The 227,936-nt window shown below is 71.7% G+C and carries 210 protein-coding genes, 1 tRNA gene and 1 pseudogene (2 of these 212 only partly in view); 133 read left to right on the top strand and 79 right to left on the bottom strand.

The window, feature by feature from the left end:
* Nucleotides 1-888 carry the 3' portion of a phosphomethylpyrimidine synthase ThiC gene (gene thiC / locus ACMCNO_RS05780; protein WP_412748367.1) on the top strand. Its footprint begins 690 nt before the window's first position, so only the last 888 of its 1,578 coding nucleotides appear in the window; its start codon lies beyond the left edge, outside the window; the stop codon is at nt 886-888.
* A 325-nt stretch (nt 889-1,213) separates the two neighbouring features.
* Here the strand turns inward: thiC and ACMCNO_RS05785 are convergent, their stop codons facing one another.
* The 3 genes from ACMCNO_RS05785 to ACMCNO_RS05795 all read right to left on the bottom strand — a co-directional run bounded on the left by ACMCNO_RS05785 (nt 1,214) and on the right by ACMCNO_RS05795 (nt 4,482).
* Entirely contained in the window at nt 1,214-2,656 is a 1,443-nt protein-coding gene (locus ACMCNO_RS05785; protein WP_412748368.1) for a hypothetical protein, read from the bottom strand.
* Between the two features lie 129 nt (nt 2,657-2,785).
* Nucleotides 2,786-3,721, bottom strand: coding sequence for an LLM class F420-dependent oxidoreductase (locus ACMCNO_RS05790; RefSeq protein WP_412748369.1), 936 nt, complete (start codon nt 3,719-3,721; stop codon nt 2,786-2,788).
* Between the two features lie 11 nt (nt 3,722-3,732).
* Nucleotides 3,733-4,482: an ABC transporter ATP-binding protein gene (locus ACMCNO_RS05795; protein ID WP_412753628.1), complete on the bottom strand. Its 750-nt coding sequence runs from the start codon at nt 4,480-4,482 to the stop codon at nt 3,733-3,735.
* A gap of 243 nt (nt 4,483-4,725) precedes the next feature.
* Between ACMCNO_RS05795 and ACMCNO_RS05800 the strand changes: the two genes are divergently transcribed.
* Together ACMCNO_RS05800 and ACMCNO_RS05805 are read left to right on the top strand one after the other, a co-directional pair.
* Complete coding sequence (locus ACMCNO_RS05800; RefSeq protein WP_412748370.1) at nt 4,726-5,751, top strand: ABC transporter substrate-binding protein; 1,026 nt, start codon at nt 4,726-4,728, stop codon at nt 5,749-5,751.
* A 66-nt stretch (nt 5,752-5,817) separates the two neighbouring features.
* Nucleotides 5,818-6,642, top strand: coding sequence for an ABC transporter permease (locus ACMCNO_RS05805; RefSeq protein ID WP_412748371.1), 825 nt, complete (start codon nt 5,818-5,820; stop codon nt 6,640-6,642).
* Between the two features lie 136 nt (nt 6,643-6,778).
* Here ACMCNO_RS05805 and ACMCNO_RS05810 read toward each other — a convergent pair whose 3' ends face one another.
* Entirely contained in the window at nt 6,779-7,939 is a 1,161-nt protein-coding gene (locus ACMCNO_RS05810) for an ABC transporter substrate-binding protein (RefSeq protein ID WP_412748372.1), read from the bottom strand.
* Between the two features lie 459 nt (nt 7,940-8,398).
* Here ACMCNO_RS05810 and ACMCNO_RS05815 point away from each other — a divergent pair, with 459 nt between their 5' ends.
* The 4 genes from ACMCNO_RS05815 to ACMCNO_RS05830 are packed head-to-tail and all read left to right on the top strand — an operon-like array spanning nt 8,399 to nt 13,269.
* The gene (locus ACMCNO_RS05815; protein ID WP_412748373.1) at nt 8,399-11,848 is read left to right on the top strand and encodes a nitrate- and nitrite sensing domain-containing protein; all 3,450 of its coding nucleotides are present in this window, start codon (nt 8,399-8,401) and stop codon (nt 11,846-11,848) included.
* 14 nt (nt 11,849-11,862) lie between these two features.
* Nucleotides 11,863-12,258, top strand: a complete 396-nt coding sequence (locus ACMCNO_RS05820) for a roadblock/LC7 domain-containing protein (RefSeq protein ID WP_412753629.1) — start codon at nt 11,863-11,865, stop codon at nt 12,256-12,258.
* Nucleotides 12,259-12,302: 44 nt separating this feature from the next.
* A complete protein-coding gene (locus ACMCNO_RS05825) occupies nt 12,303-12,668 on the top strand; it encodes a DUF742 domain-containing protein (protein ID WP_412748374.1) in 366 nt (121 codons plus the stop codon).
* Nucleotides 12,649-13,269 carry a GTP-binding protein gene (locus tag ACMCNO_RS05830; protein ID WP_412748375.1) on the top strand — a complete coding sequence of 207 codons (621 nt, stop codon included), beginning with the start codon at nt 12,649-12,651 and terminating at the stop codon, nt 13,267-13,269. The genes ACMCNO_RS05825 and ACMCNO_RS05830 overlap by 20 nt, the downstream gene beginning before the upstream one ends.
* An 18-nt stretch (nt 13,270-13,287) precedes the next feature.
* Here ACMCNO_RS05830 and ACMCNO_RS05835 read toward each other — a convergent pair whose 3' ends face one another.
* The gene (locus ACMCNO_RS05835) at nt 13,288-14,433 is read right to left on the bottom strand and encodes a uroporphyrinogen-III synthase (RefSeq protein ID WP_412748376.1); all 1,146 of its coding nucleotides are present in this window, start codon (nt 14,431-14,433) and stop codon (nt 13,288-13,290) included.
* A gap of 717 nt (nt 14,434-15,150) precedes the next feature.
* On the opposite strand from ACMCNO_RS05835, the gene rplM reads away from it, so the two are divergent.
* The 3 genes from rplM (at nt 15,151) to glmM (ending at nt 17,756) form a co-directional block, all read left to right on the top strand.
* On the top strand, nt 15,151-15,594 hold the full coding sequence (rplM, locus tag ACMCNO_RS05840) for a 50S ribosomal protein L13 (RefSeq protein ID WP_412743152.1): 444 nt from the start codon (nt 15,151-15,153) through the stop codon (nt 15,592-15,594).
* Between the two features lie 20 nt (nt 15,595-15,614).
* Nucleotides 15,615-16,112: a 30S ribosomal protein S9 gene (gene rpsI, locus ACMCNO_RS05845; protein WP_412748377.1), complete on the top strand. Its 498-nt coding sequence runs from the start codon at nt 15,615-15,617 to the stop codon at nt 16,110-16,112.
* Between the two features lie 294 nt (nt 16,113-16,406).
* Nucleotides 16,407-17,756 carry a phosphoglucosamine mutase gene (gene glmM / locus ACMCNO_RS05850; protein WP_412748378.1) on the top strand — a complete coding sequence of 450 codons (1,350 nt, stop codon included), beginning with the start codon at nt 16,407-16,409 and terminating at the stop codon, nt 17,754-17,756.
* 30 nt (nt 17,757-17,786) lie between these two features.
* On the opposite strand, the gene ACMCNO_RS05855 is transcribed toward glmM, so the two are convergent.
* Together ACMCNO_RS05855 and ACMCNO_RS05860 are read right to left on the bottom strand one after the other, a co-directional pair.
* Nucleotides 17,787-18,974 (bottom strand): pyridoxal phosphate-dependent aminotransferase, encoded by a 1,188-nt coding sequence (locus tag ACMCNO_RS05855; RefSeq protein WP_412748379.1) that lies wholly within the window; start codon nt 18,972-18,974, stop codon nt 17,787-17,789.
* Nucleotides 18,975-19,047: 73 nt separating this feature from the next.
* The gene (locus ACMCNO_RS05860) at nt 19,048-20,064 is read right to left on the bottom strand and encodes an MmpS family transport accessory protein (RefSeq protein WP_412748380.1); all 1,017 of its coding nucleotides are present in this window, start codon (nt 20,062-20,064) and stop codon (nt 19,048-19,050) included.
* Nucleotides 20,065-20,274: 210 nt separating this feature from the next.
* Between ACMCNO_RS05860 and glmS the strand changes: the two genes are divergently transcribed.
* Nucleotides 20,275-22,155, top strand: a complete 1,881-nt coding sequence (gene glmS, locus ACMCNO_RS05865) for a glutamine--fructose-6-phosphate transaminase (isomerizing) (RefSeq protein ID WP_412748381.1) — start codon at nt 20,275-20,277, stop codon at nt 22,153-22,155.
* On the opposite strand, the gene ACMCNO_RS05870 is transcribed toward glmS, so the two are convergent.
* Together ACMCNO_RS05870 and ACMCNO_RS05875 are read right to left on the bottom strand one after the other, a co-directional pair.
* Nucleotides 22,142-23,803 carry an alpha/beta hydrolase gene (locus ACMCNO_RS05870; protein ID WP_412748382.1) on the bottom strand — a complete coding sequence of 554 codons (1,662 nt, stop codon included), beginning with the start codon at nt 23,801-23,803 and terminating at the stop codon, nt 22,142-22,144. The two genes, glmS and ACMCNO_RS05870, sit on opposite strands and share 14 nt — an antisense overlap.
* Before the next feature lie 5 nt (nt 23,804-23,808).
* A complete protein-coding gene (locus ACMCNO_RS05875) occupies nt 23,809-24,168 on the bottom strand; it encodes a hypothetical protein (protein WP_412748383.1) in 360 nt (119 codons plus the stop codon).
* 171 nt (nt 24,169-24,339) lie between these two features.
* On the opposite strand from ACMCNO_RS05875, the gene ACMCNO_RS05880 reads away from it, so the two are divergent.
* The 10 genes and pseudogenes from ACMCNO_RS05880 (at nt 24,340) to ACMCNO_RS05925 (ending at nt 32,300) form a co-directional block, all read left to right on the top strand.
* Entirely contained in the window at nt 24,340-24,708 is a 369-nt protein-coding gene (locus ACMCNO_RS05880; protein WP_412748384.1) for a holo-ACP synthase, read from the top strand.
* Between the two features lie 77 nt (nt 24,709-24,785).
* On the top strand, nt 24,786-26,237 hold the full coding sequence (locus ACMCNO_RS05885) for an NAD(P)H-hydrate dehydratase (protein WP_412748385.1): 1,452 nt from the start codon (nt 24,786-24,788) through the stop codon (nt 26,235-26,237).
* Nucleotides 26,238-26,269: 32 nt separating this feature from the next.
* Entirely contained in the window at nt 26,270-27,424 is a 1,155-nt protein-coding gene (gene alr / locus ACMCNO_RS05890; RefSeq protein ID WP_412748386.1) for an alanine racemase, read from the top strand.
* Between the two features lie 74 nt (nt 27,425-27,498).
* On the top strand, nt 27,499-28,533 hold the full coding sequence (locus tag ACMCNO_RS05895; protein WP_412753630.1) for an alpha/beta fold hydrolase: 1,035 nt from the start codon (nt 27,499-27,501) through the stop codon (nt 28,531-28,533).
* Nucleotides 28,530-29,000: pseudogene (gene tsaE, locus ACMCNO_RS05900) on the top strand (tRNA (adenosine(37)-N6)-threonylcarbamoyltransferase complex ATPase subunit type 1 TsaE); the annotation flags it as partial. The gene ACMCNO_RS05895 and the pseudogene tsaE, both read left to right, overlap by 4 nt.
* A 200-nt stretch (nt 29,001-29,200) precedes the next feature.
* Nucleotides 29,201-29,884: a uracil-DNA glycosylase gene (gene ung, locus ACMCNO_RS05905; RefSeq protein ID WP_412753631.1), complete on the top strand. Its 684-nt coding sequence runs from the start codon at nt 29,201-29,203 to the stop codon at nt 29,882-29,884.
* Nucleotides 29,885-29,893: 9 nt separating this feature from the next.
* Nucleotides 29,894-30,550 (top strand): tRNA (adenosine(37)-N6)-threonylcarbamoyltransferase complex dimerization subunit type 1 TsaB, encoded by a 657-nt coding sequence (gene tsaB, locus ACMCNO_RS05910; protein WP_412748387.1) that lies wholly within the window; start codon nt 29,894-29,896, stop codon nt 30,548-30,550.
* On the top strand, nt 30,550-30,987 hold the full coding sequence (gene rimI / locus ACMCNO_RS05915; protein WP_412753632.1) for a ribosomal protein S18-alanine N-acetyltransferase: 438 nt from the start codon (nt 30,550-30,552) through the stop codon (nt 30,985-30,987). Before tsaB ends, rimI begins: the two co-directional genes overlap by 1 nt.
* A complete protein-coding gene (tsaD, locus tag ACMCNO_RS05920; RefSeq protein ID WP_412748388.1) occupies nt 30,980-32,032 on the top strand; it encodes a tRNA (adenosine(37)-N6)-threonylcarbamoyltransferase complex transferase subunit TsaD in 1,053 nt (350 codons plus the stop codon). The genes rimI and tsaD overlap by 8 nt, the downstream gene beginning before the upstream one ends.
* Before the next feature lie 13 nt (nt 32,033-32,045).
* Nucleotides 32,046-32,300, top strand: coding sequence for a hypothetical protein (locus ACMCNO_RS05925; RefSeq protein WP_412748389.1), 255 nt, complete (start codon nt 32,046-32,048; stop codon nt 32,298-32,300).
* A 45-nt stretch (nt 32,301-32,345) separates the two neighbouring features.
* Here the strand turns inward: ACMCNO_RS05925 and ACMCNO_RS05930 are convergent, their stop codons facing one another.
* From ACMCNO_RS05930 to ACMCNO_RS05960, 7 genes are all read right to left on the bottom strand, one after another.
* Entirely contained in the window at nt 32,346-32,609 is a 264-nt protein-coding gene (locus ACMCNO_RS05930; RefSeq protein WP_412753633.1) for a DUF1707 domain-containing protein, read from the bottom strand.
* A gap of 45 nt (nt 32,610-32,654) precedes the next feature.
* The gene (locus tag ACMCNO_RS05935) at nt 32,655-33,881 is read right to left on the bottom strand and encodes an ROK family transcriptional regulator (RefSeq protein WP_412748390.1); all 1,227 of its coding nucleotides are present in this window, start codon (nt 33,879-33,881) and stop codon (nt 32,655-32,657) included.
* 31 nt (nt 33,882-33,912) lie between these two features.
* Nucleotides 33,913-35,175 carry a sugar ABC transporter permease gene (locus tag ACMCNO_RS05940; RefSeq protein ID WP_412748391.1) on the bottom strand — a complete coding sequence of 421 codons (1,263 nt, stop codon included), beginning with the start codon at nt 35,173-35,175 and terminating at the stop codon, nt 33,913-33,915.
* Nucleotides 35,172-35,975: an ATP-binding cassette domain-containing protein gene (locus tag ACMCNO_RS05945; protein WP_412748392.1), complete on the bottom strand. Its 804-nt coding sequence runs from the start codon at nt 35,973-35,975 to the stop codon at nt 35,172-35,174. The genes ACMCNO_RS05940 and ACMCNO_RS05945 overlap by 4 nt, the downstream gene beginning before the upstream one ends.
* A gap of 136 nt (nt 35,976-36,111) precedes the next feature.
* On the bottom strand, nt 36,112-37,215 hold the full coding sequence (locus ACMCNO_RS05950) for a sugar ABC transporter substrate-binding protein (protein WP_412748393.1): 1,104 nt from the start codon (nt 37,213-37,215) through the stop codon (nt 36,112-36,114).
* Between the two features lie 378 nt (nt 37,216-37,593).
* Nucleotides 37,594-38,076 (bottom strand): Cys-tRNA(Pro) deacylase, encoded by a 483-nt coding sequence (gene ybaK / locus ACMCNO_RS05955; protein ID WP_412748394.1) that lies wholly within the window; start codon nt 38,074-38,076, stop codon nt 37,594-37,596.
* A gap of 116 nt (nt 38,077-38,192) precedes the next feature.
* Entirely contained in the window at nt 38,193-39,368 is a 1,176-nt protein-coding gene (locus ACMCNO_RS05960) for a THUMP-like domain-containing protein (protein WP_412748395.1), read from the bottom strand.
* Nucleotides 39,369-39,599: 231 nt separating this feature from the next.
* Between ACMCNO_RS05960 and groES the strand changes: the two genes are divergently transcribed.
* From groES to ACMCNO_RS05975, 3 genes are all read left to right on the top strand, one after another.
* The gene (gene groES, locus ACMCNO_RS05965) at nt 39,600-39,914 is read left to right on the top strand and encodes a co-chaperone GroES (RefSeq protein ID WP_082771855.1); all 315 of its coding nucleotides are present in this window, start codon (nt 39,600-39,602) and stop codon (nt 39,912-39,914) included.
* Between the two features lie 71 nt (nt 39,915-39,985).
* Nucleotides 39,986-41,632: a chaperonin GroEL gene (gene groL, locus ACMCNO_RS05970; RefSeq protein WP_412748396.1), complete on the top strand. Its 1,647-nt coding sequence runs from the start codon at nt 39,986-39,988 to the stop codon at nt 41,630-41,632.
* A 229-nt stretch (nt 41,633-41,861) separates the two neighbouring features.
* On the top strand, nt 41,862-43,478 hold the full coding sequence (locus tag ACMCNO_RS05975) for a molybdopterin-dependent oxidoreductase (RefSeq protein WP_412748397.1): 1,617 nt from the start codon (nt 41,862-41,864) through the stop codon (nt 43,476-43,478).
* A 163-nt stretch (nt 43,479-43,641) separates the two neighbouring features.
* Here the strand turns inward: ACMCNO_RS05975 and ACMCNO_RS05980 are convergent, their stop codons facing one another.
* A complete protein-coding gene (locus ACMCNO_RS05980) occupies nt 43,642-44,031 on the bottom strand; it encodes a WhiB family transcriptional regulator (protein ID WP_412748398.1) in 390 nt (129 codons plus the stop codon).
* Between the two features lie 231 nt (nt 44,032-44,262).
* On the opposite strand from ACMCNO_RS05980, the gene ACMCNO_RS05985 reads away from it, so the two are divergent.
* The gene (locus ACMCNO_RS05985) at nt 44,263-45,114 is read left to right on the top strand and encodes a response regulator transcription factor (protein ID WP_412748399.1); all 852 of its coding nucleotides are present in this window, start codon (nt 44,263-44,265) and stop codon (nt 45,112-45,114) included.
* Between the two features lie 30 nt (nt 45,115-45,144).
* Here the strand turns inward: ACMCNO_RS05985 and ACMCNO_RS05990 are convergent, their stop codons facing one another.
* Nucleotides 45,145-45,540, bottom strand: a complete 396-nt coding sequence (locus ACMCNO_RS05990; RefSeq protein ID WP_412748400.1) for a DUF5319 domain-containing protein — start codon at nt 45,538-45,540, stop codon at nt 45,145-45,147.
* A 128-nt stretch (nt 45,541-45,668) separates the two neighbouring features.
* Here ACMCNO_RS05990 and guaB point away from each other — a divergent pair, with 128 nt between their 5' ends.
* The 3 genes from guaB to ACMCNO_RS06005 all read left to right on the top strand — a co-directional run bounded on the left by guaB (nt 45,669) and on the right by ACMCNO_RS06005 (nt 49,803).
* On the top strand, nt 45,669-47,156 hold the full coding sequence (gene guaB / locus ACMCNO_RS05995) for an IMP dehydrogenase (protein ID WP_412748401.1): 1,488 nt from the start codon (nt 45,669-45,671) through the stop codon (nt 47,154-47,156).
* Between the two features lie 33 nt (nt 47,157-47,189).
* Entirely contained in the window at nt 47,190-48,308 is a 1,119-nt protein-coding gene (locus ACMCNO_RS06000; RefSeq protein WP_412748402.1) for a GuaB3 family IMP dehydrogenase-related protein, read from the top strand.
* Nucleotides 48,309-48,372: 64 nt separating this feature from the next.
* Entirely contained in the window at nt 48,373-49,803 is a 1,431-nt protein-coding gene (locus ACMCNO_RS06005; RefSeq protein WP_412748403.1) for a M1 family metallopeptidase, read from the top strand.
* Here ACMCNO_RS06005 and ACMCNO_RS06010 read toward each other — a convergent pair.
* The gene (locus ACMCNO_RS06010) at nt 49,800-50,900 is read right to left on the bottom strand and encodes an LCP family protein (protein WP_412748404.1); all 1,101 of its coding nucleotides are present in this window, start codon (nt 50,898-50,900) and stop codon (nt 49,800-49,802) included. The genes ACMCNO_RS06005 and ACMCNO_RS06010 overlap by 4 nt on opposite strands.
* 116 nt (nt 50,901-51,016) lie before the next feature.
* Between ACMCNO_RS06010 and ACMCNO_RS06015 the strand changes: the two genes are divergently transcribed.
* Both ACMCNO_RS06015 and guaA read left to right on the top strand, forming a co-directional pair.
* On the top strand, nt 51,017-52,774 hold the full coding sequence (locus ACMCNO_RS06015) for a S8 family serine peptidase (RefSeq protein ID WP_412748405.1): 1,758 nt from the start codon (nt 51,017-51,019) through the stop codon (nt 52,772-52,774).
* A 20-nt stretch (nt 52,775-52,794) separates the two neighbouring features.
* Nucleotides 52,795-54,342 (top strand): glutamine-hydrolyzing GMP synthase, encoded by a 1,548-nt coding sequence (gene guaA, locus ACMCNO_RS06020; protein WP_412748406.1) that lies wholly within the window; start codon nt 52,795-52,797, stop codon nt 54,340-54,342.
* A gap of 4 nt (nt 54,343-54,346) precedes the next feature.
* On the opposite strand, the gene ACMCNO_RS06025 is transcribed toward guaA, so the two are convergent.
* Nucleotides 54,347-54,625: a PspC domain-containing protein gene (locus ACMCNO_RS06025; RefSeq protein WP_412748407.1), complete on the bottom strand. Its 279-nt coding sequence runs from the start codon at nt 54,623-54,625 to the stop codon at nt 54,347-54,349.
* 270 nt (nt 54,626-54,895) lie between these two features.
* Between ACMCNO_RS06025 and ACMCNO_RS06030 the strand changes: the two genes are divergently transcribed.
* The 3 genes from ACMCNO_RS06030 (at nt 54,896) to ACMCNO_RS06040 (ending at nt 57,946) form a co-directional block, all read left to right on the top strand.
* The gene (locus tag ACMCNO_RS06030) at nt 54,896-55,843 is read left to right on the top strand and encodes an NUDIX hydrolase (RefSeq protein ID WP_412748408.1); all 948 of its coding nucleotides are present in this window, start codon (nt 54,896-54,898) and stop codon (nt 55,841-55,843) included.
* A 4-nt stretch (nt 55,844-55,847) separates the two neighbouring features.
* On the top strand, nt 55,848-56,744 hold the full coding sequence (locus tag ACMCNO_RS06035; protein ID WP_412748409.1) for an NUDIX hydrolase: 897 nt from the start codon (nt 55,848-55,850) through the stop codon (nt 56,742-56,744).
* 302 nt (nt 56,745-57,046) lie between these two features.
* Complete coding sequence (locus tag ACMCNO_RS06040; protein WP_412748410.1) at nt 57,047-57,946, top strand: CDP-alcohol phosphatidyltransferase family protein; 900 nt, start codon at nt 57,047-57,049, stop codon at nt 57,944-57,946.
* A 58-nt stretch (nt 57,947-58,004) separates the two neighbouring features.
* Here ACMCNO_RS06040 and ACMCNO_RS06045 read toward each other — a convergent pair whose 3' ends face one another.
* From ACMCNO_RS06045 to ACMCNO_RS06055, 3 genes are all read right to left on the bottom strand, one after another.
* Entirely contained in the window at nt 58,005-59,249 is a 1,245-nt protein-coding gene (locus tag ACMCNO_RS06045; RefSeq protein WP_412748411.1) for a phosphatidylserine decarboxylase, read from the bottom strand.
* Nucleotides 59,250-59,347: 98 nt separating this feature from the next.
* Nucleotides 59,348-59,740: a hypothetical protein gene (locus tag ACMCNO_RS06050; RefSeq protein WP_412748412.1), complete on the bottom strand. Its 393-nt coding sequence runs from the start codon at nt 59,738-59,740 to the stop codon at nt 59,348-59,350.
* Nucleotides 59,737-61,461 (bottom strand): PspC domain-containing protein, encoded by a 1,725-nt coding sequence (locus ACMCNO_RS06055; protein WP_412748413.1) that lies wholly within the window; start codon nt 61,459-61,461, stop codon nt 59,737-59,739. Before ACMCNO_RS06055 ends, ACMCNO_RS06050 begins: the two co-directional genes overlap by 4 nt.
* Before the next feature lie 124 nt (nt 61,462-61,585).
* Between ACMCNO_RS06055 and ACMCNO_RS06060 the strand changes: the two genes are divergently transcribed.
* The 7 genes from ACMCNO_RS06060 (at nt 61,586) to ACMCNO_RS06090 (ending at nt 69,355) form a co-directional block, all read left to right on the top strand.
* The gene (locus ACMCNO_RS06060) at nt 61,586-62,878 is read left to right on the top strand and encodes a PspC domain-containing protein (protein ID WP_412753634.1); all 1,293 of its coding nucleotides are present in this window, start codon (nt 61,586-61,588) and stop codon (nt 62,876-62,878) included.
* The gene (locus ACMCNO_RS06065; protein ID WP_412748414.1) at nt 62,875-63,540 is read left to right on the top strand and encodes a response regulator; all 666 of its coding nucleotides are present in this window, start codon (nt 62,875-62,877) and stop codon (nt 63,538-63,540) included. The genes ACMCNO_RS06060 and ACMCNO_RS06065 overlap by 4 nt, the downstream gene beginning before the upstream one ends.
* Nucleotides 63,541-63,718: 178 nt before the next feature.
* A complete protein-coding gene (locus tag ACMCNO_RS06070) occupies nt 63,719-65,353 on the top strand; it encodes a peptide ABC transporter substrate-binding protein (RefSeq protein WP_412748415.1) in 1,635 nt (544 codons plus the stop codon).
* A 121-nt stretch (nt 65,354-65,474) separates the two neighbouring features.
* Nucleotides 65,475-66,401: an ABC transporter permease gene (locus ACMCNO_RS06075; RefSeq protein ID WP_412748416.1), complete on the top strand. Its 927-nt coding sequence runs from the start codon at nt 65,475-65,477 to the stop codon at nt 66,399-66,401.
* Nucleotides 66,394-67,320, top strand: a complete 927-nt coding sequence (locus ACMCNO_RS06080) for an ABC transporter permease (RefSeq protein WP_412748417.1) — start codon at nt 66,394-66,396, stop codon at nt 67,318-67,320. Before ACMCNO_RS06075 ends, ACMCNO_RS06080 begins: the two co-directional genes overlap by 8 nt.
* A 5-nt stretch (nt 67,321-67,325) precedes the next feature.
* Nucleotides 67,326-68,354 (top strand): ABC transporter ATP-binding protein, encoded by a 1,029-nt coding sequence (locus ACMCNO_RS06085; protein WP_412748418.1) that lies wholly within the window; start codon nt 67,326-67,328, stop codon nt 68,352-68,354.
* Nucleotides 68,351-69,355: an ABC transporter ATP-binding protein gene (locus ACMCNO_RS06090; protein WP_412748419.1), complete on the top strand. Its 1,005-nt coding sequence runs from the start codon at nt 68,351-68,353 to the stop codon at nt 69,353-69,355. The genes ACMCNO_RS06085 and ACMCNO_RS06090 overlap by 4 nt, the downstream gene beginning before the upstream one ends.
* 75 nt (nt 69,356-69,430) lie before the next feature.
* Here ACMCNO_RS06090 and ACMCNO_RS06095 read toward each other — a convergent pair whose 3' ends face one another.
* Together ACMCNO_RS06095 and ACMCNO_RS06100 are read right to left on the bottom strand one after the other, a co-directional pair.
* On the bottom strand, nt 69,431-69,721 hold the full coding sequence (locus ACMCNO_RS06095; RefSeq protein ID WP_412743106.1) for a chorismate mutase: 291 nt from the start codon (nt 69,719-69,721) through the stop codon (nt 69,431-69,433).
* Between the two features lie 221 nt (nt 69,722-69,942).
* Nucleotides 69,943-71,823, bottom strand: coding sequence for a bifunctional metallophosphatase/5'-nucleotidase (locus ACMCNO_RS06100; protein WP_412748420.1), 1,881 nt, complete (start codon nt 71,821-71,823; stop codon nt 69,943-69,945).
* Between the two features lie 179 nt (nt 71,824-72,002).
* On the opposite strand from ACMCNO_RS06100, the gene pcrA reads away from it, so the two are divergent.
* Entirely contained in the window at nt 72,003-74,414 is a 2,412-nt protein-coding gene (gene pcrA, locus ACMCNO_RS06105; RefSeq protein WP_412748421.1) for a DNA helicase PcrA, read from the top strand.
* 7 nt (nt 74,415-74,421) lie between these two features.
* Here pcrA and ACMCNO_RS06110 read toward each other — a convergent pair whose 3' ends face one another.
* Together ACMCNO_RS06110 and ACMCNO_RS06115 are read right to left on the bottom strand one after the other, a co-directional pair.
* A complete protein-coding gene (locus ACMCNO_RS06110) occupies nt 74,422-75,342 on the bottom strand; it encodes a M23 family metallopeptidase (RefSeq protein WP_412748422.1) in 921 nt (306 codons plus the stop codon).
* Nucleotides 75,343-75,481: 139 nt separating this feature from the next.
* Nucleotides 75,482-76,228 (bottom strand): M23 family metallopeptidase, encoded by a 747-nt coding sequence (locus tag ACMCNO_RS06115; RefSeq protein WP_412748423.1) that lies wholly within the window; start codon nt 76,226-76,228, stop codon nt 75,482-75,484.
* Between the two features lie 410 nt (nt 76,229-76,638).
* On the opposite strand from ACMCNO_RS06115, the gene ACMCNO_RS06120 reads away from it, so the two are divergent.
* The 4 genes from ACMCNO_RS06120 to ACMCNO_RS06135 all read left to right on the top strand — a co-directional run bounded on the left by ACMCNO_RS06120 (nt 76,639) and on the right by ACMCNO_RS06135 (nt 81,481).
* Nucleotides 76,639-77,043: a cobalamin B12-binding domain-containing protein gene (locus ACMCNO_RS06120; protein WP_412748424.1), complete on the top strand. Its 405-nt coding sequence runs from the start codon at nt 76,639-76,641 to the stop codon at nt 77,041-77,043.
* Between the two features lie 454 nt (nt 77,044-77,497).
* Nucleotides 77,498-78,673, top strand: coding sequence for an ADP-forming succinate--CoA ligase subunit beta (gene sucC / locus ACMCNO_RS06125; RefSeq protein ID WP_412748425.1), 1,176 nt, complete (start codon nt 77,498-77,500; stop codon nt 78,671-78,673).
* A 4-nt stretch (nt 78,674-78,677) separates the two neighbouring features.
* Entirely contained in the window at nt 78,678-79,559 is an 882-nt protein-coding gene (gene sucD, locus ACMCNO_RS06130; RefSeq protein WP_412748426.1) for a succinate--CoA ligase subunit alpha, read from the top strand.
* A 200-nt stretch (nt 79,560-79,759) separates the two neighbouring features.
* Nucleotides 79,760-81,481, top strand: a complete 1,722-nt coding sequence (locus ACMCNO_RS06135) for a DUF6350 family protein (RefSeq protein WP_412748427.1) — start codon at nt 79,760-79,762, stop codon at nt 81,479-81,481.
* 84 nt (nt 81,482-81,565) lie between these two features.
* Here the strand turns inward: ACMCNO_RS06135 and ACMCNO_RS06140 are convergent, their stop codons facing one another.
* Together ACMCNO_RS06140 and ACMCNO_RS06145 are read right to left on the bottom strand one after the other, a co-directional pair.
* Complete coding sequence (locus ACMCNO_RS06140) at nt 81,566-81,979, bottom strand: DUF4190 domain-containing protein (protein ID WP_412748428.1); 414 nt, start codon at nt 81,977-81,979, stop codon at nt 81,566-81,568.
* A 210-nt stretch (nt 81,980-82,189) separates the two neighbouring features.
* On the bottom strand, nt 82,190-82,459 hold the full coding sequence (locus ACMCNO_RS06145; RefSeq protein ID WP_412748429.1) for a DUF4190 domain-containing protein: 270 nt from the start codon (nt 82,457-82,459) through the stop codon (nt 82,190-82,192).
* 152 nt (nt 82,460-82,611) lie between these two features.
* Between ACMCNO_RS06145 and purN the strand changes: the two genes are divergently transcribed.
* The 5 genes from purN to mdh all read left to right on the top strand — a co-directional run bounded on the left by purN (nt 82,612) and on the right by mdh (nt 87,315).
* A complete protein-coding gene (purN, locus tag ACMCNO_RS06150; RefSeq protein ID WP_412748430.1) occupies nt 82,612-83,229 on the top strand; it encodes a phosphoribosylglycinamide formyltransferase in 618 nt (205 codons plus the stop codon).
* A complete protein-coding gene (gene purH / locus ACMCNO_RS06155; RefSeq protein ID WP_412748431.1) occupies nt 83,226-84,782 on the top strand; it encodes a bifunctional phosphoribosylaminoimidazolecarboxamide formyltransferase/IMP cyclohydrolase in 1,557 nt (518 codons plus the stop codon). The genes purN and purH overlap by 4 nt, the downstream gene beginning before the upstream one ends.
* Nucleotide 84,783: 1 nt before the next feature.
* Nucleotides 84,784-85,377, top strand: a complete 594-nt coding sequence (locus tag ACMCNO_RS06160; RefSeq protein ID WP_412748432.1) for a pentapeptide repeat-containing protein — start codon at nt 84,784-84,786, stop codon at nt 85,375-85,377.
* A 23-nt stretch (nt 85,378-85,400) separates the two neighbouring features.
* A complete protein-coding gene (locus ACMCNO_RS06165) occupies nt 85,401-86,270 on the top strand; it encodes a bifunctional methylenetetrahydrofolate dehydrogenase/methenyltetrahydrofolate cyclohydrolase (protein WP_412748433.1) in 870 nt (289 codons plus the stop codon).
* A gap of 94 nt (nt 86,271-86,364) precedes the next feature.
* The gene (gene mdh / locus ACMCNO_RS06170) at nt 86,365-87,315 is read left to right on the top strand and encodes a malate dehydrogenase (RefSeq protein ID WP_412748434.1); all 951 of its coding nucleotides are present in this window, start codon (nt 86,365-86,367) and stop codon (nt 87,313-87,315) included.
* A 129-nt stretch (nt 87,316-87,444) separates the two neighbouring features.
* Here mdh and ACMCNO_RS06175 read toward each other — a convergent pair whose 3' ends face one another.
* A complete protein-coding gene (locus tag ACMCNO_RS06175) occupies nt 87,445-89,100 on the bottom strand; it encodes an alkaline phosphatase D family protein (protein ID WP_412748435.1) in 1,656 nt (551 codons plus the stop codon).
* A gap of 275 nt (nt 89,101-89,375) precedes the next feature.
* On the opposite strand from ACMCNO_RS06175, the gene ACMCNO_RS06180 reads away from it, so the two are divergent.
* Complete coding sequence (locus tag ACMCNO_RS06180) at nt 89,376-90,590, top strand: NADP-dependent isocitrate dehydrogenase (RefSeq protein ID WP_412748436.1); 1,215 nt, start codon at nt 89,376-89,378, stop codon at nt 90,588-90,590.
* A gap of 147 nt (nt 90,591-90,737) precedes the next feature.
* On the top strand, nt 90,738-93,371 hold the full coding sequence (adhE, locus tag ACMCNO_RS06185; RefSeq protein ID WP_412748437.1) for a bifunctional acetaldehyde-CoA/alcohol dehydrogenase: 2,634 nt from the start codon (nt 90,738-90,740) through the stop codon (nt 93,369-93,371).
* Between the two features lie 469 nt (nt 93,372-93,840).
* Here adhE and ACMCNO_RS06190 read toward each other — a convergent pair whose 3' ends face one another.
* The 5 genes from ACMCNO_RS06190 to ACMCNO_RS06210 all read right to left on the bottom strand — a co-directional run bounded on the left by ACMCNO_RS06190 (nt 93,841) and on the right by ACMCNO_RS06210 (nt 98,919).
* A complete protein-coding gene (locus tag ACMCNO_RS06190) occupies nt 93,841-94,845 on the bottom strand; it encodes a sulfotransferase family protein (protein WP_412748438.1) in 1,005 nt (334 codons plus the stop codon).
* A gap of 170 nt (nt 94,846-95,015) precedes the next feature.
* On the bottom strand, nt 95,016-96,101 hold the full coding sequence (gene galT / locus ACMCNO_RS06195) for a galactose-1-phosphate uridylyltransferase (RefSeq protein WP_412748439.1): 1,086 nt from the start codon (nt 96,099-96,101) through the stop codon (nt 95,016-95,018).
* Complete coding sequence (locus tag ACMCNO_RS06200; RefSeq protein WP_412748440.1) at nt 96,098-96,874, bottom strand: DeoR/GlpR family DNA-binding transcription regulator; 777 nt, start codon at nt 96,872-96,874, stop codon at nt 96,098-96,100. Before ACMCNO_RS06200 ends, galT begins: the two co-directional genes overlap by 4 nt.
* 162 nt (nt 96,875-97,036) lie before the next feature.
* Nucleotides 97,037-97,951 carry a glycosyltransferase family 2 protein gene (locus ACMCNO_RS06205; RefSeq protein WP_412748441.1) on the bottom strand — a complete coding sequence of 305 codons (915 nt, stop codon included), beginning with the start codon at nt 97,949-97,951 and terminating at the stop codon, nt 97,037-97,039.
* The gene (locus tag ACMCNO_RS06210) at nt 97,951-98,919 is read right to left on the bottom strand and encodes a sulfotransferase (RefSeq protein ID WP_412748442.1); all 969 of its coding nucleotides are present in this window, start codon (nt 98,917-98,919) and stop codon (nt 97,951-97,953) included. The genes ACMCNO_RS06205 and ACMCNO_RS06210 overlap by 1 nt, the downstream gene beginning before the upstream one ends.
* A 63-nt stretch (nt 98,920-98,982) precedes the next feature.
* Here ACMCNO_RS06210 and ACMCNO_RS06215 point away from each other — a divergent pair, with 63 nt between their 5' ends.
* Nucleotides 98,983-99,762: a WecB/TagA/CpsF family glycosyltransferase gene (locus ACMCNO_RS06215; protein ID WP_412748443.1), complete on the top strand. Its 780-nt coding sequence runs from the start codon at nt 98,983-98,985 to the stop codon at nt 99,760-99,762.
* A gap of 151 nt (nt 99,763-99,913) precedes the next feature.
* On the opposite strand, the gene ACMCNO_RS06220 is transcribed toward ACMCNO_RS06215, so the two are convergent.
* Nucleotides 99,914-100,114: a DUF397 domain-containing protein gene (locus tag ACMCNO_RS06220; RefSeq protein WP_412748444.1), complete on the bottom strand. Its 201-nt coding sequence runs from the start codon at nt 100,112-100,114 to the stop codon at nt 99,914-99,916.
* Nucleotides 100,111-100,962: a helix-turn-helix domain-containing protein gene (locus ACMCNO_RS06225; protein WP_412748445.1), complete on the bottom strand. Its 852-nt coding sequence runs from the start codon at nt 100,960-100,962 to the stop codon at nt 100,111-100,113. The genes ACMCNO_RS06220 and ACMCNO_RS06225 overlap by 4 nt, the downstream gene beginning before the upstream one ends.
* 434 nt (nt 100,963-101,396) lie before the next feature.
* On the opposite strand from ACMCNO_RS06225, the gene ACMCNO_RS06230 reads away from it, so the two are divergent.
* The 5 genes from ACMCNO_RS06230 to ACMCNO_RS06250 all read left to right on the top strand — a co-directional run bounded on the left by ACMCNO_RS06230 (nt 101,397) and on the right by ACMCNO_RS06250 (nt 104,240).
* Entirely contained in the window at nt 101,397-101,672 is a 276-nt protein-coding gene (locus ACMCNO_RS06230) for a hypothetical protein (protein ID WP_412748446.1), read from the top strand.
* 86 nt (nt 101,673-101,758) lie between these two features.
* Nucleotides 101,759-102,313, top strand: coding sequence for a hypothetical protein (locus ACMCNO_RS06235; RefSeq protein WP_412748447.1), 555 nt, complete (start codon nt 101,759-101,761; stop codon nt 102,311-102,313).
* Nucleotides 102,314-102,544: 231 nt separating this feature from the next.
* On the top strand, nt 102,545-102,979 hold the full coding sequence (locus ACMCNO_RS06240; protein WP_412748448.1) for an ASCH domain-containing protein: 435 nt from the start codon (nt 102,545-102,547) through the stop codon (nt 102,977-102,979).
* Between the two features lie 54 nt (nt 102,980-103,033).
* On the top strand, nt 103,034-103,849 hold the full coding sequence (locus ACMCNO_RS06245) for an acyl-CoA dehydrogenase family protein (RefSeq protein ID WP_412748449.1): 816 nt from the start codon (nt 103,034-103,036) through the stop codon (nt 103,847-103,849).
* Between the two features lie 16 nt (nt 103,850-103,865).
* Nucleotides 103,866-104,240, top strand: a complete 375-nt coding sequence (locus ACMCNO_RS06250; RefSeq protein WP_412748450.1) for a glyoxalase — start codon at nt 103,866-103,868, stop codon at nt 104,238-104,240.
* Nucleotides 104,241-104,250: 10 nt separating this feature from the next.
* On the opposite strand, the gene ACMCNO_RS06255 is transcribed toward ACMCNO_RS06250, so the two are convergent.
* The 8 genes from ACMCNO_RS06255 to cysC form a co-directional block, all read right to left on the bottom strand.
* Nucleotides 104,251-105,282 (bottom strand): glycosyl hydrolase, encoded by a 1,032-nt coding sequence (locus ACMCNO_RS06255; RefSeq protein WP_412748451.1) that lies wholly within the window; start codon nt 105,280-105,282, stop codon nt 104,251-104,253.
* A gap of 4 nt (nt 105,283-105,286) precedes the next feature.
* The gene (locus ACMCNO_RS06260; protein WP_412748452.1) at nt 105,287-106,018 is read right to left on the bottom strand and encodes a class I SAM-dependent methyltransferase; all 732 of its coding nucleotides are present in this window, start codon (nt 106,016-106,018) and stop codon (nt 105,287-105,289) included.
* Nucleotides 106,015-107,598, bottom strand: coding sequence for a lipopolysaccharide biosynthesis protein (locus ACMCNO_RS06265; RefSeq protein WP_412748453.1), 1,584 nt, complete (start codon nt 107,596-107,598; stop codon nt 106,015-106,017). The genes ACMCNO_RS06260 and ACMCNO_RS06265 overlap by 4 nt, the downstream gene beginning before the upstream one ends.
* On the bottom strand, nt 107,595-108,473 hold the full coding sequence (locus ACMCNO_RS06270) for a sulfotransferase (RefSeq protein WP_412748454.1): 879 nt from the start codon (nt 108,471-108,473) through the stop codon (nt 107,595-107,597). The genes ACMCNO_RS06265 and ACMCNO_RS06270 overlap by 4 nt, the downstream gene beginning before the upstream one ends.
* A gap of 1 nt (nt 108,474) precedes the next feature.
* Complete coding sequence (locus ACMCNO_RS06275; RefSeq protein ID WP_412748455.1) at nt 108,475-109,707, bottom strand: hypothetical protein; 1,233 nt, start codon at nt 109,705-109,707, stop codon at nt 108,475-108,477.
* Nucleotides 109,704-111,074, bottom strand: coding sequence for an O-antigen ligase family protein (locus ACMCNO_RS06280; RefSeq protein WP_412748456.1), 1,371 nt, complete (start codon nt 111,072-111,074; stop codon nt 109,704-109,706). The genes ACMCNO_RS06275 and ACMCNO_RS06280 overlap by 4 nt, the downstream gene beginning before the upstream one ends.
* Nucleotides 111,071-112,939, bottom strand: coding sequence for a Wzz/FepE/Etk N-terminal domain-containing protein (locus tag ACMCNO_RS06285; protein WP_412748457.1), 1,869 nt, complete (start codon nt 112,937-112,939; stop codon nt 111,071-111,073). Before ACMCNO_RS06285 ends, ACMCNO_RS06280 begins: the two co-directional genes overlap by 4 nt.
* Before the next feature lie 135 nt (nt 112,940-113,074).
* Complete coding sequence (cysC, locus tag ACMCNO_RS06290) at nt 113,075-114,583, bottom strand: adenylyl-sulfate kinase (protein ID WP_412753635.1); 1,509 nt, start codon at nt 114,581-114,583, stop codon at nt 113,075-113,077.
* 165 nt (nt 114,584-114,748) lie between these two features.
* Between cysC and ACMCNO_RS06295 the strand changes: the two genes are divergently transcribed.
* From ACMCNO_RS06295 to ACMCNO_RS06345, 11 genes are all read left to right on the top strand, one after another.
* Nucleotides 114,749-116,050 carry a glycoside hydrolase family 26 protein gene (locus ACMCNO_RS06295; RefSeq protein WP_412748458.1) on the top strand — a complete coding sequence of 434 codons (1,302 nt, stop codon included), beginning with the start codon at nt 114,749-114,751 and terminating at the stop codon, nt 116,048-116,050.
* A 101-nt stretch (nt 116,051-116,151) separates the two neighbouring features.
* Nucleotides 116,152-116,496, top strand: a complete 345-nt coding sequence (locus ACMCNO_RS06300; protein WP_412748459.1) for a hypothetical protein — start codon at nt 116,152-116,154, stop codon at nt 116,494-116,496.
* A gap of 19 nt (nt 116,497-116,515) precedes the next feature.
* Nucleotides 116,516-117,238: a hypothetical protein gene (locus tag ACMCNO_RS06305; protein WP_412748460.1), complete on the top strand. Its 723-nt coding sequence runs from the start codon at nt 116,516-116,518 to the stop codon at nt 117,236-117,238.
* 86 nt (nt 117,239-117,324) lie between these two features.
* Complete coding sequence (locus tag ACMCNO_RS06310) at nt 117,325-118,515, top strand: hypothetical protein (RefSeq protein ID WP_412748461.1); 1,191 nt, start codon at nt 117,325-117,327, stop codon at nt 118,513-118,515.
* Entirely contained in the window at nt 118,508-119,152 is a 645-nt protein-coding gene (locus ACMCNO_RS06315) for a hypothetical protein (RefSeq protein WP_412748462.1), read from the top strand. Before ACMCNO_RS06310 ends, ACMCNO_RS06315 begins: the two co-directional genes overlap by 8 nt.
* A gap of 61 nt (nt 119,153-119,213) precedes the next feature.
* On the top strand, nt 119,214-120,125 hold the full coding sequence (locus ACMCNO_RS06320) for an ABC transporter ATP-binding protein (RefSeq protein ID WP_412748463.1): 912 nt from the start codon (nt 119,214-119,216) through the stop codon (nt 120,123-120,125).
* On the top strand, nt 120,118-120,981 hold the full coding sequence (locus tag ACMCNO_RS06325; RefSeq protein ID WP_412748464.1) for an ABC transporter permease: 864 nt from the start codon (nt 120,118-120,120) through the stop codon (nt 120,979-120,981). Before ACMCNO_RS06320 ends, ACMCNO_RS06325 begins: the two co-directional genes overlap by 8 nt.
* Nucleotides 120,978-121,889: an ABC transporter ATP-binding protein gene (locus ACMCNO_RS06330; RefSeq protein ID WP_412748465.1), complete on the top strand. Its 912-nt coding sequence runs from the start codon at nt 120,978-120,980 to the stop codon at nt 121,887-121,889. The genes ACMCNO_RS06325 and ACMCNO_RS06330 overlap by 4 nt, the downstream gene beginning before the upstream one ends.
* On the top strand, nt 121,889-122,599 hold the full coding sequence (locus ACMCNO_RS06335; RefSeq protein WP_412748466.1) for an ABC transporter permease subunit: 711 nt from the start codon (nt 121,889-121,891) through the stop codon (nt 122,597-122,599). Before ACMCNO_RS06330 ends, ACMCNO_RS06335 begins: the two co-directional genes overlap by 1 nt.
* A gap of 34 nt (nt 122,600-122,633) precedes the next feature.
* Nucleotides 122,634-123,032: a VOC family protein gene (locus ACMCNO_RS06340; protein ID WP_412748467.1), complete on the top strand. Its 399-nt coding sequence runs from the start codon at nt 122,634-122,636 to the stop codon at nt 123,030-123,032.
* A gap of 46 nt (nt 123,033-123,078) precedes the next feature.
* A complete protein-coding gene (locus tag ACMCNO_RS06345; RefSeq protein WP_412748468.1) occupies nt 123,079-123,843 on the top strand; it encodes a hypothetical protein in 765 nt (254 codons plus the stop codon).
* A 22-nt stretch (nt 123,844-123,865) separates the two neighbouring features.
* Here ACMCNO_RS06345 and ACMCNO_RS06350 read toward each other — a convergent pair whose 3' ends face one another.
* Together ACMCNO_RS06350 and ppc are read right to left on the bottom strand one after the other, a co-directional pair.
* A complete protein-coding gene (locus tag ACMCNO_RS06350; protein ID WP_412748469.1) occupies nt 123,866-124,078 on the bottom strand; it encodes a type II toxin-antitoxin system HicB family antitoxin in 213 nt (70 codons plus the stop codon).
* Between the two features lie 726 nt (nt 124,079-124,804).
* Nucleotides 124,805-127,609, bottom strand: a complete 2,805-nt coding sequence (gene ppc, locus ACMCNO_RS06355; protein ID WP_412748470.1) for a phosphoenolpyruvate carboxylase — start codon at nt 127,607-127,609, stop codon at nt 124,805-124,807.
* 196 nt (nt 127,610-127,805) lie between these two features.
* Between ppc and ACMCNO_RS06360 the strand changes: the two genes are divergently transcribed.
* The gene (locus tag ACMCNO_RS06360; protein WP_412748471.1) at nt 127,806-129,470 is read left to right on the top strand and encodes a lysyl oxidase family protein; all 1,665 of its coding nucleotides are present in this window, start codon (nt 127,806-127,808) and stop codon (nt 129,468-129,470) included.
* A gap of 105 nt (nt 129,471-129,575) precedes the next feature.
* On the opposite strand, the gene ACMCNO_RS06365 is transcribed toward ACMCNO_RS06360, so the two are convergent.
* Nucleotides 129,576-131,351, bottom strand: coding sequence for a hydrogenase maturation protein (locus tag ACMCNO_RS06365; RefSeq protein ID WP_412748472.1), 1,776 nt, complete (start codon nt 131,349-131,351; stop codon nt 129,576-129,578).
* 211 nt (nt 131,352-131,562) lie between these two features.
* Here ACMCNO_RS06365 and mfd point away from each other — a divergent pair, with 211 nt between their 5' ends.
* The 4 genes from mfd to ACMCNO_RS06385 all read left to right on the top strand — a co-directional run bounded on the left by mfd (nt 131,563) and on the right by ACMCNO_RS06385 (nt 138,702).
* Entirely contained in the window at nt 131,563-135,177 is a 3,615-nt protein-coding gene (mfd, locus tag ACMCNO_RS06370; protein ID WP_412748473.1) for a transcription-repair coupling factor, read from the top strand.
* 113 nt (nt 135,178-135,290) lie between these two features.
* Complete coding sequence (locus ACMCNO_RS06375) at nt 135,291-136,016, top strand: hypothetical protein (protein WP_412748474.1); 726 nt, start codon at nt 135,291-135,293, stop codon at nt 136,014-136,016.
* A gap of 13 nt (nt 136,017-136,029) precedes the next feature.
* On the top strand, nt 136,030-137,076 hold the full coding sequence (locus ACMCNO_RS06380; protein WP_412748475.1) for a MazG family protein: 1,047 nt from the start codon (nt 136,030-136,032) through the stop codon (nt 137,074-137,076).
* A 9-nt stretch (nt 137,077-137,085) separates the two neighbouring features.
* Nucleotides 137,086-138,702, top strand: coding sequence for a DUF885 domain-containing protein (locus tag ACMCNO_RS06385; RefSeq protein WP_412748476.1), 1,617 nt, complete (start codon nt 137,086-137,088; stop codon nt 138,700-138,702).
* Nucleotides 138,703-138,772: 70 nt separating this feature from the next.
* Here ACMCNO_RS06385 and ACMCNO_RS06390 read toward each other — a convergent pair whose 3' ends face one another.
* Entirely contained in the window at nt 138,773-139,396 is a 624-nt protein-coding gene (locus ACMCNO_RS06390; protein WP_412748477.1) for a hypothetical protein, read from the bottom strand.
* Nucleotides 139,397-139,564: 168 nt separating this feature from the next.
* Between ACMCNO_RS06390 and eno the strand changes: the two genes are divergently transcribed.
* The 9 genes from eno to ACMCNO_RS06435 all read left to right on the top strand — a co-directional run bounded on the left by eno (nt 139,565) and on the right by ACMCNO_RS06435 (nt 146,181).
* Nucleotides 139,565-140,848, top strand: a complete 1,284-nt coding sequence (gene eno / locus ACMCNO_RS06395) for a phosphopyruvate hydratase (RefSeq protein ID WP_412748478.1) — start codon at nt 139,565-139,567, stop codon at nt 140,846-140,848.
* Between the two features lie 114 nt (nt 140,849-140,962).
* Complete coding sequence (locus ACMCNO_RS06400; protein ID WP_412748479.1) at nt 140,963-141,607, top strand: FtsB family cell division protein; 645 nt, start codon at nt 140,963-140,965, stop codon at nt 141,605-141,607.
* Between the two features lie 5 nt (nt 141,608-141,612).
* A complete protein-coding gene (locus ACMCNO_RS06405; protein WP_412748480.1) occupies nt 141,613-142,113 on the top strand; it encodes a DUF501 domain-containing protein in 501 nt (166 codons plus the stop codon).
* A gap of 9 nt (nt 142,114-142,122) precedes the next feature.
* Nucleotides 142,123-142,626 carry an amino-acid N-acetyltransferase gene (locus ACMCNO_RS06410; RefSeq protein ID WP_412748481.1) on the top strand — a complete coding sequence of 168 codons (504 nt, stop codon included), beginning with the start codon at nt 142,123-142,125 and terminating at the stop codon, nt 142,624-142,626.
* Entirely contained in the window at nt 142,623-143,531 is a 909-nt protein-coding gene (locus ACMCNO_RS06415; protein ID WP_412748482.1) for an exopolyphosphatase, read from the top strand. The genes ACMCNO_RS06410 and ACMCNO_RS06415 overlap by 4 nt, the downstream gene beginning before the upstream one ends.
* 40 nt (nt 143,532-143,571) lie before the next feature.
* Complete coding sequence (locus ACMCNO_RS06420) at nt 143,572-144,078, top strand: hypothetical protein (protein ID WP_412748483.1); 507 nt, start codon at nt 143,572-143,574, stop codon at nt 144,076-144,078.
* A gap of 73 nt (nt 144,079-144,151) precedes the next feature.
* On the top strand, nt 144,152-144,481 hold the full coding sequence (locus ACMCNO_RS06425; RefSeq protein WP_412748484.1) for a PadR family transcriptional regulator: 330 nt from the start codon (nt 144,152-144,154) through the stop codon (nt 144,479-144,481).
* Entirely contained in the window at nt 144,478-145,419 is a 942-nt protein-coding gene (locus tag ACMCNO_RS06430; RefSeq protein ID WP_412748485.1) for an HAAS signaling domain-containing protein, read from the top strand. The genes ACMCNO_RS06425 and ACMCNO_RS06430 overlap by 4 nt, the downstream gene beginning before the upstream one ends.
* A 96-nt stretch (nt 145,420-145,515) precedes the next feature.
* Nucleotides 145,516-146,181 carry a hypothetical protein gene (locus tag ACMCNO_RS06435; RefSeq protein ID WP_412748486.1) on the top strand — a complete coding sequence of 222 codons (666 nt, stop codon included), beginning with the start codon at nt 145,516-145,518 and terminating at the stop codon, nt 146,179-146,181.
* Here the strand turns inward: ACMCNO_RS06435 and ACMCNO_RS06440 are convergent.
* Complete coding sequence (locus ACMCNO_RS06440) at nt 146,151-146,366, bottom strand: hypothetical protein (RefSeq protein WP_412748487.1); 216 nt, start codon at nt 146,364-146,366, stop codon at nt 146,151-146,153. The genes ACMCNO_RS06435 and ACMCNO_RS06440 overlap by 31 nt on opposite strands.
* Nucleotides 146,367-146,531: 165 nt before the next feature.
* On the opposite strand from ACMCNO_RS06440, the gene ACMCNO_RS06445 reads away from it, so the two are divergent.
* Together ACMCNO_RS06445 and ACMCNO_RS06450 are read left to right on the top strand one after the other, a co-directional pair.
* Nucleotides 146,532-147,167: a DUF5753 domain-containing protein gene (locus ACMCNO_RS06445; protein WP_412748488.1), complete on the top strand. Its 636-nt coding sequence runs from the start codon at nt 146,532-146,534 to the stop codon at nt 147,165-147,167.
* Complete coding sequence (locus ACMCNO_RS06450) at nt 147,155-147,367, top strand: DUF397 domain-containing protein (RefSeq protein WP_412748489.1); 213 nt, start codon at nt 147,155-147,157, stop codon at nt 147,365-147,367. Before ACMCNO_RS06445 ends, ACMCNO_RS06450 begins: the two co-directional genes overlap by 13 nt.
* Nucleotides 147,368-147,438: 71 nt before the next feature.
* On the opposite strand, the gene ACMCNO_RS06455 is transcribed toward ACMCNO_RS06450, so the two are convergent.
* Nucleotides 147,439-148,476 carry a DUF2332 domain-containing protein gene (locus ACMCNO_RS06455; RefSeq protein WP_412748490.1) on the bottom strand — a complete coding sequence of 346 codons (1,038 nt, stop codon included), beginning with the start codon at nt 148,474-148,476 and terminating at the stop codon, nt 147,439-147,441.
* A 446-nt stretch (nt 148,477-148,922) separates the two neighbouring features.
* Between ACMCNO_RS06455 and ACMCNO_RS06460 the strand changes: the two genes are divergently transcribed.
* The 16 genes from ACMCNO_RS06460 (at nt 148,923) to ACMCNO_RS06535 (ending at nt 163,165) form a co-directional block, all read left to right on the top strand.
* Nucleotides 148,923-149,300, top strand: a complete 378-nt coding sequence (locus ACMCNO_RS06460) for a hypothetical protein (RefSeq protein WP_412748491.1) — start codon at nt 148,923-148,925, stop codon at nt 149,298-149,300.
* A gap of 33 nt (nt 149,301-149,333) precedes the next feature.
* The gene (locus tag ACMCNO_RS06465; protein WP_412748492.1) at nt 149,334-150,233 is read left to right on the top strand and encodes a hypothetical protein; all 900 of its coding nucleotides are present in this window, start codon (nt 149,334-149,336) and stop codon (nt 150,231-150,233) included.
* Nucleotides 150,230-151,387 carry a peptidoglycan-binding domain-containing protein gene (locus ACMCNO_RS06470; RefSeq protein WP_412748493.1) on the top strand — a complete coding sequence of 386 codons (1,158 nt, stop codon included), beginning with the start codon at nt 150,230-150,232 and terminating at the stop codon, nt 151,385-151,387. Before ACMCNO_RS06465 ends, ACMCNO_RS06470 begins: the two co-directional genes overlap by 4 nt.
* Nucleotides 151,384-152,061 carry an ABC transporter ATP-binding protein gene (locus tag ACMCNO_RS06475; RefSeq protein WP_412748494.1) on the top strand — a complete coding sequence of 226 codons (678 nt, stop codon included), beginning with the start codon at nt 151,384-151,386 and terminating at the stop codon, nt 152,059-152,061. The genes ACMCNO_RS06470 and ACMCNO_RS06475 overlap by 4 nt, the downstream gene beginning before the upstream one ends.
* Nucleotides 152,049-153,281: an ABC transporter permease gene (locus ACMCNO_RS06480; protein ID WP_412748495.1), complete on the top strand. Its 1,233-nt coding sequence runs from the start codon at nt 152,049-152,051 to the stop codon at nt 153,279-153,281. Before ACMCNO_RS06475 ends, ACMCNO_RS06480 begins: the two co-directional genes overlap by 13 nt.
* Nucleotides 153,282-153,403: 122 nt before the next feature.
* Nucleotides 153,404-154,117, top strand: a complete 714-nt coding sequence (locus ACMCNO_RS06485) for a uracil-DNA glycosylase (RefSeq protein WP_412753636.1) — start codon at nt 153,404-153,406, stop codon at nt 154,115-154,117.
* 46 nt (nt 154,118-154,163) lie between these two features.
* Entirely contained in the window at nt 154,164-154,886 is a 723-nt protein-coding gene (locus tag ACMCNO_RS06490) for a DUF4129 domain-containing protein (protein ID WP_412753637.1), read from the top strand.
* Nucleotides 154,883-155,476, top strand: coding sequence for a hypothetical protein (locus ACMCNO_RS06495; protein WP_412748496.1), 594 nt, complete (start codon nt 154,883-154,885; stop codon nt 155,474-155,476). The genes ACMCNO_RS06490 and ACMCNO_RS06495 overlap by 4 nt, the downstream gene beginning before the upstream one ends.
* Nucleotides 155,477-155,513: 37 nt before the next feature.
* Nucleotides 155,514-156,500 (top strand): AAA family ATPase, encoded by a 987-nt coding sequence (locus ACMCNO_RS06500; protein ID WP_412753638.1) that lies wholly within the window; start codon nt 155,514-155,516, stop codon nt 156,498-156,500.
* On the top strand, nt 156,497-157,858 hold the full coding sequence (locus ACMCNO_RS06505; RefSeq protein ID WP_412748497.1) for a DUF58 domain-containing protein: 1,362 nt from the start codon (nt 156,497-156,499) through the stop codon (nt 157,856-157,858). Before ACMCNO_RS06500 ends, ACMCNO_RS06505 begins: the two co-directional genes overlap by 4 nt.
* Complete coding sequence (locus ACMCNO_RS06510; protein WP_412748498.1) at nt 157,855-158,424, top strand: hypothetical protein; 570 nt, start codon at nt 157,855-157,857, stop codon at nt 158,422-158,424. Before ACMCNO_RS06505 ends, ACMCNO_RS06510 begins: the two co-directional genes overlap by 4 nt.
* A 129-nt stretch (nt 158,425-158,553) precedes the next feature.
* Nucleotides 158,554-159,984 carry a diguanylate cyclase gene (locus ACMCNO_RS06515; protein ID WP_412748499.1) on the top strand — a complete coding sequence of 477 codons (1,431 nt, stop codon included), beginning with the start codon at nt 158,554-158,556 and terminating at the stop codon, nt 159,982-159,984.
* Nucleotides 159,985-160,114: 130 nt separating this feature from the next.
* Entirely contained in the window at nt 160,115-161,464 is a 1,350-nt protein-coding gene (locus ACMCNO_RS06520; RefSeq protein ID WP_412748500.1) for an NAD(P)/FAD-dependent oxidoreductase, read from the top strand.
* A 132-nt stretch (nt 161,465-161,596) separates the two neighbouring features.
* A tRNA-Leu gene (locus ACMCNO_RS06525) sits at nt 161,597-161,678 on the top strand.
* A gap of 201 nt (nt 161,679-161,879) precedes the next feature.
* On the top strand, nt 161,880-162,701 hold the full coding sequence (locus tag ACMCNO_RS06530; RefSeq protein WP_412748501.1) for a Bax inhibitor-1/YccA family membrane protein: 822 nt from the start codon (nt 161,880-161,882) through the stop codon (nt 162,699-162,701).
* A 149-nt stretch (nt 162,702-162,850) separates the two neighbouring features.
* The gene (locus tag ACMCNO_RS06535; RefSeq protein ID WP_412748502.1) at nt 162,851-163,165 is read left to right on the top strand and encodes a hypothetical protein; all 315 of its coding nucleotides are present in this window, start codon (nt 162,851-162,853) and stop codon (nt 163,163-163,165) included.
* Between the two features lie 30 nt (nt 163,166-163,195).
* Here the strand turns inward: ACMCNO_RS06535 and ACMCNO_RS06540 are convergent, their stop codons facing one another.
* A complete protein-coding gene (locus ACMCNO_RS06540) occupies nt 163,196-163,786 on the bottom strand; it encodes a hypothetical protein (protein WP_412748503.1) in 591 nt (196 codons plus the stop codon).
* A 162-nt stretch (nt 163,787-163,948) separates the two neighbouring features.
* Between ACMCNO_RS06540 and ACMCNO_RS06545 the strand changes: the two genes are divergently transcribed.
* The gene (locus tag ACMCNO_RS06545; protein ID WP_412748504.1) at nt 163,949-164,491 is read left to right on the top strand and encodes a hypothetical protein; all 543 of its coding nucleotides are present in this window, start codon (nt 163,949-163,951) and stop codon (nt 164,489-164,491) included.
* Between the two features lie 21 nt (nt 164,492-164,512).
* Nucleotides 164,513-165,106 carry a hypothetical protein gene (locus ACMCNO_RS06550; protein WP_412748505.1) on the top strand — a complete coding sequence of 198 codons (594 nt, stop codon included), beginning with the start codon at nt 164,513-164,515 and terminating at the stop codon, nt 165,104-165,106.
* A 28-nt stretch (nt 165,107-165,134) separates the two neighbouring features.
* Here the strand turns inward: ACMCNO_RS06550 and ACMCNO_RS06555 are convergent, their stop codons facing one another.
* The 4 genes from ACMCNO_RS06555 to ACMCNO_RS06570 form a co-directional block, all read right to left on the bottom strand.
* On the bottom strand, nt 165,135-165,491 hold the full coding sequence (locus tag ACMCNO_RS06555; RefSeq protein WP_412748506.1) for a hypothetical protein: 357 nt from the start codon (nt 165,489-165,491) through the stop codon (nt 165,135-165,137).
* Nucleotides 165,492-165,681: 190 nt separating this feature from the next.
* The gene (locus tag ACMCNO_RS06560; protein ID WP_412748507.1) at nt 165,682-166,926 is read right to left on the bottom strand and encodes an acetyl-CoA C-acetyltransferase; all 1,245 of its coding nucleotides are present in this window, start codon (nt 166,924-166,926) and stop codon (nt 165,682-165,684) included.
* A 62-nt stretch (nt 166,927-166,988) separates the two neighbouring features.
* Nucleotides 166,989-167,795: an SGNH/GDSL hydrolase family protein gene (locus ACMCNO_RS06565; protein ID WP_412748508.1), complete on the bottom strand. Its 807-nt coding sequence runs from the start codon at nt 167,793-167,795 to the stop codon at nt 166,989-166,991.
* 64 nt (nt 167,796-167,859) lie between these two features.
* Nucleotides 167,860-168,969, bottom strand: a complete 1,110-nt coding sequence (locus tag ACMCNO_RS06570) for an SGNH/GDSL hydrolase family protein (RefSeq protein ID WP_412748509.1) — start codon at nt 168,967-168,969, stop codon at nt 167,860-167,862.
* Nucleotides 168,970-169,245: 276 nt separating this feature from the next.
* On the opposite strand from ACMCNO_RS06570, the gene ACMCNO_RS06575 reads away from it, so the two are divergent.
* Together ACMCNO_RS06575 and ACMCNO_RS06580 are read left to right on the top strand one after the other, a co-directional pair.
* Nucleotides 169,246-169,602 carry a YkvA family protein gene (locus ACMCNO_RS06575; protein WP_412748510.1) on the top strand — a complete coding sequence of 119 codons (357 nt, stop codon included), beginning with the start codon at nt 169,246-169,248 and terminating at the stop codon, nt 169,600-169,602.
* Between the two features lie 19 nt (nt 169,603-169,621).
* Nucleotides 169,622-170,980 (top strand): cystathionine beta-synthase, encoded by a 1,359-nt coding sequence (locus tag ACMCNO_RS06580; RefSeq protein ID WP_412748511.1) that lies wholly within the window; start codon nt 169,622-169,624, stop codon nt 170,978-170,980.
* 148 nt (nt 170,981-171,128) lie between these two features.
* Here ACMCNO_RS06580 and ACMCNO_RS06585 read toward each other — a convergent pair whose 3' ends face one another.
* On the bottom strand, nt 171,129-172,070 hold the full coding sequence (locus tag ACMCNO_RS06585) for a S1C family serine protease (protein WP_412748512.1): 942 nt from the start codon (nt 172,068-172,070) through the stop codon (nt 171,129-171,131).
* 186 nt (nt 172,071-172,256) lie between these two features.
* Here ACMCNO_RS06585 and ACMCNO_RS06590 point away from each other — a divergent pair, with 186 nt between their 5' ends.
* Nucleotides 172,257-172,631, top strand: coding sequence for a hypothetical protein (locus ACMCNO_RS06590; RefSeq protein WP_412748513.1), 375 nt, complete (start codon nt 172,257-172,259; stop codon nt 172,629-172,631).
* 328 nt (nt 172,632-172,959) lie between these two features.
* Here the strand turns inward: ACMCNO_RS06590 and ACMCNO_RS06595 are convergent, their stop codons facing one another.
* The 4 genes from ACMCNO_RS06595 to ACMCNO_RS06610 all read right to left on the bottom strand — a co-directional run bounded on the left by ACMCNO_RS06595 (nt 172,960) and on the right by ACMCNO_RS06610 (nt 176,493).
* Nucleotides 172,960-173,457, bottom strand: coding sequence for an N-acetyltransferase family protein (locus ACMCNO_RS06595; RefSeq protein WP_412748514.1), 498 nt, complete (start codon nt 173,455-173,457; stop codon nt 172,960-172,962).
* Nucleotides 173,429-174,358, bottom strand: coding sequence for a ribonuclease Z (locus tag ACMCNO_RS06600; protein WP_412753639.1), 930 nt, complete (start codon nt 174,356-174,358; stop codon nt 173,429-173,431). The genes ACMCNO_RS06595 and ACMCNO_RS06600 overlap by 29 nt, the downstream gene beginning before the upstream one ends.
* Nucleotides 174,359-174,659: 301 nt before the next feature.
* Nucleotides 174,660-176,114, bottom strand: a complete 1,455-nt coding sequence (locus ACMCNO_RS06605) for a CHAD domain-containing protein (protein ID WP_412748515.1) — start codon at nt 176,112-176,114, stop codon at nt 174,660-174,662.
* 40 nt (nt 176,115-176,154) lie between these two features.
* Nucleotides 176,155-176,493, bottom strand: coding sequence for a hypothetical protein (locus ACMCNO_RS06610; protein WP_412748516.1), 339 nt, complete (start codon nt 176,491-176,493; stop codon nt 176,155-176,157).
* A gap of 168 nt (nt 176,494-176,661) precedes the next feature.
* On the opposite strand from ACMCNO_RS06610, the gene ACMCNO_RS06615 reads away from it, so the two are divergent.
* The 5 genes from ACMCNO_RS06615 (at nt 176,662) to ACMCNO_RS06635 (ending at nt 180,510) form a co-directional block, all read left to right on the top strand.
* Nucleotides 176,662-176,943, top strand: coding sequence for a hypothetical protein (locus ACMCNO_RS06615; RefSeq protein ID WP_412748517.1), 282 nt, complete (start codon nt 176,662-176,664; stop codon nt 176,941-176,943).
* A 15-nt stretch (nt 176,944-176,958) separates the two neighbouring features.
* Nucleotides 176,959-177,549: a hypothetical protein gene (locus ACMCNO_RS06620; RefSeq protein ID WP_412748518.1), complete on the top strand. Its 591-nt coding sequence runs from the start codon at nt 176,959-176,961 to the stop codon at nt 177,547-177,549.
* Nucleotides 177,550-177,907: 358 nt separating this feature from the next.
* On the top strand, nt 177,908-178,888 hold the full coding sequence (locus ACMCNO_RS06625) for an AraC family transcriptional regulator (protein WP_412748519.1): 981 nt from the start codon (nt 177,908-177,910) through the stop codon (nt 178,886-178,888).
* Between the two features lie 649 nt (nt 178,889-179,537).
* Nucleotides 179,538-179,753: a winged helix-turn-helix domain-containing protein gene (locus tag ACMCNO_RS06630; RefSeq protein WP_412748520.1), complete on the top strand. Its 216-nt coding sequence runs from the start codon at nt 179,538-179,540 to the stop codon at nt 179,751-179,753.
* Between the two features lie 55 nt (nt 179,754-179,808).
* The gene (locus tag ACMCNO_RS06635; RefSeq protein ID WP_412748521.1) at nt 179,809-180,510 is read left to right on the top strand and encodes a hypothetical protein; all 702 of its coding nucleotides are present in this window, start codon (nt 179,809-179,811) and stop codon (nt 180,508-180,510) included.
* 267 nt (nt 180,511-180,777) lie between these two features.
* Here the strand turns inward: ACMCNO_RS06635 and ACMCNO_RS06640 are convergent, their stop codons facing one another.
* The 4 genes from ACMCNO_RS06640 to ACMCNO_RS06655 form a co-directional block, all read right to left on the bottom strand.
* Entirely contained in the window at nt 180,778-181,191 is a 414-nt protein-coding gene (locus tag ACMCNO_RS06640; RefSeq protein ID WP_412748522.1) for an Imm1 family immunity protein, read from the bottom strand.
* Nucleotides 181,184-181,615, bottom strand: a complete 432-nt coding sequence (locus tag ACMCNO_RS06645; RefSeq protein ID WP_412753640.1) for a DddA-like double-stranded DNA deaminase toxin — start codon at nt 181,613-181,615, stop codon at nt 181,184-181,186. The genes ACMCNO_RS06640 and ACMCNO_RS06645 overlap by 8 nt, the downstream gene beginning before the upstream one ends.
* Nucleotides 181,616-181,684: 69 nt before the next feature.
* Nucleotides 181,685-181,951 carry a hypothetical protein gene (locus tag ACMCNO_RS06650; RefSeq protein WP_412748523.1) on the bottom strand — a complete coding sequence of 89 codons (267 nt, stop codon included), beginning with the start codon at nt 181,949-181,951 and terminating at the stop codon, nt 181,685-181,687.
* Between the two features lie 305 nt (nt 181,952-182,256).
* Complete coding sequence (locus ACMCNO_RS06655; RefSeq protein WP_412748524.1) at nt 182,257-182,601, bottom strand: hypothetical protein; 345 nt, start codon at nt 182,599-182,601, stop codon at nt 182,257-182,259.
* Between the two features lie 588 nt (nt 182,602-183,189).
* Between ACMCNO_RS06655 and ACMCNO_RS06660 the strand changes: the two genes are divergently transcribed.
* Complete coding sequence (locus tag ACMCNO_RS06660) at nt 183,190-184,506, top strand: hypothetical protein (RefSeq protein WP_412748525.1); 1,317 nt, start codon at nt 183,190-183,192, stop codon at nt 184,504-184,506.
* Between the two features lie 608 nt (nt 184,507-185,114).
* On the opposite strand, the gene ACMCNO_RS06665 is transcribed toward ACMCNO_RS06660, so the two are convergent.
* Nucleotides 185,115-185,591: a hypothetical protein gene (locus ACMCNO_RS06665; RefSeq protein WP_412748526.1), complete on the bottom strand. Its 477-nt coding sequence runs from the start codon at nt 185,589-185,591 to the stop codon at nt 185,115-185,117.
* Between the two features lie 418 nt (nt 185,592-186,009).
* On the opposite strand from ACMCNO_RS06665, the gene ACMCNO_RS06670 reads away from it, so the two are divergent.
* Nucleotides 186,010-186,198, top strand: a complete 189-nt coding sequence (locus tag ACMCNO_RS06670; RefSeq protein WP_412748527.1) for a hypothetical protein — start codon at nt 186,010-186,012, stop codon at nt 186,196-186,198.
* A gap of 357 nt (nt 186,199-186,555) precedes the next feature.
* Here ACMCNO_RS06670 and ACMCNO_RS06675 read toward each other — a convergent pair whose 3' ends face one another.
* The 3 genes from ACMCNO_RS06675 to ACMCNO_RS06685 all read right to left on the bottom strand — a co-directional run bounded on the left by ACMCNO_RS06675 (nt 186,556) and on the right by ACMCNO_RS06685 (nt 188,437).
* Nucleotides 186,556-186,942: a hypothetical protein gene (locus ACMCNO_RS06675; RefSeq protein ID WP_412748528.1), complete on the bottom strand. Its 387-nt coding sequence runs from the start codon at nt 186,940-186,942 to the stop codon at nt 186,556-186,558.
* 382 nt (nt 186,943-187,324) lie between these two features.
* Nucleotides 187,325-187,975 (bottom strand): peptide-methionine (S)-S-oxide reductase MsrA, encoded by a 651-nt coding sequence (gene msrA, locus ACMCNO_RS06680; protein ID WP_412748529.1) that lies wholly within the window; start codon nt 187,973-187,975, stop codon nt 187,325-187,327.
* 48 nt (nt 187,976-188,023) lie between these two features.
* Nucleotides 188,024-188,437, bottom strand: a complete 414-nt coding sequence (locus tag ACMCNO_RS06685; RefSeq protein ID WP_412748530.1) for an HIT family protein — start codon at nt 188,435-188,437, stop codon at nt 188,024-188,026.
* Nucleotides 188,438-188,461: 24 nt separating this feature from the next.
* Between ACMCNO_RS06685 and ACMCNO_RS06690 the strand changes: the two genes are divergently transcribed.
* The 3 genes from ACMCNO_RS06690 to ilvA all read left to right on the top strand — a co-directional run bounded on the left by ACMCNO_RS06690 (nt 188,462) and on the right by ilvA (nt 192,388).
* Entirely contained in the window at nt 188,462-189,613 is a 1,152-nt protein-coding gene (locus tag ACMCNO_RS06690; protein ID WP_412748531.1) for a cystathionine gamma-synthase, read from the top strand.
* 25 nt (nt 189,614-189,638) lie between these two features.
* On the top strand, nt 189,639-191,003 hold the full coding sequence (locus tag ACMCNO_RS06695) for an amidase (protein ID WP_412748532.1): 1,365 nt from the start codon (nt 189,639-189,641) through the stop codon (nt 191,001-191,003).
* Nucleotides 191,004-191,158: 155 nt separating this feature from the next.
* A complete protein-coding gene (gene ilvA / locus ACMCNO_RS06700; protein ID WP_412748533.1) occupies nt 191,159-192,388 on the top strand; it encodes a threonine ammonia-lyase in 1,230 nt (409 codons plus the stop codon).
* A gap of 14 nt (nt 192,389-192,402) precedes the next feature.
* On the opposite strand, the gene greA is transcribed toward ilvA, so the two are convergent.
* Together greA and ACMCNO_RS06710 are read right to left on the bottom strand one after the other, a co-directional pair.
* Entirely contained in the window at nt 192,403-192,897 is a 495-nt protein-coding gene (greA, locus tag ACMCNO_RS06705) for a transcription elongation factor GreA (protein WP_412748534.1), read from the bottom strand.
* Between the two features lie 119 nt (nt 192,898-193,016).
* Nucleotides 193,017-193,436, bottom strand: coding sequence for a DUF4307 domain-containing protein (locus ACMCNO_RS06710; protein ID WP_412748535.1), 420 nt, complete (start codon nt 193,434-193,436; stop codon nt 193,017-193,019).
* Nucleotides 193,437-193,562: 126 nt separating this feature from the next.
* Between ACMCNO_RS06710 and mca the strand changes: the two genes are divergently transcribed.
* From mca to ACMCNO_RS06725, 3 genes are all read left to right on the top strand, one after another.
* Nucleotides 193,563-194,444, top strand: coding sequence for a mycothiol conjugate amidase Mca (gene mca / locus ACMCNO_RS06715; protein ID WP_412748536.1), 882 nt, complete (start codon nt 193,563-193,565; stop codon nt 194,442-194,444).
* Nucleotides 194,445-194,466: 22 nt separating this feature from the next.
* Nucleotides 194,467-194,790, top strand: a complete 324-nt coding sequence (locus ACMCNO_RS06720; RefSeq protein ID WP_412748537.1) for a hypothetical protein — start codon at nt 194,467-194,469, stop codon at nt 194,788-194,790.
* A gap of 288 nt (nt 194,791-195,078) precedes the next feature.
* A complete protein-coding gene (locus tag ACMCNO_RS06725; RefSeq protein WP_412748538.1) occupies nt 195,079-197,631 on the top strand; it encodes a putative bifunctional diguanylate cyclase/phosphodiesterase in 2,553 nt (850 codons plus the stop codon).
* A 28-nt stretch (nt 197,632-197,659) separates the two neighbouring features.
* Here the strand turns inward: ACMCNO_RS06725 and ACMCNO_RS06730 are convergent, their stop codons facing one another.
* On the bottom strand, nt 197,660-197,881 hold the full coding sequence (locus tag ACMCNO_RS06730) for a hypothetical protein (protein WP_412748539.1): 222 nt from the start codon (nt 197,879-197,881) through the stop codon (nt 197,660-197,662).
* 252 nt (nt 197,882-198,133) lie between these two features.
* Here ACMCNO_RS06730 and ACMCNO_RS06735 point away from each other — a divergent pair, with 252 nt between their 5' ends.
* From ACMCNO_RS06735 to purE, 5 genes are all read left to right on the top strand, one after another.
* Entirely contained in the window at nt 198,134-198,973 is an 840-nt protein-coding gene (locus ACMCNO_RS06735; RefSeq protein ID WP_412748540.1) for a helix-turn-helix domain-containing protein, read from the top strand.
* Nucleotides 198,974-199,008: 35 nt separating this feature from the next.
* Nucleotides 199,009-199,221, top strand: coding sequence for a DUF397 domain-containing protein (locus ACMCNO_RS06740; protein ID WP_412748541.1), 213 nt, complete (start codon nt 199,009-199,011; stop codon nt 199,219-199,221).
* A gap of 136 nt (nt 199,222-199,357) precedes the next feature.
* Nucleotides 199,358-201,349: a thioredoxin domain-containing protein gene (locus ACMCNO_RS06745; protein WP_412748542.1), complete on the top strand. Its 1,992-nt coding sequence runs from the start codon at nt 199,358-199,360 to the stop codon at nt 201,347-201,349.
* Nucleotides 201,350-201,377: 28 nt separating this feature from the next.
* Entirely contained in the window at nt 201,378-202,523 is a 1,146-nt protein-coding gene (locus ACMCNO_RS06750; RefSeq protein WP_412748543.1) for a 5-(carboxyamino)imidazole ribonucleotide synthase, read from the top strand.
* Nucleotides 202,524-203,021, top strand: a complete 498-nt coding sequence (gene purE / locus ACMCNO_RS06755; protein ID WP_412742997.1) for a 5-(carboxyamino)imidazole ribonucleotide mutase — start codon at nt 202,524-202,526, stop codon at nt 203,019-203,021.
* 101 nt (nt 203,022-203,122) lie between these two features.
* On the opposite strand, the gene ACMCNO_RS06760 is transcribed toward purE, so the two are convergent.
* Nucleotides 203,123-208,681, bottom strand: a complete 5,559-nt coding sequence (locus tag ACMCNO_RS06760) for an SCO7613 C-terminal domain-containing membrane protein (RefSeq protein ID WP_412748544.1) — start codon at nt 208,679-208,681, stop codon at nt 203,123-203,125.
* A gap of 163 nt (nt 208,682-208,844) precedes the next feature.
* Nucleotides 208,845-210,284: a UDP-glucose dehydrogenase family protein gene (locus tag ACMCNO_RS06765; RefSeq protein WP_412748545.1), complete on the bottom strand. Its 1,440-nt coding sequence runs from the start codon at nt 210,282-210,284 to the stop codon at nt 208,845-208,847.
* Nucleotides 210,285-210,464: 180 nt separating this feature from the next.
* Between ACMCNO_RS06765 and ACMCNO_RS06770 the strand changes: the two genes are divergently transcribed.
* Nucleotides 210,465-211,619 (top strand): acyl-CoA dehydrogenase family protein, encoded by a 1,155-nt coding sequence (locus ACMCNO_RS06770; RefSeq protein WP_412748546.1) that lies wholly within the window; start codon nt 210,465-210,467, stop codon nt 211,617-211,619.
* An 80-nt stretch (nt 211,620-211,699) separates the two neighbouring features.
* On the opposite strand, the gene ACMCNO_RS06775 is transcribed toward ACMCNO_RS06770, so the two are convergent.
* Entirely contained in the window at nt 211,700-213,223 is a 1,524-nt protein-coding gene (locus ACMCNO_RS06775) for a two-component system sensor histidine kinase NtrB (RefSeq protein ID WP_412748547.1), read from the bottom strand.
* A gap of 212 nt (nt 213,224-213,435) precedes the next feature.
* Between ACMCNO_RS06775 and ACMCNO_RS06780 the strand changes: the two genes are divergently transcribed.
* A complete protein-coding gene (locus ACMCNO_RS06780) occupies nt 213,436-214,917 on the top strand; it encodes an APC family permease (protein WP_412748548.1) in 1,482 nt (493 codons plus the stop codon).
* Entirely contained in the window at nt 214,914-215,345 is a 432-nt protein-coding gene (locus ACMCNO_RS06785) for a hypothetical protein (protein WP_412748549.1), read from the top strand. Before ACMCNO_RS06780 ends, ACMCNO_RS06785 begins: the two co-directional genes overlap by 4 nt.
* A gap of 250 nt (nt 215,346-215,595) precedes the next feature.
* Here ACMCNO_RS06785 and ACMCNO_RS06790 read toward each other — a convergent pair whose 3' ends face one another.
* Entirely contained in the window at nt 215,596-217,821 is a 2,226-nt protein-coding gene (locus tag ACMCNO_RS06790; protein ID WP_412748550.1) for a hypothetical protein, read from the bottom strand.
* Between the two features lie 86 nt (nt 217,822-217,907).
* Between ACMCNO_RS06790 and ACMCNO_RS06795 the strand changes: the two genes are divergently transcribed.
* Nucleotides 217,908-218,420, top strand: coding sequence for an acyl-CoA thioesterase (locus ACMCNO_RS06795; RefSeq protein WP_412748551.1), 513 nt, complete (start codon nt 217,908-217,910; stop codon nt 218,418-218,420).
* 96 nt (nt 218,421-218,516) lie between these two features.
* Nucleotides 218,517-220,475, top strand: coding sequence for an acetoacetate--CoA ligase (locus tag ACMCNO_RS06800; RefSeq protein ID WP_412748552.1), 1,959 nt, complete (start codon nt 218,517-218,519; stop codon nt 220,473-220,475).
* A 37-nt stretch (nt 220,476-220,512) separates the two neighbouring features.
* Here the strand turns inward: ACMCNO_RS06800 and ACMCNO_RS06805 are convergent, their stop codons facing one another.
* A complete protein-coding gene (locus ACMCNO_RS06805) occupies nt 220,513-221,229 on the bottom strand; it encodes a TIGR03089 family protein (RefSeq protein WP_412748553.1) in 717 nt (238 codons plus the stop codon).
* A 237-nt stretch (nt 221,230-221,466) separates the two neighbouring features.
* Between ACMCNO_RS06805 and ACMCNO_RS06810 the strand changes: the two genes are divergently transcribed.
* Both ACMCNO_RS06810 and ACMCNO_RS06815 read left to right on the top strand, forming a co-directional pair.
* Nucleotides 221,467-222,615 carry a glycosyltransferase family 4 protein gene (locus tag ACMCNO_RS06810; RefSeq protein ID WP_412748554.1) on the top strand — a complete coding sequence of 383 codons (1,149 nt, stop codon included), beginning with the start codon at nt 221,467-221,469 and terminating at the stop codon, nt 222,613-222,615.
* A gap of 35 nt (nt 222,616-222,650) precedes the next feature.
* Nucleotides 222,651-223,766: a mannose-1-phosphate guanylyltransferase gene (locus tag ACMCNO_RS06815; protein ID WP_412748555.1), complete on the top strand. Its 1,116-nt coding sequence runs from the start codon at nt 222,651-222,653 to the stop codon at nt 223,764-223,766.
* A 64-nt stretch (nt 223,767-223,830) separates the two neighbouring features.
* Here ACMCNO_RS06815 and ACMCNO_RS06820 read toward each other — a convergent pair whose 3' ends face one another.
* Both ACMCNO_RS06820 and cofD read right to left on the bottom strand, forming a co-directional pair.
* A complete protein-coding gene (locus tag ACMCNO_RS06820) occupies nt 223,831-224,898 on the bottom strand; it encodes a coenzyme F420-0:L-glutamate ligase (RefSeq protein WP_412748556.1) in 1,068 nt (355 codons plus the stop codon).
* Nucleotides 224,898-225,854: a 2-phospho-L-lactate transferase gene (cofD, locus tag ACMCNO_RS06825; protein WP_412748557.1), complete on the bottom strand. Its 957-nt coding sequence runs from the start codon at nt 225,852-225,854 to the stop codon at nt 224,898-224,900. Before cofD ends, ACMCNO_RS06820 begins: the two co-directional genes overlap by 1 nt.
* Before the next feature lie 119 nt (nt 225,855-225,973).
* On the opposite strand from cofD, the gene ACMCNO_RS06830 reads away from it, so the two are divergent.
* Both ACMCNO_RS06830 and ACMCNO_RS06835 read left to right on the top strand, forming a co-directional pair.
* Nucleotides 225,974-227,080: a hypothetical protein gene (locus ACMCNO_RS06830; protein ID WP_412748558.1), complete on the top strand. Its 1,107-nt coding sequence runs from the start codon at nt 225,974-225,976 to the stop codon at nt 227,078-227,080.
* Between the two features lie 292 nt (nt 227,081-227,372).
* Nucleotides 227,373-227,936, top strand: the 5' portion of a protein-coding gene (locus tag ACMCNO_RS06835) for a bifunctional FO biosynthesis protein CofGH (protein ID WP_412748559.1). Its footprint extends 1,938 nt past the window's final position; 564 of the gene's 2,502 nt are visible here — the first part of the coding sequence; its start codon is at nt 227,373-227,375; its stop codon lies off the right edge, out of view.

Raw genomic sequence — 227,936 nt, forward strand, 5'->3', positions numbered from 1 at the left:
ATGACCGTGCACGCGGGCGTGCTGCTGCCGTACGTGCCGCTGGCGGTCAACCGGGTCACCGGCATCGTGTCCCGCGGCGGCTCCATCATGGCCGCCTGGTGCCTCGCGCACCACAAGGAGAACTTCCTGTACGAGAACTTCGCCGAGCTGTGCGAGATCCTGGCCCGCTACGACGTCACGTTCTCGCTGGGCGACGGGCTGCGCCCCGGCTCCATCGCGGACGCCAACGACGAGGCGCAGTTCGCGGAGCTGCGCACGCTCGGGGAGCTGACCAAGGTCGCGTGGGAACACGACGTGCAGGTGATGATCGAGGGGCCGGGCCACGTGCCCATGCACAAGATCAAAGAGAACGTGGACCTGCAGCAGGAGCTGTGCGCCGGCGCCCCGTTCTACACCCTCGGCCCGCTGACGACGGACATCGCGCCCGCGTACGACCACATCACCTCGGCCATCGGGGCGGCGATGATCGGCATGTTCGGCACCGCGATGCTGTGCTACGTCACGCCGAAGGAGCACCTGGGGCTGCCGAACCGGGACGATGTCAAGGCCGGGGTGATCGCGTACAAGATCGCGGCGCACGCCGCCGACCTCGCCAAGGGGCACGCCGGGGCACAGGAGTGGGACGACGCGCTGTCCAAGGCGCGGTTCGAGTTCCGCTGGGAGGACCAGTTCAACCTGGCTCTCGACCCGGAGACCGCGCGGGCGTACCACGACGAGACGCTGCCCGCCGAGCCCGCCAAGACGGCTCACTTCTGCTCGATGTGCGGCCCCAAGTTCTGCTCCATGAAGATCACCCAGGAGCTGAAGGAGTACGCCGCCAAGGGCATGCAGGACAAGAGCGACGAGTTCGTCGCCTCGGGCGGCCGGGTGTACCTGCCGCTGGCCTGACCCGCGCCGGGGGCATCGGCGGACCGCCGGTGCCCACGGCGGGTGGGTTCGCCCGCGGCGACCAGCCGCAGCACGTCGGGTTCGCGGCCGGTGAGCTGCCCGGGTCACGATCTCGGCACTGGAGGCACCGAGCCGGGAGACCGTGGCGCCGGCCGGATCCCCGCCTCCACCAGACCCGGCACGGCCGGACCCGGACTACCGAGATCCCACGCTCCGCGGGAGATCTTGGTCGGATTCCGCCCCCAGAGGGGCGCTACCTGACCAAGATCTAGGTGGTCGAGGTCCCATTTCGCACTGGGTGACGGGTACTCCAGCTCGTGGTTGTTTAGTCGGTGCCTAGGCCGCTGACCCAGTCCACATAGTCGTTGTTGTCCTTGCCGCGCGACCCGGAGCCACCCTTGCCCCGTGCGGGGGTGGCGTTGGGGGTTCGTGCCGCGGTGGTGTCCTTGGCGCGCGTCGGGGGGGTGTCCTTGGCGTCCCCGCCCGTCCGGGGGGACGGCTCGGGGCGCCGGGGACGGGGACGGAACGCGTCCGCGAAGTTGGCGCGGCCTCCGGAGCCGGTCGGCGCGCCGGAGGCCCCGGCCGGTCCCGGGTCCACCGGCTGCCGCGCGCGTTTGCGGCCGCTCGCCGCGCCGGTCGACGCCTCACCGGAGCTGGCCGATGTCCCCGCTGCCGCCCGCCCGGCGTCCGGCGACGGGGGATCGGCGTCGTCGGAACGTTCCGGCCGGTCGGTGGCGGATTCGGGATCGTCCTGCTCCGGCAGCGGCCCGCGGCGCAGCACGGCCGCCAGCACCGAGCCGAGCACCCCCGCCCCCGTCGCGGTCATGGCCGCCCAGTACGGCGCCGTCTGCTCACTGGTCGTCCCCGGCCCGGCGATCAGGTACGCGACCGTGAGCAGCGCGGGTCCGGGCAGCCCGGCCAGGGCGATGGCGAGGGTGGACCGGCCCGTACGGCGGGCCGCCCAGCCCACCCCGAGGCCGACCAGCAGCGCGAGTGCGGGCATGGTCACCAGCGCCGCGTGCGGCACCATCCGCGCGGGGAGCCAGCTCGGCTCGAAGACCCCCAGCCGGACCGTGGACAACGGGCTGCCGGGCGCCAGCGACGGCGCGACCGAGACCAGGGCGACCAGCCAGACCGCGGCACCGGCGGCGGCGAGGCTCCACCGGGCGACGATGCGGGCCAGCGCCGCGCAGGCGACGAGGACGCCGACGACGGCGCCGAGTCCGGCACAGATGCCGATCACGACGTCCGGGTCCACCCCGGCGACTCGCGCCGCCCGCGCGGGCTGCATGGTCAGGGCGACCACGACGGCGGCGCCGAGGCCCGCGGCCAGTGCGAGGGCGATGACGGCGCCCGGCCCCGGCGTGGCCGGCTCGGCGCTCTGCTCGGCGGCGGAGAACGGGTCAGTCCGGTCCCCGGATTCCGACGCGGCGTCTGGGGTGCGCCCGGAGGCGGCGTCTGGGGTGCGCCCGGAGGCGGCGTTTGGGGTGCGCCCGGAGACCGGGGGCGCGGCCAGCGCATGCCAGGCGGCCGGGCGCGCACGGGCGAGCCAGCGGGCGCCCGCGATCGCCCCGGCCACCGCGGCGTTCATGGCGAACCAGGCCACCCAGGCGAGCTGCGCGGTCCACTGATCACGCGCGGTGACGTCCAGCACCTGGCTGAGCTGAACGACACCGAGGCCGTACGCCAGCCCGAGCTGACCGGCGGCTGCCAGGGCCGCCATGCCGAGGGTGACCGGCAGCAGCCGGGCCCAGGTCCGAAATGCCATGCCAGGCACGTTACGGAATGGTCGACGGCCGTCGCCACCCTCACCGCGTGTTCTTAAGGCAGGCCAAACCTCCGGTCCCACCCCAACCGGCACGAAGGTTTCGACTGGCATCGAATCGGTGACACAGCGTCACCCGATCAGGGGCAGTACCCGTTCGGCGATCAGATCCACGTGGGCCAGGTCGGACATGTCGATGATGCGGAGGTGGACCCGGGTCGCACCGATCTCGGCCAGCTCGGCGATGCGCTGCACCAGGGCCCCCGGCGGCCCCACCACCGGATCCTCGGGTGGCAGCGCGCTGGGCACATGCAGCGGTGCCGCGCGACGCCGCGCCTCGGCGTCGGTGCGGCCCAGCGCGACCACGACGCCCGCCGACAGGGTCAGCGGCCGGTCCGCGGGGCGCCCGTACGTCTGGCAGGCCTGCCGGACTCGGTCGAAGGCCGCCGCGGTCTCGGCGACCGTCTTGAACGGCATGTTGAACTCGTCCGCGTAGCGGGCGGCCAGTTCCGGGGTGCGCCGCGGGCCGCGGCCGCCCACGATGATCGGTGGCCCGGGCCGCTGCACCGGTTTGGGCAGCGCGGGCGCGTCGAGCAGTTGGTAGTGCTTGCCGTCGAAGCCGAACCGCGCTCCGTCCGGAGTGGACCACAGGCCGGTGATCACCGCGAGCTGCTCGGCCAGCCGGTCGAAGCGCTCCCCGAGCGGGGGAAACGGGATCCCGTACGAGGTGTGCTCGCGCTCCAGCCAGCCCGCGCCCATGCCCAGCTCGACCCGGCCGCCGCTCATGGCGTCCACCTGGGCGACCATGATGGCCAGCGGGCCGGGCAGGCGGAACGTCGCCGAGTTGACCAGCGTGCCGAGCCGGATCCGGGTCGTCTCGCGGGCCAGCCCGGCCAGGGTGATCCACGCGTCCGTGGGGCCGGGCAGGCCGACGTCGGCGCCCATGGACTGGTAGTGGTCGGCACGCAGGAAGCCCTCGAACCCGGCCTGCTCGGCGTGCCGTACGAGGCGCAGCTGGTCGTCGTACGTGGCGCCGCGGTGCGGTTCGGTGAACAGGCAGACGCGCATCGTTCTCCTCGTCAGGCCATCAGCAGTTCGTGTAGCTCGGCGCTGCACCGGGCCACCTCGTCGGTGTGTGCGGTGCGGCCCAGCGTGCGCGGCCGGGGAATCTTGATGTCCAGCACCTCGCGGATCCGGCCGGGGCGCGGGGTCAGCACCACGACCCGGTCGGCCAGCAGGACGGCCTCGTCGATCGAATGGGTGACCAGGACGATCGTCGCGCCCAGCTCCATGTGCAGCCGTTGCAGCTCGCCGGAGAGCTCCTCGCGGGTGAGCGCGTCCAGCGCGGAGAACGGCTCGTCCATGAGCAGCACCCGGGGGTCCGCGATCAACGCGCGGCACAACGCGACCCGCTGCTGCATCCCGCCGGAGAGCTCATGGGGCGACCGCTTCGCGAACTCCGTCAGGCCGGTGAGTGCCAGCAGATCCGCGGCGCGGGCCCGGAAGTCCGCCGGGCGCCAACCGAAGATCTGCACCGGCAACAGGACGTTGTCGATGACCGAGCGCCAGGGCAGCAGGGCGGGGCGCTGAAACATCATGGCGATGTCGCGCCGGGGCTTGGTCACCCGTTCGCCTGACACCCGGATCTCGCCCGTGCTGGCCGGAAGCAGGCCCGCGACGAGGCGCAGCAGGGTCGACTTGCCGCAGCCGGAGCGGCCGACCACCGCGATGACCTCGCCCTGGGCCACGTCCAGGTAGATCTCCCGCAGCGCCTCCACCGTGCCGGAACGACTCGCGAACGACCGGGAAACCCCGGAGAAACTGATCATCTGCGCGCGCTCCAGATTGCTTCCGATCAATGCCTGAGCACTTTAACCCGCTGATGTTGCGCGATCATGACAGGACTGTCCACAGAGATCACTGAGACAAAACCGTCATCGAAGTACGGTGTGATTTCACCTACGCTGGCCCCCGCGAGTTTCACTCACGACATCACGCGGCGCCAGCCCCCATCCGGTGCCGTCCCCCTCCACAACCTCCTCGGTTGCCCCCCTCAGTTGGGAAGGAACACGGTGCACAGAAGAGCCTTCACCCGTACGCTCGCTGCGGCCGCGCTCGCCGCGACGCTGGTCGCCGCCGCCGGTTGCGACGACTCCGGCGACTCCGCCAAGGCCGGCGGCCAGTCACTCGAAAAGGTGACCTACCTGACGTCCTTCGGCACCTTCGGCCGGGACGCCTACGCCTACGTGGCCAAGGAGAAGGGCTACTTCGCCGACGCCGGGTTCGATGTGGACATCAAGCCCGGCGGCGGCACGGGGGAGAATCTCAAGATCGTCACTGCGGGCCAGGCGCAGTTCGCCCCGATCGACCTGACCGGCCTGCTGCTGTCCGCCGGGTCGGGCCAGGCCAGCAACTTCGTCGCGGTGTCCGGCATCCAGCAGCGCACCATGGCGGCCATCATCACGCTGGAGGGCAACGGCATCACCTCGCCGAAGGACCTCGAAGGCAAGACCCTGGCCGATTCCCCGGCCTCGGTGGTGCGCAACCTCTTCCCGACGTACGCGAAGCTGGCCAACATCGACGCGTCCAAGGTGACCTGGCAGAACGGCACCCCGCAGACGCTGATGGGCACGCTGGCGGCGGGCAAGGCGGCCGGCATCGGCCAGTTCGTCGTCGGCAAGCCCACCGTGGAGTCCATTGCCAAGAAGACCGCGGTCGTGCTGCCGTACAGCGACTACCTGCAAGACCTGTACGGCAACGTGCTGCTCACCTCGCAGTCGTACGCCAAGGCACACCCCGATCGGGTGAAGGCGTTCACCGGGGCGCTGCTCAAGGGGCTGGGGGACGCCATCGCCAACCCGGACGAGGCGGCGCAGCTCCTCAAGAAGTACGTACCCACGACGAACCCGCAGGCCGCGGCCGCGGAGCTGACCCTGATGGGCCCGTTCGTGAAGTCGGAGGCGTCCGGGGTCCCGGTCGGCGCGCTGGACAGCCAGCGGGTCGCCCGCAGCATCGCGATCCTGCAGGGTTCGGGCCAGATCAAGCCGGGGCTGACGCCCGAGCAGGTCATCGACTTCAGCCTGGTGCCGAAGGCATGATCGATCCGCGCCGTGGGTGCGCCCGGAATTTCCGGCGCGCCCACGGCCGGGGCTGGGAGTGACGACATGACTGACCTGGCGGAGGCCGCGCCCGCGGCGGTGGCCCCGGATCAGCCCGTGCGGCGCTGGCGTGCCGTGTCCGCGGTCGCCTGGCCGCTGCTGGGCCTCGCGCTGGCGATCGGTGGCTGGTGGCTGGCGACCGCGCTGTTCGCGGTACAGACGATCATCATGCCCGCGCCCCCCGAGGTGGTGTCGGCCTTCCGCGCACTACAGGGGGAGTTGCTGGCGCAGACCGGGCACACCGCCGTGGCCACCCTGCTCGGCTTCGGCCTGTCCGCGGTGGTCGGGGTGGTGATCGGCGCGGCGATCGCCGCGTGGCGGCCGTTCGAGCGGATGTTCCAGCCGCTGCTGGTCGCGTTCAACGCGGTGCCGAAGGTGGCGCTCGCGCCGCTGATGCTGATCTGGTTCGGCTACGGCCGCACCCCGGTGCTGGCCATGGCGTTCATGGTGTGCTTCTTCCCGATCGTGCTGTCCACCGCCACCGGCCTGACCACCACCCCGGCGGACCTGGCCGAGCTGGTCCGGGCGATGGACGCGTCGCGGTTGCAGACCTTCCGTACGGTGCGGCTGCCCGCCGCCCTGCCGCAGATCTTCGTCGGGCTCAAGGTGGCGATGCCGCTGGCCCTGATCGGCGTGGTGGTGGGCGAGATGCAGTACGGCGAGTCCGGGCTCGGCACGATCATCGTGCAGACCAGCGGCCAGGGCGACACCGCGACCGCGTTCGCCGCGATCGTGCTGCTGGCCCTGGTGAGCATCGTGCTGTACTACTCGCTCGTGCTCGCAGAGCGCCTGCTGCTGCCCTGGGTCCGCGCCACGACCTCGGCGCGCTGACCTCCCCGACGCCAGGGCCCGGCCGCTCCCGCTGCCCGCGCGTCCTTGCGCCTTGCGCCCTTGCGCGGGCCTCCACCTGCTCGCCCCGCCGAATGTCGCCGCGCCGGTGAAGCGGCGGCGACATCGGCGCGGGCGGTCAGCCGAGGAGGCGCCAGCGGCCGCTGCGGGCGACCAGCAGCGTCAGGGCCTGCGGCATCAGGCCGGAATGGTTGTCCGGGGTGATCCGGATCGGGCCGGACAGGCCGTCCATCTGCGAGGTCTCCAGGATGTCGCGGATGCGCCCGCGATCGCCGCCCGCCTGGGCGACCGCGTCCGCGACGAGGTCCACCGCGTCGGCCGCGAACGCCGCGGCCCCGGAGTAGCTGCCGTACCGCGAGGTGTAGTCGCGGAACCATTGCTTGCGGGCGGCCTTGGCCGGGGTGGTCGCGATGACGTCGTCGATCGCCAGGATCTGCGGGAAGACCATGGTGGCGTTGTTGGTGGCCTGGGCGGCGCCGCTCGGGATGAACAGGTCACCCGCCGCTGCGGCGTCGAAGTAGAGCCGCCCACCGAACTTCACGGCCTTCGCGCTGGTCGCCGCGAGGGTGGCCTGGTCGGGGGCGGTCCACACGACCAGGGCGTCCGGTTTGGTCTCGGTGAGCATGCCGACCGCCTGGCTGACGTCCGTGGCGGCCGGTTTGACCGTACGGGATTCCGTGATCTCGATGCCTGCCTTGTCCAGTGCCGACGACATCACCTGGTGCCCGCCCCGGCCGTACAGGTCGTCGGAGTAGAGCAGCGCGACGTTCTTCGTGCGGGTGCGCTGCAGCTCCGCCACCAGGGCCGCCGCGCTGTCGATCGGGTTGGGGCCGAGCTTGAAGACGTACCGCCGCTGGTTGACCGGGGCACTCACCTCGGCCGGGGCGGCCAGCGCGATCGTCGGCACGCGCTTGTCGTTGATCGTCTTGGCCGCGTCCACCACGCATTCGCCACACGAGCCGGTCACGATCGCGGCCACCCGGGGGTCGTCCGCGAACACGCTGATGTTGCGCAGCGACGACGTCGAGTCGGACCGGTTGTCCTGCACGTGCAGGACGAGCCGGCGGTCGCCGAGTTGGCCGGAGGCGTTCACCTGTTCGATCCTGAGCTGCAGGGCGCGGGCGTAGGCCGAGTCGATCGCCGAGCCGGACGCCAGATCGGCGCCGATCACGACCTCGGTGGCATCGCCCGAGCCGCCGCCGGAGTCGCAGCCCGCGACGGAGACAGCGAGCAGAATCGATGCGAGCAGGGGCGCCGTCACGCGGCGGGGGAGCCTCACTGGATGCCTCCTCGAGGGCGGGGCGCGGGGGAACGGGCCAACGGTGTCCGCCGTGACGTGTCCGATCACGGACACGTTGTCCGTCCAGGCGCGCCAAACCTTGCCAACGTGAAGGGTGCAGGTCAAGCCGTACTTGGTGGTCCACGCGAGACGGACTTCTCACATAGTGGTTGGAATCATGATGGACGAACGGCATCGGCGTGGCCTGTTTCCCCGGCGGTCCGGATATTCGCGCACGTCAAAGCCGATGGAGTGTCCATTGTCGATCTGCGCGATCAACTTCGGGCCGCCGGATAGGCCTGTTTCCGGATTGTCACAGGCTTCCCAAACCCGCTCGGGTTCTGATGAAATCGCGGCCGTGCCGCGTGTGACCCCGCCCTTGCCGCGAGTAGTGGACGGATTCGGAGCGCGAGCAGCCGACCGGCGCACAGATGCGGGGACGACCACCGAGGAGATGTCGTGAGCACCGGTTCTTCGCTCCAGCCCGCGACGCGTAGCGGCCCCGGCCCGGGTGCCCGCGGCTCCCGCCGCAGCGGGGGCTTTCTCCGGCTCCAGGACGCCCGTATCCGGTCCAAGCTGGCCCTCATCCTGTTCGTGCCCCTGCTGGCCGTTCTCGGGCTGGCCACGGTCCGGCTGGTCGACGTCGGCGGACGTGCGTACGACGCGAACCAGGTCGAGCGGCTGACGGGGCTCGCGACGGACGTGTCGGAGCTGACCCAGGCACTGCACACCGAGCGGATGGCAGCCGCCGAGTACCTGGCCGACCCGGCGGCCAAGCCGGACGTGTACAACGCGGCGGTGGCCCGCAGCGACGACCGGATCGGCCGGTACCGCGCGAACCGGCTGGCGCTCGGCGACCTCCCCGCCACCGTGTCGGACCGGCTCAACCGGATCGACGACCACCTGCGGACGATGGACGCCACTCGGAAGAAGGTCACCGACCGGGACGAGGTCGCGGTCTCCGAGGCCGTTCTGCGGTACGGCGTGGTGATCACCGACCTGGTCGGCTACGGCGAGGCGCTCAGCCAGTTCGCCGGGGACGGCACGGTGGCGGACAGCCTGCGCGCGCTGTCCGCGTTCAGCCGCGCCAAGGCCGGCACCGCCGAGCAGGAGGCGGTGGCGTACGCGGCCCGCGTCTCCGGCGATGTCAGCGCCGAACAGCTGTCGTCCTTCATCGCCACCCAGACCAGCCAGCAGGAGGCGCTGCTGGCCTTCTCCCTGGTCGCCTCGCCCGCCCAGCGGACCCTGGTGAACAGCACGGTCACCGGCGACGCGGTCAACCTCGCCGACCAGATCTCCACCCGGCTGGCGCGTTCCGACGCGGTGCCGCCGACCGACATCACCCAGGCGTTCGGCGCGGTCGTCGACCTCATGCGCTGGGCCGAGCAGCGCCTGGAGACCGAGATCGTCGCGCAGGCCCACGGCGCCAGCGCCTCCGTGACCCGGCAGACGGCCGTCGAGATCGGCATCGTCCTGCTCGTACTCGTCGTCGCGATCGCGCTGGCGGTGGTCCTGGCCCGCTCGCTGAACCTCTCGCTGCGCCGGTTGCGCGAGGGCGCCCTGGCCGTGGCCAACCGGGACCTGCCCGACGCGGTGTCCCGGCTGCGCGACGAACGCAACCTCAGCGAGGGCGGCGTGGAGGAGGTCGTCCGCCAGGTCCGCGACCCGATCCAGCTGACGAACCGCGACGAGGTCGGGCAGGTGGCGCAGGCGTTCAACGTCGTGCACCGCGAGGCCGTACGCATCGCCGCCGAGCAGGCCGCCCTGCGGACCAGCGTCTCCGCGATGTTCCTGAACCTGGCCCGGCGCAGCCAGGCCCTGGTCGACCGGATGATCGGCGAACTTGATCTGATCGAACGCGGTGAGGAGGACCCGAAGCGCCTGGCTCAGCTCTTCGAACTCGACCACCTGGCCACCCGGATGCGCCGCAACGATGAGAACCTGCTGGTCCTCGCTGGCGCCGACTCCAGCCCCCCGCGCCGGGAGGACGCGCTGTTGGTGGACGCGCTGCGGGCCGCGCAGTCCGAGGTGGAGCTGTACAACCGCATCGAGTTCGGCACGGTCGACACGGACATCTCGGTTACCGCGCTGGCGGTCAACGACGTCGTGCGCCTCATCGCCGAACTGCTCGACAACGCGAGCCGCTTCTCCCCGCCCAACACGATCGTGGTCGCCGACGGCCGGCGCATCCGCGATTACGTGGTGATTCAGGTCGAGGACCGTGGCCTCGGCATGAGCGAGGAGCAGATGGACCTGCTGAATCGCCGCCTGGCCGAGCCGCCCACGGTGGACGTCGCCGCGTTCCGGCTCATGGGGCTCGCGGTGGTGGGCCGCCTCGCCGCCCGGTACGGCATCAAGGTCGAGCTGCGCGCCAACCTGGAGGGCGGCACGGTCGCCCAGGTGACCCTGCCGAGCAGCATCGTCGTGCTGCCGAACCGGTCCATCGACCAGCCCTACCACGGCCCGCGCCAGCACCGGCTCGACGGGGGATGGCCGGACGCGATCGCCGCCGGGCGTACGAATGGAGCCACGGCGATCCTGCCAGCCATCGCACCTGAGCCGTGGCAGCTGCCCGACGCCGCCGAGGAGTCATTGCGCACCGGCACCGGGGGCCTGCCCACCCTGCCGCCCCCGGCCGCCCTGCCCGCGCCGCAGCCGTTCGTACCGGCCCAGCGGCCCCCGCTGCCCCGGCGCGAGGTCGACCTGCCGCAGACCGGTGAGCACCCCGTCCTGCCGCCGCCGCCCCGGCGCGCCGGGGATCAGTGGCAGACCGGCGAGCAGCCGGCCCGGCCGCCGTTGCCGACCCGGGCGGCGCAGCCGATCGAGGCGACCTCCGCGGTGACCGACGCGTACGCCGCGATCGGTTCACCGACGGCGGCGTTCCCGACGCTGCCGCAGTCCGAGCCGCCGCTGCCGGTCGGCTTCCTCAGCCCGGACGGCCACGGGGTTCCGACGCCCCAGCATCCGGTCACCCCACCCCCGAACGGGTGGGGTGCCGCCCTGGCCGCGATGCCGCCGTCGCCGCCGACCCCGGCGCCCGCGCCCGCCCAGGACCGTGCCGAGGCGCCGATCTTCCTGCAGATGCAGGCCAGCTGGTTCAGGACCCACGACGGCGCCTCACCGGAGGAGTGGGGAATGCCCACTGCCGGATACCCGCCGCCCCCGAGCCCGGCGACACCGAAACCGGAGCCGGCCCCACCCGCCCAGCGGCTCGCAAGCCCGCCATCGGCGGCGCCCACCACCCCGGCTGCGGCCCCAGCCACCCCGGCTGCGGCCCCAGCCACCCCGGCTGCGGCCCCAGCCACCTCGGCTGCGGCCGCCACCGCCCCGGGTACTGCGGCGACGGCTCCGGCCTCCCCGGTGACCGGCTCCCCGGTGGTGGCGCGTCCGGCTGCTGCGGTGTCGGGACCGTCGCCGGACGGGCGTGGTGCCGGAGCGGGCGCCCGGGCGCGGTTCGGGCCGGCCCCGGTGGACAGTCCGCGGGCGGACACCGAGCCCGCCCGCGACCGGCGCGAGGACGACCACGCCGGGCACGGCGCCCGCCCCGTCCCGGCCCGTCCCGTCCCGTCCCGGCCCGCCGCCGATCAGGGTGAGCCCGACGCGCCACGGCCAAGCCCGTCGGCGGAGGAGGCCTGGCGCACCGCGGCCGACGACGGTTGGCAGCGGGCCCTGGCCGCGACCGCGCCGCCCGACAACGGCACCACCCGTTCCGGGCTGCCCAAGCGGGTTCCCCAGGCCCAGCTCGTGCCCGGTGGTGTGCAGAGCAATCCCCGTAACCAGCAGCGCCGCAGCCCCGACGAGGTACGCGGGCTGCTGTCCGCGTACCACCGTGGTGTGCAACGCGGGCGTACGGCCGGCAGTGCCGAGACTGCCGCCGCCGCCCCCGCCCCGAAGGAGAAGCAACTGTGACCAGGCTCCCCACCATGCAGGACATGGGCTGGCTGTTGACCAACTTCGCGGACAGTGTCGCGGGGATCGCCCACGTCGTCGCGGTCTCCGCCGACGGTCTGCTGCTGGCTTCCTCGCGGGACCTCCCCGGTGACCGCGCCGACCAGCTCGCCGCGATCACCTCCGGCGTGGTCAGCCTGACCGACGGCGCATCCCGGATGTTCAACGCCGGACAGGTGCAGCAGACCATCATCGAGATGGACAGTGGTTACCTGTTCCTGATGTCCATCAGCGACGGTTCATCCATGGCCGTGCTGGCCGCCCGCAGCTGCGATGTCGGACAGGTCGGGTACGAGATGGCTTTGCTGGTCGAACGGGTCGGTGCGGCACTGGTACCCGCGCCCCGCGAAGTCGTCGGACAGCAGATCTGACGCGGGTCGTCGCGCGCGAACCGGGAGGGGGGTGACCGCAGCAGATGGAACAGCCACCGCAGGATCCGCGGGGGGCACTGGTCCGCCCGTACGCGGTCACCCGTGGCCGGACCGAGCCGCGCCGCGAGATTCCCATCGAAGCGGTCCTGGTCGCCAGCCAGAGCGCCGTTCAGGAGGCCCGGTTCGCCGGGCACGACAAGTACCGCATCGCGCTGATGTGCGAACCGCGGGCGCTGTCGCTGGCCGAAATCGCGGCGTACCGCAGGCTCCCGCTGGGGGTCGCCCGGGTCCTGGTGGCCGACATGGTGACCGACGGGCTGCTGTCGCTGCACAGTGCCGCTCCCAGGCAAGGTTTCACGGAGCGGATGGACCTGCTGGAAAGGGTGTTGAGTGGACTTCGCAAGCTCTGAGCGGGCGGGGGCGCAACCCAAGGAGATCACCTCCGCCAAGATCGTCGTGGCCGGCGGGTTCGGCGTCGGCAAGACGACGCTCGTCGGGGCGGTGTCCGAGATCGAGCCGCTGACCACCGAGGCCGTGATGACTTCGGCCGGTCAGGGCATCGACGACGCGACCAAGGTGCCCGGCAAGGACACCACCACGGTCGCGATGGACTTCGGCCGGATCACCATGGCCGAGGATCTGATCCTGTACCTGTTCGGCACCCCTGGACAGACCCGGTTCTGGTTCATGTGGGACGAGTTGATCCGGGGTGCCGTGGGCGCCGCCGTGCTCGTGGACACCCGGCGGATCTCGGACGCCTTCGCTCCGCTGGACTACTTCGAGAACCGGCACCTGCCGTACCTGGTGGCCCTGAACTGTTTCGACGGCGCCCCCCGGTACGAGCCGGACGAGGTCCGCGAGGCCCTGGCGATCGCGGCGCACGTACCGTTGATCATGTGTGACGCCCGGCATCGCGACTCGGTGAAGACGGTCCTGGTCGGGGTGGTCGAGCACGCCATGGCCACCCTGGTCGCGGAGCACGGGCGGGGCCATCCCGCGCCCGTGGGGTGACGGCAGCGGCGACCGTGGTCAGGCGGACAGGCGGTAGCCGCGCTTGACGACCGTCTGCACCACCCCGGGGGCGCCCAGCCCGGCGCGCAGCCGGGCCACGGCCATCTCCACGGCATGCTCGTCGGCCCCACGGGGCAGGGCGTGCAACAACGACGCCCGGGAACGCACCCGCCCGGGCGTGGTGGCCAGCGCCCGCAGCACGGCCATCGGCGCGGGGGCCAGCAGCCGCAGCTCGCCGTCGACGATCGCGGCGTGCCCGCGCAGGGTCAGCGAATGGCCGCCCGCCTGCAACTGGAGCGCACGCTTGGGCAGCTCGTCGACGATGGTGCGTACGAGCCCGCTGAGCCGGGCCCTCGGCGGCGTGACCACCGGGATGCCGTACCGGTGCAGCGGCGCGGCCGTGACCGGGCCGACGCAGGCCGCCATGACGTCGGTGCGCAGCGCGTCGAGCACCACGTCCGCGGCCGTCCCCGCGGCGCGCAGCAGCGCGGCCACGGCGGGGGCGGACGTGAAGGTCACCGCGTCGACGAGCCGGGCGGCGATCAGATCGATGAGCCGGTGCAGGGGGGCCGGATCGATCGGCGGCGCCCAGCGGTAGACCGGCACCTCGATCACCGTGGCCCCGGCCGCCTCCAGCGCCGCCGTGAACTCGGGCTGGCTGTCGCCGTGCAGTTGCATCGCGACGGTCAGTCCGGCGACCCCGCGCGCCGTGAGGTGGTCGACCACCTCCTCGTAGCTGTCCGCCTCCGGCGACCAGTGCTCCCGCAACCCCGCGGTGCGCACGGCCGCGCGGGCCTTCGGACCGCGGGCCACCACGTACGCCGCCGTCAGCGCCGTGCGCAGCGGATCGGCCAGACCCCAGCCCTCGGCGGCCTCCAGCCAGCCGCGCAGCCCGATCCCGGTGCTGATCAGTACGACGTCGGGCGGCTCGGCGAGGCAGGCGCGGGTGGCGGCGCGCAGTTCCGCGTCGTCGGCGATCGGGATGATGCGCAGCGCGGGGGCCAGCACGATCCGGGCGCCGCGGTGGCCCAGCTGCTCGGCCAGCTCGTCGCGGCGGCGATCCGCGGTCACACCGACCGTGTAGCCCGACAGCGCGGCCGTGGGGTGCGCCAGCGCCGCCTCGGTGAGGACCGGCCGGCGCGCTCCCCCCGTCCGTTGCGTCATGCGGGCGCCAGCCCGGCCCGTACCGGTCGTGGAATGACAGGCCACGGCGTGTCCGGCCGGTCCACCGAAGGGCACGGCCGGAAAGCGCCGTCCTCAGCGTTGACCCGCTCCCATGTCACGCCAGCGTTCTCCGCCGTGCCTCCGACCGGCGCACGCCGCGGCCTGTCGCCGAGCCGGTGCACCGGCTCGGCGTACGCCGCCAGGTCCGTCCTCAACCCTGGCGGCGGCTCCTGGGGGGCGCGGTCGCTCGTATCGAGTCCCCCGACATCCCGGGGCCGGAGTCCGGTCCGCGTCGTCGAGGTGTCCGCCCCACGTGCCATGACCGAAGCGTGCCGGTGGGTGATTTCGGCCTCAAGTCCCGTTTGTTTCGAGCCTGCTAAGAGGCATCGATCACCGGTCGGCGCGGCGCGCGGAGGCCCGACCGGTGCCCCGCGGCCCGGCGCGGCGGGGGCGAGGGTTATGATGACCGGCGGTACGTTAGGGGGTCCCGTCGTCCGGCGAGACACCCACCCGCCACGGGCAGTGCCTAGGCCGCGGCAGGCGGTGACTGGTGATAACCGGTGACTGTCGGCCGTTTTGACCGCACACTGCGCAGGCGGGTAACGTTGCCTGCTGTTGTGCGACAGCTGACGAGCGTACCCGGCGGGTAGGCTTGATGTTCGTGCCCGCTACGAGCCAGCGCGCGCCCCCAGACCGACGACGAGACAAGGTAATTCTGTGCGTACGTACAGCCCGAAGCCGGGTGAGATCGAGCGGCAGTGGCACGTCATCGACGCTTCTGACGTCGTTCTGGGCCGCCTTGCCACCCACGCCGCCAACCTGCTGCGCGGCAAGCACAAGCCGACGTTCGCCCCGCACGTCGACACCGGCGACTTCGTGGTGATCATCAACGCCGGCAAGGTCGCGCTGACCGGCAACAAGCGGCAGACCAAGGTCGCCTACCGGCACTCCGGCTACCCGGGCGGTCTGAAGCAGATCGGTTACGAGGAGCTGCTGACCAAGCGTCCCGAGAAGGCCGTCGAGCTCGCCGTCAAGGGCATGCTCCCGCACAACAAGCTGGCGCGGCAGATCATCAAGAAGCTGAAGGTCTACCCGGGTGCCGAGCACCCGCACGCCGCGCAGCAGCCGAAGCCGTTCGAAATCACCCAGATCGCGCAGTGAGCGCGGGAGAAGGCAGCAGCATGTCCGACATCATCGAGCCCGAGGTCGTCGAGACCGTCGAGGAGCCCGCTGAGACGGTCGTCGTGGTCGAGACGCCCGCGCCGGCCCCGGTCCGCGCCCCGCGTCCCGGTGACCGTCCGATCCAGACTGTGGGCCGCCGCAAGGAGGCCATCGTCCGGGTGCGTCTCGTGCCCGGCACCGGCAAGATCGTCTGCAACGGCCGTGAGCTGGAGAACTACTTCCCGAGCAAGGTGCACCAGCAGCTCATCCGTGAGCCGCTGATCACCGCCGAGAAGGCCGAGCAGTTCGACGTCATCGCGAACCTGCGCGGTGGCGGCATCACCGGCCAGGCGGGTGCCCTGCGCCTCGGCATCGCCCGCGCCCTCATCACGAACGAGCCCGACGACCGTCCGGCCCTGAAGAAGGCCGGCTTCCTCACCCGTGACGCGCGGGTCAAGGAAAGCAAGAAGTACGGCCTCAAGAAGGCCCGCAAGGCTCCGCAGTACTCGAAGCGCTGACGTTGCGCCGCTTCTGACGAACGGCCGGGTGCCCTCCTCCGGGGGCCGCACCCGGCCGTTGCGTGTTTTCCGCCAGCCGCGCGCGTTGGTCTCTCCGACCCGCGCGACGGTGCCGGCATCCGTACGTTGTCCAGGCCACCCGGTCGACGGCCGTCGTCCAGCAGCAGCGTTCCGGACCCGCGATCCCCCTCAGCCACCGGGTCCCGGCCGCGATACTCCCCAACTAGCACTCCGGGCCGCCCAATCCAGCACATGCTTTCGGAGGGGACGAGGCACCGGCGAAAGGAAGCCGCAATGGCGCGACTCTTCGGCACCGACGGCGTACGCGGACTCGCGAACGGCGATCTCACGCCGGAACTCGCTGTCTCGGTCGCGGTCGCGGCCGCCCGCGTGCTCATCGAAAGCGACCGCAGTCACCAACCCCTCGCGATCGTCGGGCGCGACCCGCGGGCCAGCGGCGAGATGCTGGAGGCCGCTGTCGTGGCGGGCCTGGCCAGCGCGGGCGCCAACGTCGTCCGGGTCGGAGTGCTGCCCACCCCGGCGGTCGCGTTCCTGGTCGGCCAGACCAACGCGGACCTCGGAGTGATGCTGTCGGCCTCGCACAACCCGATGCCGGACAACGGCATCAAGCTGTTCGCCGCGGGCGGCAACAAGCTCCCCGACGAGCTGGAGCAGCGCATCGAGGCGGCCATCGCGGACGGGCACGGCCTGATCGGCCGCCCCACCGGCGCCGGGATCGGCCGGGTGCACGACCTGCTGGACGGTGGCGAACACTACGTCAAGCATCTCGTCGCCTCGGTCCCGCACAGCCTGTCGGGGATCAAGGTCGTGGTCGACTGCGCCAACGGTGCGGCCAGCGAGGTCGGCCCCGTGGCGTACCAGGAGGCGGGGGCGGAAGTCATCGCCATCCACGCCCAGCCGGACGGGCTCAACATCAACGACAACTGCGGCTCCACCCACCTGGACGCGGTCCGGGCGGCCGTGCTCGCCGAGGGCGCCGCCCTCGGCCTCGCCCATGACGGCGACGCCGACCGGTGCCTCGCGGTCACCGCGTCCGGCGAGGTCGTCGACGGCGACCAGATCATGGCGATCCTCGCGCTGGCGATGCGTGACGCCGGGACGCTGACCGCCGACACCCTGGTCGCCACGGTCATGAGCAACCTGGGGCTGCGGCTGGCGATGAAGCAGGCCGGCATCCGGCTGCTCGAGACCAAGGTCGGCGACCGGTACGTGCTGGAGGAGCTGCAGAACGGCAAGCTGGCCCTCGGCGGCGAGCAGAGCGGGCACATCGTCATGCCCGCGTACGCCACGACCGGCGACGGCGTACTGACCGGCCTGCACCTCATGGCGCGGATGGCCGCGACCGGCCAGAGCCTCGCGGACCTCGCCGCGGTCGTGCACAAGCTGCCCCAGGAGCTGATCAACGTACGGGTGGCCGACCGGCAGGCGGGCGCGGCGGCCCCGGCGGTGCAGACCGCCGTGGCGGAGGCCGAGCAGGAGCTGGGTGAGACCGGCCGAGTGCTGCTGCGCCCCTCCGGAACGGAGCACCTGGTCCGGGTCATGGTGGAGGCGGCCACCCAGGAGCAGGCGCGGGCGGTCGCGGAGCGGATCGCCGACAAGGTGCGCACGGCCAGCCCGGCCTGACGCCTGGGCCCGCGTCGGCGGTCCAAGGCTTCAGGCCAGCATGCGCAGGCGGCGGGCGGCCTCGTCGATGACCTCCTCGCGCTTGCAGAACGCGAACCGGACCAGCCGCCGACCCTCCTCCTGGTGGTCGTAGAACACCTGGGTCGGCACCGCCACCACGCCGCAGCGTTCCGGCAGCGACCGGCAGAAGTCGACGCCGTCGCTGCCGCCGAGCCCGGTGATGTCCGTGGTGACGAAGTACGTCCCCTCGGCGGGGAGCACCGCGAACCCGGCATCGGCCAGCCCGGCCACCAGCCGGTCCCGCCGGCGTTGCAGGCTGTCCCGGAACTGCGCGAAGTAGGCGTCGGGGAGGTTCAGCGCGACCGCCACGGCGGGCTGCAGCGGGCCCGCGTTGACGAACGTCAGGAACTGCTTGACCCTCAGCACCGCGGACACCAGCGGCGCTGGTCCGGTGGCCCAGCCGACCTTCCAGCCGGTACACGAGAAGGTCTTGCCCGCCGAGGAGATCCGGAGGGTGCGCTCCCGCATTCCCGGCAGGGTGGCCAGCGGGACGTGCGGTGCGGTGGCGTCCGTGAAGACCAGGTGCTCGTACACCTCGTCGGTCACCGCGTACACGTCGTGCTCGCGGCACAGGTTCGCGATGAGGGTGAGCTCGGCCGCGGTGAACACCTTGCCGGTCGGGTTGTGCGGCGAGTTGAGCAGGACCAGCCGGGTACGTGGCCCGAACGCGGCACGCAGCTCGCCTTCGTCGAAGCGGTACCGGCCGTCGGCCCCGGGGCGCAGCGTCACCGGGCGGCGGACCGCACCGGCCAGGGTGATCGAGGCCGCGTACGAGTCGTAGTACGGCTCGAAGCACACCACCTCGTCGCCCACCTCGCACAGGGCGAGGATGCTGGCCGCGATCGCCTCGGTGGCCCCCGCGGTGACCGCCACCTCGGTGTCCGGGTCCCGGGTCAGCCCCCAGAAGCGCTGCTCGTGGGCCGCGATGGCGGTACGCAACGCCGGTATGCCGGGCAGCGGCGGATACTGGTTCGCGCCGGAGAGCAGCGCCTGCTGCGCTGCCGCGAGCATCTCCGGCGGGCCGTCCGTGTCCGGGAAGCCCTGCCCGAGGTTGACCGCGCCGGTGCGTACGGCGAGCGCGGACATCTCGGTGAAGATGGTGGTGCCGAACGGGCGCATACGGCCGACGAGCGGGTCGGCCGGGATCGACGTCGTCACGGCGCCAGCCTACGGGGGCGACGCCGCGTCGTGAACGCCCCGAGAGCTGTGCGGTGTGCGGCGCGTCCGGATGCTAGATGATCACCTTGATGCAGGACGCGGTCGCGAACCTGCCCTCGCGGGTGCGCTGGGCGACCTCGTCGCCGTCGACCGTGGCCCGGCAGCTGATGGTGCCCGAGTCCGTGCTGCTGCGGATGGCGGTGACCGACACCAGCGCAGAGCCCTTCATGGTGACCTTCTTGTGCCAGGGCAGCTTGACGTTGCTCTCCCGCTCGGGGGTGTCGCCGAGCTTCTTGGTGTAGATGATGTCCGCCCGGCCGTCGCCGCTGACCTCGTACTCGACCGTGATCTCCTTGCCGTTGGCGCCGGGGAGGTTGGGCAGGTCGGTCGGCAGGTCGGTGGGCAGGGTCGGCAGGTCGGTCGGCAGGTCCGTGGGTACGTTCGGCAGGTCCGGGACCTGCGTCGGGAAGGTCGGGAAGTCGGAAACCGCGTCCTTGGCCTTGTCGGCGACCCGGTTGACCGCCAGGACACCGGCCGTCACGGCGCCGCCGCACAGCAGCAGCGTGACCGCCAGGATCACCGCGATGATCGGGGCGTTGCTGCGCCGCGGCGGGGGCACTGGTGGGCCGTAGCCCGGCTGCGCGTATCCGGGCTGGCCGGGCCCGGGCTGGCCGTAGCCGGGCGGCGGGTAGCCGGAGCCCTGGGGGTCGTGGCCGGGCGGCGGGTACCCGGGCTGGCCGTAGCCCTGAGGGCCGGAGCCCGGGCCGTAGCCGGACGGGTCCTGGCCCGCAGGGGGCTCGTAGCCGTGGCCCGGGGTGCCCGTCACGGTGGGGAACTTGGAAGTCGGGGGGTACTGCTCCTGGCGGACCTGCGGCAGCGAGGCGTACCCGGGCTGGAACGTCGGTGGCTGCGGTGGCTGGTCCGCTGGTGCGGAGAGCGCGTCGCCGGCCGCGGGGTACGGCTGTGGCGCGAGCGCGTCGCCCGACGGTGCCGACCACGGGTTGCCGGATACCGGCGCGGGAGCCGTCGGGTCGTCGGAGCCAGGGGGAGTCGACGGCTGCTGGGGCTCTGGGGGTTGGTTGTCGCTCAAGGTCTCTCCCGGTGCACGCAGTCGTGGCGGTAGCCGACGGTACGCCTGCCCCGCCACCCGGCGGCAGGCGACGTGGCCGGTCCGGCTGTATGCGGGGTGGGCGCCGGTAGGGTTCCGGGTTGGCCGAACGGCCATTTCGCTCAGGTTCGATGCGTGAAAGTGGCTACTTCGCGCAAGACGCGTGAGCGATCGTCCGCTACGCTGCCCCACATGTGTGGGATCGTGGGATACGTAGGTAGCCGCCCGGCGCTCGGCATCGTCCTCGACGGGCTGCGGCGGCTGGAGTACCGGGGATACGACTCGGCGGGTGTCGCCGTCATCAGCAACGGGTCCGTGCGGATGGAGAAGCGCGCGGGCAAACTCGCCAACCTGGAGAAGGCGCTGGCCGATCGGGGTGCCGACGGGATCGCGGCCGGATCCACCGGCATCGGGCACACCCGCTGGGCGACGCACGGCGGGCCGACCGACCGCAACGCCCACCCGCACCTGTCCGCCGACGGCCGGGTCGCGGTGATCCACAACGGCATCATCGAGAACTTCACCCGGCTGCGTGCCGAACTCCAGGCCACCGGCGTCGAGTTCGCCAGCGACACCGACACCGAGTGCGCCGCGCACCTGCTGGCCGCCGAGATGCGCGAGTTGCGGGCGGCCGGTGCGGAGGGGCCACCGGCCCTGGCTGAGGGCATGCGGCGGGTCTGCCGCCGCCTCGAGGGTGCGTTCACCCTGCTGGCGGTCGACGTGGCGGTGCCGGACGCGGTGGTCGGCGCCCGGCGAAACTCCCCGCTGGTGGTGGGCCGGGGCGAGGGCGAGAACTACCTCGCCAGCGATGTGTCGGCCTTCATCGAGCACACCCGCGAGGCGGTGGAACTGGGCCAGGACCAGGTCGTCCTGATCACCCCGGGGGGCATCGAGATCACCGATTTCGACGGGCAGCCGTCCGCCGGCAAGGACTTCCACATCGACTGGGACGCCTCGGCCGCCGAGAAGGGCGGCTACGAGTACTTCATGCTCAAGGAGATCGCCGAGCAGCCCCAGGCGATCCACGACACCCTGCTCGGCCGGCTCTCCGAGCGCGGTGAGATCGTCCTCGACGAGGTCCGCCTGACCGACCAGGACCTGCGCGACGTCGACAAGGTGTTCATCGTCGCGTGCGGTACGGCATACCACTCCGGGCTGGTCGCCAAGTACGCCATCGAGCACTGGACCCGGATCCCGTGCGAGGTCGAGCTGGCCAGCGAGTTCCGCTACCGCGACCCGGTGCTCGACCGGTCGACCCTGGTCGTCGCGATCAGCCAGTCCGGCGAGACCATGGACACCCTGATGGCCCTGCGGCACGCCAAGGAACAGAAGGCCCGCGTGCTGGCCATCTGCAACACCAACGGGTCGACGATCCCCCGCGAGTCCGACGCGGTGCTCTACACCCACGGCGGCCCGGAGATCGCGGTCGCCTCCACCAAGGCGTTCCTCACCCAGCTGGTCGCGTGTTACCTGATCGGCCTGCACCTCGCCCAGGTCCGCGGCGTCATGTACGCCGACGAGGTGGCCGCGGTCGTCTCCCGCCTGATGGAGACTCCCGACCGTCTGCGGGAGCTGCTCGACACCATGGAGGACGTCCGGCAGTTGGCCCGCGACCTCAAGACCGCGTCCACGATCCTGTTCATCGGCCGGCACGTCGGCTATCCGGTGGCACTGGAGGGTGCGCTCAAGCTCAAGGAGCTGGCGTACATGCATGCCGAGGGGTTCGCGGCCGGTGAGCTCAAGCACGGCCCGATCGCGCTGATCGACGAGGGCACCCCGGTGGTGTGCGTGGTGCCCTCGCCTGCCGGGCGCGGGGTGCTGCGGGACAAGGTGGTCTCCAACATCCAGGAGGTCCGCGCGCGGGGCGCCCGCACGATCGTCATCGCGGAGGAGGGCGACGAAGCGGTGCGCCCGTTCGCCGATCACCTCATCGAGGTGCCGCGTACCCCCACGCTGCTGGCCCCGCTGATGACCACCGTGCCGCTGCAGATCCTCGCCTGCGAGATCGCCTCCGCCCGCGGCCACGACGTCGACCAGCCGCGCAACCTGGCCAAGTCGGTCACCGTGGAGTGACATCGCGGCCCAGCGTGATGTTCGTGATCGCGTCCAGCGCCGGGCGGCCTCGGTCCCAGTAGCCGAGGTGCCCGGCGTCGGGCTGGCTTTCGAAGAGCCGGGCACCGAACGCCGGGTCGCTCGGATTGCGCCCGAACCACAGATCGTCCTCCGGGCGGCCGAACGCGAGCGCGGCACCGAGCCCCGGCACGGTGGCCGCGACGGCGAGATCGGCCGCCAGGCCGCGTGGCGCCAGCGCGGCGTACTGGATGATGTCCGACCGGGAGGTCGACGACCACACGTGCCCGGTGGGCATGCTCAGCGCGCCCGCGGAGTCCACACCGACGCCGGGCGAGCCCACGAAGATCACGTCGTCGGCCGCCAACCCCGGCTCGGCCGCCGCGCGGCCCACGACCAGCGAGCCGTAGCTGTGCCCGAGGACGGTCCGGTGCGCCCGGTGTCCCTCGTGGGCGGCATCCAGCCCATCCTGGAAGCGGCGCAACCGGACCGCGCCCGCCTCCGCGCGCCCGGCGCCCGCGGCCTCGTCCACAAAGTCCGGCGCGTCGTAATCCAGCCACAGCACCGCGCTCGTCGCCGCGGCCGGGGCCAGCCGCCCCGCCTGGGCCGCGACGCGCTCCGCGTGCCGCAGCTCACCGTCGTACGAGGCGAGTCCCGCGGTCATGCCGGGAACATGGGTGAGCACGTGGTCGGCCCGGTCCGGGTCGCCGAGCGCCATCACCACCCGGCCCTCGCCCGTGAGATCCAGCCGGAGCAGATATGCCCGCGGCCCGGCATCGTCGGCGAGCCGGTCGGCCAGCGCGGCCAGGCCCTCGCGGAGGCCGCGCAGCCGCTTGCGCTCGCCGCCTCGCGCATGCCGGAGCGACCGGTCCAGTTCGGCGCGCCGCTGATCCAGCAGCAACCGGTTGGCGAGGTCACGGTCGGCGGCGGGCAGGCCGTCCAGTGTGGCCATCACGGCTGGTTCCGTGGCGGTCGACCACAGGCGCTGGGCCGGGGTCAGGGTTGCCCACCAGGCGCGGACCTCGGCGGGGGAGGCGGTGCAGGAGGGCAGGGGCGTGCCCTCCGGTGGTAGCGCCGCCAGGGGCCCGGCTCTGCCGGTGCTGCCGGGGGTTGCCGCGATGAGTGCTCCGACCGCTGCGCTCAGGTCGGCCAGCCGTCGCGTCGCCACGCCGTCCGCCGTGGCGGCGACGGACAATGCGGCGGTGAGGGCGGTGCCAGCCTCTGCCCGGGCCGCATTCGCCCCGGCCGTCGATGCCGCTGTCTGTGCCACGGTTGCCCCGGACGGGGCGGCCTGGGGTGTGGGACCCGGCCGGAGGGTGCCCTCGTCGTCGAAACTCGCCCCGGCCCGCCCGGCCGCGGCAACTGCCGTGGCCAGCAGCGCACGGGCGCGGGTCAGCGCCCCGGCGAACTCGTTCAGCGCCTGGTCGGCGCGGTAACAGGCGAGCCCCAACACCGCCAGCCCACGCCGTAACCGGGTCAGCCGCGCGAGCGCGGCCAGGGCCGCGGCGCCCGACCACGATGACCCGAGCCGGGCCATGTGGCCGGCGAGCTCCGCGGACCGGAGCCCGGTGGCGGCGGCCTGGGACCGCCACGCGAGGGACCCGCCCTCCCAGCGGGCCGGGTCGGTCGCCCGCAGCCTGGCGAAGGTCACGGCACTCATCGTGGGCCGTGCGGCGTCGCCGTCGAGACGATCGGGATGGTGCTGAACGGCGGTCCGGGGCAGGGCCGCGAGGCGGTCGCGCGGCTGAGCCGGGCCGCGGCCCGGGCGTCTGCATCGTCGTACCCGGCCGCGGCGATGAGCAGGTCGTGACCGGTTTCCTCAAGACCGGCGGCGAGCGCAGCGGCGAACCTGCGGCAATCGTCGGCCAGGGCGGCGACGGCGCCGGAGGTGTCCCACCGGGGGACCGTCACGGTGGGTGGTGGCGGCGTCTCGGCGGCAACGCGGGCGCCGGTCGCGCTGAGCTCACGGGCCGCGCGGCGCAACTCGTCGGTATCGACGTCCAGGTCGGCTGTCATCGGCAACCTCCGGGTGGGGAAACGGGACGGGACCGACCGTAGGGGTCGGGTGGGACGGGAATGGCGGCCTGTGGACGGCCGGCTCCGGCCGTACCGATGGCTGTCCACAGGCCTTGCCACGACGGGCGGTGACCCATTTGCCGGACGGCCGCGCCCACTAGGGTTGGCCCTGTGATCGTGTCTGTCGGCATTGATGTCGTCCTGGTGGACCGTTTCGCCCGGGCCCTGGAGCGGACGCCCCTGCTGGCGGACCGGTTGTTCACGGATTCGGAGCGGCTGACCCCGTCGGGCAATCCGCGCTCCGCGGAGTCGCTGGCCGCGCGGTTCGCGGCCAAGGAGGCCGTCGCCAAGGCGCTCGGTGCCCCCGCCGGGCTGCGCTGGCACGACTGCGAGATCGTCTCGGACCCGGACGGGCGGCCGTGGTTGACGGTTTCCGGTACGGTCGCCGCGGTCGCCGCGGAGCGCGGTGTGAACCGCTGGCACCTGTCGCTGTCGCACGACGGCGGCATCGCCTCCGCGATGGTCGTCGCGGAGGAATGACCAGTTCATCGGGCGGCGTCCGGAAACTGTCGGACCCCGGGCATACAACTGGCGCGACACCGAGGGCGAGGAGTGCGATGCGGCAGGCGTGGCGGGTGGCGGAGGTCAGGGCGGCCGAGCGGGCGCTGATGGCGACCCTGCCGGAAGGCACGCTCATGCAGCGGGCCGCGGCGGGACTGGCTCGCCGGTGCGCGCTGCTGCTCAAGGAGCGCGGCGGGGTTCGCGGCGCCCGGGTGCTGCTCCTGGTCGGCAGCGGCGACAACGGCGGCGACACCCTGTTCGCGGGCGCGGCACTGGCCGCGCGGGGCGCGGCTGTGCGGGCGCTGCTGCTGCGGCCGGACCGGGTCCATCTCGCGGGTCTCGCGGCGCTGCGCGACGCCGGTGGCTGCACCGTACGGGAGCTGCCCGAGCACGTCGACCTCGTGCTCGACGGCATCGTCGGCATCGGAGCCAGTGGCGGGCTGCGGGCGCCCGCCACGGAGCATGTCGCCCGGCTCGGCGAGCTGCGTGCCCGCGACGGCGCCCGCCCGCCCGTGATCGCGGTCGATGTGCCCAGCGGCGTCGCGGTGGACACCGGCGACGTGCCGGGGGCGGCGGTCACCGCGGACGTCACGGTCACGTTCGGCTGCCTCAAGCCCGCCCATCTGGTCGGCCCCGCCGCCGCCCGCGCGGGCCACGTCGAGCTGGTCGATATCGGACTCGGCCCGGTGCTGCGGGGCGATCCGGCGATCCGCGTCCCGGACGCCGCCGACATCGCGGCGTGGTGGCCGCAGCCCGGACCGGCCGCCGACAAGTATTCGCGCGGCGTGGCCGGGGTCGCCACCGGCTCCGGGCGGTATCCGGGCGCCGCGATCCTGTCCGTGGCCGGTGCGCTGGCGGGCCCGACCGGCCTGATCCGGTTCGCGGGCAGCGCCCACGCCGAGGTCGTCCGCGCGCACCCGTCCGTGGTCGCGGTGCCCCGGGTGGCCGACGCCGGTCGTGTGCAGGCGTGGGTCTGCGGCTCCGGGCTGGGCACGGGCGACGACGCGCGCACCGAACTGCGCAGCGTCCTGGCCTCGGCGGTGCCGGTGCTGCTGGATGCGGACGCGCTGACCCTGTTGGTCGACGGCCAGCACGCCAGCGACCTGCGCCGCGACGCCCCGCTGGTGATCACCCCGCACGACGGCGAGTTCGCCCGGCTGGCAGGCGAGGCGCCCGGGGCGGACCGGATCGGCGCCGCCTGCAAGCTGGCCGCGTGGATCAACGGGGTCGTGCTGCTCAAGGGCGACCGCACGATCGTCGCCACGCCCGCTGGTGAGGTGTGGGTGAATCCGACAGGCAGCCCCGCCCTGGCCACCGCGGGCAGCGGCGACGTGCTGGCGGGCCTGCTGGGCTCCCTGCTGGCCGCCGGGCTGGCGCCCGAACGCGCAGCGGTCGCCGCGGCGTACGTGCACGGGCTGGCCGGGCGGCGGGCGGCGCTGGACGGCCCGGTCACCGCGCCGGACGTGGCGGCCGCGCTGCGCCCCGTGCTGGCCGACCTGCTGGCCTGATGTCCCCCAGGCTGCTCAGTAGGCTGGTGCCCATGTGGCAGGCCGAGGTCCGGATCGATCTGGACGCCATCCGGGACAACGTGGCGACGCTGCGCGCCCTGACCACCGCCGAGATCATGGCCGTGGTCAAGGCCGACGGGTACGGGCACGGCTCGCTGCCTGCGGCCCGTGCCGCGGTGGCGGGCGGCGCGACCTGGCTCGGGGTGTGCACCCTCGACGAGGCGCTGGAGCTGCGCCGCGGCGGGCTCCGCGTGCCGGTCCTGGCCTGGCTGGTCGCCCCCGGGCTGCCGCTGGAGCAGGGCGTCGCCGCAGACATCGACCTGAACGCGGCCAGCACCAGCCAGCTCGCGGAGGTGGTGACCGCCGCGCGCCGCGCCGGGCGTCCGGCCCGGGTGCACCTCAAGCTGGACACCGGCCTGGCGCGCGGCGGTGCGCCGCTGGCCCAGTGGCCGCCACTGCTCGAGGCGGCAGGCAAAGCCCAGGCCGACGGCGACGTGGAGGTCGTCGGTGTGTGGAGCCATTTCGCCTGCGCCGACGTGCCGGGCCACGAGTCGATCGACCGGCAGCTCGCGTCGTTCGCGGAAGGGCTGGCGCTGGCCGAGCGGTACGCCATCGCGCCGCGGTACCGGCACATCGCCAACTCGGCGGCGTTGCTGACCCGCCCCGACGCCCACTACGACCTGGTCCGGGCCGGTATCGCGATCTACGGGCTGTCACCGCTGCCCACGGAGCACGCATCCGGGCTGCGTCCGGCGATGAGCGCCCGGGCCCGGGTCTCGCTCACCAAACGGGTCCCGGCCGGGCAGGGCGTGGGGTACGGCCTGACCTACGTGACGCCGCGTGAGTCCACGCTGGCCCAGGTGCCGCTCGGCTACGGCGACGGAGTGCCCCGGCACGCCTCGAACGTGGGGCCGGTCCGGCTCGGTGGCCGCAACCGGACCATCGCGGGCCGGGTGAGCATGGACCAGCTCGTGATCGACTGCGGGGACGATCCGGTTGCACCGGGGGACGTCGCCACCCTGTTCGGTCCGGGCGACGACGGGGCGCCGACGGCCGACGACTGGGCGGCCGCTGTCGGCACGATCAGCTACGAGATCGTGACCCGGTTCGGCAGCTCCCGGGTGCCGCGGGTGTATGACGGCGACGCCGGGGTGCCGACGGCGGAGGCGGCCGGGGAGGCCCAGTGAGCCGGGGAGGCCCAGTGAGCAGTGCACAGACCCGACGGTCCGCCACCTCGCGGAGCCGGGCGAAGAAGGTCGGCATCGTCGGTGCCGTCATCGGTGTGGCGGCTGCCGGGCTGGCCGCCGCGGTCGCCACGGAGCGGGCGATCGTCCGCAAGTCGGTCACCGCGCCCGGCGACCCGTACGCGAACGAGCCGTTCGGGGACCAGCCGTTCGACACGGAGCTGACCGTGACCGCCGCGGACGGCACCGACCTGCACGTCGAGATCGTCGAGCCTCGGGTGCCCGGCAACCGGCCGACGATCGTCTTCGTGCACGGGTACGCGCTGGACATGGGCACCTTCTACTTCCAGCGCAAGGCGCTCGCCGAGCAGGGCGACTACCGGATGGTCTTCTACGACCAGCCCGGGCACGGCCGCTCCGGGCTGCTCAACTCGGGGGACTACGACATCGCCGCGCTGGGCCGCTCACTGGCCGCGGTCCTGGACGCGACGGTGCCGGACGGGCCGATCGTCCTGGTCGGGCACTCCATGGGCGGCATGACGCTCATGGCCTTCGCGGAGCACTATCCACAGTGGTTCGGCGACCGGGTGACGGGGGTGGTCCTGATCTCCACCTCCGCGAGCCTGATCGACAAGACCAAGATCGGCGTGCCGACGTTGCTGGCCCGCGCCAGTGCGCCGTTCTTTCCGGTGTGGGGTGGGGCCGCCCGGATCGGCGGCGGCGCGATCGACCGTGCCCGGCTGGCCGCCTCGGACCTCGCCTGGCTGCTGACCCGCCGGTACGGTTTCGGCGACCCACGCCCAAGCGCGTCGCTGGTCACGTTCGTGGAGGCGATGAACTCCAGGACGTCGGTCGAGACGCTGACCAAGTATCTGCGCACCCTCTACACGCACAACCGCTTCCCGGCGCTGACGCCGCTGCGCGGTGTGCCGGTGCTGGTGATCGTGGGAACGAAGGACTACCTCACGCCGGTGGCGCACTCGGAGGAGATCCTGAAGTACCTGCCCGAGGCGAAGCTCGTCAAGATCGACAACAGTGGGCACGTCGTCATGCTCGAGCGCTCCGACGAGGTCAACGCCGCCCTGGACGCCTTCCTGGCGGTGATTCCATGATCACTACCGGGATCCGGCTGACCACGGTGGACGACACCCGGCGGTTCGGCCGGTGGCTCGCCACCCTGCTGCACCGCGGTGACCTCGTGCTGCTCACCGGGCCGCTGGGCGCGGGCAAGACGGCACTGACCCAGGGCATCGGTGCGGGCCTGGGGGTGCGTGGTGACATCACCTCACCGACCTTCGTCATCGCCCGGGTACACCGGCCGGATCCGGCCCGCGGTGGCCGGGTCGCGCTGGTGCACGCGGACGCGTACCGGCTGGGGGATGCGGCCGACCCGCGGGCCGAGATCGACGACCTCGACCTGGACGAGTCCGCCTCGGACTCCGTCACGGTGGTCGAATGGGGCGAGGGCCTGGCCGAGCAGCTCAACGACGAATACCTCCAGGTCCGGATCGACCGCCTGGACGACGACACCCGGGTCGTGGACCTCATCGCCCACGGCGGCGCCTGGCCGCAGCGGCTGGCCGTCGCTGACGCGGCGGCCGTGACGCGAGGCCCGGCGCCCGAGGACCTGACGGCCGCCCCGGAAGAACCGGCGGCCGTGGACCGGGCTGCTCGGGCGGAAGGACCGGCGGCCGTGGACCGGGCTGCCACCAGGGGAGGGCCGGCGGATCTGGACCGCACGGCCGAGACGGAGAGGCTGGATTCGTGAATCTGACCGGGATGCTGCCCGACGGCTGGCGCGCGGAACTCGAGCCGCTGCTCGATGACGACGCCACGGCGGCCCTCGGGGCGTTCGTCGCCGAGCAGTATCGCGACCACACCGTGTATCCGCCGATCGAGGACCTGTTCGCCGCGTACCGGCTGTGCCCGCCCGAGCAGACCCGGGTGCTCATTCTCGGCCAGGACCCGTACCACGGGCCGGGGCAGGCGCACGGGCTCAGCTTCAGCGTCCGCGCCGGGGTGCGCATCCCGCCCTCGCTGCGCAACGTCTTCGCGGAGCTGCACGACGACCTGGGCATTTCACCGGCCACCACCGGGGACCTGACCGGCTGGGCGAGCCAGGGGGTGCTGCTGCTCAACGCGGTGCTGACGGTCCGGGCCGGCGCGGCGGCCTCGCATGCGGGCAAGGGCTGGGAGGCGTTCACGGACGCGACCATCCGTGCGCTGAACGCCCGCCCCGAACGGGTGGTCTTCCTGCTCTGGGGCGGGTACGCCCGCAAGAAGGCCGCACTGGTCACGAACCCGGCGCACGTCGTGCTCGAGGCGGGCCATCCCAGCCCGCTCAATCCGCGCGGCTTCCGGGGTGCGCGACCGTTCAGCGCGGCGAACCAGGCGCTGACCGAGGCGGGCCGTCCGGTGGTCGACTGGGATCCGCGCGTCATTGCCCCGGAACCAGCCGGTTAGGGTGTTGACGTGCTGGTTCTCGCCTTGGACACCTCCACCCCCGCGGTGACCGCCGCCCTGGCGGAGGTGACCGACGACGGGATGCGGGGCGTGGCGGAGCGCCGTACGGTCGATCCGCGGGCCCACGGCGAACTGCTGGCCCCGCAGATCGCGACGCTGCTGGCCGACGCGGGCGCCGCCCCCCGCCAGTTGGGGGCGATCGTCGCCGGGTTGGGTCCGGGCCCGTTCACCGGGCTGCGGGTCGGCCTGGTCACGGCCGCGGTCATGGCGCAGGCCCTCGACATCCCGGCGTACGGGGTGTGCTCGCTGGACGCGCTCGGCCGTGCGGCGGGACCGGGCCGGGTGCTGGTGGCCACGGACGCGCGGCGCCGCGAGGTGTACACCGCCACGTACACCGACGGTGTGCGTACCGGCGGGCCGGACGTGGCCCGCCCGGCCGACGTCGTCGTGGACGCCGACCGCGCGGTCGGCGAGGGTGCCCTGCAGTACAGCGAGGTGTTCGGCCTGCCGATCGACGACCGCCTGCGGTACCCGCCCGGCGAGGCGCTGATCGCCCTCGCCGCGGACCGGGTGCGCACCGGCGCGCCCCACGAGCAGCTGATTCCGCTGTACCTGCGTCGCCCCGATGCCGTCGCGTCCTCGGCGCGCAAACCCGTACTGCGGTGATCCAGCTCGAACGCTTCCGCTGGTGGCACGTCGAGCAGGTGCTACCGATCGAGACGGACCTGTTCGGCGCGGAGAAATGGTCCGCGGCCATGTTCTGGAACGAGCTGGCCCAGCGCCACCACTACCTGGTCGCCACGGAGGACGACGCGGTGCTCGGGTACGCGGGGCTGGCCGTCATGGGCCCCGACGAGTCCTGGGTGCAGAACATCGCGGTCCGCCGGGACGCGCAGCGCCGGGGGATCGGCCGTCAACTGCTGGAGGCGCTGCTCGACGAGGCGCAGCGGCGCGGCGTCCACAAGGTGCTGCTGGAGGTGGCCGTGGACAACGCCCCCGCCCAGCGGCTGTACGCCACCTACGACTTCGAGCCGGTCGGCATCCGCCGCGGCTACTACCAACCCAGCAACACCGACGCCCTGGTGATGATGCGCAATGCCTGACGAGCCCCTGGTCCTCGGGATCGAGACCTCCTGCGACGAGACCGGTGTCGGCATCGTGCGCGGGCACACCCTGCTGGCTGACGCTCTCGCGTCGAGCGTGGACGAGCATGCCCGCTACGGCGGTGTGGTGCCCGAGGTGGCCAGCCGCGCCCACCTCGAGGCGATCGTCCCGACGATGCGACGCGCGCTCGCCGACGCGGGGGTCACCCTGGCCGACATCGACGCGATCGCGGTGACGGCCGGGCCGGGCCTGGCGGGCGCGCTGCTCGTCGGCGTCGCCGCCGCCAAGGGGTACGCGCTGGCCGCCGACAAGCCGGTGTACGGGGTCAACCACCTCGCCGCCCACGTCGCCGTCGACACCCTGGAACACGGTCCGCTGCCCGAGCCCGCCGTGGCCCTGCTCGTCTCCGGCGGACACTCGTCGCTGCTGCTCGTCGATGACCTCACGGCCGGGGTCACCCCGCTGGGCGCGACGATCGACGACGCGGCGGGGGAGGCGTTCGACAAGGTGGCGCGGCTGCTGGGGATGGGTTTTCCCGGCGGCCCGGTGATCGACCGGACGGCCCGGGACGGCGACCCGGCGGCGATCCCGTTCCCGCGGGGGCTCACCGCGCCGAAGGATCTGGCCGCGCACCGCTTCGACTTCTCCTTCTCGGGGCTCAAGACCGCCGTGGCGCGCTGGGTGGAGGCGCGCGAGCGCGGCGGGGAGCCTGTACCGGTGGCGGATGTGGCCGCCAGCTTCCAGGACGCCGTCTGTGATGTGCTCACCGCCAAGGCGCTCGACGCCTGCCGTACGCATGGGGTGCAGACCCTCGTCATCGGTGGCGGGGTCGCGGCCAACTCCCGCCTGCGCGTGCTCGCCGAACAGCGCGCGGCCCGGCACGGCATCCAGGTCCGGGTCCCCCGGCCCCAGCTGTGCACGGACAACGGCGCCATGGTGGCCGCGCTCGGCGCGCATCTGGTCGCCGCGGGGGTCGCGCCCAGCGGCCTGGACCTGCCGGCCGATTCGGCCCTGCCATTGACCACCGTCACAGTTCCCGGGTGATTATGCTCAGCTCATGATCGCGCGGATGTGGGAGGTACGGGCCCTGGGCAGCGGCTTCGACGAGCTGCTGAGCTGGGTCTGCGACGAGGCGCTGCCCACGATCGAGGTGTTGCCGGCGCACGTGTCCAGCGAGGTCTACTCGTCCACGGACCACCGCATCGTCGTCATCTCGACATGGCGCCATGACCCGGTCGCGTTGCCGGCCCCACCCGATCGCCTGGTGGCCCGGGCGCCCCATGTCTGGGACTTCACCCCGGTCGACCGCTGAGGTCCCGAAGGTGTGATCGCCGCTTGCGCGGCCACTGCCGACCGGCTAGCGCAGGGCGACGAAGATCCCCAGCAGGACCAGCGTCAGGACGGCGACGGCGAACACCCACAGCAGTTCCGGGCGCTGAGGCCCGTCGGCCGCCGGCTCGGCGGGCAGGTCACGGACGATGGCGTCCAGCTCGCCGAGGGTACGCGCCTGCGTCACGACGTCGACCCGCTGCGCGAACTCGTCCAGCGTGAGCCGTCCCGCCCCGGTGTGCCGCTCGAGCGCGGCCACGATCCGCTGCCGATCCTCGTCGGACGCCCGCATCTCCACGACCGGCACTGTAGCCGCCTTCCGCGATCAGGGGGATGGCTAGATGAGGGGGTCTTCCAGAAGCCGCTCGAAGGCCAGTTCCGCCGCGCCGATCAGGGCCGCGTCCGTGCCCAGTTCAGGAGTGCGCAGCCGGAGGTGCTCCCGGCAGGCGGGCAGCGCGACCGCGTTCAACCGGCTGCGGATCTGGGCGGCGGCGACCAGGTACACGTCGCGCAGCGTGCCGCCGAAGATGACCGCCTCGGGGTTGAAGATGTTCACCAGGTTGCCCACGCCGAAGCCGATCCAGTCGCCGACCTCGCGCACGGCCTGCCGCGCGATCCGGTCGCCACGCCGGGCCGCGTCCACGACCTCGAGGACGGCCTCGCTGCCGGACTCGTCCTCGCGGTGGGCCAGCCGCAGCAGGGCGTACTCGCCGATCTCGGTCTCCCAGCAGCCGCGTGACCCGCAGCTGCACGGGTGGCCCTGCGGGTTGACCACCATGTGGCCGACCTCCCCGCCGTAGCCGCCGTGCCCGCTGACCCGCCGGCCGCCCGCGATGATGCCGCCGCCGACGCCCACGTCGCCGTACAGATAGATGACGTTGTCGCAGCCGACGGCGGCGCCGCGGCTGTGTTCCACGAGCGCGGACACGTCCGCGACGTTGCCGACGAGGAAGAGTCCCGCGTCGCCGGGGTCGCCGTCGCCCAGCCCGCTGCCGAGTTCACTGCTCAGCTCGCCGCCGAGCTCGGCGCTGAGCGCGCCGGAGACGTTCTCGTCGACCCAGCCGATCGTCGGGGCGAGGCGGACCACGCCGTCGGCGCGGCGCACCATGCCGGCGATGGCCATGCCGCCGCCGACGCACCGGGCGTCGTCGGAGACCGCCCGGTGCATGTCGCGGATGAACCCGGCCAGCGGCTGCACCGCGTCGATCACCTGCATGCCGCGCGGCCGCTCGGCCTCCCGGCGGGCCAGGATGTGGCCGCCCAGGCCGACGCGGGCCGCGCGGATGCGGTCCACCTCGATGCTGATCGCGTACGCGTACACCCGCGCCGACTCGGGCCGGACGACCAGCGACGGTCGTCCGGCCCGGCCGGTTTCGCGCGGGGCTTCCTCACTGATCAGGCCGGCCGTGGCCAGCTCTGCGGTGAGGGCGCCGATGGTGCTGCGGTTGAGCCCCAGCCGGCTGGTCAGTTCCGCCCGGGAGGTGGCCCCGTGCACGTGTACGTACCGGAGCAGGGTCCCGAGGTTGTGCCGGCGGACCTCCTCCTGGCTGGGGCCGGCTCGCATCAGCGCGCCGTCCCCAGACCCAGGATCGTGTTCATCGGTTGCCGGTGGCGGCCGCTCTGCGCCGGGACAGCGCATCGACGCCGGCGGCGGCGAGCAGCACCAGGCCGGTGAAGATGAACTTGGTGCCGGGGCTGAAGTCCATCAGGCCCATGCCGTTGCCGATGACCGCGATGACCGCGCCACCGAGCACGGCATCGATGATCCGGCCCTTGCCGCCGAAGAGGCTGGTGCCGCCGATGACGGCCGCCGCGACCGAGTACAGCAGCACGTCGCTGCCGCCGGACTTCGGGTCGACCGAGCTGGCCCGGCTGGCGGCGATGATGCCGCCGACCGCCGCCATGAACGAGCCGATCATGAAGACCGAGATCCGGATCCGGTCGACCGGGATACCGGCCCGGCGCGCGGCCTCGGTGTTGCCGCCGACCGCGTACACGTGCCGGCCGTAGGTGGTGCGGCCCAGCACGAAGGTCCAGAAGATCGCCGCCACCGCCATGATCGGCACGACGATCGGCACACCCTTGAGGGAGTTGATGGCCGGGTTGATGGCCCGCTCCAGGGTGAGGAAGTAGGTCCCCACGAACACCAGGACGCCGAGGCCGACGACGCGGGCGAACACGATGCCAATCGGGTCGTGGACCAGCCCGCGGGACGCGCGACCGCGCACCTTGATCAGCTGGGCGGCCGCGTAGCCGCCCACCGAGACGACCGCGAGGATCCAGCTCATCGCGACCGACATGTTCTTGTTGGCCAGCGCCAGAACGAACGAGTCGTGGATCGAGATGTTCGTGCCACCGCCCAGCAGCAACAGCAGCACGCCCTGGAAGGCGAGGAAGGCGGCCAGCGTGACGACGAACGACGGGATGCCGACCTTCGCCACCAGGAAGCCCAGCACCGAGCCGATGATTACGCCGGTGATCAGTGCGGCCGGGATGGCGGTGTACCAGCTCCAGCCGTGGTTGGTGAGCAGCACGGCCATGACCGCGCCGCACACGCCGCTGGTGTAGCCCGCGGACAGGTCGATCTCGCCGAGCAGCAGGACGAAGACCAGGCCCATCGAGATGAAGACCACCGCGGCGCCCTGCGAGAAGAGGTTCCCGAAGTTCAGCGCGCTGAGGAACGTGTCCGGGCGGGCGAAGCCGAAGATCACGACGAGGACGACCAGGCCGAGGACGGCGGCCAGGCTGCCGATGTCGCCGCCGCGGACCCGCTGCCAGTAGCTCGTCACGTGGCTGCCGACGGTGGGCTGGACCACCCGGACGCCGCCCACCTCGGTCGTGGTGGTGCTTGTGCTCATCGGTCGTCTCCCGGCGTGATGTCGACGAAGTCGGAGGGCTTCTCGGGCGGCAGGCCGATGTTGCCGCTGCGCCCGGCGGTGATCAGTTCGACGACCTGGGAGTGGGTCACGTCGGTGGTCTTGACCTGGGCCGCCATCCGGCCGAGGTACAGCGCGGCGATCCGGTCGGCGACCGCGAAGACGTCGTTCATGTTGTGCGAGATGAGTACGACGCCGAGGCCGTTGTCGGCGAGCCGGCGGACCAGCTCGAGCACCTGGGCGGTCTGTGCGACACCGAGGGCGGCGGTCGGCTCGTCCAGGATGACGACCCGGCTGTTCCACAGCACCGCCTTGGCGATGGCGACGGTCTGCCGCTGGCCACCGGACAGGCTGGAGACGTGCTGGCGCAGGGACTTCACCGTACGGACGGAGAGGCTCTTGAGCGTCTCGCCGGCCATCTGCTCCATGGTGGGCTCGTCCAGGACGACGCCCCGCTTCTTCTCCCGCCCGAGGAACATGTTCTGGACGATGTCCAGATTGTCGCAGAGCGCGAGGTCCTGGTACACGACCTCGATGCCCAGCGCCGACGCGTCGCGGGGGCTGTGGATCGCTACTTCCTTGCCGTCGAAGAGCACCGATCCCGCATCGATCGAGTAGATGCCGCTGATGCATTTGACCATCGTCGACTTGCCGGCGCCGTTGTCGCCGACGAGTGCGGTGACCTCGCCGGGATAGACGTTCAAGGCGACGTCGTGCAGGACCTGTACGGGGCCGAAACTCTTGTCGACTCCGCGCAGCTCCAGAAGAGGTGTCGCGGCCACGGGTGGTTCTCCTTCGCTGGGTGACCGGGTGCGGGGCGGTGCGCCTGGCGGTGCGCTCCAGGGGGTGGGAGCGACGCCCGGCGCCGCCCACGCTGGTGGGCGTGAGCGGCGCCGTCGTCAGCTGCTGCGACTCAGGTCAGCTGATGCCGGCCTCGGTGCACAGCTTGGCGTACTCACCGGTGCAGAGCTGGTCCTTGGTCACGAAGCCGTCCGCGACAACGTCCTTGACGTTCGCCTTGGTGATGGACTTCGGGGTCAGCAGCACGGACTTGACCTCCTTCTTCGACTCCGGGTCGGTGACCGTGCCGGTGGCGGTGGTCGGCGCCTCGCCCTTGGCCAGCGAGATGGCGAGCGCGGCAGCCGCGTCGGCCTCCTGCTTGATGGCCTTGTAGACGGTCATGCACTGGTCGCCGACGAGGATGTTCTGCAGACCCTGGACGGTGGCGTCCTGGCCGGTGACCGGGACCTGGCCGTTCAGCTTGTTCTTCTTGAGCACCTGGATGGCCGCGTTGCCGAGGCCGTCGTTGGCGGCGAGCACACCCTTGATGTTCTTGTTCTGGGTGAGCATCTGCTCGAAGATCGTGCCGGCCTGCGCGTTGTCCCAGTCCGGAACGGACTGGTTCGGGCCCTTGGTGTACTCGCCCGAGGCGTACTTCGGGTCGAGCTGGGAGTTGTAGCCCTGCGCGAACAGCGTGGCGTTGTTGTCCGTCGGGGAACCGTTCAGCTCCGCGACCACCGGCTTGGTGTACTTCTTGGCGGTCAGGCAGTCGATCAGGCCCTTGCCCTGCAGCTCGCCGACCTTCACGTTGTCGAAGCTGACGTAGTAGTCCGCGCCGCCGTTGAGGGTCAGCCGGTCGTAGTCGACAGTGGCGATACCCGCGGCCTTGGCCTTGTCGAGCACGGCCTTACCGGTCCCGGAGTCCAGGTTGACGATCATCAGGACCTTGACGCCGCTGGAGATCATGCCCTCCGCGATCGTCTGGAACTGGCTCTTGTCACCCTGGGCGTTCTGGATGTCAGCCTGTACGCCGGCCGCGTCGAACGCCGCCTTGAGGTACTTGGGGTCGTCGGTGCCCCACCGCTGCGAGCTGGCGGTGTCCGGCAGGATGACGCCGACCTTGCCGACCGACGACGAGCCGCCGGTGGTGCCGCCGGACTTGTTGTCGTCTTTGCCGCAGGCGGCCATGCTGCCCGCGGCCACCAGGCCGACGGCAGCGAGGGCGAACAGTCCCTTACGCATTCCTGTGTTTCCTTTCGGGGTGATCCGAGGCTTCTCGGACTCTGTGGGTGTGCGCTGCCGGGAGTGTCGCTCCCCAGACGCCGTGGATCAGGAGCCGGTTTGTTGTGTCGGGCAACGTATTCCCGCTGTGCCGCATGGCACAAGATGTGGCGCGGCTCGATTTTGTTGTCCGCGATAACAATCCGGCAACGCGCCTGTGACAGACGGGCTTGCGCCATGTCTGGCGATTCGCTCCCGGCGTTGCCGATCGCTTGAGTTGCCCCACAAAGCGACGCTAGGTCACTCGCGGGTCCCAACTTGCCCGATCTCGGGTAAAAGATCGGGCTCGTGGGGTAACGGTGTCGTAACGGAACCTTTTGCTGGGTGGGTATGTCCAGATCAGGACCGGATTGCCGCGACTGTCGCGGCAGTCAGCCGGACCAGATCGGCGGGCTTGAGCGAAACTTGAAGCCCGCGGCGGCCCGCGGAGATAACCATCTGATCAAGGTCCAGCGCAGAGTCGTCGATTACTGTGGGTAAGCGCCGCCGCTGCCCCAGCGGGCTGATCCCGCCTCGTACGTACCCGCTGCTGCGCTCGGCCGCCGCCCGGTCCGCGAGCGTGGCGCGCTTGCCGCCGACCGCCGCGGCCAGGGCCTTGAGGTCCAGATCGCCGGTCACGGGTACGACCGCGACGGTCAGCTCGCCGTCGACGTCGGTGATGAGCGTCTTGAACAGCCGGTGCGGGTCGACCCCGAGGGCCGCCGCCACCAGGGCGCCGTAGTTCGGCGCGTCCGGCGAGACCTCGTACGGGTGCAGCTCGTACGCCACCTTCTCGGCGCTCAGCAGCGCCGTCGCGGGGGTGCCCGCGCTCTTCTTCGCCACGCGCGAAGGCTAGCGTCCCGCGGCGCCCGCGACGCCGCGCGCCACAGTGTCTCCCGCCGGTTGGTACCCGGCGTCCTCAGTGCGGGGTGGCGATGTCCTCAGTGTGGTGTCGGGGGTCACGGAGCCGCGCACAGCAAGGCCGTCGGCGCATCCGCGATCCGGGTCAGCACCAGCGACGCGGCGTTCGGACCGGACAGTCGCAGATCCTGGCGCAGCCGCTCCGGTTCCAGCGCCGAGCCGCGCTTGCGGATCTCCAGCCGCCCGACGCCCCGCTCCCGCAGCAGCGCCCGCAGCCGCTTCAGCGAGAACGGCAGCACGTCGGTCACCGCCAGCCGTCGCCCGAGCGGCGTGTCGACCGGGTCGTCGGTGTAGACGTACGCGATCTGAGGGTCGGCGAGGCGCCCGCCGATACCGGCGGCGAACTCCGCGACCAGATGGGCGCGGACCACCGCCGGGTCCGGGTCGTACAGGTACGCCCCGACCGGGCCCACCGCCGCGGCCGCGCTCCCGGAGCCGGTCAGCGTGACCGGCTCCGCGCCGCGCAGCACGGTGGCCCGGCGCGGCACCGTCGCCAGCGGGCCGCACCAGAACGCGGCCTCGACGAGGTCGCCGTCGACGCTGACCCACTCACCCTCGGCCCCTGGGGGCAGCAGGGCGTGGTCGATGCCCGGCGCCAGTTTCAGGACGGTACGCGGCACCCGGGCGGGCAGTCCCGCGACGAAGCCCCACGGCGGCGACCACGAGTCGGGGTTCATGGCCCGGCCCCGGCCGGTGCGCCGGGCCGGGTCGGCGAAGACCGCGTCCGCGCCCGCGAGGTCCACGGTCGTCGCGTCGGCGCACGCGACCGTGATCAGCCTGTCCAGCCCGGCGGCGGCGGCGTTCGCCGCGGCCAGCGCGGCGGTCAGCGGGTCGGCGTCCACCGCGTACACCTGGATGCCGGCGCGGGCCGCGGCCAGCGCGTCCGCGCCCAGCCCGCAGCCCAGATCGGTCAGGGTGGTGACCCCGGCGGCGCGCAGCCGGGCCGCCCGCCGGTCGGCGACCACCGCGCGGGTGGCCTGCTCCAGGCCCGCCCGGGTGAAGAACATCGCGGCGGCCGCCGCGCCGAACTTGGCGGCGGCGCGGCGGCGCAGTTCGGCCTGGGTGAGCGCGGCCGCGGCCAGCGGCGGCGGCACGCCGCGGGCGCGTAGCCGCGCGGCGGCGGCGAGGGGGTCGGCGCCGGAGACCTCGGCGGCGGCCACGAGGGCGGCCGACCCCTCGGCGGTGCGCAGTGCTGCCAGCAGTTCCAGGTTCACGGGGAGTCATTCTCGCGGGTGGGGCGTGTTGGCACTCTCCTTGACGGAGTGCCAGTCCCGGCATAATCTCCGATTAGCACTCTCACTACGAGGGTGCCAGCCGCGCGGACCCGCCGGGGCCGCACGGCGAGCGCCAGGCGGACCGGCACCCGCGACGACGGCCCCGCCCGGTGGCATGAGGCATCCGGCCGGCCAGCTGGTCGGCGACGACACCAAGTACCCCAGGAGGGTATGCCCGTGACTACCGCGACCAAGGTTGCGATCAAGCCGCTCGAGGACCGCATCGTGGTCCAGGCGAACGAGGCTGAGACGACCACGGCGTCGGGCATCGTGATCCCCGACACCGCCAAGGAGAAGCCGCAGGAGGGCACCGTCCTCGCTGTCGGCCCCGGCCGCATCGACGACAAGGGCAACCGGATCCCGGTTGACGTCAAGGTCGGCGAGACGGTCCTGTACTCGAAGTACGGCGGCACCGAGGTCAAGTACGCCGGCGAGGAGTACCTGGTGCTCTCCGCCCGCGACGTCCTCGCGGTCATCGAGAAGTGACCTACTGACAGTGCTGACCGCCTCGGTCCGGTGTACCGGACCGAGGCGGTGGTGCGTGAAGGGACCTATACATGGCGAAGATCCTCAGTTTCTCTGACGACGCCCGGCACCTGCTGGAGCACGGCGTCAACGCGCTCGCCGACACGGTCAAGGTCACCCTGGGCCCGCGGGGCCGCAACGTCGTCCTCGACAAGAAGTTCGGCGCGCCCACGATCACCAACGACGGCGTCACCATCGCCAAGGAGATCGACCTCACCGACCCGTACGAGAACCTCGGGGCCCAGCTGGTCAAGGAGGTGGCGACCAAGACCAACGACGTCGCCGGCGACGGGACCACCACGGCGACCGTGCTCGCCCAGGCGCTCGTCCGCGAGGGCCTGCGCAACGTGACCGCGGGTGCCAACCCGATCGCCCTCAAGCGGGGCATGGACGCGGCCGCCGAGGCGGTCTCCAAGGCCCTGCTCGACAAGGCGGTCGAGGTCGCGGACCACAAGGCCATCGCGAACGTGGCCACCATCTCCGCGCAGGACGCCGCGATCGGCGAGCTCATCGCCCAGGCGATGGACCGCGTCGGCCGCGACGGCGTGATCACGGTGGAGGAGGGCTCCGCCCTCAGCACCGAGCTCGAGGTCACCGAGGGCCTGCAGTTCGACAAGGGCTTCATCTCGCCGAACTTCGTGACCGACGCCGAGTCGCAGGAAGCCGTGCTGGAGGATGCGTACCTCCTCATCAGCACGCAGAAGATCGCCAGCATCGAGGAGCTGCTGCCGCTGCTGGAGAAGGTCGTCCAGTCCGGTAAGCCGCTGCTCATCATCGCCGAGGACGTCGAGGGTCAGGCACTGTCCACCCTGGTCGTCAACGCGCTGCGCAAGACCGTCAAGGTCGTGGCCGTCAAGGCCCCCGGCTTCGGCGACCGGCGCAAGGCGATGCTGCAGGACCTGGCGATCGCCACCGGTGGCGAGCTGGTCGCCCCCGAGCTGGGCTACAAGCTGGACCAGGTCACCCTGGAGATGCTGGGCACCGCCCGGCGCGTGGTGGTCGACAAGGAGAACACCACGATCGTCGACGGCGGCGGCCAGAAGTCCGAGGTGGAGGACCGCGTCGCGCAGATCCGCAAGGAGATCGAGGCGTCGGACTCCGACTGGGACAAGGAGAAGCTGTCGGAGCGGCTGGCCAAGCTCTCCGGTGGCGTGGCGGTCATCAAGGTCGGTGCCGCCACCGAGGTCGAGATGAAGGAGCGCAAGCACCGCATCGAGGACGCCATCGCGGCGACCAAGGCGGCGGTCGAGGAAGGCACCGTCCCCGGTGGCGGCGCCGCGCTCGCGCAGATCACCTCGGTGCTCGACGGCAGCCTCGGCCTCTCCGGCGAGGAGGCCAGCGGCGTGGCGATCGTCCGCAAGGCGCTCGTCGAGCCGCTGCGCTGGATCGCGCAGAACGCGGGCCACGACGGCTACGTGGTGGTCGGCAAGGTCGCTGACCTCGACTGGGGTCACGGCCTGGACGCCGCCACCGACAAGTACGTCGACCTGGCCGCGACCGGCATCATCGACCCGGTCAAGGTGACCCGCAACGCGGTCTCCAACGCCGTCTCGATCGCCGGGCTGCTGCTCACCACGGAGAGCCTCGTGGTGGAGAAGCCGAAGGACCCGGAGCCCGCCGCGGCGGGCGGGCACGGCCACGGCCACGGTCACGGCCACCAGCACGGCCCGGGCTTCTGACCCGGAATCAGCTCCACGGAAAGGCGCGCCGGTCACCCGGCGCGCCTTTTCCATACCCGCCCACCTCGCCGTGCCCGGCTCGGTGTGGCACTGCCTTCGCGCGGTTTCGCCAACCTGGTTGGTCCGGCTGGACGTTGATGATTTCTGGTTAGCGCCGCACCGGAAATCATCAAGATCGAGCGCCTGGCGCCGGTGCGAGGGTGGGCGGTGGCGGGGGCAGGATAGGGGGGTGAAGCTCTCCGTCCGGGCCGGGCTGGCCGGTGTCGCGTCGGCCGCGGTCGCGCTCGGTGTCGCCGAGGTCATCGCGGTGGCGACCGGACCGCTGTCCGCGCCGCTGCTGGCCGTCGGGGGCGTCGTCGTCGACACCGTGCCGGGCCCGGTCAAGAACGCCGGCGTCGCGATCTTCGGCGTGCACGACAAAACCGCCCTGATCACGGGTACGGCCCTGCTGCTGGGCGCCTACGCCTACGGGGTCGGGGTGCTGGCACTGCGGTCGTGGCGGTGGGCGCTGGCCGGGATCGCCCTGTTCGGTGCGGTCGGCGTGGCCGCCGCGGTGACCCGACACGACGCCGGACCCCTGGCGGCCCTGCCCGCCCTGGTCGCCGCGGCAGCAGCGGCACTGACGCTGCGCATTCTGCTGACCTGGGCGGTCGACCCGGCACCGCCGGACGCATCGGATGCCGCGACCACCGACGCGACGGTCGGCCGCCCAGCGGGCACTGCTCGGGCAGGCGACGCTCCGGCGGGCGGCGGAGCGGATGGCGCGGGCCCCGCAACGCGCCCATGGGTCGGCAGGCGGCGATTCCTGCAGGGCCTCGGGATCGCGGCGGGGGTCGCCGCGGTCAGTGGCGTCGCCGGGCGGCTGCTGACCGGCCGCCGCGCGGTCAACGCGGCCCGCAACGCTGTGTTGCTGCCCGCCCCGGTGTCGCCCGCCCGCCCGGTGCCCGCCGCCGCGCAGGTCCGCGGCGTGACGCCGTACGTCTCGACGAACGAGGACTTCTACCGGATCGACACCGCGCTGTACCCGCCGCAGGTCGACCCGGCGACGTGGCGGTTGCGGGTGCACGGGATGGTCCGTAACCCGATCACGCTGACCTGGGACGACCTGCTGCGCCGCCCGATGATCGAGCGGTACGTGACGCTGGCCTGCGTCTCCAACGAGGTGGGCGGCGACCTGATCGGCAACGCCCGCTGGCTCGGTGTTCCGGTCAAGACCCTGCTCGACGAGGCCGACCCGCAGCCGGACGCCGACCAGGTGGTGCAGCGTTCCGTGGACGGTTGGACCTGTGGCAGTCCCACCTCCGTGCTGCGCGACGGCCGCGACGCCCTGCTCGCGATCGGTATGAACGGCCGCCCGCTGCCGGTCGAGCACGGCTTCCCGGTGCGGCTGGTGGTCCCCGGCCTGTACGGCTACGTCTCCGCCTGCAAGTGGGTGGTGGAGCTGGAGCTGACCCGGTTCGCGGACTTCGACGCGTACTGGGTGCCGCGCGGGTGGGCGCAGCAGGCTCCGATCAAGACGCAGTCGCGCATCGACACTCCCCGTGACGGCGCGAAGCGCCCGGCCGGGGAGATGGTGGTCGCTGGTGTCGCGTGGGCCCAGCACCGCGGCATAGCCAAGGTCGAAGTGCAGATCGACGGCGGGGCGTGGCAGGCCGCCACGCTGGCCGACACGGTGTCGGCGGACACCTGGCGACAGTGGTTTCTGCCGTGGACGGCCGCCCCCGGCCGGCACACCATCCGGGTACGCGCGACCGACACGACCGGCGCCACGCAGCCGAGCACTCCCGCCCCGCCGGAGCCGGACGGCGCCACCGGCTGGCACAGCGTGACGCTCAGCGTCCAGTAACCCGAAAGACGCACTTTGCGTCCGACTTGGGCCCCGAATTCGCTCGTACGGTGGCTTGCATGTCCACCGGTGCTCTTGAAGAGCCGCTCAACACTTCGGCGTGGCCCCTCTCCGGGGACCACGCCGGGAACTGTGCCGACATGCCGCGCATCGTCGCGCGGCGTCAGGCCGCGGGGGCCCGCCGTTGCGTCGGTACGGCCGTCTTGTGGGGCCCGCCGAGGCGTGCCTCGAGCCGAGCAAGGTCCACCCGTCCGTGACGCCGGTCGGCGAGGTCGTCCCAGCCGACCGCCAGCAGCCGCAGCCGTTCCGTCTCGCTGAATCCTCCCCAGACTCCGTACGGTTCCCGGACCGCGAGCGCGTGGGCCGCGCACTCGGCGCGTACCGGGCACGCCCGGCACACGGCCTTGGCGTTGGCCTCCCGGCGGTTGCGCGACGATCCGCGTTCGCCGTCCGGGTGGAAGAACTGGGCGCTGTCGCGCCCCCGGCACCGGCCGAGTCGCTGCCAGTCCCATCGGTCGGCGATGGCACCGGGCAGTCTGCGAAGGTTCGACATCAACACCCTCCTTCCGCGCGGCACCGCGGAGTGTGGTCCGTTCCGGGCCGGTCACTGGCCTACGGCCCGTGTACCCCGGGGGTACCTGCCTCACACCCGTTGTGTCGATGTCTTCCCCAGCCGTATCCCATCGCTGCCGCAAGCCGTGGGGATCTTTCCCGTTTTTTCCATCTAAAGCGCGTAATGCTGCGGCCGTTGCGTGATCTCCTCTGAGAGAGAAGGAGGATCACTGTGCGTACCGTCCTCGTGTGCGTCCGAACTCCGCTGGCGGCCCAGACCGTCGCGTCCACCGCGGCCCGGCTCGGCATGACCGGGGTCGTCCGGACCGCCGTCAGCGAGACCGAGGCCATGATCCGACTGGCCGAGCGGCCCGCAGAGATCGTCCTGGCCGATACCGCCGTGACCCGGCCGGACAGCGTCGGGTTCACCCGGCGGGTCCTCGCCCGCGCCCCGCAGGCGCAGGTCGTCCTGTTCGGTGCCGAAGACCCGCGGGTCGCCGCGGCGTCCGTCGCCGCGGGCGCCCGGGGCGTCATCCGCGGGGTCGAACATGACCTGGTCAGCGTGGTCGCCAAGGCCCTGCTGCTCCTGCTGCTTCCGGTACGGCCCCAGGGTGGCATGCCGATCAACAGCGCGAACGCCCAGCCGGCCACGGTCGCCGGCGCCGCCCGGAACAACAACTCGCCCGCCTCCCGCGGGATGCACCGCGACGGCCTGGGCATGGGCGCGGGCAACGGCGGTCCGATCCCCGCGATGCTGCCGAACTCGCCGATGGTGCCGGTGCAGCGCGGCGACGTCCCGCTGGACCCGGCCACCGGGCGGCCCGCCGCCTGGCCCGCCAACGAGGGCTCGCCGGTCGGGGTGGCGGAGGCCGCGCCCGCGGGCCGGCGGCTGACCTTGACGGAGCGTGAGCTGCAGGTGCTGCGGGGCATGGCCGACGGCAAGAGCAACGCCGAGATCGGCCGGGAGCTGTTCGTCTCCGAGGACACGGTCAAGACCCACGCCCGGCGGCTCTTCCGCAAGCTGGGCGCCCGGGACCGGGCCCACGCCGTCGCCGCCGGTTTCCGGGCGGGACTGGTCGCTTAACCACCCGATCGGGTACGGGCGGCGCCGGTCTCAGTCGTCGTCCGTACCCTCGGTGAGCGTGTCGTGCACACCGTCGGCGTAGCCGCGGGCATACTCCCAGGTGACGTAGTGATCGGGATCCGGGTCGTACGCGGGCTCGTGTACCCGGGGTCGGCCGCTGCTGAGCAGGTGACGCAGGTTGCCGCGAAGCAGGTCCCAGTCGAAGTAGTGCGGCTCGTGGCAGTCCTCGCACTCGATGACCAGCCCGCGGATGCCTGTCGGACTCAGTAGCGCCTGGTAGATCTCCAGGTCAGAGAGGTCCTCGAGGACGTCCTGGCGTTCGGACTCGGTCAGCGGGTCGTTCTCGGCATCGTCGGTGATGTCCTCGAGGCCCGCGGCCGGGTCGGCGGGGTCGCCGTTGAACGGGTCGATCGGTTCTTCCTGCACGTGTTCACCGTACCTAGTCCGGGGCTCTGTGTGGTGGGCCGCACGGGGCTGTCCGGCGAGATGGGCCGCCCCGGTCCATGGGTAGGATGAAACCTTCCACCAGCGTCGAGCGCCACCGGGGATGATTCGTGGACACAGACTCCGCCCGCACCGTACCTCTGGGTCTCACCTTCGACGACGTTCTGTTGCAGCCAGGCGAGTCCGACGTCGTGCCGAGCCGGGTCAACACGATCACCCGCCTGACCCGCAACGTCGAGCTCTCCATCCCGCTGCTGTCCAGCGCGATGGACACGGTCACCGAGGCGCGGATGGCGATCGCCATGGCCCGCCAGGGCGGCATCGGCGTGCTGCACCGCAACCTCTCGCTGGAGGACCAGGCGACCCAGGTCGACCTGGTGAAGCGGTCGGAATCGGGCATGATCACCAATCCGATCACCTGCAGCCCCGAGGACACGCTGCGCGAGGTGGACGCGCTCTGCGGCAAGTACCGCATCTCCGGGGCGCCCGTGGTCGACGGCGACGGGACTCTGGTCGGCATCGTCACCAACCGCGACATGCGCTTCGTCACCGACCACTCGGTCAAGGTCCGCGACGTCATGACGAAGATGCCGCTGGTCACCGCCCCGGTGGGGGTCAGCAAGGACGAGGCCCTGGCCCTGCTGCAACAGCACAAGATCGAGAAGCTGCCCCTGGTGGACGGCGTCGGCCGCCTGCGCGGTCTGATCACGGTCAAGGACTTCACCAAGAGTGAGCAGTATCCGAACGCCGCCAAGGACCCGCAGGGACGGCTGCGGGTGGCCGCGGCCGTCGGCGTCGGCGAGGACGCGTACAAGCGGGCCCGGGCGCTGGTGGACGCGGGTGTCGACGTCGTGATCGTGGATACCGCGCACGGCCATCAGCGGGCGGTGCTGGAGATGGTCGCCCGGGTCAAGAAGGACACCGCGGTCGATGTGGTCGGCGGCAACATCGCCACCTACGCGGGGGCCAAGGCGCTGGTCGACGCCGGTGCCGACGCGGTCAAGGTCGGGGTGGGCCCCGGCGCGATCTGCACCACCCGGGTGGTCGCGGGGGTCGGCGTTCCGCAGATCACCGCGATCATGGAGGCCGCGCGGGCCTGCACCCCGGCCGGGGTGCCGGTCATCGCGGACGGCGGCGTGCAGTACTCCGGCGACATCGCCAAGGCGATCGTCGCGGGCGCCGAGACGGTCATGCTCGGCAGCCTGCTGGCCGGGTGCGAGGAGAGCCCCGGCGACCTGATCTTCATTAACGGCAAGCAGTTCAAGCAGTACCGGGGCATGGGCTCGCTCGGCGCGATGCAGTCGCGCGGGCAGGCCAAGTCCTATTCCAAGGACCGCTACTTCCAGCAGGACGTCAACGAGGACAAGCTGGTCCCCGAGGGCGTCGAGGGCCAGGTTCCGTACCGTGGGCCGCTGTCGCGGGTGGCGCACCAGCTCATCGGCGGCCTGCGCGCCTCCATGGGCTACGTCGGTGCCGAGACCATCCCCGACCTGCAGCAGCGCGGGCAGCTCATCCGGATCACGGCGGCGGGGCTCAAGGAGAGCCACCCGCACGACATCCAGATGACCGTCGAAGCCCCGAACTACCACTCCCGATAGCCCTCAACCAGCACCCGCGATAAGGGAACAGACATGCGTGACGTCGTGGAGATCGGTCTCGGGAAGACCGCCCAGCGCGGCTACCACCTCGACGACATCGCGATCGTGCCCAGCCGGCGCACCCGCGACGTCGACGACGTGTCCACCGAGTGGCGGGTCGACGCGTACCCGTTCAAGATCCCCTGCGTCGCGCACCCGTCGGACGCGACCATGAGCCCGGAGGCGGCGATCGCCCTGGGCCGCCTCGGCGGCCTGGGCGTGCTCAACGCCGAGGGCCTGTGGACCCGGTACGAGGACCCCACCAAGATCCTCGAAGAGCTGGCCTCGCTCGACGCCGACGCCGACGCCACCAAGCGGCTCCAGGAGGTGTACGCGGAGCCGATCCGCCCGGAGCTGATCGCCGAGCGGGTCCGCGCGATGCGCGAGGGCGGGGTGACCGTCGCCGTGCGGGTGTCGCCGCAGCACACCCTCACGCTCGCCCCGGTGGTCCTCGACGCCGGCGTCGATCTGCTGGTCATCCAGGGCACCCTGGTGTCGGCCGAGCACGTGTCGACCACGGACGAGCCGCTCAACCTCAAGGAGTTCATCGCCGACCTGGACCTGCCGGTCATTGTCGGCGGCTGCACGGACTACAAGACCGCGCTGCACCTGATGCGCACCGGCGCGGCCGGGGTCATCGTCGGCGTGGGCGCGGACGAGTGGTCGACCACGGACACCGTGCTCGGCATCCGGGTGCCGATGGCCACCGCGATCGCGGACGCCGCCGCGGCCCGCCGGGACTACCTCGACGAGACCGGCGGCCGGTACGTGCACCTCATCGCGGACGGCGGCATCTCCACCTCGGGTGACATCGCCAAGGCCATCGGCTGCGGGGCGGACGCGGTCATGCTGGGCGAGCCGCTGTCGCTGGCCGACGGCGCCCCCGCGGGTGGTGCCTGGTGGCACTCCGCGGCCAGCCACCCCAACCTGCCCCGCGGCGGCTTCTGCATCGCGGGTGAGCCGGACGGCACCCTCGAGGAGATCCTGTACGGCCCCGCGGACCGCCCGGACGGCCAGCTCAACCTCTTCGGCGGGCTGAAGCGGGCCATGGCCAAGTGCGGATACCGCGACCTCAAGGAGTTCCAGAAGGTCGCGCTGGTTCTCGACCGCTGACCGGAGCCGGGCCGTTTCGCGGCGCTGGCGTCCGCCGTGGCGCCGGATCGGTAGATTCGTGGTCATGAAACGGGGGCTAGCGGCCGGCATCGTCATCGTTCTCGCGGCTGGCGGCTGCACCGGCGGGGGAAAATCCACCGCCGATCGCCCCTCCGGACCGGCGGCGAGCCGGGTGCCGAGCTTCAGCCCGGGCGCTCCCGGCGCCGGTGACCCGTACTTCCCGACGTACGGCAACGGCGGGTACGACGTCGGCGAATACGACCTCGCGCTGCGTTTCGACCCCGGCACCGGCCGGTTGAGCGGCACCGCCACGATCACCGCCACCGCGACGCAGGACCTGTCCCGGTTCAACCTCGACCTGGCCCACCTGGCCGCTTCCGAGGTGACCGTCAACGGGCGCGCGGCCACCAGCCGGGCCGAGGGCAACGAACTCGTGGTCACTCCGGCCGCCGGTCTGCTCAAGGACCGCGCGTTCACCGTGGTGGTGCGGTATGCCGGGGTGCCCGAGCCGCTGAACAACGAAGCGCTCGGCAAGGGCGGCTGGTTCCGTACCGCGGACGGCGCGTTCGCCGTGGGTCAGCCCGAGTCGGCCAGCACCTGGTTCCCGGTCAATGACCACCCGTCGGACAAGGCGACGTTCCGGCTGGCCATGACCGTGCCGGACGGTCTCGAGGTGATCAGTAACGGGGTGCCGGGGAAGCGGACCAACGCCGCCGGGTGGACGACCTGGACCTGGTCGGAGGGCGCACCGATGGCCAGCTACCTCGCCACGGTGGCGATCGGGCAGTACCGCATCACCACGGGCACCCACGGCGGGAAACCGATGATCGTGGGCGTGCCCGCGTCGGTGCCCGCGAACGGTCCCGCGGCGAAGTCGCTGGCCTCCACCGGCGAGATCACGGACTTCCTCGCGACCCAGTTCGGGCCGTACCCGTTCGACGCGAACGGCGGGGTGGTGGTCGCCGACGAGCGGCTCGACTACGCGCTGGAGACGCAGTCGCGCCCGGTGTACGGCGACACGTTCTTCTCCGGCGGCGTGAACACCGGCGTGGTCGCCCACGAGCTGGGCCACCAGTGGTACGGCGACAGCCTCGCCCTGGAACGCTGGCAGGACATCTGGCTCAACGAGGGCTTCGCCACGTACGCGGAGTGGCTGTGGCAGGAGCACGAGGGCACGGCCACCGTGGCGCAGAGCTTCGACCGCACGTACGCGAAGTTCAAGGACTGGTCGGAGCCCACCGGGAAGCCGGGCCCGGACGGGATCTTCGACCCCGCGGTCTACGACCGGGGGGCCATGACCCTGTACGCGCTGCGCCGTGCGATGGGGGACACCGCGTTCGCGGGGCTGCTCAAGTCGTGGGCGGCGCAGCACCGCGACGGCAACGTCACCACGACGGAGTTCATGGCCGCCGCGGAACAGGCGGCCGGTGGCACCGATCTGGACCCGGTGTTCCAGGCGTGGCTGTTCGGCACCACCAAGCCGCCACATCCCTAGCGGTTGACCAGCTCCGGGTGCTTGGCGAGGTAGGTGCCGGCCTGGTCGGCGGCGACCGCCTTCAGGAAGCCCTTGCCCGCCGGAAGCAGCTGTTCGCCGAGGTAGTGGCCGCCACTGCCGACCGCGTCCCCGGGCAGGCCGACCAGGGTCAGCTGCGCCGGCTTCAGGGTGCCCAGCGCGCTCGCGTACTCCAGCGGGGTCCGCCCGCCCAGGTAGACCAGGCTGTCGCCGAGCGCGGTGAGCACGGACTGCAGCTTGGCCGGGTCCGTCGCGTAGCCCGCGTCGAGGGCCTTGCTGACCAGCGCCCGGACGAGTTGGCGCTGGTGGCGCTGCCGGGTGTAGTCCCCGCCCGCGGTGTAGCGCTGCCGGGCGTAGTCGATGGCCTGCCAGCCGACCAGGTTGCGGGTGCCGGGCAGGTACACGGCCTGCGGGCCGACGTACCCACCGCCTCCGCGTTGCAGCGTGCGCTTGCCCCCGTCCGGGCGGCGGTGGATCGAGACGACCTTCTGGTCGATCTTCATGGTGACCCCGCCGAGCGCGTCGGTGAGCTTCTCCAGACCACCGAAGTTGAGGATCGCCCCGGCCTGGAACGTCTTGATCCCCGTGTACGCCGAGATCGTCTTGACCAGCAGTTCGTACCCCTGCTGGACGTTGGCCTTGTCGCTGCCGGGCACCTTCGCGCCGCGGCTCATCGCCTCGGTGATCTTGTATCGGCCGCCCTTGAAGCCGGATTTCGGGAACGCCGGGATGTTGACCCGCAGGTCGCGGGGGAGCGAGTACAGGTAGCCCTGGTCGAGGCCGCGTTCCAGGTGCAGCAGCATGATCGCGTCGGAGTGCGGCTGCCAGTCCGGGATGCTGACCCGGGTGTCGACCCCGAGCAGCAGCAGGTCGAGAGGCCCGGTGACCTCGGCGCCGGGCGGCGGTGCCGACGAGGCGGAGGGGGCGGGGGACGCGGGGGCGGAGGGGGCTGCGGACGCCGTCGCGGCAGCCGCGCCGTTGCCCGCGGTGCGGGTGTGCAGCGCGTACGCGACACCCCCACCGGCAAGCACCAGGAACGCCACCACGGCCGCCGTCCAGATCATCTGCTGTTTACGCACAGCGCGAAGATAGCTCGCAACACGATCGCCACCGATCCGCTCCTCGGCTACAGGAATGTCCGCCGACGGTGGGGAAGCCGGACACTGGGCCGGCGTTTCGCGCTGGAGGTACGTAGATGCGGGCTGGCGTAGCGACGTTGGCGGTCGGCCTGGTGGCCGGGGGTCTGATCGGGGTCGGCAGCCCGGCACGCGCCGACGATCCGGCTCCGGCGGTGTCGCTCATCGTCGGCCTGCGTGCCGCGGACGGCGCGGTGACGGCTCAGGGCACCGCCGCGACCGCAGGCACCGGAACCGACGTGGTGGACCGGCTCGACGAGCGGGTCGACGTCGTGGACAGCGCCCCGCTGGCCGACGCGGTCGCCGTGGACGTCCCCGCCGACCAGGCCGCCGCGGCCACCGCCGCGCTGCGCACCGACCCGGCCGTCCGCTACGTCGAGCTGGACCACGTCGCGCATGCGGCCGCGCTCGCCCCGAACGATCCCGGGTACTCGTATCAGTGGGGGGTGCGGAAGACCCGCGTCAGCACCGCCTGGTCGACCACGCAGGGCTCCAGCGACGTCGTGATCGCCGTGGTCGACACCGGGGTGAGCCTGACCCCCGACCTGGCCGGTCGCCTGCTGCGGGGCTACGACTTCGTCAACAACGACACCAACGCCGCCGACGACAACGGGCACGGCACCGAGGTCGCGGGGGTGGCGGCCGCGGGCGGCAACGACGGTGCGGGCATCGCGGGCGTCTGCTGGGCCTGCCGGATCCTCCCGGTCAAGGTGCTGGACAGCAACGGGGCCGGTGACTACTCCGACATCATCAAAGGCATCCGGTGGGCCGCCGACCGGGGAGCCGACATCATCAATCTGTCGCTGAGCGGTACGGCCGACAGCCAGCTGATGCGCGACGCGGTCACGTACGCGACGAACAAGGGCGCCCTGGTGGTGGCTGCCGCGGGCAATGACGGCAGCAGGACCCGGCACTACCCGGCCGCGATCCCGGCGGTGCTGTCGGTGGCTGCCTCGACCTCGACGGACGCCCGCTACTCCTGGTCGAACTACGGCAGCTGGGTCGACGTCGCCGCGCCCGGCTGCAACCCGGCGCAGGCCAAGGACACCTCGATCGTGGTGTTCTGCGGCACCTCGGCGGCCACGCCGATGGTGGCCGGTGTCGCGGCGCTGCTGGCGGGTACCTCTCCCGCCCCGACGGCAACGAAGATCCGTTCGGTGCTGACCGCCTCGGCCCGGCAGCTGTCCGCGGACTGGCTGACCTGGGGCCGCATCGACGCGGCGACCGCCCTGTCCGCCATGTCGGACACCGCGGCGCCGCGGGTGTCGTTCCGCACTCCCGCACCTTCCGCCCTGGTCGGGGGCGTGGTGAATGTCGGCGCCTCGGCAGCCGACAACCTCGGCGTCAGCCGGGTCCAGCTGCTGGTCAACGGCAGCGTGGTGGCCTCGGACGTCACCGCCCCGTACGTCCTGCGCTGGGCGGCGGCCCCCCGCAACGGCACGACGACCCTGGTGCTGCGGGTGTTCGACCGGGCGGGCAACGCGGCGACCGTCCGCCGCACCGTGCAGGTGGACACCACCGGCCCGGAGGTGACCGTGACCAAGGCCCCGGCGAACCGCACCCGCCATATCCGCCGTACGAAGTACGTCACCGCGGAGGCGACCGACCGCCACGGGGTCGCGCGGATGGAGCTGGTGGTGGACGGCAAGGTCACCCAGCAGTACCTGGTGCCCACGTCGCAGGCCCCCGGCGCCGTGGCCCGGCACAAATTCAAGGTCCAGACCTGGAAGTACGGAAAGTCCATGACGGTACGGGTCCGCGCCTACGACTCGCTGGGCAACGTGCACACCGGCCCGGCCCGGAAGTGGTATCGCTGACGCCGGTAAACTCGGCCGTCATGAGCACACCCCGCCCGGTCCTCGTCGTCGACTTCGGCGCCCAGTACGCCCAGCTGATCGCCCGCCGGGTCCGGGAAGCGCGGGTGTATTCGGAGATCGTGCCGCACTCGATGCCGGTCGCCGAGATGCTGGCCAAGGATCCGGCCGCGATCATCCTGTCGGGCGGGCCCTCCAGCGTGTACGAGCAGGGCGCCCCGGCGCTCGACCCGGGGCTGTTCGACAGCGACGTGCCGGTCTTCGGCATCTGCTACGGCTTCCAGGCGATGGCCCGGGCCCTGGGCGGCGAGGTGGCCCAGACCGGCGCCCGCGAGTACGGCCGTACCTTGCTGACCACGCAGAGCGGCACCCTGTTGCGGGAGCTTCCGCCCGGCCTGCCGGTGTGGATGAGCCACGGCGACAGCGTGGCGGTCGCCCCGGCCGGTTTCGCGGTGACCGCGTCGTCGCCCGGCGCTCCCGTGGCCGCGTTCGAGGACCTGGCGGCGCGCCGGGCCGGGGTGCAGTTCCACCCCGAGGTGGCGCACACCGAGCAGGGCCAGGAGGTGCTGCGCCGGTTCCTGTACGACATCGCGGGCATCGAGCCGACCTGGACCCCGACGAACATCATCGAGGAACAGGTCGCCGCGATCCGCGCCCAGGTCGGCGACAAGCAGGTGATCTGCGGGCTGTCCGGCGGGGTCGACTCGGCGGTCGCCGCGGCGCTGGTGCACAAGGCGGTCGGCGACCAGCTCACCTGCGTCTTCGTCGACCACGGCCTGCTGCGTGCCGGCGAGGCCGAGCAGGTGGAGAAGGACTACGTCGCGGCCACCGGGATCCGGCTGAAGGTGGTCGACGCGGCGGACCGTTTCCTGGGTCACCTGGCCGGGGTCACGGACCCCGAGCAGAAGCGCAAGATCATCGGCCGGGAGTTCATCCGCGTCTTCGAGCAGGCGGCCCGCGAGGTAGACGCCGAGCGCCACGTGGAATACCTGGTGCAGGGCACCCTCTACCCGGACGTGGTGGAATCCGGCGGCGGCACCGGCACGGCCAACATCAAGAGCCACCACAACGTCGGCGGCCTCCCGGAGGACCTGAAGTTCGCGCTGGTCGAGCCGCTGCGCACGCTGTTCAAGGACGAGGTACGCGCGCTCGGCGCGGAGCTGGGCCTACCCGAGGAGATCGTGCAGCGCCACCCGTTCCCCGGCCCCGGCCTGGCCATCCGGATCATCGGCGCGGTGGACCGGGAGCGGCTGGACGTGCTGCGTGCCGCCGACCTGATCGCGCGCGAGGAGCTGACCGCCGCCGGCCTGGACCGCGACGTCTGGCAGTTCCCGGTGGTGCTGCTGGCGGACGTGCGCAGCGTCGGCGTGCAGGGCGACGGCCGGACCTACGGGCACCCCGTCGTGCTGCGGCCGGTCTCCAGCGAGGACGCCATGACCGCGGACTGGTCGCGGCTGCCGTACGACGTCATCGCGCGGATCTCGACCCGCATCACGAACGAGGTGCCCGAGGTCAACCGGGTGGTGCTCGACGTGACCAGCAAGCCGCCGGGCACGATCGAGTGGGAGTGACCCGTCACGCCACCGGGGCGCCGGGCTGCTGATCCCAGGCGGGGTCGGCCGGGCCGGGCCACACCGGCGCGGCAGGCCGCGGCTCCTCGGGCATGATCAGCCACAGGACCGGGTACGCCAGCAGCGCCGTGCCCCCGGTGACGATGGCCAGCACCGCGAAGCCGACGCGGACCACCACGGGGTCGACGCCGAAGTAGCGGCCGAGGCCACCGCACACCCCGGCCAGGACGCGGTCGCCGGTCGGCCGGCGCAGCTGCTTGTACGACACAGTCGGTTCAGTCATGCCTCCCAGAGTGGGCGCCGGGGTGCCCCGCGCGCCTCGGTGACCGCCCCGATCCGGGCCCTGACTTCCGTCTCCGGGTCGCGCGGATCGCCCGGCACCGGCATTGCTCAGACACCCCGGAGCGGTGTCATAATGAGGTTGCAGAACGTGACCTGGTGATCGCCGATTGTGGGCGAAGCTGCCCTGATCTGCGGCTACGCAGCGCTATCGCCCTGTCAGGAATCCGACAGACCTTCATTCCAGGTGACATAACCCGGGGAGAATCCCGCCGTGACTCCCGCGCTCGAACCACTCCGCAGGATCGCGGCCTACGCCGTCGCGACCGACCCGGAAGGCCGGGTCCTTCTGGTCCGGGCCTCCTCGCGCTCCGGAACCCCCGGGGTCTGGTCCCTCCCCGGTGGCGCCGTCGACCACGGCGAAGACCCGAACCACACCGTCGTCCGCGAGACCGCGGCCGAGACCGGCCTGTCCGTCGCCGTCACCGGCCTGCGCGACGTCCTCGCGGACATGCGCTCGCTGCCGCACCGCGGCGTCACCATCCACACCGACCGACTCGTGTACGAGGTGTCCGTCCGCGGCGGCACCCTCTGCGACCGGGCCGGGCGCTCCACCGACCTGGCCCGCTGGCACACCCCCGACGAGGCGGAACGGCTCAAGCTGCGCCCGTTCACCGCCGCCGCCCTCGGCCTGTCCGCCGCCTCCGCCGACCTGCGCCCGGAAGAGGTGCCGGACTTCCCGTCGTTCTACGCCTACCCCGGGCCGGACGGACTGCACCGTGCGCAGCGCTTCGCGGCGTACGCGATCGCCACCGACCCGGACGACCGGCTGCTGCTCACCCGCATCGCCCCCGGCTACCCCGGCGCCGGCTGCTGGCACCTGCCCGGCGGCGGCACCGACTACGGCGAGCAGCCCGGCACCGCCCTCATCCGGGAGCTGGCGGAGGAGACCGGCCAGGTCGGGCGCCTCGTCGAGCTGCTCGGCGTCGCCAGCCACCGCGACGCCGCCTCGCTGGGCCCCGAGGGCTACCCGATCGACTGGCACGGCGTCCGGGCGTTCTACCGGGTCGTGGTCGAGGCACCCACCGAGGTGATCGTGCGGGATGTCGGCGGCTCCACCTCCGAGGCGTGCTGGATGCCCCTGACCGACGTCACCGAGCTGCCCGTGAACCAGCTCACGGAAGTCACGGCGGAGGCGCTGAAGGCCGCGCGGCTAACGTAGGAGCGTGCGGATCAGACGGGTGGGGGCGTACGGGCTGGTGCGCGACGGCGACGGCCGGGTGCTGCTGGCCCGGGGTTCCGACGCCAGCGAGTTCCCCGGCGTCTGGACCCTGCCCGGCGGCGGCGTGGATCAGGGAGAGCACCCCGACGACGCGGTCGTGCGGGAGTTCGCCGAGGAGACCGGCCTCGCGGTCCGCGTGCTGCGCGTGCGCGAGGTCACCGCGGACGTCGTCCGGCTGCCCAGCTCCGGGGCGTACGAGCACACCGACCGGGTGATCTACGACGTCGAGCCGTACGCGGGGGCGCTGCGCGACGAGATCGACGGCACGACCGATGCGGTGGCCTGGGTCTCCGGCGCCGACCTGGGCGCGCTGGCGCTGCAGCCGTGGACCGCCCGCCTGCTCGGCCTGCCGGTGGCGGACGCGGAGCCGCTCACCGGTGCTGATGTGCCCCTCGCCACGCCCACCCGGGTCCAGCGCTTCGGGGCGTACGCGGTCGCGACCGATCCGGACGGGCGGATCCTGCTCACCCGGATCGCGCCCGGATACCCCGGCGCGGACCGCTGGCACCTGCCCGGCGGCGGCACCGACCACGGGGAGACCCCCGAACAGGCACTCGCCCGGGAACTGGTCGAGGAGACCTCACAACAGGGCCGGATCACCGGCCTGCTGTCGATCTCCCACAAGTACGATCCGGCCGCTCTGGGCCCCGAGGGAGTGCCGGTCGACTGGCACGTCATCCGGGTGCTGTTCAGAGTTTTGATCCCTGTGCCGACAGTACCCGTAGTGACAGAGGCGGCGGGTGGCTCCACCGCCGAGGCCGGGTGGTTCAGCCCGGCCGAGGCGCAGGCGCTCCCGCTCACCGAGGTCGCACGGTCGGCGGTACGACAGGTCACGGGCTGAACCGGTCCGATAGACTCAGCACAGGGACAGGGTTAAACCGGGGTCTGCCCGTCCGCCGAGTGAGGAAGTCAGGTGGCGGACACCGTTGTGCGCAACCGGTCGATCGGTCTCTCGCCAAGACCGGGTGGCTGTGCAATGGTGTAACCCGCCAACGAGCCGAGAGACGGACCAGGCCCCGCCCGCCGCTGCTGAGCAGGCGGGAGACCGATCCCACGATGGAGGAGCACGTGCCGAGAACCCCTTGGCGCCGGCGTCGCACGACGGATAGTCCCCGTCCCGCCGGACGCCGTTGGGCAGGCCGGTTGCGCCGCGGAGGCACGATCGCCCGGCAGGCCCTGCTGGTCAGGGTCGGGCGCCGCTCCGGCGACGCCGGTCGGGCGGCCACGGCCACCCGCGCCGAGGTGATCTACACGGGCACCGACACCGTCACATACCCGTACGGTGGACGCGGGGTGCCCGGCCCGGTCGCGCACCTGCCGCTGCAGGCAGCGCCCGCTGCGGAGCCGAGCACGTCGCTGCTGCCCGGGGAGCACACCCTCGCCCGCCGCGCCCGGTTCGCCCTGGTGAACGCGTGCACCCTGGCCAGCCTGAGCCTCGGCCTGTTGGCGATCTTCCTGGGCATGCACGGCGAGACCCGCCTCGCCGCGGCCTGCCTGGTCGCCTGCGTGGCCTTCGACGGCCTCGACGGCGCGCTCGCCCGCAAGCTCGGCGTGTCCAGCCCGTTCGGCGCGCAGATGGACTCGCTGGCCGACATGTGCTCGTTCGGCCTGGCCGCCCCGGTCGTGGTGTACGCGTCGCTGGCGCACACCGTGCCCACCGCTGCCGCCGCCGTGGCCTGCATGCTGGTCGCCGGCTGCGCCGCGATCCGGCTGGCCCGCTTCAACGTCTCGCCCAAGGACGGCAAGTTCTTCTGCGGCGTGCCCACGACCATGGCTGCCGCGGTGCTGGCCCTGACGGTGCTCATCGGGCTGCCGATCCCGGGCATCGCGCTGCTGGCCGGGGTCGCGCTGCTGGCGTTCGCGATGGTCTCCAGCTTCCCGTACGCCAAGCTGGCCCGGATCGTGAAGCTGCCGCCGTGGCTGTGGCTGCTGCCGATCGTCGGCGCGCTGGTCGACGCCCGGCTGACCTTCGTCTTCCTGGTCACGGCGTACCTGATCAGTGGCCCGGTGCTGTGGCTGCGCACCCGCCGCGCCACCGCCTGAGCGACAACAACGAGAAGGGCCCGCTCCGGTTTCCTGGGGCGGGCCCTTCTCGTGCTGCTCAGATCCAGCGGGCGATGACCGAGCTCGCGCCGATCACCTTGTCGCCCGCCGCGACGGTCGCCTCGGCGCGGTCCGCGGGCAGGTAGACGTCCGTACGCGAGCCGAACCGGATCAGGCCCAGGCGTTCACCACGCGCGACCAGCGCGCCGACCGGCGTGCGCTGCACGATCCGGCGGGCGATCAGGCCCGTACGCTGCGCCACCACCACCGTGCCGTGGTCGGTGTCCAGGACCGTGTAGGCCGCCACGTTGTGCTCCGCCGCAGCGGTCATCGCGTTGGCGTACCCGCCCTCCTCGACGAAGTAGTCGGTGACCCGGCCGGCCACCGGCACCCGGTTGACGTGCACGTCGAGCACGGACAGGAAGACCGCCACGCGCAGGAACTCGCCGTTGCCGAACCGTTCGTCGCGCATCCGCTCGACTGACAGCACCCGCCCGTCGCTGGCCGCCACGACCGCGTCGGCGTCGGCCGGTACGTCCCGCTCCGGGTCGCGGAAGAACGCCGCGACCGGGGCCGCCGCCAGCGCCGGGATCAGCCACAGCTTCGACTTCGGGCGGGCCGTGCGGGCCAGCGCCGCCAGGCCGAGGGCGATCCCCGCGGCGGCGACACCGTTCGAGTCGATGTGCATCGTCCGGGTCACCGGCACGCTCGACGGCCGGTACGCGGGAGCCAGCGTCGCGGCCACCGCGGTGTCGGCCGGGGTGAAGCGCAGCCGGTGCACCCGCATGGGCGGCTGGTTGCGCAGCACCAGGTCCGACCCGACACCGAACAGCGCCCCCTGCCGGAACAGCTCGGCGGCTGCGCCCGCGGTGCGGCCGGGCACGGCCGGCGTCGCCACCGTGACCACGGCGCCGTCCGTGAGGTACTTGCCCAGCCCGTCGAGCAGGGTGCGGACGTCCTCGGCGGTGCCGGTGAGCGGCTCGGCCACGATCACCACGTCGGCCGGGTCCGCGTCGGCCAGCGACTCCACGATCCGCACCCGGTCGGCGATCCAGCTGCCGAGCCCGGTGATGTGGTCGCGCAGCAGGCTCGGGGTGGTCCGGTCGCTGGGGACCAGGGTCAGGGTGTCGCCGGGCAGCAGCGCCTCCAGCGCGGCGGCGACCACGTCACCGGCGTGGTCCGCGCCGAGCACGAGGGCCGAGCTGGCGGCGCTGCGCCGGGCGAACTCGGCGGTGAGGGCGCGGGCGGTGCGGGGACCGACACCGGCCACGGGTGCCGCGGGGACGGCGGGAAACGGTGTCATGGTGTGCGAGCTCCTCGCGCGAAGTCGGGCGGACTCCGACGAGCATATTGCGCCGCCCGCCGACCGTACCCACGGGTGCGGTCGGCGGGCGGCGCGTGTCACGCCTCGTCGCGCCGGGGCGGTTCCGGCGGGGTCGTGCCGGACTGGATCCGGTCCGGCGAGGCCGTACCGGGTTCCAGATCGATCCGGGTCGCCGGGTTGTCGAGCAGCTCCCGCACGATGTCGGCGTGCATCTGCGGCGGCAGGTCGCCCGGGGTCTCCTCCACCACGGCCTCGGCGGCCACGGGGACCGGCACCTCATCGGTACGCCGACCGGACCGGATCGCGCCGAGCAGCCCGAACACCCCGAACGCGATCAGCACCATCGCCGCCAGCCAGCCCAGTCCCGGCAGCCGTACCGTGACGACCTGGGAGACCGCCCACCAGGCGGCGATCCCGACGAAGATCAGGCCGAAGCTCAGCGAGACCCCGTCCATGCGATGCGGCCTCATCGGGTGACCTCCACGTTGCCCGCGTTCATCTTGATGGTCAGCTTGAACGTCCCGCCGCCCGCGCCGTCCGGGCCCAGGTCGACGACCTGCTGCTCGGTGAGGTTGTCGCCGTCCCATTCGCGGCCGAACACGAGCGCCCGGCCGGTGTCGAGATTCACCGACGCGGTGGTGTCGACCTTCTCCGGCAGCAGCACCCGCAGCTGACCGAGCTTCATCTCGACCGTGGTCTCCTGGGTCTGGCCCGCGAAGTCCACGCCGCGCAGGTCCAGGGTGGCGTCACCGACCGTGAAGTCGTACCGGTCGGCCACCGCGGCCAGGCTCGCCGGGCGGTACACCGTGCTGCCGATGTGGCCGCCCACCTGCTGGGCGCCGGAGGAGATCAGGAGGCCGACCGTGGTGATCAGGGCCAGCGCGATGAGGCCACGGGCGCGGCCGAACCACGTACCGATCAGCAGGCCCAGGCCGATGGTGGCCAGCGCCGCCGCGAAGTAGCCCGGTACGGGCACGCTCGCGCCGGAGAGGTCGGCGAGCGCCAGCACCCCCATCACCATCACGACCGCGAAGAAGGTGATCCGGCCGAGCTTGGAACGCTCACGCGGCGGCTTGGGCGGCTTCGGTGCCTTGGGCTGCGGCGCGGTCTCGTACGGTGGCTGGCCCGCACCGCCCGCCCAGGGGCCGTGCGGCGCGAACGGCGGCCGGTAGCCGCCCCGCGGCGGGTTCAGCGGCCCCTGGTGGGCACCCGGCCGCGGGTTGAGCGGGGGCAGGTAGCCCGGCGGGTTGGGCGCCGCCGGACCGGGCGGAGTGGGCGGCGAGTAGGCGGGCGGGGTGGGTGGCGAGTAGGCGGACGGGGCGGGCGGCGCGTAGCCGGGCGGATCGGGCAGGGTCCCGGCCGGGTGTGGCGGCATCGGCCCGGCCGCGGCGGGCGCCTGGTAGCCGGGGGGCGCCTGGTAGCCGGGGGGCGCGTCGCCGTGCGGCGCGCTCGCCGCGGCAGCGGGTGGGCCGCCGGCGGCCGGGAATGCCGCTCCCGCGTCGGCCCCGGCCTCGGCGGCCCCCGAACCGCCCGAGTTGCGCCTGATCAACAGCGCCGCGCCGAGCAGCACGGCCCCGCCGAGCAGGGTGGTCCGGAAGCCGTCCTGGACGATGAACGCGAAGGTGAGCGCCGTGGCCGCGCCGAGCAGCACGACGGTCGGCGGTGCCATCCGGGACCGGCCGCGCCCCAGCAGCGACTCGATCGGGGAGCCGAGGTCGCCCTCGGCCGGGATGACGAGCCAGCCGATGAGGTACAGCAGGAGGCCGACGCCGCCGAAGAAGCCCAGCACGACCAGCAGCACCCGCCACAGGACGGGGTCGGTGTTGGTGGCCCGGCCGATGGCGGCACAGACCCCGGCGAGGTACCGGCCGGTGGCCGGGCGGATCAGGCGCTCGCGGGAGAACGAGGGACCGTCGGCCGCCCCGAACCACGGCGGCGGCGCGGCCGGCGGCACCTGCCCACCACCCGGTGGCGGCACCTGCCCACCACCCGGCGGCGGTGGCGGGTGGCCACCTTCACCTGCTTCGCCAGGGTGCGGTGCTTCGCCGGGGCTCGGCGGCTCGGCTGCCGGTGGCGGGGAGGGCGGGTCGGCCGGTGGCGGCGCGCTGGGCGCGGCGGACGGCGCCGGTGCGTCCTGCGACGGACCGGTGCCGGTCGTGGCCGGTCGGGACCCGGCAGCTTCGTCGGTCATAGCTCGATACTGATTGTGGCCTGGCCCGAGGCGCCTCCGGCGCGGACCCTGAGGCCACCCTGAGAAACGGCGGGCGCAGAGGTGGGGGAGTCCCCCGTGGCCGCGGCGGCCCGTACGTGTGACGATCGGAGTCGTACCGAGGGAGGACCTGATCACCGCCACCGCTCCGCACCCGCCGCCGCGCCGCCTGTACCGGCCGCGCGACCACCGCATCGTGTCGGGGGTCGCGTCCGGGCTGGCGCGCCACCTCGGCGTGCCCGTGCTCGCGGTGCGCGTCGCGTTCGTGGTCCTGCTCGGCTTCAACGGCCTGGGCCTGATGCTGTACGCCGCGTTCTGGGCGGTGCTGCCGCAGGAACACCCCACCGGTGAGCCGCGAGCCCGCCGGGACTGGGCGGCGCTGCTGCCGTTCGCCGCCATCGGGGCCGGGGTGGTGCTGCTGGAGAGCCTCGTCTTCAAGGACCGTGTCGACGGCACGGCGGGCTGGCTGGTGGCGGTCATCGCGGTGGGCGCGGGCGTGATCTGGCACCAGTCCGACCCGTCCCGGCGCGGGCACTGGGCGGACGACCCCGCCCGCCCACCGTGGATGGCGGCGGTGGTGGCGGAGAGCGAACGGCGTTCCTTCCTGTTCCGCTTCATCGGCGGCGGGGTGCTGGTCGCGGTCGGCATCATCGGCGTCGTCGCGGTGTACGCCCCCGCGGGCAGCAACTTCAGCTCGGTCATCAACGGCGTGCTGTTCGCCCTGGTCGGCCTGGTCGGCGTGGGTGTGGTCGTGGCGCCGCTGGTGTGGCGTACGTTCGGCCAGCTGCGCTCGGAGCGCGAGGGCCGGATCCGCGAGCAGGAGCGCGCCGAGCTGGCCGCGATGATCCACGACCAGGTGTTGCACACCCTCGCGCTGATCCAGCGCAACTCCACGGACATCAAGGAGGTCCAGCGGCTGGCCCGGGGGCAGGAACGCAGCCTGCGCAGCTGGCTGTACAAGCCCACCGCGTCGCCGACGGAGAAGTTCGGTGCGGCGCTGGAGCAGGCCGCCGCCGAGGTGGAGGACACCTACGCGATCACCGTCGAGGCGGTCGTGGTGGGCGACACGGACTGCGACGAGCGGGTCGCCGCGCTGGTGGCCGCGACCCGGGAGGCGATGGTCAACGCGGCCCGTCACGCCGGGGTGCAGACCGTCTCGGTGTACGCCGAGGTCGAGGCGGACGAGCTGAGCGTGTTCGTGCGCGACCGCGGGGCGGGTTTCGACCTGGACGAGGTGGAAGAGAGCCGGCACGGGGTGCGCGGTTCCATCATCGGGCGGATGAAGCGGCACGGCGGGCGCGCGGAGATCCGCAGCGCCCCGGGAGAGGGTACGGAGGTCCGCCTCACTCTGCCCGCCACGCGGGAGGGCGTGACCGCGTCGAAGGAGGCAGCGAAATGACGGAAGCGGACGAGGCCCCGGCGCGGCGGCTGACGGTGTTCCTGGTCGACGACCACGCGATGTTCCGCGCGGGGGTGCGCGCGGAGCTTGGCGCACACGTCGACGTGGTCGGGGAGGCCAGCACGGTCGCCGAGGCGGTGTCGCGGATCGCGGCGACGCTGCCGGACGTGGTGCTGCTGGACGTGCACATGCCCGAGGGCGGTGGCCGGGCGGTGCTGGAGGCGATGCGCCGCACCCATCCGCAGGTGCGTTTCCTGGCGTTGAGCGTCTCGGACGCGGCCGAGGACGTGATCGGCCTGATCCGGGCCGGTGCCCGCGGGTACGTCACGAAGACGATCTCCCCGGACGAGCTGGCCGCGGCGATCCGCCGGGTGGCCGACGGGGACGCGGTGTTCAGCCCCCGCCTGGCCGGTTTCGTGCTGGACGCGTTCGCGTCCCGGCCGGATGTCCCGATCGCGGATCCCGAGCTGGACCAGCTGACCAACCGGGAGCGGGAGGTGCTGCGCCTGCTGGCCCGCGGGTACGCGTACAAGGAGATCGCCAAGGAGCTGTACATCTCCATCAAGACCGTGGAAACCCACGTCTCGAACGTGCTGCGCAAGCTGCAGATGTCGAACCGCTACGAGCTGTCCCGGTGGGCAGCGGACCGTCGCCTGGTCTGAACTGCGGTTATTCGCGGAAAGTCGGACTCTGCCGCTGGCGGCCGAAAGTCGGTAATGTCTCGTGCCACCGCAGTATCGGCTTGGTAACGGTCTGCGCCGGTGACGATGGCCTGTGCCACACTCACCTGCTGATTCAGCGCCCCCCACGTGCGCGTTTTCGGAGAAGGAGGCACCGCCCATGCCTGCTAGAAGCCTGTGGAAGGTGGCGGCCTGCGGGGCCGCTGTCGTCTTGGCGGCCGCCGGCTGTAGCAGTGACGGGACCGAGGACACCGAGACGCTGCCCAACAGCGTCGTCATCGGCATCGCGGAGCCACAGCACCTGATCCCGACGAACACCACCGAGACGAACGGCTTGCAGGTCCTCTCCTCGCTGTTCTATCCGCTGGTGACGTTCGACGCGAAGAACGAGCCGGTCGAGGTCGCGGCCGAGAGCATCACGTCCCCGGACAACAAGGCCTGGACGGTGAAGATCAAGCCCGACTTCACGTTCAGCAACGGCGAACCGGTCACCGCGGACAACTACCTCGACGCCTGGAACTACGGGGCATACGGCCCGAACGGCCAGGGCGCCTCGTACTTCTTCGAGCGCATCGAGGGGTACGCCGACCTGCAGGCGAAGGACCCGGACGGCGACGGCCCGGAAAAGGCCCCCGCGCCCAAGTCCAAGACGCTGCGCGGGCTGAAGAAGGTCGACAACCACACCTTCACCATCACGCTGTCGGCGCCGTTCGCGGGCTGGAAGTCCGTCATGGGCTACACCGCCTTCTACCCGCTGCCGAAGGCGGCGTTCTCCGCGCCGGGCGTGATCAAGGAAGGCTTCGAGGACGCGATCATCGGCAACGGCCCGTTCAAGCTGAAGGGCAAGTGGGAGCACGACTCGCAGATCCAGGTCGAGAAGGTCGCGGACTTCAAGGGCGCGGTGCCGAAGGTCGACGCGATCACCTGGAAGGTCTACCAGGACCCGCAGGCCGAGTACGCGGACCTGGTGACCGGCAACCTCGACGTGCAGACCCAGATCCCGATCGAGAGTCTCGGCAAGGCGTCCAGCGACCTGGGCGACCGCTTCCAGAAGAGCCCCAACTCGGCGTTCGCTTTCGTGGGCTTCCCGACCTTCCAGAAGGAATTCGCCAAGCCTGAGGTGCGTCGCGCGCTGTCGATGGCGATCAACCGTCAGGAGATGACGGACCAGATCTTCCAGGGTTCGCAGACCCCGGCCACGTCGTTCGTGTCGCCCGTGGTCGCCGGCTTCCGGCCGAACGCCTGCGGCCCGAACTGCGAGTACAACCCGGTCAAGGCCAAGCAGCAGTACGTCGCGGCCGGTGGCCCGTCGTCGATCGAGATCACGTACAACGCCGACGGCGGTCACAAGGCGTGGGTCGACGCGATGTGCAACCAGATCAAGTCGTCGCTCGGGGTGAACTGCACCGGTAGCGCCGAGCCGAAGTTCGCGGACATGCTCACCAAGGTGGAGAAGAAGCAGCCCGTGGGCCTGATCCGGCTTGGCTGGATCATGGACTACCCGCTGATGGAGAACTATCTCGGCCCGCTGTACACGACGACCGGCTCGTCGAACTACTACGGCTACAGCAATCCGGCGTTCGACAGCCTGGTCGCGGAGGGCTCCGCGGCCAAGACGAACGCCGAGGCGATCAAGAAGTGGCAGCAGGCCGAGGACATCCTCGTCCAGGACATGCCGGTCATCCCGCTGCGGTTCGGGCAGAACGTGTTCGGCTTCTCTGAGAAGGTCGACAACGTGACCGTGGACCTGTTCCAGAAGGTCGACATCTACAAGATCGAGGTGGCCGCCTTCTGACGCCGCTGGTGACGCCCCGGGCCGTGTCACCCGGGGCGGCCACCGTCTTGCTCCACCCGTAGGTTCGCCACGCTCACGAGGCGCGGGGGGCCTCCTGCCCGCCAAAAGAGGCTTGACCGACATGTTTCGCTACCTTGTGCGGCGCCTGCTGCAGATGGTGCTCACCTTCTTCGGCGCCACGTTCATCGTGTACGCGCTGACGTTCGCCAACGCGGACGACCCGATCCAGGCGCTGGTCGGGGAACGGCCCGTCTCGGAGAACGTCCGGCGTGCGCTGACCGAGCGCTATCACCTCGACGACCCGTTCCTCGTGCAGTACTGGTACTACGTCAAAGGGCTGCTGACCGGCGACCTCGGCCGGTCGCTGACCGGCCGCAAGATCAGCGACATGATGGCCCAGGCGTGGCCGGTGACCATCAAACTGGCCCTGATCGCGATCGTCATCTCGGCGACCGTCGCGCTCGTCGCGGGGGTGGTCTCCGGCATCCGGCGCGGCAGCATCTTCGACAACGTCACCCTGGTGCTCACGCTGGTCGTGCTGGCGCTGCCGATCGTCGTGCTGGCCCCGCTGGCCCAGCTGGTCTTCGGCATCCAGCTCGGCTGGTTCCCGCCCACGGCCGGGCGCGACCCCAGCCTCTACGCCCTGCTGCTGCCCGCGTTCGTGCTGGGCAGCCTCGTGGTGGCCACCCAGCTGCGGGTGACCCGGGCCTCCGTGGCGGAGAACCTGCGCGCCGACTACGTGCGTACCGCGCGGGCCAAGGGTCTGGCGCGGCGGCGGGTCATCGGCGTGCACGTGCTGCGCAACTCGCTCATCCCGGTGATCACCCTGATCGGGGTGGACATCGGTGCGCTGATGTCGGGGGCGATCGTCACCGAGGGCGTGTTCAACATTCCCGGGGTCGGTTTCAACCTGCTGCGCGGTATCCGCACCGAGGACGGCCCGCTGGTGGTCGGCTTCGTCAGCGTTCTGGTGATCGTCTTCCTGGTCGTGAACCTGATCGTCGACCTGCTGTACGCGGCCCTGGACCCGAGGATCCGGTATGAGTGATCTCGAAGCAGTCACCACCACCGAGGCGCCCGCCACGGGCGTACGCCGGCATGTGGCGGACCGCTCCCGCAGCCTGGCCGCGGACGCCTGGCACGATCTGCGCCGCAACAAGATCTTCTGGGTCGCCGCGGTGCTCGTCACGTTCGTCCTGATCATGGCGGCGTTCCCGTCGTTGTTCACCTCGGCGGACCCGCGGGCATGCAGCCTCGGCCAGCAGTACCACGGCGCCAGCGCCGAGGCCCCGTTCGGGTACGACTTCCAGGGCTGCAACGTGTACGCCCGCACGGTCTACGGGGCCCGCACCTCGATCGTGATCGGCGTGCTGGCCACCCTCATCGCGGGCGTGATCGCGCTGACCTTCGGCCTCACCGCGGGCTACTTCGGCCGCTGGGTCGACGCGGTGCTGTCCCGGTTCATCGACATCGTGCTCGGCATCCCGTTCCTGCTGGCCGCGATCGTGCTGGCCAAGCGGCTGTCCGCCGGTACACACAGCACCGGCATCCTGGCCGTCACGCTGACCCTGGGCATTCTGGGCTGGACCACGGCCGCCCGGATCATGCGCTCGTCCGTGATCGCGGCCCGCAACCAGGACTATGTCGCCGCCGCCCGGATGCTCGGCGCGGGTCCGATGCGGCTGATGATGCGCCACATCCTGCCGAACTCGATCGCGTCGTTCATCGTCGTGCTGACGATCCTGCTCGGCGTCAACATCGCCAGCGAGGCGACGCTGTCGTACCTCGGTATCGGGCTCAAGGGGGACGCGATCAGCTGGGGCATCGCGATCAACGAAGCCGGCCCGAACGTGCGGACCGCGGCCGGGCCGCTGATCTGGCCGTCGCTGTTCCTGGCCCTGACGGTGCTGGCCTTCATCATGCTGGGCGACGCCATCCGCGACGCCTTCGACCCGAAGCTGCGGTGACCCCGATGACGGACATCATGGCGCACCTGGACGCCCTGCCCGGTACCGACCCGCGCGCCCCGCTGCTCGAGGTCACCGACCTGCACGTGGAGTTCCGCACCCGCGATGGCGTGGCGCGCGCCGTGAACGGCGCCGGCCTGCGGCTGGCCCCGGGCGAAACCGTGGCCCTGCTCGGCGAATCCGGCTGCGGCAAGTCCGTGACCGCCCAGGCGATCATGGGGATTCTGGACACGCCGCCGGGCTACATCACCCGCGGGGAGATCCGCTACCGCGGCGTCGACCTGTTGAGTCTGCCCGAGTTCCAGCGCAGCACGGTGCGCGCCAACCGGATCGCGATGATCTTCCAGGACGCGCTGTCCGCCTTGAACCCGGTGTACTCGGTGGGGTTCCAGCTGGCCGAGCTGTTCCGGGTGCACCGGGGCATGTCGCGCGCCGACGCCAAGCGACGCGCGATCGACCTGCTGGACCGGGTCCGCATCCCGGCCGCAGCCACCCGGATCAACGACTACCCCCACCAGTTCTCCGGCGGCATGCGGCAACGCGTCATGATCGCGATGGCGCTGGCCCTGGACCCGGACGTGCTCATCGCGGACGAGCCCACCACCGCCCTCGACGTCACCGTGCAGGCGCAGATCATGGGCCTGCTGGCCGAGCTGCAGCGCGAACGCAACATGGGACTGCTGCTCATCACACACGACATGGGTGTGGTCGCGGACGTCGCGGACCGGATCTGCGTCATGTACGCGGGGAAGGTCGTCGAGGAGGCGCCGGTCTTCGACATCTACGACCGGCCAGGGCACCCGTACACGAAGGCCCTGCTCGAATCGATCCCGCGCCTGGACATGAAGGGGCGGCAGCTCAACGTCATCCAGGGGCTGCCGCCGACGCTGACCGACATCCCGCCCGGCTGCGCGTTCAACCCGCGTTGCTCCTACGCCCGCGACGTCTGCCGCTACGAACCGCCGCCCGCGCACACGATCGCCCCGCGGCGCCACGTCCGTTGCCATTTCTGGGGGGAGGTCGTCGGGCGATGAGTGACGTCGTGTTGGAAACCCGTGGCCTGGTCAAGCACTTCCCGATCACCCGGGGCATCGTGTTCCGTTCCGCCGTCGGCGCGGTCCGCGCGGTCGACGGGGTCGACCTGCGGCTGCACCGTGGCGAGACGCTCGGGGTGGTCGGCGAGTCCGGCTGCGGCAAGTCCACCCTCGCCAGGCTGCTCGTCGGGCTGGAGAAGCCCACCGCGGGCTCCGTGATGGTGCGCGGGCAGGACATGGTGCGGCTCTCCGGGGGCGCGCTGCGGAAGGCCCGGCGCAACATCCAGATGGTGATGCAGGACCCGTACACGTCGCTGAACCCGCGGATGACCGTCGGCGACATCGTCGGGGAGCCGTTCGCGATCCACCCTGACGTGGCGCCGAAGGGCAGCCGTACCCGTCGGGTGCAGGAACTGCTCGACACGGTCGGGCTGAACCCGGACCACGTGAACCGCTACCCGCACCAGTTCTCCGGCGGCCAGCGCCAGCGCATCGGCATCGCCCGGGCCCTCGCGCTGCGGCCGGAGATCATCGTTTGCGACGAGCCGGTGTCGGCGCTGGACGTGTCGATCCAGGCGCAGGTCATCAACCTCCTGGAGAGCCTGCAGAACGAGTTCGGGCTCTCGTACATCTTCATCGCCCACGACCTGTCCGTGGTGCGGCACATCAGCGACCGGGTCGCGGTCATGTACCTGGGCAAGATCGTGGAGGAGGGCGGCGACGCCCAGATCTACGAGCGGGCGACCCACCCGTACACGCAGGCGCTGCTGTCCGCCGTGCCCGTGCCGGACCCGCGGCTGCGCGGCCGCCGCGAGCACATCGTGCTGGAGGGCGATGTGCCCTCGCCCGCGAACCCGCCGTCGGGGTGCCGGTTCCGCACCCGGTGCTGGAAGGCCCAGCCCGGGTGCGCGGAGCACGAGCCGTTGCTGCAGGTCCGGGAGCGTTCGGCCCACCCGAGCGCCTGCCACTTCGCCGACCCGCGCCCGCTGCTGCCCCGCTGACCCGGGCGCCGCGATGCGGGCCTCGTGCTGCCCCGCTGACCCGGGCGCCGCGATGCGGGCCTCGTGCTGCCCCGGTCAGAGGGGGCCGCGGCCGGCGCGCAGCAGCAGCAGGGCGACCTGGGTGCCGTCCGCGCCCAGCGCCTCGCGGAAGCGTTCGACGATCTCCCGCTCGCGGGAGAGCACCAGCCGGGTGCCGCCGGAGGCCATCCGGGTGCGCCCGACCTCCTGGGACAGCCGGGCCCGCTCCAGCCACAGGTCGATCAGGGCCTGGTCGATCTCGTCGATGCGCTCACGGATCGTACGGATCTCGGTCGCGGCCTCGGTCGCGGCGGCGCCGGTCGTGGTGTCCAGCGTGTCGGCGGTCATGTCCTGCTCCTCGGGTGCGTGCGCCCCGGTCTGCCTGGCCCGGGCAGCATCAAGCCCCGGGCTGGGAAGCCCGGGGCTCGATGTAGGTCTGTCGTTCAGACGCGTCCTACGGCGGCCGGACTTCCGGTGCCATAGGAGAAAAATCGCGCCTGCTGGGTCACGCAGCCGAGTATGCCCTGGCTCCGGGCCGCTCCGCAAGGAAACGGCCCGGAGGGTGGGAATCAGGAGGTGGTGGTGATCCGGTCGACCGGGCCCGGTGCGACCGGCGCGTTGGCACCCAGGTACGCCACCAGCGCGTCGACGTCGAAGCCGGGGGCGGTGGCGCGGTCCGTGCCCGCCGTGAAGCCGGTGAACCCGTCACCGCCGTTGGCGAGGAAGTCGTTCGAGGTGACCCGGTAACCGGCCGCCGGGTCGATCGCCACGCCGTCGAGCTTGAGGTCCTGAACCTTGCTGCCCGGCGCCGCGGACGCGCTCCAGGTGTACGTGAACCCCTTGGACACCTGGAGGATCTTCTGGGTGGTCTGCCCGCCGAATCCGACGAACTGCTGCTCCAGCACGTTCTTGAGCTGCGCCCCGGTCAGCGTCTGGGTCACCACGAGGTTGTTGAACGGCTGGACCGTGAATGCCTCGCCGTACGTGATCTGGCCGTTCTGCTCGCCGCCCGAGCTGGCCTCGGCGTCGAAGTCGGCGCGGATGCCGCCCGGGTTCATCAGCGCGAGCTGCGCCCCCTGGCTCCGCGTGTACGCGAGCTGGGCGTCACCGATGACGTCGCCGAGCGGGCTCTCCCCGGCCGGGGTGGCGGTGCGCACGATGTCGCCCGTGATCGAGCCCACGACGCGGTTGGCGATCGGGGCTACCGCGGTGCGGTACTTGTCCGCGACCTTCTTGGCCGCCGGGTCCACCGTGTCGGGGTTCTTCAGGAAGACGCCCTTGGCGTCCTTGAGCCAGCCGCCGTTGCCGTCCGGCACGCCGTTCTCGACGACGACGTTGTGCGCGCTGACCTCGGCGAAGCGGCCGGTGCGCCGGTCCAGCGTGTAGTCGATGTCCGTGATCAGCTGACCGTTGCTGCCGGCGCTGGTGACCACGGAGGTCCCGGCCCGGTTCGGCAGGGTGCACGAGTAGAACCTGTGCGTGTGGCCGGAGACGACCAGGCTGAACTCGGGGTTGAGCCCGGCCACGATCGGCGCGATGGCCCCGGAGAAGTTGGTGCAGTCCGACACCCCGGCGGTGGTGCCCGCGGGCGGGTTCTGCTGGCCGCCCTCGTGCACGAGCAGCACCTGCGCCTTGACGCCGAACAGCTTCAGCAGGTTGCCCCACTTGTTGGCGGTCTCGACCTCGTCGGCGAAGCGGACGTCCTTGATGCCCGCCGGGTTGACGATGCCGGCCGTGCCCTCCAGGGTCAGGCCGACGAAGCCGACCGGCACGCCGCCGACGAAGCGGATGTCGATCGGCGGCAGGATCGGCAGGCCGGTCTTCTTGTTGATCGTGTTGGCGGCCAGGTACGTGAAGTCCGCCCCGCCGAAGCCGTCGCCGTCCTGGCAGCCGTCGACCGGGTGGCACCCGCCGCGCTGCAGCCGCAGCAGCTCGGACACGCCCTCGTCGAACTCGTGGTTGCCGACCGAGCTGACCTGCAGCCCGATCTCGTTCATCAGCTCGATCGTCGGCTCGTCGTGGAACGCGGCGCTGACCAGCGGGGTGCCGCCGACCAGGTCACCCGCGCCGACCGTCATGGTCTTGCGACCCTCGTCGGCGGCCTCGGCGCGCAGCTTCTTCAGCCAGGTGGCCAGGTACTCGACGCCGCCCGCGGGGACGCCGTTCACGGCCGCGCCGCTGCCACCCGGCGGGTCGATCGCGCCGTGGAAGTCGTTGTAGCTGAGGAACTGGCCGTTGACGGTCCGGCCCAGGGGCAGCCCGTGCGAAACGCTTGCGGGGGCGAGCCCGGGCAGTTGCGCCGCAGCGAGCACATCAGGGTGCGGGTTCGGGTCCGCCGCGGCGGCGGCGGTGCTCTGCGTCAGGGGCAGGGTGGCCGCGACTGTCAGAGCGAGGGCGGACGCCGCGAGGTGACGCAACGCAAACCTGCCGCGGAGGCGTGGGTGGTTCATGTTATTTGGTCTCCCGATAGGGGGTACGGTTCCAGACGATCGTCGACAGCCTCGTGCATCGACGCTGGTCACCGCTACCTCTGCCGGGTGACAACTCGATTTCGAGCGTCTGGTCCGGGCGGCGGGGGGCCCGCGTGGCGGCGAACCTGTCGGTGCCGCGACATAGACTTGCTCCCGCGATGCTAGCCCTTCCTGAGAACACGCCGCCCTTGTTCGCCACGCCCGCTGTGCAGGATCCCCCAGCGCGCCGTTCCCCGGCGCCGCGGATCTCCCCCGAGGCGCTGCTGACCGGCCTGAACGGCCCGCAGCGCGACGCGGTGACACATGCCGGATCGCCGCTGCTGATCGTGGCGGGCGCCGGGTCCGGCAAGACCCGTGTGCTCACCCACCGGATCGCGTACCTGCTGGCCGAGCGGGATGTGCACCCCGGCCAGATCATCGCGATCACGTTCACCAACAAGGCCGCCGGTGAGATGAAGGAGCGGGTGGCCGCGCTGGTCGGCCCGCGCGCCCGGCTCATGTGGGTGTCGACGTTCCACTCCGCGTGCGTGCGCATCCTGCGCGCCGAGCACGAGCACGCCGGGCTCAAGAGCACCTTCTCCATCTACGACGCGGACGACTCCCGGCGCCTCATGCAGCTGGTGTCGCGCGAGCTGGACCTGGACCCGAAGCGCTACCCGGCCCGCGGCCTGGCCGCCCAGGTGTCGAATCTGAAGAACGAGCTGGTCGAGCCGGACGACTTCGCGGCCCGCGCCAAGGGCCCGGCCGAGCGCGCCCTCGCCGAGGCGTACACGCTGTATCAGCGCCGCCTGAAGGAGGCGCACGCGCTGGACTTCGACGACATCATCATGACCACCGTGCACCTGCTCCAGTCCCACCCGCACGTCGCGGAGGCGTACCGGCGGCGGTTCCGGCACGTGCTGGTCGACGAATACCAGGACACCAACCACGCGCAGTACATGCTGGTCAAGGAGCTGGTCGGCCCGGCCGAGGGTGAGCTGGCGCCGGGCGAGCTGTGCGTGGTCGGCGACGCGGACCAGTCGATCTACGCGTTCCGCGGGGCGACCATCCGCAACATCCTGGAGTTCGAGCGCGACTACCCGAACGCCCGCACGATCCTGCTGGAGCAGAACTACCGCTCCACCCAGACGATCCTGTCCGCCGCCAACGCGGTGATCGACCGCAACACGTCCCGCAAGCCCAAGCGGCTCTGGAGCGACCAGGGCGCGGGCGAGCAGATCGTCGGGTACGTGGCGGACACCGAGCACGCCGAGGCCGACTGGGTGGCCCGGGAGATCGACCGGCTCTGCGACCACGATCAGGTACGCCCCGGCGACGTCGCGGTGTTCTACCGCACCAACGCCCAGTCCCGGGTGTTCGAGGAGGTGTTCATCCGCGTCGGGCTGCCGTACAAGGTGGTCGGCGGGGTGCGCTTCTACGAGCGCAAGGAGGTCCGCGACGCGCTGGCGTACCTGCGTGCCGTGGTCAACGACGACGACACCGTGAGTATCCGGCGGGTCCTCAACACCCCGCGCCGCGGCATCGGCGACCGGGCGGAGGCGTGCGTGGAGGCACTGTCCACCCGCGACCGGATCTCGTTCGGCCAGAGCCTGCGCAAGGCCAAGGACGCACCGGGCATCTCCACCCGCGCGGCGAACTCCATCGCGGAGTTCGTGGCGCTCCTCGACGACGTGCGCGAACTGGCCCGCACGGCCCCGCCCGAGGAGGTCCTCGAGGCGGTGCTGCAGCGCTCCGGCCTGCTGTCCGAGCTGGAGGAGAGCCTGGACCCGCAGGACGCCGGCCGGGTGGAGAACCTACAGGAGCTGGTCAGCGTGGCCCGGGAGTACACCGAGCGGGTGGAGGCCCAGGCCACCGACCCGGATTCGCCCGGCGCCAGCCTGGAGGGCTTCCTGGAGCAGGTGGCCCTGGTGGCCGACGCCGACCAGGTGCCCACGGACGACCCGGAGCATCAGGGCGTGGTCACCCTGATGACGCTGCACACGGCGAAGGGCCTGGAGTTCCCGGTGGTGTTCCTGACCGGGCTGGAGGACGGGGTCTTCCCGCACATGCGGGCGCTGGGCGACAACACCGAACTGGAGGAGGAGCGGCGGCTGGCGTACGTGGGGATTACCCGTGCCCGGCAGCGCCTCTACCTGTCCCGCGCGGTGACCCGCTCGGCCTGGGGCCAGCCGCAGTACAACCCGCCGTCGCGGTTCACCGACGAGTTGCCGACCGAGCTGGTCCGCTGGGAGCGCACCGGCGGGTCGTACACGTCGTGGTCCGGTACGGGTGGCGGGGTCGGCGGGCGCGGCGGCGGTGACCGCGGCCGGGGCGGTGGCTTCGCCGGGGGCACCCCGAAGGCGCGGGAGCTGGCGGGCCGCCTCGGCATCGACGCCAGCCGCCTGGCCACCGCCAGCGACCTTCCGCAGGCGCCCAAGGTGGCCGCGGGCGACCGGGTCAACCACCAGCGCTACGGCCTGGGCCGGGTGGTCACGGTCGAGGGCCACGGGCCGGGTGCGCGGGCGCAGATCGACTTCGGTGACCAGGTGATGTGGCTGGTGCTGCGGCACGCCCCGCTGGAGAAGCTCTAGAAGCGGGTCAGTCCTTCGGCGGTCCGGCGGGCTCCCCGCAGCCGCCGATGTCGACGCCGTGCTGGTGCATCCACGCGGTGGGCTCGATCGCGTTCTTGTAGTGCCCCTTGTGCACCTCGAAATGCAGGTGCGGCCCGGTGGAGTGGCCGGTGGAGCCCTCGTTGCCGATCTGCTCACCGGCCTGGACCCGCTGGCCCACCTTCGCCGTGATCTTGGACATGTGACCGTAGTGGGTGAGATAGCCGTTGCCGTGGTCGATGAGCACGGCGTTGCCGTATCCCTCGGCGGGCCCGGCGGCCACGACCACGCCCGCCCCGGCGGCCCGGATCGGGGTGCCGTCCGGCGCGGCCAGGTCGACGCCCTCGTGCATGCGGCCCCAGCGCTCCCCGAAGCATGACGTGGTGGCGGCCCCGGGCAACGGGTTGACCCAAGCCACCACGGGCACCGGCTTGGCCTTGCGGCGCGGCGCCTGCCAGGACAGGCCACCGCCGGACCCGGACTGGGCCCCGGACCCGGCAGCGGGCGGCTGCCCGGTGCCCGGCAGGACCGTGACCGACGCGCCGGGTAGCCCGGCGGCCGACGCGCCGGCCGGACCCGTGGTGGGCATTCCCGCGGCGGCTCCGGCGGGCAGTCCGGTGGCCGACGGGGTGCCGGTGGGGGTCGGGGCGGCAGCGGTGGGACCGGTCTGGGCGGCCGAGTGCAGATCCGCTTTGGCGGCGGCGGTCGCGGGCCCGGATGAACTCGCGGTGGCGGCGGCGACTCCCGCGACGCCGACCCCGGCGACGAGCGCGGCGGCGGTCACCACCGCGTACCGGTTGCGCTCGCCGACGACCAAGGGCACCAGCGGGGTACGGGGGGCGCGATGGCTCTGGAGCACGTCGGTACGTCGGTGCCGGCCGCCCACCCGGTGCTTCGCTCGATGCTGCACGGTGGGAAGCCCTCCCTGGATCCGGTTCCGTGGCCGTCAATTGCCTGTCGGCGACGCACGGCGGACCATGAGGAGAGGGCAAATGTGACGTCGCTTACCTCCCGGGTTGCACCCGGACTGCGACGGGAATGAGTGGGGCTCAGGACGCTTCGGATGCCATCCCGGCGTAGATCGATTCGACCTGGAGCTTGATGTCGACGCCCCGGTCCCGGAGGAAGGTGATCGGGTCGGTCGGGTTGCCGTGCACGTGGATCTCGAGGTGCAGGTGGGTCCCGTACGAGTAGCCGGTGTTGCCGACCTCGCCGATGACCTGACCGGCCTTGACGACGTCGCCGGTCTTGACCAGCACGCGACGGGAGTGCCCGTAGATCGTCTCCGTGCCGTCCTGGTCCTGGATCGTGATCGAGTAGCCGTACGCGCCGTTGTAGCCGGCGGCGGTCACCGTGCCGGCGTGCACCGCCTTGTACGGCACCCCTTCGGGCGCGGCCAGGTCGATGCCGGCGTGCAGCTTGCCGAAGCGGATCCCGTACGGCGAGGTGAAGGTGTATTCGTCGAGGGGCAGCAGCCAGACGTCCTCGGCCTTCACCTCATTGGCCTTGGCAGCCGCCGCCTTGTCGGCGCCGCGCTGCTGGCTCCGGGAGGCGCGGCCGGGGTCGGCGGCGCGGTCGGCGATCTGGCTGGAGGCGGCTGAGGCGTTCTCGAGGTTGTGCAGGACGGCCGGGCTGACAGCCTTGGCGTCCGGCAGGTTGCCCCCGGCGGTGAGGGCAACGACGCCGGCTCCGACGAACGCGGAAGCGGCGACGTAGGCGTAGCGGCTGCGTGGAGGGGTGGGAACGCGGCGTCGGCCGCGGTAGCGATCGGGCTCAGACGACAAGCGCTGGCGCACGAACAGACCCTCCGTCGTTGACAACAAGGCGGCCGCCATCAGGCGAGTAACACCAGGTAAACGGTGGCTGGCCGAGCCGTCGGACCGGGGTTAACCGGTTGACAGCCGTGGGCCACGGTAACGAAACGCAACGCGCGTCACAAGTCGCAGCGCCAATTCCCTGACACTTTCCGGGACGTATTAGGAAGCTAATGTCCGACTTCGTGACCTTTTCTGATCGACCTCGTTGCTAGCGCTGTGTAACGGCCTCCAGAGCAGATAGTCATGTGATCCGGAATACGCTTTCGGGTGCTTGCTCCGCGCGGAAGAGTGCACCGCACGCCGACCAGTGGTACGGAGCGGAAGCTTCCCGGGTTCAACGGCGGGGGGTTACCGTTCGTTCAGGAAGCAGGTCGACGAAGGGGTCGCAGATGCAAGAACGGATCAGGGTCGTCGTCGCGAAGCCGGGCCTGGACGGGCACGACCGCGGGGCCAAGGTGGTCGCCCGCGCGCTGCGCGACGCCGGTATGGAGGTCGTCTACACCGGGCTGCATCAGACGCCCGAGCAGATCGTCGAGACCGCCGTCCAGGAGGACGCCGACGCGATCGGGCTGTCCGTGCTCTCCGGCGCCCACATGACGTTGTTCCGCCGCGTACTGGAACTGCTTACGGAGCGCGACGCCAGCGACATCGTGGTATTCGGCGGCGGCATCATTCCGGCCGACGACATTGTCGAATTGGAGCAGCTCGGGGTGTCGAAGATATTCACCCCGGGTGCGACGACCGCATCCATCATCGAATGGGTACGCGCCAATGTGGCAACCCCGGTCGGGTGAGCTGACCCGGGCCGTACCGGCATCATCAAGGGCCATATCAGCCAAGGCCGGGCGAAGGGGAAGGGCCGGACGCACCCCTCACACGTCCGGCCCTTCCATGCACGACGCCCCGCCGCCACCCCTCGACCGACAGGGCATCGGCCGCTTGCTCGCCGGTGCTTCTCAGCGCTCCGACATCACACTCAACGACGCCTTTCACGCGGGGTTACGCGCGCTGTTACCACTTTTTCGCAATGTCGCCGCGCGGGCGCCCGGTCTGTGCGGTCGGGCACACCGAACCCCCGCCCAGGCAGGGGCGCCGGGCCGGTCGCTAGTCTGCGGGTGAGGCATCCCTGCAGCGCAGGAGCCGAGACTCTCTCACGCTTGCGGCGCCGCATCGGCGCGCCGCGGACACAGGTCGGGACGCAAAGGTGCGGCTTGCCGTCAGCAACGCGTCGCGAGCGAAAGGGGACACGTGGACCTGTTCGAGTATCAGGGGCGCGACCTGTTCGAACGGCACGGGCTGCCCGTGCTGGGCGGCGGCGTCGCCGAGACCCCGCAGGAGGCCCGCGCCATCGCGGAGCGCCTCGGCCGGGTCGTCGTCAAGGCACAGGTGAAGGTGGGCGGCCGCGGCAAGGCCGGCGGCGTCAAGCTCGCGGCCGACGCGGACGAGGCGCAGGCCCGCGCCACCGACATCCTCGGCATGGACATCAAGGGCCACACCGTGCACAAGGTGATGCTGGCCGAGACCGCGGACATCGCGGACGAGTACTACTTCTCGTACCTGCTGGACCGCGCGAACCGCACCTTCCTGTGCATCGCCAGCGTGGCCGGCGGCATGGAGATCGAGCAGGTTGCCGAGGAGCAGCCGGAGAAGGTCGCGAAGATCGCGATCGACGCCAACAAGGGCGTGGACGCGGCCAAGGCCCGCGAGATCGTCACGGCCGCACAGTTCCCGGCCGAGGTGGCCGACCAGGTCGCCGACATCGCGGTGAAGCTCTGGCAGACGTTCGTCGCCGAGGACGCCACCCTGGTCGAGGTCAACCCGCTGGCCAAGACCGGCAGCGGCAAGGTGCTCTGCCTGGACGCCAAGATCACCCTGGACGAGAACGCCGGCTTCCGGCACCCCGACCACGAGGCGCTGGTCGACCAGTCCGCGGTGGACCCGCTGGAGCAGGCCGCCAAGGCCAAGGACCTCAACTACGTCAAGCTCGACGGCGAGGTCGGCATCATCGGCAACGGCGCGGGCCTGGTCATGTCGACGCTCGACGTGGTCGCGTACGCGGGGGAACGGCACGGCGGGGTCAAGCCGGCCAACTTCCTCGACATCGGCGGCGGCGCCAGCGCGGCGGTCATGGCCAACGGCCTGGAGATCGTGCTGTCCGACCCGTCGGTGAAGTCGGTCTTCGTCAACGTCTTCGGCGGCATCACCGCCTGCGACGAGGTCGCCAACGGCATCGTGCAGGCCCTGGCCCTGCTGGAGCAGCGCGGCGAGACGGTCACCAAGCCGCTGGTCGTACGCCTCGACGGCAACAACGCCGAGGCAGGCCGTGCCATCCTCGACGGCGCGAACAACCCGCTGGTGCAGCGGGTGGACACGATGGACGGTGCGGCTGAGCGTGCCGCTGAGCTCGCGGCTGCGGGAGTGTGACGACATGGCGATCTGGCTCACCAAGGACTCCAAGGTCATCGTCCAGGGCATGACCGGCTCGGAGGGTTCCAAGCACACCCGCCGGATGCTGGCCGCGGGCACCAACGTGGTCGGCGGCGTGAACCCCCGCAAGGCCGGCACGACGGTCGACTTCGACGGCACCAGCCTTCCGGTCTTCGCGAACGTCGCCGAGGCCATGAAGGAGACCGGTGCCGACGTCACGGTCATCTTCGTGCCGCCGCAGTTCACCAAGGCCGCCGTGGTCGAGGCGATCGACGCCGAGATCCCGCTGGCCGTCGTGATCACCGAGGGCGTGCCGGTGCAGGACTCGGCCGCGTTCTGGGCGCACAACGTGGCGCAGGGGCAGAAGACCCGCATCATCGGCCCGAACTGCCCCGGCATCGCCTCGCCGGGGGCCTCCAACGCGGGCATCATCCCCGCGGACATCACGCCCGCCGGACGCATCGGCCTGGTCAGCAAGAGCGGCACGCTGACCTACCAGCTCATGTACGAGCTGCGCGACATCGGCTTCTCGTCCTGTGTGGGCATCGGCGGTGACCCGATCATCGGCACCACCCACATCGACGCCCTCAAGGCGTTCCAGGACGACCCGGACACCGATGCGATCGTCATGATCGGTGAAATCGGCGGCGACGCCGAGGAGCGGGCCGCCGACTTCATCAAGGCGCACGTCACGAAGCCGGTCGTCGGCTACATCGCGGGCTTCACCGCGCCGCCCGGCAAGACCATGGGCCACGCGGGCGCGATCATTTCCGGCTCCGCCGGGACCGCCGACGCCAAGAAGGAGGCCCTGGAGGCCGCCGGTGTCAAGGTCGGCAAGACCCCGAGCGAGACCGCGCGGCTGATGCGCGAGGTCATGAGCTGATCCCGGTGACGCCCTGTGCCGGCCGGGCCCGCCCTCGCTGCACTCGGTCAAGCCTGTTGACGCGCCGCCGCTCGGATGCCCCGCATCCGAGCGGCGGCGCGCCGCGTTTCGGGCGTTCGTACATGGAAAACCCTCGCGGTGGTCGATCGGGGCGGGAAAAACATCGCCGCATGCCATTCCGCGTGGAAAAGTAGGCGACGATGCCGACCACACCCGACCCTGCCGACGGTCGACGTGCCGGCTCGGAGGACCGGTTGGCGGCCGCCGAGGCGGCCCACCTCGCCGCCCGCGACACCGTGCCCCTCGACATCCGTACGCCGGCCCCGCGCCGCGACGGCTCCGCCGGTGTCGAATTCGACCTGCTGGTCGACGTCAGCTCCGCCGCTGCCACCCGGGACACGGTGCGCCTGGATCCGGCCACTCGCGACACCGTGCCCCTGAGGCCACACGGCGGCGCGGCAGGCGACGCCACCCGATCAAAGGGCTCCGGCTCTGACGGCGCCGGCTCTGACGGCGCCGGCTCTGACGGCGCCGGCTCTGACGGCGCGGAGGCTGATCGTCCCGGAGGCGCACGCCCCGACACTGCGGGACCGGACGATCTCGAGGGCGGCGATCTCGAGGGGGGCGATCTCGAGGGCGGCGATCTCGCACGGCGCGACACCGTCCGGGTCGATGCCGCCATGCTGGCCCGGCGCGACACCGTCCGGCTGCCCGCGCCGCCGCGCCGCCCCCGGGCGCCGCTGCCGGTCGCGGCCGGGTTCGCGACACTGTGGGCGGCACTGCTGACCTATCTGCCGGTCGCCGCGGTCATCGGGCTCGCCCGCACCTTCGAGGGAGCCGGCGGGCTGGCCGGGGCGGCCCACGCCGGTCTCGCCGGCTGGCTGCTGGGCCACGGCGTTCCGCTGGGCACCCCGATCGGTCCGCTGGCCCTCACGCCGATGCTGCTCACGGCGTTCGTGATCTGGCGGCTGAGCCGGGCCGGCCTGCACGTCACCCGGGCCGTCGGCACCCGCCGCACCGGCTCGACGCGGGCCGCCCTGATGGCCGCGGGCGCGGTCGGGGCGGCGTACGCCCTGCTCGGTGCGGCGGCAGCCGCCGTCGTCGACGGCCGGGGTACCGCGGTCTCCGTGGGCCGCGCCGCCCTCACGTTCCTGCTGATCGGCACGTTCGGGGCCCTGCTCGGCGCGTTGCGCGGCACCGACGCGGTCGTCCCGCTGGCCCGGCGCGTGCCCGTGGTGCTGCGGCACGGGGTGCGTACCGGGGCGGTGGCCGCTCTGCTGGTGCTGGCCGCGGGTGCGGGGTTCGCGGGGCTGTCCGTCGCGGTCGGCGGCGGGCAGGCGGCGGACACCATCGCGGCGTACCGGACCGGGGTGGTGGGGCAGGCCGGGATCACCCTGGTCAGCCTCGCGTACGGGGTGAACGCGGCGGTGTGGGTGGCCGCGTACCTGTTGGGACCGGGCTTCCTGCTGGGCACGGACTCGGCGGTCCGGCTCACCGAGGTGACCGTCGGGCCGCTGCCCACCCTGCCGTTGCTGGCCGGGTTGCCGGACGGGCCGATGGGGGCGGCCGGGGCGGCGCTGCTGGCCGTGCCCGTCCTGGCCGGCATGATCGCGGGCGCGCTGCTGACCCGGCGCCTGGCGCGCGGCCGGGTGACCGCGCCGGGGCGGGGTGAGCTGCCCCCGCCCACCGCGCCGGGCTGGCCCCTGGTGATCGGGTCGGCGCTGGTCGCGGGGCCCGTCGCGGGTCTGCTGCTGGGTGTCCTCAGCGAGCTGTCCGGCGGATCGCTCGGCGGCGGGCGGTTGGCGCAGATCGGTCCGGTGTCGTGGCAGGTGGGGCTCGTCGCCGCCGGGGTGGTTGCGGTGTCCGCCACGCTCGGCGCGTCCGCCGCCCGCGCGTGGCGGTCCACGACCGACGGCCGGTGAGCGGGGCCGGGCAGCGACGCTGCGCACGACTGGTGGGAGTGCTCTGACCTGGCGCCCCGACGTCGTGGCCGGACGACGGATGGATCAGAGGTCGTTGAAGGTGCTGAAGTCCCAGGTGCCCCGGGCGACGAGCAGGATCAGGAAGAGCAGGCTGATGGCGAGCGCGACGGCGCCGCAGATCAGACCGGCAAGGGCCTGGCCCCGGTTGGTGGCGACGCCCGCCTTGACCTTGTTCAGCCCGAGAATGCTCACGACCATCGCCGCGATCGCGACGGGAACCCCGAGGAGCTGGCAGCACAGCTGCAGGGGAATCGAACAGATGCCGAGGATCATTCCGACCAGACCCAGGGTGTTCTCCGGCCCGGTCGGGCCGCCCATCGGCCCGCCCGGTGGGTAGTGCGGCGGCGGGTACGAGCCCGGGTACGGGTCCGGCGGTGGCGGGTAGGACCCGGGCGGCACCGGCGGCTGCTGTTGGTACGGGTCCTGACCTGGCTGCATGTCGTGCCTTCCGAGCTGGAATGGGCCCCGCGGGCAGCGTACCGGCCGGCACCGGCGTCCAAGGCCGGACTCCGCGCGGACCGCAGCGGGACCCGGAGGCGGCGTTGGCGCAGCCCGCAGACGCGGCGACGGAACACCGGAGGCGGCGTGGCCGGGCCGGAAACGACACAGGGCGCCCCGGCCTGCCGGGACGCCCTGTGCGGATGCTCCTTAGGAGCGGCCACCCATCAGGTTGCCCAGCGTGCCGGTGGCCGCCAGGATGATGTTGATGACCAGGCCGATCGCGAGGATGCCGAAGGTGACGTAGGCGAGGGTCGGCTGCTTACCGACCTTCTTGGCCTCCATCATGCAGAGCACGGCGAAGACGACGCCGAGCGGCCAGCAGCAGAAGGCGAAGACGATGCCGAGGACGCCCCAGAGGGTCGTCTTGTCGTTGGCCGGCTGGGCCGGCGGGCCGTAGTAGGGCGGCGGCGTGGTCACGAGTCAGATCCTCCAGAAGTTATTCCGCACGTCATCCGTGACGGTTTTCGCATCGTTCAGCGGATCGGCAGCCTAGCCGATCATCGGCGTGAGTGGTGTCCCCATGCCGACCCGTGGGCGAGCGTTTCCAGCAGCGGCGATAGGGTGCTCGGGTGAAAGACCCCGCGCCCGCCCGCCTGGTCGTCCTCGTCTCCGGCTCCGGCAGTAACTTGCAGGCCCTGCTCGACGCGGCCGCCGACCCCGCGTACGGTGCGCGGGTTGTCGCGGTCGGCGCGGACCGGGACGGCATCGCCGGGCTCGACCGTGCCGCGGCGGCCGGTGTGCCGACGTTCGTCGACCCGGTGAAGGCGTACCCGTCGCGCGAGGATTGGGATGCGGCGGTGACCGCGCACGTCGCCGAGCACAAGCCGGATCTGGTCATCTCGGCGGGCTTCCTCAAGCTGGTCGGCCCGGCGTTCCTGGCCGCCTTCGGCGACCGGTACATCAACACCCACAACGCGCTGCTGCCCGGGTTTCCCGGCATCCACGGCCCGCGCGACGCCCTCGCCTACGGGGTGAAGATCGCGGGGGCGACCCTGTTCTTCGTCGACGCCGGTGTCGACACCGGACCCATCATCGCCCAGGTCAGCGTGCCCGTGCTCGACGACGACACGGAGGAGACGCTGACCGAGCGGATCAAGGAAGCGGAGCGCCGTCAGCTCGTCGAGCAGGTCGGCCGGCTGGTCCGCGAGGGCTGGACCATCACGGGAAGAAAGGTCACCATCCCATGACCGACGAGGGTCGCCGTCCGATCCGGCGGGCACTGCTGAGCGTGTACGACAAGACCGGCCTGATCGAGCTCGCACAGGCCCTGCACGCCGCCGGGGTACAGATCGTCTCCACCGGCAGCACCGCGGCCACCGTGGCGGACGCCGGGGTGCCGGTGACCCGGGTGGAGGACCTCACGGGTTTCCCCGAATGCCTGGACGGCCGGGTCAAGACGCTGCACCCGCGGGTGCACGCCGGTCTGCTGGCCGACCTGCGGCTGCCCGCCCACGCCGAGCAGCTCGCCGACCTCGGGGTGGAGCCGTTCGACCTGCTGGTGTCGAACCTGTACCCGTTCACCGCGACCGTGGCGTCGGGCGCCAGCGAGGACGAGTGCGTCGAGCAGATCGACATCGGCGGGCCCGCCATGGTGCGCGCGGCCGCCAAGAACCACGCCTCGGTGGCGGTGGCGACCTCGACGGCGGCGTACCCGCTGATCCTGGCCGCCCTCACGGACGGCGGCTTCACCCTCGCCCAGCGCAAGCTGCTGGCGGCCCGCGCCTTCGCGGACATCGCCGAGTACGACGTGGCCGTCGCCGACTGGTGCGCCACGACCCTGTCTCCGGCCGAGTGGCCCGAGTTCGCGGGCCTGGCCCTGCGCCGCGACACCGCCCTGCGCTACGGCGAGAACCCGCACCAGCAGGCCGCCCTGTACGTGGACCCGGCCGCTCCGGCGGGCCTGGCCCAGGCGGAGCAGTTGCACGGCAAGGAGATGTCGTACAACAACTACGTGGACGCCGACGCCGCGTGGCGTTCCGCGAACGACTTCGCCGAGCCGTGCGTGGCGATCATCAAGCATGCGAACCCGTGCGGCACCGCGGTCGGCGCGGATGTCGCCGAGGCGCACCGCAAGGCCCACGCCTGCGACCCGACGTCCGCGTTCGGCGGTGTCATCGCGGTCAACCGTGAGGTCACGGTGGAGCTCGCCCGGCAGGTCGCGGAGATCTTCACCGAGGTCATCGTGGCGCCGTCGTTCGCCCCGGAGGCGGTCGAGGTGCTGCGGGAGAAGAAGAACCTGCGGGTGCTGGTGGCCCCGCCGTGGGCGCCCCAGCCCGCGGAGATCCGCCAGGTCGGCGGCGGGATCCTGGTGCAGACCGCGGACCGGATCGATGCGCCCGGCGACGACCCGGCCGGGTGGACCCTGGCCACCGGGGCGCCGGCCGGCCCGGACGTGCTGCGGGATCTGGTGTTCGCGTGGCGGGCGGTCCGTTCGGTGAAGAGCAACGCGATCCTGCTGGCCCGCGACGGCGCGACCGTGGGGGTCGGCATGGGTCAGGTCAACCGGGTGGACGCCGCGCATCTCGCGGTGTCGCGGGCGGGCGCCGAGCGGGCCCGGGGCAGCGTGGCCGCCTCGGACGCGTTCTTCCCGTTCCCGGACGGCCTGGAGGTGCTCATCGCGGCGGGCATCACGGCGGTGGTGCAGCCGGGCGGCTCGGTCCGGGACAACCTGGTCATCGAGGTGGCGCAGAAGGCCGGGCTGACGGTCTACCTCACCGGCACCCGGCACTTCTTCCACTGAGGTGGAGGTCGTCCGAAACGTTCGCTTCTCGGCCGAGGACTGGGCCCTGGCCGAGTGGGACCGCGTCCACTACGAGGATTGCGCCTTCCACGACGTGGACTTCTCCGAGGCCCAGCTGACCGGCTGCACGTTCGCGCACTGCCATTTCGGCAACGTCCGCTTCAACGCGGCGGAGCTGACCCGGTGCGCCATCGTGCAGTCGGAGATCCAGCGGTGCTCGTTCTTCGACGCCCGGCTGACCGAGTGCAAGCTCACCGGCACGCAGTTCGTCGACTGCGGACTGCGGCCGTTGACGGTCGAGGGCGGCGACTTCTCGTTCGTCTCCCTGCGGGGTCAGAACCTGACCGGGGCGAAGCTGGGCGGGCTGCGGCTGCGCGAGGCGGACCTGACCGGCGCCGACCTGACCCGGGTCGATCTGCGCGGCGCCGACCTGTCCAGCGCGCAGCTCAAGGACGTGGTGCTCAAGGGCGCGGATCTGCGGGGGGCGGACCTGGGCGGGGTGGCCTTGCGCGGGGTGGACGTGACCGGCGCGAAGATCGATCTGGCGCAGGCTGCGCTGTTCGCGACCGCGTACGGTGCGGTGGTCGGCGACTGAGCGCGTTCTGGCAGGATCGACGCGTGACGGCGACGATTCTGGACGGCAAGGCCGCCGCGGCGGCGATCAAGGAGGACCTGCTTCAGCGGGTCAAGGCTCTCGGGGAGCGCGGCGTCGTCCCGGGGCTGGGCACGGTGCTGGTCGGTGACGACCCGGGCTCACAGGCGTACGTGACCGGCAAGCACCGCGACTGCGCCGAGGTCGGCATCGCCTCGATCCGGCGTGACCTGCCCGCCGACGCCACCCAGGAGCAGGTCGAGGCGGTCGTCGCGGAGCTGAACGCGAACCCGGCCTGCCACGGCTACATCGTGCAGTTGCCGTTGCCCAAGCACCTGGACACCCAGCGCGTCCTGGAGCTGATCGATCCGGACAAGGACGCCGACGGCCTGCACCCGGTGAATCTGGGCCGCCTGGTGCTCGGCTACGACGGGCCGCTGCCGTGCACCCCGCGGGGCATCGTGCACCTGCTGCGCCGCCACGACATCCCGCTCGCGGGTGCCGAGGTGACCGTCGTGGGGCGTGGCACGACGGTCGGCCGCCCGCTCGGGCTGCTGCTGACCCGGAAAAGCGAGAACGCCACCGTGACCCTGTGCCACACCGGTACGGTCGACCTCGCCGCGCACACCCGGGCCGCGGACATCGTGATCGCCGCGGTCGGTGTGCCGGGGCTGATCACGGCCGACATGGTCAAGCCCGGTGCGACGATCGTCGATGTGGGCCTGACCCGGGTCGTCGGGGAGGACGGCAAGGGCCGGTACACCGGCGACGTGGCGCCCGAGGTCCGTGAGGTGGCCGGGGCGGTCGTGCCGATGCCCGGCGGGATCGGCCCGATGACCCGGGCGATGCTGCTCACCAACGTGGTGGAGCGGGCCGAGTGGGATAGCTCCCGCTGACCGCCCCTGCCAGGTAAGCGATCGTTAACCGGCTGATACGGTCCGGAAAAGTCGTCCCGCTTTCCGGGAGGGCTGCTTTCCGGGAGGGAGAGGCATGGGCAAGAAGGTCACTGTCGTCGGCGCCGGCTTCTACGGGTCCACGACCGCGCAGCGTCTGGCCGAGTACGACATCTTCGACACCGTGGTGCTCACCGACATCGTGGAGGGCAAGCCGGAGGGCCTCGCCCTGGACCTGAACCAGTCGCGGCCGGTCGAGGGCTTCGAGACCAAGGTCGTCGGCGCCACCACCGGCCCGAACGGTGAGGGCTACGAGGCCATCGAGGGCTCGGACGTCGTCATCATCACCGCCGGGCTGCCCCGCAAGCCGGGCATGAGCCGGATGGACCTGCTCGGCGTCAACGCGAAGATCGTCCGCCAGGTCTCCGAGAACGTCGCCAAGTACGCCCCGAACGCCGTGGTCATCGTGGTCTCGAACCCGCTGGACGAGATGACCGCCCTGGCCCAGATCGCCACCCAGTTCCCGAAGAACCGGGTCCTCGGCCAGGCCGGCATGCTGGACACGGCCCGGTTCACCCACTTCGTCGCCGAGACGCTCAGCGTCAAGGTGGGCGACGTGCAGACCCTGACGCTGGGCTCGCACGGCGACACGATGGTGCCCGTACCCAGCCGGTGCACCGTCAACGGCAAGCCGCTGTCCGAGCTGCTGCCCGCCGACAAGATCGAGGAGCTGGTGACCCGGACCCGCAACGGCGGCGCCGAGGTCGTGGCGCTGCTCAAGACCGGCTCGGCGTACTACGCGCCGTCCGCCGCGGCGGCCCGCATGGCCAAGGCGGTCGCCGAGGACTCCGGTGCGGTCATGCCGGTCTGCGCGTGGGTCGACGGCGAGTACGGGATCTCCGGCGTCTACCTGGGCGTCGAGGCCGAGATCGGCGCCGGGGGCGTGCGCCGGGTGGTCGAGACGAAGCTGACCGACTCGGAGCTGGCCGGCCTGAAGGAGGCCGCCGAGGCGGTCCGCGCCAAGCAGGCGGACGTCGCCGACCTCTGAGCCGGCCGACACATCGGCGGATCTTGGTCGATATTCGCCCTCCCAGGGGCGGAAGCCGACCAAGATCCAGCTTTGTTCACCGGGAAGGCCGGGGCCGTGCGGGCCTCGGCCTTTCCGTGTACGCCGGGGCTATCGCCGCAGCGGGTACGAGTCCTGGTCGTCGTCCACGTCGTAGATCGGTCCGGCGGCCGCCGCCGACACGGGTGGCGCACCCTCGATGACCTCCGCGATGCCCGGCCGCCCCGCCTCCACCACGAACTGCGCGGCCGTGCGGACGTCCGAGGTCTGGGCCCACACCGTGTCGACCACGCGCAGGCTGCTCAGCAGGCGTTGCTGATCCAGGTCGCAGACGAAGTAGCCACGCCGGTTGTCGATGTAGCGCCAGTGCGGGCTCTCCGCCTTGATCGGGTCGTAGGCGGCGTGGAACGCGGCCACATCGGGGTCGCCGCCCGAGCTGATCGAGGTGCCGGTGAGTTCCGCGCCGACCACGGGCGTCGCCGGGTCGTCGAAGTCGGGTCGCAGGTCGCAGACCCAGGTGCAGTGCCGGTCGCCGGTGAGGATCACCGGGTTGGCCACGTTCCCGCTGCCGAACAGCTCCAGCAGTCTGCGGCGCTGCACCCGGTAGCCGTCCCAGTTGTCGAACGAGAAGATCTGCGCCGGCCCGGCCCGGCGGTCGTTCTGGGCCCACATCACCTGGTTGGCCAGCAGGTTCCAGGTGGTGCCGTACGACTGTAGGCCCTCGGTCAGCCAGCTTTCCTGCTTCGCCCCGGTCATGGTGAGCGTGGGGTCCTGGGCGGCGGCGAGGGTGGTGGGCTGGTCGCTGCGGTACTGCCGGGTGTCCAGGACGTGCAGGCTGGCCAGCGTCCCGAAGCGCAGTCTCCGGTAGACCTGGATGTCCGGTCCGTCCGGCTGCGAGCTGCGGCGCAGCGGCAGGTGCTCGTAGTACGCCTGGAACGCGGCGGCGCGCCGGGCCCGGAACGCGTCGGGTGACTGCTGGTCGGGGTCCTGCGGGATCCCGTCGGCGAAGTTGTTGTCGACCTCGTGGTCGTCGAACGTGACGATCCAGGGAAACGCGGCGTGGACCGCCTGCAGGCCGGGGTCCGTCCGGTACCGGGCATGCCGGTTGCGGTACTCATCCAGCGTGTACGGCTCGCCCACGCCCTCGTGCTGGCGCACCGCGGCCGGGTTGGGCTTTCCCTCGTAGATGTAGTCGCCGAGGAACGCCACGAACGCCAGGTCCTCGTCGACCAGGTGCTGGTATGCGGTGTAGTACCCGCCCTGGTAGTCCTGGCAGCTGGCGAACGCGAAGCGCAGCCGGGACGGCCGGGCATGGGCCGCCGGTGCGGTGCGGGTCCGCCCCACCGGCGACACCTGGTAGCCGGTCCGGAAGCGGTAGTGGTAGTCGGTGTCGGGGCGCAGACCGCGGACGTCGACATGGACGCAGTGGGCCCGTTCGGGCCGGGCCGTGGCGACGCCGCAGCGGACCACCCGGCGAAACCCCGCGTCCTCGGCCACCTCCCACGCGACCGGCACGGGCCGGGCGGGCATTCCGCCGCCGGTGGTGGGTTGCGGCGCCAGGCGGGTCCAGAGCACCACGGCGTCGGGCAGCGGGTCGCCGGACGCGACGCCCAGCGTGAAGACACCTTCCGGCAGCGTGGTGTCGATGCCGTTGCGGATCCGGGCGTACGCGCCGTCAGGAGTGATCAGCCAGGGTCCGGCGGCGACGGCCGCGGCGGCGGTGGAGACGAAACGGCGTCGGCTGACGGGAAGTTCGAACCGCGACATACCTCAAGCTAACTACTTGTCCGCTTTGCGCCAAGTTTGCCATTCGCTCCCATCGCCCACCGGGAACGAGAACGAAGACAGCGACATGCATCGATGTGATCGGCTGCCGGTTACGGCACAGGGAACGGCATTCGCCCCTACGGACATCCGCCCGGGAACGGCGGGGTATCTTGCGGAATCGGGGTGGTCACGGACGGGGTCGGCGATGATCTCCCACCGTCAGGCAGTACGCTCGTACTGCTAAAACATGTGTCCCGGGAGAGGAGCGCCGGCCGATGGCGAAAATCAAGGTCAAAAACCCGGTCGTGGAGCTCGACGGCGACGAGATGACCCGGATCATCTGGAAGCAGATCCGTGAGCAGCTGATCCTGCCCTACCTCGACGTCAACCTCGAGTACTACGACCTGTCGATCCAGCACCGCGACGAGACCGACGACCAGGTCACGGTCGACGCGGCGAACGCCATCAACCGGCACGGCGTCGGCGTGAAGTGCGCCACGATCACCCCGGACGAGGCCCGCGTGGACGAGTTCGGCCTGAAGAAGATGTGGCGCTCCCCGAACGGGACGATCCGCAACATCCTCGGCGGCGTCGTCTTCCGCGAGCCGATCATCATGTCGAACGTACCCCGGCTCGTACCGGGCTGGACCAAGCCGATCGTCATCGGCCGTCACGCCCACGGCGACCAGTACAAGGCCACGGACTTCGTCGCGCCCAAGGCGGGCAAGATGACGATGACCTTCACCCCGGACGACGGCTCCGCGCCGATGGAGTTCCACGTCGCGGACTTCCCCGGCGGCGGCGTCGGCATCGGCATGTACAACTTCGACGACTCGATCCGCGACTTCGCGCGCGCCTCGTTCCGGTACGGCCTGGCCCGCAACTACCCGGTCTACCTGTCGACGAAGAACACCATCCTCAAGGCGTACGACGGCCGGTTCAAGGACCTGTTCGCGGAGATCTTCGAGACGGAGTTCGCCGACGACTTCAAGAAGGCCGGCCTCACCTACGAGCACCGGCTCATCGACGACATGGTCGCCGCCGCCATGAAATGGGAGGGCGGCTACGTCTGGGCCTGCAAGAACTACGACGGTGACGTGCAGTCCGACACCGTGGCCCAGGGCTTCGGCTCGCTCGGCCTGATGACCTCCGTGCTGATGAGCCCGGACGGCAAGACCGTCGAGGCCGAGGCCGCGCACGGCACGGTCACCCGGCACTACCGGCAGTGGCAGAAGGGCGAGAAGACCTCGACCAACCCGATCGCGTCGATCTTCGCCTGGACCGGTGGTCTCAAGCACCGCGGCAAGCTGGACGGGACCCCGGAGGTCACCGGGTTCGCCGAGGCGGTCGAGCGGGTCTGCGTCGAGACCGTCGAGGGTGGACAGATGACCAAGGACCTCGCGCTGCTCATCTCCCGCGACGCGCCGTGGCTGACCACGGACGAGTTCATGAACGCGCTGGACGAGAACCTCTCGCGCAAGCTCGGCTGACGCTCGGCGACGACGCCGCGTCCGTACCGAAGACATTCCGGCCCGGCGGGACCATGGTCCCGCCGGGCCGTGCCGTTGGCCCGCAGCCGCCCCCCGATCGCCGCTCGAAGATGGTGAGGGGAACACGAGACGGCGAAGGGTGTGGATGTGTCGGAGACGGATGCCATGGTGGACGGACTGGTACGCGGCGCGGAGAAGGCGCTGGCCGACTATGCGGATTTCACCCAGGAGCAGGTCGACCACATCGTCGGCAAGGCGTCCGTGGCGGCCATCCACCACCACGGGCGACTGGCCCAGCTCGCCGTCGCGGAGACCGGGCGCGGGGTGCTGGAGGACAAAGCCGTCAAGAACATCTTCGCGGCCGAGCACGTCACGCACAGCATGACCGGGCTCAAGACGGTCGGGGTGGTGCACCGCGACGACATCGACGGAGTCGTGGAGATCGCCGACCCGGTCGGCGTGGTGTGCGGCATCACCCCGGTCACCAACCCCACCTCGACCGTCATCTTCAAGGCGCTGCTGGCGCTCAAGACCCGCAACCCGATCGTGTTCGCGTTCCACCCCGGCGCGCAGCGGTGCAGTGCCGAGGCGGCCGCCGTGGTGCACGACGCGGCCGTGGCCGCAGGCGCGCCGGAGAACTGCGTGCAATGGATCGAGGAGCCCTCGCTGGCGGCGACCCGGGCGCTCATGCACCACGACGGGGTCTCGGTGATCCTGGCGACCGGCGGCAACGCGATGGTCCGGGCCGCGTACTCGGCCGGGAAGCCGGCGCTGGGGGTGGGTGCGGGCAACGTCCCGGCGTTGGTGCACGCGAGTGCCGACGTGGGCCGGGCGGTGCACGACATCGTGCTGTCGAAGACCTTCGACAACGGCATGATCTGCGCGTCCGAACAGGCGGTCGTCCTGGATGCGGCCATCGCCGAACAGGCGCTGGGCGAGTTCCGGCGGTTGCATGCGTACGTCGCCAGCCCGCAGGAGAAGACCCTGCTGGAACGCTTCCTCTTCCCGCCCGAGGAGTCCGACGGCTGTGCGCCCGGGGAGCACGGCGCCGACTGTGCCGGCGGCACGCTCAACACCGCGGTCGTGGGCCAGTCCGCGTCGTGGATCGCCGCGCGGGCCGGGTTCACGGTGCCCGAGGACACCTCGGTCCTGCTGGCCGGGATCGACGACGTCGGCCCGGCCGAACCGCTCAGCCGGGAGAAGCTCTGCCCGGTCCTCGCGCTGCTGCGCGCCACCACCGAGGAACAGGGCCTGGAGTACGCCGAGCGGATGGTGGAGTTCCACGGCCTGGGGCACAGCGCGGTGATCCACGCACGCGACGCGGCTGTGGTCGAGGCGTTCGGGCGCCGGGTGAAGGCGGTCCGCGTCATCTGGAACGCGCCCGCCTCGCACGGCGGCATCGGCGACATCTACAACGCCTACCTGCCGTCGCTGACACTCGGCTGCGGCAGCTACGGCCACACCTCGGTGTCGAACAACGTGTCGGCCGTGAACCTGCTGAACATCAAGCGGATCGGGCGGCGGACCAACAACCTGCAATGGTTCAAGGTGCCCCCGAAGATCTATTTCGAGCCGCACGCCATCCGCTATCTGCGGGACATGCCCGACGTGCGACGCGTCACCGTGGTCACCGACGCCACCATGACCCGGCTGGGCTACGTGCACCGGATCAACACCGTGCTGCGCGAGCGGGGCGGGCCGGTCACCATCCAGGTCATCGACGACGTCGAGCCCGAGCCCAGCATCGACACCGTGCGCACGGGTGCGGAGGTGATGCGGGCGTTCCGGCCCGACACCATCATCGCGCTCGGCGGCGGCTCCCCGATCGACGCGGCCAAGGTGATGTGGCTGCTGTACGAACACCCGGAGGTCGACTTCGCCGACCTGCGGGAGAAGTTCTTCGACGTGCGCAAGCGGGCGTTCCGGTTTCCAGCGCTCGGTGCGCTGGCCCGCCTCGTCTGCGTGCCCACCACCTCCGGCACGGGCGCCGAGGTGACCCCGTTCGCGGTCATCACGGACACCACCACCGGCCAGAAGTACCCGCTGGCCGACTACGCCCTGACGCCCAGCGTGGCGATCATCGACCCGGAGCTGACCGCGGACCTGCCGGCCGTGGTCACCGCGGACAGCGGGTTCGACGCGCTGACCCACGCGACCGAGGCGTACGTGTCGGTCTACGCCAGCGACTACACCGACGGGCTCGCGCTGCATGCCATCCGGCTCATCTTCGCCAACCTGGAGCGGGCGGTCCGGCACGGGAAAGAGGATCCGCGGGCGCGGGAGAAGATGCACAACGCCGCGACGATCGCGGGCATGGCCTTCGGCAACGCGTTCCTGGGCATCGTGCATGCCATGGCGCACACGCTGGGCGCCACGTTCCACCTCGCGCACGGCCGGACGAACGCGATCCTGCTCCCGCACGTCATCCGGTACAACGGCACGGTTCCGTCCAAGCTCACCGGCTGGCCCAAGTACGAGCGCTACACCGCGCCGGAGCGTTTCCAGGAGATCGCCCGCGCGCTCGGGCTCCCTGCCGAGACTCCGGAGCAGGGGGTGGAATCGTACGCCGCCGCGGTCGAACGGCTGCGTGCCGCGGCCGGTATCGAGCCGTCGTTCCGCGCGGCCGGAGTGGACGAGCAGACGTTCCTGGCGGCGCTGCCGCAGCAGGCGATGAACGCCTACCTGGACCAGTGCGCGCCGGCTAACCCCCGGATGCCGATGCTGGCCGACATGCAGGAGTTGATGCGTGCGGCGTACCACGGCGCACCGGCCGACGTATGATCCACTAATCGGTATGAACTATGCGTTTAGTGCGCGTAACTCAGGGTTTTTGGCGTCGTTTCTTTAGGCAGAACGGATGCAGGCGGTGCTGCTCAGGGGTCGCCCGCCGGTCCGGCCGCCTTGTCCCGGGCGCCGTCCGGTTCTCCTGAGATCAAGCATCGCCAGTGGGCGTGCTGCAGCACGTCTGCCGTCCCTTCCCATGCGGGGGGCCTCGTCCCGGGCCCCCCGCCCCCAACTTCCGACACCGCCGCCGCCGGGCCGAGTGCGTCGAGCCCCCCGGCCCGGCGGCGTGTCATGCCGCCTGGCGCCGATGGCGGGGACGTCCGTCCGATGTGAATTCTGGGTCCTGAGCGGCCGTGCCCGACAACCCGTCAGGGGCGGCGCCGACCCGGGACGTCAGCCGACGGTGCCGGCCGACGTCCGTTCCCGACCCTGCGGGCGGTGACAGACGTCGGCCGCAGCGGGGCGGTCAGGCACCCGCGGTGGTCGCCTCGGTCGGTTCCTCCCCGATCCGGCACGCGATGGTGCCCGGCTCCGCACGCCGGTCCTGCCAGACCTGCCGGAGATGTTGGTAGCGGTTCCGCCCGGCCACCATCTCGTAGCGCAGCCGGTGGGAGGCCGGTGGGCGGGAGGCTCCCGACAGCTCGTAACCGTGGGCGCGCAGGCGGCTGCCGAGCACCGCTTCACAGAGGCCGAGTTCCCACGGCTGCATGCTGCCGCTCCACCGGCCGATGCGGTCGGTCGTGACGTCGTCGTGGTTGCGGGAGTGGTACCAGGCCCGGTAACGCGGCAGCTCGTCCAGCGCGTCGGCGGGCTTGACCATCGCCGGCTCGTACTCCTCGCCGAGGAATCGGCACAGTGCGACCAGCTCCGGCTCGGGCTCGGTCACCAACCGCTCGTAGTGCAGTTCGTGGAAGGAGCCCGGACTCATCGTCCGCCGGGCCCACTGCCCCTGGTCAATCGAGCGGGCCCACCGGTTGATCGCGGTGTACACGTCGCCGCGGTACCACGGCATCTCCTTGAGCGAGGCCACGCAGTCCCGGCCGTCGCGCACGATGTGCACCACCTGGGCGTCCGGAAACAGCCGCAGCAGGGTCGGCAGGTTGAGGATGTACGCCGGCCGCTTGTCCCCCCAGCGCACCTTGCCGAACCGGCGCGAGAACGCGCGGAAGACGATCCCGAAGGCGGAACCGAGCGTCGGCGGGCCCTCGACGATCTCCTCGGTCAACTCGGCGGCGTCGAGCCCGAAATCGGCGAAGCGGCTCGCCTTGTGCCCGACGATCCACTGTGCCAGCTTTTCCCGGTTGGCCCGCTGGCCGAGGTCGCCGAACCGGTGGCGCCGACGGTACCCGTTGAGCACGAGATGATTCTCCGGCGCGATGGCGATGCGGCTGTGCGCATGCAACATGTACTGCAGCATCGTGGTGCCGGACCGGGCGCATCCGGTCACGAAGACGGGACGAATCGTGGTCATGGACAGACCTCGCTGCGGGCCAGGCGACAGCTGGCGCTGATACGGTCGATCACACCAGTACAACGCTGGTGGCAACGGGGCGTTTCGGCTCGCCTGCCGGATGCTTGAGTTTCCAGCGCCATCACTGAGGCGCGCGGTTTTCCGGTCCGGGGCCGGCCGGTAGGCGGCGGTCAGAGCGCGTCGCGCAGCATCTGGGCGGCTGTCTCCGGGACGACGTCGTTGACGAAGACCCCCATGGCGGACTCGGAGCCCGCGAGGAACTTCAGCTTGTCGGGCGCCCGGCGGATGCTGAACAGCTGTAGGTGCAGGTAACCCAGCTCCCGGCCCGCGCCGACGACGGCCTGATGCCACGCGGCGATGTAGGGCATCGGCTGGCCGAACAGCGCATCGAGGCGCCGCAGCACGTCCAGGTAGAGGGGGCCGAACGCGTCGCGTTCGGCGTCGTCGAGCGCGGGCAGGTCCGGCACCTGGCGGTGCGGCGCCAGCTGCACCTCGAACGGCCAGCGCGCCGCGGCGGGCACGTACGCGGTCCAGTGCTCGTTCGCCGCGACGACCCGTACCTGTGCCTTCTGCTCTGCCGCCAGCACGTCGGCGTAGAGGCTGCGCCCGGTCGTGGCCTGGTGGCGGCGCGCCGCGCCCAGCATCGCCTGGGTGCGCGGCGGCACCATCGGGTACGCGTAGATCTGGCCGTGCGGGTGGTGCAGGGTCACCCCGATCTCGACCCCGCGATTCTCGAACGGGAACACCTGCGCCACCCCGGGCAGCGCGGACATCAGCTCGGTGCGGTCGGCCAGCGCGTCGATCACGGTACGGACCCGCTCGGGTGGCAGGGCGCCGAACGAGCTGGTGTGGTCGCTGGTGAAGCAGACCACCTCGCAGCGCCCGACCCCCGGGCGCACCGGGACGGCCTCGGTCAGCTCGGTGATCTCGTCCGGTGCCATCCGGTCGCTGAACGACGGGAACTGGTTCTCGAAGACCACCACGTCGTAGTCGTCCGCCGGGATCTCGCTGGCGAAGTCCGGGGTGGACGGGCACAGCGGGCAGCGGTCGCTCGGCGGCAGGAAGGTGCGGGTCTGCCGGTGCGCGGCGACCGCGACCCACTCGTCGACCAGCGGGTCCAGCCGCAGCTGCGAGGCGGGCGGCGGGGGCGGCAGGTGGCGCCGGTCCGGGAACGAGCGGTCCGCGCCGGGTTTCTCGTCGAAGTAGATGAGTTCCCGGCCGTCGCTCAGCTCGATCGCGGTGCGCTGGGCGATCACGGGGCGGTCACCACGACCAGTTCGGCGACCTGTTCCGCCAGCAGGTCCCGGGCGGCGGGGTCCAGTCCGTCGTCGGTGATGAGTACGTCGGCGCGTTCCAGCGGCACGATCGAGGAGATTCCGACTGTGCCCCACTTGGTGTGGTCCGCCAGCACCACGAGGCGTTCCGCCGCCGCGACCAGGGCCCGGTTGACCTCCGCCTCCATCAGGTTCGGGGTGGTGTAGCCGGCCCGCTCGCTCATCCCGTGCACGCCCAGGAACAGCATGTCCAGGTGCAGGGTGCCGATCGCGGCGACCGCGACCGGCCCGACCAGCGCGTCGGACGGGGTCCGGGTGCCGCCGGTGAGCACCACCGTCTGGTCCGGACGCCCGGCCCGGTAGAAGATGTCCGCCACCGGGATCGAGTTGGTCACCACGGTCAGCTCCGGCACGTCGACCAGGCGCTGGGCCAGCCCGGCGGTGGTGGTGCCCGCGGACAGGGCGATGGCGTCGCCGGGCGACACCAGCGCCGCGGCGCGCATCGCCATCGCGGCCTTCTCCGTGCGCTGGCGCACCGACTTCGCGGCGAAGCCGGGCTCGTGCGCCGAGCCGGGGGCCACCGTGGTCGCCCCGCCGTGTACCTTCTCCAGCAGCCCGCGGTCGGCCAGGGACTCCAGGTCGCGCCGGATGGTCATGTCGGAGACGCCGTACTCGGCGGCCAGTTCGCTCACCCGGACGCCGCCCGACGCGCGCACCCGGTCCAGGATCGCCGCCTGCCGCTGCTGCGCCAGCATCAGCGGCCCCCGCGTCGGCGCCCACTGGCGCCGCTACGTCGGTGGCCGTACCGAATCAACCGCACTGAATCGAACACGTGCGAACATTACCTGGCGATCGGGTGTGCGCAAAAGAGTGACGTTCGCCGCCGGGCCCGCGGCGCTCGGTGCACTCGCGCACGCCTAGATTCCGCGGCCACGCTTGTGCAGCGCGGAGAGAACGTTTTCCACCTTGACGGCCCCGGTCATGGCCGCCAGCGCGATCGCGGTGCGCGGCTCGCGCCAGTTCGCCCGTACCGCCTCCTTGCTGAACTGCCACGCCTGGCTGCGGTTGCCGCTGGCCGCCGACCAGCAGGCCAGCTGGCCGTACACCCGGGCGGCGCCGGGGCGGCAGCCGCTGATCTCGGGATGGCGTTGCATCATCCACCGCAGCGACGAGATCTTCGTGGCGTACTCGTACGCGTAGTGCGAGGTCCGGCCCCACAGCACCCGCACCAGCGGCTCGTCGACGTGCACGATCGGGGTCCGGCGGGCGGCGCGCAGCAGCAGGTCCCAGTCCTCGTTCTGGCTGCCCGGGGCGTCCTCGGCGACCAGCCCGATCGCATCGTCGGCCAGCGCCTCGCGCCGGATCACGAACGACGACGAGTGCAGCATCGCCATCCGGGAGCGGGCGAGCTGCTCCACGGTGACCCGGCTGCAGCCGGCCAGCCGGGCCGTGGTGCGGCCCTCGAACTCGACCTCGATCGCACACGTCGCGAACTCCGCGTCCGGCTCGGCCAGCAGCGCCGCGACCTGCCGGCGCAGCTTGTCCGGCACCCACGCGTCGTCGTCGTCGCAGAACGCCACCAGCTCCGTGTCCAGGGACAGGATGCCGGTGTTGCGGGCACCGGCCAGCCCGGAGGCGCGCCAGTTCGTCAGCACCAGCACCGGGGTGCCCTCGGTGACGGCGAGCGACTCGTCCGGCTCGGTCTGGTCGTAGACGACCACGACCGTCAGGTCGCCGGGATACTCCTGCTCGCGCACCGCGGCGATGGCCCGCCGCACCAGCTCGGGACGGTTGCGGGTGGGGATCACGACGCCGACGGACGGCCAGTTCATCACGCCTCCTGAGGGGCTGCGGGGTTGAGCTGAGGGGCGGTGGGGTTGAGGGGATAGCCGTAGGCGCGCAGCAGGGGCGCGCACACCGCGCCGACGAGGCGGCGCTGTCCCGGCGGCAGGGCGCGCACCCAGGCGTCGTCGTGGCGCAGCGGGACCCGGCCGACCCGGAACCGCATCGGGTTACCGGCCGCGCTGTGCCCCACGGTCAGGTCGGCATGCCCGTCGCCGAGGAAGGCCAGGTCGGCGTCCGTCAGCGGCAGGTCGACGTACGCGGCCAGCTCGCGCAGCGCCTGGCGCGGGTCGGCCAGCAGTTGCTCGTACCGGACCCGGCGTACCGCGACGCCGCGGCGGGCCAGCAGGCCGAACGCGGCGTTGTGCGCGTTCCACAGCAGAGCCGAGCGGCCGGGGGAGTACCGGGTCATCTCCTCGGCGCCGTCGGTCTCGGGCCGGGTCACGGTCTTGGTCCACGAGTACGCGACCCCGCGCGCGTCGCGCACCACGTGCACCACCCGCAGGTCCACGTCGTCGGCCCAGCGCAGGACGTGGGCGAGCGCGCTGTGCTTGGAGGAGTCCACCACCACCGTGGCGCCGGAGACCTCGGCGGCGGCCGCGTACACCCGGGCGTAGTAGTCGGCGTACTCGCGGACCTCGGCACGCTGGGCCGGGGGCAGCGAGGTGGCCGCCAGCCGGGGGATGTGCCGGGTGCGCTCGACCGCTTCGCGCAGGGTCTGGATGCGGTCCACGTCGACGGCGCCCCAGCCGCCGAAGGCCCGTTCGCCGACCTGTTGCCAGAACGTGCAGGCCGAGAACCGTGCCCCGCACCCGCAGCGCTCGTCGTCGCGCAGGTCGCGCTGCCAGAGGTGGACGACCTCGCCGAGGGCTCTGACGGAGGGCAGCTCGCCGAGCAGGCGCTCGACCAGGGTGGTTCCGCTTCGTCCCAGTCCGCCCACAAACAGCACCCGTGCCACTTTGTCCCGCCTTCATTCGTTTCGCTCCTATAACGAGCGAACCAGGCTGAAGGAGGCGTGGGATTGACAACCGAGGCTTTCGAGCGGGTGTATCTCGACGGGACGGGTTTCGACCGAATCACCGAGGCTGAGGTCGTCGCGGTCGTCCGGGACGCGCTGGCGTGCGGCCACGGCGGCCGGATCATCACCCCGAACATCGACATCCTGCGGGCGGCCCGGGCGAATCCGGGCCTGCGGGCGTTCGTCGACGACGCCGACCTGGTCGTGGCGGACGGCATGCCGCTGGTGTGGGCCAGCCGCCTGACCGGGATGCCGCTGCCCGAGCGGGTCGCCGGCAGCAGCCTCGTCTGGTCCCTGTCGGAGGGTCTCGGCCATGACGGCCGCTCGATCTTCGTGATCGGCGGGGCGCCCGGCGCGGACGAGCTGCCCGACGGCGCCACCCGTGCCGCGGACCGGCTCGCCGCCGCCTGCCCCGGCCTGCGCATCGGCGGCACCCTGTGCCCCGAGTTCGGCTTCGAACACGACGAGACCCGGTACGCGCAGTTCTGCACGAAGGTGATCGACGCGCAGCCGGATCTTGTCCTGGTCGGCCTGGGCTTCCCCAAGCAGGAGCAGGTCATCTCCCGGCTGCGCCCCGACCTGCCACAGACCTGGTTCGTGGGGTGCGGTGCCGCGGTCAACTTCGTGGCCGGGGACGTCCGGCGGGCCCCGCGCTGGATGCAGCGCACCGGCCTCGAGTGGGCCCACCGGCTGGGCACCGAGCCACGCCGTCTGGCCCGCCGCTACCTGCGCCAGGGCGCCCCGTACGCGCTGCGTTTGCTGGCCGCGTCCGCCCGCCGCTAGCCAGACGCGCTGGTAAATGGTGGCTCCGCTGCATGCGCAGGCGTTGCCTGCGTACCTTTGCCGCTCGCCGTCCGGGCAGGGTGTAACAGGGCGAGGAAAGCAATGAGGCCCCACTCGGCGCATTGCCGAGCGGGGCCTTGATTGCACGGGGCTACAGGTCGAATTCGCCGTCCTTGACGCCGCCGACGAAGGCTACCCACTCGGCCCGGGTGTAGACGTGGGGGTTCTTGCTCCGGTCCTTGGTGTCCCGAACGTAGATGGCGTCATTGGTGATGGCCACCTCGACGCAGTTGCCGGAGCCACCAGTTCGGGTGCTGACCTTCCAGGGAAGGCTGTCGTACGGCTCGCTCATGTGAAGTCCTTCCGCTTTGCGGTGATCAACTTGCGGGTGTCGGCGGGGCTGATCGCCCGAGCGATCAGGTGCTCGAAGTTAGCGCGATGCAAGCCCACCTCCTCGGGTTTTTCCACGAACAGGGAGCCGGTCAAGGTCTCGATGTAGACAAGGGACGGGTCCGGATCCGGGAACTCCATCAGGATGAACGAGCCCATCGACGCCGGATGTGCGCCCGTGGAGAACGGGACCACCTGCAGGACGACGCGCTTGCTGTCCTCCTCCAGGAGTCGGTCGAGCTGTGCGCGCATGACCTCGGGTCCGCCCACGGCGTGATGCAAGGCGGCCTCGTCGAGCACCATCCACAGCTTCGTTTCCTTGCCGGCGAGCACCTCCTGCCGTCGTGCACGGACCTCTGCGCGCCGTGCAACGTCGTTCTCGTCCAGCGCGGGGTGCACGCCCCTGATCAGTGCACGTGCATAGTCGGGCGTTTGCAGGAGGCCAGGAACGAATGCGGTCTCCGCGCCGATCAGGCGCGCGGCGTCGGCCTCGAAGCTGATGTAGGTCTGGTAGTCCTCGGGCAGGGCCTCCTCGAACGGGGTCAGCCAGTTCAGCTCGTTCGACTTGGCCAGCAGTTCGACATAGCGGGCCTGTTCCTCGGCGTGGGTAATCCCGTAGAGGTCAAGCAGGCTGAGCACGGTCCGGCGGAGCGGGCGGTTGCGTGCGGTCTCCATGCGCCACAGGGATGACGGGTCCATTCGCACGCGGTCGGCTGCCTCCTCCCGGGAGAGCCCCGCCCGCTCGCGTGCGCGGATCATCTCCTGGGCGAGACGCCGTAGCCGCACCGTAGGGGGCTTGCGTGCAGGCACCTCTTGCATCCCTTCACTCCTGTCCGCCAAGTGTGCACGCCCCGCCGCGCAGTGCATACGCGAGGGCCCGTGTATGCAAAGTCGAGCGTGCAATCTTGCATGCCCGTTTCGGTACGTGCAGGATAGCCAACGTACGGATTCCGCGGTTTCGATCTTGATTCGTGCAGAACCACAGTCGTGTCCGGATTGGGGGAGGCTGCGATGCACTACCCGCGTGCACGATCGCGATGGCAGTTCTGGGTTCGACGGCAGTGCGCCGTCTGCGGCCTGCCGTGGAAATGTGATGAGGCTGTGCGCCAGGACGTGCGTGCACGATTTGCACCAGGCGATCGCACGGCGACCTGGCAGCGGCTTCCCACCCAGGCGTGGCCGCAGGTCGGCCGACCCGGTGCACTCACCCCGGCCCAGGATTACCGAGCGAACGGCGGCAAGTGGTGACCGCCGTCCGGGAGCTGACACACACGCCGCTCCTCCCGAGCTACGACTGTTCGTGCTGCGGCGCGCCCTGGCCATGCGGACCCGCCAAGGTCGAGCTGTTCGAGGAGATGCGGCTCAACCGGATCCACGTGGTGCTTTACCTCGGCGCGCACCTCCGAGGCGCCCTCGACGAAGCGATCAGTGACCACGATTGGTCACACGTCGACAACCTGTACGAGCGCTTCGTCGGCTGGACGAAGCGGCCGCCCACCCAACCGGACGCCACCCGTTGACGGCCGACCTCGCCCGCGAGCGTGGGCCGCCGGACCTTCTAGACTCTCCACACTCTGAACAGGCGGAAGGATCGGAGCGCACCACCATGAAGCTGCCCGAGGTCCTCGACGTCATCGAGGCGCTGCTCATCGCCAGTGAGCACCCGGACATCGTTACTGTCGAGCGATACGGCGCCGGGTCCGAACCATGGGGGCCCACGGAGGCGACCTCAAAGGCCCGGACGATCACCGGCGTACGCGTGAGGTACCAGTCGACGGCGACGGCAAGCCTGTTCGGCGCTGTCCAACCCTCCGAACGCCCCGTCCCCATGCCAGACCAGGTGCCGCCCCCGGACCGCCGGGCGGTGCGACTGCCGATCTTCACGGTCCAGCTCCTGGACTTCGTGCGCCCGCAGCCATTCAGCTCCTGGCAGCTCGTGTCCTTCCTCGACGTCGGCCTTGAGCCGGAACGAGGGCAGGCGCCCGCTGGCGTGAGCCTTGTCTGCGCGGATGGCACCAAGATGCTCCTCCGATGCACGTCAACCGGCCCTGTCCAGGGCCAGGAGCCATCGGAGGAGCCCTTCCCTGATTGGGTGATCCCGGAAGGCGTCAAGTCATGGCAAGGAATTACAGCAACTGCTCCACCTGCGGAGCGACGGTAAGCGTCCCACCCGGCTCCTCCTGCCCTCCGCACCAACCACCCGGCGACCGCGCCCGATGCCCCGGCTCGGGCCAGCCGACGAGGTAGCCCCGCCAGCCAATGAACCGGCCGGGGCAGGGATCAGGCGACTGAATCGCAGACCGCCAGCCTTGCCTCGGCCCGGTTCACCCCACTCCCGGTGCCCGGCACCGCGGATGCCGGCGTAACCCGCGCCTAGGAGCTGAATCGGATCATGACCGCCCACCCCGCGGCCGAGGAGCCGCCGCGAGCCCGGGAAATGAAGGTCTATCGCCGCTACTTCGACCTGCTGGCCACCGGCCGCAAGACCATCGAGGTCCGGGTCCAGTATCCGAACCTCCGCAACCTTGCACCCGGCCAGCTCATCCGCTTCGTCTGCGGCCGGGATGAGGCCCTTACCAGAATCAAGCGGGTGGCGCGCTACGAGTCGTTCGAGCACATGCTCGACGCCGAAGGCCCCGCCAACGTCAACCCCGACAGTCCACGCCATCAGCAACTTGCCAACATTCGCCGAATCTACGGGCCGGAGAAGGAAGCTCTCGGCGTCCTTGCCATCGAGATTGAGCTGGTTCGCCCCCATGCGACGCGACGCGATGCCGGCCAGTGGCCGACGCGCGAACGCCCAATAACAGTACATCCGTACTGTTAACGGAGGCATCAGCGCCGGATTGTCGACGCCGACCATCCCGGGGTCGACCGTGAGGTGATCGAGCCGTTCGGGCTCGGCGGCTGGGGCTGGGGCGTGCTGCGCCTGCACGACGTGTCCGTCGACCCGGCCACCGCGCTACTCGGCAAGCCCGGATCCGGTCTGGCGATCTTCCATCAGCACTTCGCCGGCTTCCGGCCGCTGGTCACCGCGACCGCTCTGGGCGCGGCCGCCAGCGTGCACGGCTTGGTCGCCGGCGCGCTCGCCGCTCGCCGTGACGTCGGGATACTGCCCCGTGTCCGCGACAACGCGCTGATCACTCTGGGACGTACCCGCGCCGAGATCACTGCCGACCTGCTCGCCGCGCTGACCGCCAGCCGACTCGCCGCCGCCGGCCACCCCGACGCAAGCCTGCTCGCCCGGCTCGGCAAGGCCACCGGCGTCCACACCGCCATCCAGGCGGTCGCCGACCTGGCGCCGCTGATCGGGGCGACCGGGGTTCCGGCGCGACCATCCCGTCGCCAAGGCCCGCGCCGACCTGACCGGGCTGCTCTACGCCGATGGAATCCACGACAGCCTGTACCGCTCCGGCGGCATCGCCCTGCTCGCCCACGCCGCTATCGGGACACCGGCGCCCGCCATGGCGGCCGCTTCCTGAGAGCTACACCGACGACGGGCGCCGCGGCCGGGCATGGCTGCGGCGCCTGCGCACGTCACGGGGGATCAAGCTACGAAGAAGCCGTTTTCCAGATAATGCTATCCACCGGCCACGCCGGCCACGGCCTCGCCAACCTTTCTCTTCCGGGTGAGGATGACGCCCGTTCACGAGGCACTGCCGCACGGAGACCAATAACAGTACGCCCGTACTGTTAATGGGTATGATCTCGGTATGGCATTCACGTTCGCGCGGTTGCACCACGTCCAGCTGGCCATCCCGCCCGGCGGGGAGGACGTCGCCCGGCGGTTCTACGGCGCCGTCCTCGGCATGACCGAGCTGGCCAAGCCGCCCGTGCTGGCCGCGCGCGGCGGCTGCTGGTTCGCCGGTGGCGGATGGGAACTCCACCTCGGCGTCGAGGAGGCGTTCGTGCCCGCCCGCAAGGCGCACCCGGGCGTCCTCGTGGACGACATCGACGCGCTGGCCGCCACGCTCACGGCGGCCGGGGAGACGGTCGACTGGGACCCCCACTTCCCGGGCCACCGGCGGCTGTACACCCACGACGGGCACGGCAACCGGCTGGAGTTCCTCCAGCCGCTCCCGGCCTGAGCACGTTCGGTCAGCCCGGATTCTGCGAGCGTTTCCGGGCCCGCGGCGGGTTGAACCAGCGGTCTCGAGCCAGCGCCTCGAACGCCTTGAACGCGGCCGGGTCGCCGGTCAGCTGGAACTGCTGGTTCGGGCCGTTGCCCTCCGGGTCGGACTCGAAGTACGCGACCGCCTTGATCTGCGGGTTCGCCTTGAACGTCCGGGCCGCGTCGCGAAGCCACGCCGCCCGCCCCGCCGAACCCCACGCCCTGGCGACCCCGAACTCGCCCACGACGATCGGCTTGTGGCGCTGCGCGGCCCACCGCAGGAACGGGCCCATCAGCGCGCCGATCGGCTGGAACAGGTTGCCCGCGTACACGTCCACGCAGGTCCAGTCGACCTGGTCGTCGCCCGGATAGAACGCCGGGGCCTCGCCCCGGGCGAAGCCCTCCGCGGTCGGGCACCACACCCAGGACACGTTGGTCACGTGCTCGGCCGCGAAGACGGCCCGGACGTGCTTCCACGCGGCCACGAAGTCCTGCGGGCTCCACATCTGGGCGCGCAGGTTGGGCCGGTCCATCTCCCAGCGCATCCGCAGCAGCACCGGCCGCTTGAGCGCCCGGATCGACTGCGCCTGATGCCGGATCAGCTGGTCGTGGTAACCCGCCACGATGGACCGGGTGTCTCCGGTCGCCCAGCTGACCATCAGCGACGAGCCCTGCCGGACGAACTGCCGGTCCGCCTTGGTGCCGACCATCTCGTCGAACCGCCGGTACGTGTTGATGATGTCGAGCCGCCGGCCCAGGCCGTTCTCCAGGCCGTCCACGGCGTCGAGACGGCCGCCGTGGCTGAACTCCGCCGGCTTGATCCAGGCGCCGACGTACGCCCCGGTGGCCGGGGCGGCGAACGGGCCCGACTCGAACGGCCCCGGATCGACCGCGATCGCGGTCGGCGGGCTGGTCAGATCGGGCGCCGGGGTGGGCTCCGGCTCGGCCCGCCGGCTCCACGAACAGCCGGCGAGCGCGAGCACCAAGACGATGAGCAGGGCGGTGAGGGGTCTGGGCACGGAGCTACTTCTTCCGCCGCGCGGTGTACAGCACGTTCACCGCGAAACGGCCGGCGCCGGGGACCCGCCGCAGGAGCGCGTCGGCGGCCCGGGCCACCCGCCGCTCGTGCAGCGACGGGGTCAGCATGGAGAAGCCGCGCCGCCGCACCACCTCGAAGCCGTGCCGGTCGAGCAGCGCCGCCACCTGCGCATGCGACAGCTCGGCGAACCACCGGTCACCCCGGTGCCGGCGTGCCCGCAGGTGCCGCACCGAGCCGGTGTTGCCGTGGTTCTCCACCACCAGCACGCCGTCCGCGCGGGTCGGCAGGGCCTTGGCGGCGAACGCCAGCGCCCGCTCCCGTACCTCGTCGTCCACGTTGAGCAGCAGCCGGAACATGGTCACGATCGCGGGGCCGTCGGTGACCACCGGGTCCGGCACCGGTCCGTCCGCCGCCACCAGATGCCACTGGGCGTGCGAGCCGACCTCGGCCGCCTTCACCATCATCTCGGCCGACGTGTCGTACCCGTGGGCCTCGCGGACCAGCCCGTGCAGGGTCCGGATCGCCCGGCCGGTGCCGCAGGCGAAGTCGTGCTGCACCGGCCGGTTCGGGCCGAACTCCCGGACCACCATGGCCCGCACGTACGCACCCTGCCGCTCGTTGATCTGCGACGCGTAGCTGTCCGGCGCGTACGTGACGTGCTCGTATTTCTCGACCGCGTCGGTGTCCTGGAACACCTGGCTGTAGTCCGTGCTCAACTGTCCTCCTCGGTGACGGGTTTGCGGCGGGTGAAGGCGTCGAGGGCGAGCGGGCGGCGCAGGAGCCAGGCGCCCGCGCCGAAGGCCGGCACGGCCAACCCCAGCGCCAGCACCAGGCCGGGTGCGCCGGTCCCGGCCGCCGCGGTGACCAGCCGGGGGAGTACGCCGAAGCAGGCCACCGACAGCGCCGCCGCAGCGCACGTCCCGGCCCCGAACGGGTGCAGCCGGGCCACCCGGCCCACCTGGACCAGCGGCAACAGGTTGTTGGCGAGGATCGCGCAGCCCAGCCCGATCGCGGCGCCCAGCGCGCCGTAGCGGGGGATGAGCAGCACGTCGAGGCTGATCGTGACGGCCAGCGCGACCAGGACGTTGTAGAGGTTCCACGAGGTGCGCCCGGCCATCGCCAGCACCATGTCGACCATGCCGCAGCCGGTGGCGACCAGCGTCGCGCAGGCCAGCACGACCACCACCGGCGCCCCCGCGCGGTAGCCGTCGCCGAACAGCGCCAGGTACAGCGGGGCGAACAGGATCACCAGCAGGCTGATCGGCCAGGTGATCAACACCAGCCAGCCGGTCGCGGTGCGGTACAGGTGGTTGGCGGTGTCCGTGTCGCCGGTGGCCAGCGCCTCCGCCAGGCGGGGCTGCACCGACTGGGAGATGCCCTGGTTGGCGAACTGGATGAGCACCACGAAACGGCCCGCGACCGCGTACACGGCGGCCGCGGCCAGCCCGCCCAGCGCGGCGACCAGCAGCACGTCCACCCGTTGCAGGGCGAGCTGGGCGACACTGGCCAGCGCCCGGGGCCCGGTGAAGAACCAGAAGTCGCGGCGCAGGGCCCGCCGTTCGGCCCGCGGCACCGGCACCGCCACGGTGGGCTTCCCGGCCCGGTAGATGCGCCGCAGCCCGAGCCCGGCCAGCACCGCCACCGGCACGTACGGCGCCGCCCATGCGGTCGCGAACATCGGCAGGCTGGCGGCCCCCCACAGCGCCGCCACCCCGGCCGCGCCGACCAGCACGAGTTGCAGCCCGCTGCGCAGCATCCGGTCCAGCAGCACGGTCGGGCGCATCGCCCGGTAGCCGCGGGTCGCGGTCAGCAGCGCGTCCGTGAGCGCCTGCAACGGCAGGAACACCGCCAGCACCCGCAGCCCAGCCGTGTGCTGGGCCAGCACCTGCGGGGTGTCCTCGGCGGTGACCCGGGCGATCGCGGGCGCCGCCAGCCACATGCCCACCGCCAGCACGACCGCCAGCGCGGCCACCGGCACCAGGCCGGTACGCAGGCAGGTGCCCAGCAGGTGTGCCCGCCCACCCGCGCGCAGCCGCGCCGGCCAGTACACCAGCCCGGTCTGGGTGCCCAGCTTGGCGAGCCCGCCGACCAGCACGAACGCGGCGGTGGCGGCGAAGAACGCGCCCGCCTGCTCGGCGCCGAGCGCCCGCGCCACGATCCAGGTGACCCCGACGCCGGTGCCCCCCGCGACCGCGGAGCCGACGATTCCCGCCATCCCGCCCCGGGCAACGCCCCGGGTCCCCGCCCCGGCCGCGCGCGGCTCCAGGGGTGGGGCCGGGGCGGCGGTGCGGGTCATCGGTGGCGCCAGACCGGGGTCCGGCCGAGCCAGGTGATCAGCGCCTCGTCGTGCGGGGCGAAGTGGGCGGTCAGGTCCCGGCGCAGCACCGGATCCATGTCGGACGTGCGCGGGCGCGCGTTGTGCTTCTCGTACAGCGGGTTCGCCAGCCCCACCGGCAGGCCGAGGAAGTCGAGGACCTCGTCGTACACCTGCTCCGGCTCGGTGAAGAAACGTTCGCTCTCCACCACGTGGATCCGCTCCCGGCCCAGGTGCCGGGCCATCGCGCCCAGGTAGCGGGCGTACTCGCCGCGGGCCCGGTACGCGTGGTGCTGGTGGGCGAAGCTGTAGTAGCGCGGGTCGTCGGCCAGCCGCTCCTCCTGCCGGTGCAGCCGGGCCGGTTCCAGCGCCAGCGCCGCCCCGAAGTCGCGTTCGGACTCGAAGCCGCGGGCCACCTCGTGCGCGTGCTGCGAGTACGCCCGCTCCACCGGATCACGCACCAGCACGAGGATCTTCACCCCGGGCAGGTCGGCGGCGATCCGGGCCGCCGCCTGCGGGTGGTACATGTAGTACGGGCTGGACTCGAACGTCTGGCCGGGCACGCCGTACTTGGCGCGGACCCGCTCGTCGTGGCGGTGCTGGGGGAAGTGGCCGCGGTACCACGCCATGCCCCGGTCGTAGCCGGTGTCGAAGTAGTGCACCCCCTTGTGCAGCACCGCCTTGAGCACCACGGGGTGCGCGGCCAGCGCCCGGTACAGCGAGGTGGTGCCGCAGCGCTGGCCGCCGCAGATGAGGAACGACGGGGTCATCCGGGTCGTCGCGGTGAGCCGCCCGTACGAGCGGGAGCCGAGGTGTACCACCCGTTTCACCGGCGATGGAACCTTGCGTACGTCCATGTCAGAGCTCCTCCACCCGGCGGATCAGCACCGGGAGCAGCCAGGTCCCGAGCACGCCCAGCCGGGCGCCGGCCTCGGCCTGGCGGTCGGTCAGGTATCGGGTGGCCAGGTCGACGAGGTACAGCAGCGCGGTCAGTTCGCGTACCTCGGAGGCCAGACCGAACGGGGCCAGCAGCTCCCCGGCGCGGCGCACGGTCGCGTCCACCGCCCCGGCGGCGTCGCCGTCGGCCTGGATACGCCGCTGCAGCTCGTAGTGCACCGCGTCGAAGCCCACCGGCACCCCGGTGGCGAACCGTTCCCAGTCCCACACCAGCAGCGCGTCGGTCAGGTTCGCCATGTTCCACGGCGCCCAGTCGCCGTGCCACGCGCCGAAGCGCAGCATCGTGCCGCCGGCCCGCCCGGCCAGCAGGTCGGCCGCGGTGGCCAGGGCCCGGCCCTCCGCCCGGTCGGCCACGGCGGCCAGGCGGGCCCGCACCTCACCCCAGTACGCGCTGCCGGTCAGGGTGGCGGTGAAGTACCCGCAGCACCCGGCGACGTCGAGCATCGCGGCGGCCAGCCGGCGCGGGCTCAGCGGCGCGCGGGGCAGCCACACCGGCAGCGCGGACTGCACCAGCACCTGCAGCCCCCGCCACTGCCCGGCGTGCAGCACCCGGGGCACGGTCAGCTTGCTCAGTCCCGCGACGCCGAGCGCCACCAGCGCGTTGGTCTCCTCCCGGACCAGGCGCTGGGTGAGCGGGCCGGTGCCGAGCTTGCCGAAGCCGAACGTCTCCCCGGCCGGGCTGATCAACTGCAACACCGGCTTGCGGTTGGCCCGGGCGGGCCCGATGTGGATGCTCACCGACAACTCGCGGCCGAGCGCCTCCCGCAGGTGACCGTCGATGCTCTCCTCGACCGGCCCGGTCACCCGGATCCGGTCGCGCAGCAACAGCCCGGACGCGCCGGTGCGCAGCGCGGCGACCACCGCCTCCCGCTTGAGCCGGGCGGCGCGCGACTGCGGCTCCGCGTACCGGCGGACGGCGGCGGCCGCGACCTTCCGCGCGGTCGGCACGAGCAGCCGCGGGCGGCGCGCGTCCGGGACGACCACGTACTCGGTGATGGTTTCGCCGGTGGCGCGGCCGTGGTGGGCCGCGCACGGCGGTGGGTAGAGCAAGCCGAGCACCTCGGTCAGGTACTGGGCGCGCAGTGCTGCGTCCCCGGCGGTCAACTCCGCCGGGGCTGTCTTGACTGGACTCATGGTCGCCCCTCTGTCTCGTTGCGCCACAGCAGCGCGTAGGCCAGGAAGATGAAGGCCAGAGGGGTGACGAGCGCGTTGTACCAGAGCATGGCGGAGAACGACGTGACGATCGCGGCGCTGCCGGCGATGCCGATCGCGGTGCGGTCGCGCCGGAAGCGCCACAGCCCGTACGTGAAGAAGCCGAGGTAGCCGAGCGTGCCGACGGCGCCGTGCGAGTACAGCACCTGCCAGAGCTGGCCGTTGCCGCCGACGGTGAAGTTGCCGCAACGGCCGCAGTCGGCGCGCTCGCCGACGGTGATGGAGTTGCGGCCGCCGGCCGTGTTGCGGGTGCCGCCGTACCCGATGACGGGTGAGTCGACGAAGCCGTCCAGGGCCCGCTCGACGAGGAACGAGCGCACCCCGTTGGACTTGCCGTTGTCGAGGCGGGCCTCGACGACGTCGCCGAGCGGGGTGGCCACCAGCGCGATGATCAGCCCGACCGCGGCCACCGCCACGGCGCCGAGGATCCACAGCCGACCGGCCAGCACGAAGCGCAGCGCCACGTACGCGGCCAGCACGCCGAGCCCGATCCACAGGCCGCGGTTCAGGGAGAAGATCGCGGGCAGCAGGGACAGCGCGAGGACGACCACCGCGAACACCCGGTCCCGCAGTCCGCGCGCGGGCTGGGCGAACATCGCGACCACGAACCAGCCGATGAGCAGGCAGAAGTTGTTGCCCCAGGTGTTGGTGTAGCCCCACGGCGCCGCGGGGCGGGGCCGGTCACCCCCGACCAGGTTCATGATCTGCGCGGCGTACGGGTGCACGAGCGACTGCACGAAGCCGTTCGCGCGGATGTCGTCCGGCAGGAGCCACTCGACCGGCGAGGTGAACTGGAACCGCCCCGCCAGCATGCCGAGCAGCCCGCCCGCGACCGTGACGACGAACAGGCCGCCGAGCAGCCGGACCAGGCGGCTGCGGGGCAGTTCCGCGTCGGTGAGGTTGCCCGCGTAGAGCAGCAGGACGGTCAGCGACAGGTACATGCCGAGTTTGAACAACGCCGCCAGCAGGCGGCTGGTGCCACGGTCGGCGACCGTGCCCGCCGGGTCGGCGCCCAGTGCCGCGAGACTGATCACGACGGCGGCGAGGAACAGCACCCACCAGAGCGCGCCCGGGGGCAGCCGCAGCCGCCGCCCGGCCGCCCGGCGCCGTACCAGCAGCACCGTCATCGGCACCGCCAGCACCGGGAAGATCAGCACGCCGAGGCCGAGCGCCCACCACAGCGGATATGCGGCGAGCAGGGCGGCGACGGGCCAGGCGGGCAGGCGTACCGGCCGTGCGGGGGTGGTGCCGTGCGCGGGGCCGGTGCCGCGGCCGACGACCAGCGTCACCGGTCGTCGCTCGGCGCGCCGTCAGCGGTGTCGGCGTCCGGGGAGGCCGCGGCGGTTGCCCCGGGCTTCAGGTCGATGATCGCGGTGGCCTCGTGGTCCGAGCCGAGGCGCGGCCGGATCTGGGCGCCGGTGGGGCCGAGGTCGATCGGGCGTTCCCGGGTCGCGGACGGCCCGACCTTGCCGATTCCCCCGGCGGGAATGACCGGCACGGCGGGACCGGCCGCACCGGGCTTGCCGGTGGGCAGGCGCAGCTGCTGGGTCTTGTCGGCGTCCAGCACGACGGTCTCGTCGGGCCGGGGCTGGGTGCGCTCGGCGCCGGCCGCGGCCGCGGCCGGGCTGAGCGTCACCACCGGCATGTTGGCCTCGTCGGAGCGCAGCCCGGACAGCCGCGGCAGGACCACCGCGCCGAGCAGCGGGGTGCCGACCCGGTGCAGCTGCTCCGCGGCGTCGAGCAGGGCGGCGCGCCGGGCGCGGCGCAGCTCGACCGCGAGGATGGCGGCGTCGGCGAGGCTGGCCAGGCTCTGCGCGTCCGCGCTGCTGTTGGTCGAGGGCGCTTCGATGACCACGTACCCGGCCTGGCGGCGCAGCGTCTCCAGGGTGTCGCGCAGCCGCTGCGACTGCATGAGCCCGGCCGCGGTGGCCGCCCCACCCGTGGTGATCACCCGCAGGGACGGGATGCGCGGGGTGCGCTGCATCGCCCGGGCCAGGGTGATCCGCCCGGCCAGCAGATCGGACAGGCCCGGGATGGCGGAGACCCCGAGCATCCGGGCCAGCGGGGCGGCCTCCACGACGCTGTCCGGCAGGTGGGCCCCCACCAGCACGACATCGCTTCCGGTACGGGCCAGCGCGGCCGCCAGGTTCGCGGCGACCAGGGTGGACGCCGACCCCCGGCTGGCCCCGGTCACCACGATGACCTGGTCGCCGGGGCGCAGGCTGGCCAGCACCTCGTTGCGCAGCCGGTTGAACACCCGTCCGCCCGGCCCGTACGGCTGGAGCACGTCGTCGAAGTGCGGGGTGGTCCGCTCGTCCAACGCGGCCAGGACGGGAATGCGCGCGCGGTCGCGGACGTCGGCCGCGGTGCGCAGCCGTCCGTCGACGCGCTCCCGCAGGAACGCCAGGGCCAGGCCGAGCAGCAGCCCGATCATCGCCCCGGTGCCCACCGTGAGCATCCGGTTGGGGCTGGACGGCTCGTCCGGCTCGCGGGCGTCGCTGATGATGCTGCCCGCGCCGACCGTGGTGGTGGTGAGCTCGTTGAGCCGCGCGGACAGGTTGTTCAGCTGGTTCTGCGTGTTGCTGCGCAGGCTCTCCAGGTTGCCGCGCAGGGAGCTGCCGGCCTGGGACGCGGCCAGCCTCGAGTTGAGCGTCGAGATGTTCTCGTTGAGCTGCTTGATCTTTGTGGCCAGGGACTTGATCTGCTCATTGAGGCTGGACTGCGCGGTCTCCTGCCGGTTACGCAGGTACGCCTCGGCGAACGCGTGGGAGCCGGCCTGGGCGCCCTTCGGAGTGTCCGCCTTGTACTGGATCACCAGCACCGTGGTGTTGGCGGGCACCTCGACGGAAACGGACCGGGCCAGGTCGACCGGCGACTGCGAGGTGCGCAGCAGCTCCGCGGCCCGGGTCGCCACCGCCCCGGAGCCGACGAGCTGGGCCTCGGTGTCGAGGTTGATGGTGGCCTTCGTCCGCCCGCCCTGCGCGTTGGTGTCCTGATCCACCGACTGTACGAGGACCGAGGTGCTGGACTCGTACACCTTGGGCAGGACGGCGGTGACCCCCGCGCCCGCGCCGATCCCGAGGCCGGTTGCGGCGAGCACGACCCACCAGTGCCGGCGGAACACGCCCAGGTAGTGCGAGAGGTCGGCGGACACCGGACGAGTCGCTTCCATCGGTTCGGCGGCCCTTTCGCAGGTGAGTGAGAGTTGACGGCATTCGGGTGGTTATCCCCTGAGGGGTAAACGGCCGGTACGCCGGTCAGTAACTGCTCACGCGCGCCGAGAAATGATCTATCCGTGTTTAGGCTCCACCCAGCCGTTCTCCATCAGGTGTGCCATGACCAGCTCAACCGCCTCCGGAACGGTGATCTCGGTGGTGTCCAGCACCAGCTCCGCGTCGGTCGGTTCCTCGTACGGGTCGTCGATGCCGGTCATGCCGCGCAGCTGCCCGGCGCGGGCGCGGGCGTACAGGCCCTTGCGGTCGCGCTGCTCGCAGACCTCGAGCGGGGTGGCCACGTGGACGAGGACGAAGCCGGCCCCGGCCAGCGCGGCCATCTCGCGCGCCGCGGCGCGGGCCGCCGCGTACGGTGCGATCGGGCAGGCCACGGCCATGCCCCGGTGCCGGGCGATCTCGGCGGCCACCCAGCCGATGCGGCGCACGTTGGCGTCCCGGTCGGCGCGGCTGAAGCCCAGCCCCGCGGAGAGTTCCCGGCGTACCACGTCGCCGTCCAAAAGGGTGATGGTGCGGTCGCCGCTCTCGCGCATGTGGTCGGCGAGGCCACGGGCGACGGTCGACTTGCCGGAGCCGGAGAAGCCGGTGAAGAACACCACCAGGCCGCGGTGGCGGCGCGGCGGGCGGACCCGGACCAGTTCCTTGGCGACCGCGGGCGGGGTGTGCCACTCGGGCAGCGGGAAGCCGCGGTCGAGCAGGTCGGCGATCTCGGGCGGGGTGAGGGCGAGCCGCCGGTTGCGCGGCGGGATGTCCTCGCGCCAGCGCCACTGCCCGTCCCGGTTGTCGTAGGCCAGGTCGCGGGGGACGAGCACGCGCAGGCCCGCGCCGGAGAGCATCTCGCCGGTGGAGAGCACGTGAGTCACGCCGTACGCTCCGGCGACCCGGGCCCGCAGCAGCGCGTCGCGCATCTCGTCGCCGCGCGGCAGCAGCGGCACCGCCACGATCGTGGCGGGTGGCATCCGGTCGCGGGCGGCGAAGACCGCGCGGACCAGCGCCTCGGGCGGCAGCCCGTCGGGGCCGGGGCCACTCACCGGGATCATGATCAGCAGATGGGCGGCCAGGGTGCGGGCGGCGTGCGCGATCTGGGCGAGCTGCGGGCGGTGCAGCGGCCGGTCCGCGATGACCCCGAGGACCCGGCCCGGCGGCAGCAGCGTGCGTACCTCCTCCGGGGTACGGCGCAGCCGCTGGAACGGCCCATGCCCGCCGTCGCCGAGCCGCTGGACGGAGCCGCCGACGCCCCACTGCCCGCCGGTGTTCGCCCACGCGTCGGTGACCTCCAGCGCGGCGACCGGCGCGCCCTCGGGGTCGGTGAGCACGATGGTGCGGCCGCCCGGGTTGCCGAGGTCGAGGCCCTGGGCCACCTCGGCGGGCACCTCCAGGGTCACCGCGACCGGCCACGGTGTCCCGTCGGCCAGTCGTCCCCGGCGCGTCAGCGACGCGAGGTCGGCGCGGCCGAGGAAGCCGGTCAGCGGCGTGTACGCCCCGGAGAGCAGCAGCTCGAGGTCTGCCAGTTCGTGCGGGCGCGGCGTGTACGACGGCGCGTCACGCAGGACGTCCTCGGGCAGCATCGAACCGTTCACCGTTCTTCCCCCTGGAGCCGACTAGGGGACAGTTTCGCAGCCGCGATCCCGCGGGTCGAGCGGGGCTGTCCGGGTAGGAAGGGCGCGACCCGAACAGCCGAATAATCGGACGGTAGTCGACAAAACGGACTTCAGGTCCGATACTCGGCGATCGTGATACGCCGTCCCCGGTTCCTGTACCTCACCGGCCTGACCACCGCCTTCGCGCTGTCGGTCACCACCACGCTCGCCTGGGCCTGGACCGGCGGGGTCCAGCAGATTGGACTCCCGTTCGAGGCCCTCGGCGACCCGACCGTCGCCGGACCCGGCGTGGCCTGGTCGCCCGCGGCCGAGCCGGTGCTGCCCGGACCGGGCGAGTCCACGATGCCCGGCACCACCCGGGCCCGCACCGGCGGGGCAGCCGGGGCCGCCGCCGCACCGGCCACCTCCCGCGGCCCCCGCACCAAGGCAGGGACCTCGGCCGCCGCCGGCACCGGCGCGCCCGCGCCGCGCCCGGCCGGTGGCGGGAGCTGCCGCGTGGGCGCCAAGCTGGTGCCGACCTGCGGGGTGCTCTGGGGTGTGGCGCCCGGCGCGTTCACCGACGTCCCCGGCGCCACGGCGCTCGCGTCCTTCGAACGCAAGACCGGGCGTCACCAGGACATCTACCACGCGTACCACCAGGGGATCGTGCAGCTGTTCCCCACCCCGGCGGAGATCGCCATCGCCCGCCAACCCGGGCGGGAGCGGCTGCTGCTGATCAACTGGAAGAAGCCGTACAAGACCTCGTGGGCGCAGATCGCCAAGGGGGACCGGGCCACCGACGCGTTCCTCGACCGGCTCGCCGCGCACATCAAGGCGACGTTCCCGGAGCGGTTCTACTTCACGGTGCACCACGAGGGTGAGGACAACGTCCGGCCCCGGGCCGGCTCGGGGTACACCGCAAAGGACTACGCCGCGATGTACCGGCACGTCGTGCAGCGGCTGCGCGCCCACGGGGTGACCAACCTCGTCACGGTGCTCGTGCACATGGCGTACGTGCCGCACACCACCTGGTTCGACGACATGTACCCCGGCGACGACGTGGTCGACTGGATCGGCATGGACTCGTACTCCTACAGCGACCCCGGCTACGGCCACGGCGACCTCACCGAGATGCTGAACCGCCAGTCCTCGGCCCGCCCCACCTGGCCCGGCTTCTACGCCTGGGCCACCCGCAAACATCCCAGCAAGCCGCTGATGGTCGCCGAATGGGGCGTGTGGGCCTCCAGTCGCAACCCCGGTTACCAGGCCGCGTTCTTCCGGGAGGTGGGCATGCAGATCAGGCGTTTCCCCCGGATCCGCGCGATGGTGTACTTCGAGACCCCGCACAACCAGGACAAGCGGGACTCCCGGGTGGACGCGAACCCGTCCGCGCTGGCGGCGTACCGGCAGCTCGGGCAGCTACCGGTGTTCCAGGTCAACACCGGGCGGTCCTAGCCCGGCGCGCCGAGCGCCGAAATCGACGGGGCCGCGCGCGGCGCCGGGCTCTGGTAGCGTGCTGCCCTTCCCAACGGCGACGGGCGGGGCTGGTCAGGGACATGGCGGAGTTCTTTCAGGTCGAGCTGGACACGCTCGCCCGGTACGTCGCGACCCTCAAGCAGGCGCAGCAGCAGCTCGCCGACCTGCCGAAGCTGCTGTCCGGCAACGACACGCAGCTCGGCAACGGCAAGCTCAACGACGCGGCCGGGGACTTCCAGCACAGCTGGGAGTACGGCGCGAAGCAGCTCGGCGAGCTGGTAGCCGAGACCACGGATGCGGTCCGCGAGGTGCACCAGGCGTACACCGGGACGGACCAGGCGGTGTCCGACGCCGTGCGCACGCTGAAGCAGCCGCTCGACATCATCGACCAGGCTGGTGCCCAGCTCAACCACGCCCGCGGCTAGCACGTCAGGAGCTTGGCAGATGGCACCCCCTGATCGGATCCGGCCGGATTCCGCCCTGGCGACAGAGCCGGATCTGGCTGCGGCACTCGACGCCGAGCTGCGTGCGCTCGAGGCCGTGGCGGCGTCCGGCGACAAACGCGACAAGCTGGCCCTGGCCAACGCGCTCGACACGTGGTCCCTGCTGGCGTCGCTGCCGTGGCAGCGACTGAACTACCGGTGGGGTCGCTGGCAGGCGGAGCAGACCGGGTGGAAGGCGTTGATCTCGTTCGAGGCATGGGAGTCGTACCACTGGCAGCACGACGACGACCGGTTCCAGGTGATCGATCCGCACAGCGGGCAGCGGCTGGGCGAGTTCTACGCACAGTCTCAACTGCGCAAGTTCGACGGCAAGGTGTACGAGCGGCCTGAGGCCATCATGCAGCCGGGCGGCACGCTCGAGTTCGCCGGCAACCCGGCGACGATCGGCGTCTACCGGCCACCCGGCGGCGGGGCCGACTCCATCCGGTTCACCTGGAATCCCTGGCTGAACAACGGGGTGCTGCGGGACGGGATCGCGGCGTTGCGCTCAGGTAGCGCCGACTCGTTGCCTCCGCCGTACCAGTTCGTTGATCTCGACCTGCTGGACAAATACCGCATCTGGTGTATCGACCAGCCGGACAAGCCGGGGACAAAGGCGCCGTTCGCGTCAGAGGCGCGGCTGTACCGGCCCGGCGGCCCGCCGCGATTCGGCAGATCCCGCTGAACCACGGGAAGGGGATTACCTCAATGGGGGCAAGCACCGCGTACCCGAATTTGGGTTTTGATCCGTGTCCGGGGTCGGTGGACAGCGTGTCGGCGCTGCAGCAGCGGATCAGCACCGCGGCGACGTCGATGCAGCAGGCGAACGACCTGATGAACCAGCTGCGCAACGACAACTCGGCGGTGTGGCGGGGTTCGGCCGGTGACGCGTTCCGGCAGCACCTGAACTCCACGCTGATCGAGGACCTGAGCAAGGCCAACCAGTCGCTGAACCAGGCGGTGACCACGCTGCGCGGCTGGGGGACCGCCCTTGGCGATTACCGGCGGCGCGCGGCAGCCCTGGAGCAGGAGGCTGCGCAGGCCACCCAGCGGCTGGCGGCGGCCCAGTCCCGGCAGCAGCAGGCGGCCGACAACCCTGACCTGCGGCTCGCCGGACAGTATTTCGACACCGAAACCGAGCTGCAGAGCGCGCAGCGGCGGCTGGACTCCGCGACGCTGACGTTGCGCAACGCGAACAACGACCTGAACGCCGCCGACGACGAACTGGAGAGAATCCGCAAGAAGGCTCGCGACCTGCAGGACGAGTGGGACGAGACGTCCAGCCGGGCGGCGGATGAGCTGAAGCACGCGGCCGAGTTCGCGCCGCACAAGCCGGGCCTGCTGAGCCGGATCGGGAACAGCATCTCGCACGGGGTGTCCGCGGTCGGCGACTGGGTGTCCGAGCACCTCGACGACATCCACTCCGTGCTGAGCACCGTCTCGGCGGTCTCCGGTCTGATCGCCCTGTGCACGCCGCCCCCGATCGACGCGATCGCACTCGGCGTCTCCCTGGTCGCCGGGGCCGGAGCGCTGGCCACCAGCCTCGCCGACCCGAAGGTCCGCGGCGACCTCGGCGAGATCCTGCACGGCGGCTTCTCCGGCAACTGGGGCTCACTGATTCAGGTCGGCGGCGACGTGATCGGCCTGGTGCCGGGGGTCGGCGTGGCAACCAAGTCGGTCAAGGCGGGCAGTGAGCTGTTCGCCGAGGGCGCCCGCGGTTTCCCGACGATCGTCGAGATCGGCAGCAGCGTGGCGCACGATCCTGGCTGGGTGATGAAGCAGGTCGCCAAGGTCCCGAAGATGGGTGAGGCCCTGGAATCCATCAGGGTGCTCGAGCCGAATGCGAGACATCTCGACGGCGCCATCGCAGATGGGCTGAACTTCGTCAACAAGTCGGTCGGTTCGGCGAAGAAGACGGTCACCACGGCCTGGGACGGGGTGACCGGTGGCGGCGATGACTGAGAACCCGGTCTGGCTGTCCATCCCCGACGGGTACGCCGAACTCCCGCTGGAAGACGTCCCCGAGACGATCGACGTCACCCGCCGCCTGATCGACGAACTCGGCACCACGGACCAGCGGCAGGCGGGCGACGTCGTGCTCGACTCGCTCTCCACCTACCTGGAGGCGCTCGCTCGGCGCCGGGCCGTCTACTGCGGCGTCGGCCGCCACCGCTCCGTGCTCAACGACCAGCTGATCACGTCGTCGCTGGTGGTGACCGTGCTGGACTTCCCGGGCGAGCGCAACCCCCGGCTCGTGCTGCGCGACCTGCTGATCGGCAAGGCGCGGGCGCGGGAGACCGGCAACGCCGACATCGTCGACCTGCCGAACGGACCGGTCGCCTTCGTCGAGCACACGCTGAGCCTGCCCGGTCCGGCGATCCCGGGCCAGCACGTCCTCGCCGCGGGTACGGAGGTGCCGGTGTGGCAGCTGGAGGCGTTCGTGCCGTCCCCAGCGGGTGACCGGCTGGTGACGATCGAGGCGTCCACCCCGTTCGCCGAGCACGGCCCGCAGTACCGGGCCATGGTGGTCGCGATGGCCGCCGGGGTCGCCTTCGTGCCGCCGCCCGAGGCTGATCCGCTGGACGCGCTGCTCGGGTGACACCGCGCCTTACGGGGTTTCACCTGATCCACTGGGAGCCGCCAGTCCCTACGCTGTGCCGGTGAGCCTCATCGCAACCCAAGGGTTGACCAAGACGTACGGTCCGGTGACCGCGCTCGCCGACCTGACCGTGGCTGTCGAACCCGGCGTCATCGGGCTGGTCGGCGCGAACGGCGCCGGCAAGTCCACCTTCATCAAGATCATGCTGGGTCTGCTCGCGCCGACCAGCGGCAGCGTGCGGGTCTTCGACCTCGATCCGACCCGCGACACCGACCGGGTCCGCGCCCGGGTCGGCTACATGCCGGAGCACGACTGCCTGCCCCCGGACCTGTCCGCGGCGGAGTTCGTCACCCACCTCGGCCGGATCAGCGGCCTGCCGCGCACCGCCGCCCGCGAACGCGCCTCCGAGGCGCTGCGCCACGTCGGGCTCTACGAGGAGCGGTACCGGCAGATCGGCGGCTACTCCACCGGCATGAAGCAGCGGGTCAAGCTGGCCCAGGCGCTGGTGCACGACCCCGACCTGCTGCTGCTGGACGAGCCCACCAACGGCCTCGACCCGGCCGGGCGCGACGCGATGCTCAACCTGGTGCACCGCATCGGCACCGAGTTCGGCATCTCCGTGGTGGTCTGCTCGCACCTGCTCGGCGAGGTGGAGCGCATCTGCGACTCGCTGATCGCCATCGAGGGCGGCCGGCTGCTGCGCGCCGACACCATCTCCGCGATGACCACGGCCAGCGACGTGCTGGCGGTCGAGGTCAGCGACGGTACGGAGGAGCTCGCCGCGGCGCTGACCGCCCTGGGCCTGCCGGTACGCCAGGACGGACGACTGCTGCTCGTACCCCTGGACACCGAGGACACGTACGACCGCATCCTGCGCTGCGTGGCCGACCTGGACCTGCCCCTGCACCGCCTCGACCAGCGGCGCCACCGCGTCGCCGAGCTCTTCGCCGCCAAGGAGACCGCCGATGTCTGAGGGCAGCGTCATCCACGACATCGGGTACCAGCGCTACACCGGTCCCCGGCACGGCCGCGGCCACGTGCTGGGCGCGATCTACGGGCACGGCCTGCGGACCGCGTTCGGCTTCGGTCGTACCGCCAAGGCGAAGATCTTCCCCTGGATGGTCGCCGGCATCGCGCTCATCGTCGCGATCATCCTCGCCGCCGTCCGCTCCCAGATCGGCCAGACGGTACTCAGCTACGCCGAGTTCGCGGACCGGATCAGCTGGCTGATCATCTTCTTCGTCGCGATCGTCGCGCCGGAACTGGTCTCCCGCGACCTGCACGCGGGGGTGCTGCCGCTGTACTTCAGCCGGCCGTTGCGCGCCGCCGACTACCTCGGGGCGAAGTTCGCCGCCCTGGTCTCCGCGGTGTGGCTGCTGCTCGGCGTACCCCAGTTCATCATGTTCCTGGGCGCCGCCTTCACCACGAAGGACGGATTCCGCGGGGTGTGGGACGAACTGGGCGACCTGCTCGGCGGGTGGGCGCACAGCGCGCTGTGGGCGCTGGTCTTCGCGTCCATCGCGCTGCTGATCGCGTCGCTCACCGGCAAGCGGGCGTTCGCCGCGGGCGGCATCGTCGCGGTCTTCCTCATGACCACCCCGGTCGTCGGCGTGCTGTCCATCCTGCCGTCGCGCACCGCCCAGGAGCTGGCCGGACTGGCCAGCCCCATGTCCCTGGTCACCGGCGTGGGCACCTGGCTGATCCCGTCCACCCGCGCCGGCCTCGACATCGGCCGCTTCGGCCCGGTGTACGCCATCGCGGCGGTCACCCTGATCGCCGCCTGCCTGCTGCTGCTACTGGCCCGCTACCGGAAGGTGGCCTCCCTGTGAGCACCATCGAGCTGCACAACGTCTCCCGCTGGTACGGCAACGTGGTCGCGGTCAACGACATCAGCATGACCCTCGACGCCGGGGTCACCGGCCTGCTCGGCCCCAACGGCGCGGGCAAGACCACCGTGCTGCACATGATGGCCGGTTTCCTGGCGCCGTCGCGTGGCACGGTCACGGTCGACGGTGCGCCGACCTGGCGCCACCCCGACGTGTACCGCAAACTCGGCCTGGTCAACGAGCGCGAAGCCGTGCACGGCTTCCTCACCGCGTGGGACTTCGTGCTGGCCAGCGCAAAGATGCACAGGCTGGCCGACCCGCGCGCCGCGGCCACCCGGGCCCTCGAACTGGTCGAGATGACCGACGCGCAGGACCGGCGGATCGAGACGTACTCCAAGGGCATGCGCCAGCGGACCCGGGTCGCCGCGGCGCTGGTCCACGAGCCGCAGGTGCTGCTGCTGGACGAGCCGTTCAACGGCATGGACCCGCGGCAGCGGATGCACATGATGGACCTGCTGCACACGCTCGGCGACCGCGGCCACACGATCCTGTTCAGCTCGCACATCCTGGAGGAGGTCGAGCAGGTCTCCGGCACGGTCCAGGTCATCGTGGCCGGGCGGCTGGCCGCGTCCGGCGACTACCGGCGGATCCGGCGGCTGATGACCAACCGGCCGCACCTGTTCGCGGTGCAGTCGTCCGACGACCGCCGCCTGGCGGTCGCGCTGATCGCGGAGAAGTCCGTCAGCGGCGTCGAGATCGACGCCAACGGCCTGAGCGTACGGGCGTCCGACTACGGCAGTTTCACCCGCGCGCTGCCGCGCATCGCCCTGGCCGAGGGGATCCGGCTGCGCCGCCTCCTGCCGTCCGACGAGTCCCTGGAGAGCGTCTTCTCCTACCTGCTGGAGGCGTGATGTCGACCGTTGCCTGGATCACCGCCCGCGGCCTGTTCGGGCGCCGCCGGGTCCTGCTCCTGCTGCCGCTGCCGGTGCTGCTGGTCGGCCTCGCCCTGCTGTGCCGGGCGTACGACCTGAATCCCCTGCACTGGGGCGAACCCGTCATCGTCGGCCTCGGGTTGGCCGTGATGCTGCCGGTCACCGCGCTCATCGTCGGCACCGGGGTGCTCGGCTCCGAGGTGGACGACGGCACGATCGTGCACATCCTGACGAAGCCGCTGCCGCGCCGCGAGATCGTGCTGGCCAAGTTCGGGGTGGCCGTCGCGGTCACCGTGGTGACCACGACCGTGCCGTTGTACCTCGCCGGTGCCCTCGCCGACTCGCCCGGCCTCGGGCTGGCGCTGGCCGCGGGGGCCGCGGTCGGCGGGTGCGCGTACACGGCGCTGTTTCTGATGATCAGCCTGCTCACCCGGCGCCCCGTGCTGCTCGGCCTGGTTTACATTCTGGTGTGGGAGGGTCTGCTCGCCCGCTTCGTCAGCGGCACCCGGGTGCTCTCCATCGAGCAGTACGTCATCACGGTCACCGACAAGATCACCCCGACCGACCTGCTCGACGCGAAGGTCGGCGTGCCCGCGGCGATCATCATGTCCGCGATCTTCGTGCTCGGCTGCACCCTGGCGGCGATCGACCGCCTGCGCAGCTTCAGCATGGCCGGTGAGACGAGTTGACCCTGTCCGCACGCACCGAAGAGGGGGATCAGCCGTGACAGCGCACGACCAGTACGCGAGTGTCCGCTACCTCGTCGACGACGTCCAGGCCGCCGTCGACTTCTACACCACCCATTTCGGCTTCACCGTGAACACCGATGCCGCGCCCGCGTTCGCGGACGTGGTGCGGGGCCCGCTGCGGCTGCTGCTGTCCGGGCCGGCCAGCTCCGGTGCCCGCGCCACCCCGGACGACGCCACCGAACCCGGCCGCAACCGCGTCCATCTGATCGTGGACGACCTGGACGCGGAGATCGAGCGGCTCGGCGGCGCGGGCCTGTCGTTCCGCAGCGAGGTGGTCGGCGGACCCGGTGGGCGGCAGATCCTGCTGGCCGATCCCGCCGGGAACCTCATCGAGATCTTCCAGCCCGGCGCTTCGGGCGCGCATCGTCCCTGACCCGGGGCTGGCCGGGGCTGGTCAGGGCGTACTAGCCTCGCGGGCCATGGCGGGCAGACAGGACGACACGTTGATCGAGACGATGCGCACGCCCGAATTCTGGCGTTGCTACGTGTTCGACGACGAGAACGGTTTCGACCTCGACGAGGAAAGCGAGCGGATCGCCGAGCTGATCGGCGACGACGTACGGCTGGGCATGCCGGCGCTGAGCCCGTGGCTGCTGCGCCTGCGGCTGTACTTCGACGTCAGCCTGTCCGAGCTGCGCCTGGAGTCGCTGAACAGCGACGAGATCGACGAGTGCGACGAGGACGAGTACGCGGCACTGGGCGAGGACTACGACACCCACCTGTTCTGGGAGCTGGGCCACTGGGACCAGGCCCGCTGGTCCCCGTGGTGCCTGCGCTGGGAGGAGCTGGGGGCCGTGGTCCGGGCCATGGCCGCCAAGCCTGACCGGCAGCAGGTCCCGCCGGAGCTGGCGATGCTGCTGCTGGCCCGCTTCGTCGGCCACGGGGTGGGCGACGAGGAGCGGCTGGCCGCCGGGCGGGGCATGGTCGCGGCCATGTTCACCCGCCTGGGCCTGTTCGAGGGGGCGGAGGCCGAACGCATCGCGGCGCGGCTGGTGCTGGCCGCGCCGGAGGATGACTACGCGTGGCGCCGTGACCCGGAGCGCGGCTGGGTCTTCGGGGGCGAGTACCCGTGCTACTCCAACCGCAATACCGAGCACGGCAGCTTTCCGTTCGCGCAATGGGCCGAATTCCGGGGGCTGCTCGGGGGCACCGACCAGGCGGGCGACGCCCAGCCACACCGCTGAAACCCTTCTGGGGGTGGCGGCATCAGGCGGCAACGTCGATGGACAGCTCTCGGGGGATACCGAACTCCTCGATGAGGCACGTCAGCGCCTCGCGGAGGTCGTCCAAGGCCGCTTCTTCGGTGTCGCCTTCGCCGTGCGCACCGAGGCCGGGACGCAACTGGGCGTGCACGCACCAGACCCCGTCCTCGTCCTGCTCGACGACGAACGGCACGGTAACCGTCCGTGATTCTGCCACGGACCAAAGATATCGGTCGTGGCTCGGGACGCGGGAGGTTCCTTGACCCCCGGGGCGACTGATTCCTCCGGGGTCATTGCCCGATCGACGTCAGCCGGTGCTGCGCATGTCGGCGGCGATGGCGTCGACCTTTGACTTCGATAAACGCCCAGGGGCGCAAGCCGCGGCAGCTGACGATGCCTCCCCTGGAGGTGCTCACTGGACGAGGAGGTAATTCGGAATCCTCGGCTGCCGATCTTCCCGCGGTTGATGGATGTCCTGGACGACTGCCTCGTCGGGGATGCTCGTGCGGGAGACACCTATGCCCTGCAAGCAGCTGTCGCACCAGAAGTGGGCGTAGCCGACCATCCGCTCGAGATCCCCGGTGAAGACAAGCCGGAGACTCTGGCGCCCGCAGTTGGGGCACAGGAGACTGAATGGTCCGGGCGCCGCGTCGTAGGCGGCGCTGTATGCATCGAGCCAGTCGTCATATGTCGCCATCATCGACCCCTCTGCTCGGGGCGTACGGGTTGACTGTTCCACCGCGACATCCAGGCGGGACGACCCTCCGGACTGGACGCCTGGACAAGGGGCCGGGGTGCGGCTCGGCGCGCGCAATGGCACCCGCGCCCATAAGGGGCGTCATGCACGAGATCCTGAGCCTGCGCGAGGCGCAGCGGCTCGCGGCGGCCTCAAGCGCAACTGGCCCGCTGCGAGAATTCCAGCGGACCAGTGTCGAGGCCGGGATCAGCCGGTGTTGCGCATGCCGGCGGCGATGCCGTTGACCGTGGTCAGCAGGGCGCGTTCCAGGGCGGTCGAGTCGCTGTGGCCGCGCCGTCCGCCCGGCGCGGTGGGCACCTGGCGCTGGGCGTCGTTGAGGTCGCGGTACTGGCGCAGCAGCGCCACCTGCAGGTGGTGCAGCGGCTCCAGGTAGGTGTCGCGCACCCCGAGCGTCCGGGCCAGCTGCGGGTTGCCGGACAGCAGGCCGTCGCCGTCGGTGATCGCGAGGATCTGCTCGACCGTACGCGCGTACTCCTGCTCGATCTTCGTGAAGATCGGGTGCAGCTGCCCGGGCACGAGGGTCTCCACGTACCGGCGGGCGATCGACAGGTCCGTCTTGGCCAGCATCATCTCCACGTTGGAGACGAAGGTGCGGAAGAACTGCCAGCCGCCGTACATCTCCTTGAGCACGTCGCCGTGGCCCGCCTCGCGCACCGCGGCCAGCCCGCTGCCCACGCCGAACCAGCCCGGGACGATCTGCCGGGTCTGGGTCCAGCCGAACACCCACGGGATCGCGCGCAGCCCGCCCAGGCCCGCGTCGGCGTTCGGGCGCTTCGCCGGGCGCGAGCCGATGTTCAGCGCCCCGAGCAGCTCGGTCGGGGTGGCCGCCCAGAAGTACGCGGCGAGATCCGGATCCTCGACCAGCGACCGGTACGCCCGGAACGCCGCCGCGGACGCGGTGTCCATCGTGGCGTCGAAGCGCTCCAGCCGGGCCGCGTCCACCGACGAGGTGGTGTGCAGCAGGGTCGCCTGCAGCACCGCGGCGACCGTGAGTTCCAGGTTCTCCCGGGCCAGCGCGGGCAGCGTGTACTTGTCCGAGATGACCTCGCCCTGCTCGGTCACCTTGATCGCGCCGTCCAGCGTGCCGTACGGCTGCGCCAGGATCGCCTCGTGGGTGGGGCCACCGCCCCGGCCGACCGTGCCGCCCCGGCCGTGGAACAGGCGCAGCCGCACCCCGTGCCGGGCGGCCACGTCCCGCAGCGAGCGCTGAGCCTTGTGGATCGACCACTGGCTGGTGGTGATGCCCGCCTCCTTGTTGGAGTCGGAGTAGCCGAGCATGACCTCCTGCAGGTCCCCGCGGGCCCGCACGATCTCCCGGTACGCGGGCAGCGACAGCATCTGGTCGAGCAGCTCGCCACCGGCGTCCAGCTCGGCCGGGGTCTCCAGCAGCGGCACGATCCCGACCCGGGCCTTCCCGCTGTGCAGGTCGATCAACCCGGCCTCGCGGGCCAGCACGGCCGCCGCGAGGACGTCGTCCACCCCGAGGGTCATCGAGATGATGTACGACTCGACGACCTCCGGGCCGAACCGGTCCTGCGCCTCGCGGATGGTGTGGAACACGTCGAAGGTCTTGCGGGCCGAGTCGTTCAGCGGGATGTCGGCGCTGGCCAGCGGCCGCTGCCCGGTCAGCTCGTCGGCCAGCAGCTTGGTGCGCGTGGCCCGGTCCAGGGTGGCGTACTCGTCCACCTCGCCGACCCGGGCGTACATCTGGGCCAGCACCTCGTGGTGCTTCTCCGCGTGCTCGCGGACGTCCAGGGTGGCCAGTTGCAGGCCGAACGCGGACACCGTACGGATCGCGGAGGCGACCGTGCCGACCGCGGTGAGCTGACCGGAGTTGCGGGCCAGCGACGCCCGGATCAGCTCCAGGTCGGCGATCAGCTCGTGGCTGCCCAGGTAGTCGCGGCCCGGCACGTGCGCGGTGCCGTGCTGCAGCCGCTGCCGGGTGTTGCCCAGCTTGGCCCGGATGCAGCGCACCTTGAGCCGGTACGGCTCCTCGGCATTGGTGCGCCGGAAGCGGGGCGCCACCTCGGGCAGGTTGTCCAGATCCTTGGCGAGGCTGGCGGACAGGTCGAGGGAGACCCCGCGCAGCCGCCGCGACACCGACAGCTGGTCGATGAGCGCGTCCATCGCGGCCTCGGTGGCCTGGATGCCGTGCTCGTGCTGGATCATCAGCACGTCCCGGGTGACCGCCGGGGTGACGAACGGGTTCCCGTCGCGGTCGCCGCCGATCCACGAGCCGAACGTCAGCGGGCGCGACGTCGGGGCGGTCTCCACGCCGAGCTGGCGCAGCGTGTCCGCGAGGTCGTCGAGGACCTGCGGGGCGGCCTCGGCGTACAGGTCCTTGAGGTAGTAGACCGCGTTGCGGGCCTCGTCGGTCGGGTCCGGCCGGTCCAGGCGCAGCTCGTCGGTCTGCCACAGCAGGTCGATGAGTTCGGCGAAGCGGCGGGTGGAGGCGCTGGTGTCCGTGGCGTCGTACAGCACCGCGGCGGCGGCCTCGGCGTCCAGCGCGTCCGCGACCTGGCGCAGCTTGGACAGGATCGAGCGGCGGGCCGCCTCGGTCGGGTGGGCGGTGAAGACCGGGCGCACCGCGAGGCGGCGGGCGGCGGCCGCGATCTCGTCGGCGGGCACGCCCTGCTCGGCGATCAGCTTCGCGGCCTGGTCCAGCCAGCCGCCGTTGCGGGCCCGGCGGCGCCGCAGGTCGCGGGCGCGGTGCACCTGCTCGGTGATGTTCGCCAGGTGGAAGTACGTGGAGAAGGCCCGGGCCAGCTTGGTGCCGGTGGTGACGTCGAGGGCGGTCAACCGGGCCGCGGCGGCCGGGGCGTCGGCGCGCACCAGGGCGCGAACCTCCTCGACGAGGTCGAGCAGCGGCGGGCCCTCCTGCCGGGCCAGGGTCTGGCCGAGCAGCGTGCCGATGCGGCGGATGTCCGCCCGCAGGGCCGCGTCGGGGGAGTCTGGCGAGTCGGGGTCGAGGTGGCCGTTCAGGTCGCTCACCGGGACGCTCCTTATGCGTGATGTGCGGTGGACGGCGCTGTCCCGACTTCCCGCCGATCGTATCGGCGTCGCGACCTGGCTGCGTGTTTTGAGGTGAGTCTCATACGTCCTAACGCTGAGTTCACCACGCACCGGGTTGCATGGCCTCACACATCGACCGACGTGTCTGGATCGGCCTATTCGTGGAGGACATTCGATGAGCAGCAGGATCAGCCGACGTGCGCGCACGCGGCTGTTGGTGGCGGGCGCGGTGACCACCGCGGTGGCCGCCGCCGCGGCCGGCGTGGGAGTGGCGACTGCCGCCACCGACCCCCCGGCGCTGACGTTCATGGCGGCCACCCCCAACGTGACCGCGGAGCGTCACATCTTCGGTGACAGCTCGTATTTCACCGTCGATCTGGGGGTCAACCTGATCGCGGGGAAGAACCCGTTCGAGGTCCGGGCCTCCCGCAAGTCGTACGCCGACCCGATCGTGGCGCAGCAGTTCGTCACGGAGAAGGGCAAGACGAAGGCGGTGAACCTGCCCAAGGGCATGGTCACCGACTTCCTGGGCCTGAAGAACTTCGCCACGATCACGGTGAAGGACTCCGCAGGCAAGCAGATCAAGCAGTACCAGCAGGACTTCTGCCCGAACGGGTACGAGACGCACCGGACCCGGCCGGACGCGCCCGCGGAAAGCCCGTACCCCCGGGACTGCAACGGGTCCAACCCGTTCACCCTCGGTGCGGTGTGGGGCATTCAGGCCGGCTGGAACGCCCCCGTGGCCAGCGAGGGATACCGGGGGGAAACCGGGTCGTCGCCGCTCGACCTGCCGGTGGGCGACTACGCGGTGACCGTGGAGCTGAACAAGGCGTACCGGGACTTCTTCAAGATTCCCGCGAAGAGCACCTCCGTACAGCTCGCCATGAAGGTCGTCGAGATCAAGGAGTCCGACGGCGGTGACGGCCCCGGCCCGGTGCCCAGCGGAGCGCCGCGGCTGACGGCGAAGGACGCGCGGGCCGCGAAGGCCCGCGCCGACCAGGCGGCCGCGGCCGCTCCCGGCGACGAGCACAGCGTGCACGGTGGCGAGGGCGTCGAGAGCAAGCAGATCGCGGGGTACCTGCCCGCGTTCCGGCCCCCGGCGAAGGCTCCGCAGGCCGCCATGGCCACCACCGCCCAGGCGCCCAAGGGCCCGCGGCCGGACCTGCGGTCGCTGCCCGCCTGGGGCATCTCCCTGGAGGAGGGCACGGACGGCAACCCGGACGGCAAGTGGTACATCAACTTCGGCGCCACGGTGTGGAACGCCGGCCCCTCGACCCTGCTGGTAGACGGCTTCCGGCGCACCGGCACCGAGCTGATGGACGCGTACCAGTACTTCTTCGACGCCAAGGGCAAGCAGGTCGGCTCGGCCAAGGCCGGGACGATGGAGTGGGACAACCGGGAGGGCCACAAGCACTGGCACTTCACCGACTTCGCCCAGTACAACCTGCTCAAGGCGGACAAGAAGCTGGCCGTGAAGAGCGGCAAGGAGGCGTTCTGCCTGGCGAACACGGACGCGGTCGACTACACCGTGCCGAACGCCAAGTGGCGCCCGGAGAACACCGACCTCTCCACGGCCTGCGGCGGCAACACCGCGGTGGCGGTGCGTGAGGTGCTCGACTCCGGCAACGGCGACACCTACAGCCAGGCCCGGCCGGGCCAGTCGTTCGAGGTGACCGACCTGCCGAACGGCACCTACTACATCGAGGTGAAGGCGAACCCGGCGAACAAGCTCGCCGAGGCCAGCACCACCAACAACACCTCGCTGCGGAAGGTGATCCTGGGCGGCACGCCGAAGGCCCGCACCCTGACGGTCCCGCCGGTGAACGGCATCGTCGGCTGATCCGTCGGCGGTACCGCCGGGCGGGTCCGAGGTAACCACCTCGGACCCGCCCGGACGCATTTCCGGGTCACGTCGCCACGGCAGGCCGGGTCGCGCTGAGGTGGGTCAGGCCGGCATGGGGACCGCGGGGCGGACCCGGGAGCCGGGCTCGTCGTCCGCGGCCGTCCGTTGCCGGGACAGCCGAGCTCCCCGGGCCGGTTCGGCGGGCCGCGCCGCCAACCGCGCCGGGGTGCCGCCCGGGGCGGCCTTGGTGACGAACGCCCGCCGGGCGGCCGCGAAACCGGACCGGTCGGCGAACATGTCCCGGCTCATCTCGGCCAGCTCCTGCGCCTCGTACGCGTCCAGCGGCACCGGCTCGGCGGCCAGCGCCGTGGCCTTGGCCGCCCGGCGGGCCCGGGCCGCCCGGGGGTCGGCCAGCCGCAGCGCCAGCTCCGTCAGCCACAGCGTGTACGCGTGCGGGTGGCGCGGCCCGACCTCGTCGACCAGGCCCAGCGTGGCGGCCCGTTCCGCGCTGACCGGCAGCCGCCGGTCCAGCAGTTGCCGGGCCGTGTCGGCGCCGACGCGCCGGGGCAGCGTGAAGGTGTGCAGCTCGGAGCCGTACAGGCCGATGTCGTAGTACGGGTTGAGCACGATCCCGGCCCGTGCGGCGACCACGTCCGCGCCGAGGCCCAGCATGGCCCCGCCCGCGCCCGCGCTGCCCGCGTACGCGGCCACCACGGTCTGCCGGGTGCAGCCGATGATCTCCCGGCACACCTCGTTGATGGCCTTGATGTTGGCCCAGGCGGCCCCGGCCGGGTCGGCGGCGGCCTCGGTGAGGTTGAGGTGGATGCCGTTGCTGAACGCCTCCGTGCCGCCGCGCAGCACCAGCACCTGGGTGTCCTGGTCGGCGGCGTGCCGCAGCGCGGCGCGCAGACGGCGGCAGTGCCCGGTGGCCATCGCCCCGTTGTAGAAGTCGAACGCCAGCCAGCCCACCGCGCCGGTGCGCCGGTATCGGATCTGCTGGTACGACGGTTGTTCGGCGTCCCCGCCGGGACCCACGGGCGCCTGCGGCACCCCGCTGATCCGGTGCCGCAGCAGGGCGGTGGCGGGCAGCTTGAACGCGGGCCCGGTCCCGGCATCGGCCGCCCGCAGATGCCCCAGCCACACCGCCCCGTCGCCGGTGCCGACCAGCACGGCGCCCTGGCGGCGGGCCAGCACCGCACCGGGCCGGGTGCCCAGGGCCAGCCCGGGATGCGCGTCGTAGGCGAACACGGGCAGCCCGGCCACCTCGGTGCGTACCCCGGGGAAGCCGTCGGCGGCGCGGATGTGCCGCACGATGCGCTCGGTCGGCTCGGTCCAGTCGAAGGCCCGGTCGGCCTGGGTCATCACCGGCCGGGTCCGGGGTTCGGCCAGGTGCTGCGCGGGCGTGGGGGTGAAGTCCGGGTCGGCGGCCTTGGCCAGCACCTCGGCGATGCACTCCAGCGCGGCGTCCGCGACCGGGCCGGAGTAGAGCGCGGATTTGCGCGGTGGCGGGCCTGGAATCGGGAAGCTCCGGTGGGCCCAGACCGGCCCGGCGTCCATCTCCTCGACCGCCTGCAGGGCGGTGACCCCCCACGTGCTGGTGCCCTCGGTGATCGCCCAGTCCAGCGACGACGGGCCGCGGTCGCCGACCGGGCCCGGGTGGATGATCACCGTCCGCCAGTTCCGCCAGACCTCCGCGGGGACCCGGTGCTTCAGGTACGGGCACAGCACCAGCTCGGGCTGGGCCGCCCGGACCCCGTCGACGATCTCCTCGGGTCCGGTCGCCAGCAGCACCCCCACGTCGTGACCGGCCTCCGTCAGCGCGCACCACGCGCGCTGACTGAGCCCGTTGAACGCTGACACCAGCAGCAGTACCCGCACTTCGCCTCCCCAGACGTGGTCCCCAAGACCGGTTCGCGAGTCTTGGGCGTGTCAGAAGGCTTATGCCGGACGGGGTGTGCGACGAGGTCGGGGCCCGGCCGTGTCGGTGGCCCGGACTATCCTGAGGGTCGCGAACCCCCGTCCTACCGGACGACCGGGGGTGTCCGGCGTGCCTTCGCCCCGGACAACGCGGCGGACCCAAGGAGCGTTCATGCAACTCGCCGGTCTGATCCCGGCCGCCCTGCGCGACCGTGGGCTCTCCCGCGCCCGCGACCTGGCCCGCAAGGGCGGCGTCGACGCGGACGCGCTCGACCTGACCGCCCCGGCCGCGCTGCGCCCGTTCGTCGTCGCGGCCGTCGCGGCCCCCGCCGACGCCGGGGGCGCCGAACGCCCCGTCCTGGCCGTCACCGCGACCAGCCGCGAGGCCGACGACCTCGCCGACGCGCTGCGCGGCCTGCTCGACCCCGACCGGGTCGCGGTGTTCCCGTCCTGGGAGACGCTGCCGCACGAGCGGCTGTCGCCGCGCTCCGACACGGTCGGGCGCCGCCTCGCGGTGCTGCGCCGCCTCGCCCATCCGGACACCGGGGCGCTGTCCGTGGTGGTGGCGCCGGTGCGCAGCCTGCTCCAGCCGCAGCTCAAGGGCCTGGGCGAGCTGACCCCGGTGGAGCTGTCCGCCGGCGGGGACGCCGAGCTGGAGGACGTCGCCCGGCGGCTGTCCGACATGGCGTACGCCCGGGTCGACCTGGTCACCAAGCGCGGCGAGTTCGCGGTGCGCGGCGGCATCCTGGACATCTTCCCGCCCACCGACGAGCACCCGTCGCGGGTCGAGTTCTGGGGCGACGAGGTCGAGGAGATCCGGACGTTCGCGGTGGCCGACCAGCGCACCATCGACCCGGTCGAGCAGCTGTTCGCGCCGCCCTGCCGGGAACTGCTGCTCACCCCGCAGGTGCGCGAGCGGGCCGCCGCGCTCGCCGCCCAGCACCCTGAGCTGGCCGAGATCCTCGACAAGCTGGCCGAGGGCATCCCGGTCGAGGGCATGGAGTCACTGGCCCCCGCGCTGCTGTCCGGCACGGACAGCATGGAGCTGCTGCTGGACTGCATGCCCACCGGCACCCAGGTGCTGCTGTGCGACCCGGAGCGGATCCGCACCCGCGCCCACGACCTGGTCCGTACGTCCGCGGAGTTCCTGGAGGCCAGCTGGGCCGCCGCGGCGGTCGGCGGGCAGGCCCCGATCGACGTCGGCGCGGTCGCCTTCCGCACCCTGGCCGACGTGCGCGCGCACGCCGCCACGCTGCGCCAGCCCTGGTGGACGATCTCCCCGTTCGGCCTGGCCGAGTCGGAGGAGACACCGGGGTCGGACACGCCGTGGCTGGAGTCCGCCCCGGTCGAGGTGACCCCCGATGCCGGGGACGCGATCAGCCTGGCCGCCCAGCCCGTGCCGCTCTATCACGGCGACACCGCGCGGCTGGCCGCCGACCTGGGCCAGTGGACCGGGCAGGGGTGGGCCGTCGCCCTGATCTTCGAGGGCCACGGCACCGCGCAACGGGCCACCGAGCTGCTGCGCGACGCCGGGCTCGGGGTCACCCCGGTCGACGCGGTCACCGTGCCCGTCGAGCCGGGCCAGCTGCTGGTCACCTGCGGCCCGCTCAACCACGGCTTCGTCGACCCCGGCTCGCAGCTCGCGGTCATCACGGGCAACGACATCACCGGCGGCCGTGGCGCGTCCACCAAGGACATGCGCAAGATGCCCAGCCGCCGCCGCAACACCATCGACCCGCTCGAACTCAAGATGGGCGACCACGTCGTGCACGAGCAGCACGGCATCGGCCGCTACATCGAGCTGGTGCAGCGCACGGTCAACGGCGCGGACCGCGAATACCTGGTCATCGAGTACGCGCCGAGCAAGCGCGGCCAGCCCGGCGACCGGCTGTTCGTCCCCACCGACCAGCTCGACCAGCTGTCGCGCTACGTCGGCGGCGAGTCGCCCACCCTGCACAAGATGGGTGGCTCGGACTGGCAGAAGGCCAAGGCCCGCGCCCGCAAGGCCGTCAAGGAGATCGCCGCCCAGCTCATCCAGCTGTACGCGGCCCGGCAGGCGTCCAAGGGGCACGCGTTCGCCCCGGACACCCCGTGGCAGCGGGAGCTGGAGGACGCCTTCCCGTACACGGAGACCCCGGACCAGCTGGCCGCCATCCACGAGGTCAAGCACGACATGGAGCAGGCCGTCCCGATGGACAGGCTGATCTGCGGCGACGTCGGGTACGGCAAGACCGAGATCGCGGTGCGCGCCGCGTTCAAGGCGGTGCAGGACGGCAAGCAGGTCGCCGTACTCGTGCCCACCACCCTGCTGGCGCAGCAGCACTACAACACGTTCTCGGAGCGGATGAGCCAGTTCCCCGTGGCGGTCCGGCAGCTGTCCCGCTTCCAGACGCCCACGGAGGCGAAGCAGACCCTGGAGCAGGCCGGCGACGGCACCGCCGACATCGTCATCGGCACCCACCGGCTGCTGCAGAACGCCACCCGCTTCAAGAACCTCGGCATGGTCATCGTCGACGAGGAGCAGCGCTTCGGCGTCGAGCACAAGGAGCACCTGAAGACGCTGCGGGCATCGGTGGACGTGCTCACCATGTCCGCCACGCCGATCCCGCGGACGCTGGAGATGGCCATCACCGGCATCCGCGAGATGTCCACGATCGCCACCCCGCCGGAGGAGCGGCACCCGGTGCTCACGTTCGTGGGGGCGTACGACGACAAGCAGGTCGCCGCGGCCATCCACCGCGAGCTGCTCCGCGACGGCCAGGTGTTCTACCTGCACAACCGGGTCGAGTCGATCGAGAAGGCGGCCCGCCGGCTGCGCGAGCTGGTGCCCGAGGCCCGGGTCGCGGTGGCGCACGGGCAGCTCGGCGAGGACGCCCTGGAGAAGGTGATGGTCGGCTTCTGGGAGAAGGAGTTCGACGTCCTGGTCTGCACGACCATCGTGGAGTCCGGCATCGACATCCCGAACGCCAACACCCTCATCGTGGAGCGCGCCGACCTGCTCGGCCTGGCCCAGCTGCACCAGATCCGCGGCCGGGTCGGCCGGGGCCGGGAGCGGGCGTACTCGTACTTCCTGTACCCGCGGGAGAAGCCGCTCACCGAGCAGGCGCACGAGCGGCTGGCCACCATCGCCCAGCACACCGAACTGGGCGCGGGCATGTACGTGGCCATGAAGGACCTGGAGATCCGCGGCGCGGGCAACCTGCTCGGCGGCGAGCAGTCCGGCCACATCGAGGGCGTCGGTTTCGACCTGTACGTGCGGATGGTCGGCGAGGCGGTCAGCGCGTTCAAGGGCGAACGCCCGGAGGAGGAGCCCGAGGTCAAGATCGACCTCCCGGTCGACGCGCACCTGCCCACGGAGTACATCTCGGTGGAACGCCTGCGCCTGGAGATGTACCGCAAGCTCGCCGAGGCCCGCGACAGCGCCCGCCTCGACGAGGTCGTCGCCGAGATGACCGACCGGTACGGCGAACCCCCCGCCCAGGTCGCCAACCTCATCGCGGTGGCCCGGTTCCGGCTGCTGGCCCGCGCGTACGGTCTGACCGATGTGTCCGTGCAGGGCAAGCACCTGCGGTTCTCCCCGCTACCGCTGCCGGATTCCAAGCAGTTGCGGCTCAAGCGCTACCACCCGGATTCGGTCTACAAGCAGGCGACCGACCAGGTCAGCGTGCCCCGGCCGAGCACCCGGCGGGTGGGCGGCGAGCCGCTACGCGACCAGGCGCTGCTGCAATGGTGCGCGCAGCTGCTCTCCGATGTGCTGGGCGAGGCACCCGCCCCCGTTTCGGCATGACCGACTGCACCGCGGCGGAGCAAGGGCCGGGAGGGCATGCCCGGCCGGCACTGCATGACCGATCTGCGGGGGTCGGCGGCACTTTCGGCCTGGAGCATGAGAGAGTTCTCACCATGCCACGTGCTCGCCGACTCGTCTCTCTCGTCGCCGTCGCCGCCCTTGCCGTGAGCGGTCTGGCCGCCTGCCGGTCGGCGCCCGACGCGGTGGCATATTTCGGCAACGCCAAGGTGGTCTCCGAGGCCGAGGTGCAGCAGGTCTGGGACGACACCGCGGCGCGGCTGCAGCCGGATCCGCAGACCGGCCAGAAGCACATGCCGTTCGAGCGCAAGGACATCACCAACCTGTTGATCCGCCTGGAGGCCCTGCGCGTGGTGGGCAAGGACCAGGGCCTGACGGTGACGGCGCAGTCCGCCGCGGAGATCGCCCAGTCTCTCAACCTCTCCCCGGACGCCGAGCTGGTCGGCCTGGCCGCCGAGTTCCAGGCGTGGGTGACACTGCTGAAGCAGAAGGCGACCCCTGCGACGGTGACCGACGAGGACATGCGCGCGGTCTTCCAGAGGTTGCAGGCCGGCGGCCCGCTGCCGGGCAACCCGACGTTCGAGCAGTTCTCGGCCAGCATCACCGAACAGGACAAGCAGTCGCTGGCGCCCTCGATCGGCCTGCGCAACGCGTTGCAGCCGCGGATCGACGCGCTCAACATCAAGGTGAACCCGCGTTACCCGGTGCCCGACCTGCCGCTCTACAGCGTCCAGGGCCCCAAGGGGGAGGCGCTGCCGTTGATCGGGGTGACCTTCGGGACCGCGGGCGGGGACCCCGTGCCGGTCACCGACCTGGCCTGAGCCCGGCCCGCCGGTGACCGCCCGCATCGTCCTGCTGGTGACCTCGCCCCGGCTGCCCGCCGGGCTGCTCAGCGCCGCCGCATGGGATCTCGTCCGGGTCCACCCGGTGTTCACCGCCGCCGAGAGCGAGCAGGCGGATGCCCTGCGCGCCGCCGGGGTCACCGTGACCGTGCTGCCGCCGGACCCGGAGGCGCTGCTGGGCGCCCTGGCCGTCCCCGGCTCATCCACGGGGGCCGCGGGCGGGACGGGTGCGGTGGTGGTGTGGCTCTCCGGGCCGGGCGGTGACCAGGACTTCGCCCGCCAGCTCGGGCTGCGGCTCGCCCGCGAGCCTGCCCTGGCCGAGCTGGAACTCTGCTACGGCTCCTGGGACCCGCCGGGGGCCCGGCTGCTGGACGCCGTGGCGGTGATCGACCGGCTCGTCTCGCCCGGGGGCGACCCGTGGAAACGGCAGCAGACCCACACCAGCCTCGCGCCGTACCTGCTGGAGGAGGCGTACGAGGCGTACGACGCCATCGCGGACGGCGACCTGGACGGGTTGCGCGAGGAACTCGGCGACGTTCTGCTCCAGGTCGTGCTGCATGCCCGGCTGGCCGAGGACCGGCCCGAGGGGCAGCGGTGGAGCGTCGACGACGTGGCGGGGGGCCTGGTCGACAAGATGGTCCGGCGCAACCCGCACGTGTTCGCGGGGGAACAGGTCGCGGACGTCGAGGAGATCATCGAGAACTGGGAACGGATCAAGCGCGCCGAGAAGGCCCGCGGGTCCGTCCTGGACGGTGTGGCGCGTAGCCAGCCCGCCTTGTCACTGGCGGAGGAGGTGCAGCGCCGCGCCGAGCGCGCGGGCCTGACCGTCCCCCTGCCGCCGGGGCCCGTTCTGCGTCAGGACGAGGCGCCGGGACCCGCTCCTCGAGACGATGAGGAGTTGGGGGCCGTGCTGCTGCGGGTCGTGGCGGCGGCGCGCGCCGCGGGTCTGGACGCGGAGGCGGCGCTACGTCGTGCCACCCTCGCCTACGCCGACGCGGTGCGGGCGGCGGAAAACGGAAACGTCGCACCTCCCGGGTAGGTTCGCGGCATGTCGGATTTCGTGCCGCTCGCCGAACGCATCATCGACGCCCTGCTGGCCAGTGATCCGTCACTGGCCTCGCGAGCAGGGGATCACCGCGTCGACGACCGGCTGCCGGACCTGTCGCCCGGGGCGGTCGCGGAGCGGGTGGCCATGCTGCGTGACGCGGCCGACGCGCTGTCCGGTGTCGACCCCGACGAGTTCGGCCCGCAGGAGCAGGTGGACCACGCGATCCTCAGCGCGCGGGTGGAGCGGGCCCTGTTCGAGCTGCGCGACCTGCGCGAGCACGAGTGGAATCCGCTGCATCACCACCCCGGCCCGCTGCTCGACAGCCTGATCAGCCGCCCGTTCGCGCCGGTGGCGGAGCGGCTCGGCAGCCTCGGCGCCCGGCTGGCGGCCATCCCGGACGCGCTGGCCACCGCCCGCGCGGTGTTGCGCGACGTGCCGCGGATCCACGCCGAGACCGCGGTCGGCCAGTTCGCCGGTTCGGCGGCCCTGATCCGCGCGGAGATTCCCGGGCTACTGGCCGAGGCGCCGGGGCTGCGCTCCGTGGTCGAGCCCGCCGCGGCGGCGGCCCTGGACGCTCTGGCCGAGTTCGGTCGCTGGTTGCAGGCGAGAGTGGACAGCGTCGAGCCGGGCCGCGATCCACGGCTGGGCCGTCCGCTGTGGGAGGCCAGGCTGTGGCATACCCTCGACACGGAGCTGCCCGCGAGCGAGATCCTGTCCCGCGCCCGGCACAACCTCGACGAGGTCGCCGGTGAGCTGCAGGCGGTGGCCGCCGAGCTGACCGGCGACCCGGCCACCGAGGAGACCGTGCGCCGGGCGCTGGATCGGCTGGCCGGCGACCACCCGGACGGCGCCACGATCGTCGGCCTGGCGAAGCAGACGATGACTGAGGCCACCGACTTCGTCCGCGCCCACGACCTGATGACGCTCGTGGACGACCCGTGCGTGATCGAGGAGATGCCGGAGTTCTCCCGCGGCGTCGCGGTGGCCTACTGTGACCCGCCTGGTCCGCTGGAGACCGCCGACGTGCCGACGTTCTACTGCATCGCCCCGGCGCCGTCCGGCTGGCCGGCGTCGCGGGTCGAGTCGTTCTACCGCGAATACAACAACCACATGCTGCGCAACCTCACGGTCCACGAGGCGATGCCCGGCCACTACCTGCAGCGCGCCCATTCCCGCCGGTTCCGCGCGGCGACCCGGGTGCGCGCCCTCGGCGGGTCCGACCCGTTCACCGAGGGCTGGGCGGTGTATGCGGAGGAGCTGATGGCGGGGCTGGGCTTCGGCGGCCTGCCGGTGCGCCTGCAACAGCTGAAGATGCAGTTGCGGATGAGCCTCAACGCAATCCTCGACCAGTTGGTGCACTGCGCGGACCTGTCCGAGGCGGACGGGATGGCGCTGATGACCGGGCGCGGCTTCCAGGAGGAGGGCGAGGCCGCCGGGAAGTGGCGCCGGGCCCTGCTCACCTCCACCCAGCTGTCGACATACTTCGTCGGGTACACGGAGGTGAGCGCGATCGCGGCGGCGCGACCGTTCGGCGCCACCCCGAAAGCGTGGCACGACGCGATGCTGGCGCACGGCACACCGCCCCCTCGCCACCTGCGCACTCTGCTCGGCGTCTGACCAAGGGGCTCGGCGTCTGACCAAGGGGCTCGGCGTCTGACCAAGGGTCCGCCGTCGGCGCGGGACTGGGTCAGGCGTGCATGCGGTTGAGCAGTTGCTGGCGCATCACGTACCGGCGGATGAGCTTTGCCTGCGGCTCGTCGGCGGAGAAGACCGCGACGACCTCGACCGACATCGGCCCCGGCGGCACCCGCTGCGGCAGCCCGGCCGCCTTCACCGCGGTCGCCCGTACCTCGATGATCTCGCCGTCGAGGTCGATGAGCAGGTTTGCCTCGTCGCCGGGGGCCAGCTGGACCCCGGAGAAGTGGGCCCGCAGGCTGTGCTCGCTGATGTCCCGGATCCAGCCCAGGGTGTCCATCTGGCCGGGGCGGCGCATCAGCACCTGCTCCCCGCCGCCACCGCGCACGTAGCGGCGCAGCTGCTCGATCGTCGGCTCACCGGCGGGCTGCAGGTCGACACCGTTCTCGGCCACCGCGACGACCACCGCGGGCAGCACGAACCGGCCGCGGGCGCCCGCGGGCCAGCGCACCGTCACGAAGGCGCCCGCGCGGGGGGCCAGCGCCTCCGGCAGGGAGAGCGTGAGTACCGACCCCTCGGTGCGGACCACCCGGACGCAGCCGACGGCCTCGGCGGACGCGGAGGCGGACAGCTCGACGCGGGTGCCGGTTTCGGGGAGCACGGTGGTCGTAGTCATAGTGCGCTCTTGATCGGCGGGGGCGGGCCGTTCTTGAGGCATCCCCGGGGCGAAGTTCCCCGGCCCCCCGTACGGCGCACACCCCGGCTCGATACGCTCAGGGCCGTGGTCGGCCGCAGGGTCGCGGTCAAGATCTCATCCGTACGAGTGCAAGGAGAGACACGACACATGGCCACCATTGAAGCGATCGTCGCCCGGCAGATCCTCGACTCGCGGGGCAACCCGACCGTCGAGGTCGAGGTCGGTCTCGACGACGGCACCATCGGCCGTGCCGCGGTCCCGTCAGGCGCCTCCACCGGCGCGTTCGAGGCCATCGAGCTGCGTGACGGCGACAAGGGCCGCTACCTGGGCAAGGGCGTCGAGAAGGCGGTCAGCAACGTCGAGGACAAGATCGCCGACGAGCTGATCGGGTACGAGGCCAGCGAGCAGCGCCTCATCGACGAGAAGATGCTCGACATCGACGGCACCCCGAGCAAGTCGGAGCTGGGCGCGAACGCCATCCTGGGCGTCTCGCTGGCGGTGGCCAAGGCCGCCGCGCTCTCCGCGGAGCTGCCGCTGTTCCGCTACGTGGGCGGCCCGAACGCGCACCTGCTGCCGGTGCCGATGATGAACATCCTCAACGGTGGCGCGCACGCCGACTCGAACGTCGACGTGCAGGAGTTCATGATCGCCCCGATCGGCGCGCCGACGTTCCGCGAGGCGCTGCGCTCGGGCGCCGAGGTGTACCACGCGCTGAAGTCCGTACTGAAGAAGAAGGGCCTGTCGACCGGCCTGGGCGACGAGGGCGGCTTCGCGCCGAACCTGCCGACCAACGCGGCCGCGCTGGACCTGATCGCCGAGGCCGTGCAGGCGGCGGGCTTCACCCTGGGCACCGACATCGTGATGGCGATGGATGTGGCGGCGACCGAGTTCCACAAGGACGGCGCGTACGTCTTCGAGGGCTCGCCGAAGTCCACCGACGAGATGATCAACTACTACGCCAAGCTGGCCGAGACGTACCCGATCGTCTCCATCGAGGACCCGCTGTCCGAGGAGGACTGGGCGGGCTGGACCGCGATGACCACCCAGCTCGGCGACAAGATCCAGATCGTCGGCGACGACCTGTTCGTCACCAACCCGACCCGGATCGGCCGCGGCATCGCCGAGGGCGCCGCCAACTCCGTGCTGGTGAAGGTGAACCAGATCGGTTCGCTCACCGAGACGCTGGACGCCGTGGACCGGGCGCACCGGGCCGGCTTCACGACGATGATGAGCCACCGTTCCGGCGAGACCGAGGACGTCACGATCGCCGACCTGGCGGTCGCGGTCGGCAGCGGCCAGATCAAGACCGGCGCCCCGGCCCGCTCGGACCGCGTCGCGAAGTACAACCAGCTGCTGCGCATCGAGGAGGAGCTGGGCGACGCCGCCCGCTACGCGGGTGCGGGCGCGTTCCCGCGCTACCGGTCCGCGTAACGCGAGTTGGAGTTGTGACACCGGCCGCGCGAGGCATAGGTTCGGCTTGATCCGGTGCCGCGCGGCCGGGTCCGACTCGATGGCACGGCCGGCGTTCTCGGGGGAGGGGCAGGGATGACGCAGCGCCGCACGCCCAGCGGGCAGGGTCCGTCCCGCCGCCCCGGGCAGGCGGGCCGTCCGGGCGGACGGGCTGCGGTCCGACCCAACCGTTCCGCGACCCGCGACACCGGCGCCACCCAGATCGAGCCCCGCACCAGCGCCGCGGTCCGCGTTCCCGCTGCCCGTGCCGGGCGCGGCGGCGACCGCGCGGGCAGCCGTCCGGCCGCGGCCCGGCGCACCGCCGCCACGGGCGCCACGAAACGCACGGTCGCCCCGCGCCCGCGCGCCTTCACCGGACGGGCCACCGTCCTGATCGCGGTGCTGGTCATCCTGGCGCTGGCGTACACGTATCCGGTGCGGGTGTATCTGGCGCAGGAGTCGCAGATCGCCCGGATGGAGGCGGCCCAGGCCGCTCAGCAGGCCAGGATCCAGGGCCTCACCGAGGAGGTCGAGAAGTGGCAGGACCCGGAGTACGTCCGGATCCAGGCCCGCGACCGCCTGTTCTACGTACGCCCCGGCGAGGTGCCCCTGCTGGTGCTCAACGACCCGGCGGGCGCCGCCCGCGACGCGGGAAAGCCACCCCCGGCCCCCGCCCCGGACCGCTGGTACGAAACCCTGTGGTCGAGCGTCTCCGCCGCCGACGCCCCGCCGAAGAAATGATGCTGATGGAGTCACCTACCGACGCCGACCTGGACGCGGTCGAAGCCCAGCTCGGCCGCCGCCCGCGCGGCACCCGGGCGGTCGCGCACCGCTGCCCGTGTGGCAACCCGGACGTGGTGGAGACCACGCCCCGGCTTGACGACGGCACCCCGTTTCCCACGCTGTTCTACCTGACCTGCCCGAACGCGACCGCCGCGTGCAGCCGCCTGGAGTCGGGCGGGGTGATGCGCGAGATGCAGGACCGGCTGGCCGCCGACCCGGAGCTGGCCGATGAGTACGCCCGCGCCCACGAGGACTACCTGGCCCGCCGCGAGTCCGTGATGCACGTGCCGGAGATCGCGTTCGTCTCCGCGGGCGGCATGCCGGAGCGGGTGAAATGCCTGCACGTGCACCTGGCCCACGCCCTGGCCGCCGGGCCGGGGGTGAACCCGTTCGGCGACGAGGTGCGCGAGGCCGTCGGGTCGTGGTGGGCGGGCGGTCCGTGCGTGGCGCCGGAGCCTTCCTAGACTCGACGGATGCAGGTGGAGATCCGCCGGGCGCGGACGTCCGACGTCAGGGCCATCCGGCAGCTGGTGGACACGTACACGACCGACCGCCGGCTGCTCAGCAAGGCCACGGTCACGCTGTACGAGAGCGTCCAGGAGTTCTGGGTCGCGGTGCGGGCGTCCGACCAGCAGGTGGTGGGCTGTGGCGCCCTGCACGTGATGTGGGAGGACCTGGCCGAGATCCGTACGGTCGCGGTGGACCCGTCCTGCCGGGGCCAGAAGATCGGCCACCGGATCGTGACGGAGCTGCTGGCGATGGCCCGGGAGCTGGGCGTGGCCCGGGTGTTCTGCCTGACGTTCGAGACGTCGTTCTTCGCCTCGTTCGGGTTCGCCGAGATCGACGGCGCCCCGGTCCCGCACGCGGTGTACGAACAGCTGCTGCGCTCGTACGACGAGGGTGTCGCCGAGTTCCTGGACCTGGAGCGGGTCAAACCGAACACCTTGGGGAACACGAGAATGCTGTTGCACCTATGAGGGTCGCGGCGATCGACTGCGGCACGAACTCGATCCGGCTGCTCATCGCGGACGTGGTCGGTGACGAGCTGACGGACGTGGCCCGCCGGATGGAGATCGTCCGGCTGGGCGAGGGGGTGGACCGCACCGGCCGCCTGGCTCCGGAGGCGATCGCCCGCACCCGCACGGCACTGCTCGGGTACGCGGCGGAGATCGCCGAGCTGGGCGTCGGCCGGGTGCGGATGTGCGCCACGTCGGCGTCGCGGGACGCCTCCAACGCCGCGGACTTCCGGGAGATGGTCCGGTCCGTCCTGGGCGTCGACCCGGAGGTGATCACGGGCGAGGAGGAGGCCCGGCTGTCGTTCACGGGCGCGGTGCGCGGGCTGGCCGCCCCGGCGCCGTACCTGGTGGTGGACATCGGCGGCGGGTCGACGGAGTTCGTCACGGGCGACCGTACCGTCGATGCGGCGATCTCGGTGGACATCGGCTGTGTCCGGATGACGGAGCGGCACCTGCGCTCGGATCCCCCGGCCGCCGCGGAGATCGCGGCGGCGGAGCGCGACGTCGCGGATGCGGTGGACGCCGCGCTGGCGGCCGTGCCGGGCCGCGCGGCGGCGACGCTGGTCGGGCTGGCCGGTTCGGTCACCACCGTGACCGCGCTGGCCCTGGGGCTTGCCGGGTACGACGCCACGCGCATCCACCACGCCCGGGTGTCGCAGGAGGCGGTGGCGAAGGTGACCGCGGAGCTGCTGGCCGCGACGGTCGCGCAGCGCCGCGCCCTGCCGGTGATGCACCCCGGCCGGGCCGACGTGATCGGCGCGGGCGCGCTCATCCTGCGGACCATCATGGAGCGTGCGGGCGTTGCCACGGTGGTCGCCAGCGAACACGACATCCTCGACGGCATCGCGTGGGGCCTCGCCGGCTAGCGTTGTTGATCAGGGCCGCGGCCCGGTGGGGAGGGCCGAGGTGACGGTGTTCGACCGGGTGCCGCGGTGGATGGGAAGTCCGTGGTTCTGGCTGCCCCTGAGCCTGTTCGGGTTCGGTGCGTTGATTGTCGTCGACTCTCGGCGAGTCCTGGTGCTCTCCGACCTGCACGGCGGCGTCTGGGCGGTGTCGGTGGTGGCCGGGCTGGGCGTGGCCGCGTCGGGCCTGTTCCTGGCCTGGCATACGTACGGGCGGCTGCGAGCCTCCGTCGAGAGCGGCCCTTCGGCGTCCCCGTCAGTCCTTCGGCGGCTGGTGGCCGCCGCCGGAACCGCCTACGCGCTCACCCTGCTGGCAGCTTTCGCCGTGACCCATCCCAGACGTGCGGACGATCTGGGCGCGGACACGCCGTTTCAGGTCGTCACCCTGACGGCCGTTGTGGTGCTCGCCGCCGCAGCCCTCGCGGTGATCGTCACTGTCGGGGTGCGACTGTTGCTCGGACGGTCGGGACGCGGTCACCGCCCGCGTGGGGCGGGCCGCAAGGGCCGTTGACGGGGTCTTGCTGATCGCCGCCGTTCGGGCGTCAACTTGACGGTATTTCGCACTGCGGACTACCGTGCACCGCGTGGATACGACCCAGCTGCTTAAGGGGGTCCTGGATCTCGCCGTGCTGGCGGTGCTGTGCGATGAGGACGGCTACGGCTACGACATCCTGCGGCGGTTGCGTGCCGCGGGCCTGGCCGACGTCGGTGACGCCTCCGTGTACGGCACGCTGCGGCGCCTGTTCAACGCCGGCTTCCTGACCACGTACGTCGTGCCGAGCGACGAGGGCCCGCACCGCAAGTACTACGCGTTGAATCCTGCTGGCCGTGCGGAGTTGCAGCGCGGTGGCAAGGTGTGGTACGGCTTCGCATCCACCATGAACGATCTGCTGCGGGAGCGGGGGACGGCGTGAACGGAACGGCACAAGACGAGATCACCGCGTACGTCTTCGCGGTCCGTGCAGCCCTCGGTGACCTTCCGGAGTCACTGCGTGACGAGTTGCTTGAGGACCTGCCCGAGCATCTTGCCGAGGTGCTGGCCGAGGGCGAGGGCACCCTGGTCGATCGGCTCGGCGTGCCCAGCGCGTACGCGGCCGAGCTGCGCACCAGTGCGGGCTTCGTGGGCGGCTTCCCCGACCCGCCACCGCCCAACCCGGACCGGTTCGCCGAGCTGCGCGCGGAGTTGCGGCGCGGGCTCGGCGTGGTCGACCGGCGGCTCGGTCCGCTGGTCGGCGCCACGCGGGCCAGCGAATTCCTGGTGATGCTGCGTCCCGCGTGGTGGGTGCTGCGCGGCTACCTCGTCGCGATGATCCTGGCCGCGATCCTGGACGACAGCGGGCAGCCGATCGGGCTGCTGCCGCGCATCGGCGGCAGCGAGGCGGTGGCGCTGGTCCTGCTGGCCGCCGGGGTCCTCGGCTCGATCTGGCTGGGCCGCCGGACGACCCGCCTCGCCCTCGGGCCGCGCATCGCCCTGTACGCCGGATCCGCCGCGCTGGTGGTCGTGGCGCTGGGCGGCTTCCTGCTCGCCGACAGCAACTCCCGCGGCTCGGAGTACGCCGACGTGAACTACGTTGATCCGTACGGAAATATCCAGGATGTGTATGTTTACGACCAGCAGGGGCGGCTGGTCACCGGGGCGCGACTGTTCGATCAGGACGGCACTCCGATCCGCCTGGGCAACGCGTGGTGTGCTGACGACTCGGACGAAGGTGGCACCGAGCCCGCCGACGACTCGATCTACCCGTATTGCCCGCAGAACGCCCCCTTCGAAGGGCTGTCCCCCACCCCATCCGACCAGGCGTCACCCGCGCCGCGCGCCCCGTCGCCCGCGCACCCCAGTCCCGCGAAATAGGCGGGCTGGGGCGGGGTCGCGCCCGCGAGGGTTGATCGCTAAGTTTGGCGTCCGGTGCTCGGTCGGCCGGCGACCGACCCCGCGAAAGGACGCGACGTGAGCAACCCGGTTGAGCCGACCCCCGCTCCCGAGGGCGGCAAATCCCCTGCCTCCGACCCGAGCGCCGCCGCCTCCGCCCCGGGTGCTCAGGTCCCCACGCCGGGCGCTCCTGCTTCCGCCCCGGGCGCTCCTGCCTCCGCGCCGGGTGCTCCTGCCTCCGCGCCGGGTGCTCCTGCCTCCGCGCCGGGTGCTCCGGTCTCCGCGCCGGGTGCTCCGGTCTCCGACCCGAGCGCCACTACCTCCGCGCCGAGCGCTCTGGTTTCCGCGCCGATCGCCCCGGGCGCCGCGGCTGCCGCGCCGAAGAAGAAGTCGAAGGTCGGCCGGATCATCCTGGCCCTGGTCGCCGTCCTCTTCCTCGGCGTCGTCGGCCTGGTGCTGAGGGTCGTGCTCGCCCCCGACCCGACCAAGGACGCCAAGGCCGGTGACTGCCTCGCCTCCGAAGCCGCCAAGAACGTCAAGGTCGGCCAGCAGACCGCGGCCGAGATGAAGATGGTCGACTGCTCGGCCAGCGACGCCGCGTTCGTCGTGCTGGGTCGCGTCGACGGCGTCACCGACATCAAAAACCCGGCCTGCGAGAAGTACGTCAAGGAGGGCGAGCAGTACCTCGCGTACGCCAGCCAGTCCGGCGACGGCTACCTGCTCTGCCTCAAGCCCAAGTCCTGATGGTGTCCGGGCGGCGTGGCGGGTGCCGCGCCGCCGGGTTCCGCCTCCAGCAGGAGCACCACGCCGCCCCGCTCCGGGTGGTATCGCACATCGGCCACCTCTACCAGTTCCCCACGGACGCGCACCAACACCGGGCTGTCGAGGTGGCTGAGCAGGATGTTCAGCAGTTCCAGTCCGTCCACCATGGTCAGGCCCGCCGTCCGTGGATGGCGTGACGGTCGGCCTCGGGACAGGCGAGGGTCGCCCCGCACGCCGGACACCACCGGCTCTTCTGTCGGAACGTCAGCAGGCCCGCGAGAAACCCCACGGCCAGCGCCGGACCGATCGCCACGCGTGATTACCTGGCAGGTGTGGACCGCGCACTCCAGACGGGCGGTCTCTTCGAGCGCCTGCTCGACAATCTTGTCCGCACGGACCAGTCACCTGTGTGGTTTCGGGACTGGCTTGTCTTCGAGCGCGAGGCGACGCTCATTAGATGGTTCGACCCGTCGATCGTTCCCGGCCTGTTGCAGACAGAGGACTACGCGCGTGCGATCTTCGCGGGGTCCCGCCTGATCGACGATGAAGAGATCGAGCGGCGGGTCGGTGCCCGTTTGGAACGCCAGGAAGTCCTCAACGCGTCCTGCCCACCGGACCTCCTGACGATCATCGACGAGGGCGCGTTGCGCCGACCGATAGGCAGTCCCGAGGTGATGGCAGCGCAGTGTGAGCGTCTGCTGCAATGCGCTGAGCGATCCACGGTCCGGATTCACGTGGTGCCGACCACCGCGGGCGCCTACGCGGGTTTGGCCGGGCCATTCGTCATCACCAAGGGGGACGAGTTCGAGGTGGCCATGGTGGACACCCCGTGGCCGGTTCAGGTCCTTCATCGACGCGATGCCGTTGATAGCCTGATCAGGCGATGGGAGGCGATCCGTGGCGAAGCACTGCCGCGGACCCAGTCAATCGACTTGATCAAGGAGGTGCGTGAACAATGGCAGACCTGATCGGCGCCGTCTGGCGCAAGTCGACGCGCAGTGACACGGGGGGAAACTCGTGCGTCGAGGTCGCCAAGAACGTGCCCGGCGTGGTCGGGGTGCGAGACAGCAAGGATCGTTCCGGCCCGGTGCTGACCTTCGACCCGGATGCCTGGACCCGGTTCCTCGACGGGGTCAAGAACGGCGAGTTCGAACTCGGCTCAGACTGACTCGGCTCAGACTGACTCGGCGGCGACGGAACCGCTGCGACCGTTCCGCCTGTTCCTGATCCAGGCGGCGATCAGGAGTCTGCCAGCCAGGCCAGCATGCGGCCCTTCGACCAGCAGCGGCCGACGGCATCGGCGCGCAGCGCCGAATGGCCGAACACCGCCAGGCCGATGATGCTGTGGCCCGAGGCACGGCGATCGCCCATGGTCGGTATCGCCGGGGCGACCCCCACCCCCTCCGCTGACACCCACGCCACCGCGCGGTGGGTCGCCGCGTCGTCGAGCCGGTGCAGGAAGCGCAGACGGCCTTCGAGCGGCAGTCGCGACAGCGCCCACGTCGTGGTGACGACCGGCAGGGCGCCCGCAGGCACCCGGGCCAACGCCTCGGGCAACATCTCGGCGGCGTCACCGCGCAGCAGCAGCGGAGGAGCCGTCGCCGCCAGCGCCAGCTCCGCGTCGAGCCCCGCGGCCCGCTCCGGCTGATCCGGCGGCAGGCAGGCACGCAACCATCGGGCATCGTCCGCGTCTGTCACGTCGACCGGATCGAGGTCGACGCCGACCCGGGAAACCACCTCCGGCATCGTCGGTGTCGGGATCGGCCGGTCGCCCACAACCGAACACGAGATCTGTACGGGAGACGACGCGTCGCCCAGCGGCTGTCCCTTGCTGTAGGCGATGCCGACGCGATCGACCTGGAGATTGAGCCCCGCCGAACACCCCACGTCGATCAGCCCGACCGCATTCGCGCCCACCCGGCGGGCCGCCTCGGCAATGGCCGGATACAGCACGGCGTACCGTCCGGTCTCGTCGGTCCGCACCTGGCGACGCGCGGCGATGGCCGCGACCGCGTCGGTCATGCCCAGCAACGTGTCGATCGCCGCGTCAGCGGCGGCGTCGCTGTCCACCGCCGCATAGGCGGCGGCGAGCGCCGGGGCGCGCCCGGCGAGGGCGAGGTCGTGCAGCGCCGCGAGAATCGCCGTGGGGTGCCGCCTGCGTGCGGGCGCCGCCTCGATGGCGCGCATCGCGGCGTCCGACTCGCTCAGGGCGATGGACACGCGCTCGTACAGCGGTGATGTTCCGGCGGCGGTGACCTCACCGAAGTGCCGGTACACCTGAGCGACGGTGCGGACCCTACGCACGGCTACCCGGCAGCCGGCCGACGCACGGACGAGACGCCGGGGATTTCCAGGCGCATGGCGATGGCGCCGCGGACGGCGGTCGCCTGGGATGTCGTCGGCACGCTCCCATTCTGCGGCGTTGATCAAGGGATTGCGGAGCCGACCCTGAAGCGCGAGCTGCAGGACGATCGATCGTCATCTGAATCGGTCATTGGTGCCCAGTCGACCTGTGTGTGTCCTGGTCGCACCAGCAGCACCCGGACTGGACTTCGTAACGCCTCAGGAATCACAGATTCCCCTGCGTCAACAAGGTTGCCGTCGGACGATTTGATGCGCCTTGACCGTCAGTAGTCCGTCTGGCACCATGACCGCTTTGTTTCAGGTGAGTTGGGGGAATTTTGAAGAAAAGAATTGCCGTAGGTGTCCTTGCGGGTGCGTTCATGGCGACCTTGTTCGGTTCGCCGGCGCTTGCCGGGGACAATGGCGATGGCACTGCGGGTTGCAATTACGGGGAGATCTGCCTGAACTACTCGAATCCGGGTGGGAACTGGCAGCGGCACTTCTGGAAGGGCGGCAACGACACCGGTTACTGGACCGATGTGCGTGACTCCCACCAGACCAGCACCCTGGTCCACGACCAGGCCTCCTCGCTGAAGAATCGTGACAGTTCCTGCGACGTCCTCGAAGTGGACTACAACGGGACCGCGATTCGGAATCAGCAGTGGTTCGCCAACGGTGCCAGCTCGTTCGTTGGCTTCACCAGTGCCATGAATGACAAGAACGACGCCCACTGGCGCTGCCGCAACGGCGGTGTGTAGCAGGTAGCAGGTATCGAGGAGGGTGCGCCGCGGGTGACCGCGGCGCACCCTCCCGCTCTCGCGAAAGAAGAATCGGTGAACTTTCGAGCGTTTCCGGCGGTCTTGCTGCTGGTCGGGGTATCGGTCGGGGCCTGCACGTCCGGCTCGGGTGGCGAGGCTGCGCCCAAGCCGTTGCATCTTCCTCCCGGCACCACGCAGGCCTTCGAGATGATCAATTTCAAGGCCTACGACGCGGTGGGGGCCTCCATCTGGCGCTACCAGAAGGAATGCGCGTCGAAGCGTGGTTATCACGTCACCGAGCAGGCGACCCACGATATCGGGTCGAGCCTGATCCAGACCCCGTCGATGATGGGTGATGCGACCGAGGAAGCGGCTCGTCGTAACGGACTGCATGACGGTCCCACCGATGACCCAGGCGGTTCGAAGCAGCGTCCGTCCCGTGGCGAGTCCGAGGCCCTGGGTGCCTGCTTCACGGAGGCGCAGGACCGGCTCGGGGCCGACACGCAACAGAAGCGGGAGAACTTCATCGCGCTCGTCAATGACGTGAGCAGCGCGTTCTACGCTGAATTCCGTACGTTCCAGGATGGTCTCTTCGTGGAGGCCAACCACTGTGTGGCGGACGCGGGTTGGAAGCCCACGGACGTCGGCAAGCTCGACGATCCTTCGATTTCGCCCGCGACGTTGTTCGGCGTGCAGACGGCCACGCCGGTCGCCCGCCCCGACGGCCGTACGCTCTACAATCCGCTTCCCCGGGAAATCGATCTGGCAATCGAGTTCGCGAAGTGTCGCCGGGAGAAGGGCATGCCCGATCGGGCCGTCGCCCAGGCGATCAAGCTGGAAGAACCGATCGTGTCGAAGTACGAGCAGCGCATCGTGGAGATGAACCACGAAATCGACGACCTCGCGAAGCGGGCGGCAGAGGTTCTTTCGTGAGCCACCCGAAGAGACTCGTCGAGCGGTACTGGCCGCTGGTCGCGTTGGTGGCCGCGGTCCTGCTGCTCGGCCTGGGCGTCCTGGTCGGTGCGCGGGTGAAGTCGCCGCGACAGGCCATGGCGGATGCCCAGCCACCCCCGCTCTCCCTGGTCACCACGAAGCTCCAGGAGCGGGAACTCGTCAGTGAGGTGGTGACCCGCGGACGGCCGAGCCGGGGCGGCGGTGTCACCGTGAAGGCCGGCGCCGGCCTCGCGGGCCCGGACGCGGTGGTCACCGCCGTCCGGGTGGCGAAGAGCGACGAGCTGCGCAGCGGGCGGGTGGTCCTGGAGATCTCCGGGTCGCCGCTCATCGCCGCCGTGCTGGATTTCCGTCCCTATCGCGACCTGTCCGTAGGGGACCGCGGCCCGGACGTTCGGCAGATGTCGGCCTTTCTCGCCCGCCAGGGCTACCTCGCGGCCGGTCGCGACACGGCGGACGCCGCCATGCGGCAGGCGGCGTGGCGGTTCCTGAAGGATCGCGGCTACGACGGCGTGCTCGGCGGCAAGGCCGGTGACAAGGCGGGACTCGTCATGAAGCGCCAATGGCTCCTGCGGCTCGACCGGGCCGGGCGCAAGGTGACCTCCGTAGGTGTGAAGCTGGGTTCCGAGGTGTCGGATCCGGATGCGGTGCTGCTCGTCTGTGACGCCACCCCGCCCGTCGTGCAGGTCCGGCTCGACCGGACCGCGGTGGCCAGGCTGCGGATTCACGACACCGCCCGGGTGGTCGACGACGCCACGCACCGGACGGTCGAGGCGGAGGTCGCCGAGATCGATGCTCGGGAGACGGCGGACGAGGAGTCCGGAGCCACCGGTCGCCTGGTGACGTTGACCGCGCTCGCCGGGTCGAGCTTCTCGGGTCTTCCGGAGGACATCCAGGTCAGCATCGATTCGGCGGTTGCCGCGGCCCCGGTGCTCGCGGCACCCACGACCGCGATCTTCACCGATGCCTCCGGCCGTTCCCACCTCACCCTCGCCAACGGCGAGAAGCGGGGCGACGACGTGCCCGTCAAGCTCGGAGAGTGTGTCGAGGGCTGGTGCCAGGTCACCTCGGAGGGTGCTGCGCTCACGGCCGGGACGACCGTCGTGGCCGGTATCCGTGGCGCGGGGACGGCGTGACCGCGCCGCTCCTGCGTCTGCGGCAGCTCACCCGGCACTACGGCAACGAGCGGCCCGCGCTGGACAGCATCGACCTGGACGTCATGTCAGGTGAATGGCTCTCGATCGTCGGCAAGTCGGGCAGCGGGAAGTCGACGCTGCTGAACGTGATCGGACTGCTGGACCGGCCGAACTCCGGGACCTACGAACTGCTGGGATCCGAGATCACCGGTCAGACGGAAGCCGACTGGTGTGCACTTCGCGCGCACTATTTCGGATTCGTCTTCCAGGCGTTCCATCTCGTCGACCACCGCACCGTCGCCGAGAACGTGGCGCTCGGCGCGCTTCATGTCGGCTGGCGCCGGAAGCAGCGGGAGGCGGCCGCCCGGGAGATCATGGACCGGCTGGGTCTGTCCCACCGTGTCGCAGCCAAACCCCGCACGTTGTCCGGTGGGGAGCGTCAGCGCGTGGCGATCGCTCGCGCGCTGATGGGTCAGCCCAAACTCCTGCTGTGTGACGAGCCGACGGGGAACCTCGACTCCGAGAACGCCGCGAACGTCATGGACGTACTTCGCGACCTGCACCAGGACGGCCTGAGCATCCTCGTGGTCACCCACGACGCCGAAGTCGCCGCGACCGGCGAGCGGACGATCAGGATCGCTGACGGACAGGTGGTCGACTCGTGGCAGAACTGACCGGAAAGGACCGTCCGAGATCCCGTTTCCATCTCGTCGACCTGGTCCATGAAGTCATCGAGTCCGTTCGCTCCGCACCCGCCCGGACCGCGGGCTCCGCGGTGGGCGTGGTGCTGGCCAGTGCCGCGTTCGTCAGCACCTACGGCCTGGCCGCGACGCTCAGCAACCAGGTGTCCGATGCGTTCGATGCCGCCCGGGCAACAGAGATCACCGTGAGCCGGACCACGGACGCTGCGCCTGCCGGGCCCGCTGAGGCCGGCGGACTGTGTGATCCACTCGCCATCGAAGACGTACGGCGGCTGGCCGGCGTGACCTCGGCGGGCCCGTACAACTTCGTCCGGGACCGCGCCGTCACCCGGCCCCTGGTCGATGAGGAGCCGGTCGCGGTGCCCGTCATCGGGATCGACAGCGGAAGCCTCGCTGTCCTGGGTCCCCACCTCACCGCGGGACGGCTCCCCGACGACGGCCATGTCCGCCGGGCGGACCCCGTGGCGCTCATCTCCGCGCGGACCGCGCGAAAGCTGGCCCTGACGGAGGCCGGCGGCGTAGTCGAGATCTCGGGCAAGAAGGTCACGGTCATCGGCATCTTCGACGACCTGGTGCGCGAACCGGAGGCGTTGGACGCCGCACTCATGCCGTACCGGTCGGTCGATGGGCTGCTCGGTGGGTCGACCAACGCCGCCGACGTCAGCTGCGGGGCGATGATCTCCACCGTCCCGGGAGCCGCAAGCGGGCTGGCCGATCAGGTCGCGGTGGCCCTGAGCCCCGAGGATCCCCATCGCCTCAAGGTCATCGCTCCGCCGGACCCGCAGTCGTTCCGGCGGGGGCTGGAGAGCCGGGTAAGGCTGCTGACCCTGGCACTCAGCGCGGCCGCGATGCTCGTGGGGCTGATCTCCATGGCGGCCTCGGCGGCCACGAGTTCCGCCAACCGCGCCGCGGAGATCGGCCTTCGAAAGGCGATCGGCGCGCGGTCCCGGCACATCCTCGTGCAACTGCTGGGCGAACAGATCGTCGTCGGTCTGCTCAGCTCGCTGATCGGCGCGTTCGTCGGGATGTTCGTCGTTGTCGGCGTATCGCTGGTCAATTCCTGGGCGCCGGTCCTCGATCTCGGGGCGGCACTGGTCGCCTCGCTGTCCGGTTCATTTCTGGGCGCGCTCGCCGGACTCGTGCCGGCCGTACGCGCGGCGCGCCTCACCCCGGTGCGATCCCTGCGACGCTGACCCCCCGGGTGAGTCGCCGCCGGATGGGGTTTGAGACCGCCGAGCCCGGCCGGGCACCCGCCCGATCCGGCGTGCCCCGGAAGTGCTCTGCTGGTGCGGTGAGCTCCCGTACCCCGGATGAGGTGGTGGCCCGCGCGGCCGCGGCCCCCGACCTGCCTGCCCTCGACGCCGCCGTGGCCGACTGCTTCGCCTGCCCGCGCCTGGTCGCCTGGCGGGAACGGGTCGCGGCGGAGCGGCGTGCGGCGTTCCGGGACCAGACCTACTGGGGGCGCCCGGTGCCCGGCTTCGGTGCGCCCGACGCGGCCATCGGCATCCTGGGCCTGGCTCCGGCCGCGCACGGCGGCAACCGCACCGGCCGCATCTTCACCGGGGACCGCTCGGGGGACGTGCTGTTCGCGGCGTTGCACCGGGCCGGGCTGGCCAACCAGCCGACCAGCGTGGCGGCCGACGACGGCCTCGCCCTCGCGCACACCCGGATCTTCGCGGCGGTACGGTGCGCCCCGCCCGACAACAAGCCCCTGCCCGCCGAACGCGACACCTGCGCCCCGTGGCTGCACCGCGAGCTGGCCCTGATCCGGCCGACGCTGCGGGTGGTGGTGGCGCTCGGGGCGTTCGCGTGGGCCGCGTGGTGGCCCGCCGCCCGCGCGGTGTACGGCCACCGCCCGCCCAGCCCCCGGCCCGCCTTCGGCCACGGCACCCACGTCAGCCTGCCCGGAATGCCCGACCTGCTGGGCAGTTACCACGTGAGCCAGCAGAACACGTTCACCGGGAGGCTGACGCCCGCGATGCTGGACGAGGTCTTCGGTCGTGCCAAAGAGCTGGCGGGCCTGGCATGATTCGTCCTCGACCGCCAACCCCGGAGTCACGGAACAGGGCCTGAGAGTGGACCTCGCCGCATTACGCCGCTGGTGGCCCGTGGCCGCCGTGCTCGGGCTGCTGTTCCTTGCCGCCCTGGCCGCGACCCGGTCGGCGCCCCAGTTGGAGCGGATCACTCCGGAGGCGGAGGCGCCTGCCACCGCGGCCCCGCTGCTGCCGCCGTCGGAGCCCCCGGCGCCGTCCGGAGCCGAGGCCACCCCATCCAGCGCGCCGACCCCCGAGGCGGCCAGTGGCCTGCCCGACTGGGTGGGTACGGCCGCGGTCGCCGTCCTGGTCGTCGTGGGGGTGATCGTGGTGGCGCTGATCGTCTGGGCGCTGATCCGGGATCAGCAGCGCCGCCGCGCCCGGCGCGGTGGCCGCCGGGTCCCCCGGCAGGCCGAGCCGCGCGGCGCGAAGGACATCGTGGCCGTGCTGGATGCGGGCCTGGACGAGCTGTCCGACGCCGACCGCGACCCGCGCCGGGCGGTCATCGCCTGCTGGGTGGGGCTGGAGCAGGCCGCCGCCGCGGCGGGCACCCCACGCAATCCCGGCGACACGCCGACCGACCTGGTCGCCCGGCTGCTGGCCGAGCAGCACGTCGACGCCCACATGCTGGCGGCCTTCGCCGCGGTGTACCGGGAGGCCCGGTACGCCACCACGCACACGGTCGACGAGCGGATGCGTGGCCAGGCCCGCGCGGCGTTGCAGCAACTCCGTGCGGACCTGGGTGCGGAGGTGGGTGCTCGATGAGCGAACGCGACGGCGGGCTCGACGACCTGTTCTCCTTTTCCACCGTGGCGGAGCCCGTACCGGATCTGCCAGAGGTGCGGCGGCCGCGATCGCGGACGGCCTGGATTGTCCGCAATGCCCTGTTGGTCGTCGCCGCGACCGTGGTAACCGTGGCGGCACTGCGGTCGGCCGGGATCGCGATACCGCTGCTGCTGATCGTCGCCGCGTTCGTGGCGTTGCGGCTGCTCATGCTGGCCGTCTCCCAGGTGGCGGCGCCCCCGCCGCCGAAGGCCGCGCCCCGCCCGGGTGATCATGACCACGAGCTGGGCCGGGGCGGGGACGCGCTGCGCGCCGCGGTGCGCCGCTGGGAGGTGCGGCTGGACTGGGCGCAGAGCGACGCCGACCAGTATTCGCGTAACGTCCTGCCCGTCATCGCCGAGCTCACCGACGAGCGGTTGCGGTTGCGGCACGGCATCACCCGGGCATCCGACCCGCGCCGGGCCCGCGAGCTGCTCGGCGAGGCACTGTGGCGCACCCTGGAGGAGCCCGGCCGGCGCCCGCCGAAGGGGCGCGATCTGGCCGCGTACGTGGAAACTCTGGAACGACTGTGAGAAGGGCGGATTCGTGACGGACGCACGCGTGGAGGTGATGCCGCCCTACGAGGTGGGGCGGCTGGCGGGCGCGGTCCTGGACTCCGTCGGCACCGTGGTGGTCGGCAAGCGGGACTCGCTGGAGCTGGTGCTCGCGGGCATCCTCGCGGGTGGCCACGTGCTGCTGGAGGACCTGCCCGGGCTCGGCAAGACGCTGACCGCCCGGTCCTTCGCCCAGGCCCTCGGGCTCGACTTCCGGCGGTTGCAGTTCACCCCCGACCTGCTGCCCGCCGACGTCACCGGCTCGTTCCTGTACGACCAGCGCAAGGGCGACTTCGCGTTCCGCGCGGGCCCGGTCTTCACCAACATGCTGCTGGCCGACGAGATCAACCGGACCCCGCCGAAGACCCAGGCGGCGCTGCTCGAGGCGATGCAGGAGAAGCAGGTCTCCGTCGAGGGCGTCACCTACCGGCTGGAGCCGCCGTTCCACGTGCTGGCCACCGCCAACCCGATCGAGTACGAGGGCACGTACCCGCTGCCCGAGGCCCAGCTCGACCGGTTCATGCTGCGGGTCTCGTTCGGCTACCCCACCGCCGAGGAGGAGTGGGACGTGCTGCGCCGCCGGATGGCCCGCCGGCAGGAGGAGGCCCACCTGGCCCCCGTGGTCGACGCGCGCACGTTGCAGGCGATGCAGGCGTCGCTGGAGACGGTGGCCGTGGAGGATTCGATCGGCCGCTACATCGTCGCGCTGACCTCGGCCACCCGCGAACACGCCTCCGCGCTCGTCGGGTCGTCGCCGCGCGGCTCCCTGGCCCTGCTGCTGCTGGCCCGCGCCCGCGCCGCCATGGCCGGGCGCGACTTCGTGGTGCCCGAGGACGTCAAGGAGGTGGCCGTCCCAGCCCTGGCGCACCGGATCACGCTGCGCCCGGAGATGTGGCTGCGCCGCGTCGACCCGTCGTTCGTGGTGCATGAGGTGCTGGCCGCCGTGCCCGCCCCGGCCAGCGGCGCGCTGCCCACCTACGCCAGCGGATACGCGGAGCAGTGAGCGCCGCGACCGACCAGCCGACCGCGGCGGGACCCACCGGGCCCGCAGCGGACGACGGCTCGTCGGGTCCGGCCTGGGTGCCGACCCGGGCGCTCGGGCGGGCGGTGCTGCTCACCGGCCTGCTTCTGGTGCTCGGGGTCGCCCTCGGGCGGGTGGATCTGGTGCTGCTGGCGGCACCGTTCGCGATCGGCGCCGCGGTCGGGCTGCGCCGGATGCCCCGCGCCGCCCCCGAGATCACCATCGAGGCCGACTCCGAGCACGTCGTCGAGGGCGGCAAGGTCACCGCGGGGCTCACGGTCGCCAACCCCGACGGCATCACGTACGACCTGGTCGTGGTGCGCACCCGGACCTCGCCGTGGCTGCGGCTGGAGAAGGCCGACCGGCCCTTCGGGATCACCGTACGGCCGCAGCGCTGGCGCGCGATCGACCTGCCCGGCGAGGCCCTGCGCTGGGGCCGCCACGACGTCGGCCCGGCGGCCGCCCGGGTCGCCGCGTGCGGTGGCCTGCTGGCCTGCCGCCCGGTGCTCACCCCGGCCCGCGCCGTCCGGGTGTACCCGGTCACCGAACCGTTCGCGGCCGTCGACGCGATGCCCGCCGCGGCCGGGCTGGTCGGCAACCACCGGTCCCGGCGCCCCGGCGAGGGCGGCGAGCTGGCCGGGGTACGCCCGTTCGCCCCCGGCGACCGGCTGCGCCGCATCGACTGGCGGGTGTCGCTGCGTACCCGGGACCTGCATGTGGCGGCGACCCTGTCGGACCGCGACGCCGAGGTGCTGCTGCTGCTGGACGTGCTCGGCGAGGCGGGCCGCTCCGGCGGGATCCGCGGCAGCGCCTCCGTGCTCGACACGACGGTCCGGGCGGCCGCCGCGATCGCCGAACACTACCTGCAACGCGGCGACCGGGTGTCCCTGCTGGAGTACGGCCAGTCCGCCCGCCGGCTGCGCCCCGCCACCGGCCGCCGCCAGTACCTGACCGCGCTGGAGTGGCTGCTCGACGTACGCCCGGAGGCCTCCGACGGCGACCCGTCCGAGCACCTCCTCGGCATGCAGCACATCTCCTCGGACGCCCTGGTCGTGGTGCTGACCCCGCTGGTCGACCCGCGCGCCGCCGACATGCTGGCCCAGCTGGCCCAGTCGGGCCGGTTCACGGTCGCGGTGGACACGCTGCCCGCCGAGGTCACCCCGCCCCGGCGCAGCACCTGGACCCCGCTGGCCACCCGGTTCTGGCGCCTGGAACGCGAGAACGTGCTGGGCCGCCTGCGCGAGCACGGCGTGCCCGTGGTGACGTGGGCCGGGGCGGGCAGCCTCGACCTGGTGCTGCGCGACGTGGCCCGGACGGCGTCCGCGCCGAGGGGGCGGTGACCGTGCTCGGGACACTCGCCCAGCGGATCGACCGGGCCCGCACCGCGGTGCGCCGGGCCACCGTCGTGCCATTGCTGGTCCGGGCCGGGGCCGCGGTCTGCGGTCTGCTGGCGATCACCGTGGCCTGGCCGGTGACGGTGCTCACCGGCCGGTTCTCGGTGTTCATCGCCGCTGTCGCGATCTACCCGGCGTTCGCCCCGCGCGGCCGGGGCGCCACCGTGGCCGCCGTCGCCGCGGTCGCCGGCTGGATCCTCGACACCGCCTGGTACGACGCCCCGGTCGCGCTGTGGCGGGTGCTGGCCCTGGCCACCCTGCTGTACCTGGCGCACACCCTGACCGCGCTGGCCGCGGTGCTGCCCACCGACGCGGAGGTCGACACCGACGTGGTGACCGGCTGGCTGCTGCGGGCCGGTGCGGTGACGCTGGTCTCCGCGGTGCTCACGGTGCTGGCGCTGGGCCTGACCGCCGACCTGGCCGGGGGCGCGTTCCTGGTGGCCACGCTGGCCGGCCTGGCCGCCGCGGTCGGCGCCACCACGTTGCTGGCCCGCCTGCTGCGCCGCTCGTAGCGGATCGCCGCGCCCGAGGGGACTGCCACCGGACGCCAATGCCGGTACTCCTGGGCGGCAACCCGGGTGCCGCAGCCTGGGGGACGCGGCCGGACCGGCCGTTTCCCGGGCGGACGGCGGGCAGCACGCATGACTCCTCGACCCCGTGGCGGACACGCCGCATGGGTGGTGTTCCTGCTGTTCGGCATCCTCGTGCTCGGACTGCACGCGGCGGTCCCGCTGCTGGTGGACGATCCCGCCACCGCGCAGTGGGTGCTCTACGACGTGCTGGCCTTCGCCTCGGTGGTGACGATCGCGGTCGGCGTCCGGCGCTACCGGCCCGCGTACCGGACGCCCTGGCTGCTGCTCGGGCTCGGCCAGCTGGCCAACTTCGCCGGCGACCTGGCGTGGACGGCGAAGGACCCTCTCTACCTCGCGTCGTACGGGCTGACCGCCCTCGCCCTGTTCCTCGTGGTCCGCCGGCGGACTCCGGGCTGGGACCTGGCCACCGCGGTCGACGCGGCGGTCGTCGCGGTCACCGCCGGCCTGCTGAGCTGGATCTTCCTGATCGCCCCGGTGATGACCGCGGCCGACGGGCTGGTCCGCGAGACGGTCACGCTGGCGTACCCGCTGGGCGATCTGCTCACCCTGGTGCTGGCCGCCCGCCTGCTGCTCGGTGCGACGGTGGCGACGCCCGCCCTGCGCCTGCTCGCCGGTGGCCTGCTCACCCGGCTGGCCGGCGACGTGGTGTACGGGCTGCAGCCGCTGCTCGGCGACTACGAGACCGGCGGGCACCTGGACCGTACGTGGATGGTCGGCCTGCTGCTGGTCGGCGCCGCCGCCTTGCACCCCTCGATGCGGCGGCTCGCCGAGCGGACCCCGGCGGCGGCCCCCGACGTCGCCCCGGGCCGGCTGGTGCTGCTCGCGGTCGCCTCGGTCATGGCGCCGACGGTGCTGCTCGTGCAGGCCGCTCGCGGCGCGCCGCTGTACGTGCCGCTGGTCGGGGTCAGCTGCATCGTGCTCTTCCTGCTCGTGCTCGCCCGGATGGCGGGGCTGGTCGCCGTCCAGCGGCGGATGGCGGTCACCGACGCGCTGACCGGGCTGCGCACCCGGCGGTACTTCGAGCAGGCGCTACGCCAGCACGAGCGGCGCGCCCAGCGGACGGGGGAGGCGTCGGGCCTGCTGCTGATCGACGTCGACCACTTCAAGAAGATCAACGACACGTACGGGCACCACGGCGGCGACCTGGTGCTGTGCGAGGTCGCCCACCGGATGCAGGAGCTGGTACGCGCCGGGGACATGGTGGCCCGCTACGGCGGCGAGGAGTTCGTCGTCCTGTTGCCGGACACCCCGCCGGACCGGCTCGACGAGATCGCGCAGCGGTTGTGCCGGGGGGTCGCGGACGCCCCCGTCACGGTCACCGACGGCACGACCGTCACCGTCACGGTCTCCGTGGGCTCGGCCGTCCTGCCCCCGGGGACGCCGCGCGCCGACGAGGTGGTCTTCGCCGCCGACCGCGCGCTGTACGCGGCGAAGCGGTCCGGCCGCAACCGGGTGGTCGCGGCCGGCGCTCCGGCCTGACCGGGCCTGTCCCGCATGGTGGACGTCACTGGACACGGGCCGGAAACACTGCGGAGTGGCCCTTGACAGCCGGGCTTGTGTTACGTCACATCACAAGGCACTCGGACGGCGCGCGGGCGACAATGAATGCGTGAATCCGAAGCGCATCGTCGTCGTTGGGGCAGGTCATGTGGGGCTGTACGCCGCCCTGCGCCTGTCGAAGAAGCTCTCGGCGCGCCGGGCCGAGGTGGTCGTGATCGACCCCCAGCCGCACATGACGTACCAGCCCTTCCTGCCCGAGGCGGCGGCCGGCAACATCTCCCCGCGGCACTCCGTGGTGCCGCTGCGCCGCGCGCTCAAGCGGTGCCGCATCATCTCCGGCGAGGTCACCCGCATCGAGCACGCCCGCAAGACGGTCACCATCGCGCCGATCGAGGGCCCCACCACCGAGCTGACGTACGACCACATCATCGTGGCGCCCGGCTCCGTGTCGCGGACCCTGCCCGTCCCCGGCCTGCGGGAGCACGGCATCGGCTTCAAGACCATCGGCGAGGCCATCTTCCTGCGCAACCACATCCTCGACCAGCTCGACGTGGCCGCGGTCACCCCCGATCCCGAGGTGCGCAAGGCGGCGCTGACGTTCGTCTTCGTGGGCGGCGGCTACGCCGGCATCGAGGCGCTGGCCGAGATGGAGGACGTGGTCCGCGACGCGCTGAAGGTCTACCCCGAGCTGAGCCAGGACGAGGTCCGGTTCGTGCTCGTCGAGGCGACCAACCGGATCCTGCCCGAGGTCGGCCCCGACATGGGCGCCTACGCCGCCCGCCAGCTCGACAGCCGCGGCATCGACCTGCGCCTCGACACCCGCCTGGAGTCGTGTGTGGGCGGGGTCGTGCGCCTCTCCGACGGCGACGAGTTCCGCACCGAGACGCTGGTGTGGACGGCCGGGGTCAAGCCGTCGCCGATGCTGGACCGCACCGACCTGCCGCGCGGCCCGCGCGGGCACGTCACCTGCCGGCCCACCCTGCAGGTGGTCGACGGCGACAGGGTCCTCGACGGCGCGTGGAGCGCGGGCGACTGCGCCCAGGTGCCCGACCTGGCCAACCCGGGCGCGTTCTGCTCGCCCAGCGCGCAGCACGCGGTCCGCCAGGCCAAGGTCCTGGCGGACAACATCCGCCAGGTCGTCCTGGGCGGTGCCCCGAAGGACTACAAGCACAAGTACGCGGGCAGCGTCGCCAGCCTCGGCCTGCACAAGGGCGTGGCGAAGGTGTACGGCATCAAGCTCAAGGGCTACCCGGCGTGGATCATGCACCGGACGTACCACATGAGCCGGATCCCCTCGCTGAACCGCAAGACCCGCGTGGTGGCCGACTGGACGCTGGCCCTGATCTTCAAGCGGGAGGTCGTCTCGCTCGGCCAGCTGCACAAGCCGCGCGAGGAGTTCACCGACGTGACCCCGCCGCTGACCGAGGACCGCGCTCCCGTGGGTGCTGCCTCCCGCTAGACCTGCACCGCCCCGGGCCGGCCGCTGAACGCACGGCGGCCCGGGGCGCTTTGGGGCCGGACGTCCCGGCGGGTTCTGCCCGTCCGGTCCGCCGCTGAACGGGCGGCGTTCGCTACGGTGAGGGCTGGACTCGCCCGGGTGGTGGAATGGCAGACACGGCCGCCTTAAAAGCGGCTGCCCGAAAGGCGTGCGGGTTCGAAACCCGTCCCGGGCACGAGACATCCCAACGAGATCATCGGAGGCCGGGGGAAGGAACCCGGCCTCCTGTGCTTCGGCGATCTCGTCAGCGGATCGGGGACCGTTCGGCGTGCTCTCAGCCTGCTCACAGGTGGTGGCGCACCCCAGGGGTGTGTGCAGCGCTTACTCTGGAAAGGCACGCACACACGTGCCTCAACCTCAGGGGAGGCTGGACACAGTGAAGACATCCAACCCGGTGCTGTCGCGCCTCGGCCAGGCGGCCGAGCGCCAGGGGACGGCCGGGTACGGAGCCTACGGGCCCGCCGGCCAGCCGGGGTACGGGCAGCCGTACCCGACGGCCGCCGGGTACCCTGCCGCTCCGCCCGCCGTGCAGCCCATGACAATCGACGACGTCGTGGTCAAGACGGTGCTGCTGCTGGGTATCACCGGCATCTCGGCCGTCGCCGCGTGGAATCTGGTCCCGGACTCGATGCTGCGCCTCGCCTGGATCGGCGCGGCGATGGTCGGCGTGGTGCTCGGCCTGATCATCTCCTTCTCCCGCGTGGCGAACCCGGTCCTCGTCGTCGTGTACGCCGTGGTCGAGGGCGTCTTCCTCGGCATGGTCAGCAAGTACTTCGATGAGATCGCCGGCCATTCGGGCGTGGTGCTCCAGGCGGTCGTCGCCACGTTCGGCGTGTTCTTCCTGATGGCGATGCTGTACCGCGCCCGCGTCATCCGGGCCAAGCCGAAGTTCGTCCGGGGCATGATCGCCGTCATGGCGGGCCTGTTCGCCGTCATGCTGATCAACTTCGTACTGTCGATCTTCGGGATCAACACCGGCCTGCGCGGTGGTGGCGCCCTCGGCATCATCTTCAGCCTGGTCTGCATCGTCGTCGCCTCGCTGAGCTTCATCCTGAGCTTCGCCGAGGTCGAAGAGGGCGTGCGGATGGGCCTGCCGCAGCGGTACTCCTGGACCGCCGCGTTCGGCATCCTGGTCAGCCTCATCTGGCTCTACCTGGAGATCCTGCGCCTGTTGAGCATTCTGCAAGGCGACGATTGACGGTTCGTCACTCGTCGCGCGCAGCGCCCGGCCCGTCCTGCCACGGACCGGGCGCTGTCCCGTAGATGCGGGCCGCGTGCCCGCCCGGTGCGGTGGGGATTCGCCGCGGGCGCGGAGCCGCCGCACCCGGCCCGGGTAGGGTCGCGCTCGTGACCCCGCAGGAGTTCGCCACCGGCATCGACCGGCTGCTCACCCAGGTCGGCCACTGGGAACAGGGCCGCTGGTGGGTGCACACGCCCGCCGGCCCCACCAAGGCCGACCTCACGTACGGGCTGGTGCAGCGCCTGGCGGATCTCGGCGCGGACGCGGAAGGCCGTCTCCGCCGTACGGTGCCCCGGTTGACCGATCCGGTGCTGCCGGATCAGGTGCGCGTGACCGCCGACGATCTGCTGGCTGCCGAGCCTGGCGAGGACGTGCTCGAGCAGGCAGGCGCCGAGGTGGACGCCCTGCGCCGGGCGTTGTGAGGCGATCCGGGGTCGGCGTCCGCCGGGAGGCTAGACCGGCCTGGTGATGTGCTGGCTCACGATCTGACTTCGGCAGAAGTGCGCGAGCCGCGATCGGCCCTCGGCGCGTTTCACGTCGTCGGCGGCCTCGTGCAGGGCCTGCATGGCGTCGACGGCCTCCTTCCCGATGACCTTCTTGGCGGGTGCGGGGACGGCGCTGTCGGCTTTGATCTCGTGGACGATGTCGAACGCGACGACCAGGAGCTGGTCGTCGGTCCGGTCGTCCAGCCAGTACTTGACGCGGCGCCAGGTGACCTCGTCGAGCAGGCCGGTCGTCCACTCGATGCCCTTGCCGAGCAGCGACGCGGCCCCGCGGATCTCCTGCGGGCCCCGGCTGACGCCGGGTCCGGAGCGGAAGTCGGCGCGGACGGCGAGGGCGCCCGCGGCGCCGTAGAACAGCCCGTCGATGACGGGGGCGGTCGAGGGTGGCACGTTGGCCAGATAGGCGGTGAGCCAGCCGATCCCGCCGCCGCCTCCGCCGGCCAGGGCCATGTAGAGCAGCACACCGGCGGGTGCGCCGATCCGGCTCCAGCTGAACCAGCACTGGTAGAAGCGGAACGGGAATCCGAAGACGGCGAACACCGCCGCGACGGCAATCGCGACAGCAAGTGACACAAGCGACACGAGGTCCCCACGGGTGTCAGTAAATAGCCATGTTTGGGGGTGGTGCGGCTCCCGTAGCATAAACGGCGCTGTTACCGCGAAATCATCTGTCTATTTCCGGCTTTTCGGGCGTGGGGCGTCGTGGTCGATTCAGAACGGGGCAATACGCAGCAGCAACCCGGCCGGTCGGCCATGGGGTCGCTGCTCGACGACCTGGACCGGCACGTCCACGAGCGGTTCTCCGACCGCATTCCGGCCCCGGTCGTCCGGATCCTGGTGACCGGCGTGGTCGCCCGCTGGCGGGGGATGCTGGACTACCGCAGCGCCGCGGTCGCCAAGGGCCTGCGCGCGGACGCGAACCGAGCCGCCCTCGCGTGGCTGCGCACCAACGGCAAGATCGACTCGAGGGGGCGTTACTACGACGACCTGTTCGCGGACACCGTCTTCGGCGGCGGGTTCGACGCGGCCGCGATCCGGTGGGGCATCCACCTCCTGGTGCACCAGAGGCGCATCATGGAGGCGCTGATCATGACGCAGTACCTGGACATGGCCGAGCTGGACGGCATGGTGCCCACCGCGCGCGAGGTGCTGGACAAGTTGAAAAGCCGCGGCCGTGGCCTGAGTGAGGACGATGTGCACAACGCCCTGGTCGACTTCCACTGCCTGCTGCACCTGGCGCCCTGACCGATGGACGACATTGCCACCGTGACCGAACCCGACGACCCCATACAGTTCCTCGTCGTCGGGCTGTTGAACGCGCCCGCCACGGTGACCTCGCAGACCCTGCAGCGCGGCGTGACCGCGCTGCGCCGCTACCTGCAGGCCCATTACAGCCCCACGCTGAGCAGCACGGACCTCGATGAGATCGCCAACGACGCGGTCGCCCGGCTCGTGGAGAGCGTCCGCCGTGGATTGGTTGACGAGACCCGCAACCCGGCCGGCTACCTCGTCAAGATCGCCTCGAACGAGGCCCTCGCGGCGATCCGCCGCGGCCAGCGCACCGTGCCGGTCGACACCAGCCATCCCGGACTGCTGTCCCTGACCGACGAGCAGGCCGCCGCCAGGCTGGACGAGGCGGCCACGCCGGAGATCATTCAACAGGCGATGACGCTGGCCTACGAGCGCCGCGACGCCACCGCGATCCGGGTCGCCACCCACCTGCTCGACCAGATTCAGCGCACCGGCAAGGCCCCCAGCAACCGCGCCTGCGGTCAGTTCCTCGGGCTCAGCCACGAGGGCGTGGGAAAGGCACTGCGCCGGTTGCGTACGTACATCAGCTCCGTGCAGCACACGCGGTGACGCCGAGACGGCGTGGGTCCCGTCCCGGTCAGCTGCGCTGGCGCGCCGCGACGATCGCGGCGGCGTGCTCCGCCAGCTCGTCGATCTGCTCACTGGCCGCGGCGCTGGCGGCCATCGCGATGACCTCGAACGCCAGGTCGGTGAGCTGCAGAATCTCCTCATGCGCCGGCCCGTCACCGTCGTCGTGCGCGGTGACCAGGCCGGTGGCCAGCAACGCCGCCCGTGACCCGAACGGGAGCAGCTGTACCGCGCCCTGGGCGATCGACGCGGGTGCCCCGTACAGGTCGGCCAGAAACTCGAGGAGATCGGGAGTGAGGAACTGCACCGCTTCGGCGGCACACAACCTGTCCGTACCATCTGTGCTCTTGCGCCCCATTGCGACCATCTGAGCCTCTCCCTCTCCCGCTCTTACTGTGACTATGCGCGAGCGGTCCGGATGGCAACCGGGCGGACCAGATTCCTGCCGACCCGACCAGAGCGCCGGCCGGGTGGCCCGATCGCGCGGGCGCACCACGGCGCGGTGGTGAAGCCCGCCGAGCCCGGCCGCCTGCTGGCACCCGGACCCGGCGGAGGTCTCAGCTGAGGCGTTCGAGCACCATGGCCATACCCTGGCCGCCGCCGACGCACATGGTCTCCAGGCCGATGCTCTTGTCGTGCCAGTCGAGCGAGTTGAGCAGGGTGCCGGTGATCCGCGCGCCGGTCATGCCGAACGGGTGGCCCACCGCGATGGCGCCGCCGTTGACGTTCAGCTTCTCGATCGGGATGTTCAGGTCCCGGTACGACGGGATGACCTGCGCCGCGAACGCCTCGTTGATCTCCACGAGGTCCACGTCGTCGATGGTCATGCCGGCCCGCTTCAGCGCCTGCTTGGACGCCTCGACCGGGCCGAGGCCCATGATCTCCGGCGACAGCGCGGTGACACCGGTGGAGACGACCCGGGCCAGCGGGGTGATCCCCAACTCCCGGGCCTTGGTGTCGCTCATGATCACCACGGCGGCGGCGCCGTCGTTGAGGGGGCAGCAGTTGCCTGCGGTGATCCGGCCGTCCGGACGGAACACCGGCTTGAGCCCCGAGACGGCCTCCATGGTGACCCCGGGACGGGGGCCGTCGTCGGTCGAGACGACCGTGCCGTCGGGCAGGGTCACCGGCGTGATCTCGCGCTCCCAGAAGCCGTCCGCGATGGCCTTCTCGGCGAGGTTCTGGCTGCGTACGCCGAACTCGTCCATGTCCTCGCGAGTCACGCCCTTGAGCTGGGCGAGGTTCTCGGCGGTCTGGCCCATCGCGAGGTAGATGTCCGGGACGTTCCCGTCCTCGCGCGGGTCGTGCCAGGTGGTGCCGCCCTGGGCCGCGGCGGCCGAGCGTGCCTGGGCATCCGCGAACTTCGGGTTCTCCCAGCCGCCCCCGACCAGGGCCTGCGCCTCCGAGGGCAGGCCGTCGGAGCTGCCGCGGGCGAACCGGGACACGGTCTCGACCCCGGCCGAGATGAAGATGTCGCCCTCGCCCGCCTTGATCGCGTGGAACGCCATCCGGGTGGTCTGCAGCGACGACGAGCAGTACCGGGTCAAGGTGGCGCCCGGCAGGCCGTCCAGGCCGAGCAGGGTGGCGACCACCCGGGCCATGTTGAAGCCCTGCTCACCGCCGGGCAGGCCGCAGCCCAGGTAGAGGTCGTCGATCAGCGTACGGTCCAGCTGGGGGACCTTGTTCAGCGCGGCGTCGACGATCGTGGCGGTGAGATCGTCAGGTCGCAGTTCCCGCAGCGAGCCCTTGACGGCGCGGCCGATGGGGGAGCGGGCAGTGGCAACGATGACAGCTTCCGGCATTCACCTACGTTAACTGAACGGTAACTTGGCGCGGAACAGTAATCGCGTCACACCGAAATGTCCTACTTCTCCGCGGCTGGGCGTCCCGCGGCCAGTGCCGCCTCCTCGACCGCGGGGTACAGCGCGTGCGCCCACACCCGATAGCCGTCCGCGGACGGGTGGAAACCGTCGTAACAGAACGTCCCGGCGTCGGCGCGGAACACCGCCCCGGTCTCCGCACACAGGTCGACCACCGCGCCACCCGCCTCCAGCACCGCGTTGACCTGGGCCCGCGCCATCCGGCGCCCCAGCCAGCCGGTCAGCTGACGCAGCGGCTGCGCGATCGCGTGCACCGCCCCCAGATCCGGGCAGGTGCCCACCACCACCTGCACGCCCGCCTCGCGCAGCCGGCGCACCGCCGCACCGAGATGCTCCGCGGACTCCCCCGGCCCCCGCAGCGACGTGGCGTCGTGCGCACCGATCAGGATCACCGCCACGTCGGGCTGGTCGCCCAGCAGCGCCCGGGCCACCTGCGTGGCGAGGTCGCCCGAGCGGGAGCCCGCCACCCCGACGCTGGAGAGCAGCACGTGCCGCTCGCCGGTCTCCGGCGTGCCGTCGGCCAGCAGCCGGGCCAGTTGCCCACCGACCGTCTCGGAGAGCCACTCGACGCCGACACCGACCGCGCCGGAGTCGCCCAGCAGGATCAGCCGTAGCCGTGGCGCGGCGGTGGGACCCATCGACGTACGCAGGGCGAGACCCATGGTCGGCTTGGCGTACCGGCGGCTCTTGGCCGCGATCGCCTCTCCGGCCAGCAGGGCGAAACCACCCACGGCGCCGGCGAACAGCGTCGTCGCCGTCGCCCTGCCGATGCGTCCCGCCAAGCTAGTCATGTCGCCTCCCTGGGTCGCTCCCCGGCCGTCACCGGTGCCCGCGAACAGGCGGCCGGTGACGGGGTCAGTCCACGGTCGCCTGATGATCCTCCGCTGTCCAGCCTACGGGGCTCGGCGCGGATCCCGCCTGCCCGCTTGCAACCGGTGCGCCCACCGCCGGATTGCCCGGACGGGCCGGGGCGCGGTGGCCGAACCAGAGGCGTTGCTCGCCGAACCACGGGTGCCGGCGCAACTGCGCCCAACGCCCGGCCGGGCCCCGCTCGTGCCCGTCGACCCGGGCGGCGCTGACCTCCGTGCCCGCCGCGCGGACCGCCTCCTGCGCGGCGGCGGGCAGGCTGCGCACGCCCTCGCTGCTGGCGACCGGGGGCCGGTCCTCGTCGTCCTCGCCGAGCGCCGCCATCAGGGTCGGCATCATCACCGCGGCCGCCCGGGCATACCCCTCCGCGGACGGGTGGAAGCGGTCGGAGCTGAACATCCGCACCGGATCGGCCTCGAACGCCGGACCCAGCAGGTCGACCAGCGAGACCGTGCGCCCGCCCGCCTCGACCACCGCGACGGTCTGCGCGGCGGCCAGCTGGCGGCTCAACCGCCGGGCCACCCAGCGCAGCGGCGGCTTGATCGGCTGGATCGCCCCGATGTCCGGGCACGTGCCCACCACGACCTTGCAGCCGGACGCCCGCAGCCGGCGCACCGACGCGGCGAGATGACGCACCGCGGCCGCGCGGGCCGACACGTGGGTCACGTCGTTGCCACCGACCAGGATGATCGCCACGTCCGGCTCGTATTCCAGGGCGGCGTCGACCTGATAGGGCAGCCCGGCCGAGACCGAGCCGACGACCGCCAGGCGGTAGAGCCGGACCGGCCGGTGCAGCCGCCGGGACACTCCGGTGGCGAACAGGGCGCCGGGCGTCTCCCGGGGGCGGTGCACGCCGTAGCCCGCGGCGGAGGAGTCGCCCAGGATCACCATGGTCAGCGGCTTGCCGGGGAACTTCGCGCCGTACAGCCCGTCGCCGCGGGGCGGGGGCGCCTCGGCCAGCGGGATGACCCGCCGGGCGTCCGCGGCCTGGCGCACCAGCACGCCGAGGGAGAGCAGGGTCAGACCGGCGGCCGCGCCCGTCACGCCGCCCACGACCCGACCGGCGCGCCGGACCCGGCGCCAGTCGTCGTCCGTCATGCCGCGGCCCCGGGCGGGGGCCGATGCGGCTCTGAACACCTGTTCCACTGTTTCCCTCGCGGTCGCTGGGTGGGACGTGCCCGATCCAGGTGGATCAAAACAAGTCCCGCGATGGTGGGAATTCAGAGGCTAGCGCGCGGGTACGACAGCGTGGTGGGGGTGGCCGAGTACCCGACGCAGAGTTCACTCAGTCGGCACGAAACCATCCCGGAGCCGTCATCGTTCGCCTGCGGTGGCGGCCCCGCGTCATCCTGGACCCAGGAGAGGGGACTGACCATGGCAAAGACGCTGAAGCGTACCGCGGCCTTCACCGCGCTCGCCCGGGCCTTGACGAGCGGCGCCCGCGGCGGCCCGTCGATCGGCGCGCGGCTGACCGCCCTGCCCAGGATGCTGCTGGCCTCCCTGCGCGGGGAGTACGACGGTGGCAAGCGGATCGCCCTGATGGCCGCGGCGACCGCGTACGTGGTGTCACCGGTCGACCTCGTTCCGGAGGCGGTCATGTTCTTTTTCGGGCTGGCCGACGACGCGATCATGATCACCTGGCTGGCCGGGACAGTGCTCAGCGAGACGGAACGGTTCCTGGAGTGGGAGCGGCGCCGCGCTGCGGTGATCCCCGGCTCGGTCGTGCCCTGAGCCGTCGTTAGGCTAAGGCGTGCGCTACTACGACAACGTCGTCGACATGATCGGTGACACACCCCTGGTCAGGCTGCACAGCGTGACCGAGGGCATCGCCGCAACCGTCCTTGCCAAGGTCGAATACTTCAACCCCGGCGGGTCCGTGAAGGACCGCATCGCGCTGCGGATGGTGGAGGACGCCGAGAAGTCCGGCGCACTCCAGCCCGGCGGCACGATCGTCGAACCCACCAGCGGTAACACCGGTGTGGGTCTGGCCCTGGTCGCCCAGCTGCGCGGTTACCGCTGCGTGTTCGTCTGCCCGGACAAGGTCAGCGAGGACAAGCAGAACGTGCTGCGCGCGTACGGCGCGGAGGTCGTGGTCTGCCCGACCGCCGTGGCACCCGAGGACCCGCGCTCGTACTACAACGTCTCGGACCGGCTGGCCCGCGAGATCCCCGGCGCGTGGAAGCCCGACCAGTACAGCAACCCGGCCAACCCGCGCTCGCACTACGAGCAGACCGGCCCGGAGCTGTGGACCCAGACCGCCGGGAAGATCACCCACTTCGTGGCCGGGGTGGGCACCGGCGGCACCATCAGCGGGATCGGGCGTTACCTCAAGGAACAGGGTCCGGTGCGCATCATCGGCGCCGACCCGGAGGGCTCGGTCTACTCCGGCGGCAGCGGCCGGCCGTACCTGGTGGAGGGCGTCGGCGAGGACTTCTGGCCGACGACGTACGACCGGGACATCTGCGACGAGATCATCGAGGTGTCCGACAAGGACTCGTTCGAGATGACCCGCCGCCTCGCCCGCGAGGAGGGGCTGCTGGTCGGCGGCTCCTGCGGCATGGCCGTGGTGGCCGCGCTGAAGGCGGCCCGCAAGGCCGGCCCGGACGACGTGGTCGTGGTCCTGCTGCCCGACGGCGGGCGCGGCTACCTGTCGAAGATCTTCAACGACGGGTGGATGGCCCGGTACGGCTTCCTCACCACCGGCAGCGACGAGCCCACCGTGGCGACCATGCTCGAAAACAAGGGCGGCGACATCCCGCCGCTGGTCCACGTGCACCCGACGGAAACCGTCCGCGACGCCATCGACTACATGCGCGAGTACGGCGTCAGCCAGTTGCCCGTACTGAAGGCGGAACCGCCCGTGGTCACCGGCGAGGTGGCCGGCTCGATCGCGGAGAAGGCGCTGCTGGACGCGCTGTTCACCGGCCAGGCGCACCTGCACGACACCATCGAGCGGCACATGGGCGAGTCACTGCCGATGATCGGCGGCGGTCAGCCGGTGAGCGAGGCCGTGGCCCTGCTGGAACGCGCCGACGCGGCCATGGTGCTCATCGACGGCAAACCCGCCGGGGTCCTCACCCGGCAGGACCTGCTGGCCCACCTGACCTGAGCGCACCTGCGGCCGAGCGGGTCCGCGGCGCCGGCGACCGGAGCGTCGCCGACGTGGGATGCGGACCCGCCGAGCGCACCGGCGGGACGTGACGGCGCCCCGTGAGCGGCGATGCCCTCGTGAGGCGATGCCCCCGTGAGCGGCGATCTCAGGCCAGCTCCGTGGGGACCGTCACCACGTCGACGAACGCGTCGCGGCGCAGCACGGTCACCGGCAGCCGGGTGCCGATCGCCGGGCCCAGCATCAGCCGCTGCAACTGCTGGACGCTCTGCACCGGTTGCCCGCCCGCGCTGACCAGGATGTCGCCGAGGTAGATCCCGGCCGTGCCGGCGGGGCTGCCCGGGACCACCTCGACGACCCGCAAGCCCAGTCGCTGGCCGAGCCGGGACGCGACCGGTGGGGGCAGCGGGACCGGCAACCCGGCGATGCCCAGCCACGCCCGGCGGACCCGGCCCCGGGACACCAGCTCCCCGACGATGTGCCGGGTCGTCGCGTTGACCGGAACGGCCAAGCCGAGACCGTACCCGGCGACCGCCGTGTTGATGCCGACCACGGTGCCCGTGGCGTCCGCCAGCGCCCCGCCCGAGTTGCCCGGATTGAGGGCGGCATCGGTCTGGATCACGCTGTCGATGATCCTGGTCCGGCGGCCGTCCCGGGTCGGCAGCGACCGGCCCAGGCCGGAGACCACCCCGGCGGTGACGGAGCCGGCGAGGCCCATCGGGTTGCCGACCGCGACGACGAGCTGGCCGATGCGCAACAGGTCGGCATCGCCCAGCGGAGCCGCGGGCGCGCCGCTGTGGTGCACCCGCACCACCGCGAGGTCGGACAACGGATCGGCGCCGACCACATCGAACGCGGTCTCGGTGCCGTCGGCGAACTCGGCAGTGCCGCCGTCCGCGCCCGACACCACGTGCGCGTTGGTCAGCAGGAAGCCGTCCTCGGTGAAGGTGACGGCCGACCCCGCACCGGGACCGCGCGCGGTGCGGACGGCCAGGGCCGCGACGGACGGCAGTAGCCGGGTGGCCACTCCGGTCACCACCGAGCTGTAGGCGTCGAGGGCCTGCGCCTCGTCCGGGCGTTCGGTATCCATGACGCCCTCAACGCCGCGCCCGTGTCCACCATGCCCGGCCGCCGTCCGCCCACGGCGAACACGCCGCCTGACAGCCGCTATAACGCACCGTGGGGGCAATCGCACAGAAAGTCCGACCGGCGGGCGGGCGGGCGGAGTTGTATGTGTCGTGACGGACATACGCCACTGCTGACGGAGGGGTGAGGAATGGTCTCTGTCGACCAGACTGAACCGGCCGACATCGTGGATCGGCTGCTCTGGCGAGACGCGCAGCATCTGCTCGGCCGCCACGACCGGCCGGACGCCGACTTCAACTGTGTCTGGTGTGGACGGCGCTGGCCGTGCGCGCCCCGCCGGCTCGCCGAGCGGGCGAACACCGCCGCGCGCCGGCTGTGGCGGGAGGCGTGGACCCTGCGCCACGACCTCAACAGCATCCGCCCCACCGGGCGGCATACCGGACTGCACGACAACCTGGATCGCCGCCGTACGGCCGGGGCGGACCAGCGGGCCCGGCGAGCCGCCAACCGCACCGCACACGAACCGCACCGGCGCCACCGGGCCAACCGGGGGGCGTTCGGCTGACACCCCGACAACAGAAACCGCGACGTCGTACGACGGTCCGGCCGTCCCCCGGCGGGCCAGCCCTCCCCGGCACGTGCGACGCCTCCCCGGCGGTGAAGCCGCTGTGCCCCGCCAGCACGACGGCATCCCGCGAAGACCCGCCCAGGAAACTGGATCGACCGGCACGCCTCCGCCGGTCAGCGCCTCCGGCCAGGCGCAATCCCCCGGTTTGGGCGGGCGCGGTTGGCGGGAGCGCGCGACCACAGGTTCCCCCGCATTCACTCGGTCGCGCGTTCCCGCCCTCCTGTCCTCGCGCAGTGGTTGCGCGAGTACCGCAGTGGGGGTGGGCTCAGTCCCGCTGGTTGCGTGAGTAGCGCAGCTGGGGAGCTGTTTCGGGACCCATCGGCTGGTCGCGGGTCGCGCCGTCCGGCACCCAGCCGCCGTGCTCGTAGAAGCGCCTGGCCCGGGTGTTGCCCTCCAGCACCCACAGCACCGCCCGCTCGCCCAGGTGCGCCAGGGCGTCGCGCATCAGCAGCCGCCCCACGCCCCGGCCCACCCACAGCGGGGCGACGTGGATGGCGTACAGCTCGGTGACGCCCGGGTCGGTGGTCGGACCCAGGTAGGTGAAGCCGACCAGCTCGCCGTCCGCGTCCGCGACCGTGAGGCGGTGGGTCTCCCGCTCCCAGCGCCACCGTTCCGCCCACCACTCGCCGAGCGCGGCCGGTGAGCCGTGCTCCAGCGCGGCGGGGGAGAACAGCCCCGCGTACGCACTGCGCCGGGAGTGGAAATGCAGGGCGCCGACGGCGGGCAGGTCGCCATCAGCGGCGGGGCGCAGCAGGACGGTCATCGCCCGACGGTAGCCGGGCCGGTACGGGCACCCGCATGAGGTCCTCGGCCAGCACGATCTCACCGGCGAACTGCGCGCGGGCCTCGTCCAGGAACGCGCGTGCGTCCGGGTAGCGCTGGGAGAAGTGGGTGAGCACGAGGGTGCGTACCCCGGACTCGCGGGCCACCGCCCCGGCCTGCCCGGCGGTGAGGTGCCCGACCTGGGCGGCCAGCGCGGCGTCCGCGGCCAGGAACGTCGACTCGATCACCAGCAGGTCGGCGCCGTCGGCGAGGGCGTACACCGAGTCGCACAGGCCGGTGTCCATGACGAACGCGAAGCGCTGCCCCGGCCGCGGCACGCTGACCTCGGCGAGGGTCACCTCACCCAGCCGGCCCGTACGCAGCAGCTCACCGACCGCGGGACCGGTGATGCCGTGGGCGGCGAGACGGTCCGGGACCATCCGGTGCCCGTCCGGCTCGACCAGGCGGTACCCGTACGTCTCGATGGAGTGCCGTAGCGGCAGCGCGGTGAGCCGCCCCGCGGACGTCTGCACCGCGAAGCCCGCGCCCACCGGCTCGGGCCGCAGATCGGTGTTGTCCCAGAAGCTCGTCGCGTGCCGCAGCCGGTCGAAATATTCGCGCCCACTCGCCGGGAAGGCCACCGCGACGGGATGACCCACCTTGTCCAGGGAGATCCGCTGGATGACGCCGGGCAGGCCGAGGCTGTGATCGCCGTGGAAGTGGGTGATGCAGATCCGGGTCAGCGGGCTCACCGCCAGCCCGGCCAGCAGCATCTGGCGCTGGGTGCCCTCGCCCGGGTCGAACAGGATCGTCTCGTCGTCCCAGCGCAGCACGTAGCCGTTGTGGTTGCGGTGCCGGGTCGGCACCTGGCTGGCCGTGCCGAGGACGACGAGTTCGCGCATCGGGTCGGTCCGCCCTTCCGGGGACATGAAGCGACCCCCGGGGGTCTCCGCGCTCGCGAGGAGCGCGGTCCGGTCGGACAAGGCCGGAACCCCGGGGGTCGGGTGGCTGTCTGGTATTCGGCCGGGACCGCTGCCACACGGTCTCGACATGGGTGTCGCACTGCTGTCGAGGACAGCGGCCTAGCGGACAGCCACCTCACGAGTCCCGTAGCTATACAACGTCGGGATCACCTCCTTTCGCGTGTACGCCCAATTTAGTCACGGCGCCCGGGCTCGACAACGGTTTTACCGAGCCGGGCGGTCAGCCCAGCCAGCGGCGCAGCTTGCGGCGGCGTGACGCCGCCTCGGCGGTGGGGAGCTGCGCCAGGGTGTCGTCGCCGACCCGCTCCTGACGGGCGTGGAGCACCCCGTACGGGAAGCCGTCCTCGCCGGCGCTGCGGGCGGCGTCGGCCAGCTCGCGCAGCAGCTCGCGGGCGACCACGGAATCCTGGTGGGCCCCGAGCACGTCCTGCAGGTCGGTCAGCTTGTCGACCAGCTTGGCGCCGGTCTTGCCCGCGCCGGGGGCGAGCACCTCGACCGCGTACCGGGCCCGCTTGTATGCCTTGCGGGCGTCGTGCAGCTCGGCGTCGACCCCGTCCGCGTGGGCCTGGTCGAGCAGCCCGTCGGCCTTTTTCAGCGCCTTGCGGACCCGGCGCCGGGGGTCGTCCCCGCTGCCCGCGGGCGCGTCGACCAGGGCGTCCAGGACGTCGAGCAGGCGCAGGTACCGTTCGCCGTCGAGGGCCTCGGTCAGCGCCGCCCGGCCACGGGTCTCCGCGTCGGCGAGGTGGTCCCGGATGCGCTGCGCGACAGCGGTGAACTCCGAGCCTTCCCGATCCACCGTCGCCAGCAGCTTGTGCGACTGCACCTGGGCGTCGCGGACCTCGCCGAGCAGGTCGGCCAGCCACTTAAGCTCGTCGGTGACCGGTTTCGCGGTCTGCGGCGGAAACCAGGCCTTGAACGTACGCAGGGTGCTGCGCAGCCGCCGGGTCGCCACCCGCATCTTGTGCACCGCCTCGGCCTCGCCCCGCCGCACCCCCGGGTCGTACGCCTCGATCGCGTCGCGCTGGGCCCGCGCGTACGCCAGCACCGGCTCGGGCCGCCCGTCGCCGCCCTTGGCGGGGGCGGGCAGCCGGTCGCCGAGCGCGCGGGCCAGCTTCGAGGGCCCGCCGGCGGGGGTCGCGCCGGCCGCCAGCAGCGCCCGTTCCACCGCGCTGAGCACCTTCTTGCCGCCGTCGACCAGCTCGACCTCCAGCTCGTGCCAGCGCTGCCGGCCGGCGTCGGTCTCGGCCGTGACCGTGTCCTGGGCGACCAGCGCGAGGGTGTGGCCGTCGTCGTCGCACAGCGGCGTCTCCAGCCGCCGGGTGCGCAGGCGGGCCACCGGGCGCAGGGCGCGGTCCCGCACGATCGCCCGCACCTCCGCCTGCAGCGGGCCGGGCACCTCGTCGGTGCCCGCGTCGAGCGGCAGCCGGTGCTCGGTGCGGCTCGCGCCGTCGCCGGGCGTCTTGAGATGCCAGCCGGCGTCCGAGCCGCCGGTGCGCCGCCGCAGAGTCTGCCGGTGCCGCGCGAGCCTGAGATCTTCGGTGTCGAAGTAGGTGGCGTCGAGGTCGTGAGTCTCGGCGTCGCTCGTCCGGCTCACGCCGCCGACACCGGTCAGCGGCGGCAGCTCGAAGTCCGCGGGGACGTCGTACTTGCGCTCGGTTTCAGTGGCGCTCTCCATTCTGTCTATCTTGCCTGCCGGGACGCTCCGGGCACAGGGCTCACACCGGCTCGCGGCGATGGCTGCGCAGGTACAGGGCGCGGGAGTAGTTCGCGGTGGCGGCGCCGTAGTACATCGTGGCCTGGGTGGTGTTGAACGTGGTGTCCGCGAGAGCCTTGCGGGCCTTGGCGGTGTTGTTCCAGCGGATCTCCGCGTCCGACTCGCCGATCCCCCGGCTTGAGCACAACTGCCGGTTGAGTTCCTTGCCGGTCACGAACGAATCGAGGGCCGTCTCCGCCTCCTGCATCATGGCGCGCGCCTTCTCGAGGAGGGACTCGGCCAGCGTCCAAGTGATCGCTTCGTCCGTGTCGTCGTCCTCGTTGATCATGAACTCCGTCATGTGCCCCCTCCGGTGGCGCAACCTCCTGGTTTGTCCGCAGCTACCAGTGTCGGTTGAGCTTCGGGGGGTGTCGATCATTTTCGCCCACACGGGTGGTGAGTTCGGCTTGACCGGATCCTTACGAACCGCTCGCGAACCGCTGACGGGGCCCGCCCAGGATCCTCGGTCATGAGACGAACCCTCGCCATCGCGCTGGCGGCCACCGTGCTGCTGGTCGGCGGCTGCGCCCGCCACCGTGCGCCGGCCGAACCGGCCACCACCGAGCAGCCGGCGGCCACGACCCGGAAAGCGGCCCCGGCCGCCTCCGTGCCATCCCCGACGGCGCGGGTGACACGCACCCAGGCCGCCGAGCCGAAAGACGCCGAGCCGAGCCCCGACGTCGACGGCCTGCTGGACGAGGTCGACCGGCAACTGTCCAGCGACCAGCAGCCGGCCGAAGACCAGGACTGAGAGATGAGGACACCGATGAACCGCATCCCCCGTACCGTTGTGGTGGGCGCCGCCGCGCTCGCCGTCACCCTCGTCGCCGGGGCGCCCGCCCGCGCCGACGTCGCGGACAAGCCCCTCGACAAGGCCAAGACGGTGGTCACCGCCCGGATCGACAAGCGTCTCGCCGCGCTGCAGCGCTTCGACGGCACGCTGGGCAAGGCCGGCAAGGTCCAGGCCGCGCACCGCACCACGCTGGACAAGCTGATCGACGACCAGCGGGCCGGGCTCACCGCCCTGCGCACCAAGGTCGCCGGGGAGACCACCGCGGCCGCGGTCAAGGCGGACGCGCAGAGCATGGTCAACGACTTCCGCGTCTTCATCCTGACCGGGCCCAAGGTCCGGCTCACCAAGGCGATCGACACCGAGCTGGCCGTGGTCGCCAAGCTGGACGGCCGCTCGGGCGTCGACCAGGCCAAACTCGACGCGGTGGAGCAGTCGCTGACCGGCCAGGTGGACAAGCTGCTGGCCATCGCGCCCGGACCGGACGGCGACGCGATCCGCGGCCAGGTCCAGCCGATCCGCGAGGCGACCCGCAGCGCGCGGACCACGCTGAAGTCACTGAAGTGACCCGTCCCGGTCCGGGCGCCCGAAACAGCGCCCGGACCGGGACCCGGCCGCCCGGCTGACACCGATCGGGCCTGACCTGCCGTTCGGGACAGGGCCTGACGAGATGCCCCGCGTTCCTGACCCGCCGCAGCAAGGCCGTTCTGTGCCCGCGAGGTTTAAGTCGGACACGATCGGGTACGCGGTCATGTCGACTTCCTCCGCCCCTACCGGGCTTCAGCATGAGGTAGCACAGTGGAACTGAACGACGGCTCGCCCAACTGCGCCGTTTCCCCGCCGTACCGATTAGGCACCGCCGACCGCGAGTTACGACCGCCACTCAGCCCGGCTCCTGGCGCCTGAACACCGAGGAGGCGGCCGAGTGTCAGCCACGGAGATCGTCGACGATCCGGACCGGCACCGCGTCGAGTTCGACACGACTGACCCCGACCTGGCACACGCCTACCTGAGCGCGGCCTTCGGCGACATCACCTGGCTCGGTGGTGACCGCGCCGGCTACCACTGTCGCCACGTCCGGCTCGGACCCGGCCCGTTCCACGTCGACACCCTTGAGCACTCAATGACCGGTGACTACCGTCTGCAACCGCTGCCGGTGCTCGCGGTCACCCTGGTACGCCGTGGGATGCGCATCGACCTCGACCGTGACGACCGGTGTGGGCCTGGCGATCTCACCGTGTACGGCCAGCCCGACGAGACGTTCCACGTCCGGCTCATCCGCTCCGTGACGAACCCCGTCCTGATTCCGACGACGGCCGCCGCCGAGGTCGCCCGCAATCGCCCCGACGACGACCTCGGGCGGCTGCACTTCACCGGGACCCGGCCTGCCGATCCGGTCGCCGCACGACGTTGGTTACAGGTCGCGGACTACGTCGCCGACGGCCTGCGGGCAACTCCGGAGGCGATGGCCCAGCCACTGCTGGCCGGTACGACGACCCGCCTGCTCGCCGCGACCATGCTGACCACGTTCCCCAACACCTGGATCACCGAGCCGCACCCCGGCGACCGGACCGACGCCACCCCCACCGCGCTGTCCCGGGCGGTCGGCTTCATCGACGCCAACGCCGACGTCGACATCAGCCTTGTCGACGTCGCCCGCGCCGCCCGCGTCACGGTCCGTGCGGTCCGGCGCGCCTTCCGCCGCCACCTGGACACCACCCCCGCGGCCTACCTGCGTCGGGTCCGGCTCGAACGCGCCCACCGGCAACTCTGTGCCGCCGCCCCCGACGACAACACCACCGTTGCCCAGGTCGCCGCGCACTGGGGTTACGCCGATATCGGCCAGTTCACGGCCGCCTACCACCGCACCTACGGGCGATCACCCCTACGCACGCTGGATCACTAGAGACCATCCAGTGACTCACCCAAGACCGAAGTCCGTCTGTCCGGTTCGCGCGCCACTTCTTGATGCGCTGAGCAGCGTCCCGCGCACTGCACACGTCGCGCCTACAAAGGACCCGGGGCACTCAGGATGTCGCTACGGTCTATTGGCAAGGATCCTGGCAGCCCTGATGGTGGCTCGCCGACGGTGTGGATTGACGACGAGGACGGCAGCGTCGTGATTCAAGGTTGGAAGATCGAGGACGCGGCAACACTCGCCGCCATCCAGGCAACCGGCCCGCTTCCCGATCCGGCCAGGCGAAGCCGATCCGGGAGACGGCCCGCAGCGCGCGGACCACGCTGAAATCCCCTGCAGTGAACCGGGACGAGCCGTTGGATATGTGAGCCGCCCGCGCCGGTGCTCGTCGGCGGTGTCGGCAGACACTGACCGTGCCGGCATGGGGCAGAGTGGGCAGACGAAGGCCCGGAGCATCATGGTTGCTCCGGGCCTTCGCCTCGACCACGGGCCGGACCAGCCTCATCCGGCCACGCTGTCTGGATCCTCCCGAGCGCCAACCGAGCTGACCCGCTGACAACCTCCCACACCTAGCGTTGGGTAGTCAAGGGCTAGTTGTTGGTGGTCTACTCGGAAGTGCCAACCGAGGAGATCACCTGTGCCGCCGCGCTACCGATACGAAGAGATCGCAGACGACCTTCAGAAGCGGATCGCCGCTGGCGAGTTTCCGCCTGGCTCCCGGCTGCCCAGCCGCAGGGAGCTGATCGCGCACTACGAGGTGACAGAGCCCGTCATCGATCGAGCGATGCAGATCCTGAGGGTCAAGGAGATCACGGAAACTCTGCCGGGCGTCGGCGTGTTCGTCCGCGAGTAGTGATCCGTCAATCATGCTGAACTCGGAGCAGTGCGACCACGTCTACGGTCAACTCTTGGCCAACCTGCTGCCGTACGTGGTCGCACCTCCAGGTCCGGCACGATTGGATCCGCTTCTTCGAGGCGTGGTCCGAGTCGATGAGCGACGAGCTCGGATTGCCGTCAGCACAGAGGCCGACATGGCATCTGGCATCGCGGTCGAGCTCGACCTGAATGAACTTTCTGCAGGCGGTTCACCACGCCTCGCCGACACCGCCGTACTTGCCATGGTGCACGCGGCAACCATATCTGATGGCGCCGAGCAGATAGACAGCCACAACAACACCGTTGCGCCAGTGTCCGCAACGGAGCTAGACGCCTTGCCGCCCCTGGTCGGCGCACACCAGGAACTCTTCCGCCTACTCGTCCTGCTGACCCGCGGCAGCGACTGTCCCTGGTTCAGCAATGTCTACACGCTTACCGGTTTCATGTTCCAGCCGGCTAGAAAGTGCCGGATCTACGTTCAAGCGGCAAGAACTCAAACGCGGTACGGACTTCAAGTGCCGCTACTAAAAGCGAGCGGTCAAGCCATCTATGGCGTCGGTGCTGGCCTGGTCCAAGAGCTATTCGCCAGGATACGTGAGGGGCAACTTCACGATGAAGAACGTCTTGCAATCGACGACGACTACTGCGACGAAGTCTTCGATCTGACGGAGTGGATCGATCCGCCCCTGCCGCTGACTCTGCCACCGGCGCCGCCGGACACAGAGTTTCCGTAGACCCCGACCTCCGCGAGTTGACCATCCGACGCGCCTCCGCGAAGGGCGGCCGGCCGACCCGAGCGGACCCGTGGAGTGCCGTCACCCGACGAGTCGACTTTGACTGGGCCTCGCTCAAACTGACCCAACCCGACCCAAGAAGCAGGCCCGCTGCGACCCCGTGAGTCGGCACGCGAAAGGCCCCCGCCATCGCAGGGCGGGGGCCTGCTGCGTCTGCTCAGCCGGTACCCGGACCCGAAGTTCTGCAGCAGACTCGGGCGCAGTCGTCTACTTCTGCCAAGCGAGACAGGTCGGCCGCTCGTTGGTCCGAATGAACTCACGGGCTGCTTCGCGTGCCTTCGCAGACGTCACACGAAGGTACTCGGGTGGTTCCTCGGTCGGAATGTGTCCATAGTCGAACTCGATGGTTTCTCCGTGCCACGGTTCTAGTTCAGGCTCGTAACCGATCCCATCACCCGACCCCATCCAGATGACCTTGTTCCTGACGGGGTGCCCGACAGTCATGTGAAGTCCGATAGGCACGCGCCCCAACAATTCGCCGTTCGTAATGTCAACGACGAAGACCAGGCCGTCCGGACCTCGTTCCTTCTCGACCTGATCAAGCGCAGCGTCGAGTTGTTCGACCGTAGCGACTGGCACGATCTTTTTGCCGTTGTCCCACTGAACCTTGAAGTCAGTCATCGGGCAGAACCACTTCTCCGTTTCCGGCGTACGTCTTGAACAGTCTGAGCTGACCGCCCTCGCGGACGTATATCGTGAGGGTTGAACCTACAGGAAGCATATCGGGCAATCGTTCATCACAGCCGTACGGGCCGTCGCACGGATCACGGGTTAGGACCAGATTGACGCGTTGCGGGGAACCCCGCTTACGCATGAGTGCCGCAATGTGGCCCTCAACATGGGTCAGCGCAATATTGCTCTCCATGTTCCAAGGCCGAGCCTCCCGCAGAAGTGTCGCGGCGTTGTCGACCACTTGTCCATTTGCGCCGTTGACAATCGGCTCACGATGGAGCGGAATACCCTTGTCATCTACCGCAATGCCCGCGACCTTGGCCCTGGGAGGGATTCGCAGCCGTGCAGCAACATCACGAATGATATTCGCGATATCGGACCGGCCTGGGGACTGCTGCCCTGTTGGCGGCTCGCGGCTTGGCCCGCCGTTACCGCCAGCTCCTCAAGCCCCGCCAAGAACCCAACCCGCATAAGATCGCAACGACTCCCGGCAACCCTCTACGGCGGCGCGCGCACGCTCGACATCTTCCTTCGCCGCCTGAAGCTGCTGGTAAGCACCCATGATGTAATCGTTCTGGGTGTCGCCGACAACCGCCATGATGCGGTTGACCGTCTCGTTGATTTCCTCACTCAACGCTGCGAGGCTTTGCGCAGGTAGCCCGTTCTCGGCGAGCTGGAATACCGCCCCAGCGCTTTCCGCCATGGACATGATGAACCCTCCTCCGAAACAATAAGGGTGTGCGCGTATGACCCGCCGAAACGCGCTAAATGCTGAACTCAGCCGCGCATCGTTTGCTTGAACGCTGTCTCGCGTATGTATAGTTCACGGCCTTGCCAGCCGCCGTGATGCTCGGGCGTGCCCTTCGCGCACTTCCCGAACACGCGCCACCACGTCAAATCGTCGCTGTAGTCGCATAGCTATAACCGTTTCGACCTGACACACGATCGGTCCGACGCCGTATTTGTAGTCCTCGTCCGCCAGGCGCAGCGTAACGCCGGGTCGCGGCCGGTCGGTCACCATGGGCCACCCCACTGTCCGGCGTGGCCGTCTTCGAGCGCACACCTGGCGCCAGCCTCACCGGTCAACTGCTTGTCGCAGTACACCCGCCATTGCCGTAGCGGATCACCCTCGAAAGGCACGGTCGTCAAGTCCGCATTCAGTGCACCGACCTCGTCTTCGACTGTGTCGCAAAGCTTGCGGGCGAAGTCGGGCGCCGCGCCCCGCCCGTACGCGGACACGGTGAGGTGAACCACGAACGTCTCCGCCTCACGCCCGCCTGTGCGTCCGGCCCACTCGCAGCCGTAGGTCACCCGATCCGACGACACGGACCGCCAATCCCGGCGGGTGCGGACGCTCACGACCGCACCGCCGCGTCTATACGCCCCGGCTCCCACGCCCGCAACGCTGTGAGCAGGCGTTCCAGCGATGCCGGCTCAGGCGGGTAGGCCACTGCGGCCCGCCCTACCGCCCGAAGCTTCGGAGGCAACGACGCCCCACGGACCCGCCTGGGAAGCGGGAGCGCTGACGTGGTTCCACGCTTCGTCATCGGGCTACCACGGCCGCCGCTGCACGGTCGTGCCCTTCGGGGCAGCGCAGCACGCGACCACACTCGGGACACCATCGGTTCTTGACCTTGAACGCGAACAGGCCTGTCAGCAGGCCGACGAACATCGCACCTGAAATCAATGAAGCGATTAGCACGGCTGCGGCTCCCACCTGGTATTGATCTTGAACGAGGGGTTGACATGGGGTAACCGTCAGGGTCAGCTCCTGCGGCTTCTCGGTCGACCTCGTATAGTTTGGACGGTGGAACCGCGCAAGCGCGACGAGCGCGACAGGGTAAGAGGTTTAATCGTTTAAACGGGCCATGATCGAAAGTGGGCAGGGTCGTGGGGGAAGCGAGCGGTAGCAATGAGCGGTTTCGGGAATTGCTAGCCCAAACTGGGATGACGCACGAGGCATTCGCCCGTTCCGTTAACCGCCTAGCGGCCGAGCACGGCGAAAAGCTGCGGACCAATAAGTCATTGGTGACCCACTGGTTGAAGGGTGGGCAACCGAACCCTCGGACGATCGCCTATATCGCGGAAGCTCTTTCCCGGCGGCTCGGCCGTCGAATCCACCCGGTCGATATCGGTTACACGGTCGAAGGAACGTACGATCTCGCGCGCCTACCCGACGATCCCGTAACAGCGCTAGCGGCATTAGGGCGCGCGGATGTCGATCGAAGAAAGGTGCTGAGCAGCGCGGTCTACTCCCTCGGGGCCCTGATTTTACCCTTGACCTACAAGAACATCCTTGCCGAACGTGCGGAACACGCGTTCCGGGGTCGCTCTATTGGCTGGCCAGAGGTCGAAGCAGTACGCGACGTTACCGCCGCCTTCAACCGGGCAGACGAGAAGCTGGGTGGTGGATTCGGACGTACTGCAGTGCTCGAATACCTGGCCACGGATGTCACGGCCTATTGTCGCGCGCGAAGCTCCGGCGCCGTGCATAAAGCCGTATTAAGCGAGGCTGCACAGTTGGCCTATCTTTCCGGCTGGAAGGCCCACGACCTGAGGAAGGAAGGCTTGGCGCAACGGTACTACCTCTGCTCATACCAGCTTGCCCGGGACTCGGGTGACGACGGGCAGGCAGCCTATGCAATGCGCATCTTGGCGCACCAGGCATACGACATGGGTCATGTTACGAACTGCGCAGACCTGGCCTATGCCGCTGTCTCTCGCGCCAGGGGACAGGTCGACAAACACACCGAGGCGATCTTTACGCTAACACTGGCGAAAGCTCAGGCCATGCAGGGCGACCGCCGTCGAACCATTCAGACCATCGCGCGAGCGGAAGCGCTGATGGCACAGGTGAAGGCAGATGACGAGCGTCCGAACTGGACCGGTATGCACAGCGCAAACGCTAGCCAGTTTCACAACCACGTTGCGAAGGTGCTAGTTGACCTGGGTGACTTCGCCGGAGCTGAGGAGCACTTCACTCAGACGCTGCGCCATCATCTCGACCCGACCACTAAGCCACGGATATACGCACTAACGTCAGCCTGGCTCGCGGAGGCGCAATGCACGGGTGGACACATCGAACGAGCGTGTCACACATGGTGGAACGCCTTGGACCGCATGAGTGGCATTCAGTCGTCTCGAATAGTTGAATCCGTCGCCACGATGCGGCAGATGGTTTCGCCGTTCCGTAAACGGGGCATGGCCGACGTTGGAAGGCTGTTGGAGAAGTCGGAAGGAATCTTCACTAGCTCATTGGCGTAGCGCGCGACGTCTCACGTAGCGACCTTCAATCAAAGTAGCACCGCGGTCGGCACTGTGCCGCCTGGTTCAGGGGAAGGCCGACACGGACGGTCGATAGTTGGTGTTTCGCTGCATCCTCGACGGAACGCGGCAACGCGGCCCGTGACGGCGCCACCCGACGGCCTTCCTCGCGTGATGCTCAGCCTTTCCGTTACCGATGGTGAGGACCCCTGGGGGGTGACCCCCGCAGGCCGCCCTCCCACACCGAAGCGGCATGGCGTCTCGGGCTCTGTACGTGCATAGAGGTCGCTGGCGAGCGCCGCGGCTACCAGTGCGGCTTACTGTTTGTATCGGGCGTGTCGCGGGCGTCCAGACCTATGGAAACGGCGGTCCGCCTTGTGACACCGTTGCGCAGCTGAATGATCATCGCGCTAGACCGAAACGCCAGCCCAGTGTTCACGAAACGCCAGCCCAGTGTTCAAGGGTCTACGAAACATCACAACGACTCAATCCGTTACCTTCGTACGCCTCCGGAGATCATGAGGCGTACGGCTCGTCGCGCCTGCGACGTCCGGCCAGTATGGACAGGGGCTGTCTGGCGGCCCGCTGCGGACCGCCGGACAGCACGACTAGAAGTTGCAGCGCCTCCAGCCCGTCTGGCTTGGCCACCACCCACCCACGACCCGGTAGTTGTAATCCTTACACCACCAGTTACCGTCCGTACCCTGCACATTGACCTCAAGGATCTTGCGGCTGAGGTACGTCGACTCGTACGCCTTAACCTCGCTTATGCCTTTGCCTCCCAGGCTCGTCCAGTGGTTCACAAACGGAGCGCTGCGGGCTGTCTGCCAGGTGTGGTAGATCGTCCAGTCCGTGCCGACCAGGAAGACGTGAATCCGGCCGTCGTACATCACAGTGGAATAGCCCAACTGGCAGATGTACGCCCCTTTGGGCAGTGCCCAGCCCCCTACGGTCTGCGGCGTAGGACAGTTGCTGGCCTGTGCTGGCGTGGAGATTCCGAACACTGCCGCAGTGCCGACGAGCGCCGCCACCAGCGCCTTGGCCACCGTGCTTCTACCGAATCCAGCCTTGAAACGTGCGATCAAAACTGACCTCCTTGTCAGTGGCGAGATTCGGCCGGACATCATGTCCGCCGCGCAGGAGTGCAAATATTCCTCCGACCCGCCCTGGCAGCACCGTAGCGGCAGCCCGCAATGGCGGTAATGACCACACGAGTCAACTCCCGCGACCCAGCGCACCCCGAACCGACTGACATCCCTGGGTGTCGAGAAGGCATCCGATGAGGCAGAAGTGGTGATTTCGGCTTCAACACATCTGTTTGGTGGGTGACGACCCGTGAGGCATTTTGGGAACTGCTCCTGAAGTCGGATCAATGCGGACACCAGAAGCCATCAGGTCGTCCGGCTCATCCGCTCCGTGACGAACATCGTCCTCTCTGAGTGGGCCGGTCCGCTTGCCACGAGGCCGGGCCGGTCCGCTCTCTCAACGCGAAAGGGAGGGCGAATGACTGACTGGGCCGAGCGGGTCGCTCATGACATGGTCGCGACCCGCAACCGGCGTGACCTGGACCGCCGGCCGGCGTGGGCCACCGAGGAGAGCGACGAGTTCCCTCCCCTGGTGCCGGCCACCGGCCGCGCCCGCATCAATGACGCCGGCCTCGTCGTGCGGCCCGGCTGGGAGGGACAGAGTTGACTCCGGAGACTGAGCATGTTCCCTCACGCCCGCTCTGGCTTTGTGCGGCCGACGGTATCGAGTGGCCGTGCGAGGACGCGCCCCGTGCGCTCCTGGGCCAGTACCGCCGACCCGGCCAAGATGTTCAGGCGCTTCCTTGAATGGTCCCGAGGAGGCGGACCTCGTGGCGGGGCGGCCGGACCTGCTTGCTCGCCCTCCCGAAGGTGAGCCCGAGCGACGCGAGACCAACCCTGGAAGACATGTTGCGGGCCGGGGAGCGACGAACGCCCGCTCACACGATTCCCGGTATCACCGGTAGATCGGTGATACCGGGTACGTGAATCAGGTCACGGCATTGGCCGGACCATATCTCGCTATTTAGTCCAGGGGGGATGGTGCCAGCATCACCGAGTTGACTGGCGTGAAGTTGTAGTCCCCGTACTTGCCGGCCGCGATGGTCCAGCTGTAGCAGTTGGTGCCGTTGTAGCCGGCGCACAGTCGGGCCGAGGCGCCCGCGACCTGGTTGTTGAAGATTCGGTGCGTTCCGAACTGGTTGCTGAGGTTGTGGGGACCGTAGGTGTACCACTTGTATGAGGGGCGACCGCCGTTCCAGCCGGCGTTCTGGGGATAGAGACACACGTATCCGGCCGGGCAGCCCTGGATCGTCGAAGCGGCCTGGGCGGGAGCGGCGGTGGCGCCGAGCAGCATCGCGACGCCGGCCGCGCCGGCCGCGATCGTTCCGGCGATCCTCTTCGTTTTCCGCATATACTATTTCCTCCAGTCCAAGGTGGGTGATTCTTCCACCTGAATGAATGAGCACAAGCAAGGCTGGTGGAGCCATGAGCTCAGAACGTCTCCCGACCTGCCCTGGCAGCCCACCTTAACGGCGATTAGGGATGAGTGGCTACGGCTGAATGGCGCCGGTTCGTGTGATGCATTGCACCATGGTCGGGTGAACTTCTCGATAGCTGTCGAAATTGGATAGCCAGCGAAGGTGGTATTGACAACTTTCCGGCATCGAGTCCTATTGCTGAAATGGGTATTCATCTACTACGAACGGGAGCTTTTCCGAAGAATTACGCGCGTATGTGAAGAAGCCCCGCCTCCAGAGTGGCTCTGGAGGCGGGGCTTCTTCTGCGTCAGGGGCCTACGCGATCCCTACCGGGCAACTCATGCCGTTCGATCCAATACCGCAATATCCGCCAGGGTTCTTCGCGTCCGACAGGTACTGCTGGTGGTAATCCTCGGCGTAGTAGTACGTACCCAGCGGCGCGATCTCCGTGGTGATCTCGCCGTGCCCGGCCGCCCGCACCACCGGCGCGAACGCCTCCCGCGACGCCTCGGCCGTACCCTTCTGGGCGTCGGTCGTGGTGTAGATCGCCGACCGGTACTGGGTGCCGACGTCGTTGCCCTGGCGCATGCCCTGGGTCGGGTCGTGGTTCTCCCAGAACGTCTTGAGCAGCTGCTCGTAGGTGACCTTCGCGGGGTCGTACACCACCTGGACGACCTCGGCGTGCCCGGTCATCCCCGAGCAGACCTCCTCGTACGTCGGGTTCGGGGTGGTCCCGCCCGCGTAGCCCACGGAGGTCGAGTGGACACCGGGCAGACGCCAGAAGATCCGCTCGGCGCCCCAGAAGCACCCCATCCCGAACACGACGGTCTCGTACCCGGTCGGCCACGGCCCCTTCAGCGGGGTTCCCAGCACGGTGTGCGTCGCGGCCACCGGCATCTCCAGCAGGCGTCCGGGCAGGGCCTTGTCGGGTGTGGGCAGCTCAAGCTTCTTGTTCCGCAGGAACACGGTGACTCCCTTCGTCCGCAGTGCGTAACACCGGGCCTGTCCCCATCCTTACCCGAGGGCAGTGGTGATGCGGGCCGCGTAGTCGGCGGCCTCGTCGTCGGAGGCGTACTTGTGGCGCGGCCAGAAGAAGCCGCGCAGGCCGTCACCCTTGGTGCGCGGCACGACGTGCGCGTGCAGGTGTGGCACGGATTGGGACACCACGTTGTTCATCGCCACGAACGTGCCCTGCGCGCCCAGCGCGTCCGGAACCGCCCGCGCCACCCGCTGCACCAGCGCGAAGAATCCGGGCAGCAGGTCGGCGCTCAGCTCCCCGAGCTGGCCGACGTGCGGGCGCGGCACCACCAGCACGTGCCCCTTGAACACCGGGCGGACATCCAGGAACGCCACCGCGTCGGGACCGTCGACGACCGTGAATGCCGGCACGGTCCCCGCCACGATTCCGCAGAACAGGCAGTCGGGCACGGCAGCAGACTAGCCTTGGCCGGCATGACGGGTAACGAGTACGGCTTCGACACTCTCGCCATCCACGCCGGCCAGGAGCCGGAGCCGCGGACCGGCGCGGTGGTGCCGCCGATCTACCAGACCAGCACGTACGCGCAGGACGCGGTGGGATCGCCGCGCCTCGGTTATGAATACAGCCGGTCGGGCAACCCCACCCGGGACGCGCTGCAGGAGTGCCTGGCCGCGATCGAGGGCGGCCGCCGCGGGCTGGCGTTCGCCAGCGGCCTCGCGGCCGAGGACACCCTGCTGCGTGCGGTGTGCCGCCCCGGCGACCACGTGGTGATCCCGGACGACGCGTACGGCGGCACGTACCGGCTGTTCGCCAAGGTCGCGGAGAACTGGGGGCTGGACTGGACGGCCGTGTCGCTGGGTGACCTGGACGCGGTGCGGGCCGCGTTCCGGCCCGGCCACACCCGGCTGATCTGGGCGGAGACCCCGACCAACCCGCTGCTCGGTATCGCCGACGTGGCCGCGCTGGGTGCCCTGGCGCACGAGTACGACGCGCTGCTTGCGGTCGACAACACGTTCGCGTCGCCGTACCTGCAGCAGCCGCTGGGTCTGGGCGCGGACGTGGTGGTGCACTCGACCACGAAGTACCTGGGCGGGCACTCCGACGTGGTCGGCGGGGCGCTGATCACGGCGGACGAGGACCTGGGCGAGCAGCTGGCGTTCCACCAGAACGCGATGGGCGCGATCAACGGCCCGTTCGACGCGTGGCTGACGTTGCGCGGCATCAAGACCCTCGGCGTACGGATGGACCGGCACTGCGACAACGCCGAGCGGATCGTGGCGTACCTGCAGACCCACAAGGCCGTCGCGAGTGTCCTGTATCCCGGCCTGGAGTCGCATCCCGGCCACGAGACCGCCGCGAAGCAGATGCGCCGCTTCGGCGGGATGGTGTCGTTCCGGGCGGCGGGTGGTCCGCAGCAGGCGATCGACATCTGCAACCGGACGAAACTGTTCGTGCTCGCGGAGTCACTGGGCGGAGTCGAGTCGCTGATCGAGCACCCGGGTCAGATGACACACCTGAGCGCCGCGGGCTCCCCGCTTGAAGTCCCCGCCGATCTCGTGCGACTGTCAGTCGGCATCGAGACCGTTGACGATCTGCTCGCCGATCTGGAGCAGGCGCTCGGCTAGGGTCCTTTCCGGACGGAGACCGTTGATGGACGAATTAACGACGACCTGGGTGGGCGCGACGGCGAAGCAGATCGCCCGCGCGGTCCGGCGCGGTGACGTGTCGGCCACCCAGATCGTCGCCGACCACCTCGAACAGATCTCGGTCACCGACCCGTCGCTGGAGGCGTTCCGGAGGGTGCGCGCGGGCGAGGCGATCGTCGAGGCGGAGCAGGTCGACGAGCAGGATGACCTGGCCAACCTGCCGCTGGCCGGGGTGCCGGTCGCCGTCAAGGAGAACACCCCGGTCGCGGGGCTGGCGACCTCGCAGGGCGCGGCGATCCGCTCGGCCGTCGCCGAAGAGGACCACGAGGTGGTGCGGCGGCTGCGCGGCGCGGGCGCGGTCGTGGTGGGCACCACCCGCATGCCGGAGCTGGGCCTGTGGGGGACCACGGACGGTCCGGACGGCGTCACCCGCAACCCGTGGGACCTGGACCGTACGCCGGGTGGCTCCTCCGGTGGCGCGGCCGCGGCCGTGGCGGCCGGGCTGGTGCCGATCGCGCACGGCACCGACGGCCTCGGCTCGGTCCGCATCCCGGCCGCCTGCTGCGGGTTGATCGGGCTCAAGCCGGGCAGCGGTGTCGTCCCGCGCGAGCTCGGCGTGGACGGCTGGTTCGGGCTGGTCGAGCACGGTCTGCTGGCCACCACGGTCGCGGACGCGGCGCTCGGGTTCAGCGTGCTGGCCGGGCGGCAGCCCGCGAAGCTGGTCGAGCCGGGGCGCCTGCGGGTCGGGGTCTCGCTGCGTTCGCCGGTCCTCGGGGTCCGCCCGGACGCGCCGAACCGCGAGGCGGTGTCCGTCGCGGCGCGGCTGCTCGGCGGCGCGGGACACGACACGGTGACCGCCGACCCGGTGTATCCGACCGCACTGAACCTGGCCGGTCTCGCGACGTGGTTCGCGGCCGCGTACCGGGAGGCCGAGGGTGCCGGGGTCGACCCGCAGGCGCTGCAGCCGCGGACCCGGCGGCATGTGCGGCTGGGCCGGTGGGCATGGCAGCGCGGATACGTCCGGCAGGAGCAGCGCGACGGGTGGCGGGCGCGCTCGATCCGGTTCTTCGCGGAGCACCGGGTGGATCTCCTGCTCACCCCGGCGCTGGCCGGGCCGCCCCCGGCCGCGGACGGCCACGCGGGGGCCCGGTGGGGCCGCAACGTGCTGACGAACCTGCGCTACGCGCCGTACGCGGCGCCGTGGAACGTCGCGGGCCTGCCCGCGATCGTGGTGCCCGTGGGGGTGCGCCCGGACGGGCTGCCGCTGGCGGTGCAGCTGGTCGGGCCGCCCGACTCCGAGCTGCTGCTGCTGGCGGTCGCGGGCCAGTTCGAGATGCGCAACCCGTGGCGGCGGCACGTGCTGGCGTAGGTCCCTGCTGAGCTGGGCGCGGCGCGAGCGGGAGATCCAGGCGCGCTGCCCGCCCGGATCGGGAGCCGCTCGCGGGTGTCGTCGGCGACGGGGTAGCCAACTGCGCCACGGACCGGCCGTGCGGGATCGGCGCGACCGGTGGCAGGATTCGAGCCATGACCGGTGGCATGGACCTGCTGGAACTCGCGGACGTCGAGGCCGCGCGCACGCTGCTCATGGGCGTGGTGCGGCGTACCCCGCTGGTGCGTTCCGGGCCGCTGACCCGGATGATCGGGCAGCCCACCTGGCTCAAGTGCGAGCACCTGCAGCGCGCGGGGGCGTACAAGGTGCGCGGCGCGTACACCCGGATCGCGCGGATGCCGGAGGCCGAGCGCGGGCGCGGGGTGGTGGCCGCCAGCGCGGGCAACCACGCTCAGGGGGTGGCCCTGGCCGCCGGGCTGCTGGGCATCCGCGCCACGGTCTTCATGCCGGAGGGCGCGCCGCTGCCGAAGGTGTCCGCCACCAAGGGGTACGGCGCCACGATCGAGTACGCGGGCACCAGCGTCGACGACGCCCTGGTCGCCGCGCGGGCGTTCGCGGAGGAGACCGGCGCGGTCTTCATTCACCCGTTCGACCACCCGGATGTGATCGCCGGGCAGGGCACGGTCGGCCTGGAGATCCTGGAGCAGTGCCCGGAGGTGGGCACGATCGTGACCTCGATCGGGGGCGGTGGGCTCATCTCGGGGGTCGCGGTGGCGGTCAAGGCGCTGCGCCCGGACGTACGGATCGTCGGGGTGCAGGCGGCCGGCGCGGCCGCGTACCCGCCGTCGCTGGCCGCCGGTGCCCCGGTGAAGCTGGACCGGTGCGCCACGATCGCGGACGGCATCGCGGTGCAGCGGCCGGGGGACCTGACGTTCGCGCATGTCAGCAAGCTGGTCGACGACGTCGTCACGGTCACCGACGAGGAGCTGTCCGCGGCGCTGCTGGTGCTGCTGGAACGGCACAAGCAGGTGGTGGAGCCCGCCGGTGCCGCCGCGGTGGCCGCCCTGCTCAGCGGCGCGGTGGCGGCGGAGCCGCCGGTGGTGGCGGTGCTGTCCGGCGGCAACATCGACCCGATGCTGCTGCTGCGGGTGATCGAGCACGGTCTGGCGTCCGCGGGCCGGTTCCAGCGGCTCTCGGTGCGTACTTCCGACCAGCCGGGGGAGCTGGCCCGGCTGCTCGGCGAGATCGCGAAGACCCGGGCGAACATCGTCGACGTGCTGCATTCCCGGCAGAACCCGCGCCTGGCCTTCGGGGAGGTGGAGGTGCAGCTGTCGGTGGAGACCCGGGGGCCGGACCACTCGGCGGCACTGATCGCCGCGCTACGGGATGCCGGGTACGCCGTGGCGCTGTCCGGCACCCCGTAGGTGGTCTGTGGCGGTCAGCCGCCGAACGGCTCGAACGTGACGATTGTCACCTTGATGTCGGACCCGCTCGGGGCGGTGTACGTGACGGTCTGACCCGGCCCGGCCCCGAGGATGGCCTTGCCCAGCGCGGACTCGGGGCTGTACACCGTCAGGTCGGTGGTCGAGGAGATCTCGCGGGAGCCCAGCAGGAACGTCTCCGTGTCCGTCTGGTCGTCGTCGAAGTAGATCGTGACGACCGTGCCCGGGGCGACCTTGTCCGCCGTCGGTGCTTCGCCGACCTGCGCGGTGCGCAGCAGTTCCTGCAGTTGGCGGATCCGGAACTCCTGCTTGCCCTGCTCCTCGCGGGCGGCGTGGTAGCCGCCGTTCTCGCGCAGGTCACCCTCCTCACGACGCGCGTTGATCTCCGCGGCGATCACGGGCCGACCGGCGATCAGCGCGTCGAGTTCTGCCTGCAAGCGGTCGTGGGCGTCCTGGGAGAGCCAGGTCCGCGACGCTTCTGAACTGGACACAGACGATCTCCTTGAGGTGTGAGGCAAGGGAACTGAGCGAATCACCAAGCTTACCAGCGGTGTGCGTGCCGACCGGATTGTTGGATCTTGCCCGATTCGGGGCCCCCGGCGACAGGGGGTCAGCCGGGCGGCTGACAGTGCAGCACCTCACCGACGTACGCCCGGGCCGTCGTGTCGACGGTCTCGGCGGCGCGGATCGTGGTGGCGTCGCCCGTGGCCGCGACGGTCACCGTGCGCTGCCCCACCTCGCGCCCGTCGTACGCCCGGGCGCGCAGCGCGCAGCTGGCCGAGCCGCCGGGCGGCACCCGGACGGTGAACTCGATCGTGATGCGGGAGTCGGTGACGCCGGTCCAGCGCACGATCTGGGCGTCGTAGTCCGGATCGCCGTACTGGCGGTACAGGCGTAGGGACAGTGCCACCGAGGCCGCGATCACGACGGCCGCCACGAGCACCGGCAGGAACCGGCGGCGCCGCCCGTCGCGCCGCCGCCCGTAGCGGCCCGGGGGGAACGCCGGGGCTGTGGCGTGCGTCTCGCTCACCGTGTTACGTCTCCTGCAACAGTTGTCAGTGGTATCGGCCAGAATGACAACGTCAATCTTCGCAGCCGGTCCGGAGCCAGACGGCTGCGGGGCTGGAGTGCGGCGGCCCGGTCGAGGGAGAAACCAGTGGCTGAGCAGTTGCGTCTGATGGCGGTGCACGCGCACCCCGACGACGAGTCCAGCAAGGGTGCCGCCACGATGGCGCGCTACGTCGACGAGGGTGTCGAGGTGCTGGTCGCCACGTGTACGGGCGGTGAGCGCGGCAGCGTACTCAACCCGAAGATGGACCGCCCCGAGGTGTGGGCCGACATCGCGAACATCCGCCGCCGGGAGATGGACCGGGCCCGGGAGATCCTCGGGGTGCGCCAGGCGTGGCTCGGCTTCGTCGACTCGGGGCTGCCCGAGGGCGACCCGCTGCCCCCGCTGCCCGAGGGGTGCTTCGGACTGATGGATCCGGTGGTGGCCGCAGAGCCGCTGATCAAGCTGATGCGCGAGTTCCGCCCGCACGTCGTGACGACCTACGACGAGAACGGCGGCTACCCCCACCCCGACCACATCATGTGCCACAAGGTCACCGTGGCCGCCTTCGACCGGGCCGGTGACCCGGAGGTCCACCCCGAGCTGGGCGCGCCGTGGCAGCCGCTGAAGCTCTACTACAACTCCGGCTGGACCCGGGCGCGGATGCTGGCGCTGCACGAGGGGATGCTGGCGGCCGGCCTGGAGTCGCCGTACGCGGAATGGCTGGAGAAGTGGCACGACCGGCCGGACCGGGGCGACAAGATCACCACCCGGGTCGAGTGCGGTGAGTTCTTCGAGATCCGCGACGACGCGCTGCGGGCGCACGAGACCCAGGTCGATCCGGACGGCTTCTGGTTCCACGTCCCGCTGGAGATGCAGCAGAAGGTCTGGCCGACCGAGGACTTCGAGCTGGCCCGATCGCTGGTCGACAGCCCGATCCCGGAGTCCGACCTGTTCGCGGGGGTCCGGGAGACGGTCGAGACCCACTGAGCCGGTGGCGTACGGTTGAGCTGTGAACATCGTGGTTTCGGTCAACAACTTCGGCGACACCCGCTCCGGCGGGCTCGCAGGGCCGATGGGCCTGTTCATCATCGTGTTGATGATCGTCGCCACGGTCCTGCTCATCCGAAACATGAACAAGCGCATCAAGCGCCTGCCCGACGCGTTCGGCGACGCGGAGGCGGCCCGCCGGGACGCCGAGATCGCGCGCCTCGACGCCGACCTTGAGTTGCCCGCGGCCGAGCCGGTCCGCCCGGGCGGGGACGGCGGCGATCGCGCCAAGGCGCCCGACCCCGCGCCCGGTCAGCAGCCACCCGCCGCAGACGGCCCGTCCTGAGAGCGTCCCGCCCGGCTGTGATCGTTCGCCGGGTCCGGTGTGTGTGGACGGTGTCAAGTGGATCCGATCGGCCGACCGGTCGATCTCGTCCGGTCTGAACATCGACAACGGTCCGTCGTCAACCCCTGTTGCGTTCATCGGGATTGGCTTAGCCTTCCGCCGGGGGCTTTTGTGTCCCTCGACCCTGCGCGGAAGGGGGCGCCGAATGCCGACCACTTTCCGCCGACGCCTTGATCCACTACAGATGCACGTGCAATCGCGTGTTCCGGCGGCCACCCGGAGTGACGCATGATCGCCTCGTCGGCGCTGGCCCAGGCCGTCCGGCCCGGCGCGCCGGGATCCGGCGGCCGCAGGTCCGGCCGCCCCCGCGCCGTACGCGTCTGGACCGCGGCCGTGGTCGCGACCGCGCTGGTCGTCGCGGTGCTGGCCGCACTGCTGCCCGTCCACCGCCCGCCCGGCGCCCCCTTCACGCCCGTCACCGGCACCGTGCTCGCGGCGGCGGCCGTGGCCGCGGGCCAGCTCACCCGGCTGCGCTTCCGGCTCGGCGGCGCGGTCGTCAGCCTCTCCTGGGGCGAGGCCGCCATGGTCGTCGGGTACGCGGTCGCCCCCACCGGGCGGCTCCCGGCGGCCGTCTTCGTCGGCGCCGCGAGCGCCTGGGCCCTCATGTCGTGGCTCGACGACCACCGTCGCCACATCGAGATCCTGCACCTGGCCGGGTCGCTCACGCTGGGCGCCGCCGCAGGGGCCGCGGTCACCACCGCGGTCGCCGGATCCGCGGGCCTACAGACCGCCCGCTTCCAGGCGGCCCTCGTCGCCGGTGCCTTCTGCTATCTCGCGGTCACCTTCGCGCTGGCCGTGCTCACCCTCGCGCTGCGCCGCGACGCGCCCGCCAGGCAACTCGTCGCCCGCGCGCTGCACGCCAAGGCGCCCATGGCCGTCGGCAACGTCGTGGTCGGCCTGGCCGCCGTGTTCGTGCTGGTGCGTGGGCCGATCTGGCTGCTGTCGTTCGCACCCGCGCTGTGGCTGCTGCAACGCACCTACCGCTACCACCTGCGGGCCGCGCAGGAGCGGCGGATCTGGGCCGCGTTCGCGCGGGCCACGGCCGCGCTGCCGGGGGCCTCGGAGGCCGAGGTGGCCCACGCCGGTATCGACGGTGCCCTCGACGTGTTCGACGCCCGGCGGGTCGAGATCGAGGTGCACCTGCCCGAGGGCGGCCATCGCCGTTACACCGGCGACGGGCCCGGCCCCGAGGTGGTCGCCGACGGGCTGCCCGGGCCCGTCATCACCCGGTCCATGGCCGTCGCCGGGATCCCCGTGGGCGAACTGACCGTGTGGCTGGCCGAGCCCACCCTGCCGGCGGGCCGCGACGAACTGGCGGTGTCCGCGTACGGCGACGCGCTGGCCGGGGCGCTGCACGGCGCGGCGGGACGGGAGCGGTTGACCGCGCTCGAGGCCCGGGCCGCGTACGAGGCGGTGCGTGACCCGCTCACCGGGCTCACCAACCGGGCCGCGTTGCTGGCCGAGACGAACGCGCTGCTGCGCACGGTGGACCGGGACCGGCACGTCGCCCTGCTGCTGCTCGACCTCAACGACTTCCGCGAGGTCAACGCCACCCTGGGCTACCGGGCGGGCGACGACGTGTTGCGGGTGGTCGCCCAGCGGATGCTCGACCTGGCCCGCGAGGACGACGTGGTGGCCCGCCTCGGCGACGACGAGTTCGCGGTGCTGCTGCCGACCGTGAGCACGCCGTCCGACGCGGCGACCCCGCTGCACGAGGCGCCGCCGCCGCTGTCGCAGGCCCTGCGCCGCGCCCGAGAACTGGTCGAACAACTCGCCGCCCCGATGGTTGTCGGCGGGGTCCGGCTGGCGGTGGAGGGGGCGGTCGGGGTCGCGGTGGCCACGGCCGGCTCCGCGGACCTCGCCGAGCTGCTGCGCCGGGCGGCCGTCGCCCTCAAGCAGGCCAAGCAGCTGCGGGTCGGCGTCGCGACGTACGACAGCAGCCGCGACGCCAGCAGCACCGACCACCTCGCGCTGCTGGCCGAGCTGCGCGATGCCCTGACGGCCGACGACCAGATCGTGCTCGCCCTGCAACCGGCCGTCGACCTGGCCAGCGGCGCACCGGTCGGGGTGGAGGCGCTGACCCGCTGGCGGCATCCCCGGCGCGGCCCGCTCACTCCGGCCGCGTTCATCGCCGCGGTCGAGCACAGCGAACTGCTCGGCCCGTTCACCCGGTACATGCTGGACCGTTCCCTGGCCGCCGCGGCCGGATGGATCGCCGCGGACATCGACGTGCCGGTCTCCGTCAACGTCTCGGCCCGGAGCCTGCTCGACCCCACCTTCCCGAGCCAGGTCGCGGACGCCCTGCGCCGGCACGTGGTGCCTGCCCGGCACCTGGTCCTGGAGATCACCGAGACCGTGGCGATCAGCGACCTGGAGATCGTCGACGAGGTGCTGGCCGCCCTGCGCGAGACCGGGGTGCAGCTGTCGGTCGACGACTTCGGCACCGGCTTCTCTTCGCTGGCGTTCCTCACCCGGGTGGCCATCGACGAACTCAAGGTGGACCGGTCCTTCGTGGACGAGATGATCGACTCCCCGGCGGCGGAGGCGGTGGTCCGGGGCGCGGTCGAGCTGGGCGGGCGGTTGCACGCCCGGGTCGTCGCCGAGGGGGTGGAGACCGCCGAGCAGCGGGCGGCCCTGCTGGCCCTGGGGTGCGTGTCGGCGCAGGGCTACCACTTCTGCCAGCCGATGCCTCCCGACAAGATCGTCGGCACGCTGCACCGCCTCGGGGAGGCGGCCACCCAGGCCAAGATCGTCCCGCTTCGCGCCGACGACGCCTCCTGACGCTGGCGCCTGCGGTAGGCGCGGTTGCTCAGACGGCCATGGCCACGAGGATGAGGATCAGGCCCACGAACACCAGGACCACGCAGAGACCTGCGGCGAGGATTGCGCGCAGCACCTCCCACACTGGTTGGACGGCCTGCCATAGGAGGGTGAGCGCGACAATCAGGCTGAGCGCCGCGGCCAGCACGAGCGTGTTGCGTGGGGTCTGGTCAGCCTGTGTCAGTAGTGCCGACGGTACTAGGCTCTGCATGTAGCCCGTCCTCTCGATGGTTCCGAAGCCGTCCCGGGGTGGGTGACACAGAGGCACCTCGGTGGCAGCCGGGGTGCCTCATCGATGAGTGCCTATCTCTTCCTTTGAGTGTCAGCGGCACGTACCCCCGGTGGCAATTGCCACGCACCTGTTTGACAAACTGTCCTTTGCCGTCATCTGTATTGCCAGAAGGCTTCTTGCCACGTGGCTTTCTGACATAAGGTCGATTGAGGTCAGTGGAAGGTGGACGCGGTGCCGCAGCGCAGCAGCCCGACCGTCAGGCGACGGGAGCTGGGAGCCTTGCTGCGCGGTTACCGCGAAGCCAGGCGGCTTACCGCCTTGCAGGCCGCGGAGGCGATCGAGGTGAGTCCCTCGATGATCAGCCGGCTGGAGAACGCCCAGCGGCAGCCCGTCATCATCTACGTGCGCGAGCTGTGCCGTCTCTATGAACTGGACGAACCCACGACGGAGCGTCTGGTCCGGATGGCCCGCGAGAGCCGAGAAGAAGGCTGGTGGCAGCGCTACGACCTGGAGTCGCCGACCGCGACATACCTGAGCCTGGAAGCCGCTGCCACGCAGATCCGCGCGTTCGAGAACTACGCGTTCCCTGGTCTGTTGCAAACTAGGGAGTATGCGGAGGTCGTCGTGCAGACGCTCCGAGGCTATCTGCCCGATGAACAGATCACCCAAACGATTGACTCGCGCGTCGCCCGCCAGAAGATCCTGGCCGGTGACGGGGCGGTACAGTTTCACGCGATCGTCGGGGAAACCGCCCTGAACCAGCAGGTCGGTGGAGCCGAGGTCATGGCCGCTCAAATCCGAAATGTCCTAGTTGCATGCGAACGTCCGAACGTCACGGTGCAGATTCTGGAGTTCTCCGTGGGCGCTCACCCGGCGATGGACGGCCCTTTCACGGTGATGAGCTTCGCCGAGGAGCACATGGGTCCTGTCGTCTACGCCGAGGGGCCACTGGGTCAGATCTTCCAGGACAGCGCCGCCGAGGTCGACCGACGTCTCGAGGTCTTCACGGCGCTGTCCGAGCTGGCGGCGAGTCCGGACGTTTCGCAGTCCCTGCTCCGGGCCCGGCTGTAGGCCGGGTTCCCGAGAAAAGACTCGAGGAAGTTCCCATGACTACGCCCGAATTTGACCGGACCGAGCTGGCCTGGCGGATCTCGTCTCGCAGCCTCGGCGGCAACTGCGTCGAGGTGGCGCCCGCCGGTTCTCTCATTGCCGTCCGTCACTCGCGCCGGCCTGACGCGGAGATGATCCTCTACACGCGGGCAGAGTTCGCCGCCTTCGTCGAGGGGGCGAAGGCCGGTGAGTTCGACGACCTGACCTGACCGCGCCGGCTGTCCGCCGGCCGCGCGGATCGGCCGGCGGACAGCGCGGCGGGACGGCCGGTGGTGACCTGCCGCGCGAGGGCCCGTCAAGCACGCCGTGGGCGCGTCATCGCCGTACCTGTGAGAGGGTTGTTCCGTGAACCGGCTCGGTAGCGCGACCTCGCCCTACCTCCTGCAGCACGCCACCAACCCCGTGGACTGGTGGCCGTGGGCGGAGGAAGCGTTCGCCGAGGCCAAGCGGCGTGATGTCCCGGTGCTGATCTCGGTGGGGTATGCGGCCTGCCACTGGTGTCACGTCATGGCGCACGAGTCGTTCGAGGACGATGAGGTCGCCGCGCTCGTCAACGACGGCTTCGTGGCGATCAAGGTGGACCGTGAGGAACGCCCCGACGTCGACGCGGTCTACATGACCGCCACCCAGGCGATGACCGGGCAGGGCGGCTGGCCCATGACGGTCTTCGCCACCCCGGAGGGCGAGCCGTTCTTCTGCGGCACGTACTTTCCGAAGGCCGCCTTCCTGCGGCTGCTCGCCTCGGTCCGCGCCGCCTGGCAGGAGCGGCGCGAGGAGGTGCTCAAGCAGGGTGCCGCGGTGGTCCAGGCGATCGGCCGCGCCAACCCGGCAGGCGCCACGAGCGCGCCGCTCACGGCGGAGCTGCTGGACACCGCGGCCAAGCGGCTCACCACCGAGCACGACCGACAGTACGGCGGGTTCGGCGGCGCGCCGAAGTTCCCGCCCCACTTGGCCCTGCTGTTCCTGCTGCGCCACCACCAGCGCACCGGCTCCGCCGAGTCCCTGGAGATCGTCCGGCACACGTGCGAGCAGATGGCCCGCGGCGGCATCTACGACCAGCTGGCCGGCGGTTTCGCCCGGTACGCGGTGGACCAGACCTGGACCGTGCCGCATTTCGAGAAGATGCTCTACGACAACGCCCTGCTGCTGCGCGTCTACACCCAGCTCTGGCGGCTCACCGGCGACGAGTTCGCCCGGCGGATCGCCGACGAGACCGCCGCGTTCCTGCTGCGCGACCTGGGCACCAAGCACGGCGGGCTGGCGTCCGCCCTGGATGCCGACACCGACGGTGTCGAGGGCCGCACGTACGCGTGGACGCCCGCGCAGCTGACCGAGGAGCTGGGGGAGCAGGACGGCGCCTGGGCCGCCGACCTGTTCCGGGTCACGGAGGCGGGCACGTTCGAGCACGGCACCAGCGTGCTGGTGCTCGGCCGCGACATCGACGCCGCCGACCCGGAACTGGTGGCGCGCTGGCGCGACGTACGTTCCCGGCTGTTGACCGCCCGCGCCGCCCGGCCGCAGCCCGCCCGCGACGACAAGGTGGTGGCGGCGTGGAACGGCCTCGCCGTCACCGCCCTCGCCGAACACGGCACCCTGACCGGCGCCACCGCCTCGACCGCGGCCGCGATCGAGCTGGCCGAGGTGCTCGCCGACCGCCACCTCGTCGACGGACGGCTGCGCCGGGTCTCGCGCGACGGCGTGGTCGGCGCCCCGGCCGGGGTGCTGGACGACTACGGGTTGGTGGCGGAGGCGTTCTGCGCGGTGCACCAGATCACCGCGGACGGGCGCTGGCTGACGCTCGCCGGGCAACTGCTGGACGTGGTGCTGGCCCGCTTCGGCGCGCCCGGCGGCGGCTTCCACGACACCGCGGACGACGCCGAACAGCTGGTCACCCGGCCCGCGGACCCCACGGACAACGCCACCCCGTCCGGGCTGGCCGCCGCCTGCGCCGCCCTCATTTGCTACGCCGCACTGAGCGGCGAGACCCGGTACCGGGAGGCGGCCGACGCCGCCCTGGCCACGGTCGGGCGGGTGATCGGCGGGCATCCACGCTTCGCCGGATACTCGGCCGCCGCGGCCGAGGCGGCCCTCGCGGGACCGTACGAGATCGCGATCGCCACCACCGGCCCGGCCACCGACCCGCTGGTCGCGGCGGCGCACCGGCACGCCCCGCCGGGCACCGTCGTCGTCGTCGGGGAACCGGACCGACCCGGGGTGCCGCTGCTGGCCGACCGGCCGCTTGCAGGCGGGGTCACCACCGCGTACGTGTGTCGGGGTTTCGTGTGTGACCTGCCCGTCACCAGCGAGGCTGAGCTGCTCGCCCGACTCGCGAGGTGAGCCGGCTGCTCGCTACGCTGGCGCCGACATGGATACCAGAACCGGTCTGCCCGTAGTCGGCATGGTGGGCGGGGGCCAGTTGGCCCGCATGACGCACCAGGCCGCCATCTCCCTCGGCCAGTCGCTGCGCGTGCTCGCCGAGTCACCCGACGACAGCGCCGCCCAGGTCATCGCGGACGTGCGGATCGGCACCCACACCGACCTCGCGGCCCTGCGCGAGTTCGCGAAGGACTGCGACGCGGTCACCTTCGATCACGAGCATGTGCCCACCGAGCACATCGCCGCGTTGGAGGCCGAAGGCGTCCGGATCTACCCCGGTTCGGCGGCCCTGGTGTTCGCGCAGGACAAGGGGAAGATGCGGGAGAAGCTGGCCGAACTGGGCTCCCCGGTGCCGCGGTGGCGGCCGGTGACCGACGCCGCCGACCTCGCCGCGTTCGCCGCCGAGACCGGCTGGCCGGTCGTCGCGAAGGCCACCCGCGGCGGGTACGACGGCAAGGGCGTCTGGGTGCTGTCCTCGCCGGACGAGGCGCAACGACTGGTCGACACCGGCACCCCGCTGATCGTCGAGGAGAAGGTGCCGCTGCGCCGCGAGCTGGCCGCGCTCGTGGCGCGGTCGCCGTACGGGCAGGTCGCCGCGTACCCGGTGGTCGAGACCGTGCAGCGCGACGGGATCTGCGTCGAGGTGCTGGCCCCCGCACCCGATCTCAGCGATGAGCGGGCCGTGGCCGCGCAGCAGCTGGCGATCGACCTCGCCCACGCGCTCGGTGTGGTCGGGCTGCTGGCGGTCGAGCTGTTCGAGACCGACGCCGGGATCGTCGTCAACGAGCTGGCCATGCGCCCGCACAACTCCGGGCACTGGAGCATCGAGGGCGCCCGCACCTCGCAGTTCGAGCAGCACCTGCGGGCCGTGCTGGACTACCCGATGGGCTCGACCGCGCTGACCGCCCCCGCCGTGGTGATGGCGAACGTGCTGGGCGGCCCGTCCGGCGGCATGTCGATCGACGAGCGGCTGCACCACCTGTTCGCGGCCGACCCCGGCGCGCGGGTGCACTTCTACGGCAAGCAGGTCCGCCCCGGCCGCAAGATCGGCCACGTGACCGTGCTCGGCGACGACATGACCGAGGTGCGCGCCCGGGCCGCGCGCGCCGCCCGATGGCTGCAGGAAGGCAAGTAGATGGCACCCCGCGTCGGCATCATCATGGGCAGCGACTCCGACTGGCCCACGATGGAGGCGGCCGCGGTCGCCCTCGCCGAGTTCGACGTCCCGTTCGAGGTGGGGGTCGTGTCCGCGCACCGCACCGTCCGCAAGATGGTCACGTACGCGGAGACCGCCGCCGACCGGGGCCTGCAGGTGATCATCACCGGTGCCGGTGGGGCCGCCCACCTGCCCGGGATGGTGGCGGCGCTGACCCCGCTGCCGGTCATCGGGGTGCCGGTGCCGCTCAAGCACCTCGACGGCATGGACTCGCTGCTGTCCATCGTGCAGATGCCTGCCGGGGTGCCCGTCGCGACCGTGTCGATCGGCGGGGCGCGCAACGCGGGCCTGCTGGCCGTCCGGATCCTGGGTGCCTCGGACGAGGGACTGCGCAAGCGGATGGCGGAGTTCCAGGCCGGGCTGGAGCAGCTCGTGGCCGAGAAGGACGAGGCCCTCCGCAACCGTCTGATGTCCTGACCCGCGTCCCCCCGGATCTCCCTGACCCGTCAGCCTCTCCGCGAGGCTGACCTGGCGCGGCCGGGGCCGGTGAACAACGCGCCCGGTCAGGACGCGGCCCGTCAGCGGAGGCGGACCAGGGCGCCGCGCAGGCGTTCCTGGGTGCGGCGGCGGTTCTCGTTCGTGGCGCCGAGGAACAGCAGCCCGACGCCGAGCGGCACCAGCACCAGCCACGGGCCGACCAGCGTCACCGCGAAGTGCAGCGCCGCGATCGCCGTGACGACCGCGCCGACCACCACCGGGGCCTGCTGGCGCATCCGGGAGCCGATGATGAGCGTCACCACCGCGCCGAGCAGCAGCATCAGCTCCCGCAGGTCGCCCGCGTCGGTGGCCAGCACGATGCCCGTGGTCGGCACGAACGCGGCCAGCAGCGACGGCCCGTACGCGGCCCAACTGCTCAGCTCGGGCCGCATCCGCACCTCCAGCACCCCCACGAGAAGGGCCAGTGCCGCGAACGGCAGCGTGTACGCCTCCGGCAGTGCCACGTCCGCCAACGTCATGAACAGCCACCAGCCGACGACCTCGAACCCGACCGCCAGCCAGAACAGCGTCCGCCGGTTGGCCGTGGTGCGCCCCGGCCGGGACGCGGCCAGGCCCAGTACGGCGCCCCAGGCGGCCAGCAGCGCGGCGAGGTGACGGGGGGAGTTGAGGGCCAGCGCGCCGGCCAGCAGGGCTGACGCGTACCCGCTCCATTCGACCGTGGCGGCCTCGCGGGCCGCCTCGGGGCGGCCGAGCCAGGGCAGGGTGGCTTCCAGGATCAGCAGCGCCGCGCCCACGGTGAGCACGCCGAACGCCGCCCAGGCCGGGGTGAGTCCGGCCACGAGCGCCACGGTGAGCACGAAGAACTGGGCCATCACGGCAGCGAACAGCCAGCCCAGGATGCGGGCGTGCGCGGTACGCCCGGCCATCGCCCCGACCAACCCGACCCCCACGGCGCTGCCCAGCGTGAACAGGGTCAGCCGTTGGGTGGCGAGGCTGCCTGCCAGGCCGGCACCGCCCGCCAGCAGGCCGATGACGAAGACGATCGTCCGGGTGGTGCCCAGCAATGTCCGCCGCGCCGCCACGGGCGGCGGGGTCAGGGCGAGCCCCAGCATCGAGATGGTGAACACCACGAGCGCGGCCATGGTGGACGCGGGCCACGCCGCGTTCAGGCCGATCGGCGCGATGAGCAACGTGATCGCGAGCCCGGGCAGCACCACCGGGACGGACTCGGCCGGGCGCCCGCCGAACCCGGTGGCGGCCAGCGCGGCCGCGACCGTGAGCAGCACCGCGGCGAGCACAGCGGTGGCGTCCACGTTGCCCTGGGTCGGGTCGGTCAGGGCGGTGACCGGCCCCTGCCAGATCGCGTCCAGCTGCTTCAACGGGTCGACCAGCGCGCCCTTCAGCGCCGGGGCCAGCGAGATCAGGGCCAGCACGGTGGGCACTAGGGCGACCGCCACCGCGCCGGTGGCCGGGTCGACGAGCCAGCGTCCGCGCAGCCCGCTGGGCCGGGCCGAGGTCCAGCGGGGGCGCGCGTAGCCACGGCGGTCGGTCCAGAAGTTCGTGGGGGCGACCGTGATGCCGGGCGCCGGCGTGGCCCCGCGCAGCAGTTCCGCGAGAACGCCGAGCAGGGCGGCCGTCGCGGCGTACAGGGCGGTCCGGTAACCCACCGGCAGCGACACGAACGCCGTGATCGTGGCGCCGCCGACCAGGCCGATCGTGGCCCAGGGCAGGTACTGCGGGATCCAGCGGGCGACCAGCGCCAGCACCGCGAGGCAGAGGCAGGACCCGGCCAGCGCGGCGGTCAGCACTACCGGCGCCGAACGGCCCTGCCCGGCGGCGATCGCGGCCAGCAGGCCCGGCGCGGCCAGCAGCACCGACGCCGTGGCGGCCCCGCCGATCTGGGCGCGGTGCCGGGGCATACCGGTGTCGTCGCGGGCGAGCGCGAGCTCCTCGTCGACCACCTCGGCGCGCGGCCAGTCCGGCGTGTCCGCCCGGATCGATCCCGTGGCCGCGTGACCGGGGGAGGCCGGCGGGTACACGGCTTCCCCGGCGTAGTCGTTCGCCGTCCCGTCCGGGTCGGTGGACGACGTCCCGGTGAGCGGCACGTCCGTGCGGCACAGCGTGGCGACCACGAGACCGATCAGGACGACGAAGCCCAGGGCGACCGCGGTGGACCAGGGCCGGACCAGTCCCACGGCGACGAAATGCACTGCGACCGCGGCGGCCACCCCGGCCCGGGCCATCGCCGCCCGGGGATCGGTGGCGGCCACCGCGCCGATCCCGTACGCCAGCGCCACCGCCCCGCCCACCAGCAGCGGCGCCCACCACGGCAGGCCGAAGCAGGCCGGTGCCCCGATCGTGGCGATCGCCGCCGCCCCGGCCGCGATGTCGTACGACAGCGGGCGGGGCAGTGCCGCCGCCGCGGCCATCGCCACCAGCACGAGGGTGATCGGCGCCTGCCATGCCCCGGCCGGTGGAACGGGTGAATGGTGGGTCAGGTCGGATGCCCACACCGGGCCCGGCGCGGCGATGACCCGGAGCCCCGCGCTGAGCGCCTGCCACGCGGCGATCCCGCCGACCACCGCCCCGGCCAGCCCGAGGCCGCGGACCGGACCGCGCCGCCAGTCCTCCGGCAGCGCCCGCACCCCCAGGGCCACGACCAGCACCACCAGGCCCGCGACGACGAGCGGGGCGTGCGGGAACGCCAGGGCCGTGACCCGGGCCAGCGCACCGCAGATGGCCACAGTGGCCGCGGCCGCCGCGATGTCGGGGCCGTCGAGCATGCGGTCGGCGCGCCGCCCGGAGTCGATGGACCTGGCGAAGAAGAGCAGGCCCGCGGCCGTCAGCAGCAGGGCGCCCACCCACACATCGGGTGGGGTGGCGCCCGGGGCGAGGATCGCGGCGAGCGCGAGCGCGACCGCGCCCAACCCGGTGCCGACCGTCAGGGGCAGGCTGATTTCGCGCCGCGCCACCTGGAACACCGCCGCATACGTCAGGGTCCCGGCGACCGCGAGGAAACCGAGCGCGAGCGCGGGAACGGTCACGGCCTCGGTGGCGGGTGGCCCGTCGCCCCGGTCGTGCATCGCCAGCACGGCCGTCACCGCCGCGCCCGGCAGCGCCAGAGCGGCCGCGGCGGCCGCCCAGTCGCCGACCAGCCACGCGTACCGCGACACGGGCACCTGACGGGCCCCGATAGCGGTCATCATCCCCGCGCCGGCGAGCGCGGTCAGTACCGCGGCGGTCAGCCAGGACGCGCTGAGCGCGGCGGCCGCGCCGAACAGTCCCACCACGCCGGCGGCGGTGATGTGCGCGATCGCGATGCGCCGGGTGCGCGCCGCCAGACCCGCGGCCCCCAGCCCGATCGCCGCGAGCACCAGCGGCCACGGCGCCTGCGCCCACGGCAGACCGAGCGATGCCGGTACGGCCAGCGCGGTCACCGCGATGCCCGCCACCGCACCCTCGTGCCGGATGTCGGCGGGCAGCGCGACCGCGGCCGCGACCGTGACCAGGAGGGCGCTGAGCGCCAGCAGCCACCCGGCGGGGGCGGCCTGCGCGATGGCCTCGGCGTACCCGGCCGTGTCGGCGTGCCACACCGGCCGGGCCGCCTGCACCGGGGCCAGCGCGGCACGCAACGCGTCCAGGGCCACGAACAGCCCGACCATCGTGAGCGCGCCCGCGGAGGCCAGCTGCGGACCGCGCCGGACCTCCTCGGGGACCCGGTGGACCGCGAGGCCCGTGACCGCTACGGCGGCGGCGGCCACGGCGAACATCCACGGCGGTGAGGCGACGTCCGCGACGCGGGCGCAGGCCGCGATGACCGCGAGAGTGAGCACCCCGCCTGCGACGTTGCGCGCGGTGACGTTGTCGAGGAGCCGGGCCGCGGCCGCCGCGACGGCGGCGGCCAGCACCAGGACGATGCCGGAGCGTACGGCGTCCGCGACCGTGTCGGCGCTGATCAGGGCGGCGCCCGCGTAGATCAAGGCGCCGGTGACCGCGGCCCAGAGCAGGGCGTACGTGAGCTCGCGCAGCCACCCGCCCGACGACGGCGTGGCGGGCTGGCCCACCGGAGCGGGGCCGGTGGTGGCCGGGTCGGCTTCGGGGAACAGCCAGGCCGGCGCCCAGTGCAGGCGGCTTGGGCTGGCGAGGGCCCCGATGATCAGATCCGGTTCCTCCGGCCGGGACTCCGGACGCGGCGGCGCGTCGCCGGTCGGCTCGGCCTGATCCGGTGCGGTGGATCCCGCGGCCGCGCCGGAAGCCGCCTGGCCCGTGCCCGCCGGCTCGGCACCGCCCGGTCCCGCGTTGCCAGGTCCCGCGTTGCCAGGTCCCGCGTTGCCAGGTCCCGCGTTGCCAGGTCCCGCGTCGCCGGGTCCGGGCTCGGCCGCGTCCGGTGCGCTCGCGCCCGCCGGGCGGGGGGCGGCGTCGCGGCCGGTGAAGTCGGTGGCTCCGGCGGCCCTGGCGGCCCTGGCGTCCGTCGACTGGCGACCGCCCGGGACCAGCCGGCTCAGCAGCGGCCAGTGCGGCAGCAGCGGCCCGCTCCGGATGACCGTGGTGAGCAGCAGCAGGTCGATGATGGCGACCGCGGTCAGGGCCACCCCCCAGCCGGCCGGGCTCTCGATCGCCGGGTACGCCAGCAGCGGTGCGACCGGCTGCAACGCGACGACCGTGCCGTAGCGGGGGGCGCTGAGCCGGGTGCTGCCGGCGTACACGAAGGCGGCCACCGCGGTGATCGCGAACGTGATGCCGAGGTAGAGCGAGACCGGGACGGCGTGGCCGCCGACCAGCGCGCTGCCGTGCAGCGCGTAGATCGACATTGGCAGCAGCACCAGGCCGACCGCGGCGACCGTCTCGCCGGTCGAGGTCAGACCGCGCTGGGCGATGCGCGGAGCGACGTACAGCGCGGCGGCGGCGGCGAGCCCGAGAACCAGGGCGCGGGCGATCGAATTGCTGACCGCGACGCCCGCGAAGACGACCGCGGCCACGCCCAGCAGCAGGGCCCCGAGGCCGAGCAGGATGTTCTGCACCGACTGGGTGGAGGTCTCCGGGGGGTGCTCGTGCGGGTGCTCCAGGTGCGGGGTGCGCGGGGGCGGCCCCGGATGCTCGGTGGACGGGGGGCTGTCGAGCACGGCGGTGCGCCCGTCGCCGCCCGGCCGGGCTCTGCGGCCCGCCCCGGCATACGCGCTCCCTGCCCCGGCCCGGGTGGTGGCCGCCCCGCCGGTGGTGGGCGCGGGTCGCGGGCCGGGCCCCGGCTGAGCACCGGGCGCACGGGATCCCGGGTGCGGTGGCCCGCCCACGCCCGGCGGCCCGGCCGCCGGAGAGCCGGCCGCCGGAGAGCCGGCCGGGGGAGCGTCGGGGGAGTCGGTGTCGGGAGTGTCCTGCGCCGGGGGGCCGGTGACCGGAGTGGTCGGGTCGTCGGCGCCCGCGGGCCGTCGCCGCAGCCGTTGCCTGCGGGCCGCCTTCTTCGCCTTCTGGGCGTTGGCGTGGGCCAGGATGTCGCGCTGGAACTGCGCCGCCTGCAGCTTCGCCGCGAGCTGGGTGCGTTCCTTCGCGGCCGCCATGTCGCGGATCTTCAGCTCCGCGATCGAGGCGTCGATACGGGCCAGCTCCTCGTCATAGCTGTCCGGCTGCTGCCCCTGCGCCACGGCACCTCCTCGACCGACCGGCGACGGGGCACTCCAAATCAGCGCGCGTGCCCCGCCGGTCGCACGTCCTTACTAGAGCATGCCGGTACGACACCTCATTAGAACAGGCTCACCGGGGTCGAGATCCATGGAAACGGCGGCGAATCCGACAGGGGGTGCGTGGCTACGCCTCGGGATGGGGGCGGCCCATGCCCCGGTACTGCCAGCCCGCGCGGGCCCACAGGCTCGCGTCCAGGCAGTTCCGGCCGTCGATCACCAGGCGCTGGGCGACGAGATCACCCATCGCCTGCGGGTCGGCGTTGCGGAATTCCGCCCATTCGGTGAGTACGCAGACCAGCTCCGCGTCCGTGACGGCCTCGGTCATCGTCGCGGCATAGGTCAGGCCGGGCTGGGCGGCGCGGGCGTTCTCCATGCCCTGCGGGTCGTACACCCGGACGTCGGCACCGGCCTTGGCGAGGGTGGCCGCGATGGCCAGCGACGGCGAGTCGCGCACGTCGTCGGAGTTGGGTTTGAACGCGGCGCCGAGCACCGCGATCCTGGTCCCGGACAGGTCCGGCCCGGCCGGCCCGGCCCGGCGGCCGAGCAGCTCGGCGGCCAGCTGCATGACCCGGCCGCGGCGGCGCAGGTTGACCAGGTCGACCTCGTGCAGGAAGCGCAGCGCCTCGCCCGCGCCCAGCTCCTGGGCCCGGGCCTGGAACGCGCGGATGTCCTTGGGCAGGCAGCCGCCGCCGAAGCCGACCCCGGCCTGGAGGAACCGGTTGCCGATGCGGGGGTCGTACCCGATGGCCTTGGCCAGTTGGGTGACGTCGCCGCCCGCGACCTCGCACACCTCGGCCATCGCGTTGATGAAGCTGATCTTGGTGGCGAGGAACGCGTTCGCGGCGACCTTGACCAGCTCGGCCGTGGCGAAGTCCGTGACCACCAGCGGCACCTCGCGGTCCTCCGTGGCGGCCAGGTCGAAGACACCCTTGTGCGCGGCGTAGAGCATCCCGTTGGCCCAGTCGGTCTTGACGCCGACGACGATGCGGTTGGGGCGCAGCACGTCCTCGACCGCGAAGCCCTCCTGGAGGAACTCCGGCGACCAGGCCACCTCGATCGCAAGCTCCGGGTCGGTGTGCTTGGCGACCAGCTGCTCGACCCACTCCGCGGTGCCCACCGGCACGGTCGACTTGCCCACGATCAGCGCCCGGCGGGTGAGATGGCGGGCCAGGTTGGTGACGGAGGTCTCCACGTACGTCAGGTCGGCGCCCATGCCGTCCCCGCGCTGCGGGGTGCCCACGCAGATGAAGTGCACGTCCGCGAACTCCGCGACCTCCTGGTAGGAGGTGGTGAACCGCAGCCGCCCGGCCCCCAGGTTGGCGCGCAGCAGCTCGTCCAGGCCGGGCTCGTGGAACGGCACCTGCCCGCCCGCCAGCTTGGCTATCTTGGCCTCGTCGACGTCGAACCCGAGGACCTCGTAGCCCAGCTCGGCGAAGCAGATCGCGTACGTCGCGCCCAGGTAGCCCGTACCGAGGAAGGACAGGCGGGGGCGCGAGGCGCCCGACGGCGGGCTCACCTCGGAGAACGCCGTCGCTGTCTGCTTGGTCGGGTAGGGGATGGTCACGCGAATCTCCGCTCACATGCTGGGGGGGCATTCACTTTCTCACGGTGAACCGGTGCTGTCGCCCACCGCTTACCCGACGGAGTGCCGGGGAAGCACCCACCGAGTTGGCAGCGGAGAGGATAGCCGTCGTACCCTACGCACCAGTAACATTTGCGCCGACCGTAGCGAGAGGGGCCCTGCATGAGCGCGTTCGACGTCTACCAGCTGCCGGAGGACCACGAAACCATCCGCGCGGCGGTACGCGAGATCTGCGACGCCCGGGTGGCCCCTAATGCGGCAGAGGCGGACGAAAGCGGCGAATTCCCCAAGGCGTCGTACGAGGCCCTGCGCTCGTCCGACTTCCACGCCCCGCACATCCCGGTCGAGTACGGCGGCGCCGGAGCGGACGCCCTGGCCACCGCGATCGTCATCGAGGAGGTCGCCCGGGCCTGCGCCTCGTCCTCGCTGATCCCCGCGGTGAACAAGCTGGGCACCATGCCCCTGCTGATCGCGGCGTCCGAGGAGCTCAAGCAGAAGTACCTGACGCCGGTGGCCGCGGGTGAGGCCATGTTCTCGTACTGTCTGTCGGAGCCCGAGGCGGGCAGCGACGCCGCAGCCATGTCCACCCGGGCGGTCCGCGACGGCGACTACTGGGTGCTCAACGGCGTCAAGCGGTGGATCACCAACGCGGGCGTCAGCGAGTACTACACCGTCTTCGCGACCACCGATCCGTCGTCGCGCTCGCGCGGCATCTCGGCGTTCGTGGTGGAGAAGTCGGACGAGGGGGTCAGCTTCGGCGCCCCGGAGAAGAAGCTCGGCATCAAGGGCTCGCCGACCCGCGAGGTGTACTTCGACAACGTACGCATCCCGCTGGACCGCATGATCGGCGCCGAGGGCACCGGCTTCGCGACCGCGATGAAGACCCTGGACCACACCCGGGTGACCATCGCGGCGCAGGCGGTCGGCATCGCGCAGGGCGCGCTGGACTTCGCCAAGGGGTACGTCCAGGAGCGCACGCAGTTCGGCAAGAAGATCGCCGACTTCCAGGGCGTGCAGTTCATGCTGGCCGACATGGGAATGAAGCTGGAGGCGGCGCGGCAGCTCACGTACGTGGCCGCGGGCAAGAGCGAGCGCGGTGACGCGGACCTGACCTACTTCGGCGCCGCCGCGAAGTGCTTCGCCTCCGACGCCGCCATGGAGATCACCACGGATGCGGTCCAGCTCCTCGGCGGGTACGGCTACACCCGCGACTACCCGGTCGAGCGGATGATGCGCGACGCCAAGATCACTCAGATCTACGAGGGCACCAACCAGGTGCAGCGCATCGTCATGGCCCGCCAGTTGCTCAAGGGCTGAACCACCGACATCCGCGAAACGGCAGCGCGCCCGTCCCTCAGTTCGAGGGGCGGGCGCGCTGCCGTCTGGTGTCCGCCTCCTCAGCCGAGTCGTAGCTGATCGGCATCGGACTTCTCGGCGGCGGTGTCCGCGGTGCTCAGTGGCAGCAGGATGTGGCACGTGGTGCCGACGCCGGGTTCGGTGGTGAGGGTGATGGTGCCGCCGGCTTCGGTGATGATCCCGTAGGCGGTGGCGAGGCCGAGTCCGGTGCCGTGTTGCTTGGTTTTGGTGGTGAAGAAGGGTTCGAAGACGTGCGCGGCGATGTCGGGGGGCATGCCGGTGCCGGTGTCGGTGATGTTGAGGTGGGCGTAGGGGCCGGGGGCCAGTTGGTGGCTGGTGTCTTCGGTGAGGGTGGTGGGGCCGTTCTCGATGATGATCATTCCGCCGTCGGGCATGGCGTCGCGGGCGTTGATGACGAGGTTGAGCAGGACTTGTTCGAGGCGGCTGCGGTCGGCGCGGATGGGTAGGGGGTGGGGGTGGAGGTGGGTGATGAGTTCGATGTGGGTGCCGATGGTGCGGTCGAGCAGGGTGCGGGTGTCGGTGATGACGGTGTTGAGGTCGATGGTTTCGGGTGTGGTGGGTTGTTTGCGGGCGAAGACGAGGAGTTGGCGGGTGAGGTCGCGGGCGCGTTCGGCGCTGGCTTTGGCGCGGGTGAGGTCGTTGTGGGTGTCGGGGTCGGTGGTTTGTTCGAGGGCGAATTCGAGGTAGTTGAGGTTGATGGCGAGGAGGTTGTTGAAGTCGTGGGCGATGCCGCCGGCGAGTTGGCCGAGGCTTTCGAGGCGTTCGGCGCGGGCGGAGCGTTCGAGGATCTGCTCGCGTTGCTCCTCGGCACGGGTGAGAGCGGTGACGTCCCGGTCGATGGCGGCAGCGCCCACCACGGTGCCGTGCTTGTCGAAAATCGGTGAGATGCTGTTCGATACGTCGAACAGGGTGCCGTCCTTGCGGATTCGTTGCGTGCGGTAGTGGGCGACCCCTTCGCCGCGACCGATACCGGCCAGCACGCTGGGCATGCGGGCCGCTCGGTCGGGTGAAAGCACCTTGAGGGCGCTCTGTCCGATCATCTCCTCGGCGGTGTAGCCGAACATCTGCTCGGCGCCGTGGTTCCAGGACAGGATGATGCCGTTCAGATCCGTGGCGACGATCGCGTCACTCGACCCATGCACGATCGCCGCGAGCATCGACTCGTCCGTGGCCGACCGGTTGGCGCGGCGTTCGAGCACATCCTGGCTGTAGGCGACGGCCACGCTGAGCAGGGTCATCCCGGCGATGACGCACAGGCGTACCTGCTGGTAGGCGGTGCCGCCGAGGCCCTGCCAGGAGGAGGTGGCCCAGGCCATCACCCAGGCGAACGCGCCGACGGCGGCCACCGCCCACGGGCGGGCCGAGGCGACCGCGAGTACCGGCCCGGCCGTGATGACCAGCCCGAACGCGGTCAGTTCGCGGGGCGTCGCGAGGTCCACCACGCTGACCAGGATGATGATCAGTACGGCGAACACCAGCACCCCGGCCCGCCACCAGCCATGGGTGAGCGAGCCGTGTTCCCGCCGCCAATCCTCGTACCGCATTCAGCTCCCTGGACCAGCGCCGGGGCTCCGGCGCGCGACGTCCGCACCATCCTCAGCTTTACCCACCTCGGGGACCGATGCGTCATCCTTCGACCTTTGGCCGTGATCGCGAACCGGCGGGCTGGCCGAATTTCCCCTGAATGACCGCTAATCGACGTTGATCGGAATTAACCTCAAGCCAGCGGGAGGCCGTAGGTGAGAGCGGAGACGCGATGAGCGCGATGGGTGCGGCCGCGGCCGGTCAACCGGCGAGGCGGGCGAAGGCGCAGGCCAGGACGAAGGCAGCTGCCGTGCCCGCTACGGCGTACATCTCGTGGGTGGCGCTGGCACTGATGACCACGAGCTCCGTGGCCAGCCTGCGTCCGGCACCGACGATGGCGGTCTACGGGCTCGCCGCGATCTTCCTGTACCTGGTGCCGGCCATCGTCTTCCTGCTGCCCACCGCGCTGGTCTCCGCCGAGCTGGCCTCCGGCTGGAACGGCGGCGTCTACAACTGGGTCGCCGAGGGGATCTCCAAGCCGATGGGCTTCCTCGCGGTGTGGTGCCAGTTCGCCATGACGATCTTCTATTACCCGAGCCTGCTGGCGTACGTGGCCAGCACCCTCGCGTACGTATTCAACCCGGCGCTCGCCTCCAGCGGCACCTGGACCGCCCTGGTCATCATGGTCTGCTACTGGACCGGCGTCTGGGTGTCCTCACAGGGCACCAAGTCCGTCGCCGGGCTCTCCAGCGCCGGGCTCATCATCGGCACGCTGATCCCGGGCGCACTGCTCGTCACGCTCGGCGCGGTCTTCCTCGGCCAGGGCAACTCGTCCGCCGCCCCGATGGATGCGAGCCACCTGCTGCCGGCCTGGGCCGGGATCTCCAGCCTGGTGCTCATCGTGAACAACTTCCTGTCCTACTCGGGCATGGAGATGAACGCGGTCCACGTCGGCTCGCTGAAGAACCCCTCCCGGGAATTCCCCAGGGCGATGTTCCTCGCCATGGGGCTCGTGCTGGCGATCTTCATCCTCCCGGCGCTGGCCATCGCCTGGTTCATCCCGTCGGATCAGCTGTCGCTCACGGCCGGGGTGATGCAGGCGTTCGACACCGTCTTCGCCGAGTTCAGCATGCAGTGGATGACGCCGATCATCGGCATCATGCTGGTCGCCGCGTCGCTGGGCGGCATGCTCACCTGGCTGGCCGGGCCGTCCAAGGGGCTGTTGCTCATCTCCCGTCAGGAGGGCTACCTGCCGCCGTTCCTGCAACGGCTGAACAAGCACGGCGTGCAGCAGAACATCCTGGTCACCCAAGGCGTCGTCACGTCGGTGATCGCCCTGGCGTACGCATTCATCCCGGACGTCTCCAGTGCGTACTGGATCTTCTCGGTGATCACGACGCAGGTGTACCTGATCACCTACCTGCTCGTGTTCGTGGCCGCCCGGCGGTTGCGCCGCCAGCAGCCCGACCATCCCCGCGGCTACAAGGCTCCGCTGCTCGGCACGCTGTGCGTCGTCGGCTTCGTCGCCTCGTTCGCCGCGCTGATCATCGGGTTCGTCCCGTCCTCGCAGTTCGGCGGCGGCAGCACCGCGCTGTACGTCGCGATCATCGCGACCGGCGCACTCGGGCTCGGGCTGCTTGTGCCGTACCTGTTCTACCGGTCGCGCAAACCGAGCTGGCGCCTGGCGGATGCCGAGCAGGTGAGCCCGTCATGACCACCGACGACAGCACCTCCCGGGCCACCCGCATCGGCACGTACCTGATCCTGGGGTTCGCCTTCGTCGCCCTGCTCGGCATCGGGCTGGCCACCTTCCGTACGGGGAAGACCAACCAGGAGGCCACCGCGAAGGCCGATCAGCTCGTCGCGACGTTCGGCCTGCCCGAATCCGCCGAGGCCCGCATCGCCAAGGTCCTCGGCGACGACGGCGGCATCGCCTGCGAGGCCCCCAACAACTCGCTGGCCCGATCGGAACTGCTGGCCACCCTGTCCAACGGCGCGGGCGGGCCGGGTGCCCGGCCCGTCGTCGCGGACGAGCAGGCGATGAGCGGGATGCAGCAGATCATCAACATCTACTGCCCCGAGCAGGCCGACGACTTCCAGAAGTTCGTCGACGACCTGAAGCTGGCCAACACCGCAAAGTGAGACCGGCGGCGGTCGTGGGCGTCGACGGGCTGCGGGGCAAGATCACCGAACTGATGCCGAGCGTACGGACCGAGCCGGCCGAACTGGTCGCCTGTTAGTTCTACGACGTGCAGTCCCCGGTGGATGCCAAGACGTGGCTGGCACCGCCGTTCGAGCTGACCGAACAGGACGGCCGGGGCGCCGCCGACTGCAAGGGGATCTGAGGGTCGGGTCACAGCCGCAGGCTTCCGCGCTCTGACGCCCGCAAGGCTCAGGGCGTGGGTACGTCGTCCCCGGCGGGGGTGTCGTCCTGCTGGCCCGCGGCCTGCGCTGCTTCCTCGCTGCCGGTTCGGGTCTTGCTGTCGGTTCCGGTCTTGCTGTCGGTCCCGGTCTTGCTGTCGGCACCGGTCGCGGGAGCATCGGATGCCGAGTCGGATGCAGGGTGGCACGAGCGGCACGAGCAGCCTGAGGCATCGTCGTCCGCCTGACGCTTCTCGCCCGCCGCCGGATGGCGCTCGTCGGTCGTGACGGTGGGCGGCTTTGCTGCTGCGGCGGTGCTGGCTTGCGCCGCATCGACTGCCGTTGAAGAGGTGGCGGGCTTGTTGTCGTCGTTGGCCGGCGCGGCTGGGGGCGCGGCCTTGGCTGGGGGCGCGGCCTTGGCTGGGGGCGCGGCCTTGGCTACGGGTGCAGGTGTGGCCGCGGGGACAGGCGCGGCTTTGGCTGTGGCTCCGGGTGCGGCCTTGGCTGCGGCGACGGGGGTGGCCTTGGCATTGGCTCCGGGTGCCGGTGTGGCCTCGGGTGCTGGTGCTGGTGCTGGTGCTGGTCCGGCCTCGGCTGGGGCCGCAGGGGCGGGCGTGGCTGCGGGCTCGGGTTCGGGTGCGGCTTTGGCTGCGGGCGCCGGTGCCCGGTCGAGCTGGGAAGGCTGGTTGGGCTTGGCGGGCGGGCCGCCTTTGGTCCCGGGGGTGCCTTCCACGGCTTTCTTGGCGCCGTCAACAGCGATGACCTGCGTCTTCTCGCCGGTCTGTGGATACACGAGAGCGGCCCGGGTCTGGATCACCTGCGTTCTCTCACCGGGATCGCGGGCGATTACCTGGGTCTTTTCACCGACATCGCGGCGGCGCACCGTCTCCGCGTGTGCAGTCAGGTCGTCCGTGGGCTCCTCGACCGCGGGTTCCTCAGCCGCGCCACCGATGGGCAGCCGCAGGACGTGCGTCTTCTCCTCGCCATCCGGATCGCTGACCGGCTCCGCGGACTTCTCCGGCGGGGCGTCCGCGGGTTTGCGGGCCGCCGCGGCGATGACGTTTGTCGTCGGCTCGTCGCCTGCTGCGGTGATGAGGGTCGTCGGTTCGTCGCCCGGTGCGGTGATGACGGACGTTGTCGGCTCGTCTGCCGTGCCGATGTGGGGGACCGGCGCAATGGCCGGTGTGGCGACAGCGGCGGCCTCGACGGTCGCCCCGGCGGTGGCCACCTCCGCGGTCGCCTCGTCGGTGGCCACGACCTGGTCCGAGTGCCCAGCGGCGGTGGGTTCCTCCGAGGGCACGACGGCGGTCGGTTCGTCCGAAGCGATGACCGTGGTGGGTTCCTCGGCCGAGATGACGGTCGTCGGCTCGTCCCCGTCGGGCGCCGCTGCCGGCGACGGCGGGGCCACGGCCCCGCCGAGTCCAATGGCCAACACGCTCGTGGGCTCGTCCGCGGGCGCCACGACGAGCATGGTCGTCGTGTCCGGTGGAGGGCTGGTCGCCAGGAACGTTGTCGTGTCGGCGGGCGCTCCGGTCGGCAGGATGGTGGTGGTGTCGGCAGGGGCCCCGGTCGGCAGGAATGTGGTCGTGTGTGCGGGCCCCCCGGTCGGCAGGATCGTGGTCGTGTCCGCGGGCGGGCCGGACGGGGTACCGAACAGGCCCGGGGACTGGCTGGGCGGCAGGACGGCGGTCGTCGCCACGGGGCCACCGATGCGCATCACGGTCGTCGTGTCCGCGGGCAGTCCGGTCGCCGAGGTGGGCAGGACCGTGGTGTGCACCGCGGCCAACGGGGTGCCCGCGGGCGTCGCGGACCCCCGGGCCCGGCCCAGAGTGCCGATGATCGGCAGCTGGGGCGGCTCATACCGGGCCCAGCGGCGGGCGCTCAGCGCGGTGCACAACAGCGGCACACCGAGCAGCGCCGCCAGCCCGTATCCGGGCAGGCTCAGGTCGAAGCCCTTCCTGGCCAGCTCAGGCGGCCACACCCCGGCGTACGCGGCGGGCGCCACCAGCGCCCAACAGCTGACGGCCGAATACACCAGGCCCGCCGTCGCGGGCCCGGACGGGGAGATCGGAGCGAACAGCAGGATCGCGTACGCCGTACCGGCCAGCAGCAGCACCAGCAGCCCTGTGATGGACTCCACACTGCTGCCGCCGTCGCGCGCCCGGCTGGTGAGCGCACCGGTGAACCCCACGCCGCACAGAATCCACACGGCTGGGGCCAGCACGAGGGCGTACAGAACCGACCTGAGGTGTCGCAAGTTGTCTCTCTCCCGCTGTCTTTGCTGCCCGGCAGGCTACCCGGGCCCTGCCAGGCGTGGGGGTACGCAGCCGTAACGTGTGGTTCATGACCGACAAGCTGGACCCCCGGCCCACCGCGCACTCGCGCGTCACGCTCAGCCGGATCATGACCGCGATCGACGTCAACCTGTACGGCACGGTGCACGGCGGCGTGCTGGTGAAGTTCGCCGACGATGTGGCGGGCGCGGCGGCGGCACGGCACAGCGGCGGCACGGCGGTGACGGCCTCGATCGACGAGATCATCTTTCTGGAGCCGGTGCGGGTCGGTGACCTGGTGCACGCCTCCGCGCAGGTGAACTGGACCGGCAGCACGTCCATGGAGGTCGGCGTGCGGCTGACCGCGGAGCGCTGGGACACCGCGGGCGGCGAGCGGCTGACCGTGGCTACGGCGTACATGGTCTTCGTGGGGATCGACGTGGCCGGCAATCCGCGCCCGGTCCCCGCGGTGCAGCCGGACGACCCCGAGAACGAGCGCCGGTTCCGGGAGGCGCTGATCCGGCGCGAGCACCGGCTGGCCCGCCGGGCAGCCATCCACAGCGCACGGGCCGGTCATGGGTGATTTCCACAGGGGTTCCTGCGCCGACCTGAATCATGATTAAGTCGGGGGGCCCGGGGGTTCGGACGTCCCGCGGGGAGTTGTGACGGGCGGAGAGCTGTGGTGACTGGCAGAGTGCTGTGGACGCCACCGGCGGACGTGCGGGAGACCTCCCGGATGGGCCGGTATCTGACGTGGCTGCGCGCGGAGCGCGGAGTGCAGGCGGACGACTACGCCTCGTTGTGGCGCTGGTCGGTGGAGGACCTGCCCGGCTTCTGGCGCTCGATCTGGGACTACTTCGAGGTCATCGCGCACACCGAGCCCAGCGCCACGCTGCCCGACCAGACGATGCCGGGCGCGCCGTGGTTCCCCGGCGCCACGCTCAACTGGGCGGAGCACGTGCTGCGCCAGCCCGGCCTGGGCGACGACGACCCGGTCGTACTGGCGTATTCGCAGTCCCGCGACCCCATCACGCTGACTGCAGCGCAGCTGCGCGAGCAGGTCCGGCGGGTGGCGGCGGGGCTGCGTCGGCTCGGCGTCGGGCCGGGCGACCGGGTCGCGGCGTACGCGCCGAACATCCCGGAGACGTACGTGCTGTTGCTGGCCACGGCCAGCCTGGGGGCCATCTTCTCGTCCTGCGCGCCCGAGTTCGGCACCCGCAGCGTCACCGACCGCTGGACCCAGATCGAGCCGAAGGTGCTGGTCGCGGTCGACGGCTACCAGTACGGCGACAAGGCGATCGACCGGCGCGAGGAGGTGACCGCGATCCGGGCGGCCCTGCCCAGCGTCGAGCACCTGGTGAGCATCGGCTACCTGCACGGCGGCGGCGACTGGGCGCAGCTGGCCGCCGAGACGGACGAGCCGCTGACCTTCGCGGCGGTGCCGTTCGCGCACCCGCTGTACGTGCTGTACTCCTCGGGCACCACCGGGCTGCCGAAGCCGATCGTCCACGGCCACGGCGGCATCCTGCTGGAACACCTGAAGATGCTCGCCCTGCACCACGACCTCGGCCCGTCCGACCGGTTCTTCTGGTTCACCACGACCGGCTGGATGATGTGGAACTTCCTGGTCTCCGGCCCGGCCGTGGGTGCGGCGATCGTGCTGTTCGACGGCAACCCGGGCTGGCCGGGGCTGGACGGGCTGTGGCGCCTGGCCGAGGAGGCCGAGGTCACCTACTTCGGCACCTCCGCGCCGTACCTGCTGGCCTGCCGCAAGGCGGGGCTGGTGCCGCGGGAGGTGGCGAACCTGCGGCTGCGCGGGCTCGGCTCGACCGGTGCTCCGCTGCCGCCCGAGGGCTACGCCTGGGTGTATGAGGCGGTCGGCGCGGATCTGCAGCTGCACTCGATTTCCGGCGGCACGGACGTGTGCACCGGGTTCGTGGGCGGTGCGCCGCTGCTGCCGGTCGTCGAGGGCGTCATCTCGTGCCGTTGCCTGGGCGCGAAGGTGGAGGCGTACGACCCGGCGGGCAACCCGGTCATCGGGGAGCTGGGCGAGCTGGTGGTGAGCGCGCCGATGCCGAGCATGCCGGTCGGCTTCTGGAACGATCCGGACGGCGTGCGGTATCGGGAGGCGTACTTCGACGTCTTCCCCGGGGTCTGGCGGCACGGGGACTGGATCACCATCGCCGAGGACGGCACCTGCGTGATCACGGGCCGCTCCGACGCGACGTTGAACCGCGGCGGGGTCCGGCTCGGGACCAGCGAGTTCTACTCGGTCGTGGAGGGTCTGCCGGAGGTCGTCGACTCGGTCGTCGTCCACCTCGAACGCGCGGGCGACCCCAACGGCGAGCTGCTGCTGTTCGTGGTGCTGGCCGACGGGGTCGAGCTCGACGACACGATGGTTGGCCGCATTCGTGGTGAGCTGCGCAAGTCCCTGTCCCCGCGACACGTCCCGGACGAGATCCACCAGGTACGCGCTGTTCCGCGCACACTGTCGGCCAAGAAGCTGGAGGTCCCGGTCAAGCGCATCCTGACCGGCACGCCTGTCGAATCGGCCGCCGCCAAGGGTGCGCTGGTCAACCCGGAGTCCCTGGAGGCCTTCGCCCAGCTGGCCAAGGACCGGGGCGTCACCCCGTCCTGACCCACGCACCGCCCCGGACGAGCGGGTCGAGCGCCGGTCAGTGCAGGGTGCGCGTGACCTTCTCGGTGTCGACCCGGGCCGCCAGCCGGTCCGGGTCGAGCTGGCTGCACAGGACCACGGACGCGCCCACCAGCAGCGGGGCCAGCAGCCAGTCGACCGGGTCGGGGTGGGCAGCCGCGTCGATCAGCACCCGGTCGCCCGGGCCGATGCCCAGCTCGGTGGCGCGCCGCGCGGCGGCCGCGCAGGCTGCGGCATGGTCGCGCTCGCCCAGGGCGGCGTCCGTGGGGCGCACCGGCCGGCCGGGCGCGAAGTGGTCGCCGTGCTGGCGAACCTCTGTGACGTAGTCGGCGAATCCGCCAGGAAGCTCGCGCAGCGGCATGGCCAGCGGCAGCAGCCCGGTCGCGTACTGCTCGTCGGCGGGCCAGGCCGCGGACTCGGCGGCCCGTTCCGGGGTCGCGAACAGGACCTCCACCGGCCGGGGCGGATCCGCCGCGACCGTCACCCCCGCCGACCAGCAGCCGAGCAGGACGGCCGCGGCCTGCCAGTGCGGTGGCAGCAGCACGGCCGCCGAGTCGCCGGTGGCGGTTCCCAGGCCGTCGCGGAGCAGGTTCGCGGTCTTGGCGACCCAGTTCTCCAGGGTGGCGCCGGACAGCTCGGCGCGGTCGCCGGTGGCGTCGTCGTAGAACGTCAGCAGCGGCACCGTCGGATCGCGCCGGACCGCGTCGGCGAACGCCGCGGGGATCGTGGTTTCCATCGACCCCGACAATACTGGCGTGACGCTGCGTAGCGGCCCGGTCTCGTCGAGACGCATCCGCCGGTCATGCCCGGCTCGACACGACGGGCCGGTTGGGACGGCCCGGACCCGTCGCGGTGAGGTCGGCGTGGTATTGCGGCAAACCGGATAACACAGCAGTGTCGTGGGCACCCGGGCGGTGCGGGCGCGGCGTAGGCTTGCCAGTGGCCAGGCCCACACCCCCCAAGGAGTCGCCTCGTGACCGCCGGTCGCCCGCCCCGAGTTCTCGTCGACGCCACGAGCGTCCCCGCCGACCGCGGGGGTGTGGGCAGGTACGTCGACGGGCTGCTCGGCGCCCTCGGCACGATGGGCACGGACCGGGTCGACCTGGCCGTCGTCGCACAGCGTACGGATGCGGAGCGTTACACCCGCATGCTCGCCGATGCCGAGGTCATCGCCGGTCCGGCGGCGGTCGCGCACCGCCCGGCCCGGCTGGCCTGGGAGCAGACCGGCCTGCCGCTGCTGGCCCAGCAGGTCGGCGCGCAGGTGCTGCACGCGCCGTTCTACACCTGCCCGCTGCGGGCCGGCTGTCCGGTGACCGTGACCGTGCACGACGCGACGTTCTTCACTGAGCCGGAGCACTACGACAACACCCGGCGGACGTTCTTCCGCAGCGCGATCAAGACCTCGCTGCGCCGCGCCGCCCGGGTGATCGTGCCGAGCAAGGCGACCCGCGACGAGCTGATCCGGCTGCTCGACGCGGACCCCACCAAGATCGACGTGGCGTATCACGGTGTCGATCCGGCCGCGTTCCACGCGCCAACCGACGAGGAGAAGGCCCGGGTCCGGGCGCGGCTGGGGCTCGGCGACTCCGCGTACGTGGCCTTCCTGGGCGCCAAGGAGCCGCGCAAGAACGTGCCCAACCTGATCCGCGGCTGGTCCCGCGCGGTGGCCGACTGGCCGACCCCGCCCGCCCTGGTCATCGCGGGCGGTCAGGGGCACGACGACGACATCGACCGGGCGGTCACCGAGGTGCCCTCCCACCTGCGGCTGCTGCGGCCGGGCTACCTGCGCTACACCGACCTGCCGGGCTTCCTGGGCGGCGCGGCCGTGGCTTGTTATCCCTCTTTCGGGGAGGGTTTCGGGCTGCCGATCCTGGAGGCGATGGCCTGCGCCACGCCGGTGCTGACCACCCCCCGGCTGTCGCTTCCGGAGGTGGGCGGCGACGCGGTCGCGTACACCACCGAGGACCCGGACCGCATCGCCGAGGACCTCGCCAATCTGCTGCACGACGACGCGCGGCGGCTCACGCTGGCCAAGGCCGGGTTCGACCGGGCCAAGGAATTCACCTGGGCGTCCAGCGCTGAGGTCCACGTCAATGCGTGGCTCCGAGTCGCGGCCGGGTGACGGTGGCGTGCCTCACATCGTTACACTGCGTGCACATGACTGACGAGCAGGGCGGCCTGTACGCCGTTATTCCCGCAGGTGGCAGTGGTACACGTCTATGGCCACTGTCCCGTGCAGGTCACCCAAAGTTTCTGCACCCGCTGACCGGGACGGACGCTTCGCTGCTTCAGGCGACCGTGCACCGGCTCGCTGCGCTCAGCGACCCCCAGCACGTGTATGTGGTCACCGGCGTCGGGCACGCGGCCGCGGTCTCGCGGCAACTCGCCGACGTGCCGGAGGGCAACATCCTCGTCGAGCCGTCGCCTCGGGACTCCTGTGCGGCGATCGCACTCGCCGCCGCGGTGATCGCCCGGCGGGACCCCGAGGCGATCATGGGTGCCTTCGCCGCCGACCACCTCATCGCGGACCCGGACCAGTTCATCGAGGTGATCCGGCACGCCATGGCGGGCGCCCGGCAAGGCCTGCTGATGACCCTCGGCATCACCCCCACCCGCCCCGAGACCGGGTACGGCTACCTGCAGTGCGGCGCCCCGTCCGGCACCGGCCCCGTGCTGGCGGTCGAGGAGTTCAAGGAGAAGCCGTCGTACGACGTGGCCGAGTCGTACGTGAAGTCCGGCCGCTACCTGTGGAACGCGGGCATGTTCGTCTGGCGGGTGGACGCGTTCCTGACCGAGCTGTCCCGGCAGCAGCCACAACTGGCCGCCGGGGTCAACCGGATCGCCCACGCCTGGGACAGCCCGGACCGCGAGGAGGTCCTCGGCGAGGTGTGGCCGACGCTGCCGCGGATCTCGGTGGACTACGCGGTGATGGAAGGCGCGGCCACGGCCGGGCGCGTCGGCACCGTCCCCGGCGACTTCGGCTGGAACGACGTCGGTGACTTCCACACCCTCGGCGAGGTGCTGACCGCCGACTCGGCGGGCAACGTCGTGGTGGGTCACGACACCGACGCCAAGCCCGGCACGCTGCTGCGCGAGGCGCAGAACCTCGTCGTGGTGCCCAACTCCGGACGGCTGGTCGCGGCGCTCGGCGTGCGTGACCTGATCATCGTGGACACCCCCGACGCGGTGCTGATCTGCCCGCGCGAGCGCGCCCAGGAGGTCAAGTCCCTGGTCGACGAGCTGAAAGACAAGGGCGAACTGGGCTACATCTGACGGCGGACCTGTCGGATCGTGGTCAGGCGGGCCCTGGTCGATCAGGCACGGGTCAGGGCCGGGGTCAAAGCCGGGCAGGCCCGGTCAGGGTCAGTATCAGCGCAGTGCCATCGATCGCGGTCGCCGAGCCCAGCCCCTCGGCGGCCAATGCGGCCCGGATCCGGTGCACGTCCGCGCCGAGGCGCAGCAGCGCGGCGGGGGAGTCGTCCGGCGCCGCGCAGCGCAGCGTCCCCGGAGCCTCGCTGACCTGCGTGCCCGGAGCCAGCAGATCGCCGACCGCGGCCAGCGCGCGGGCCACCGCGGCCGGGTCGGCCGCGCCGCCGCCCCGAGGAGCGTCCGGCAGGCAGGCCGCGTCGCGCAGTCCAGCGGCCCGGGCTTCGGCCGTACCCAGGGAGAACATGTCGCTGGCCGGGTCGCGGATCAGGGCGGCCGCGCCGGGGCCGTCCGCCGGGCCCGTACCCGGATAGCCGCGCACCACCGCGACCGGTACCCGCTCGCACTTGCCCTTGACCAGCTCACCGGCCGCGGCCAGTTCGTCGATGACGGCCATCTCGGTCAGGTGCAGCTCGTTGCCGTACGGATCGATCTCGCCGCGGTGGTCGCGCAGCGGCCCGATCCCCGCCGCGCCCAGTGCCACATCCGTGAGGCCGTTGCGCCAGGCCCGGCCCATCGTGTCCGAGACGATGACACCCACCGCGAGGCCGCGCGCGGCCAGCGCCGCCCGCAGCGCGCGGGCCGACGCGTCCGGGTCGGCGGGCAGGAGCACGAGATGGGTCTTGTCGATGTTCGACGCGTCGATGCCGGCGGCCGCCATGACGAACCCGTGATGCGTCTGCACGATCGCGGTTGCGCCGCGCCGGGCCACCACCCGGGCGGTCTCGGCGGCCAGGGCCTCCTCCCGCGCGGCGTCGCGTTCGGGGCCGTCCGCGGGCACCTCGACCAGGCGCCCCTCCGCCTTGGACACGATCTTGCTGGTGACAACGAGGATGTCGCCGTCGCGCAACCACGGCGCCGCGCCCACGATCAGCCCGGCCAGGTCGTCGCCGGGCATCACGTCGCCGATGCCGTGCACCGGCAGAATCTCCAGACCGCCGGTCACCCCTGGGCTCCCGGCGACGCGCTCGCCCGCCATCAGCTCACCCCCGCGAGTTCCAATGCCGCGGCGACCATCGCGGCCGTCGCCTGCTCATCACGCATCCACAGCGGTACGGCCCTGGTCCGCACCCCCGGCACCTCGGTATCCGCGTCGCTGGTGTCGACCAGCCAGCCGTCCAGCAGCCCGCCGTCTGCGCGCGCGCCGTACAGGCCACCGACGCCCGCGGCGGTCACCGGCACGTCGACCGTGGCCAGGCACCGGTCGGCCATGCCGCGCACCGGGGCGCCCGCGATCACCGGGGAGACCCCGACGACCGGCGCCGGGCCGTCCACCACGGCCGCCCGGATTCCGGGTACGGCCAGGATCGGCGCGACGCTCACCACCGGGTTGCTCGGGGCGAGCAGCACCACGTCGGCCGCGCCGATCGCCTCCAGCACCCCCGGGGCTGGTTTGGCCGCGTCGGCGCCGATGAAGACGAACCGGTGGGTCGGCAGGTCGCCGCGGTGGCGGACCCACCACTCCTGAAAGTGGATGGCCCGTCGCTCGCCGTCGATGTCGACGACCACGTGGGTCTCCAGCCGGTCGTCGGTGGCGGGCAGCAGGGAGAGGCCGGGCTGCCAGCGGTCGCACAGCGCCGCCGTGACCTGGGAGAGCGGGTATCCGGCGGAGAGCATCGTGGTGCGTACCAGATGGGTGGCGGTGTCCTTGTCGCCCAGCCCGAACCAGCTGGGCTCGACGCCGTACTTGGCCAGTTCCTCCTTGACCACCCAGGTCTCGCCGGTGCGGCCCCAGCCCCGCTCGGGATCGGCCGCGCCGCCCAGGGTGTACATCACGCTGTCCAGGTCGGGGCAGATCTGCAGGCCGTGCATGCGTACGTCGTCGCCGACGTTGACCACGGCGGTCACCTCGGCGCCGATCTGCCGGGCATGCGCGCGCACCCCGACGAGGAACCGCGCGCCGCCGATGCCGCCGGTAAGGACCACGATCCGCATCCGACCATCCTCGCGCACGTCCGTCCGATCAGCGGGCCCCGGGGGGCCGGTGTGACGTGCGTATCCCGTTTAGAGTGGGCGCCGTCCCCGCCCGTAGTCCCCCGTTGTCAGGAGTTGCCGTGACCAGCCAACCCGAGCCCCCCGGCGAGGTCCGCCCGGTTTTCGCGCACCTGCGTCCGGTGCGTGACCTCGCCGCGTTCGCCCTGGTGGGCCTGCCCGCCGTCGTGCTGTTCGTGGCGCTGCTGCGGCTGATCCCATCCGGGGTGGGTGAGACGTTCACCAGCCGTGCCCAGGACAGCTTCTACAACTTCGTGAACCTGCCCGTGCTGCTGTTCCCGATCGGGGCGGTGCTGCTGTCGCTGGTCGGGCCGCGGCACCCCAAGGCCCGGCTGATCACCCTGGCGGCCCTCGCCGAGTACGCGGCGGCGGCCTTCTTCGGGGTGGTGTTCGGGATCCTCGTCGGCTTGGTGAAGATCGCCGGATTCAGTGTGCGGCTCGCGTTCGAGGAGCTGCTGTTGCGGGTGGGCTGGCTGGCCTTGCTCGTCATCGCGACGTACGCGGTGTGGGAGTTGTGGCGCAACCTGTTCGCCGCCCCCAAGCCCGAGCCCGGCCTGTACGGGCAGCCGGTGTACGGCGCCCCCGGCACGTACCCGGGCCAGCCCGGCTACGGCCAGCCCGGTCCCGCCCAGCCGGCCGGTCCCCAACCGGGTCCGGCCCAGCCCGGTATGGCCCAGCCTGGTATGGCTCAGCCTGGTATGGCTCAGCCCGGTATGGCCCAGCCCGGTCCGGCCCAGCCCGGTTCGGCCCAGCCCGGTTCGGCCCAGCAGGTTTCGGCCCAGCCGGGTTCGGGGGCGCCGTGGGGCACGTCCGGTGGCGCCCCGGCCCAGCCGTGGGGTACGGCGCCGTCCAGCCCGCCCGCGCCGAGCGCCCCGGTGTGGGGGCAGCCGCAGGGTGGGCCCGCCGCGTCGAGCTGGGGCCAGCCCGCCGCGACCCCGCCGGCATCGGGCTTCCCCGGGGCCGCGAGTCCTGCGGCGGCCCAGCCCGGATCGCCGATGCCGTTCCTGCCGGAGCCCGGTCGGCCCACCGTCTACGGCAGCCCGCAGCCGGGTGCCTTCGCCGACCCCACCCAGGTCGTCTCGCAGCACGGCCAGGACGACCACACCCGGGTGGTCGGTGACGAGCGCCCCGGCTTCGGCCCCGCCGGTGACGACTTTCCCCGCCGCTGAGCTGCCCGGCGGCTGAGCTGCCCGGCGGCTGAGCTGCCCGGCGGCTGGGCTGTCCGGCGGCTGGGCTGTCCGGCGGCTGGGCTGTCCGGCGGCTGGGCTGTCCGGCTCTGACCTGCCCCACCGCTGGCGTGTCCAGGGCTGACCGGGCCAGCCGCTGACCATTGTGGCCAGCCCACGCTGCGGCTGGCGGTGTGCGGGACGGGCGCCCCCGAGCGCAAACGTGGTTCAGGACACTGGGCATTCGACTGAGACTGCCGGGCGACCGGCCGGGCATTCGGCCTAGGCTGCACGGGTGGCAGACGTGGAACCGGTTCCCACCGAGGCGAGCATGCGGCGGGCGCTGCGCCGGGCCGCCGACGGCAAGGCACTCGACGCGGACGAGGCCGCGACCCTGCTGGCCGCGGACGGCGGGCCGCTCGACGAGTTGTTGAGCCTGGCGGCTGGCGTGCGCGACGCGGGGTTGCGCGAGGCCGGGCGGCCCGGCGTCGTGACGTACTCGAAGAAGGTCTTCATCCCGTTGACCCGGCTGTGCCGGGACCGCTGCCATTACTGCACCTTCGCGACCGTGCCGCACCGGCTGCCCGCGGCGTTCCTGGAGCGCGACGAGGTGCTGGCGATCGCCCGCGAGGGCGCGGAGCAGGGCTGCAAGGAGGCGCTGTTCACGCTGGGGGACCGGCCCGAGGAGCGCTGGCCCGCCGCGCGGCAGTGGCTGGACGAGCGCGGTTACGACTCCACCCTGGACTATGTGCGCTCCTGCGCGATCGCGGTGCTGGAGGAGACCGGCCTGCTGCCGCACCTCAACCCGGGCGTCATGAACTGGGCGGATCTGCAGCGGCTCAAGCCGGTCGCGCCCAGC

Source organism: Krasilnikovia sp. M28-CT-15 (assembly GCF_047159595.1).
Classification (GTDB): Bacteria; Actinomycetota; Actinomycetes; order Mycobacteriales; family Micromonosporaceae; genus Actinoplanes.

Excerpts from the sequence above, each read along its gene's own strand:
- ACMCNO_RS06015 (WP_412748405.1), top strand. The coding sequence starts at position 51,017 with ATGCGGGCTGGCGTAGCGACGTTGGCGGTCGGCCTGGTGGCCGGGGGT.
- ACMCNO_RS06000 (WP_412748402.1), top strand. The coding sequence starts at position 47,190 with ATGCGTGACGTCGTGGAGATCGGTCTCGGGAAGACCGCCCAGCGCGGC.
- ACMCNO_RS06075 (WP_412748416.1), top strand. The coding sequence starts at position 65,475 with ATGTTTCGCTACCTTGTGCGGCGCCTGCTGCAGATGGTGCTCACCTTC.
- mdh (WP_412748434.1), top strand. The coding sequence starts at position 86,365 with ATGGGCAAGAAGGTCACTGTCGTCGGCGCCGGCTTCTACGGGTCCACG.
- ACMCNO_RS06400 (WP_412748479.1), top strand. The coding sequence starts at position 140,963 with ATGACGCAGCGCCGCACGCCCAGCGGGCAGGGTCCGTCCCGCCGCCCC.
- ACMCNO_RS06615 (WP_412748517.1), top strand. The coding sequence starts at position 176,662 with ATGAGACGAACCCTCGCCATCGCGCTGGCGGCCACCGTGCTGCTGGTC.
- eno (WP_412748478.1), top strand. The coding sequence starts at position 139,565 with ATGGCCACCATTGAAGCGATCGTCGCCCGGCAGATCCTCGACTCGCGG.
- ACMCNO_RS06090 (WP_412748419.1), top strand. The coding sequence starts at position 68,351 with ATGAGTGACGTCGTGTTGGAAACCCGTGGCCTGGTCAAGCACTTCCCG.
- ACMCNO_RS06135 (WP_412748427.1), top strand. The coding sequence starts at position 79,760 with ATGCCGACCACACCCGACCCTGCCGACGGTCGACGTGCCGGCTCGGAG.
- ACMCNO_RS06120 (WP_412748424.1), top strand. The coding sequence starts at position 76,639 with ATGCAAGAACGGATCAGGGTCGTCGTCGCGAAGCCGGGCCTGGACGGG.
- ACMCNO_RS06385 (WP_412748476.1), top strand. The coding sequence starts at position 137,086 with ATGTCGGATTTCGTGCCGCTCGCCGAACGCATCATCGACGCCCTGCTG.
- ACMCNO_RS06200 (WP_412748440.1), bottom strand. The coding sequence starts at position 96,874 with ATGCTGGCGCAGCAGCGGCAGGCGGCGATCCTGGACCGGGTGCGCGCG.
- ACMCNO_RS05940 (WP_412748391.1), bottom strand. The coding sequence starts at position 35,175 with ATGAGCACAAGCACCACCACGACCGAGGTGGGCGGCGTCCGGGTGGTC.
- ACMCNO_RS06180 (WP_412748436.1), top strand. The coding sequence starts at position 89,376 with ATGGCGAAAATCAAGGTCAAAAACCCGGTCGTGGAGCTCGACGGCGAC.
- ACMCNO_RS05875 (WP_412748383.1), bottom strand. The coding sequence starts at position 24,168 with ATGACAGCCGACCTGGACGTCGATACCGACGAGTTGCGCCGCGCGGCC.
- ACMCNO_RS06670 (WP_412748527.1), top strand. The coding sequence starts at position 186,010 with ATGACTGACTGGGCCGAGCGGGTCGCTCATGACATGGTCGCGACCCGC.
- ACMCNO_RS06780 (WP_412748548.1), top strand. The coding sequence starts at position 213,436 with ATGAGCGCGATGGGTGCGGCCGCGGCCGGTCAACCGGCGAGGCGGGCG.
- ACMCNO_RS06595 (WP_412748514.1), bottom strand. The coding sequence starts at position 173,457 with ATGACCGTCCTGCTGCGCCCCGCCGCTGATGGCGACCTGCCCGCCGTC.
- ACMCNO_RS06695 (WP_412748532.1), top strand. The coding sequence starts at position 189,639 with ATGGACGAATTAACGACGACCTGGGTGGGCGCGACGGCGAAGCAGATC.
- purE (WP_412742997.1), top strand. The coding sequence starts at position 202,524 with ATGGCACCCCGCGTCGGCATCATCATGGGCAGCGACTCCGACTGGCCC.
- rpsI (WP_412748377.1), top strand. The coding sequence starts at position 15,615 with ATGTCCGACATCATCGAGCCCGAGGTCGTCGAGACCGTCGAGGAGCCC.
- groL (WP_412748396.1), top strand. The coding sequence starts at position 39,986 with ATGGCGAAGATCCTCAGTTTCTCTGACGACGCCCGGCACCTGCTGGAG.
- mfd (WP_412748473.1), top strand. The coding sequence starts at position 131,563 with ATGCAACTCGCCGGTCTGATCCCGGCCGCCCTGCGCGACCGTGGGCTC.
- ACMCNO_RS06095 (WP_412743106.1), bottom strand. The coding sequence starts at position 69,721 with ATGACCGCCGACACGCTGGACACCACGACCGGCGCCGCCGCGACCGAG.
- ACMCNO_RS06045 (WP_412748411.1), bottom strand. The coding sequence starts at position 59,249 with ATGACACCGTTTCCCGCCGTCCCCGCGGCACCCGTGGCCGGTGTCGGT.
- ACMCNO_RS06460 (WP_412748491.1), top strand. The coding sequence starts at position 148,923 with ATGGCGACCTTGTTCGGTTCGCCGGCGCTTGCCGGGGACAATGGCGAT.
- ACMCNO_RS06305 (WP_412748460.1), top strand. The coding sequence starts at position 116,516 with ATGGCACCCCCTGATCGGATCCGGCCGGATTCCGCCCTGGCGACAGAG.
- ACMCNO_RS06415 (WP_412748482.1), top strand. The coding sequence starts at position 142,623 with ATGAGGGTCGCGGCGATCGACTGCGGCACGAACTCGATCCGGCTGCTC.
- ACMCNO_RS06070 (WP_412748415.1), top strand. The coding sequence starts at position 63,719 with ATGCCTGCTAGAAGCCTGTGGAAGGTGGCGGCCTGCGGGGCCGCTGTC.
- ACMCNO_RS06005 (WP_412748403.1), top strand. The coding sequence starts at position 48,373 with ATGAAACGGGGGCTAGCGGCCGGCATCGTCATCGTTCTCGCGGCTGGC.
- ACMCNO_RS06770 (WP_412748546.1), top strand. The coding sequence starts at position 210,465 with ATGAGCGCGTTCGACGTCTACCAGCTGCCGGAGGACCACGAAACCATC.
- tsaD (WP_412748388.1), top strand. The coding sequence starts at position 30,980 with ATGCCTGACGAGCCCCTGGTCCTCGGGATCGAGACCTCCTGCGACGAG.
- guaA (WP_412748406.1), top strand. The coding sequence starts at position 52,795 with ATGAGCACACCCCGCCCGGTCCTCGTCGTCGACTTCGGCGCCCAGTAC.
- ACMCNO_RS06500 (WP_412753638.1), top strand. The coding sequence starts at position 155,514 with ATGCCGCCCTACGAGGTGGGGCGGCTGGCGGGCGCGGTCCTGGACTCC.
- ACMCNO_RS06730 (WP_412748539.1), bottom strand. The coding sequence starts at position 197,881 with ATGCAGAGCCTAGTACCGTCGGCACTACTGACACAGGCTGACCAGACC.
- ACMCNO_RS06270 (WP_412748454.1), bottom strand. The coding sequence starts at position 108,473 with ATGGACGTACGCAAGGTTCCATCGCCGGTGAAACGGGTGGTACACCTC.
- ACMCNO_RS06725 (WP_412748538.1), top strand. The coding sequence starts at position 195,079 with ATGATCGCCTCGTCGGCGCTGGCCCAGGCCGTCCGGCCCGGCGCGCCG.
- glmS (WP_412748381.1), top strand. The coding sequence starts at position 20,275 with ATGTGTGGGATCGTGGGATACGTAGGTAGCCGCCCGGCGCTCGGCATC.
- ACMCNO_RS06055 (WP_412748413.1), bottom strand. The coding sequence starts at position 61,461 with ATGACCGACGAAGCTGCCGGGTCCCGACCGGCCACGACCGGCACCGGT.
- ACMCNO_RS06205 (WP_412748441.1), bottom strand. The coding sequence starts at position 97,951 with ATGAACTGGCCGTCCGTCGGCGTCGTGATCCCCACCCGCAACCGTCCC.
- ACMCNO_RS06100 (WP_412748420.1), bottom strand. The coding sequence starts at position 71,823 with ATGAACCACCCACGCCTCCGCGGCAGGTTTGCGTTGCGTCACCTCGCG.
- ACMCNO_RS06410 (WP_412748481.1), top strand. The coding sequence starts at position 142,123 with ATGCAGGTGGAGATCCGCCGGGCGCGGACGTCCGACGTCAGGGCCATC.
- alr (WP_412748386.1), top strand. The coding sequence starts at position 26,270 with ATGTGGCAGGCCGAGGTCCGGATCGATCTGGACGCCATCCGGGACAAC.
- ACMCNO_RS06815 (WP_412748555.1), top strand. The coding sequence starts at position 222,651 with ATGACTGACGAGCAGGGCGGCCTGTACGCCGTTATTCCCGCAGGTGGC.
- ACMCNO_RS06640 (WP_412748522.1), bottom strand. The coding sequence starts at position 181,191 with ATGACTGACTTCAAGGTTCAGTGGGACAACGGCAAAAAGATCGTGCCA.
- ACMCNO_RS06140 (WP_412748428.1), bottom strand. The coding sequence starts at position 81,979 with ATGCAGCCAGGTCAGGACCCGTACCAACAGCAGCCGCCGGTGCCGCCC.
- ACMCNO_RS06620 (WP_412748518.1), top strand. The coding sequence starts at position 176,959 with ATGAACCGCATCCCCCGTACCGTTGTGGTGGGCGCCGCCGCGCTCGCC.
- ACMCNO_RS05950 (WP_412748393.1), bottom strand. The coding sequence starts at position 37,215 with ATGCGTAAGGGACTGTTCGCCCTCGCTGCCGTCGGCCTGGTGGCCGCG.
- ACMCNO_RS06405 (WP_412748480.1), top strand. The coding sequence starts at position 141,613 with ATGGAGTCACCTACCGACGCCGACCTGGACGCGGTCGAAGCCCAGCTC.
- ACMCNO_RS06315 (WP_412748462.1), top strand. The coding sequence starts at position 118,508 with ATGACTGAGAACCCGGTCTGGCTGTCCATCCCCGACGGGTACGCCGAA.
- ACMCNO_RS06450 (WP_412748489.1), top strand. The coding sequence starts at position 147,155 with ATGGCAGACCTGATCGGCGCCGTCTGGCGCAAGTCGACGCGCAGTGAC.
- ACMCNO_RS05885 (WP_412748385.1), top strand. The coding sequence starts at position 24,786 with ATGCGGCAGGCGTGGCGGGTGGCGGAGGTCAGGGCGGCCGAGCGGGCG.
- ACMCNO_RS05980 (WP_412748398.1), bottom strand. The coding sequence starts at position 44,031 with ATGTCGAACCTTCGCAGACTGCCCGGTGCCATCGCCGACCGATGGGAC.
- ACMCNO_RS06050 (WP_412748412.1), bottom strand. The coding sequence starts at position 59,740 with ATGAGGCCGCATCGCATGGACGGGGTCTCGCTGAGCTTCGGCCTGATC.
- cofD (WP_412748557.1), bottom strand. The coding sequence starts at position 225,854 with ATGCGGATCGTGGTCCTTACCGGCGGCATCGGCGGCGCGCGGTTCCTC.
- ACMCNO_RS06325 (WP_412748464.1), top strand. The coding sequence starts at position 120,118 with ATGTCTGAGGGCAGCGTCATCCACGACATCGGGTACCAGCGCTACACC.
- ACMCNO_RS06235 (WP_412748447.1), top strand. The coding sequence starts at position 101,759 with ATGAAGCTGCCCGAGGTCCTCGACGTCATCGAGGCGCTGCTCATCGCC.
- groES (WP_082771855.1), top strand. The coding sequence starts at position 39,600 with ATGCCCGTGACTACCGCGACCAAGGTTGCGATCAAGCCGCTCGAGGAC.
- ACMCNO_RS06250 (WP_412748450.1), top strand. The coding sequence starts at position 103,866 with ATGGCATTCACGTTCGCGCGGTTGCACCACGTCCAGCTGGCCATCCCG.
- ACMCNO_RS06585 (WP_412748512.1), bottom strand. The coding sequence starts at position 172,070 with ATGGATACCGAACGCCCGGACGAGGCGCAGGCCCTCGACGCCTACAGC.
- ACMCNO_RS06080 (WP_412748417.1), top strand. The coding sequence starts at position 66,394 with ATGAGTGATCTCGAAGCAGTCACCACCACCGAGGCGCCCGCCACGGGC.
- ACMCNO_RS06575 (WP_412748510.1), top strand. The coding sequence starts at position 169,246 with ATGGCAAAGACGCTGAAGCGTACCGCGGCCTTCACCGCGCTCGCCCGG.
- ACMCNO_RS06690 (WP_412748531.1), top strand. The coding sequence starts at position 188,462 with ATGACGGGTAACGAGTACGGCTTCGACACTCTCGCCATCCACGCCGGC.
- ACMCNO_RS06345 (WP_412748468.1), top strand. The coding sequence starts at position 123,079 with ATGGCGGGCAGACAGGACGACACGTTGATCGAGACGATGCGCACGCCC.
- ACMCNO_RS06190 (WP_412748438.1), bottom strand. The coding sequence starts at position 94,845 with ATGACCACGATTCGTCCCGTCTTCGTGACCGGATGCGCCCGGTCCGGC.
- ACMCNO_RS05935 (WP_412748390.1), bottom strand. The coding sequence starts at position 33,881 with ATGCGAGCCGGCCCCAGCCAGGAGGAGGTCCGCCGGCACAACCTCGGG.
- ACMCNO_RS06065 (WP_412748414.1), top strand. The coding sequence starts at position 62,875 with ATGACGGAAGCGGACGAGGCCCCGGCGCGGCGGCTGACGGTGTTCCTG.
- ACMCNO_RS06265 (WP_412748453.1), bottom strand. The coding sequence starts at position 107,598 with ATGACCCGCACCGCCGCCCCGGCCCCACCCCTGGAGCCGCGCGCGGCC.
- ACMCNO_RS06675 (WP_412748528.1), bottom strand. The coding sequence starts at position 186,942 with ATGCGGAAAACGAAGAGGATCGCCGGAACGATCGCGGCCGGCGCGGCC.
- ACMCNO_RS06750 (WP_412748543.1), top strand. The coding sequence starts at position 201,378 with ATGGATACCAGAACCGGTCTGCCCGTAGTCGGCATGGTGGGCGGGGGC.
- ACMCNO_RS05820 (WP_412753629.1), top strand. The coding sequence starts at position 11,863 with ATGCAGGACATGGGCTGGCTGTTGACCAACTTCGCGGACAGTGTCGCG.
- pcrA (WP_412748421.1), top strand. The coding sequence starts at position 72,003 with ATGCTAGCCCTTCCTGAGAACACGCCGCCCTTGTTCGCCACGCCCGCT.
- ACMCNO_RS06610 (WP_412748516.1), bottom strand. The coding sequence starts at position 176,493 with ATGACGGAGTTCATGATCAACGAGGACGACGACACGGACGAAGCGATC.
- ACMCNO_RS06220 (WP_412748444.1), bottom strand. The coding sequence starts at position 100,114 with ATGAGCGAGCCGTACGACAGCCTTCCCTGGAAGGTCAGCACCCGAACT.
- ACMCNO_RS06805 (WP_412748553.1), bottom strand. The coding sequence starts at position 221,229 with ATGGAAACCACGATCCCCGCGGCGTTCGCCGACGCGGTCCGGCGCGAT.
- ung (WP_412753631.1), top strand. The coding sequence starts at position 29,201 with ATGCTGCCCGACGGCTGGCGCGCGGAACTCGAGCCGCTGCTCGATGAC.
- ACMCNO_RS06300 (WP_412748459.1), top strand. The coding sequence starts at position 116,152 with ATGGCGGAGTTCTTTCAGGTCGAGCTGGACACGCTCGCCCGGTACGTC.
- ACMCNO_RS06440 (WP_412748487.1), bottom strand. The coding sequence starts at position 146,366 with ATGGTGGACGGACTGGAACTGCTGAACATCCTGCTCAGCCACCTCGAC.
- ACMCNO_RS06085 (WP_412748418.1), top strand. The coding sequence starts at position 67,326 with ATGACGGACATCATGGCGCACCTGGACGCCCTGCCCGGTACCGACCCG.
- ACMCNO_RS06495 (WP_412748496.1), top strand. The coding sequence starts at position 154,883 with ATGAGCGAACGCGACGGCGGGCTCGACGACCTGTTCTCCTTTTCCACC.
- sucD (WP_412748426.1), top strand. The coding sequence starts at position 78,678 with ATGGCGATCTGGCTCACCAAGGACTCCAAGGTCATCGTCCAGGGCATG.
- ACMCNO_RS05790 (WP_412748369.1), bottom strand. The coding sequence starts at position 3,721 with ATGCGCGTCTGCCTGTTCACCGAACCGCACCGCGGCGCCACGTACGAC.
- ACMCNO_RS06570 (WP_412748509.1), bottom strand. The coding sequence starts at position 168,969 with ATGACGGACGACGACTGGCGCCGGGTCCGGCGCGCCGGTCGGGTCGTG.
- ACMCNO_RS06590 (WP_412748513.1), top strand. The coding sequence starts at position 172,257 with ATGGTCTCTGTCGACCAGACTGAACCGGCCGACATCGTGGATCGGCTG.
- purH (WP_412748431.1), top strand. The coding sequence starts at position 83,226 with ATGACCGACGAGGGTCGCCGTCCGATCCGGCGGGCACTGCTGAGCGTG.
- ACMCNO_RS06565 (WP_412748508.1), bottom strand. The coding sequence starts at position 167,795 with ATGACTAGCTTGGCGGGACGCATCGGCAGGGCGACGGCGACGACGCTG.
- ACMCNO_RS06175 (WP_412748435.1), bottom strand. The coding sequence starts at position 89,100 with ATGTCGCGGTTCGAACTTCCCGTCAGCCGACGCCGTTTCGTCTCCACC.
- ilvA (WP_412748533.1), top strand. The coding sequence starts at position 191,159 with ATGACCGGTGGCATGGACCTGCTGGAACTCGCGGACGTCGAGGCCGCG.
- ACMCNO_RS06600 (WP_412753639.1), bottom strand. The coding sequence starts at position 174,358 with ATGCGCGAACTCGTCGTCCTCGGCACGGCCAGCCAGGTGCCGACCCGG.
- ACMCNO_RS06360 (WP_412748471.1), top strand. The coding sequence starts at position 127,806 with ATGAGCAGCAGGATCAGCCGACGTGCGCGCACGCGGCTGTTGGTGGCG.
- ACMCNO_RS06560 (WP_412748507.1), bottom strand. The coding sequence starts at position 166,926 with ATGCCGGAAGCTGTCATCGTTGCCACTGCCCGCTCCCCCATCGGCCGC.
- ACMCNO_RS06740 (WP_412748541.1), top strand. The coding sequence starts at position 199,009 with ATGACTACGCCCGAATTTGACCGGACCGAGCTGGCCTGGCGGATCTCG.
- ACMCNO_RS05925 (WP_412748389.1), top strand. The coding sequence starts at position 32,046 with ATGATCGCGCGGATGTGGGAGGTACGGGCCCTGGGCAGCGGCTTCGAC.
- ACMCNO_RS06240 (WP_412748448.1), top strand. The coding sequence starts at position 102,545 with ATGACCGCCCACCCCGCGGCCGAGGAGCCGCCGCGAGCCCGGGAAATG.
- ACMCNO_RS05825 (WP_412748374.1), top strand. The coding sequence starts at position 12,303 with ATGGAACAGCCACCGCAGGATCCGCGGGGGGCACTGGTCCGCCCGTAC.
- glmM (WP_412748378.1), top strand. The coding sequence starts at position 16,407 with ATGGCGCGACTCTTCGGCACCGACGGCGTACGCGGACTCGCGAACGGC.
- ACMCNO_RS06335 (WP_412748466.1), top strand. The coding sequence starts at position 121,889 with ATGTCGACCGTTGCCTGGATCACCGCCCGCGGCCTGTTCGGGCGCCGC.
- ACMCNO_RS06555 (WP_412748506.1), bottom strand. The coding sequence starts at position 165,491 with ATGGTCGCAATGGGGCGCAAGAGCACAGATGGTACGGACAGGTTGTGT.
- ACMCNO_RS05785 (WP_412748368.1), bottom strand. The coding sequence starts at position 2,656 with ATGGCATTTCGGACCTGGGCCCGGCTGCTGCCGGTCACCCTCGGCATG.
- ACMCNO_RS06375 (WP_412748474.1), top strand. The coding sequence starts at position 135,291 with ATGCCACGTGCTCGCCGACTCGTCTCTCTCGTCGCCGTCGCCGCCCTT.
- ACMCNO_RS06650 (WP_412748523.1), bottom strand. The coding sequence starts at position 181,951 with ATGTCCATGGCGGAAAGCGCTGGGGCGGTATTCCAGCTCGCCGAGAAC.
- cysC (WP_412753635.1), bottom strand. The coding sequence starts at position 114,583 with ATGCTGCCCGAGGACGTCCTGCGTGACGCGCCGTCGTACACGCCGCGC.
- ACMCNO_RS05835 (WP_412748376.1), bottom strand. The coding sequence starts at position 14,433 with ATGACGCAACGGACGGGGGGAGCGCGCCGGCCGGTCCTCACCGAGGCG.
- ACMCNO_RS06275 (WP_412748455.1), bottom strand. The coding sequence starts at position 109,707 with ATGAGTCCAGTCAAGACAGCCCCGGCGGAGTTGACCGCCGGGGACGCA.
- ACMCNO_RS06660 (WP_412748525.1), top strand. The coding sequence starts at position 183,190 with ATGACGCACGAGGCATTCGCCCGTTCCGTTAACCGCCTAGCGGCCGAG.
- ACMCNO_RS06795 (WP_412748551.1), top strand. The coding sequence starts at position 217,908 with ATGACCGACAAGCTGGACCCCCGGCCCACCGCGCACTCGCGCGTCACG.
- ACMCNO_RS05930 (WP_412753633.1), bottom strand. The coding sequence starts at position 32,609 with ATGCGGGCGTCCGACGAGGATCGGCAGCGGATCGTGGCCGCGCTCGAG.
- ACMCNO_RS06775 (WP_412748547.1), bottom strand. The coding sequence starts at position 213,223 with ATGCGGTACGAGGATTGGCGGCGGGAACACGGCTCGCTCACCCATGGC.
- ACMCNO_RS06390 (WP_412748477.1), bottom strand. The coding sequence starts at position 139,396 with ATGACTACGACCACCGTGCTCCCCGAAACCGGCACCCGCGTCGAGCTG.
- ACMCNO_RS06025 (WP_412748407.1), bottom strand. The coding sequence starts at position 54,625 with ATGACTGAACCGACTGTGTCGTACAAGCAGCTGCGCCGGCCGACCGGC.
- ACMCNO_RS06515 (WP_412748499.1), top strand. The coding sequence starts at position 158,554 with ATGACTCCTCGACCCCGTGGCGGACACGCCGCATGGGTGGTGTTCCTG.
- ACMCNO_RS06820 (WP_412748556.1), bottom strand. The coding sequence starts at position 224,898 with ATGGCGGGCGAGCGCGTCGCCGGGAGCCCAGGGGTGACCGGCGGTCTG.
- ACMCNO_RS06785 (WP_412748549.1), top strand. The coding sequence starts at position 214,914 with ATGACCACCGACGACAGCACCTCCCGGGCCACCCGCATCGGCACGTAC.
- ACMCNO_RS05805 (WP_412748371.1), top strand. The coding sequence starts at position 5,818 with ATGACTGACCTGGCGGAGGCCGCGCCCGCGGCGGTGGCCCCGGATCAG.
- ACMCNO_RS06605 (WP_412748515.1), bottom strand. The coding sequence starts at position 176,114 with ATGGAGAGCGCCACTGAAACCGAGCGCAAGTACGACGTCCCCGCGGAC.
- ACMCNO_RS05795 (WP_412753628.1), bottom strand. The coding sequence starts at position 4,482 with ATGATCAGTTTCTCCGGGGTTTCCCGGTCGTTCGCGAGTCGTTCCGGC.